223 protein-coding genes and 3 tRNA genes (2 of these 226 only partly in view) are annotated in these 223,010 nt (G+C 65.2%); 102 read left to right on the forward strand and 124 right to left on the reverse strand.

The window, feature by feature from the left end:
- From ACSR1C_RS05405 to ypfJ, 5 genes are all read right to left on the reverse strand, one after another.
- Positions 1 to 1,114 carry the 5' portion of a Hint domain-containing protein gene (locus ACSR1C_RS05405; protein ID WP_460258315.1) on the reverse strand. The gene continues 2,216 nt to the left of window position 1, outside the view, so the window shows 1,114 of its 3,330 coding nt (coding positions 1–1,114); its start codon is at positions 1,112 to 1,114; its stop codon lies beyond the left edge, outside the window.
- A gap of 794 nt (positions 1,115 to 1,908) precedes the next feature.
- Positions 1,909 to 1,992, reverse strand: a tRNA-Leu gene (locus tag ACSR1C_RS05410).
- Positions 1,993 to 2,033: 41 nt separating this feature from the next.
- Positions 2,034 to 3,386 (reverse strand): TRAP transporter large permease, encoded by a 1,353-nt coding sequence (locus ACSR1C_RS05415; protein ID WP_460258316.1) that lies wholly within the window; start codon positions 3,384 to 3,386, stop codon positions 2,034 to 2,036.
- Complete coding sequence (locus tag ACSR1C_RS05420; protein WP_460258317.1) at positions 3,383 to 3,967, reverse strand: TRAP transporter small permease; 585 nt, start codon at positions 3,965 to 3,967, stop codon at positions 3,383 to 3,385. Before ACSR1C_RS05420 ends, ACSR1C_RS05415 begins: the two co-directional genes overlap by 4 nt.
- A 21-nt stretch (positions 3,968 to 3,988) precedes the next feature.
- On the reverse strand, positions 3,989 to 4,837 hold the full coding sequence (ypfJ, locus tag ACSR1C_RS05425) for a KPN_02809 family neutral zinc metallopeptidase (protein WP_460258318.1): 849 nt from the start codon (positions 4,835 to 4,837) through the stop codon (positions 3,989 to 3,991).
- A gap of 127 nt (positions 4,838 to 4,964) precedes the next feature.
- Between ypfJ and ACSR1C_RS05430 the strand changes: the two genes are divergently transcribed.
- Positions 4,965 to 5,543 (forward strand): YqaA family protein, encoded by a 579-nt coding sequence (locus tag ACSR1C_RS05430; RefSeq protein WP_460258319.1) that lies wholly within the window; start codon positions 4,965 to 4,967, stop codon positions 5,541 to 5,543.
- A complete protein-coding gene (locus ACSR1C_RS05435) occupies positions 5,540 to 6,004 on the forward strand; it encodes a disulfide bond formation protein B (protein WP_460258320.1) in 465 nt (154 codons plus the stop codon). Before ACSR1C_RS05430 ends, ACSR1C_RS05435 begins: the two co-directional genes overlap by 4 nt.
- Here the strand turns inward: ACSR1C_RS05435 and ACSR1C_RS05440 are convergent.
- The gene (locus tag ACSR1C_RS05440; RefSeq protein ID WP_460258321.1) at positions 6,001 to 6,270 is read right to left on the reverse strand and encodes an usg protein; all 270 of its coding nucleotides are present in this window, start codon (positions 6,268 to 6,270) and stop codon (positions 6,001 to 6,003) included. The genes ACSR1C_RS05435 and ACSR1C_RS05440 overlap by 4 nt on opposite strands.
- A gap of 195 nt (positions 6,271 to 6,465) precedes the next feature.
- Between ACSR1C_RS05440 and gyrA the strand changes: the two genes are divergently transcribed.
- From gyrA to gluQRS, 5 genes are all read left to right on the forward strand, one after another.
- Complete coding sequence (gene gyrA, locus ACSR1C_RS05445; RefSeq protein WP_460258322.1) at positions 6,466 to 9,213, forward strand: DNA gyrase subunit A; 2,748 nt, start codon at positions 6,466 to 6,468, stop codon at positions 9,211 to 9,213.
- 117 nt (positions 9,214 to 9,330) lie between these two features.
- The gene (locus ACSR1C_RS05450) at positions 9,331 to 10,182 is read left to right on the forward strand and encodes a LysR family transcriptional regulator (protein WP_460258323.1); all 852 of its coding nucleotides are present in this window, start codon (positions 9,331 to 9,333) and stop codon (positions 10,180 to 10,182) included.
- 205 nt (positions 10,183 to 10,387) lie between these two features.
- On the forward strand, positions 10,388 to 10,705 hold the full coding sequence (locus ACSR1C_RS05455) for a hypothetical protein (RefSeq protein ID WP_460258324.1): 318 nt from the start codon (positions 10,388 to 10,390) through the stop codon (positions 10,703 to 10,705).
- A gap of 112 nt (positions 10,706 to 10,817) precedes the next feature.
- The gene (gene trmFO, locus ACSR1C_RS05460; RefSeq protein WP_460258325.1) at positions 10,818 to 12,155 is read left to right on the forward strand and encodes a methylenetetrahydrofolate--tRNA-(uracil(54)-C(5))-methyltransferase (FADH(2)-oxidizing) TrmFO; all 1,338 of its coding nucleotides are present in this window, start codon (positions 10,818 to 10,820) and stop codon (positions 12,153 to 12,155) included.
- Positions 12,152 to 13,006, forward strand: a complete 855-nt coding sequence (gene gluQRS / locus ACSR1C_RS05465) for a tRNA glutamyl-Q(34) synthetase GluQRS (RefSeq protein WP_460258326.1) — start codon at positions 12,152 to 12,154, stop codon at positions 13,004 to 13,006. Before trmFO ends, gluQRS begins: the two co-directional genes overlap by 4 nt.
- Positions 13,007 to 13,061: 55 nt before the next feature.
- On the opposite strand, the gene hisI is transcribed toward gluQRS, so the two are convergent.
- Positions 13,062 to 13,418 carry a phosphoribosyl-AMP cyclohydrolase gene (gene hisI / locus ACSR1C_RS05470; protein ID WP_460258327.1) on the reverse strand — a complete coding sequence of 119 codons (357 nt, stop codon included), beginning with the start codon at positions 13,416 to 13,418 and terminating at the stop codon, positions 13,062 to 13,064.
- A 65-nt stretch (positions 13,419 to 13,483) separates the two neighbouring features.
- Here hisI and ACSR1C_RS05475 point away from each other — a divergent pair, with 65 nt between their 5' ends.
- Positions 13,484 to 13,936: an iron-sulfur cluster assembly scaffold protein gene (locus ACSR1C_RS05475; protein ID WP_460258328.1), complete on the forward strand. Its 453-nt coding sequence runs from the start codon at positions 13,484 to 13,486 to the stop codon at positions 13,934 to 13,936.
- Between the two features lie 195 nt (positions 13,937 to 14,131).
- On the opposite strand, the gene ACSR1C_RS05480 is transcribed toward ACSR1C_RS05475, so the two are convergent.
- The 5 genes from ACSR1C_RS05480 to sciP form a co-directional block, all read right to left on the reverse strand.
- On the reverse strand, positions 14,132 to 14,254 hold the full coding sequence (locus ACSR1C_RS05480; protein ID WP_460258329.1) for a hypothetical protein: 123 nt from the start codon (positions 14,252 to 14,254) through the stop codon (positions 14,132 to 14,134).
- Between the two features lie 108 nt (positions 14,255 to 14,362).
- Positions 14,363 to 16,453, reverse strand: coding sequence for an ATP-dependent DNA helicase RecG (recG, locus tag ACSR1C_RS05485; RefSeq protein ID WP_460258330.1), 2,091 nt, complete (start codon positions 16,451 to 16,453; stop codon positions 14,363 to 14,365).
- On the reverse strand, positions 16,450 to 18,570 hold the full coding sequence (ligA, locus tag ACSR1C_RS05490; protein WP_460258331.1) for an NAD-dependent DNA ligase LigA: 2,121 nt from the start codon (positions 18,568 to 18,570) through the stop codon (positions 16,450 to 16,452). The genes recG and ligA overlap by 4 nt, the downstream gene beginning before the upstream one ends.
- Positions 18,571 to 18,695: 125 nt before the next feature.
- Complete coding sequence (gene ctrA / locus ACSR1C_RS05495) at positions 18,696 to 19,409, reverse strand: response regulator transcription factor CtrA (protein WP_460258332.1); 714 nt, start codon at positions 19,407 to 19,409, stop codon at positions 18,696 to 18,698.
- 93 nt (positions 19,410 to 19,502) lie between these two features.
- Positions 19,503 to 19,781, reverse strand: a complete 279-nt coding sequence (gene sciP, locus ACSR1C_RS05500) for a CtrA inhibitor SciP (RefSeq protein WP_460258333.1) — start codon at positions 19,779 to 19,781, stop codon at positions 19,503 to 19,505.
- A gap of 125 nt (positions 19,782 to 19,906) precedes the next feature.
- On the opposite strand from sciP, the gene mnmA reads away from it, so the two are divergent.
- Positions 19,907 to 21,055 (forward strand): tRNA 2-thiouridine(34) synthase MnmA, encoded by a 1,149-nt coding sequence (gene mnmA / locus ACSR1C_RS05505; protein WP_460258334.1) that lies wholly within the window; start codon positions 19,907 to 19,909, stop codon positions 21,053 to 21,055.
- Here mnmA and ACSR1C_RS05510 read toward each other — a convergent pair.
- The 14 genes from ACSR1C_RS05510 to pyrH form a co-directional block, all read right to left on the reverse strand.
- Positions 21,052 to 21,306, reverse strand: coding sequence for a hypothetical protein (locus ACSR1C_RS05510; protein ID WP_460258335.1), 255 nt, complete (start codon positions 21,304 to 21,306; stop codon positions 21,052 to 21,054). The genes mnmA and ACSR1C_RS05510 overlap by 4 nt on opposite strands.
- Positions 21,307 to 21,399: 93 nt before the next feature.
- Positions 21,400 to 22,569: a lipid-A-disaccharide synthase gene (gene lpxB, locus ACSR1C_RS05515; RefSeq protein WP_460258336.1), complete on the reverse strand. Its 1,170-nt coding sequence runs from the start codon at positions 22,567 to 22,569 to the stop codon at positions 21,400 to 21,402.
- Entirely contained in the window at positions 22,566 to 23,399 is an 834-nt protein-coding gene (locus ACSR1C_RS05520) for an LpxI family protein (RefSeq protein ID WP_460258337.1), read from the reverse strand. Before ACSR1C_RS05520 ends, lpxB begins: the two co-directional genes overlap by 4 nt.
- Before the next feature lie 3 nt (positions 23,400 to 23,402).
- Entirely contained in the window at positions 23,403 to 24,200 is a 798-nt protein-coding gene (gene lpxA, locus ACSR1C_RS05525) for an acyl-ACP--UDP-N-acetylglucosamine O-acyltransferase (RefSeq protein ID WP_460258338.1), read from the reverse strand.
- A 6-nt stretch (positions 24,201 to 24,206) separates the two neighbouring features.
- Positions 24,207 to 24,668: a 3-hydroxyacyl-ACP dehydratase FabZ gene (gene fabZ, locus ACSR1C_RS05530; protein ID WP_460258339.1), complete on the reverse strand. Its 462-nt coding sequence runs from the start codon at positions 24,666 to 24,668 to the stop codon at positions 24,207 to 24,209.
- Positions 24,669 to 24,755: 87 nt separating this feature from the next.
- Positions 24,756 to 25,340 carry an OmpH/Skp family outer membrane protein gene (locus ACSR1C_RS05535; protein WP_460258340.1) on the reverse strand — a complete coding sequence of 195 codons (585 nt, stop codon included), beginning with the start codon at positions 25,338 to 25,340 and terminating at the stop codon, positions 24,756 to 24,758.
- Positions 25,340 to 27,676 carry an outer membrane protein assembly factor BamA gene (gene bamA, locus ACSR1C_RS05540; RefSeq protein WP_460258341.1) on the reverse strand — a complete coding sequence of 779 codons (2,337 nt, stop codon included), beginning with the start codon at positions 27,674 to 27,676 and terminating at the stop codon, positions 25,340 to 25,342. The genes ACSR1C_RS05535 and bamA overlap by 1 nt, the downstream gene beginning before the upstream one ends.
- Positions 27,677 to 27,796: 120 nt before the next feature.
- Positions 27,797 to 27,925 carry a hypothetical protein gene (locus tag ACSR1C_RS05545; protein ID WP_460258342.1) on the reverse strand — a complete coding sequence of 43 codons (129 nt, stop codon included), beginning with the start codon at positions 27,923 to 27,925 and terminating at the stop codon, positions 27,797 to 27,799.
- A 111-nt stretch (positions 27,926 to 28,036) separates the two neighbouring features.
- Entirely contained in the window at positions 28,037 to 29,374 is a 1,338-nt protein-coding gene (gene rseP / locus ACSR1C_RS05550; RefSeq protein WP_460258343.1) for an RIP metalloprotease RseP, read from the reverse strand.
- Positions 29,375 to 29,390: 16 nt separating this feature from the next.
- Entirely contained in the window at positions 29,391 to 30,569 is a 1,179-nt protein-coding gene (dxr, locus tag ACSR1C_RS05555) for a 1-deoxy-D-xylulose-5-phosphate reductoisomerase (RefSeq protein WP_460258344.1), read from the reverse strand.
- A gap of 3 nt (positions 30,570 to 30,572) precedes the next feature.
- Positions 30,573 to 31,364, reverse strand: a complete 792-nt coding sequence (locus ACSR1C_RS05560) for a phosphatidate cytidylyltransferase (RefSeq protein WP_460258345.1) — start codon at positions 31,362 to 31,364, stop codon at positions 30,573 to 30,575.
- Positions 31,364 to 32,089, reverse strand: a complete 726-nt coding sequence (gene uppS / locus ACSR1C_RS05565; RefSeq protein ID WP_460258346.1) for a polyprenyl diphosphate synthase — start codon at positions 32,087 to 32,089, stop codon at positions 31,364 to 31,366. The genes ACSR1C_RS05560 and uppS overlap by 1 nt, the downstream gene beginning before the upstream one ends.
- 32 nt (positions 32,090 to 32,121) lie before the next feature.
- Positions 32,122 to 32,688 carry a ribosome recycling factor gene (gene frr, locus ACSR1C_RS05570; protein ID WP_460258347.1) on the reverse strand — a complete coding sequence of 189 codons (567 nt, stop codon included), beginning with the start codon at positions 32,686 to 32,688 and terminating at the stop codon, positions 32,122 to 32,124.
- 69 nt (positions 32,689 to 32,757) lie between these two features.
- Entirely contained in the window at positions 32,758 to 33,495 is a 738-nt protein-coding gene (gene pyrH / locus ACSR1C_RS05575; protein WP_460258348.1) for a UMP kinase, read from the reverse strand.
- Between the two features lie 86 nt (positions 33,496 to 33,581).
- On the opposite strand from pyrH, the gene miaA reads away from it, so the two are divergent.
- The 8 genes from miaA to ACSR1C_RS05615 all read left to right on the forward strand — a co-directional run bounded on the left by miaA (position 33,582) and on the right by ACSR1C_RS05615 (position 43,420).
- Positions 33,582 to 34,457: a tRNA (adenosine(37)-N6)-dimethylallyltransferase MiaA gene (miaA, locus tag ACSR1C_RS05580; protein WP_460258349.1), complete on the forward strand. Its 876-nt coding sequence runs from the start codon at positions 33,582 to 33,584 to the stop codon at positions 34,455 to 34,457.
- A 108-nt stretch (positions 34,458 to 34,565) separates the two neighbouring features.
- Entirely contained in the window at positions 34,566 to 35,351 is a 786-nt protein-coding gene (locus tag ACSR1C_RS05585; RefSeq protein ID WP_460258350.1) for a helix-turn-helix domain-containing protein, read from the forward strand.
- Between the two features lie 265 nt (positions 35,352 to 35,616).
- Positions 35,617 to 37,275: an ABC transporter substrate-binding protein gene (locus ACSR1C_RS05590; RefSeq protein ID WP_460258351.1), complete on the forward strand. Its 1,659-nt coding sequence runs from the start codon at positions 35,617 to 35,619 to the stop codon at positions 37,273 to 37,275.
- A gap of 108 nt (positions 37,276 to 37,383) precedes the next feature.
- Positions 37,384 to 38,469 (forward strand): ABC transporter permease, encoded by a 1,086-nt coding sequence (locus ACSR1C_RS05595; RefSeq protein WP_460258352.1) that lies wholly within the window; start codon positions 37,384 to 37,386, stop codon positions 38,467 to 38,469.
- A gap of 13 nt (positions 38,470 to 38,482) precedes the next feature.
- Entirely contained in the window at positions 38,483 to 39,883 is a 1,401-nt protein-coding gene (locus ACSR1C_RS05600) for an ABC transporter permease (protein ID WP_460258353.1), read from the forward strand.
- A gap of 83 nt (positions 39,884 to 39,966) precedes the next feature.
- Positions 39,967 to 42,051: a dipeptide ABC transporter ATP-binding protein gene (locus ACSR1C_RS05605; RefSeq protein ID WP_460258354.1), complete on the forward strand. Its 2,085-nt coding sequence runs from the start codon at positions 39,967 to 39,969 to the stop codon at positions 42,049 to 42,051.
- A gap of 95 nt (positions 42,052 to 42,146) precedes the next feature.
- Positions 42,147 to 43,088: a DMT family transporter gene (locus tag ACSR1C_RS05610; protein ID WP_460258355.1), complete on the forward strand. Its 942-nt coding sequence runs from the start codon at positions 42,147 to 42,149 to the stop codon at positions 43,086 to 43,088.
- Entirely contained in the window at positions 43,085 to 43,420 is a 336-nt protein-coding gene (locus ACSR1C_RS05615; protein ID WP_460258356.1) for an antibiotic biosynthesis monooxygenase family protein, read from the forward strand. The genes ACSR1C_RS05610 and ACSR1C_RS05615 overlap by 4 nt, the downstream gene beginning before the upstream one ends.
- Before the next feature lies 1 nt (position 43,421).
- Here the strand turns inward: ACSR1C_RS05615 and ACSR1C_RS05620 are convergent, their stop codons facing one another.
- The 4 genes from ACSR1C_RS05620 to ACSR1C_RS05635 form a co-directional block, all read right to left on the reverse strand.
- A complete protein-coding gene (locus ACSR1C_RS05620) occupies positions 43,422 to 44,018 on the reverse strand; it encodes a lytic transglycosylase domain-containing protein (RefSeq protein WP_460258357.1) in 597 nt (198 codons plus the stop codon).
- Positions 44,019 to 44,111: 93 nt separating this feature from the next.
- Entirely contained in the window at positions 44,112 to 44,666 is a 555-nt protein-coding gene (locus ACSR1C_RS05625) for a helix-turn-helix transcriptional regulator (protein WP_460258358.1), read from the reverse strand.
- Positions 44,666 to 45,208 (reverse strand): cytochrome b/b6 domain-containing protein, encoded by a 543-nt coding sequence (locus tag ACSR1C_RS05630; RefSeq protein ID WP_460258359.1) that lies wholly within the window; start codon positions 45,206 to 45,208, stop codon positions 44,666 to 44,668. Before ACSR1C_RS05630 ends, ACSR1C_RS05625 begins: the two co-directional genes overlap by 1 nt.
- A gap of 59 nt (positions 45,209 to 45,267) precedes the next feature.
- Positions 45,268 to 45,540, reverse strand: a complete 273-nt coding sequence (locus ACSR1C_RS05635) for a PepSY domain-containing protein (RefSeq protein WP_460258360.1) — start codon at positions 45,538 to 45,540, stop codon at positions 45,268 to 45,270.
- 242 nt (positions 45,541 to 45,782) lie between these two features.
- Between ACSR1C_RS05635 and ACSR1C_RS05640 the strand changes: the two genes are divergently transcribed.
- Entirely contained in the window at positions 45,783 to 46,283 is a 501-nt protein-coding gene (locus tag ACSR1C_RS05640; RefSeq protein ID WP_460258361.1) for a single-stranded DNA-binding protein, read from the forward strand.
- Between the two features lie 22 nt (positions 46,284 to 46,305).
- Positions 46,306 to 47,385: a site-2 protease family protein gene (locus ACSR1C_RS05645; protein WP_460258362.1), complete on the forward strand. Its 1,080-nt coding sequence runs from the start codon at positions 46,306 to 46,308 to the stop codon at positions 47,383 to 47,385.
- 23 nt (positions 47,386 to 47,408) lie between these two features.
- On the opposite strand, the gene ACSR1C_RS05650 is transcribed toward ACSR1C_RS05645, so the two are convergent.
- From ACSR1C_RS05650 to ACSR1C_RS05665, 4 genes are all read right to left on the reverse strand, one after another.
- The gene (locus ACSR1C_RS05650) at positions 47,409 to 47,939 is read right to left on the reverse strand and encodes a GNAT family N-acetyltransferase (protein ID WP_460258363.1); all 531 of its coding nucleotides are present in this window, start codon (positions 47,937 to 47,939) and stop codon (positions 47,409 to 47,411) included.
- A 139-nt stretch (positions 47,940 to 48,078) separates the two neighbouring features.
- A complete protein-coding gene (locus tag ACSR1C_RS05655) occupies positions 48,079 to 48,486 on the reverse strand; it encodes a hypothetical protein (protein ID WP_460258364.1) in 408 nt (135 codons plus the stop codon).
- A gap of 121 nt (positions 48,487 to 48,607) precedes the next feature.
- Positions 48,608 to 49,726 (reverse strand): 3-dehydroquinate synthase, encoded by a 1,119-nt coding sequence (gene aroB / locus ACSR1C_RS05660; RefSeq protein WP_460258365.1) that lies wholly within the window; start codon positions 49,724 to 49,726, stop codon positions 48,608 to 48,610.
- Positions 49,727 to 49,736: 10 nt separating this feature from the next.
- Positions 49,737 to 50,282, reverse strand: a complete 546-nt coding sequence (locus tag ACSR1C_RS05665; RefSeq protein ID WP_460258366.1) for a shikimate kinase — start codon at positions 50,280 to 50,282, stop codon at positions 49,737 to 49,739.
- Positions 50,283 to 50,407: 125 nt separating this feature from the next.
- Here ACSR1C_RS05665 and ACSR1C_RS05670 point away from each other — a divergent pair, with 125 nt between their 5' ends.
- The 4 genes from ACSR1C_RS05670 (at position 50,408) to ACSR1C_RS05685 (ending at position 54,391) form a co-directional block, all read left to right on the forward strand.
- Positions 50,408 to 50,542, forward strand: a complete 135-nt coding sequence (locus ACSR1C_RS05670; RefSeq protein ID WP_460258367.1) for a hypothetical protein — start codon at positions 50,408 to 50,410, stop codon at positions 50,540 to 50,542.
- Entirely contained in the window at positions 50,532 to 52,091 is a 1,560-nt protein-coding gene (locus tag ACSR1C_RS05675; protein WP_460258368.1) for a hypothetical protein, read from the forward strand. The genes ACSR1C_RS05670 and ACSR1C_RS05675 overlap by 11 nt, the downstream gene beginning before the upstream one ends.
- A complete protein-coding gene (locus ACSR1C_RS05680; protein ID WP_460258369.1) occupies positions 52,088 to 53,017 on the forward strand; it encodes a site-specific tyrosine recombinase XerD in 930 nt (309 codons plus the stop codon). The genes ACSR1C_RS05675 and ACSR1C_RS05680 overlap by 4 nt, the downstream gene beginning before the upstream one ends.
- A gap of 69 nt (positions 53,018 to 53,086) precedes the next feature.
- Positions 53,087 to 54,391 (forward strand): HlyC/CorC family transporter, encoded by a 1,305-nt coding sequence (locus ACSR1C_RS05685; RefSeq protein ID WP_460258370.1) that lies wholly within the window; start codon positions 53,087 to 53,089, stop codon positions 54,389 to 54,391.
- A 73-nt stretch (positions 54,392 to 54,464) separates the two neighbouring features.
- On the opposite strand, the gene ACSR1C_RS05690 is transcribed toward ACSR1C_RS05685, so the two are convergent.
- Positions 54,465 to 56,003, reverse strand: coding sequence for a helicase HerA-like domain-containing protein (locus ACSR1C_RS05690; RefSeq protein ID WP_460258371.1), 1,539 nt, complete (start codon positions 56,001 to 56,003; stop codon positions 54,465 to 54,467).
- A gap of 429 nt (positions 56,004 to 56,432) precedes the next feature.
- Between ACSR1C_RS05690 and ACSR1C_RS05695 the strand changes: the two genes are divergently transcribed.
- Positions 56,433 to 57,080, forward strand: a complete 648-nt coding sequence (locus ACSR1C_RS05695; RefSeq protein WP_460258372.1) for an invasion associated locus B family protein — start codon at positions 56,433 to 56,435, stop codon at positions 57,078 to 57,080.
- 74 nt (positions 57,081 to 57,154) lie between these two features.
- Here the strand turns inward: ACSR1C_RS05695 and ACSR1C_RS05700 are convergent, their stop codons facing one another.
- From ACSR1C_RS05700 to ACSR1C_RS05720, 5 genes are all read right to left on the reverse strand, one after another.
- Positions 57,155 to 58,363, reverse strand: a complete 1,209-nt coding sequence (locus tag ACSR1C_RS05700; protein WP_460258373.1) for a beta-ketoacyl-[acyl-carrier-protein] synthase family protein — start codon at positions 58,361 to 58,363, stop codon at positions 57,155 to 57,157.
- Positions 58,360 to 58,626 carry an acyl carrier protein gene (locus tag ACSR1C_RS05705; protein ID WP_460258374.1) on the reverse strand — a complete coding sequence of 89 codons (267 nt, stop codon included), beginning with the start codon at positions 58,624 to 58,626 and terminating at the stop codon, positions 58,360 to 58,362. Before ACSR1C_RS05705 ends, ACSR1C_RS05700 begins: the two co-directional genes overlap by 4 nt.
- A 33-nt stretch (positions 58,627 to 58,659) precedes the next feature.
- Positions 58,660 to 59,751 (reverse strand): UDP-3-O-(3-hydroxymyristoyl)glucosamine N-acyltransferase, encoded by a 1,092-nt coding sequence (lpxD, locus tag ACSR1C_RS05710; RefSeq protein ID WP_460258375.1) that lies wholly within the window; start codon positions 59,749 to 59,751, stop codon positions 58,660 to 58,662.
- A 75-nt stretch (positions 59,752 to 59,826) separates the two neighbouring features.
- Complete coding sequence (locus ACSR1C_RS05715; protein WP_460258376.1) at positions 59,827 to 61,437, reverse strand: L,D-transpeptidase family protein; 1,611 nt, start codon at positions 61,435 to 61,437, stop codon at positions 59,827 to 59,829.
- Positions 61,437 to 61,781, reverse strand: coding sequence for a hypothetical protein (locus tag ACSR1C_RS05720; protein WP_462596917.1), 345 nt, complete (start codon positions 61,779 to 61,781; stop codon positions 61,437 to 61,439). The genes ACSR1C_RS05715 and ACSR1C_RS05720 overlap by 1 nt, the downstream gene beginning before the upstream one ends.
- Here ACSR1C_RS05720 and ACSR1C_RS05725 point away from each other — a divergent pair.
- Positions 61,774 to 62,322 carry a YcbK family protein gene (locus ACSR1C_RS05725; protein WP_460258378.1) on the forward strand — a complete coding sequence of 183 codons (549 nt, stop codon included), beginning with the start codon at positions 61,774 to 61,776 and terminating at the stop codon, positions 62,320 to 62,322. The two genes, ACSR1C_RS05720 and ACSR1C_RS05725, sit on opposite strands and share 8 nt — an antisense overlap.
- A 70-nt stretch (positions 62,323 to 62,392) precedes the next feature.
- Here the strand turns inward: ACSR1C_RS05725 and ACSR1C_RS05730 are convergent, their stop codons facing one another.
- From ACSR1C_RS05730 to ACSR1C_RS05750, 5 genes are all read right to left on the reverse strand, one after another.
- Positions 62,393 to 63,478, reverse strand: a complete 1,086-nt coding sequence (locus tag ACSR1C_RS05730) for an ABC transporter ATP-binding protein (protein ID WP_460258379.1) — start codon at positions 63,476 to 63,478, stop codon at positions 62,393 to 62,395.
- Positions 63,479 to 63,487: 9 nt separating this feature from the next.
- Entirely contained in the window at positions 63,488 to 65,119 is a 1,632-nt protein-coding gene (locus ACSR1C_RS05735) for an alpha-amylase family glycosyl hydrolase (protein WP_460258380.1), read from the reverse strand.
- Positions 65,120 to 65,135: 16 nt separating this feature from the next.
- A complete protein-coding gene (locus ACSR1C_RS05740) occupies positions 65,136 to 66,290 on the reverse strand; it encodes a carbohydrate ABC transporter permease (protein ID WP_460258381.1) in 1,155 nt (384 codons plus the stop codon).
- Positions 66,290 to 67,270: a carbohydrate ABC transporter permease gene (locus ACSR1C_RS05745; protein ID WP_460258382.1), complete on the reverse strand. Its 981-nt coding sequence runs from the start codon at positions 67,268 to 67,270 to the stop codon at positions 66,290 to 66,292. The genes ACSR1C_RS05740 and ACSR1C_RS05745 overlap by 1 nt, the downstream gene beginning before the upstream one ends.
- A 63-nt stretch (positions 67,271 to 67,333) precedes the next feature.
- Positions 67,334 to 68,689, reverse strand: a complete 1,356-nt coding sequence (locus ACSR1C_RS05750) for an ABC transporter substrate-binding protein (protein WP_460258383.1) — start codon at positions 68,687 to 68,689, stop codon at positions 67,334 to 67,336.
- Positions 68,690 to 68,935: 246 nt separating this feature from the next.
- On the opposite strand from ACSR1C_RS05750, the gene ACSR1C_RS05755 reads away from it, so the two are divergent.
- Genes ACSR1C_RS05755 through ACSR1C_RS05765 form a run of 3 tightly spaced genes read left to right on the forward strand, consistent with a single transcriptional unit; the run spans position 68,936 to position 72,278 of the window.
- Complete coding sequence (locus ACSR1C_RS05755; RefSeq protein WP_460258384.1) at positions 68,936 to 69,979, forward strand: substrate-binding domain-containing protein; 1,044 nt, start codon at positions 68,936 to 68,938, stop codon at positions 69,977 to 69,979.
- Complete coding sequence (locus tag ACSR1C_RS05760) at positions 69,976 to 71,298, forward strand: GH1 family beta-glucosidase (protein ID WP_460258385.1); 1,323 nt, start codon at positions 69,976 to 69,978, stop codon at positions 71,296 to 71,298. The genes ACSR1C_RS05755 and ACSR1C_RS05760 overlap by 4 nt, the downstream gene beginning before the upstream one ends.
- Positions 71,299 to 71,318: 20 nt before the next feature.
- Positions 71,319 to 72,278 carry a glucokinase gene (locus tag ACSR1C_RS05765; RefSeq protein WP_460258386.1) on the forward strand — a complete coding sequence of 320 codons (960 nt, stop codon included), beginning with the start codon at positions 71,319 to 71,321 and terminating at the stop codon, positions 72,276 to 72,278.
- Here ACSR1C_RS05765 and ACSR1C_RS05770 read toward each other — a convergent pair.
- Genes ACSR1C_RS05770 through ACSR1C_RS05790 form a run of 5 tightly spaced genes read right to left on the reverse strand, consistent with a single transcriptional unit; the run spans position 72,275 to position 76,788 of the window.
- Positions 72,275 to 72,961, reverse strand: coding sequence for an ABC transporter ATP-binding protein (locus ACSR1C_RS05770; RefSeq protein ID WP_460258387.1), 687 nt, complete (start codon positions 72,959 to 72,961; stop codon positions 72,275 to 72,277). The genes ACSR1C_RS05765 and ACSR1C_RS05770 overlap by 4 nt on opposite strands.
- The gene (locus tag ACSR1C_RS05775; protein ID WP_460258388.1) at positions 72,958 to 73,707 is read right to left on the reverse strand and encodes an ABC transporter ATP-binding protein; all 750 of its coding nucleotides are present in this window, start codon (positions 73,705 to 73,707) and stop codon (positions 72,958 to 72,960) included. The genes ACSR1C_RS05770 and ACSR1C_RS05775 overlap by 4 nt, the downstream gene beginning before the upstream one ends.
- Entirely contained in the window at positions 73,700 to 74,683 is a 984-nt protein-coding gene (locus ACSR1C_RS05780) for a branched-chain amino acid ABC transporter permease (RefSeq protein ID WP_460258389.1), read from the reverse strand. Before ACSR1C_RS05780 ends, ACSR1C_RS05775 begins: the two co-directional genes overlap by 8 nt.
- On the reverse strand, positions 74,680 to 75,600 hold the full coding sequence (locus ACSR1C_RS05785) for a branched-chain amino acid ABC transporter permease (protein ID WP_460258390.1): 921 nt from the start codon (positions 75,598 to 75,600) through the stop codon (positions 74,680 to 74,682). Before ACSR1C_RS05785 ends, ACSR1C_RS05780 begins: the two co-directional genes overlap by 4 nt.
- A gap of 51 nt (positions 75,601 to 75,651) precedes the next feature.
- Complete coding sequence (locus ACSR1C_RS05790) at positions 75,652 to 76,788, reverse strand: ABC transporter substrate-binding protein (RefSeq protein ID WP_460258574.1); 1,137 nt, start codon at positions 76,786 to 76,788, stop codon at positions 75,652 to 75,654.
- 292 nt (positions 76,789 to 77,080) lie between these two features.
- Here ACSR1C_RS05790 and ACSR1C_RS05795 point away from each other — a divergent pair, with 292 nt between their 5' ends.
- A complete protein-coding gene (locus ACSR1C_RS05795; RefSeq protein ID WP_460258391.1) occupies positions 77,081 to 77,551 on the forward strand; it encodes an SspB family protein in 471 nt (156 codons plus the stop codon).
- A gap of 82 nt (positions 77,552 to 77,633) precedes the next feature.
- Entirely contained in the window at positions 77,634 to 79,028 is a 1,395-nt protein-coding gene (gene fumC / locus ACSR1C_RS05800) for a class II fumarate hydratase (protein WP_460258392.1), read from the forward strand.
- Between the two features lie 16 nt (positions 79,029 to 79,044).
- Here fumC and ACSR1C_RS05805 read toward each other — a convergent pair whose 3' ends face one another.
- On the reverse strand, positions 79,045 to 79,458 hold the full coding sequence (locus ACSR1C_RS05805; protein ID WP_460258575.1) for a VPLPA-CTERM sorting domain-containing protein: 414 nt from the start codon (positions 79,456 to 79,458) through the stop codon (positions 79,045 to 79,047).
- 235 nt (positions 79,459 to 79,693) lie between these two features.
- Here ACSR1C_RS05805 and ACSR1C_RS05810 point away from each other — a divergent pair, with 235 nt between their 5' ends.
- The gene (locus tag ACSR1C_RS05810; RefSeq protein WP_460258393.1) at positions 79,694 to 79,951 is read left to right on the forward strand and encodes a ribbon-helix-helix domain-containing protein; all 258 of its coding nucleotides are present in this window, start codon (positions 79,694 to 79,696) and stop codon (positions 79,949 to 79,951) included.
- Here the strand turns inward: ACSR1C_RS05810 and ACSR1C_RS05815 are convergent.
- A complete protein-coding gene (locus tag ACSR1C_RS05815; protein WP_460258394.1) occupies positions 79,931 to 80,359 on the reverse strand; it encodes a SufE family protein in 429 nt (142 codons plus the stop codon). The genes ACSR1C_RS05810 and ACSR1C_RS05815 overlap by 21 nt on opposite strands.
- A 126-nt stretch (positions 80,360 to 80,485) precedes the next feature.
- On the opposite strand from ACSR1C_RS05815, the gene ACSR1C_RS05820 reads away from it, so the two are divergent.
- Complete coding sequence (locus tag ACSR1C_RS05820; RefSeq protein ID WP_460258395.1) at positions 80,486 to 80,953, forward strand: hypothetical protein; 468 nt, start codon at positions 80,486 to 80,488, stop codon at positions 80,951 to 80,953.
- Here the strand turns inward: ACSR1C_RS05820 and rnd are convergent.
- The 5 genes from rnd to ACSR1C_RS05845 form a co-directional block, all read right to left on the reverse strand.
- Positions 80,950 to 82,101, reverse strand: coding sequence for a ribonuclease D (gene rnd / locus ACSR1C_RS05825; RefSeq protein WP_460258396.1), 1,152 nt, complete (start codon positions 82,099 to 82,101; stop codon positions 80,950 to 80,952). The genes ACSR1C_RS05820 and rnd overlap by 4 nt on opposite strands.
- Positions 82,102 to 82,189: 88 nt before the next feature.
- Positions 82,190 to 82,780, reverse strand: coding sequence for a phosphoribosylglycinamide formyltransferase (gene purN, locus ACSR1C_RS05830; protein ID WP_460258397.1), 591 nt, complete (start codon positions 82,778 to 82,780; stop codon positions 82,190 to 82,192).
- The gene (gene purM / locus ACSR1C_RS05835) at positions 82,777 to 83,823 is read right to left on the reverse strand and encodes a phosphoribosylformylglycinamidine cyclo-ligase (RefSeq protein WP_460258398.1); all 1,047 of its coding nucleotides are present in this window, start codon (positions 83,821 to 83,823) and stop codon (positions 82,777 to 82,779) included. The genes purN and purM overlap by 4 nt, the downstream gene beginning before the upstream one ends.
- A gap of 87 nt (positions 83,824 to 83,910) precedes the next feature.
- On the reverse strand, positions 83,911 to 84,438 hold the full coding sequence (locus ACSR1C_RS05840; RefSeq protein ID WP_460258399.1) for a hypothetical protein: 528 nt from the start codon (positions 84,436 to 84,438) through the stop codon (positions 83,911 to 83,913).
- 98 nt (positions 84,439 to 84,536) lie between these two features.
- Complete coding sequence (locus tag ACSR1C_RS05845; RefSeq protein WP_462573314.1) at positions 84,537 to 85,253, reverse strand: ArsR/SmtB family transcription factor; 717 nt, start codon at positions 85,251 to 85,253, stop codon at positions 84,537 to 84,539.
- Between the two features lie 115 nt (positions 85,254 to 85,368).
- Between ACSR1C_RS05845 and ACSR1C_RS05850 the strand changes: the two genes are divergently transcribed.
- From ACSR1C_RS05850 to ilvN, 4 genes are all read left to right on the forward strand, one after another.
- A complete protein-coding gene (locus ACSR1C_RS05850; RefSeq protein WP_460258401.1) occupies positions 85,369 to 85,695 on the forward strand; it encodes an NIPSNAP family protein in 327 nt (108 codons plus the stop codon).
- Positions 85,692 to 86,039 carry an antibiotic biosynthesis monooxygenase family protein gene (locus tag ACSR1C_RS05855; protein ID WP_460258402.1) on the forward strand — a complete coding sequence of 116 codons (348 nt, stop codon included), beginning with the start codon at positions 85,692 to 85,694 and terminating at the stop codon, positions 86,037 to 86,039. Before ACSR1C_RS05850 ends, ACSR1C_RS05855 begins: the two co-directional genes overlap by 4 nt.
- Before the next feature lie 300 nt (positions 86,040 to 86,339).
- Positions 86,340 to 88,094, forward strand: a complete 1,755-nt coding sequence (locus ACSR1C_RS05860) for an acetolactate synthase 3 large subunit (protein WP_460258403.1) — start codon at positions 86,340 to 86,342, stop codon at positions 88,092 to 88,094.
- Between the two features lie 13 nt (positions 88,095 to 88,107).
- Positions 88,108 to 88,668 carry an acetolactate synthase small subunit gene (gene ilvN, locus ACSR1C_RS05865; protein WP_460258404.1) on the forward strand — a complete coding sequence of 187 codons (561 nt, stop codon included), beginning with the start codon at positions 88,108 to 88,110 and terminating at the stop codon, positions 88,666 to 88,668.
- A 44-nt stretch (positions 88,669 to 88,712) separates the two neighbouring features.
- On the opposite strand, the gene ACSR1C_RS05870 is transcribed toward ilvN, so the two are convergent.
- The 7 genes from ACSR1C_RS05870 to pdxH form a co-directional block, all read right to left on the reverse strand.
- Positions 88,713 to 88,964, reverse strand: a complete 252-nt coding sequence (locus ACSR1C_RS05870; RefSeq protein WP_460258405.1) for an EF-hand domain-containing protein — start codon at positions 88,962 to 88,964, stop codon at positions 88,713 to 88,715.
- Between the two features lie 256 nt (positions 88,965 to 89,220).
- Positions 89,221 to 89,466 carry an EF-hand domain-containing protein gene (locus ACSR1C_RS05875; RefSeq protein WP_460258406.1) on the reverse strand — a complete coding sequence of 82 codons (246 nt, stop codon included), beginning with the start codon at positions 89,464 to 89,466 and terminating at the stop codon, positions 89,221 to 89,223.
- Positions 89,467 to 89,769: 303 nt separating this feature from the next.
- Complete coding sequence (locus tag ACSR1C_RS05880) at positions 89,770 to 93,444, reverse strand: vitamin B12-dependent ribonucleotide reductase (protein ID WP_460258407.1); 3,675 nt, start codon at positions 93,442 to 93,444, stop codon at positions 89,770 to 89,772.
- 532 nt (positions 93,445 to 93,976) lie between these two features.
- A tRNA-Pro gene (locus ACSR1C_RS05885) sits at positions 93,977 to 94,053 on the reverse strand.
- A gap of 42 nt (positions 94,054 to 94,095) precedes the next feature.
- A complete protein-coding gene (locus ACSR1C_RS05890) occupies positions 94,096 to 94,560 on the reverse strand; it encodes a DUF192 domain-containing protein (protein ID WP_460258408.1) in 465 nt (154 codons plus the stop codon).
- Positions 94,557 to 95,108, reverse strand: coding sequence for a cold-shock protein (locus ACSR1C_RS05895; RefSeq protein WP_460258409.1), 552 nt, complete (start codon positions 95,106 to 95,108; stop codon positions 94,557 to 94,559). The genes ACSR1C_RS05890 and ACSR1C_RS05895 overlap by 4 nt, the downstream gene beginning before the upstream one ends.
- A gap of 121 nt (positions 95,109 to 95,229) precedes the next feature.
- Complete coding sequence (pdxH, locus tag ACSR1C_RS05900; RefSeq protein WP_460258410.1) at positions 95,230 to 95,835, reverse strand: pyridoxamine 5'-phosphate oxidase; 606 nt, start codon at positions 95,833 to 95,835, stop codon at positions 95,230 to 95,232.
- A 138-nt stretch (positions 95,836 to 95,973) separates the two neighbouring features.
- Here pdxH and fabI point away from each other — a divergent pair, with 138 nt between their 5' ends.
- The 5 genes from fabI to trpE all read left to right on the forward strand — a co-directional run bounded on the left by fabI (position 95,974) and on the right by trpE (position 102,020).
- Complete coding sequence (gene fabI, locus ACSR1C_RS05905) at positions 95,974 to 96,807, forward strand: enoyl-ACP reductase FabI (RefSeq protein WP_460258411.1); 834 nt, start codon at positions 95,974 to 95,976, stop codon at positions 96,805 to 96,807.
- Between the two features lie 3 nt (positions 96,808 to 96,810).
- Positions 96,811 to 97,314, forward strand: a complete 504-nt coding sequence (gene gpt / locus ACSR1C_RS05910; RefSeq protein ID WP_460258412.1) for a xanthine phosphoribosyltransferase — start codon at positions 96,811 to 96,813, stop codon at positions 97,312 to 97,314.
- A 96-nt stretch (positions 97,315 to 97,410) separates the two neighbouring features.
- A complete protein-coding gene (locus tag ACSR1C_RS05915; RefSeq protein ID WP_460258413.1) occupies positions 97,411 to 98,589 on the forward strand; it encodes an aminotransferase in 1,179 nt (392 codons plus the stop codon).
- Between the two features lie 52 nt (positions 98,590 to 98,641).
- Complete coding sequence (locus ACSR1C_RS05920) at positions 98,642 to 100,498, forward strand: peptidyl-prolyl cis-trans isomerase (RefSeq protein WP_460258414.1); 1,857 nt, start codon at positions 98,642 to 98,644, stop codon at positions 100,496 to 100,498.
- A 7-nt stretch (positions 100,499 to 100,505) separates the two neighbouring features.
- Positions 100,506 to 102,020, forward strand: coding sequence for an anthranilate synthase component I (gene trpE / locus ACSR1C_RS05925; RefSeq protein ID WP_460258415.1), 1,515 nt, complete (start codon positions 100,506 to 100,508; stop codon positions 102,018 to 102,020).
- A gap of 208 nt (positions 102,021 to 102,228) precedes the next feature.
- On the opposite strand, the gene ACSR1C_RS05930 is transcribed toward trpE, so the two are convergent.
- On the reverse strand, positions 102,229 to 103,632 hold the full coding sequence (locus ACSR1C_RS05930) for a divergent polysaccharide deacetylase family protein (RefSeq protein WP_460258416.1): 1,404 nt from the start codon (positions 103,630 to 103,632) through the stop codon (positions 102,229 to 102,231).
- A 143-nt stretch (positions 103,633 to 103,775) separates the two neighbouring features.
- On the opposite strand from ACSR1C_RS05930, the gene ACSR1C_RS05935 reads away from it, so the two are divergent.
- From ACSR1C_RS05935 to lexA, 6 genes are all read left to right on the forward strand, one after another.
- Positions 103,776 to 104,357 carry an aminodeoxychorismate/anthranilate synthase component II gene (locus ACSR1C_RS05935; protein WP_460258576.1) on the forward strand — a complete coding sequence of 194 codons (582 nt, stop codon included), beginning with the start codon at positions 103,776 to 103,778 and terminating at the stop codon, positions 104,355 to 104,357.
- A complete protein-coding gene (trpD, locus tag ACSR1C_RS05940) occupies positions 104,354 to 105,373 on the forward strand; it encodes an anthranilate phosphoribosyltransferase (protein ID WP_460258417.1) in 1,020 nt (339 codons plus the stop codon). The genes ACSR1C_RS05935 and trpD overlap by 4 nt, the downstream gene beginning before the upstream one ends.
- The gene (gene trpC, locus ACSR1C_RS05945; protein WP_460258418.1) at positions 105,370 to 106,176 is read left to right on the forward strand and encodes an indole-3-glycerol phosphate synthase TrpC; all 807 of its coding nucleotides are present in this window, start codon (positions 105,370 to 105,372) and stop codon (positions 106,174 to 106,176) included. Before trpD ends, trpC begins: the two co-directional genes overlap by 4 nt.
- A complete protein-coding gene (gene moaC, locus ACSR1C_RS05950) occupies positions 106,176 to 106,652 on the forward strand; it encodes a cyclic pyranopterin monophosphate synthase MoaC (protein WP_460258419.1) in 477 nt (158 codons plus the stop codon). Before trpC ends, moaC begins: the two co-directional genes overlap by 1 nt.
- Positions 106,652 to 107,824: a molybdopterin molybdotransferase MoeA gene (locus ACSR1C_RS05955; RefSeq protein ID WP_460258420.1), complete on the forward strand. Its 1,173-nt coding sequence runs from the start codon at positions 106,652 to 106,654 to the stop codon at positions 107,822 to 107,824. The genes moaC and ACSR1C_RS05955 overlap by 1 nt, the downstream gene beginning before the upstream one ends.
- A gap of 92 nt (positions 107,825 to 107,916) precedes the next feature.
- Positions 107,917 to 108,606 carry a transcriptional repressor LexA gene (gene lexA, locus ACSR1C_RS05960; RefSeq protein ID WP_460258421.1) on the forward strand — a complete coding sequence of 230 codons (690 nt, stop codon included), beginning with the start codon at positions 107,917 to 107,919 and terminating at the stop codon, positions 108,604 to 108,606.
- A gap of 4 nt (positions 108,607 to 108,610) precedes the next feature.
- Here lexA and ACSR1C_RS05965 read toward each other — a convergent pair whose 3' ends face one another.
- On the reverse strand, positions 108,611 to 110,647 hold the full coding sequence (locus ACSR1C_RS05965; RefSeq protein WP_460258422.1) for a ComEC/Rec2 family competence protein: 2,037 nt from the start codon (positions 110,645 to 110,647) through the stop codon (positions 108,611 to 108,613).
- Positions 110,648 to 110,726: 79 nt separating this feature from the next.
- Here ACSR1C_RS05965 and gltX point away from each other — a divergent pair, with 79 nt between their 5' ends.
- Together gltX and gltA are read left to right on the forward strand one after the other, a co-directional pair.
- Positions 110,727 to 112,130, forward strand: a complete 1,404-nt coding sequence (gene gltX, locus ACSR1C_RS05970; protein WP_460258423.1) for a glutamate--tRNA ligase — start codon at positions 110,727 to 110,729, stop codon at positions 112,128 to 112,130.
- Between the two features lie 74 nt (positions 112,131 to 112,204).
- Entirely contained in the window at positions 112,205 to 113,500 is a 1,296-nt protein-coding gene (gene gltA / locus ACSR1C_RS05975) for a citrate synthase (protein WP_460258424.1), read from the forward strand.
- Positions 113,501 to 113,617: 117 nt separating this feature from the next.
- On the opposite strand, the gene ACSR1C_RS05980 is transcribed toward gltA, so the two are convergent.
- The 10 genes from ACSR1C_RS05980 to ACSR1C_RS06025 all read right to left on the reverse strand — a co-directional run bounded on the left by ACSR1C_RS05980 (position 113,618) and on the right by ACSR1C_RS06025 (position 121,601).
- Positions 113,618 to 114,394: an enoyl-CoA hydratase-related protein gene (locus tag ACSR1C_RS05980; RefSeq protein WP_460258577.1), complete on the reverse strand. Its 777-nt coding sequence runs from the start codon at positions 114,392 to 114,394 to the stop codon at positions 113,618 to 113,620.
- A gap of 74 nt (positions 114,395 to 114,468) precedes the next feature.
- Positions 114,469 to 114,927 carry a cytochrome c-type biogenesis protein gene (locus ACSR1C_RS05985; protein ID WP_460258425.1) on the reverse strand — a complete coding sequence of 153 codons (459 nt, stop codon included), beginning with the start codon at positions 114,925 to 114,927 and terminating at the stop codon, positions 114,469 to 114,471.
- A gap of 5 nt (positions 114,928 to 114,932) precedes the next feature.
- Positions 114,933 to 116,909 (reverse strand): heme lyase CcmF/NrfE family subunit, encoded by a 1,977-nt coding sequence (locus tag ACSR1C_RS05990; protein ID WP_460258426.1) that lies wholly within the window; start codon positions 116,907 to 116,909, stop codon positions 114,933 to 114,935.
- Between the two features lie 82 nt (positions 116,910 to 116,991).
- Positions 116,992 to 117,135, reverse strand: a complete 144-nt coding sequence (locus tag ACSR1C_RS05995; RefSeq protein ID WP_460258427.1) for a hypothetical protein — start codon at positions 117,133 to 117,135, stop codon at positions 116,992 to 116,994.
- The gene (locus tag ACSR1C_RS06000) at positions 117,132 to 117,704 is read right to left on the reverse strand and encodes a holin family protein (RefSeq protein WP_460258428.1); all 573 of its coding nucleotides are present in this window, start codon (positions 117,702 to 117,704) and stop codon (positions 117,132 to 117,134) included. Before ACSR1C_RS06000 ends, ACSR1C_RS05995 begins: the two co-directional genes overlap by 4 nt.
- Complete coding sequence (locus ACSR1C_RS06005; protein ID WP_460258429.1) at positions 117,695 to 118,306, reverse strand: holin-associated N-acetylmuramidase; 612 nt, start codon at positions 118,304 to 118,306, stop codon at positions 117,695 to 117,697. The genes ACSR1C_RS06000 and ACSR1C_RS06005 overlap by 10 nt, the downstream gene beginning before the upstream one ends.
- A gap of 63 nt (positions 118,307 to 118,369) precedes the next feature.
- Positions 118,370 to 118,816 (reverse strand): cytochrome c maturation protein CcmE, encoded by a 447-nt coding sequence (gene ccmE, locus ACSR1C_RS06010; protein ID WP_460258430.1) that lies wholly within the window; start codon positions 118,814 to 118,816, stop codon positions 118,370 to 118,372.
- 13 nt (positions 118,817 to 118,829) lie between these two features.
- Positions 118,830 to 119,858 (reverse strand): N-acetyl-gamma-glutamyl-phosphate reductase, encoded by a 1,029-nt coding sequence (gene argC / locus ACSR1C_RS06015; protein ID WP_460258431.1) that lies wholly within the window; start codon positions 119,856 to 119,858, stop codon positions 118,830 to 118,832.
- A gap of 58 nt (positions 119,859 to 119,916) precedes the next feature.
- Complete coding sequence (locus tag ACSR1C_RS06020; RefSeq protein ID WP_460258432.1) at positions 119,917 to 120,729, reverse strand: glutamate racemase; 813 nt, start codon at positions 120,727 to 120,729, stop codon at positions 119,917 to 119,919.
- On the reverse strand, positions 120,729 to 121,601 hold the full coding sequence (locus ACSR1C_RS06025; protein ID WP_460258433.1) for a lysophospholipid acyltransferase family protein: 873 nt from the start codon (positions 121,599 to 121,601) through the stop codon (positions 120,729 to 120,731). Before ACSR1C_RS06025 ends, ACSR1C_RS06020 begins: the two co-directional genes overlap by 1 nt.
- Positions 121,602 to 121,915: 314 nt before the next feature.
- On the opposite strand from ACSR1C_RS06025, the gene ACSR1C_RS06030 reads away from it, so the two are divergent.
- From ACSR1C_RS06030 to grxD, 4 genes are all read left to right on the forward strand, one after another.
- Positions 121,916 to 122,821 (forward strand): LysR family transcriptional regulator, encoded by a 906-nt coding sequence (locus tag ACSR1C_RS06030; protein WP_460258434.1) that lies wholly within the window; start codon positions 121,916 to 121,918, stop codon positions 122,819 to 122,821.
- A gap of 305 nt (positions 122,822 to 123,126) precedes the next feature.
- Positions 123,127 to 125,286, forward strand: a complete 2,160-nt coding sequence (gene purL / locus ACSR1C_RS06035; protein ID WP_460258435.1) for a phosphoribosylformylglycinamidine synthase subunit PurL — start codon at positions 123,127 to 123,129, stop codon at positions 125,284 to 125,286.
- A gap of 59 nt (positions 125,287 to 125,345) precedes the next feature.
- On the forward strand, positions 125,346 to 125,588 hold the full coding sequence (locus ACSR1C_RS06040) for a BolA/IbaG family iron-sulfur metabolism protein (RefSeq protein ID WP_460258436.1): 243 nt from the start codon (positions 125,346 to 125,348) through the stop codon (positions 125,586 to 125,588).
- A gap of 62 nt (positions 125,589 to 125,650) precedes the next feature.
- The gene (grxD, locus tag ACSR1C_RS06045; protein ID WP_460258437.1) at positions 125,651 to 126,013 is read left to right on the forward strand and encodes a Grx4 family monothiol glutaredoxin; all 363 of its coding nucleotides are present in this window, start codon (positions 125,651 to 125,653) and stop codon (positions 126,011 to 126,013) included.
- Positions 126,014 to 126,140: 127 nt separating this feature from the next.
- Here grxD and ACSR1C_RS06050 read toward each other — a convergent pair whose 3' ends face one another.
- Together ACSR1C_RS06050 and ACSR1C_RS06055 are read right to left on the reverse strand one after the other, a co-directional pair.
- A complete protein-coding gene (locus ACSR1C_RS06050; RefSeq protein ID WP_460258438.1) occupies positions 126,141 to 126,536 on the reverse strand; it encodes a cell division protein ZapA in 396 nt (131 codons plus the stop codon).
- Positions 126,529 to 127,023 (reverse strand): hypothetical protein, encoded by a 495-nt coding sequence (locus ACSR1C_RS06055; protein WP_460258439.1) that lies wholly within the window; start codon positions 127,021 to 127,023, stop codon positions 126,529 to 126,531. Before ACSR1C_RS06055 ends, ACSR1C_RS06050 begins: the two co-directional genes overlap by 8 nt.
- Before the next feature lie 212 nt (positions 127,024 to 127,235).
- Between ACSR1C_RS06055 and tkt the strand changes: the two genes are divergently transcribed.
- Positions 127,236 to 129,251: a transketolase gene (gene tkt, locus ACSR1C_RS06060; protein WP_460258440.1), complete on the forward strand. Its 2,016-nt coding sequence runs from the start codon at positions 127,236 to 127,238 to the stop codon at positions 129,249 to 129,251.
- A 51-nt stretch (positions 129,252 to 129,302) separates the two neighbouring features.
- Here the strand turns inward: tkt and ACSR1C_RS06065 are convergent, their stop codons facing one another.
- The gene (locus ACSR1C_RS06065; RefSeq protein WP_460258441.1) at positions 129,303 to 129,725 is read right to left on the reverse strand and encodes a DUF2267 domain-containing protein; all 423 of its coding nucleotides are present in this window, start codon (positions 129,723 to 129,725) and stop codon (positions 129,303 to 129,305) included.
- Positions 129,726 to 129,899: 174 nt separating this feature from the next.
- On the opposite strand from ACSR1C_RS06065, the gene ACSR1C_RS06070 reads away from it, so the two are divergent.
- The 4 genes from ACSR1C_RS06070 to gap (ACSR1C_RS06085) all read left to right on the forward strand — a co-directional run bounded on the left by ACSR1C_RS06070 (position 129,900) and on the right by gap (ACSR1C_RS06085) (position 132,874).
- Entirely contained in the window at positions 129,900 to 130,451 is a 552-nt protein-coding gene (locus tag ACSR1C_RS06070; RefSeq protein ID WP_460258442.1) for an HPF/RaiA family ribosome-associated protein, read from the forward strand.
- Between the two features lie 158 nt (positions 130,452 to 130,609).
- A complete protein-coding gene (gene gap / locus ACSR1C_RS06075) occupies positions 130,610 to 131,614 on the forward strand; it encodes a type I glyceraldehyde-3-phosphate dehydrogenase (RefSeq protein WP_460258443.1) in 1,005 nt (334 codons plus the stop codon).
- Positions 131,615 to 131,650: 36 nt separating this feature from the next.
- On the forward strand, positions 131,651 to 131,794 hold the full coding sequence (locus ACSR1C_RS06080; protein ID WP_460258444.1) for a hypothetical protein: 144 nt from the start codon (positions 131,651 to 131,653) through the stop codon (positions 131,792 to 131,794).
- A 78-nt stretch (positions 131,795 to 131,872) separates the two neighbouring features.
- Positions 131,873 to 132,874: a type I glyceraldehyde-3-phosphate dehydrogenase gene (gap, locus tag ACSR1C_RS06085; protein ID WP_460258445.1), complete on the forward strand. Its 1,002-nt coding sequence runs from the start codon at positions 131,873 to 131,875 to the stop codon at positions 132,872 to 132,874.
- Between the two features lie 261 nt (positions 132,875 to 133,135).
- Here gap (ACSR1C_RS06085) and coaD read toward each other — a convergent pair whose 3' ends face one another.
- The 3 genes from coaD to ACSR1C_RS06100 all read right to left on the reverse strand — a co-directional run bounded on the left by coaD (position 133,136) and on the right by ACSR1C_RS06100 (position 135,098).
- On the reverse strand, positions 133,136 to 133,636 hold the full coding sequence (coaD, locus tag ACSR1C_RS06090) for a pantetheine-phosphate adenylyltransferase (protein WP_460258446.1): 501 nt from the start codon (positions 133,634 to 133,636) through the stop codon (positions 133,136 to 133,138).
- Between the two features lie 68 nt (positions 133,637 to 133,704).
- Complete coding sequence (locus ACSR1C_RS06095; RefSeq protein ID WP_460258447.1) at positions 133,705 to 134,139, reverse strand: CBS domain-containing protein; 435 nt, start codon at positions 134,137 to 134,139, stop codon at positions 133,705 to 133,707.
- A gap of 56 nt (positions 134,140 to 134,195) precedes the next feature.
- Positions 134,196 to 135,098 carry a LysR family transcriptional regulator gene (locus ACSR1C_RS06100; protein WP_460258578.1) on the reverse strand — a complete coding sequence of 301 codons (903 nt, stop codon included), beginning with the start codon at positions 135,096 to 135,098 and terminating at the stop codon, positions 134,196 to 134,198.
- Positions 135,099 to 135,200: 102 nt separating this feature from the next.
- Here ACSR1C_RS06100 and ACSR1C_RS06105 point away from each other — a divergent pair, with 102 nt between their 5' ends.
- The 3 genes from ACSR1C_RS06105 to ACSR1C_RS06115 all read left to right on the forward strand — a co-directional run bounded on the left by ACSR1C_RS06105 (position 135,201) and on the right by ACSR1C_RS06115 (position 138,686).
- Positions 135,201 to 136,700 carry a CoA-acylating methylmalonate-semialdehyde dehydrogenase gene (locus ACSR1C_RS06105; RefSeq protein WP_460258448.1) on the forward strand — a complete coding sequence of 500 codons (1,500 nt, stop codon included), beginning with the start codon at positions 135,201 to 135,203 and terminating at the stop codon, positions 136,698 to 136,700.
- A 145-nt stretch (positions 136,701 to 136,845) separates the two neighbouring features.
- Positions 136,846 to 137,979: a carboxylate-amine ligase gene (locus ACSR1C_RS06110; protein WP_460258449.1), complete on the forward strand. Its 1,134-nt coding sequence runs from the start codon at positions 136,846 to 136,848 to the stop codon at positions 137,977 to 137,979.
- A 119-nt stretch (positions 137,980 to 138,098) separates the two neighbouring features.
- On the forward strand, positions 138,099 to 138,686 hold the full coding sequence (locus ACSR1C_RS06115; RefSeq protein ID WP_460258450.1) for a L,D-transpeptidase: 588 nt from the start codon (positions 138,099 to 138,101) through the stop codon (positions 138,684 to 138,686).
- A 10-nt stretch (positions 138,687 to 138,696) separates the two neighbouring features.
- Here the strand turns inward: ACSR1C_RS06115 and ACSR1C_RS06120 are convergent, their stop codons facing one another.
- Positions 138,697 to 140,211 carry a bifunctional aminoglycoside phosphotransferase/ATP-binding protein gene (locus ACSR1C_RS06120; RefSeq protein ID WP_460258451.1) on the reverse strand — a complete coding sequence of 505 codons (1,515 nt, stop codon included), beginning with the start codon at positions 140,209 to 140,211 and terminating at the stop codon, positions 138,697 to 138,699.
- A gap of 170 nt (positions 140,212 to 140,381) precedes the next feature.
- Between ACSR1C_RS06120 and ACSR1C_RS06125 the strand changes: the two genes are divergently transcribed.
- Together ACSR1C_RS06125 and ACSR1C_RS06130 are read left to right on the forward strand one after the other, a co-directional pair.
- Complete coding sequence (locus ACSR1C_RS06125; protein WP_460258452.1) at positions 140,382 to 143,321, forward strand: cation-translocating P-type ATPase; 2,940 nt, start codon at positions 140,382 to 140,384, stop codon at positions 143,319 to 143,321.
- Positions 143,306 to 144,445, forward strand: a complete 1,140-nt coding sequence (locus tag ACSR1C_RS06130) for a methionine adenosyltransferase domain-containing protein (protein ID WP_460258453.1) — start codon at positions 143,306 to 143,308, stop codon at positions 144,443 to 144,445. Before ACSR1C_RS06125 ends, ACSR1C_RS06130 begins: the two co-directional genes overlap by 16 nt.
- Positions 144,446 to 144,453: 8 nt before the next feature.
- Here ACSR1C_RS06130 and ACSR1C_RS06135 read toward each other — a convergent pair whose 3' ends face one another.
- The 3 genes from ACSR1C_RS06135 to ACSR1C_RS06145 form a co-directional block, all read right to left on the reverse strand.
- Positions 144,454 to 144,942, reverse strand: a complete 489-nt coding sequence (locus ACSR1C_RS06135; RefSeq protein WP_460258454.1) for a hypothetical protein — start codon at positions 144,940 to 144,942, stop codon at positions 144,454 to 144,456.
- On the reverse strand, positions 144,932 to 145,210 hold the full coding sequence (locus tag ACSR1C_RS06140; RefSeq protein ID WP_460258455.1) for a DUF5132 domain-containing protein: 279 nt from the start codon (positions 145,208 to 145,210) through the stop codon (positions 144,932 to 144,934). Before ACSR1C_RS06140 ends, ACSR1C_RS06135 begins: the two co-directional genes overlap by 11 nt.
- Positions 145,211 to 145,321: 111 nt before the next feature.
- Positions 145,322 to 147,937: a cation-translocating P-type ATPase gene (locus ACSR1C_RS06145; protein ID WP_460258456.1), complete on the reverse strand. Its 2,616-nt coding sequence runs from the start codon at positions 147,935 to 147,937 to the stop codon at positions 145,322 to 145,324.
- A gap of 117 nt (positions 147,938 to 148,054) precedes the next feature.
- Here ACSR1C_RS06145 and ppsA point away from each other — a divergent pair, with 117 nt between their 5' ends.
- From ppsA to ACSR1C_RS06190, 9 genes are all read left to right on the forward strand, one after another.
- Positions 148,055 to 150,430: a phosphoenolpyruvate synthase gene (gene ppsA, locus ACSR1C_RS06150; RefSeq protein WP_460258457.1), complete on the forward strand. Its 2,376-nt coding sequence runs from the start codon at positions 148,055 to 148,057 to the stop codon at positions 150,428 to 150,430.
- Positions 150,431 to 150,449: 19 nt separating this feature from the next.
- Positions 150,450 to 152,189, forward strand: a complete 1,740-nt coding sequence (acsA, locus tag ACSR1C_RS06155; protein WP_460258458.1) for an acetate--CoA ligase — start codon at positions 150,450 to 150,452, stop codon at positions 152,187 to 152,189.
- Entirely contained in the window at positions 152,186 to 154,186 is a 2,001-nt protein-coding gene (gene pdhA / locus ACSR1C_RS06160) for a pyruvate dehydrogenase (acetyl-transferring) E1 component subunit alpha (protein ID WP_460258459.1), read from the forward strand. The genes acsA and pdhA (ACSR1C_RS06160) overlap by 4 nt, the downstream gene beginning before the upstream one ends.
- A 3-nt stretch (positions 154,187 to 154,189) precedes the next feature.
- On the forward strand, positions 154,190 to 155,341 hold the full coding sequence (locus tag ACSR1C_RS06165; protein ID WP_460258460.1) for a dihydrolipoamide acetyltransferase family protein: 1,152 nt from the start codon (positions 154,190 to 154,192) through the stop codon (positions 155,339 to 155,341).
- Entirely contained in the window at positions 155,338 to 155,583 is a 246-nt protein-coding gene (locus ACSR1C_RS06170) for an acyl carrier protein (protein WP_460258461.1), read from the forward strand. Before ACSR1C_RS06165 ends, ACSR1C_RS06170 begins: the two co-directional genes overlap by 4 nt.
- Before the next feature lie 29 nt (positions 155,584 to 155,612).
- Complete coding sequence (locus ACSR1C_RS06175; protein WP_460258462.1) at positions 155,613 to 158,069, forward strand: Lon protease family protein; 2,457 nt, start codon at positions 155,613 to 155,615, stop codon at positions 158,067 to 158,069.
- Positions 158,066 to 158,821, forward strand: a complete 756-nt coding sequence (locus tag ACSR1C_RS06180; RefSeq protein WP_460258463.1) for a hypothetical protein — start codon at positions 158,066 to 158,068, stop codon at positions 158,819 to 158,821. Before ACSR1C_RS06175 ends, ACSR1C_RS06180 begins: the two co-directional genes overlap by 4 nt.
- 109 nt (positions 158,822 to 158,930) lie before the next feature.
- Positions 158,931 to 159,416: an Hsp20/alpha crystallin family protein gene (locus tag ACSR1C_RS06185; RefSeq protein ID WP_460258464.1), complete on the forward strand. Its 486-nt coding sequence runs from the start codon at positions 158,931 to 158,933 to the stop codon at positions 159,414 to 159,416.
- Between the two features lie 125 nt (positions 159,417 to 159,541).
- Positions 159,542 to 159,742, forward strand: a complete 201-nt coding sequence (locus ACSR1C_RS06190; protein ID WP_460258465.1) for a heavy-metal-associated domain-containing protein — start codon at positions 159,542 to 159,544, stop codon at positions 159,740 to 159,742.
- 36 nt (positions 159,743 to 159,778) lie between these two features.
- Here the strand turns inward: ACSR1C_RS06190 and guaB are convergent, their stop codons facing one another.
- A complete protein-coding gene (guaB, locus tag ACSR1C_RS06195; protein ID WP_460258466.1) occupies positions 159,779 to 161,233 on the reverse strand; it encodes an IMP dehydrogenase in 1,455 nt (484 codons plus the stop codon).
- A gap of 78 nt (positions 161,234 to 161,311) precedes the next feature.
- Positions 161,312 to 162,280, reverse strand: coding sequence for a TDT family transporter (locus ACSR1C_RS06200; RefSeq protein WP_460258467.1), 969 nt, complete (start codon positions 162,278 to 162,280; stop codon positions 161,312 to 161,314).
- A gap of 157 nt (positions 162,281 to 162,437) precedes the next feature.
- Between ACSR1C_RS06200 and speB the strand changes: the two genes are divergently transcribed.
- From speB to ACSR1C_RS06220, 4 genes are all read left to right on the forward strand, one after another.
- On the forward strand, positions 162,438 to 163,400 hold the full coding sequence (speB, locus tag ACSR1C_RS06205; protein ID WP_460258468.1) for an agmatinase: 963 nt from the start codon (positions 162,438 to 162,440) through the stop codon (positions 163,398 to 163,400).
- 149 nt (positions 163,401 to 163,549) lie between these two features.
- Entirely contained in the window at positions 163,550 to 164,554 is a 1,005-nt protein-coding gene (locus ACSR1C_RS06210) for a C4-dicarboxylate TRAP transporter substrate-binding protein (RefSeq protein ID WP_460258469.1), read from the forward strand.
- A 69-nt stretch (positions 164,555 to 164,623) separates the two neighbouring features.
- The gene (locus tag ACSR1C_RS06215; RefSeq protein WP_460258470.1) at positions 164,624 to 165,256 is read left to right on the forward strand and encodes a TRAP transporter small permease subunit; all 633 of its coding nucleotides are present in this window, start codon (positions 164,624 to 164,626) and stop codon (positions 165,254 to 165,256) included.
- Position 165,257: 1 nt separating this feature from the next.
- Complete coding sequence (locus ACSR1C_RS06220; RefSeq protein WP_460258471.1) at positions 165,258 to 166,658, forward strand: TRAP transporter large permease; 1,401 nt, start codon at positions 165,258 to 165,260, stop codon at positions 166,656 to 166,658.
- Positions 166,659 to 166,680: 22 nt separating this feature from the next.
- On the opposite strand, the gene ACSR1C_RS06225 is transcribed toward ACSR1C_RS06220, so the two are convergent.
- Together ACSR1C_RS06225 and ACSR1C_RS06230 are read right to left on the reverse strand one after the other, a co-directional pair.
- Positions 166,681 to 167,349, reverse strand: a complete 669-nt coding sequence (locus ACSR1C_RS06225) for a cytochrome b/b6 domain-containing protein (protein ID WP_460258472.1) — start codon at positions 167,347 to 167,349, stop codon at positions 166,681 to 166,683.
- Entirely contained in the window at positions 167,339 to 168,964 is a 1,626-nt protein-coding gene (locus ACSR1C_RS06230; protein ID WP_460258473.1) for a tetrathionate reductase family octaheme c-type cytochrome, read from the reverse strand. The genes ACSR1C_RS06225 and ACSR1C_RS06230 overlap by 11 nt, the downstream gene beginning before the upstream one ends.
- Before the next feature lie 237 nt (positions 168,965 to 169,201).
- Here ACSR1C_RS06230 and ACSR1C_RS06235 point away from each other — a divergent pair, with 237 nt between their 5' ends.
- The 4 genes from ACSR1C_RS06235 to xth all read left to right on the forward strand — a co-directional run bounded on the left by ACSR1C_RS06235 (position 169,202) and on the right by xth (position 173,000).
- Complete coding sequence (locus ACSR1C_RS06235) at positions 169,202 to 170,422, forward strand: NAD-dependent epimerase/dehydratase family protein (RefSeq protein ID WP_460258474.1); 1,221 nt, start codon at positions 169,202 to 169,204, stop codon at positions 170,420 to 170,422.
- The gene (locus ACSR1C_RS06240) at positions 170,419 to 171,222 is read left to right on the forward strand and encodes a glycosyltransferase (RefSeq protein ID WP_460258475.1); all 804 of its coding nucleotides are present in this window, start codon (positions 170,419 to 170,421) and stop codon (positions 171,220 to 171,222) included. The genes ACSR1C_RS06235 and ACSR1C_RS06240 overlap by 4 nt, the downstream gene beginning before the upstream one ends.
- Positions 171,219 to 172,073, forward strand: coding sequence for an NAD-dependent epimerase/dehydratase family protein (locus tag ACSR1C_RS06245; protein WP_460258476.1), 855 nt, complete (start codon positions 171,219 to 171,221; stop codon positions 172,071 to 172,073). Before ACSR1C_RS06240 ends, ACSR1C_RS06245 begins: the two co-directional genes overlap by 4 nt.
- A gap of 147 nt (positions 172,074 to 172,220) precedes the next feature.
- Complete coding sequence (gene xth / locus ACSR1C_RS06250; RefSeq protein WP_460258477.1) at positions 172,221 to 173,000, forward strand: exodeoxyribonuclease III; 780 nt, start codon at positions 172,221 to 172,223, stop codon at positions 172,998 to 173,000.
- On the opposite strand, the gene ACSR1C_RS06255 is transcribed toward xth, so the two are convergent.
- Positions 172,997 to 174,160 (reverse strand): M20 aminoacylase family protein, encoded by a 1,164-nt coding sequence (locus tag ACSR1C_RS06255; RefSeq protein WP_460258478.1) that lies wholly within the window; start codon positions 174,158 to 174,160, stop codon positions 172,997 to 172,999. The two genes, xth and ACSR1C_RS06255, sit on opposite strands and share 4 nt — an antisense overlap.
- A 62-nt stretch (positions 174,161 to 174,222) precedes the next feature.
- Here ACSR1C_RS06255 and mazG point away from each other — a divergent pair, with 62 nt between their 5' ends.
- From mazG to ACSR1C_RS06315, 12 genes are all read left to right on the forward strand, one after another.
- Positions 174,223 to 175,074: a nucleoside triphosphate pyrophosphohydrolase gene (mazG, locus tag ACSR1C_RS06260; protein ID WP_460258579.1), complete on the forward strand. Its 852-nt coding sequence runs from the start codon at positions 174,223 to 174,225 to the stop codon at positions 175,072 to 175,074.
- A 71-nt stretch (positions 175,075 to 175,145) separates the two neighbouring features.
- Positions 175,146 to 176,156, forward strand: coding sequence for a Fe(3+) ABC transporter substrate-binding protein (locus ACSR1C_RS06265; RefSeq protein ID WP_460258479.1), 1,011 nt, complete (start codon positions 175,146 to 175,148; stop codon positions 176,154 to 176,156).
- A 77-nt stretch (positions 176,157 to 176,233) separates the two neighbouring features.
- Positions 176,234 to 177,181: a nucleoside hydrolase gene (locus ACSR1C_RS06270; RefSeq protein WP_460258480.1), complete on the forward strand. Its 948-nt coding sequence runs from the start codon at positions 176,234 to 176,236 to the stop codon at positions 177,179 to 177,181.
- On the forward strand, positions 177,178 to 177,624 hold the full coding sequence (locus tag ACSR1C_RS06275; RefSeq protein ID WP_460258481.1) for a GNAT family N-acetyltransferase: 447 nt from the start codon (positions 177,178 to 177,180) through the stop codon (positions 177,622 to 177,624). The genes ACSR1C_RS06270 and ACSR1C_RS06275 overlap by 4 nt, the downstream gene beginning before the upstream one ends.
- Positions 177,625 to 177,688: 64 nt before the next feature.
- A complete protein-coding gene (locus tag ACSR1C_RS06280) occupies positions 177,689 to 179,149 on the forward strand; it encodes a protein adenylyltransferase SelO (RefSeq protein WP_460258482.1) in 1,461 nt (486 codons plus the stop codon).
- A 141-nt stretch (positions 179,150 to 179,290) separates the two neighbouring features.
- Positions 179,291 to 180,562 carry a cation:proton antiporter gene (locus tag ACSR1C_RS06285; protein WP_460258483.1) on the forward strand — a complete coding sequence of 424 codons (1,272 nt, stop codon included), beginning with the start codon at positions 179,291 to 179,293 and terminating at the stop codon, positions 180,560 to 180,562.
- Between the two features lie 72 nt (positions 180,563 to 180,634).
- The gene (locus ACSR1C_RS06290) at positions 180,635 to 181,054 is read left to right on the forward strand and encodes a Fur family transcriptional regulator (protein WP_460258484.1); all 420 of its coding nucleotides are present in this window, start codon (positions 180,635 to 180,637) and stop codon (positions 181,052 to 181,054) included.
- A 116-nt stretch (positions 181,055 to 181,170) separates the two neighbouring features.
- The gene (locus tag ACSR1C_RS06295) at positions 181,171 to 181,473 is read left to right on the forward strand and encodes an FtsB family cell division protein (protein ID WP_460258485.1); all 303 of its coding nucleotides are present in this window, start codon (positions 181,171 to 181,173) and stop codon (positions 181,471 to 181,473) included.
- A 105-nt stretch (positions 181,474 to 181,578) separates the two neighbouring features.
- Positions 181,579 to 182,574 carry a pyruvate dehydrogenase (acetyl-transferring) E1 component subunit alpha gene (gene pdhA / locus ACSR1C_RS06300; RefSeq protein ID WP_460258486.1) on the forward strand — a complete coding sequence of 332 codons (996 nt, stop codon included), beginning with the start codon at positions 181,579 to 181,581 and terminating at the stop codon, positions 182,572 to 182,574.
- 15 nt (positions 182,575 to 182,589) lie between these two features.
- Positions 182,590 to 183,948 carry a pyruvate dehydrogenase complex E1 component subunit beta gene (locus tag ACSR1C_RS06305; protein ID WP_460258487.1) on the forward strand — a complete coding sequence of 453 codons (1,359 nt, stop codon included), beginning with the start codon at positions 182,590 to 182,592 and terminating at the stop codon, positions 183,946 to 183,948.
- A 12-nt stretch (positions 183,949 to 183,960) separates the two neighbouring features.
- On the forward strand, positions 183,961 to 185,247 hold the full coding sequence (locus ACSR1C_RS06310) for a pyruvate dehydrogenase complex dihydrolipoamide acetyltransferase (RefSeq protein ID WP_460258488.1): 1,287 nt from the start codon (positions 183,961 to 183,963) through the stop codon (positions 185,245 to 185,247).
- 108 nt (positions 185,248 to 185,355) lie between these two features.
- Positions 185,356 to 185,691: a carboxymuconolactone decarboxylase family protein gene (locus tag ACSR1C_RS06315; RefSeq protein WP_460258489.1), complete on the forward strand. Its 336-nt coding sequence runs from the start codon at positions 185,356 to 185,358 to the stop codon at positions 185,689 to 185,691.
- Between the two features lie 17 nt (positions 185,692 to 185,708).
- Here the strand turns inward: ACSR1C_RS06315 and cysE are convergent, their stop codons facing one another.
- The 21 genes from cysE to fabF form a co-directional block, all read right to left on the reverse strand.
- Complete coding sequence (gene cysE / locus ACSR1C_RS06320) at positions 185,709 to 186,527, reverse strand: serine O-acetyltransferase (protein WP_460258490.1); 819 nt, start codon at positions 186,525 to 186,527, stop codon at positions 185,709 to 185,711.
- Between the two features lie 176 nt (positions 186,528 to 186,703).
- The gene (locus tag ACSR1C_RS06325) at positions 186,704 to 187,414 is read right to left on the reverse strand and encodes a DUF2793 domain-containing protein (RefSeq protein ID WP_460258491.1); all 711 of its coding nucleotides are present in this window, start codon (positions 187,412 to 187,414) and stop codon (positions 186,704 to 186,706) included.
- Positions 187,407 to 191,402, reverse strand: a complete 3,996-nt coding sequence (locus ACSR1C_RS06330) for a baseplate multidomain protein megatron (RefSeq protein WP_460258492.1) — start codon at positions 191,400 to 191,402, stop codon at positions 187,407 to 187,409. The genes ACSR1C_RS06325 and ACSR1C_RS06330 overlap by 8 nt, the downstream gene beginning before the upstream one ends.
- The gene (locus tag ACSR1C_RS06335) at positions 191,402 to 191,848 is read right to left on the reverse strand and encodes an NlpC/P60 family protein (protein ID WP_460258493.1); all 447 of its coding nucleotides are present in this window, start codon (positions 191,846 to 191,848) and stop codon (positions 191,402 to 191,404) included. The genes ACSR1C_RS06330 and ACSR1C_RS06335 overlap by 1 nt, the downstream gene beginning before the upstream one ends.
- The gene (locus tag ACSR1C_RS06340) at positions 191,845 to 192,732 is read right to left on the reverse strand and encodes a DUF2163 domain-containing protein (protein WP_460258494.1); all 888 of its coding nucleotides are present in this window, start codon (positions 192,730 to 192,732) and stop codon (positions 191,845 to 191,847) included. Before ACSR1C_RS06340 ends, ACSR1C_RS06335 begins: the two co-directional genes overlap by 4 nt.
- Positions 192,732 to 193,364: a phage distal tail protein, Rcc01695 family gene (locus tag ACSR1C_RS06345; RefSeq protein ID WP_460258495.1), complete on the reverse strand. Its 633-nt coding sequence runs from the start codon at positions 193,362 to 193,364 to the stop codon at positions 192,732 to 192,734. Before ACSR1C_RS06345 ends, ACSR1C_RS06340 begins: the two co-directional genes overlap by 1 nt.
- A gap of 10 nt (positions 193,365 to 193,374) precedes the next feature.
- The gene (locus ACSR1C_RS06350) at positions 193,375 to 194,028 is read right to left on the reverse strand and encodes a phage tail tape measure protein (protein WP_460258580.1); all 654 of its coding nucleotides are present in this window, start codon (positions 194,026 to 194,028) and stop codon (positions 193,375 to 193,377) included.
- Positions 194,028 to 194,225, reverse strand: a complete 198-nt coding sequence (locus tag ACSR1C_RS06355; protein ID WP_460258496.1) for a rcc01693 family protein — start codon at positions 194,223 to 194,225, stop codon at positions 194,028 to 194,030. Before ACSR1C_RS06355 ends, ACSR1C_RS06350 begins: the two co-directional genes overlap by 1 nt.
- Positions 194,212 to 194,541: a gene transfer agent family protein gene (locus ACSR1C_RS06360; RefSeq protein ID WP_460258497.1), complete on the reverse strand. Its 330-nt coding sequence runs from the start codon at positions 194,539 to 194,541 to the stop codon at positions 194,212 to 194,214. Before ACSR1C_RS06360 ends, ACSR1C_RS06355 begins: the two co-directional genes overlap by 14 nt.
- The gene (locus ACSR1C_RS06365; RefSeq protein WP_460258498.1) at positions 194,541 to 194,954 is read right to left on the reverse strand and encodes a phage major tail protein, TP901-1 family; all 414 of its coding nucleotides are present in this window, start codon (positions 194,952 to 194,954) and stop codon (positions 194,541 to 194,543) included. The genes ACSR1C_RS06360 and ACSR1C_RS06365 overlap by 1 nt, the downstream gene beginning before the upstream one ends.
- A 21-nt stretch (positions 194,955 to 194,975) precedes the next feature.
- Positions 194,976 to 195,386, reverse strand: a complete 411-nt coding sequence (locus ACSR1C_RS06370; protein WP_460258499.1) for a DUF3168 domain-containing protein — start codon at positions 195,384 to 195,386, stop codon at positions 194,976 to 194,978.
- Positions 195,383 to 195,724 carry a head-tail adaptor protein gene (locus ACSR1C_RS06375; protein ID WP_460258500.1) on the reverse strand — a complete coding sequence of 114 codons (342 nt, stop codon included), beginning with the start codon at positions 195,722 to 195,724 and terminating at the stop codon, positions 195,383 to 195,385. Before ACSR1C_RS06375 ends, ACSR1C_RS06370 begins: the two co-directional genes overlap by 4 nt.
- Positions 195,721 to 196,320 (reverse strand): head-tail connector protein, encoded by a 600-nt coding sequence (locus ACSR1C_RS06380; RefSeq protein ID WP_460258501.1) that lies wholly within the window; start codon positions 196,318 to 196,320, stop codon positions 195,721 to 195,723. The genes ACSR1C_RS06375 and ACSR1C_RS06380 overlap by 4 nt, the downstream gene beginning before the upstream one ends.
- Positions 196,321 to 196,469: 149 nt before the next feature.
- Positions 196,470 to 197,645 (reverse strand): phage major capsid protein, encoded by a 1,176-nt coding sequence (locus ACSR1C_RS06385; RefSeq protein WP_460258502.1) that lies wholly within the window; start codon positions 197,643 to 197,645, stop codon positions 196,470 to 196,472.
- 37 nt (positions 197,646 to 197,682) lie between these two features.
- Positions 197,683 to 198,225 carry an HK97 family phage prohead protease gene (locus ACSR1C_RS06390; protein ID WP_460258581.1) on the reverse strand — a complete coding sequence of 181 codons (543 nt, stop codon included), beginning with the start codon at positions 198,223 to 198,225 and terminating at the stop codon, positions 197,683 to 197,685.
- A 29-nt stretch (positions 198,226 to 198,254) separates the two neighbouring features.
- Complete coding sequence (locus ACSR1C_RS06395) at positions 198,255 to 198,497, reverse strand: GTA head formation protein, RCAP_rcc01685 family (protein WP_460258503.1); 243 nt, start codon at positions 198,495 to 198,497, stop codon at positions 198,255 to 198,257.
- A complete protein-coding gene (locus ACSR1C_RS06400) occupies positions 198,494 to 199,669 on the reverse strand; it encodes a phage portal protein (RefSeq protein WP_460258582.1) in 1,176 nt (391 codons plus the stop codon). The genes ACSR1C_RS06395 and ACSR1C_RS06400 overlap by 4 nt, the downstream gene beginning before the upstream one ends.
- Before the next feature lie 158 nt (positions 199,670 to 199,827).
- Positions 199,828 to 201,180 carry a DNA-packaging protein gene (locus ACSR1C_RS06405; RefSeq protein WP_460258504.1) on the reverse strand — a complete coding sequence of 451 codons (1,353 nt, stop codon included), beginning with the start codon at positions 201,178 to 201,180 and terminating at the stop codon, positions 199,828 to 199,830.
- A complete protein-coding gene (locus ACSR1C_RS06410) occupies positions 201,098 to 201,448 on the reverse strand; it encodes a hypothetical protein (protein ID WP_460258505.1) in 351 nt (116 codons plus the stop codon). The genes ACSR1C_RS06405 and ACSR1C_RS06410 overlap by 83 nt, the downstream gene beginning before the upstream one ends.
- A 281-nt stretch (positions 201,449 to 201,729) precedes the next feature.
- Positions 201,730 to 202,884, reverse strand: a complete 1,155-nt coding sequence (mltG, locus tag ACSR1C_RS06415) for an endolytic transglycosylase MltG (protein WP_460258506.1) — start codon at positions 202,882 to 202,884, stop codon at positions 201,730 to 201,732.
- A 6-nt stretch (positions 202,885 to 202,890) separates the two neighbouring features.
- The gene (gene fabF, locus ACSR1C_RS06420) at positions 202,891 to 204,147 is read right to left on the reverse strand and encodes a beta-ketoacyl-ACP synthase II (protein ID WP_460258507.1); all 1,257 of its coding nucleotides are present in this window, start codon (positions 204,145 to 204,147) and stop codon (positions 202,891 to 202,893) included.
- A 159-nt stretch (positions 204,148 to 204,306) separates the two neighbouring features.
- Here fabF and ACSR1C_RS06425 point away from each other — a divergent pair, with 159 nt between their 5' ends.
- Positions 204,307 to 205,209, forward strand: a complete 903-nt coding sequence (locus ACSR1C_RS06425; RefSeq protein ID WP_460258508.1) for a Stf0 family sulfotransferase — start codon at positions 204,307 to 204,309, stop codon at positions 205,207 to 205,209.
- Between the two features lie 54 nt (positions 205,210 to 205,263).
- Here ACSR1C_RS06425 and ACSR1C_RS06430 read toward each other — a convergent pair whose 3' ends face one another.
- From ACSR1C_RS06430 to ACSR1C_RS06455, 6 genes are all read right to left on the reverse strand, one after another.
- Entirely contained in the window at positions 205,264 to 205,497 is a 234-nt protein-coding gene (locus ACSR1C_RS06430; RefSeq protein ID WP_104007923.1) for an acyl carrier protein, read from the reverse strand.
- Positions 205,498 to 205,659: 162 nt separating this feature from the next.
- The gene (gene fabG / locus ACSR1C_RS06435; RefSeq protein ID WP_460258509.1) at positions 205,660 to 206,397 is read right to left on the reverse strand and encodes a 3-oxoacyl-[acyl-carrier-protein] reductase; all 738 of its coding nucleotides are present in this window, start codon (positions 206,395 to 206,397) and stop codon (positions 205,660 to 205,662) included.
- Between the two features lie 9 nt (positions 206,398 to 206,406).
- Positions 206,407 to 207,369: an ACP S-malonyltransferase gene (gene fabD / locus ACSR1C_RS06440; protein ID WP_460258510.1), complete on the reverse strand. Its 963-nt coding sequence runs from the start codon at positions 207,367 to 207,369 to the stop codon at positions 206,407 to 206,409.
- Positions 207,370 to 207,508: 139 nt separating this feature from the next.
- On the reverse strand, positions 207,509 to 207,997 hold the full coding sequence (locus tag ACSR1C_RS06445) for a hypothetical protein (protein ID WP_460258511.1): 489 nt from the start codon (positions 207,995 to 207,997) through the stop codon (positions 207,509 to 207,511).
- Between the two features lie 107 nt (positions 207,998 to 208,104).
- On the reverse strand, positions 208,105 to 209,007 hold the full coding sequence (locus tag ACSR1C_RS06450; RefSeq protein WP_460258512.1) for a glycosyltransferase family 92 protein: 903 nt from the start codon (positions 209,005 to 209,007) through the stop codon (positions 208,105 to 208,107).
- Between the two features lie 78 nt (positions 209,008 to 209,085).
- The gene (locus ACSR1C_RS06455) at positions 209,086 to 209,712 is read right to left on the reverse strand and encodes a hypothetical protein (RefSeq protein WP_460258513.1); all 627 of its coding nucleotides are present in this window, start codon (positions 209,710 to 209,712) and stop codon (positions 209,086 to 209,088) included.
- Positions 209,713 to 209,935: 223 nt separating this feature from the next.
- On the opposite strand from ACSR1C_RS06455, the gene ACSR1C_RS06460 reads away from it, so the two are divergent.
- Positions 209,936 to 211,144, forward strand: a complete 1,209-nt coding sequence (locus tag ACSR1C_RS06460) for a cytochrome b/b6 domain-containing protein (protein ID WP_460258514.1) — start codon at positions 209,936 to 209,938, stop codon at positions 211,142 to 211,144.
- Positions 211,145 to 211,205: 61 nt separating this feature from the next.
- Here the strand turns inward: ACSR1C_RS06460 and ACSR1C_RS06465 are convergent, their stop codons facing one another.
- Positions 211,206 to 211,778 (reverse strand): YceI family protein, encoded by a 573-nt coding sequence (locus ACSR1C_RS06465; protein ID WP_460258515.1) that lies wholly within the window; start codon positions 211,776 to 211,778, stop codon positions 211,206 to 211,208.
- Between the two features lie 270 nt (positions 211,779 to 212,048).
- On the opposite strand from ACSR1C_RS06465, the gene rpsF reads away from it, so the two are divergent.
- The 3 genes from rpsF to rplI are packed head-to-tail and all read left to right on the forward strand — an operon-like array spanning position 212,049 to position 213,288.
- Complete coding sequence (rpsF, locus tag ACSR1C_RS06470) at positions 212,049 to 212,411, forward strand: 30S ribosomal protein S6 (protein WP_460258516.1); 363 nt, start codon at positions 212,049 to 212,051, stop codon at positions 212,409 to 212,411.
- Positions 212,412 to 212,440: 29 nt separating this feature from the next.
- Positions 212,441 to 212,668, forward strand: coding sequence for a 30S ribosomal protein S18 (gene rpsR / locus ACSR1C_RS06475; protein WP_013961325.1), 228 nt, complete (start codon positions 212,441 to 212,443; stop codon positions 212,666 to 212,668).
- A gap of 11 nt (positions 212,669 to 212,679) precedes the next feature.
- Positions 212,680 to 213,288 carry a 50S ribosomal protein L9 gene (gene rplI / locus ACSR1C_RS06480; RefSeq protein WP_460258517.1) on the forward strand — a complete coding sequence of 203 codons (609 nt, stop codon included), beginning with the start codon at positions 212,680 to 212,682 and terminating at the stop codon, positions 213,286 to 213,288.
- Positions 213,289 to 213,583: 295 nt separating this feature from the next.
- Here rplI and tig read toward each other — a convergent pair whose 3' ends face one another.
- Together tig and ACSR1C_RS06490 are read right to left on the reverse strand one after the other, a co-directional pair.
- A complete protein-coding gene (tig, locus tag ACSR1C_RS06485) occupies positions 213,584 to 214,915 on the reverse strand; it encodes a trigger factor (protein ID WP_460258518.1) in 1,332 nt (443 codons plus the stop codon).
- 24 nt (positions 214,916 to 214,939) lie between these two features.
- Positions 214,940 to 215,024 (reverse strand) — tRNA-Leu (locus tag ACSR1C_RS06490).
- Positions 215,025 to 215,195: 171 nt separating this feature from the next.
- On the opposite strand from ACSR1C_RS06490, the gene ACSR1C_RS06495 reads away from it, so the two are divergent.
- Complete coding sequence (locus ACSR1C_RS06495) at positions 215,196 to 215,687, forward strand: Hint domain-containing protein (RefSeq protein WP_460258519.1); 492 nt, start codon at positions 215,196 to 215,198, stop codon at positions 215,685 to 215,687.
- On the opposite strand, the gene ACSR1C_RS06500 is transcribed toward ACSR1C_RS06495, so the two are convergent.
- Complete coding sequence (locus ACSR1C_RS06500; RefSeq protein ID WP_460258520.1) at positions 215,684 to 217,258, reverse strand: NAD(P)H-hydrate dehydratase; 1,575 nt, start codon at positions 217,256 to 217,258, stop codon at positions 215,684 to 215,686. The two genes, ACSR1C_RS06495 and ACSR1C_RS06500, sit on opposite strands and share 4 nt — an antisense overlap.
- Positions 217,259 to 217,434: 176 nt before the next feature.
- Here ACSR1C_RS06500 and ACSR1C_RS06505 point away from each other — a divergent pair, with 176 nt between their 5' ends.
- From ACSR1C_RS06505 to ACSR1C_RS06515, 3 genes are all read left to right on the forward strand, one after another.
- Entirely contained in the window at positions 217,435 to 217,773 is a 339-nt protein-coding gene (locus tag ACSR1C_RS06505) for a P-II family nitrogen regulator (protein WP_460258521.1), read from the forward strand.
- A gap of 76 nt (positions 217,774 to 217,849) precedes the next feature.
- The gene (glnA, locus tag ACSR1C_RS06510) at positions 217,850 to 219,256 is read left to right on the forward strand and encodes a type I glutamate--ammonia ligase (RefSeq protein WP_460258522.1); all 1,407 of its coding nucleotides are present in this window, start codon (positions 217,850 to 217,852) and stop codon (positions 219,254 to 219,256) included.
- A gap of 199 nt (positions 219,257 to 219,455) precedes the next feature.
- Positions 219,456 to 220,454: a hypothetical protein gene (locus ACSR1C_RS06515; protein ID WP_460258523.1), complete on the forward strand. Its 999-nt coding sequence runs from the start codon at positions 219,456 to 219,458 to the stop codon at positions 220,452 to 220,454.
- Positions 220,455 to 220,532: 78 nt separating this feature from the next.
- Here the strand turns inward: ACSR1C_RS06515 and ACSR1C_RS06520 are convergent, their stop codons facing one another.
- Entirely contained in the window at positions 220,533 to 221,333 is an 801-nt protein-coding gene (locus ACSR1C_RS06520) for a heme-dependent oxidative N-demethylase family protein (RefSeq protein ID WP_460258524.1), read from the reverse strand.
- Between the two features lie 195 nt (positions 221,334 to 221,528).
- Here ACSR1C_RS06520 and ACSR1C_RS06525 point away from each other — a divergent pair, with 195 nt between their 5' ends.
- A complete protein-coding gene (locus ACSR1C_RS06525) occupies positions 221,529 to 222,743 on the forward strand; it encodes a bifunctional alpha/beta hydrolase/OsmC family protein (protein WP_460258525.1) in 1,215 nt (404 codons plus the stop codon).
- Between the two features lie 128 nt (positions 222,744 to 222,871).
- On the opposite strand, the gene ACSR1C_RS06530 is transcribed toward ACSR1C_RS06525, so the two are convergent.
- On the reverse strand, positions 222,872 to 223,010 hold the final stretch of the coding sequence (locus tag ACSR1C_RS06530) for a biotin transporter BioY (protein WP_460258526.1). 461 nt of this gene lie beyond the right edge of the window; only the last 139 of its 600 coding nucleotides appear in the window; the start codon falls outside the window, past its right edge; it ends in the stop codon at positions 222,872 to 222,874.

Below are 223,010 nucleotides of genomic sequence, written 5' to 3' on the forward strand. Positions count from 1 at the left end.
TGCCCGCGCCGCCATCGATCGTGTCGTTGCCCGCGCCGCCGTAAATCTCGTCGTCGCCACCTTCGCCGAAGATGACGTCATCACCGTCGCCGCCATGGATCAGGTCATTCCCGGCCGCGCCGGTATCGACGCCACCCACATCGTAATAGATGTCGGTGATGTTGATCGCGGTGCTGCCGGTGCCGACATTGTTGTGGTCGATCTCGATCCGGGCCACGGGACCGTCGATTTCCACCAGAACCGAATTGTTGAAATCGTCCGGGTCGCCATTGCCGGTGCCGGTCGCGGTTTCCGCCCCGGCCACGCCATCCGCATCGGTCAGCGCGATGTCGGCGCCCGCGGTCAGCGTAACCGGAATCTGGTTGCCATCGGCGTCATAGGCGCGGATCACCACCTGCCCGCGGTTGGCGTCGATATCGTTTACCCGGAAATCGACATTGGTGACTTCCTCCGAAAAGGCCACCGTATAGGTGCCATCGCCATTGCCGCAGGTGCCATAGGATTCGAGGCTGGAATTGTCGTTGACGGTTTCGGTACCGCCGTCGATGCCGGCCACATTGACCTGTTCGGTTTCGAAATCGCTGTCGAGCCGGGTCACATGCTCGTCCGGGATGGTGACCGTGACCGTGACGCTGCCGGTGTCCTGGATCAGGGTCTTGCCGTCCAGATCCTCGCCATCGTCCACCGTGCCGGTACCGCAGGCGTCGGTGTCGGGCAGTTCGCTCCAGTTGAAGGATTCGCGCACCGCGGCGCTGCCGGAACCGTAGTCGCTGTCGCCATAGATGATGTCGTCGCCGGTGCCGCCCTGCAGGTCGTCGCTGCCGCTGCCGCCATACACCTCGTCATTGCCTTCGCCGGCCTGAACGGTGTCGTCGCCCGCGCCGGCCACGATAATGTCGTCATCGCCGAATTCGCCGGGCAGGATCGCGTCGTTGCCGTCGACCGCGTCGCCGTCGCTGTCCACATAGCCGGGCACGATGGTGTCGTTGCCGTCAGTGCCTGAAACGATTCCATCGGGCGCGGGATCAGTGCCGCCAGTGCCACCAGGATCGCAGCTCCCGGTTCCCGGCTGCGGACCCATCCACCACCATATGCTTCCACTCGTCCCGGTCATCTCAAACTCCTTAGCAGCTGGCGCGGCGCAAGCGATTCCTGCTCATGCCAACACCGACACGGATAAAATTCCGCGCACCATCCATGCGCCCCGCCTGTGGATGAAAAAAAGCCCGCGACCCAATGTTTTCACATCAAAATCACCCATAGCATTGATCATCGCCAAACCGACGTGATCGCAACCCGGCCTTCGCATCCGCGACAACACGCGACACGTTATTAAGCGGCTGCCCCCGCAAGCCTAATATTTCAGATGCCCCCCAGATTGGGCGTGTTAACGCATAGCTGCGGCGCGGCATGCAAGAAAGTAAAAAGTGCCCAAATGCCGCCACATTCTGGCGCCAGTTTCGTCTCTTTTGAATGTTTTGCGTGGATAAAGGGGGGCTATTGTTCGCGATTTCGGAACAATGAAGGGATCGCAAACAGGCCAGAAATCGGAGGTGGAAATTTTCTATATAATTTCCAGACGGTTGGAAGGTCGTGATTGAGGCGCCTTTCGTATCTCCATTTTAATTGTCTGGAAATCCGGGCCATTTACCATGTCCTGCTGTTGATATGGGCGGCCACATTCCGGCCACAATCAGAGGTGTAGTTTCGTTCGCGGTTTGGAACCATTAGGTGCGGAAACCGCAGTTTAGCTGTCCCAACCGCCGTTTTCAGCGTGCCGAGAAGCGAATCACTTCCAAAGATTAGCAAGTTCTCTTTGGTACAGGTTTCCGACAGATCCCCCGACCGATTCCAGCTCAGCGACCCCGCGTGCGGCCCGTCCTGCGGTGTGGGGCTTGAAAGGCTGGCTGGTGCCCGAGGTGGGATTCGAACCCACACACCTTGCGGCGGGGGATTTTGAATCCCCTGCGTCTACCGTTCCGCCACTCGGGCCAGCCCGCGCGGTTTATCCCGCACATGACAAACCGTCAATGTCAGAACAGCACGCCCAGCAGCCACAGGCTCAGACCAGGGAAGGCCACCAGAAGCCCAACCCGCAGCAGATCGCTCAGCACGAAGGGGGCCACCCCTTTATAGGTCCGCAGGATCGGGATCTCGCGCGCCAGCGAATGGATGATGAACAGGTTCATCCCCACCGGCGGCGTGATCAACCCGACCTCGACCACGATCAGCGCCAGCACCCCGAACCAGATCGCGGTCTGCTCGGGCGTCAGGCCGAAATCCAGCGCCTGGATCACTGGAAAGAAGATCGGCACCGTCAGCAGGATCATCGACAGGCTATCCATCACGCAGCCGAAGACCAGATAGAACAGCAGCATCGCCGCCAGCACCAAAAGCGGGGCAAAGCCCTGCGCCGTGACCCACCCGGCCAGCAGCTGGGGCGCTTGGGTAAAGGCCAGGAAAGAGTTGAACAGCTGCGCCCCCAGCACGATGAAAAAGATCATCGCGGTCGACGTCGCGGTGGCCAGAATCGCGTCCTGCACGCCGCGCCAGCCCAGCCCGCCGGTGATCAGCCCGTACAGCCCGGTGGCCACAGCGCCCATCGCCGCGCCCTCGGTCGGGGTGAACAGCGCCTGCACGCCGGGCCGGGTCCAGTTCCAGTCGCCCGCGATGCCGCCCATGACCAGCCCGAAAATCGCCACCACCGGCCAGATCCGCCACAGCCCGCGCAACCGCGTGCGGTAAGGAATGCGCGGGACCATCGGCGCGGCCTCGGGCCGGATCCGCACATAGATCGCGACCGTCACCATATAGCCAAGTGCCGCCAGCAGCCCCGGCACCAGGGCCGCGACGAACATCTTGACGATATTCTGCTGGGTCAGGAGCGCATAGATCACCAGGATCACCGACGGCGGGATCAGGATGCCCAGCGTGCCGCCCGCAGCCAGAACCCCGGTGGCCAGCCCGTCGGAATAGCCCCGCCTGCGCATCTCGGGCAGCGCCACCTGCCCCATGGTCGCGGCCGTGGCCAGCGACGAGCCGCAAATCGCCCCGAACCCCGCGCAGGCCCCGACGGCGGCCATCGCCACCCCGCCGCGCCGGTGGCTCAGCCAGTCGGACGCGACCTGAAACAGCGCCGCGCTGATCCCCGACCTTGTGGCGAACTGCCCCATCAGCAGAAACAGCGGCACGATCGACAGCGAATAGCTGGAAAACGTGTCATAGCTTAACGTCTTCAGCAGGCTCAGCGGCGGGGTCGGATTGCCCAGCAGCGCCCATGTGCCCAGAAACCCGGCGATCCCCATCGCCGCGCCCACCGGCACCCGCAGGAAAATCGCCAGCAGCATCAGCGCGAAAACCACCAGGGCCAGGTCCAGCCCGGTCACGGCGCGGCCTCGCCGTCACCGAGCGCCAGGTTCAGGCTGCGCCACATGGTATAGAGAGAGACCAGAAAAAACAGCGCCGCCCCGATCAGCGCCAGTGCAAACGGGATCCAGACCGGCAGCCCCAGCTCATAGGTGGTTTCGGGGAAATAAGGCCTGCCCCCCATCGACAGCGCCGCGCGCAACCGGTCGGCACCGTATGGGAATTTTTCGCCAAACCCCAGCCATAGCCGCCACAGGATAACGACGCTGGCCAGCGTGATCGCCGTATCGCCCAATAGCGCGAACAGCGCCTGGGCACGGGCCGGCAGGGTCCGGATGACAATATCGACGGCCACATGGCCGCGCTGCAGCTGGCACCAGGGCAGAAAGGCGAAGACCGCAATGGCGCATCCGGCCTCGACCAGTTCATAGTCGCCAGTAACCGGCCCCAGCCCGATCCCTGTCAGCGCCCGGCCTGTGATCGACGCCGCGGTGACCAGCGCCACCGCAATCAGCACCAGCCCGCCGCACAACGCCAGCCCGCGGGCCAGACGCGCCAGCGCGCGGCCGGTGACTTGCTCTGCCGTCTGTGCCAGTGCCATGGGATCCGCCCCGCTGCCGGACTACAGCGACGTTGCCGCAAAGGTGTCGCAATCGGCGATCCGGCCGCTGTCGAAGCCGGTCGCGAACCAGCGCTGGCGCTGTTCGGATGTGCCATGGGTAAAGGTATGCGGCATCGGTACCCGACCGGCGCTGCGCTGCAACGTGTCGTCGCCGATCTGCTTGGCCGCGTTCATCGCCTCGGCGATGTCGCCGGGCTCCAGACTGCCGAAACGGGCCTGCGCATGGGCCGCCCAGACGCCCGACAGGCAATCGGCCTGCAATTCGATCCGCACGGAAATCGCGTTGGACTCGGCCGTGCCGACCTGCTGACGCAGGGCATTGGCCTGGCCCAGGATGCCCAACTCGTCCTGAACATGGTGCGCGATCTCATGCGCCACCACATAGGCGGCGGCGAAATCGCCCCGCGCGCCCAGACGGTTTTCCAGCGTGGCGAAGAAATCGGTGTCCAGATAGGCCTTGTTGTCGGCCGGGCAATAGAACGGCCCGGTCGCGCCGCTGGCCCCGCCACAGGGCGATTGCGTGGTCCCCTTGAACAGCACCAGAACGGCGGGCTGATAGGTCCGGCCAAGCTGGTTGCGGAACAGCGCATCCCAGATCTCTTCGGTATCGGCCAGCGTGACGGAGACGAACTCGCCCGCGCGGATATCGGCCTCGGTCAGCGTCACCGCGCCGCGCCGGGATGCGCCCTGCCCGGCCTCTTCCAGCAGCGGCGTCACATCCACACCCAGGAAATAGCCGACCGCCAGAACCGCCAACAGCCCCACACCGCCCAGCCCGCCGGCCCGCGCGGCACTGCTGCTGCGCCTGTCCTCGATATTCCGGCTACCGCGCCGCCCCTGCCATTTCATCGCCGTCCCCGATCTGTTGCGCGGGCAATCTAGCTGCCCCCGACCGACCGTGCAAAGCCTTAGAAGACTTGACCCCATGACCTGCACATGCTGCATGAGCACAGAACGCAGCGCAGGGTGGCCCCAAATGATCCGCAAACTCTATGACTGGACGATTTCGCTGGCCGACAGCCGCCACGCGCTGTGGGCGCTGGCGTTCATCTCTTTCGTGGAAAGCTCGGTCTTTCCGATCCCGCCCGACGTTCTGATGATTCCGATGATCATCGCCCGCCCCAACCGCGCCTGGCAGATCGCGGGGGTCTGTCTGACGGCGTCGATCGCGGGGGCGATGCTGGGCTATTACATCGGCTACGGGCTGTTCGAAAGCGTTGGCCGCCCGGTGCTGGAGTTTTATGGCAAGGAAGCGTATTTCGACGAATTCCGCGCGCGCTATAACGAATGGGGCGCCTGGGCGGTGCTGATCGCCGGGATCACGCCGTTCCCCTATAAGGTCATCACCATCCTGTCGGGCTCGACCGGGCTGAACCTGCCGGTGTTCATCCTGTCCTCGATCGTGGCGCGCGGGCTGCGGTTCTATCTGATCGCGGCCCTGCTGTGGAAGTTCGGGACCCCGATCCGGGATTTCATCGAACGCCGCCTGGGCATCATCTTCACGGTTCTGATATTTCTGTTCCTGGGCGGCTTCTATGTGGTGAAATACCTGTGACACGCAAATCCCTGACCCTGCTGGCGGCGGTCGGATCGCTTGCACTGCTGCTGGGCGCGTTCGGCTTTCAGTATATCGGCGGCCTGCCCCCCTGCGAGTTGTGCATCTGGCAGCGCTGGCCGCATGCGGGGGCCATCGCCATCGGCGCAGTGGCGTTGATCTGGAACAGCCGGATCGTGCCCGTTCTGGGCGCGCTGGCGGCGCTGACCACGGCGGGGATCGGCCTGTATCACACCGGGGTCGAGCGCGCGTGGTGGCCGGGGCCGAGTTCATGCACCGGCGGCGGCGGGCTGGGCGGGCTTTCGGGCAGCGATCTGCTGAGCATCACCGACGTGCCCAAGGTCGTGATGTGCGATCAGGTCGCGTGGCAGATGTTCGGCCTGTCAATGGCCAGCTGGAACGCGCTGGGTTCGTTCGCTCTGGTAATCCTGTGGGGGATGGCGGCGCGCGCACCGCGTTAATGCAGGGTAAATTCCCCCACCACGTTGCGCCATTCGCCGGGGGCGATCATCTTGCGATGCGTGAAGCGCACCGAATGCAGCGGCCCCTCGATCTGGTCGTGCCAGAATTCGATGAACTTGAAGAGCCGCGGATGATCCGGTGCCAGATCGTAATCCTGCCAGATGAACGTGTTCAGCACATGGATGAAATCCGGCATCCGATAGAAGAATTCCGCCGTGGTCAGCCCATAGCCTTTCAGCATCATTTCGGTCTCGGTCGTACTCAATAGAATCCCTCCGATTTGGGGTTTGTAACAAAATCATGCCAAACCTGAATTAATTTACAATAAAAACAATTTGTTAGCACTCATCCCCGGCGGCTGATCGCAGAACCGGACAGTGGCCATTGCACCCCATATCGGGGTTCGGATATAGTGTGGGCTACAAGATATAGAGCGCGCAGAAACAGGTGGAACAAGAACGTGAACGACACGCCAGAAACCCCTGAAAAAGAAGACGAAATTCCGCCAGAGCGTCCGACCTACACGGGCCCGTCGATTTCGATCGAGGAGGAGATGAAATCCTCCTATCTCGATTACGCGATGAGCGTGATCGTCAGCCGTGCGATTCCCGATCTGCGCGACGGGCTGAAGCCGGTACACCGGCGCATTCTGTTCGCGATGCACGAAACCAACAACACCCATGACAAGCCCTACCGCAAATCGGCGCGGCCGGTGGGCGACACGATGGGGAAATACCATCCCCACGGCGACAGCGCGATCTATGATGCGCTGGTGCGGATGGCGCAGCCGTTTTCGATGTCGCTGCCACTGCTGGATGGGCAGGGCAATTTCGGGTCGATGGATGGCGATAACGCCGCGGCCATGCGCTATACCGAAGTGCGGATGGACAAACCCGCGGGCGCGCTGCTGGCCGATATCGAAAAGGAAACCGTCGATTTTCAGGACAATTACGACGGCAAGGACCGCGAGCCCACCGTCCTGCCCGCGCGCTATCCCAACATGCTGGTCAACGGCGCCGAAGGTATCGCCGTCGGCATGGCCACCCGCATCCCGCCCCACAATCTGGGCGAGGTGGTGGATGCCACCCTGGCCCTGATCGAAAATCCCGATCTGACCTCGGAAGAACTGATCGAATACGTTCCGGCGCCGGATTTCCCGACCGGCGGGATCATTCTGGGCCGCGCCGGAGCGCGCAAGGCCTATCTGGAAGGGCGCGGCTCGATCGTCATCCGGGCCAAGACCCGGATCGAAGAGATCAGAAAAGACCGCTATGCCATTGTTCTGGATGAAATCCCCTATCAGGTGAACAAGGCGGCGATGATCGAGAAGATCGCCGAGTTGGTCCGCGACAAGAAGCTCGAAGGTATTTCCCATGTGCAGGACGAATCCGACCGGATCGGCGTGCGTGTGGTGATCGAGCTGAAGCGCGACGCCACCGCCGAGGTGGTGCTGAATCAGTTGTTCCGATTCACCCCGATGCAGACCTCGTTCGGGGCCAACATGCTGGCGCTGAACGGCGGCCGCCCCGAGCAGCTGACGCTGCGCAAATTCCTGACCGCCTTCATCGACTTCCGCGAAGAGGTGGTCGCGCGCCGCACCGCATTCGATCTGCGCAAGGCGCGCGAGCGCAGCCATATCCTGTGCGGTCTGGCCGTCGCTGTGTCGAATGTCGATGAGGTGGTGGCGACGATCCGGGCCTCTGCCGACCCGGCCGAGGCGCGCGAACGGCTGATGACCCGACGCTGGCCCGCCGGCGACATCGCCGAATACATTCAGCTGATCGACGACCCGTCGCACAAGATGAACGAGGACGGCAGCTATAACCTGTCGGAAACCCAGGCCCGCGCGATCCTTGAACTGCGGCTGCAACGCCTGACCGCGATGGGCGTGAAAGAGGTGACCGACGAGCTGCAGGAACTGGCCGGTAAAATCCGCGAATATCTGGATATCCTGCGCTCGCGCGAGCGGATCATGGCGATCATCGCCGATGAGCTGCGCGAGGCGCACGAACAGTTCGCCGTGCCGCGCCGCACCGAAATCGTCGACTGGTCTGGCGACATGGAAGACGAGGACCTGATCGAGCGCGAGGACATGGTCGTGACGGTCACCCAGTCGGGCTATATCAAACGCACGCCGCTGGCCGAATTCCGTGCGCAGCGCCGGGGCGGCAAGGGCCTGTCGGGCATGTCGACCAAGGAAGAGGACGTGGTCACCACCCTGTTCGTGGCCAACACCCACACCCAGCTTCTGTTCTTCACCACCGAAGGCATGGTCTATAAGTTGAAAACCTGGCGCCTGCCGCAAGGCGGACGCACCGCCAAGGGCAAGGCGATCGTCAATATCCTGCCGATCCCGCCGGGCGTGTCCGTCGCCGCGATCATGCCGGTCGACCGCGACGAAGCGGAATGGTCCGAGTTGCAAATCGTGTTCGCCACCACGGCGGGCGATGTGCGGCGCAACCAGCTGTCGGATTTCACCAACGTGATGCGCAACGGCAAGATCGCGATGAAGCTGCCCGAGGGCGTCAGCCTGGTGAATGCCCGGATTTGCGCCGAAGAGGATGACGTGATGCTGGTTACCTCGGGCGGGCGGGCGATCCGTTTCCCGACCACCGATGTGCGCGTCTTCAAGGGCCGCGATTCCACCGGCGTGCGCGGTATCCGGCTGGCGGCTGGCGACGAGGTCGTGTCGATGGCGATCATCCGCCACTTCGAGGCCAGCGCCGAAGAACGCGCCACCTATCTCAAGATGCGCCGCGCCGTGGCCGGTCTGACCGACGACGCCGAGAGCGAAGAGGAAGAGATCGCCGAGGCCGCCGAGTTCAGCCCCGAGCGCTATGCCGAAATGTCGGCAGCCGAGGATCTGATCCTGACCATCACCTCGGGCGGCGCGGGCAAGCTGTCGTCCAGCCACGACTACCCCGTGCGCGGGCGCGGCGGCCAGGGCGTGCAGGCGATGGACAAGGCGATGCGCGGTGGCCGGCTTGTGGCCAGTTTCCCGGTCGAAATGGACGACCAGATCATGTTGGCCACCTCGACCGGTCAGTCGATCCGCTGTCCGGTGGACGGCATCTCGTTCCGGTCGCGCAGCGCGGGTGGGGTCAAGGTGTTCGACACCAGCAAGGGCGAAGAGGTCGTCTCGGTCGCGTGGATCGCCGAACAGGCCGACGAAGAGGTGCTGCAGGATGGGTCCGGGGACGTGGCGTAACTTTCCATTTCCGGGAAGGTTTCGCTTCACCCATCGGTTGTACGCTGTTAACCTTTGAAATACCGGGTTGGCGTATTTCCGTGATCCGGGCCTTTTCCTGCAATCGCCGGGGCCCCGATGAACAACTGGGATGATTTTCGCTTCCTTCTGGCGGTTTACAAATCCGGCACGATGACCGCTGCGGCCAAGCTGCTGAACACCAATGTGGCCACCGTGTCGCGGCGGATCGAGCGTTTGAGCGAGACACTGGGCTATCCGCCGTTCATCAAGACCACGCATGGCTGGGAGCCCAACAAGAAGCTGCTCGGACTGCTGGACATGGTTGAAAGCTTCGACGCCGCCCTGCAGCGCGAAAGAAACAGCACCGTGGCGCTGGCACAGGACGAACGGGTGCCGATCCGAATCGGCGTGCCCCCGGTGGTGTCGTCACAGGTTCTGTACCCGTCCTTCCATTACGCGATGGACGATCTGCGCAATGTCGGGCTGGAATTCTTCGACCGGTTCCACGGCGAAGGCTTGGGCGATTACGACATCGTCATCCAGACCTCGCGCCCCGACTCCGGCCGGGTTCTGACCCGCCGGATCGGCCATCTGAATTTCCGCATCTATGGCGATCCCGATGGCGCGCCCCACCAGGACTGGGTCGGCCTGTCACGTGAATATGACGCCTATCCCGTACAGCAGATGGGGTTTGCGATCTTCGGGTGCGAACCATTGATCCGCACCCATCATTTCGACCATATATTCGAGATCGTGCGCTCGTCGGGGTTGCCCGGCCCGCTGCCCGAAACCCTGGCCGCCCGCGCCCCGGACCTGCGCCCGCTGCCCGGCAACGATCTGGTCCAAAGCACCGAGTTCTGGTTGATGTACCACGCGTCGCGCAAGGGCGACCCGGTGATCCGCATCGTCACCGACTGGATCGAGCGCTGCTTTGCCGCCCTGCCCGGCAAACCCGATAGCCAGGCCTGACCGCGCAGCGCACGGCCCGCACTTGATGCGATTTGCGCAAAACCAGTTTTTCAGCTTTGGCAATTGTGTCCGGGCAAAGCCTGTGGTTGCTTTGAGATAACCTTAATACAACCGACGGGTGGCGTAGTTGCATCTGAGACATCCCCTCCAGCCCATGTTCCGGACCGGCCTGTCCCTCGTGCTCGGGGGACATGCAGCACGGATCATGATCCTGCCGGCCGTGCAGCCGCAGCGTGACGGGGCCGATGCCGTTCTGCGGGCCCTTCCGCTGGAGGCGATTCCGCTGCACGCGCTGTTGCTGCTGATCAGCATCGGGGTCCTGTTGGGGTTCCAGACCCGAATTCTAGCCCCGATGGGTGCCGCGCTGTTTCTGGCGCTGTTCCTGTCCGAAAGTTTTGCCGCACTGCCGCTTTGGCAGGGTGCGCTCCTTATTGCCGTCGTGCCTATCTTGACTGTCCCTCTTGTATTCGCCGACGACGATGGCTGGTCGTTCTTTCCCGGAAGTTGGGACAATCAGCACTAACGCGTCTCTCCCCGCGTTGTCAGGCAGGGTCGATCCATCCCGGATCGGCCCTGTTTGCCCGTACCGCCTCTTGCCTCTTTTCCTTTGTTCGTAAACCGCCTACATCGCGCGCATGACGCAGGAACTTCATATCATCGGCGGCGGCATGGCCGGATCCGAGGCCGCCTGGCAGGCGGCGCAGGCGGGCGTGCCCGTGATCATCCACGAAATGCGCCCCAAGGTGGGCACATTCGCGCATCAAACCGGCAATCTGGCGGAAATGGTTTGTTCCAACTCATTCCGTTCGGACGATAGCGAGCAGAACGCCGTGGGCCTGTTGCATTGGGAAATGCGCGCGGCCGGTGGTCTGATCATGGAAATGGCCGATGCCCATTCCCTGCCCGCCGGTGGCGCACTGGCGGTGGACCGCGATCAATTCGCCGAAGGTGTCACCGCCCGGCTGCGCGCGCACCCGCTGATCCGGATCGAAGACGGTGAAATCACCGCCCTGCCCGGCGACGGCCACTGGATCATTGCCACCGGCCCGCTGACCTCGACCGCGTTGGGCCGGGCCATTCAGGCCGAAACCGGCGCCGATGCGCTGGCGTTTTTCGATGCCATCGCGCCCATCGTCTATGCCGACAGCGTGGATTTGAGCAAAGCCTGGTTCCAGTCGCGCTATGACAAGGGCGAGACCGAGGAGGAGCGCACCGCCTATCTGAACTGTCCGATGGACCGCGACACCTATGAAGCGTTCATCGACGCGCTGCTGGCCGCCGACAAGACCGAGTTTCACGAGGGCGAGACCGCCGGTTATTTCGACGGCTGCCTGCCGATCGAGGTGATGGCCGAACGCGGCCGCGAAACCCTGCGCCACGGCCCGATGAAGCCCGTCGGCCTGACCAACCCGCATCAGCCCGATGTCAAAGCCTGGGCCGTGGTCCAGCTGCGCCGCGACAATGCATTGGGCACCCTGTTCAACATCGTCGGGTTCCAGACAAAGATGAAGTATGGCGCGCAAGCTGATGTTTTCAGGATGATTCCGGGTCTTGAGAATGCCCGGTTTGCGCGGCTGGGTGGCATCCACCGCAACACGTTTCTGAATTCGCCCACGCTGCTGGACAACCAGATGCGCCTGAAATCGCGCCCCAATATCCGCTTCGCCGGTCAGATTACCGGGGTCGAGGGCTATGTCGAAAGCGCCGCTATGGGCCTGCTGGCCGCGCGTCTGGCAGTGGCCGAACTTCAGGGTCGCACCCTGTCGCCGCCGCCGCCCGAGACCGCCACCGGCGCGCTGGTGACCCACATCACCGGCGGGGCCGACGCGAAGACGTTTCAACCGATGAACGTGAATTTCGGCCTGTTCCCGCCGGTCGAGGGACTGAAGGCCGGGCGGCGCGGCCGCAAGGACCGCTACAAAGCCTATACCGACCGCGCCAAGGACGCTTGGAGCAACTGGCTGAATCAATGAGGTATCGTACCCGCTTTGCCCCGTCGCCGACCGGCCCGCTCCATCTGGGCCATGCCTACTCGGCGCTGCTGGCCGACGGTCGGGCACGGGCGGCGGACGGCGATTTTCTGCTGCGGATCGAGGATATCGACCAAAGCCGCGCCCGCCCGAAATGGGAGGCGCAGATCCGCGACGATCTGCACTGGTTGGGCCTGCGCTGGCCCGATCCCGTGGTGCGTCAATCGGATCGCATGGCCGCTTATGCTGTAGCCCTCAACACATTGATTGGAAAAGGCCTTTGCTATCCCTGCCGCTGCACCCGCGCTGATATCAAAGCCGCGATGTCCGCCCCGCAGGAAGGCGTGCCGGCGACCGGCCCCGTCGGGCTGATATATCCCGGCACCTGCCGCGCACGCTCTATGACCGAGGCCGGGCCGAGGGACGCGATTCGCCTGAATATCGAGGCCGCCGTCGCGCATCTGGGCGGTGTGGCGCGATTGGGATTTGACGAAACCGGCCCGATCCACCCCGGCCGACACCGGCTGAACGCCGAGACGCTGATCCACGGCGTTGGTGATATCGTCCTGGCCCGGCGCGACATGGGCAGCTCGTATCATCTGGCAGTGGTGGTCGATGACGCGGCGCAGGGCATCACCGAGGTGGTGCGCGGTGCCGATCTGTTCGAGGCCACCCAGATCCATGTTCTGCTTCAGGCACGACTTGAATATCCCACCCCAAGCTACCACCATCACGCCCTTATTCGCGATGAGAATGGCAAGCGTCTGGCCAAGCGTGACGACGCACGCGCCATTGCGAAATACCGCGCCCAAGGTGCCAGCCCCGCCGACATCCGCGCCATGGTCGGGCTTTAGAAAAATCTTCACGAAGATTTTTCCGGCAGAAGAATTTTCGTGAAAATTCTTCCGTCTACGCCATCGGTGCCATCAATTCGACCTCTTCGCCATCCCGCACCGCCGTATAGAAACAGCTGCGCCGGTTGGTGTGGCAGGCCGGGCCCTGCTGTTCGACGATCAGCAACAGGCAATCGCGGTCGCAATCCACCCGGAACTCCAGCAGGCGCTGGGTGTGGCCACTGGTTTCCCCCTTGATCCAGAAGGCCTGGCGCGAGCGCGACCAATAGGTGACGCGCCCGGTTTCCAGCGTCTTTGCCACCGCCTGCGCATTCATCCAGGCCATCATCAGAACCTCGCCCTCCGCGGATTGCGCGATCGCCGGGATCAGCCCGTTGGCATCATAGGTCAAACTCGCAGGGTCGAAGGGCATCGCCGCATCCTTTGCAAAAGCCGGTTGCCGGGCTATGTAGTGAACCGAAGCGGAAAGGGAAAGCCATGAGCGCCGAGACCGACCTGATCAAGCTCTACTCGCAGCGCATCCTGGCGCTGGCGGCCGATATCCCGCATCTGGGCAAGCTCGATGCGCCGACCGGGCACGCCCGTAAACGCGCGCCGCTTTGCGGCTCGACCGTGTCGGTCGATCTGGTCGCCCGCGACGGGCGGATCACGGATTTCGCCCAGGATGTGAAGGCCTGCGCGCTGGGTCAGGCCGCCGCGTCCGTGGTGGGGGCCCATATCATCGGGCGCAGCCGGGCCGAGGTCGAGGCCGCCCGCGATCAACTCAAGGCGATGCTGAAAGAAGGCGGTCCGCCCCCCGCCGCGCCGTTTGACGAGTTGAAGGTGCTGGAACCCGCCAAGGACTATAAAAACCGCCACGGCTCGATCCTGCTGTCGCTTGATGCGGTTTTGGAGGCGCTGGACGCCGCCGAAAACGCCGCCTGCGCGTAACCTGCCAAACCCCGTAAAAAAACCGCCGCGCTCCGGGACGGGAGGCGGCGGCAAGTCGCGTGTCTGTGAGAGCCCGGGCGGTGACGAAGCCAGAGGCAGGCTCCGCAGCTTGGGGACAGGCAGTGTCAGAAGCGGCGCATCATGTTGGGGACAGGGATGCGCGGCCCGGCACAGACCGCAGGCAGAAAGAATTCCTTACACAAACGCGGGCAGATGCAGCCCGACCACAAGCATCACCATCAGCGCAATCGCCCCTGCGGCATCCTGCATCAAAGTGGCAGAGGAACGGTTCAGAACGGTTCTCAACTCGGTCAGCATGGCGGGTAATCCTTGCATGTGGCTTCGTGTTGACCCTTTGTTCTCATTTTTAGTTAAAGATGTAAAGAACTTTTTAGGAACATTCGCGAACATTTGGGAACAAATCCGTTAACCTACGGAAATCAAACGAAACGCCTTGTTCTGCTCCATCAGCCATAACAGCACCCGAACAGCGGCGCCGCGCGGGCTGTTCAGGCCCGGATCCTCGGCCAGCAATTTGCGCGCGTCGCTTTGCGCCACCGCCATCAGCGCGGCTTGCCGTTCCAGATCGGCGATGCGAAACCGCGGCAGGCCCGATTGCGCGGTGCCGATCAGATCACCCGCGCCGCGCATCGCCAGATCCTCCTCTGAGATGCGAAAGCCATCCTCGGTCTCGCGCAGGATTTCCAACCGCCGGCGCCCGGCCTCGGTCAGTGGCGGCTGATACATCAACAGACAGGTCGAGGCCGCAGTGCCGCGCCCCACCCGCCCGCGCAACTGATGCAGTTGCGCCAGGCCGAAACTTTCGGCACGTTCGATCACCATGATCGACGCATTGGGCACGTTCACCCCGACCTCGATCACTGTGGTGGCGACCAGAACCGCAGTATCGCCCGCAGCGAACCGCGCCATGGCGGCATCCTTTTCGGTGGGCGGCATCTGACCATGGACCAGCCCCACGCGCCCTTCGCCCAAGGCCGCACGCAGCCGTTTGAAGCGGTTCTCGGCCGCGGTCATATCCACGGCCTCGCTTTCCTCGACCAGCGGGCAGACCCAATAGGCCTGCCGCCCCTCGGCGATCGCGTGGCGCAGATGCTCGACCACCTCATCCATCCGGCCAGTCGATACCAGGGCCGTTTTCACCGGCACACGACCGGGCGGCTTTTCATCCAGAACCGACACGTCCATATCGCCATATTGCGCCAGCGACAGCGAGCGCGGGATCGGCGTGGCGGTCATCACCAGCACATGCGCACCGTGGCCCTTGGCCGACAGTTCCATCCGCTGGGTCACGCCAAAGCGGTGCTGCTCGTCAATGATCGCCAGGCGCAGATCGCTGAAATCCACGTCCTTCTGGAATACCGCATGGGTGCCGACCAGAACCTGGATGTCGCCCGCCGCCAGCGCCGCCAGCTTGGCCCGGCGTTCAGGCCCCTTGTCGCGGCCAGTCAGGATATCCAGCACCACGCCGGCCTCTTCGGCCAACGGGCGCAGACTGTCGAGATGCTGGCGCGCCAGGATTTCGGTGGGGGCCATCATCACGCCCTGCCCGCCCGCCTCGACCGCGATCAGCAGCGCCATGAAGGCGACCAGCGTCTTGCCCGCGCCCACATCGCCCTGCAGCAGCCGGTTCATCCGCTGACCCTGCGCCATGTCATCGGCAATCTCCCGCATCGCCCGTTCCTGCGCGCCGGTGGGGCGATAGGGCAGCGCGGCCAGAATCTTGCGCCGCAGCGCGCCGTTGCCGGTGGTCGGATGCCCCGCGCCCCGCCGTACCGCCTGCCGGGCCAGCGCCAGGGTCAGCTGATGCGCGAACAGTTCGTCATAGGCCAAACGCTGACGCGCGGGCGCGGTCGGCGCCAGATCGGCGGGGCCCTGCGGGGCATGCACCGCCCGCACTGCGGCGCGCCAGTCGGGCCAGCCTTCGCGCACCCGCAACGCCGGATCGATCCATTCGTCCAGTTCCGGCAGCCGGTCCAGCGCCGAGGCAACAGCCTTGGCCACCGTCTTTTGCGTGATTCCGGCGGTCAGCGGATAGACCGGTTCATAGGCCGGGATCGCCGCGGCCTCGTCAGGTGGCAGGATGTGATCGGGATGCACCATCTGCGCGACCCCATCGAACAGCTCTATCTTGCCGGAAATCACCCGCCGCTGGCCGCTGGGCAGTTGTTTTTGCAGATAGGGGCCGTTGCCGTGAAAGAACACCAGCTGGAAACTGGCATGGGCATCCTGCACCTGTACCCGGTACGGGCGGCCCTTGGTGCGTGGCGGATGATGCGCGCCCACCTCGACCTCAACCGTCACGGTGTCGCCCGGCGTCACATCGTTGATCGAATCGCGCCGGGTGCGATCCACCCCCGAATGCGGCAGGGTGAAGATCAGATCGCGCGGCTTTTCCACATCCATCTGGGCAAACAACTTAGCGGTTTTCGGGCCGACCCCGTCCAGCCCCTCTAGCCCCGAGAACAGCGGAAACAGGATATCGGGCCGCCCGCTCATGCGGAACCGATCAGCGCCAGCCAGGCGTCTTCATCGATGGTTTCCACCCCCAGCTCGACCGCCTTCTTGGCCTTCGATCCCGCGCCGGGGCCCGCCACCACCAGATCCGTCTTGGCCGAAACCGAGCCCGCGACCTTGGCCCCCAATGCCTCTGCCCGGGCCTTGGCCTCGGCCCGGGTCATCTTTTCCAGCGTACCGGTGAAGACCACGATCTTGCCCGCCACCGGGCTGTCGACCGCGCCGCGCGCGGCCACGTCCTGCACATCCAGATATGCCACCAGCCGGTCGATCGAGGCGCGCTCGGCCGCCTGATGAAAGGCGGTGACCAGCGCCTCGGCCATCACCGCGCCGACGCCGTCGATCGCCATCAGGTTGTCCCATTCGGCACCCTCGCCCACGGTGGCGCTGGTTATCGCAGCCTCGAACGCGGCCCAGTTTCCGTAATGGCTGGCCAACAGGTTCGAGGCGGCCTCGCCCACATGACGGATCCCCAGCGCAAAGATCAGCCGGTTCAGCGGGATCGTCCGGCGTTCCCGGATCGCGGCAAAGAGGTTGGTCGCGGATTTCTCGCCCCAGCCTTCGCGATTCCTGAGCTGTTGAAGGCCGCTGCCAAACCGTGCCTCAAGCGTGAAAATATCGGCAGGCTCGCGGATCCAGCCGTCCTGATAAAATGCCTCGACCTGTTTGGCGCCCATCCCTTCGATGTCGAACGCGGCGCGCGAGACGAAATGTTTCAGCTTTTCAACCGCCTGCGCCGGGCAGATTACCCCGCCGGTACAGCGGCGCACGGCATCGCCTTCTTCGCGGATCGCCTCGGACCCGCATTCGGGGCATGTGGTCGGGAATTGGTAAGGCGCGGCGCCCGCGGGCCGTCTGGACAGATCCACATCGGCCACTTTCGGGATCACGTCGCCGGCGCGGTAGACCTGAACCCAGTCGCCTTCGCGAATATCCTTGCCGCCGCGAATCTCGTTGCCGCCGGCATCGCGCCCGGCGATGTAATCCTCATTGTGCAGCGTGGCGTTCGACACCACGACCCCGCCCACGGTTACCGGATGCAGCCGCGCCACCGGCGACAGCGCGCCGGTGCGGCCCACCTGTATCTCGATCCGCTCCAGCCGGGTCCAGGCCAGCTCGGCCGGGAATTTATGCGCGATTGCCCATCGCGGCGTGGTCGAGCGGAACCCGAGCCGCGCCTGAAGGCCCAGATCGTCCACCTTGTAGACGACCCCGTCGATGTCATAGCCCAGCGTGGCGCGCTGCGCCTCGATGCGGCGGTACTGATCCAGCATGGCACCCGGCCCGTCGCACAGCACGGTCAGCGGGTTGGTTTGAAATCCCAGCGCGGCCAGCCGGTCGATCGCGCCCTTTTGCGTATCCGCCAACGGTGCCGACAAAGCACCCCATCCGTAGGCGAAAAAACGCAAAGGCCGCTGCCTGGTGATCGTCGCATCCAGCTGGCGCAGCGACCCGGCGGCGGCATTGCGCGGGTTGGCGAAGGGTTTTTGCCCGGCCTCGGCCTGACGTTCGTTCAGCGCCTCGAAATCGTCGTGGCTCATATAGACCTCGCCGCGCACTTCCAGAATATCCGGCGCGCCGGTCAGTTGCGTGGGGATGTCACCGATGGTGCGGGCATTGGCGGTGACGTTTTCGCCCACCTCACCATCGCCGCGCGTGGCCGCCTGCACCAGCGCGCCCTGTTCATAGCGCAGCGACAGCGACAGCCCGTCGATCTTGGGCTCTGCGGTGTAGGTCAGTGCCGCCGTGTCATCGAGCCCCAGATACCGGCGGATCCGCGCGTCGAATTCGGTCACATCCGCGTCTTCGAACGCATTGCCCAGCGACAGCATCCGCACCGCATGGGTAACCTTGGCAAACCCTTCAGCCGGGGCGGCGCCGATCGAGTCAGAGGGGCTGTCGGCACGTTTGAGATGCGCAAACCGCGCCTCGACCGCCGCGTTGCGCCGTTTCAGCGCATCATACGCCGCATCCGACATCTCGGGCGCGTCGCGTTGGTGATAGGCGGCATCGGCCCGTGCGATCGCGGCGGCCAGGCGCGCAAGCTCGGCCTGCGCTTCGGCTTCGGTCAGTTGTTCAACATCAATGTCGTCTGCCATGCTGCGCCTCCCCGGACTATCCCCCAAAGTGATAGGAGGACGCCCCGGAGAGGTCCAGCCGAGAGTGGTGGTCAGGAAAATGCAGCGGCCCCATCCATCCCGGCAGGGCCGCGCGGTTGTTTTGATCAGGCCCCGAGCGCGATACGGTTCGGCAGCTCCACCGGTTCGGGGTCGCGCAGCACATAGCCGCGGCCCCAGACTGTCTCGATATAATTCTCGCCGCCGGTGGCCTGGCTGAGCTTCTTGCGCAGTTTGCAGATGAACACGTCGATGATCTTCAACTCGGGCTCGTCCATGCCGCCATAAAGATGGTTCAGGAACATTTCCTTGGTCAGCGTCGTGCCCTTGCGCAGGCTCAGCAGTTCCAGCATCTGGTATTCCTTGCCGGTCAGATGCACCGTCTTGCTGTCCACGCTCACCGTCTTGGCGTCCAGGTTGACGATGATTCGCCCGGTCTTGATCAACGATTGCGCGTGCCCCTTGGAGCGCCGGATAATCGCATGGATACGCGCCACCAGTTCTTCGCGGTGGAACGGTTTCGTCAGATAGTCATCCGCGCCGAAGCCGAATCCCTTGATCTTGTTTTCGGTGTCGTCGGCGCCTGACAGGATCAGGATCGGCGTATCGACCCGGGCCAGCCGCAATTGGCGCAGCACTTCGTGCCCGTTCATGTCAGGCAGGTTCAGGTCGAGCAGGATCAGGTCGTAATCGTAGAGCTTTGCAAGATCTACGCCCTCCTCGCCCAAATCCGTCGTGTAAACATTGAGATTTGCATGGGTCAGCATCAGTTCGATGCTTTTCGACGTGGTTGGGTCGTCTTCCACCAAAAGGACACGCATAAAATTTCTCCGCTAGCTTTCCTGATCTCTCCGCCACACTGACTAACAATGGTTAATTGCACGTTACTACTGTAGAAAGACTAGAGATACAATTCAGGGTTGTCTATAGCGCTGAATCTTCGTCGTTTTCAAAGCTTTCAACCCATGATCGGCAATCGCGCGGCGCCAGCCTTCCAGTTCCTCTTCGGACAGGGCATAGCGGGCCATGGCCTCGTCTTGCGAAATCAGGCCTGCGGCAATCGCTTTTACCACTGTCGCCTTGCGGCTGGCGACCCATCGGCGCGTATCCACCGGCGGCAGGTCGGCCCGGGTCATCGTGGTGCCGTCAGGCAGCGTTACGGCGCGCGGCCCGTTGATGCGTTTGATATACATGGGTCCTTCCCTCGCTCACTCTGACGTCAAGTGTTTGCCATTCAGACTTAAAGAGGTATGAAGCCGGGTCTTGAGACTATCTCGCATTTTCCTATATTGCGTCGGACTTCCCGAAAGGTTCCCAGATGCCGCTCGACAGCAAGGATCATCCGCTGAATTCCCTTGGCTTTGCCAAGCCCCCGTCCGAGACGCGCGTCGTCGTGGCGATGTCGGGCGGCGTCGACAGTTCGGTCGTGGCCGCGCAACTGGCCGAAGAAGGGTATGACGTGGTCGGCGTGACCTTGCAGCTTTACGATCACGGCGCGGCGCTGGCCAAGAAGGGCGCGTGCTGTGCGGGGCTGGATATTCACGACGCCCGCCGTGTGGCCGAGGAGATGGGCTTTCCGCATTACGTGCTCGACTATGAAAACATCTTCAAGGATGCGGTGATCGACGAATTTGCCGACAGCTATCTGGCCGGTGCCACGCCGGTGCCCTGCATACGCTGCAACGAGCGGGTGAAGTTCAAGGATCTGCTGCAAACCGCGAAAGAGCTGGAGGCCGACTGCATGGCCACCGGCCACTACATCCAACGCAAGATGGGCGCCAACGGCCCCGAACTGCATTGCGCCACCGATGCGAACCGCGATCAAAGCTATTTCCTGTTCTCGACCACGCCCGAGCAGTTGGACTATCTGCGCTTTCCGCTGGGCCACCTGCCCAGCAAGGGCGCGACCCGCGCGCTGGCTGCCAGATACGGGCTGGCCGTGGCGGACAAACCCGACAGTCAGGACATCTGTTTCGTGCCTAATGGCAACTATGCCAGCGTGATCGAAAAGCTGCGCCCCGGCGCGGCGGAACCGGGCGAGATCGTCGATATCGACGGCCGGGTGCTGGGCACACATGAGGGCGTGATCCATTACACCATCGGCCAGCGGCGCGGCCTTGGCATCGGCGGGCTGGCCGACCCGCTGTATGTGGTGCGGCTGGATGTGGACAACCGGCGTGTCATCGTCGGCCCGAAAGAGCTGTTGACCACGCGGATCGTGCCGGTGCGCGAAATCAACTGGCTGGGCGACGTGCCGATGAGCGCGCAGCCGGAATGGCATATCTCGGTCAAGGTGCGCTCGACCCGCCCCGCGCGCGAGGCGATCCTGCGCCCGCTGCCGGGCGGGCTGGCCGAGGTCGAACTGCTGACCCCCGAGGAAGGCGTCAGCCCCGGCCAGGCCTGCGTATTCTACGAAACCGGCGGCTCGCGTATTCTGGGCGGCGGCTGGATCTGGCGCGGGGCCTAGAACGACAGCAGCCAGACGATGATATCGGCCCGCATCTGCGGGTTGGGCGCGCGGTGCGTGGCCAGGAACATCTCCAGCATCAGCGCCTTTTCGTCGGGCGTTTCGCCGGGCAGAATGGCGGCCAGCACTTCACCGGGACCGTGGCACCGGGCACAAGATCGCGCATAGCTGGCCGCGCCCAGCACGGGATCGCCGGGGGCGGTTTCGGCCATGGCAGGCAGGGCCATCAGGCCCAGGGGGAACATCATCATCGCTAGACGCATCATGCATGGGGCCTTTCGGATCAGCCGGGAACGCCGCCGCAGGATTGCGGAACTGTGTGACGATGACAAGGCTGCCGGGTTTCAGCCCAGCCCGTCCAGCACCGCGCGGGCGGCGCGCAGGCCGGGCGCGTCCCCGCCCTTGCCCAGCAGCGCCATGGTTTGCGCCGCCGCCGCGATCTGGGCGTCGCGTGCCGCGTCGTCATCCAGCAGCGCCAACAGCGCGTCGGCGATCGCGGCGGGCTTGCAGTCGGGGCCCAGGAATTCCGGCACCACCTTGCGCCCGGTGACGATATTGACCAGCGTCACCGTGTCGATCAGCGCCATGCTGCGGATGATCCGGAAGCTGAGCCAGTTCATGGTATAGGCGATCACCATCGGTGTGCCCGCCGCCGCCAGTTCCAGCGACACCGTGCCCGACGCCGCCAGTGCCACATCCGCCGCCGCGAAGGCTGCACGCTTTTCAGCCAGCGCCGCCGCTTCGGTTTTGCCGCGCGGATCCAGCAAGATCGGCGCGCCGGGCCAGGAGTTCACCAGATCCGCCACCTGCCCCGCGACCGAAGGCGCCGCCGGCAGCACCACCCGCGCCGACGGGTGCCGCGCCAACAGCGGGCGCAGCGCCGCACCAAAGACCGGGGCCAGGCGCCCGACCTCGCCCAGCCGCGAGCCGGGCAGCGCCAGAATCAGCTTTGCGTCGGGCGCAATGCCATGGGCGGCGCGGAACCCGGCGCAGTCGCCAGCACTGGCCACGGGTTGCGCGACCACCGGGTGACCCACGAAATCACAGCGCATGCCCTCGGCCTGCATATAGGGCGGCTCGAACGGGAACAGCGCCAGCACATGGTCGATGACGCCCGCCATCTTGCGCGCCCGACCCGGCCGCCAGGCCCAGACCGTGGGCGCCACGTAATGCACGGTGCGGATCGGCGCGGCGGCCTTGACCCGTTTGGCCACCCGCAGACTGAAATCGGGGGCGTCGATGGTGATCAGCGCGTCGGGCTTTTGCGCCACCACCGCCGCGGCGCATTGATTGATCCGGCGCATCAGCGCACGGTAGCGTGGCAGCACCTCGGCGATGCCCATCACCGACAGTTCGTCCATGGGAAACAGGCTGTCCAGCCCCTGCGCCTGCATCAGCGGGCCGCCGACGCCGGTGAACTCCACGCCCGGATCCAGCTGTTTCAGCCCCGCCATCAATGCGGCCCCCAGCGCGTCGCCCGAAGGCTCCCCCGCGATGAGGAAAAACCGGCTCATGGAGTACGGACCCACAAGAACAGGCCGCGCGCGTCGGCCTCGGCCACGGTCGCGGCGCGGTCCAGGATCATCACACCGCCCGCCTCGATCACGATCCCGGCCAGCCCGGCGGCGGCGGCCTGCGCCACGGTCGCCGGCCCGATCGAGGGCAGATCGATCCGCCGCTCCTGCCCCGGTTTCGGCGCCTTGAAGACCACGCCGCGCGCGCCTGCGGGATCGGGCCGGCAGGCCCCTGCCACATCGGCCACCCATCGCAGCATCGCATCGGTGCCCGGCAGGGTTTCAACCGCCAGGCACAGCCCCTGCGCCACCACCGCGCCCTGCCCCAGATCGGCCGCGCCCAGGGCTGCGACGATCGCGGCGGCGCGGTCGGCATCGCGCCGGTCGGCATCGGACGGTTGCGCCACAGTCAGCACCCCCGCAGCGGGCAGCAGACCGGGGTCGACCGCTTCGGCCCCGACCACGGCAAAGCCCGCATCCTCGAACAGCGCCAGCACCGCGCGCAGCAGCCCGTCGTCGCCTTGCTGAAACGCAGGCAGGATTTTCGGCAGCAGCAGCGCGGTTTTCGGGTCGATCCGCCCCGGATCCAGCCGCGGGCGCGCCACCGCCCCGGCAAACACCACCCGGCGCACGCCAAGGTCGTGCATCCGGTCAAACAGAAGGGCAAGCTGTTCCAGCACGAACACTTCCACCGGCAGACCGGCGGGGTTGTCCATGGCAAAGCCTTCCATCTCGAAAATTGCGGCCCCCGCGCCCATATCGGCAAGCGCCCCGGCCAGCCGGGCCGGCAGCGCGCCCCGTCCGGCGATGATGGCGGTCACATCCCCCATCGCTCAGTTCGGCGTCAGATAGGAGCGGTCGCTTTCGCCCAGGATGAAATCGACCATTTCGCGGACATAGGCGCTTTCGGTTTCGTCGGCCAGACGGCGCGCGCGTTCCTGAAACGCGCCCTCGCCCTGGGCCAGCGCCTGATAGGCGGCGCGCAACGCGGTGATGTCGGCGCGGGTGACGCCCTTGCGCTTGAGCCCGACCAGGTTCAACCCGTCCAGCACCCCGCGCGGCCCCTGCACCAGGCCATAGGGGATCACGTCATTGGTGACCATGCTGACCGCGCCGATGATCGCGCCACGCCCGATCCGCACCCATTGATGAATGCCCGACAGCCCGCCGATGATCACGTCATCCTCAAGCACGCAATGCCCCGCAATGGCCGAGTTGTTGACCACGATCACCCGGTTGCCGATCCGCACGTCATGGGCCACATGACAGCCCGCCATGAACAGCCCGTCATCGCCGACGCGGGTCACGCCGCCGCCGCCCTCGGTGCCGGTGTTCATCGTCACATGCTCGCGGATGCGGTTGCGCTTGCCGATCACCAACCGGGTCTTTTCGCCAGCGAATTTCAGATCCTGCGGGATTTCGCCAATCACCGCGAAGGGAAAGATCACGGTCTCGTCGCCCACCTCGGTGCAGCCGGTGACAACCACATGGCTTTTCACCTGCACCCCCGCGCCCAGCCGGACCTCGGCCCCGATCACCGAGAACGGGCCGACACTGGCGCCGGGGCCGATTACGGCCCCGTCCTCGACGACGGCAAGGGCATGAATCTGCGCGCTGGGATCAATGGCCATCCGGCGTCACTCCTCCCTCAGGTCCAGCATCGCCGAGAATTCCGCCTCGCAGGCCAGCTCGTCGTCGACCGTCGCGACCCCCTTCAGGCGCCACACCTTGGAGCGTTGGCGCACCACGGAGATCCGCAGCTCCAGCACGTCGCCCGGCACCACCATGCGGCGGAATTTGCAATTGTCGATGGTCATGAAATAGACCAGCGGGTTGCGGTCGATCAGATCGAGCGACACGCCCACCATCACCGTCGCGGTCTGGGCCATCGCCTCGACGATGGTGACGCCGGGCATGATCGGCTTGTCCGGGAAATGGCCCTGGAAATGCGGTTCGTTCACGGTGACGTTCTTAATGCCCACCGCACTTTCATAGGCGACGATGTCGCGCACCTTGTCGACCAGAAGAAACGGATAGCGATGCGGAATGATCCGCTTGATCAGATTGATATCGGCTTCCGTGATCGGCTGGTCTGTCATCGGTTCGGGTTCCTTTGCGGCAATCGCATCAATGGTCGTGCCCGTGCAAGTATCAATACTCCCCCAGGGAAACAAGCGGGCGGTGGATCAGTCGGGCGCTGGTGGCGCGGCACTGTCGCCGCCCGAAACCGGGGCCATCAGGCGCTGATCGATGCGTTCGATCGCGGCGCCGGTGATGTCGATCTGGTCGGCCGACAGGATCACCGCGCGGGTTTCCAGCACCGCAACCGCGCCCCGTTCGCGCACGATCTCTGTCAGGATCGGCAGTACGGCTGTGAAGAAATCCTTTTGCGCGGTCTCGCGCCGCCGGACCAGGGCGCGGGTCTTGTCGTCCTGCGCCTTGCGGATCGCCACCACCTTTTCGTCGAAGGCGGCGGCCATGGCGCGGAACGCGGCAGGATCCAGCGTCGGGCGCTGCTCGGTCAGGGCGCGTTCCTCGGCCACCAGTTCGGCCTCGATCCGGCGGTTCTCGGCGCCCAGTTCGGCAGATTCTGCCTCGATCTGGTCCAGGATCGCCTGGCCATAGGCCGATTGGGTGAACAGCCGTTCCTGATCGACGGTCACGATCGGGCTGCGCACCACGTCCTGCTCCTGTGCCCGAAGCGGCGCGGCCACCCCCGACAACGCCAGACCGGCGACCAGGCACAGGACGATCGCAGACCGGCGGCGCATCAGAACCGCGTCGAAACCGTCAGGTCGAATTTCTGCTCGCGGTCGTAATCTTCCTTGATCACCGCGTTCGAGAAGTTGAAGCGCAGCGGGCCGATCACCGTATCCCAGAAGATCGAGAAGCCGACCGCGGAGCGCAGATTGAAATCATCATCCACGGCGCCGCCATTGGTGTTGTCCAGGCTCCAGACCGATCCGAAATCGGCATAGACGCCACCGCGAATGCCGTATTCCTCGGGGATGCCCAGCGGGAATTCGGCCTCGAACCGGGCCACCGCATAGGCATTGCCGCCAAGCGCTTCGTGATCGTCCGAATTCAGATCGCGCGGCCCGATGCCGTTCGCATCAAACCCGCGAATCTTGCCATTGGCGAAGAAGCGGTCGGTCACGCGGCTGCTGCCGTCGATCATCTGCAGCAGGCCGCCTTCGAATTCGGCGCGCAGGGTCACATCCTCGTTGCGCACCTTCTTTTCGGCCGCCACCAAGGCGTTGGTCTGAACATATTCCAGATCGCCGCCAAGCCCGGCAATGTCCTGGCTGATCCGGATCAGAACGCCGGCGGTGGGATCAAGCCCGACATCGCGGGTGTCGACCGTATAGGAATAGCCGACCTTGCTGGCCAGAAGCGAGCCCTCCGCGGCCTCGGCCCGAAGGATCGAAGAGGTGCCGACATATTCGAACAGCTCGTTTTTCTCGATCGTGTAGCGCACCCCGAGGCGTTCGTATTCACTGATCGGGAATTGCAGGCTTGGGGACAGATAGGCGGTGCGGGTGCGGTACCGTTCGCCATTCTGGTTGTCCGTCTGGGCATAGCCGATATTGAAGGCGAACCGGACATCGCGCCCCAGAAATGCGGGCTCGCCAAAGCCCAGAGAGATGTTGGAATTGTCGGTGCCGCTGCCATAGGTGAAGCTCAGGCTTTGACCACGGCCCAGAAAGTTGGATTCCGAAAAGCTGACCGCGGCGCCCACCCCGTCGACAACGCTGTAGTTCAGGCCGAAGGACAACGACCCCGTCGGCTGTTCCTCGACATTCACATCGACAATCACCTTGTCGGGCGAGGTGCCTTCGCGGGCGTTTACCTCGGCGGTCGAGAAAAAGCCAAGCGCACGGATCCGTTCCGACGCGTCGCGAATCGCCCGCGGGTTGAACGGGTCGCCCTCGACCGTCTTGAATTGCCGCCGGATCACCTGGTCCAGGGTGGTGGCGTTGCCCTCGATGTCGATCCGCTCGACAAAGACGCGCGGCCCCTTTGTGATGTAGAAATCCACATCCAGCGTCAGATCGCGTTCGTTGCGCGAAACGCGCGGCTCGATCCGGATGAAATCAAGCCCCTGGGCCAGCGCGACCGCTTCGAGCCGCGAGATGTTGGTTTCCACCAGGGTCGGGGAATAGACCACGCCGGGGCGCAGATTCAGCGCGGCCTGGAACGTGTCCGGGTCGACCTCGGCCAGATCACTGGAGGCCGTGATTTGGCCAAAGCGGAACTGCTGGCCTTCGCGGATATTGAAGGTGATCAGAAAACCGTCGCGGTTCCGGGTCAGTTCCGAACTGACCGACAGGATCTGAAAGTCGATATAGCCGCGCGACATATAGAAGTCGTGCAACACCTGTTTGTCGAATTCGACCCGGTCGGCGATGAACGTGTCCGATTTGATCAGCGTGCGCAGCAGCCCGGCCTGTTTGGTGCTCAGCACTCGGCGCAGGCGACCGTCGGAATAGTTGCGGTTACCGACAAAGGAAATCCGGTTGACCTCGACCACCTTGCCCTCGGTGATCTCGAACACCAGATCGACCCGGTTATCGGACCGGCGGATGATCCGCGGCTCGACCGTGGCGGCCAGCCGGCCGGACTGCTCATAGGCGGTCACGATGGCGGCGGCGTCGGCCTCGGCGCGGCGCGGGCTGTAGACGTGGCGCGACTGGGAGCCGATGATCAGGCCCAGATCGTCGTCCTTGAGCAGTTTGTTGCCCTCGAAGCTGATCACGTTGATCGTCGGGTATTCCGTGACGACGATCAGCAGCTTGCTGCCCTGAGGCACGATTTCGACCTGCTCGAACAGGCCGCTGGCGACGATTTTCTGATAGGCATCGTTCAACTGCCCCGCCGAGACCGGCTGCCCCCTGCTGATTCCGGCATAGCTGAGGACGGTGGCCGCATCGACCCGCTGGTTGCCCTGAACCTCCACCGTGGTGAAACGATAGGTCTGTGCCTGCGCCGCCTGCGGCACTGTCGCGCAAACCCCTGCAAATACAAGGAAAACAGATGCTACAAAGTAGCGCAATCCAAGTGTGAGGCCCCGCAGGGCCCCGTCTTCACCGCCGTTGGTATTGGTCATCGGTTTGTCCCGTACTGACGCCCTTTATTGGCGTCCTGAGTATCGGGAATGGGGAGGCTTGTCAAAAGACTAGGACGCGGGAAAACGCCGTTGTGCGCAAAGCGGCACACCCGCCCCCGGTTACAGGAGCGAGCCCACGAAAGCGCCGGCCATCAACGCGCCGAAAATCGCCGCGAAATAGAACAGGCGGTCCCAGTTCAGATTGACCAAGGTGCTCAGGCCACGATAGCCGCTTGCCAGCGTTTGCATGATGCGCCCTCCTTCGCTGTCTTCGTTCGGACTGTTTTCTTCGTTCGGACTGTTTTATGCAGCGAAGAATAGCGCGCGAATATGGCAGCAATGCGGCCCCTGCGGGTCGGCTTAGGGGCAGCGCAGATCGTTGGTCAGGGCAAAGCCCATCATCCCCAGCAACAACACCAGCCCCAGCGTCGTCAGGAACCGCAGCACCGCGTCATTGGGCGGCTTGCCGGTCAGCGCCTCATAGACGTGAAACACCAGATGCCCGCCATCCAGAACCGGAACCGGAAACAGGTTCAAAAGCCCCACCGCCGTCGACAGCACCGCGATGAACCAGATGAAGCTGAACCAGCCCTGGCTGGCCGCCGCCCCCGAGGTTTCAGCAATGCCAAGCGGCCCGCGCAGGTTGCACGAACTGATCGAGCCGATGACCACATGATACAGGCCCGACAGGCTGGAACGCATGATGAACACGATCTGATCGCCGCCATAGCGCAGCGCCTGCAGCGGCCCCGGCGTCCGGGTTTCGGGGGTAAAGAACAACCCGCCGTTCAGCCCGATCAGCCAGCGTGTCTCGAACCCGCCATCGGCCAGCGGCAGATCCACCCGGCGCGGCGCGAGGGTAAAGTCCAGCATCTCGCCGTCGCGCCAGACCGACAGGGTCATTTCGGCCCCGTCCGAGGCGGTCACGATATCCTGCAGCGCACCGAAAGATGCGATCTGGCGGCCATCGACCGCCATGATCACGTCGCCCGCCTTCAGCCCCGCATCCATCGCGGCCGAATTGGGCTGAAGCGCCTCGATCAGCGGCGGAAACGGATAGGGGCCGGGCACGGTCTGTTCGGCCCCGTCGCGGCGCACCGAATAGGGCAGCGTGGGCGTCACCGGCAATGTGTCGATCACCTCGTAGAACGTGGTGTAATCGGGCGTGGGCTGACCGTCGATGGCCAGAATTTCGTCGCCCGGCATCAGGCTGCCGGCGCTGACCGGAAGCGGTTTGAGCTCGGCCAGGGTCGGCGGTTCGATCGCTTCGCCGCGGGCCAGGATAATGGCGGCAAAGATCAGAATCGACAGCACGAAATTGAAGATCGGCCCGGCGGCCACCGTCGCCGCCCGCGCCCAAAGCGGTGCGCCATGCATGGTGTGGCGCAGGGTTTCGGCGTCCATCCCGGCCAGTTCGTCGCTGGCGCGGTCGCTGGCGACCCCGGCATCGCCCAGAAATTTCACATATCCGCCCAGTGGCAGCGCGGCCACTTGCCACTTGGTGCCGCGCCGATCCTGGCGCGACAACAGCACCGGCCCGAAGCCAAGCGAAAACACCTCGGCATGGATGCCGGACAGGCGGCCGATGATGTAATGGCCGTATTCATGCACCGTCACGATCACGCTGAGCGCGACGACAAAGGCGCCAATCGTATAAAAAATATTTCCAAATGACGGGATCAGACCAACGATATCCACGCAACCACCCTTTTATCTACTGCTTTTTATCTTTTATCACTGCGGCCGCCCGCTGCCGCGCCAGTTGATCGATATGAACAACTTTATCGAGGCTGATCGGGGCATTTATGAGGCCGTATTCGCCCGAAAGCCAGTCCAGCACCTCCGCGACCACTTCGGCCATTTGCAGGAACCCGATCTCGCCGGCGATGAACCCGTCCAGCGCGCGTTCCTTGGCCGCGTTGAACGCCGCCCCGGCCAACCCGCCGCTGCGCATCACGTCATAGGCCAGCCCCAGCGCCGGATAGCGGGCCGGGTCGGGCGCAAGAAAGTTCAATTGCCCCGTGGTGGCCAGATCCAGCCGCGGCACCGGCAGCGTGTGGCGTTCCGGCCAGTTCAGCGCATATCCGATCGCGTGGCGCATATCCGGCGCCCCCAGATGCGCCATCATCGCCCCGTCGCGGAACCCCACCAGCGCATGGACCAGCGATTCGGGATGCACCAGCACCTCGATCTGTTCGGGGGCGACGCCGAAATACTCGCGGACCTCGATCACTTCCAGCGCCTTGTTGAACATCGATGCGCTGTCGATGGTAATCCGCTGGCCCATGTCCCAGTTCGGATGCGACGAGGCCTGTTCCAGCGTCGCCCCGGCCAGCCGTTCCAGCGGCCAGTCGCGGAACGCCCCGCCGGATGCGGTAATCACGATCCGCTCGACCGCCTCGATATCCTCGCCCACCAGCCCCTGAAAGATCGCCGAATGCTCGCTGTCCACCGGCAGGATGCGGGCGCCGTGCCGCGCCGCCGTCTGCATCAACAGCGGCCCGGCGGCGACCAGGCTTTCCTTGTTGGCCAGCGCCAGCGTGGTGCCATGCTCCAACGCCCGCAGCCCCGGCACCAGCCCGGCCGCACCGACGATGGCCGACATGATCCAGTCGGCCGGGCGCGCGGCGGCCTCTTCCAGCGCCTGCGGCCCGGCGGCCACCGCGATCCCGCTGCCGGCCAGCGCCTGTTTCAGCGCATCGTAACAGTCGGGGTAACAGGTCACCGCCAGTTCGGCGCGCAGCGTGCGGGCCTGCTGCGCCAGCCGCGTCACATTGCGCCCGCCGGTCAGCGCGACGACATGATAGGCGTCGGCGCCCCCTGCCCGCTCGATCAGGTCGATGGTGCTTTCACCGATCGAGCCGGTCGCGCCGAAGATCGTCACCCGCCGCATCGTTCAGAACCTCACCTCGGGCACATAGACCAACTGCGCCACCAGCAGCATCAGCAGCGCCGCGCCCAGCAGCCCGTCGAACCGATCAAAAAGACCGCCATGGCCCGGCAGCAGGTTCGAGCTGTCCTTGACCCCCATCTTGCGCTTGAGCGCGCTTTCGGCGATGTCGCCCAACTGACTGGCCATCGACAGCGCGACCGAAATCCAGGGCAGATCGGGACCCGCATTGGTGAACTGCCGGAACAACAGCCCGATCAGCGCCGCCGCGACCCAGCCCGCCACCGTGCCCGACCAGGTTTTCTTGGGGCTGATCCGGGGCCAGAATTTCGGCCCGCCGATCAGCCGCCCGGCAAAATAGCCGAACACATCAGTGGCAATCACCACCAGCACCAACCAGAACAGCCAGACCACGCCGTAGCTGTCGCGAAACAGTGACAGCCCGTAACCCGCGACCAAGATAGCCAGCGCATAGATCGCGAAGACCGCCCCGTGCCGTTTCAGCAAGGATACGCCCACCAGCGCCGGCGCGGCCAGCAGCGGAAAGGCATAGAACCCCGGCAGCGCCCGCGCCAGCAGCACCGCGCCGGTGCCCAGCACCGCCAGTTGCAGCGCCTCGGATCTGCGTTCGGGCGCGACCATGCGCGCCAGTTCCCACAGCATCACGCCGCTGACCAGTGCCGCCAGTGCCGCGAACCACGGCCCGCCCAGCCAGATCGCCGCCACGCCCAGCACCGCCATTGCCGCCCCCGAAGACAGACGCAGCGTCAGATCGTCCCATTGGCCCGGCTTTGCCATCAGGCACCGACCGCGCCGAAGCGGCGCTCGCGGTTGGAAAAGCGGCCGACGATCTCGGCAAAGCAATCGGCGTCGAAATCGGGCCACAGCACCGGCGTGAATTCATATTCCGCATAGGCCGACTGCCACAGCAAAAAGTTGGAGATCCGCGCCTCGCCGCTGGTGCGGATCACCAGATCGGGGTCGGGCAGCACGCAGGTGTCCAGAAACCGCGCCAACGTCTCGGCATCCACATCGGCGGGGTCGAGCCGGCCGGCCGCCACCTCCTGGGCCAGCCGTTTGGTGGCGCGCGCCACCTCGTCGCGGCCGCCATAGTTCAGCGCCACGGTCAGATGCACCAGATCGTTGCCCGCGGTCAGGGTTTCCAGCGAGTCCATCATCCGCACCAGCTTGGGCTCCAGCTGATCGCGATCCCCGATGAACCGCACCCGGACGCCTTCTTGCAGCAGCGCCTGCGCTTCTTTCTGGATATAGAGCCGGAACAGCGCCATCAGACCGGCCACTTCGGTCTGGGTGCGTTTCCAGTTCTCGGTCGAAAAGGCGAAGATCGTCAGATAGCGGATCTGCAAAGCAGGGCAGGCATTGACGATTTCGCGCACCCGTTTGGCACCGGCCTGATGGCCGAACAGCCGGGGGCGCCCCCGGCTTTGCGCCCAACGCCCGTTGCCATCCATGATGATGGCGACATGCTGCGGACCGCTGTGTTCTTCAATCGTCGCGGCCAATCGGCGCCCCTTCCCGATCACGAGTCAGATCCTCAGACCTGCATGATCTCCTGCTGTTTATGCTCCAGCGCCTTGTCCACGTTGGCAATGGCGGTATTGGTCAGCTCCTGCACCTCGTCGGACCAGATCTTGTGATCGTCCTCGCTCATGCCGGCGGTCTTGGCTTTCTTCAACTGGTCCATCCCGTCGCGGCGCACATTGCGGATCGCCACGCGGGCGTGTTCGGCATATTGCGCGGCGACCTTGGTCAACTCGCGCCGCCGCTCTTCGTTCAATTCGGGGATCGGCAGCATGATGATGGTGCCGTTGGTCTGTGGGTTGATCCCCAGACCGCTTTCCATGATCGCCTTCTCAACCTTCTGGACAAGGCTCTTGTCCCACACGTTGATGGTGACCATACGCGGCTCGGGCACGTTGACGGTGCCGACCTGATTGATCGGCGTCATCGCGCCGTAAGCATCGACCATTATCGGCTCCACCATCGTGGCCGAGGCCCGCCCGGTGCGCAGCGAGGCGAATTCGTGCTTCAACGCCCCCATTGCGCCATCCATCCGGCGTTTCAGATCGTCAAGATCGATTTCAAGCTCTTCATCTGCCATGCGCGTCACTCTCTTCTTGTCGTTCGGCTGTTGCTTCGCCGTTTCGGCCGTCTCGGGGCTGCTATACCGTTAACCATGCACGATTGTATAGGTGCCTTCCCCGGCAAGAATTCCCCGGAAGCCCCCGGGCTCGTCCAGCGAAAAGACGATGATCGGCAGGTTGTTGTCGCGCGCCAGCGCGATTGCCGACGCATCCATCACCCCAAGGTGTTTTTGCAGCACATCGTCATAGGTGATATCGTCATAGCGCTTGGCATCGTCGAATTTCACCGGATCCTTGTCATAGACCCCGTCCACCTTGGTCCCCTTGAAGATCGCCTCGCAGGCCATTTCGTTGGCCCGCAGCGTGGCCGCCGTATCGGTGGTGAAATAGGGGTTCCCAGTGCCCGCCGCGAAGATGCAGACGCGCTGCTTTTCCAGATGGCGCACGGCGCGGCGGCGGATATAGGGCTCGGCCACCTCATCCATGCGGATGGCCGAAATCACCCGCGTGTGGATGCCCAGCTCCTCCATCGCCGATTGCATGGCCAGCGCGTTCATCACCGTGGCCAGCATCCCCATGTAATCGGCGGTGGTGCGTTCCATCCCCTGGGCACTGCCCTGAAGACCGCGAAAGATGTTGCCGCCGCCGATCACCATGCAGATCTCGACGCCCATGTCATAGACGGTTTTGACCTCGCGGGCGATGCGCTCTACCGTGGGCGGGTGCAGACCGAAGCCCTGGGGGCCCATCAGCGCCTCGCCGGAAATTTTCAGCAGGACACGCTTGTAGGCAGGCGTCGGTTGGCGGTGGATGCCGTCGCTCATATAGGTCTTCCCCGGTCATATACTTGGCGTTGGCTGCAAAATGTCGGAAAAGCAGTCTGGGTTCAACGCATAACACAAGGAAGACCGTGACCAAACCGCCAGATATCGACTTTGAGCGTCCGGTGCTGATCGCCGGGCCCACCGCGTCGGGCAAATCGGCGCTGGCGCTGGAACTGGCCGCGCGGTCGGGCGGGGTGATCGTGAATGCCGATGCGTTACAGGTGTTCGACGGCTGGCAGGTGCTGACCGCCCGGCCCTCGGCCGAGGACGAGGCACAGGCCCCGCACCGGCTGTATGGCCATGTGCCCTATGACGGTGCCTATTCGGTGGGCCAGTGGCTGCGCGATGTGGCGCCGCTGCTGACCGGCGGAAAACAGCCGATCATCACTGGCGGCACTGGTCTGTATTTCACCACGCTGACCAAAGGTTTGGCGGTGATCCCCCCGGTCCCCGACGATATCCGCGCCCTGGCCGACCGGCGCCGCGCCGCCGAGGGGCACGCCGCCATGCTGGATGAACTGGACCCGCAGACCCGCGCCCGGGTCGATCCGCTGAACCCGATGCGGGTGCAGCGCGCGTGGGAAGTGTGGCAGACCACCGGGCGCGGGCTGGCCACCTGGCAGGACGACACGCCGCCGCCGCTGCTGCCGCTGGCGGATGCGCAGCCTTTCGTGCTGAATGCCGGGCGCGACTGGCTGGACGCGCGGATCGCGCGGCGGTTCGATCTGATGCTCGACCACGGCGCGCTGGACGAGGCGCGCGCCAACCTGCCACGCTGGGATCCGGCGCTGCTGTCGTCGAAAGCCATCGGCGCGCCCGAACTGATCGCCCATCTGCGCGGCCAGATGACCCTCGATCAGGCCCGGACGGCGGCCCGGATCGCGACCCGGCAATATGCCAAGCGACAGCGCACCTGGTTTCGCGCCCGGATGCGCGCCTGGCAGGCGCTGGATATGGGCTGATCCGGCGGGGCCTTGCCGCCGGTTGCACATATCGAACATTCTTGTTGGCCAAAAAGCGAATTTCCCCTAAAAACCAAGGGCAACGCCATTTTCCGACAAGGGGCCGCCATGACTGGGACCGATCTGCGGGTAATTCCACTGCACAGCCTGTTCAAGGGCGGGCGCTGGCGGGTCGAGGCGATGCGCAGCTATGCGGCAGACCAACTGATCTGGTTCACCCGCGGCCAGGGGCGACTGACGGTGGGCGGGCTGACCCGCGGCTATGGCGCACATAACGCGGTCTTCATCCCGGCCCACACCATGCACAGTTTCGAATTGTCGTCGCAGGTTTACGGCACGGCGGTGTTCTTTGGCTCCGACCACGGGTTGCCGCTGCCCGACGCGCCGCGCCACCTGCGGATCCGCGAAGCCCAGGATCAGGGCGAACTGACGGTGATCCTGGACAATCTGCAGCGCGAATTTGAAGGCGACCGCCCGGCCCGGCTGCGCGCGATGCAGCACCATGCCGGTTTGCTGTCGGTCTGGCTGGAGCGTCAGATCCTTGATCACGACGATGCGTTGGCCCCCAGCGACGCGGCGCGCCGGCTGGCCCGGCGTTACAGCGCTCTGGTCGAAAGCGGCTTTCACACCTCCCGCTCGGTGGCCGATTACGCGGCTGAACTGGGCGTCACCCCCACCCACCTGACCCGGACCTGCAAGGCCAGTTGCGGGCGCACCGCCTCGAACTTTCTGGCCGACCGCAAGATCGCCGAGGCCCGCCGCCTGCTGGCCGACACGAAACTGCCGGTCAAGCGGATCGCGCAGGGGCTGGGATTTGCCTCGCCCGCCTATTTCACCCGCGCCTTTCAGATCCGTACCGGCAACACGCCGGTTGCCTTCCGAAAATCCGCCTGACCCGCCCCACCGGCCCGGCCCGCATCGCGGGTTTCCGGTTGCGTTCGGGCGCAATGTCGTTTTTGGTGCGGGCCGATGTCGCATTTTGACCATTTTGCGGCGATCCCGAACATTGACGTGCCGCTGAAACTGGTGCCGAATGATCTGGAACCGGGATCCGCCCACGCCCCGATCCGCAGAACCATGCGGCAGGCCGGCCGGAATTGTCGCGCGCAGGATACGCAAACGAACACAGAGTTGCACAGCACTCACAGGGAGAACGAGAATGAGCCATTCCACCCTCAACGGCAAACCGCTGCACCCGGCGGTCGCCATGTACGCGACCGAATTCAAGGCGGGTCAGCTTAGCCGACGCGAATTCCTGGCCCGATCCTCGGCCCTGGGGGCGACGGCGGCCACGGCCTATGCGATGGGCGGCCTTGGCGCACCGGCCCACGCGGCGTCGCACGGGACGGCCCCCCAGATGGGCGGCACGCTGCGGATCCAGATGGACGTGCGCGCATTGAAGGATCCGCGCTCGTATGACTGGTCGCAGATGGGCAACATAACCCGTGGCATCCTGGAATATCTGGTCGAATACAACAGGGACGGCACGTTCACCGGCGTGCTGCTCGACAGCTGGGAGGTCAACGAGGACGCCACCGAATACACCCTCAACGTCCGTCAGGGCGTGACCTGGAACGACGGCAACCCCTTCACCGCCGAGGATGTGGCCGCCAATTTCGAAGGCTGGGCCGACAAGTCGATCGAGGGCAACTCGATGGCGTCGCGCGTCGGCACGCTGATCGACGCCAACACCAACAAGGCCATCGATGGCGCGATCGAGGTGGTGGACAGCCACACCGTCAAGCTGCACCTGCCCAGCCCCGACATCACCATCATCCCCGGCATCGCCGATTATCCGGCCGCGGTGCAGCGCAAGGATCTGATCGGCACCAACCCGCTTGATCACGGCGTGGGCACCGGCGCCTATAAGTTCACCGAATACGAGGTCGGCGTGCGCGCCGTTCTGGAAAAGAACGCCGATCACGATTACTGGGGCGACGCCTATCTGGACCGCGTCGAAGTGATCGACCTGGGCACCGACCCGGCCGCCTGGCTGGCCAGCGCCGAGGCCGAAGAATTCGACATGACCTATGAAACGCTGGGCGATTTCATCGACATTTTCAACGATATCGGCTGGATCGAGTCCGAGGTGGGCACCGCCGCCACCGTCACCATCCGCCCCAATCAGCTGGCCGAGGTGGACGGGATCAAACCCTATGCCGACAAGCGCGTGCGCCAGGCGATCCAGCTTGCGGTCAAGAACGATGTCGTTCTGGAACTGGGCATGAACGGGCGCGGGATCGTGGCCGAAAACCACCACATCGCCCCGGTGCATCCCGAATATGCCGAACTGCCGCCGATCAAGCATGATCCGGCTGCCGCGCTGGCCTTGCTGACCGAAGCGGGGATGCAGGATTTCGAGTTCGAGATCACCTCGATCGACGATGACTATCGCCGCAACACCACCGACGCCGTCGCCGCCCAGCTGCGCGATGCGGGGTTCAAGGTGAAGCGCACCGTCATCCCCGGCTCGACCTTCTGGAACGACTGGACCAAATACCCGTTCAGCTCGACCAACTGGAACCACCGCGAACTGGGGGTGATGATCCTGGTTCTGGCCTATAAATCCGGCGAGGCCTGGAACGAAAGCGGTTTCTCGAACGCCGAGTTCGACGCCAAGCTGGCCGAGGCCGTGGCCATCGCCGATGCCGACAAGCGCCGTGTCGTCGCCAAGCGGCTGGAAGAGATCATGCAGGAGGAAGGCGTGACCATCATCCCCTACTGGCGCTCGCTTTACCGCCACTACAAGGACGGCCTGGTCGGTGCCGAAATGCACCCCAAGTTCGAGATCAACATCCACAAGATGGGCTGGGCCTGACCCGCGACACACCCGAAGGGGGCGGCGTGACGCTGCCCCCTTTTTCTATACGGGCGACCGATGCGGTTGGCCGGGCGATGCACCGCCACCAGACCGACGGGGATAATCATGGGACTGTTCATACTCAGGCGTTTCGGGGTGATGCTTCTGACCGCGCTGTGCCTGACCTTCGTGGTCTTTCTGCTGACCAATCTGGAGCCGAATCTGGAAAAGCTGGCCAAGACCCAGGGCAATGCCCGGATGAGCGACGCCGAGGTCGCCGGCTGGATCGATAAACACGGCTATGGTGCGCCGATGCTGGTGCGGTATGGCGAATGGCTGGGTGTGGTGCCGGGCTGGACCCGGACGGACGAAGACGGCGCCGTCACCGGGCGCTGCATCGCGGTCGGCACCCCGGCGCAGCAGGCCCCACGGTTTTGCGGCGTGCTGCAGGGCGATTTCGGTTATTCCACGGTATTTCGCGACGATGTGACCGGCATCATCGGAACACGGCTGGGGCTGACCGGCATTCTGATGTTCTGGGTGATGGTGGTGATGGTGCCGCTGGCGCTGATCGTCGGGGTGCTGGCCGGGATGCGCGAAGGGTCGAAACTGGACCGGACATTGTCGACCTTTTCCATCGCCTCGACCGCGACGCCGGAATATGTTTCGGGCGTGATCCTGATCGTGCTGCTGGCCTCGTCCAGGATCGGGCTCAGCCCGCTGTTGCACGACTGGGGCTGGATCGAAGGCAGAACCCTGTTCAAGGGCTCTGCCGCCAGTGCGATGAACGGCGTGACGTTCGATAATTTCACCCTGCCGGTGGCGACGATGGCGCTGTATGGCATGGGCTATATCGCGCGGATGACCCGGGCCAGCATGGCCGAGGTGATGACCGCGCAATATATCCGTACCGCCCGCCTGAAGGGGGTCAGCTTTCGCAACATCGTGGTGAAACACGCGCTGCGCAACGCGCTGATCGCGCCGTTCACGGTGATCATGCTGCAATTTCCCTGGCTGCTGACCGGGGTGGTGATCGTCGAGACGCTGTTCAACTACAAAGGCTTCGGCTGGACGCTTGTGCAGGCGGCCTCGAACAATGACATCGAGTTGCTGCTGGGCTGCTCGATCATCGCGGTGATGGTGGTGCTGGTGACGCAGCTGATTTCCGATATCGGCTATGTCTTCCTGAACCCGCGGATCCGGATTTCATGAAGGGAGCGACGCAATGACCCCGTTGAGCTGGACCGGCGCGCTGGCCCCCCTTACCCCGCTTCTGGGCCTTGCCGCGGCGCTGGTCGCGCTGGCGGTGCTGGCGCAGATCACGCTGTCGGCGCTGCTGCCCGCCCCGGCCCGGACCGGCCCCGGCACCACCGCGTCGGGCCCCGTCAGCACGGCCGGCCACGCGGTCAGATACAGCATTCTGGCGCTGATCGCGGTGGTGCTGGCCTTCGCAATCGGTGGCATCGTGGTGCAGGGGCCGGACAAGGGAATCCTTGGCTGGCTGTCCACCCGGTTCGTGCCGGTCTGGATCGCGCTGATCGCGAGTTTCGCGCTGTCGATCACCTTCAAGCGCCGTCTGGGCCTGTATGGCAAGCTGTTTGACAGCCCGATCGGCATGGTCGGTTTCGCGCTGGTGATGTTCTGGGTGTTCACCGCGATCTTCGCCGACGTGATTATCACCCATGATCCGATTCAGGTGATTTCGGGGCTCAAGAACAAGGCCCCCGGCATACCCCTGCCCGCCCCGGATGGAACCTTTCCCTATTATCTTCTGGGTGGCGACAATCTGGCCCGCGACGTGTTCAGCCGGATGGTGATGGGCGCGCGCGAGGTGCTGAAGATCGCGCCGGCGGCCACCCTCTTTGCCTTCATGGTCGGGATTACCCTGGGCCTGCCCGCGGGCTATTTCGGCGGGCGGCTGGATACCGTGCTGTCCTTTGTCGCCAATCTGGTGCTGGCCTTCCCGGTGATCTTGCTGTTCTACCTGCTGGTCACACCAGAGATCGTGCAATCGGGTATTCCGACCTATATGGCGGCGGTGCTGTTCCTGTTCCCGATCGCCTTTCTGGTGATCTTGTGGAACAGCCGCTATTTCACAAGGCCCGCGCGGCGCAATATCTATGTGGCGCTGACCCTGCTGATCGGCGGCTGGCTGTATCTGGGGCTGGCGTTTGACGCCGATCCGCTGGGGATCATCTCTATGCCTGGCAATGTGCTGATCGTGTTCGTCTCGGTGGTGTTCGTGAACGCGCCCACGGTGTTTCGCATCGTGCGCGGACTGGTGCTGGACATCCACACCCGCGACTACGTCGCCGCCGCCCAGACCCGCGGCGAAGGCGCATGGTACATCATGCTGTGGGAGATTTTGCCAAATGCACGCGGGCCGCTGATCGTCGATTTCTGCCTGCGTATCGGCTATACCACGATCCTGTTGGGCACGCTGGGGTTCTTCGGCCTGGGTGTCAGCCCCGAAAGCCCCGACTGGGGATCGACCATCAACGAGGGTCGGCGCCTGTTGTCGATCTATCCGCATCCCGCCCTGCCGCCGGCACTGGCGCTGATGAGCCTTGTGCTGGGGCTGAACCTGCTGGCGGACGGGTTGCGTGAAGAAAGCCTGAAGGACTGAGCGATGAAGATTTTTCACGAAAAATCTTCTGCCGGAAAAATCTTCGTGAAGATTTTTCCCGGACCGCGCGAAAGGACAAGACCATGACCAAATGGGACTATGACGGCCCGATCCTGGAGATCGAGAACCTGTCGATCAGCTTTTTCACCCGGCTGCGCGAAATTCCGGCGGTGATGGATTTTTCCTGCACCGTGCAGCCGGGCGAGGCGATGGGCCTGGTCGGCGAATCCGGCTGCGGCAAGTCCACCGTGGCGCTGGGGGTGATGCAGGATCTGGGCGTAAACGGCCGCATCACCGGCGGCACGATCCGCTTCAAGGGCCGCGATCTGAACGCCATGAGCACCGAAGAACTGCGCCATCTGCGCGGCTCTGAAATCGCGATGATCTATCAGGAACCGATGGCCAGCCTGAACCCCGCGATGAAGATCGGCAACCAGTTGATGGAAGTGCCGATGATCCACGAAGGTAAATCCGCGCAAGAGGCCCGCACGCTGGCCCTGCAAATGGTCGAAGATGTGCGCCTGCCCGACCCCAAGCGCATCCTCAACAGCTATCCGCATCAATTGTCGGGCGGGCAGCAGCAGCGCATCGTGATCGCCATGGCGCTGATGTCCAAGCCCAGCCTGCTGATCCTCGATGAACCCACCACCGCGCTGGATGTGACGGTCGAGGCCGGGATCGTCGATCTGGTCAAGGGTCTGGGCCGCAAATACGGCACCTCGATGCTGTTCATTTCCCACAATCTGGGCCTGATCCTGGAAACCTGCAACCGGCTGTGCGTGATGTATTCCGGCGAGGCGGTCGAGACCGGATCGATCGAAGATGTGTTCGACGAAATGCAGCATCCCTATACTCAGGCGCTGTTTCGCTCGATCCCACTGCCCGGCGCCGACAAGACCGCCCGCCCGCTGGTGGCGATCCCCGGCAATTTTCCGCTGCCGCAGGAACGCCCGAACGGCTGCAATTTCGGCCCGCGCTGCGATTATTTCGAGGCCGGGCGCTGCGACGCGCAGGACATTCGGATGGCGCGGATCCGGGGCGATGACCGCCACACGACCCGTTGTCTGCGGTTTCAGGAAATCGACTGGTCCACCCCGCCGCCGCCGCCCGAGCGGCACGAAAAGGCCCGGATCGGCGACGTGGTGCTGAAGGTCGACGCGCTGCAGAAATATTACGAGGTCGCGGCCAATGCGCTGTTCGGCGGCGGCAACACGCGCGTGGTGAAAGCCAACGAAACGCTGAGCTTCGAAGCCCGCGAAAGCGAAACCCTGGCCATCGTCGGCGAATCCGGCTGCGGCAAGTCCACCCTGGCCAAGGTGCTGATGGGGCTGGAAACCGCGACCGGCGGCACCATCCTGCTGGACGGGGACGAAATTCAGGACATCCCGATTCAGCGCCGCGACACCGCGACCGTTTCGGATATCCAGATGGTGTTCCAGAACCCGTTCGACACGCTGAACCCGTCGATGACCGTGGGCCGTCAGATCATCCGCGCGCTCGAGGTGTTCGGCATCGGTGACAGCGACGCCGCGCGCCGCGCCCGGATGCTGGAACTGCTGGATCTGGTGAAACTGCCCCGCGCCTTCGCCCGGCGGATGCCGCGGCAGTTGTCGGGCGGGCAGAAACAGCGGGTGGGCATTGCCCGTGCCTTTGCCGGCAATGCGCGCATCGTGGTCGCGGACGAACCCGTGTCGGCGCTGGACGTGTCGGTGCAGGCCGCGGTGACCGATCTGTTGATGGAGATTCAGCGCGAGGAAAAGACCACGCTGCTGTTCATCAGCCACGACCTGAGCATCGTGCGCTATCTGTCGGACCGGGTCATGGTCATGTATCTGGGCCATGTGGTCGAGATTGGCAGCACCGATCAGGTCTTCGCCCCGCCCTATCACCCCTATACCGAGGCGTTGTTGTCCGCCGTGCCGATCGCCGACACCAGCGTCCAGAAAACCCGTATCGTACTGGACGGCGATATCCCCTCGGCGATCAACCCGCCGCCCGGCTGCCCGTTCCAGACCCGCTGCCACTGGAAGGCGCAGGTGCCCGGCGATCTGTGCGAACGCGAGGTGCCGCCGATGCGCACCCTGGCCGAAGGGCATCAGGTCAAATGCCATCTGGCCGACGATATTCTGGCGGCCATGGATCCGGTGATCAAGCTCGCCGCCGAATGACCGGCGCGCGCCTGCGTCAATGCGCAGGAAGCGGGTTGTGCTGCGCGTCGTGATCGCCTCTTTGGGGAATGACACTCCGCAGACAGAGGCCAACCATGTCGCAGCCCGCCGCCAAATCCATGTCCCCCGCCGAATGGGCGATGCTGATCGCGCTGTCGCTGCTGTGGGGCGGCTCGTTCTTCTTCAACGGCATCGCGGTGCGCGAATTGCCCACCTTCACCGTCGTGGTCTGCCGCGTCAGCCTGGCCGCGCTGGTACTGATCGCGATCTGCCGGATCGCGGGCGTGCACCTGCCGCGCGCGCCGCGGATCTGGGCCGCGTTCTTCGGCATGGGGCTTTTGAACAACGTGATCCCGTTCGGCCTGATCGTCTGGGGCCAGTCGCATATCGCCTCGGGCGTGGCGTCGATCCTGAACGCCACCACACCGCTGTTCACCGTGCTCGTGGCGCATGTGCTGACCCGCGACGAAAAGCTCACGCCGCCACGCCTGGCCGGGGTCGCGCTCGGGCTGGCCGGGGTCGCGGTGATGATCGGCGGCGGGGCGATGGCCGCGCTGGGCCGCGATGTGCTGGCGCAACTGGCCTGCCTTGCGGCGGCGCTGTCCTATGCCTTTGCCGGCATCTTCGGGCGCCGGTTTCGCGCGCTCGGGGTGGCACCGCTGGCCACCGCCACCGGGCAGGTCACCGCCGCCAGCGTGATGCTGTGGCCGCTGATGCTGCTGATCGACCGGCCCTGGACGCTGCCCCTGCCCGGCCCTGAAACACTGGGCGCGCTGGCCGGGCTGGCGGTGCTGTCCACCGCACTGGCCTATGTGCTGTATTTCCGCATCCTGTCCAGCGCCGGGGCCACCAACCTGTCGCTTGTGACCTTCCTTGTGCCGGTCAGCGCGATCATTTTGGGGATTGTGGTGCTGGGCGAGGTGCTGGCGCCACGGCATCTGGCGGGCATGGCGCTGATCGCCGCCGGTCTGGCCGCGATGGATGGCCGCATCCTGCGGCTGATCCCCGCCCGCCACCCTGACAGGAGCCCCGAATGACCCCGCTTTGCCCGCTGCCCGCGCCGCCCTATTACGCGGTGATCTTTGCCTCGCTGCACGGTGATGACATCGTGGGATATGACGCCATGGCCGACCGCATGGCCGCGCTGGCAGCCGTGCAGCCGGGCTATCTGGGCGCGGATTCGGCCCGCACCCCCGGCAGCACCGGGATCACGGTCAGCTATTGGGCGGACGAGGCGGCGCTGCTGGCGTGGAAAGCCGTGGCCGAACACGCGCTGGCGCAAAAGCTGGGCAAGGACCGCTGGTACCGCCACTATACCCTGCGCGTGGCCCGGGTCGAGCGACAGTATGACGGCCCCGAGGGGCGCTAGATCAGCTGCCCCAGATCGTTTTCACGTAATTCTTGGTCTCGCGATAAGGCGGCACACCGCCGTGCTTTTCCACCGCTTTCGGCCCCGCATTATAGGCCGCCAGCGCCAGCCGCCAGCTGCGGAACGTATCATATTGCTTGCGCAGATAGCGCGCGCCGCCATCCAGGTTTTCACGCGGATCGTGCGGATCGACCCCCAGCGTGCGGGCGGTGCCCGGCATAAGCTGGGCCAGCCCGATGGCGCCTTTGTGGCTTTTGGCCTTGGCATTCCAGCCGCTTTCCTGCTGCACCAGCCGCAAGAACAGATCCTCGGGCACGCCGTGGCGGCGGGCGGCGGATTTGGCCACTTCCAGATATTCGCCACGATAATTCCCGTTATAGCGTGGCGTGCCATTCAGCGAGGGCGTGATCACCGGCGCCGGCTGCAACCGGATCGAGTTGGAATATTGCGTGGCCGCCCGACTGTCGAGCACCTTGGTCTGCGACTTGAACAACACCACCCGCGACTTGGAACTGATCGCCGTCGTATCGGCCTGCGCGGCACCGCCAAGCCCGGCCCAGACAACCGTCATCATCACGCCAAACGCTACGCGCACCATGCCGCTGTCCCTTTTATTGTCAGCGCCGGAACTATACCCGGTTTCGCGCGCGACGCTACCCCTACCGGCGGCGCGCGCGTTTCGCCACATGGGTCAGGTCTGGCCGTCGGGCCGTTCCGAAATCAGCGGCTGAGTCATCAGATCCTCGATCAGCAGGCTGACCAGCGGGCCGCGCCCGGTGACCCCGGCCTTGCGGTAAATCGCGTTCAGCTGGGTTTTCACGGTGCCTTCGCGGGTGCCGCGCAGCGCTGCGATTTCGGTGATCGAATAGCCCTTGAGGGCAAAGGCCGCCACGTCGCCTTCGGCCGCGGTCAGGCCCCAGTCGCGGAAATAGCTTTCCATCAGATCGTGCAGCGCCCCCGAGGCGATCGAAAGCCCGCGCTCGGCCTGGGCCTGACGGCGCAGAAGCTGCATCAGAACCTGGGTCTGAACCGCGATCCCGACGATCAGCGCGCCGGTGGCGGCCAGTTCGGCCAGCAGATGAAAATCGCGAAACACCCCCGGACCGACCGCCAGATAGTCGCTGACCACATCGCTGAGAAAGAACAGCGCGCAGGCCCCCTGCACCAGGATCAGCGCCGCCAGTACCGCGCTGCGCCGGCCCTGGGGCGCTGGATGTCGACGGGGGGCGGTGGCGGTGTTTTGCATCAGCTTTCGGTCCAGTCGTCGTCCTGCGGCACCCGCTTATACCCCGTCACCATCGCCCGGGGAAGGTTCACGCCGGTGCGCCGGCTTTCGACGATCACCGCGGCGACATGAACCAGGGCCCCGGCCCCGGCCCAGATCACCAGCCCTTCGTGCATTTCTTCGACCCATTCGGTGCCCCAGAAGGTGTCGGTGGTCATCATCCAGCCGGTCAGCCCGATCAGCGCGATCGTGCCCAGCAGGTTGTAGATCATCAATGCCCCCAGCGGCGAATGACCCAGATGGATCCGCCTGCGCCCCGTCGCGATGTCGCGCAGCTGCGCCAGCGCGGCCGACACGCTGGGCGGAAAATCGGCGAACCGCGCGTGACGCGTCCCGACAACGCCCCAGACGGCGCGCGTGCCGATCAGCACCAGCACCGCATAGCCGATCTGCTGGTGCAGCTTGGTTTCATCCTCGATGAACAGCGCGTCGGCGGTGAACCCCGCCACCAGCAACCAGTGAAAGCTGCGCACCAGCAGATCCCAGACCGGAACGTTCCTCATGTCGTCTTCCTTTCGCGCATCGGCGCGGCAGGTCGGGCGCCGCGCCGGTTCCGGTGGTATCAGTCGTTCTGCTTGCTGCGCACGATGTTCAGCGCCTGATCAAGATACAGCTCATAGCGCATCCCGTTCTTCAGCGCGTAAACCTCGATCATGCCGTCCTCGGCCTCGATCTTGCGCACCTCATAGCCTTCCTGTTGCAGCCGCGTGCGGATCTGCTGGGCCTGTTCGGGCTTCAGCCGCTCATAACCGCTTGCAAGGGCCGCGCCGCCGGTGGCGGCAAGGGTACCAAGGGCCAGGCTCAGGGCAATCGCCCGGGTGGAAAATTTCGTCATGGTGTCAACTCCGTCTGTGCATAACCGGACCGTTCCGGCGCTGATCGGAACCTGGGGCTCGGCAGGCCGGTGGTAAATCGGCCGCAAGGCAGACTGCCCGCCCCGAAACCCGCCTGCAACCCAGGTTTAGGTCGCGATTCCGCGAAACCCCACGGCAGGGAAGCCAAGTTTCACCTTCCATTAACCCTGATGGGGTGGTGTAACCCTATGAACGATGGAAACGGATTCGACGGGAGCGAGGCATGGCTGGATCGGTCAATAAAGTAATCCTGGTGGGAAATCTGGGCCGCGACCCCGAGGTGCGCAGCTTTCAGAACGGTGGCAAGGTGTGCAACCTGCGCATCGCCACCTCTGAAACCTGGAAGGACCGCACCACCGGCGAGCGGCGCGAAAAGACCGAGTGGCACTCGGTCGCGATCTTCTCGGAAGGGCTGGTGCGGGTATGCGAGCAATATCTGCGCAAGGGCTCCAAGGTTTATATCGAGGGGCAGCTGCAGACCCGCAAATGGCAGGACCAATCCGGCCAGGACAGATATTCGACCGAGGTCGTGCTGCAGGGATTCAACGGCACGTTGATCATGCTGGATGGCCGCAGCGAAAGCGGCGGCGGTGGTGGCGGCCAGGGTGGCGGCTATGGCGGTGGCTATGACACCGGCCGGTCCGAACGCGACTATGGCGGCGGCCCGGCCGGCCCCTCCGGCCCGGCCCCGGCAAGCGATCTGGACGACGAAATCCCGTTCTGATCCCCAACACAGGCGGCACTCCATGAGCTGGTCCTTTCCCATCGGCAGGTTGTTCGGATCGCAGTTGCGCGTCCATGCCACCTTCTTTCTGTTGCTGATGTGGATCGGCGTTGCGGCCTATCTGGACCAGGGCCCGGCGGCGGCGGTGGAAAACGTGCTGTTCGTCTGCGCGTTGTTCGCCTGCGTGGTGGCGCATGAATTCGGCCACGCCCTGATGGCCCGCCGGTATGGCATCAAGACGCCCGACATCACCCTGCTGCCGATCGGCGGCATGGCGCGTCTGGAAAAGATGCCCGAAAAACCGGCGCAGGAAATCGCCGTCGCGCTGGCCGGGCCTGCGGTCAATGTGGTGATCTGGGCGGTACTGGCCTTGGTCGTGGGCGCCGGGGGCGGGTTCGACGCGCTGACGCAGATCGACAGCACAGCGCCCGGTTTTGTCGCGCGGCTGGCGGCGGTGAACCTGTTCCTGGCCGCCTTCAACCTGCTGCCGGCCTTTCCGATGGATGGCGGCCGGGTGTTCCGCGCGGTTCTGGCGCTGTTCATGCCACGCGAAAAGGCCACCGGCATCGCCGCCGGCGCGGGCCAGGTTCTGGCCTTTCTGTTCGGGTTCTGGGGGCTGACCAGCGGCAATCCGGTGCTGCTGCTGATCGCGATCTTCATCTTCATGGCGGCGGCGGCGGAAAACAGCGATGTGGCGCTTTACGCCATGGCAAAGACCTTGCTGGCACGCGACGCGATGATCACCAGCTATGAAAGCCTGCGGCCCGACGACACCCTGCACGCGGCCTCGACCGCACTGATCCGCACCACCCAGCACGAATTCCCGGTGCTCGACGACAGCGGCAAGCTGGCCGGGGTGCTGTCGCGCAACGCGATCTTCCGCGCGGTCGCCGAACAAAACCTGACCCATTCCGTGGCCGAGGCAATGGCGACCGCCATTCCGACCGTGCCGCTGACCGCCGGTCTGGACAAGGTGCTGGACGCGCTGCGCGACAACACGGCCGATCCCTCTGCCGTCGCCGTGACCGATCCGGCGGGCCGGATGATCGGCTATGTCACGCGGGAAAATATCGGCGAGTTGATGGTGTTGCGCGGGCGCTGAAGCGCTGCCTGACAGTGAGGCGGTCAGCAGTTTTCACGTTCGATTTTATCCATTCCGTAATGCGCCAGAACGTTGGTGGGCGCGCCATGTAGCCCTATCTTCCCTTCATGCACGAAGCCGTGCTTTTCAAGCACCCTCGCAGATGCCGGATTGGCGCCGCGGACAAGACCGCGGACCCGGACAGCCCCCAATGATCCAAATGCAATTTTCAGCGATTCCGAGACGATTTCGGATGCGAGGCCCCTGCCCCACATGACTGGATGCAGGTGATAAGAGATATTCAGATCGGACGTGTCATCCGTCTGCGTCAATCCGCCAAAACCGATGATATCACCGTCGCAGATCACCGCCCATCGGCCAAAGCCGCACCGTGCCCAATGCGCAATGTCCTTGAGAAGCCTTTGCGCGCTGACCTCAGCACTGTCTGTCACGGGGTTCGGACGATGCGCAACAAGTTCCTGGCGTGAAAAAAGGTCCACCGTGAATGCCCGATCCTCTGCGACAGGTTCACGCAGGATCAGCCTTGATGTTTTCCGGTATCTCAAGTTGTCCATGACCCCACCTTTGACTGCTGATGGAACTTACCACGACATTTTCCCCCGGCGCATAGTGTCCCCGCCAAAGCAAAATGCCCCGACACATCCGCCGGGGCATTGAGAACTAAGCCGGGCCAGGACAGGCCCCTGCCAAAATTCAGGCGGTTTCTTTCGCCGCTTCGGCATCCATATGGGCCAGCTTGGCCTCAAGCATCGCCTGTTCGGCCGATTCCATGCTGGCCGCAGCCACCTCGGCCGCGGCCTCCGCATAGCGGTCGGCACGCTTGGCGCGGGCCTCGAGCCGGGCGACATCGCGTTCATGCACCCATTTCTTGACCTTTTCCTCGGGCTCGTCGAGCCAGTCGGCCACATCCTTGCGCGCCGTCTGAAGCGATGCCTGCGCCTTGACCGCGCGGTCCTGCAGCGCCTTGAGGTTTTCGCGTGCCGCCGCCTGCGCCTCGCCAGAGCCTTCGACGATCTTTGCGGATACGGATTTCAGCCGGTTCTCGCTGTTCTTGAGCGCTTCGCGCAGCTTGATGCTGTATTTGGTAATGATATCGGACATGACAGTCTCCATCCAAAAAGCGGTGAACTCCGTGTCACCACCCGTGCCCCGTTTCCGGGTCATAGCGCTATTGCTAGCCCCTGTGATCTGGCGTCAGCCATGACCCAGATCAAGACACGCTTCAGGCCGAAAACCGCCCCATGCCAGAGTCGCGCAAAACACCGCGCACCAGCGCCGGATCCACATCCGAGGTCACAAAGGCCTGCCCGATCCCGCGCGCCAGAATAAAGCGCAGCTTGCCATCCAGCACCTTCTTGTCCTGCGCCATCAGCGCCATCAGCCCATCGGCATCCGGCAGATCGCCCGCAATGTCGGTCAGATCCTTTTTCATCCCCATCGCATCCAGATGCGCCCGGATGCGCGACGGTTCCTCCTGGCTGCACAGGCCCATGCGTTGCGACAGCTCGAACGCCAGCGCGCAGCCGACCGCCACGCCTTCGCCATGCAGCAGCCGGTCGCCATAGCCGGTCGCGGCCTCCAGCGCGTGGCCGAAGGTATGGCCCAGATTCAACAGCGCGCGGTCGCCCTGCTCGGTCTCGTCGCGGACCACGATATCGGCCTTCATCTCGACCGCGCGCAGCACCGCACGCTCGCGCGCCACCGTGTCGCCGCGGGCCAGCGCGGGGCCTTCCCCCTCAAGCCATTCAAAGAAATGCGCATCCCCCAGCAGCCCGTATTTGACCACCTCGCCGTAACCGGCCAGAAAATCGCGCGCGCTCAGCGTGTTCAGCACGTCGATATCGGCCAGCACCAGACTGGGCTGGTGAAACGCGCCGATCAGGTTCTTGCCCGCGGCCGAATTGATTCCGGTCTTGCCCCCGACAGAACTGTCCACCTGCGCCAGAAGCGAGGTCGGCACCTGCACGAACCGCACGCCCCGGCGCAGCACGGCGGCCGCGAATCCGGCCAGATCGCCGATCACCCCACCGCCAAGCGCCACCACCATGTCGCGCCGCTCGACCTTTTGCTCGATCAGCCATTCCACCGCGCGGGTGAAATGCGGCCAGCTTTTGGTGGCCTCGCCGGCGGGCAACGTCAGCGACACCATAGTGATGCCCGAGGCCGCAAGCCCCGCGCGCAACGCGTCCAGATGCAGGGCGGCGACATTTTCGTCAGTCAGCACCGCCACGCGCGGGCGGTGCAGCAACGGCGCGATATACGCGCCCGCCTGTGCCAACAGCCCGGTGCCGATGTGAATATCGTATTCCCGCCCGTCCAGCGGCACATGCACGGTTTCCATCCGCCCTCTCCTATCTTTTCACCAACACGTCCGGACGGGCCTGAAGCGCCGCAACCACCGCTTCGGCCATGTCGTCGACCGAATAGTCCGGCCGCGCCTCGACCGTCAGATCGGCCAGCGCATAGAACGGCACCCGGGCGCGGTAAATCTCGCGCAGGGTGGCGTGGGGATCGGCGGTGCGCAGCAGCGGGCGGGTATCCTTATGGCGCACCCGGCTCCACAACAGATCGAGATCGGCCTTCAGCCAGACCGACACGCCCTTGTCGGAAATCGCCTGCCGGTTGGCCTGGGCCAGGAACGCGCCGCCGCCGGTGGACAGCACGCAGCGCTCGGTTTCCAGCAGCCGGGCGATGACCTGCGCCTCCTTGGCGCGAAAGAACGGCTCGCCATCGCGCGCGAAAATCTCGGGGATCGACATGTTCGCGGCTTTCACGATCTCGTCGTCGCTGTCCAGAAACGGCACACCCAGACGCCGCGCCAAGGCCGTGCCCACGGCGGTTTTCCCCGCACCCATCATGCCGACCAGCACCACTGTCTTCTGAAGCCGCCAGGCCAAGTTCGGCAACCTCCCGCCAAGTTTACAAATTCTGCTCTTCAATGGCGTGAACTTGCACGGAATACCATATATAATTGCGGATAAATTCTTCACGCCGTCACGGCGGAACAAAAAGGGCAGGCAGAATGAGGCGGATCTTCAAGGCGCTGGTTTTTCTTTTATTTCTGGGGGGCATCGGGCTGATCGGCTTTGCCTATCTGGGTGATCTGGCCCCCGAACAGCAAACCATCCGCGAACCGGTGACGCTGAATGCGGATTGAGACGGCCCTTGGCGCGCTGGTTCTGGGGATGGGACTGAGCACCGGCGCGCTGCGCGCGAGCGAGCCGTTATCGGCGATCGACTGGCTGTCGGATTCGGTTTCGGCGCCGGCCATGCCGAACCTGCCCGCAGAACAGGGCGTGACCAACAACGCCGCGCCCGCCGACATCACCGTGACGGCACTGGGTGCGCCCGATCTGGATGCGGTCGGGCTGTTGCCGCCCGCCGTTACCGGGCTGCCCGCCGATCTGTGGGGGGCAAGCCCGACCGCCGAGTTGGCCCGGCTGGTGCTGACGCCGCGCGTCGATACCCTGCCTTCGGTTCAGGCGTTGCTCTATACGCTTCTGCTGGCCGAACTGGACCCGCCGCAGGGGGGGCGGCCCGGCGGCGAGTTGTTGCTGGCGCGGCTCGACAAGCTGCTGGATCTGGGCGCGCTGGAACAGGCGCAGGCACTGCTGGAACGCGCGGGCCCGACCGACCCGGCGCTGTTTCGCCGCTGGTTCGACGTGTCGCTTCTGACCGGGCACGAGGATCGCGCCTGTGCCGCCATGCGCGCGACCCCCGATATCGCGCCCACCTTTCCGGCGCGGATTTTCTGTCTGGCACGCGGCGGCGACTGGAACGCCGCCGCCCTGACGCTGGAGACCGGCAAGGCGCTGGGTTATCTGTCGGATGAGGAAGACGCGCTGCTGGCCCGGTTCCTGGATCCCGAACTGGCCGAGGGCGTCGATCCCCTGCCCGCCCCGGCGCGGCCCAGCCCCCTGGTCTTTCGCATGTTCGAAGCGATCGGCGAGCCCTTGTCCACCGCGCCGCTGCCACTGGCCTTCGCGCAGGCCGATCTGCGGTCCAATTCCGGCTGGAAGGCGCGGGTCGAGGCGGCCGAGCGGCTGGCCCGGGCCGGTGCGATCGCGCCCAACCGCCTGTTGGGCATCTATACCGAACGGCGGCCGGCGGCCTCGGGCGGGGTCTGGGACCGGGTCGATGCGGTGCAGAAATTCGATGTGGCGATCCTGTCGGGCGATGCCGGACAGGTGGCGCGCACCCTGCCCGCCGCCTGGACCGCGATGCAGCGCACCGAGCTGGAGGTCCCCTTTGCCGCGATATATGGCGAAAAGCTGGCCCGGCTGCCGCTGAGCGACGTCAAGACCGCCGCGCTGGCGTTTCGGGTCGGATTGTTGTCGGACGGTTATGAAGCCATCGCCGCGGCCCGCAGCCCCGAAACCACCACCACCATCCCCGCGCGCGAGGCCTTTCTGATCGGCGTGGCGCGCGGGGATGTGACCGGGCTGGCCGCACCCGACGCCACCGCCACCGCCGTGGCCGAGGCATTTTCCGCCCCGCCCCCCGCACTCAGCCCGGCGATGGAGGCACGGCTGGTCGACGGGCGGCTGGGCGAGGCGATGCTGGTGGCGATCGGGCTGATCACCGAAGGCGCGCGCGGCGATGTGGCCGACGTGACCGAGGGGCTGGCGCTGCTGCGCCGCGTCGGGCTGGAAGACGTCGCGCGCCGTGCCGGGCTGGAACTGCTGATTCTGGACCGGCGCGGATGAGCGCCGTGACGCCCGATGCCGCCCGCTGGATCCAGACCTTTCTGGACGCGCAAGCGGCCGAGATGGATGCCGCCCGCAATACCCAGCTGGCCTATGCGCGCGATCTGAAGGATTTCGCCGGCTGGCTGGACGGACATGGCAAAAGCTTCGATGCCGCGCGCCGCGACGATGTCGAGGCCTATCTGATCTATTGCGACGCGCAGGGGCTGGCGCAATCGACCCGCGCGCGGCGGCTGTCCTCGATCAAGCAAATCTACCGCTTCGCGTTCGAGGAAGGCTGGCGCGCCGACAATCCCGCCTTGCAGATCAAGGGGCCGGGCAAGGCACGCCGGCTGCCCAAGACCCTGAGCATCGAAGAGGTGGACCGCCTGCTGGACGCGGCCCTGACCGGGCGCGACCGGGTGCGCAACACCTGCCTGATGCAGTTGCTTTATGCCACCGGGATGCGGGTCAGCGAACTGGTCTCGCTGCCGGTTTCGGCGGCGCGGGGCGATCCGCGAATGCTGCTGATCCGGGGCAAGGGCGGCAAGGAACGCATGGTGCCGCTGTCGCCGCCGGCGCGCGCGGCGCTGACCGACTGGCTGCCGCGGCGCGACGACGCACAGGACGCCGCCCGCGCCAAGGGCTGCAAGTCCAGCCCGTTCCTGTTCCCGTCCTCGTCCAGGGACGGGCACCTGACCCGGCACCGTTTCTATGCGCTGATCAAGGAGCTGGCCGTGACCGGGGGCGTGTCGCCCGACAAGGTCACGCCGCATACGCTGCGCCACGCCTTCGCCACCCATCTGCTGGCCGGCGGCGCCGATCTGCGGGCGATCCAGACGCTGTTGGGACATGCCGATCTGTCCACCACCGAAATTTACACCCATGTTCTGGACGAGCGGCTGAAAGAGCTGGTGCTGCAGCATCACCCGCTGGCCCGCGACTGACCTGTCCCACCCTTGATCGCATCGCCGCCGGGCCCCATAAGACGGGGGTAACTTGGATCAGGGACCACCATGGAAACCGCCCCCCTTCTCGATACCGCCTTCTGGCTGACCGGCGCCGCCATCTTGCTGCTGCTGCTGCTGTCGGCCTTCTTTTCCGGGTCTGAAACCGCGCTGACCGCCGCCTCGCGCGGCAAGCTGCGGGCGCAGGCCGACAAGGGTTCGAAAGGGGCCGCCGCCGCGCTGAGCATCACCGAAGACACCGAGCGGCTGATCGGCTCGGTCCTGCTAGGCAATAACATGGTCAACATTCTGGCCGCATCGCTGGCGACCTCGCTGTTCACCCGCGCCTTTGGCGACAGCGGCGTGGCGCTGGCGACGCTGGTGATGACACTTTTGGTGCTGATCTTCGCCGAGGTGCTGCCCAAGACCTATGCCATCACCAATGCCGAACTGGCCGCGGCCCGGGTCTCGCCGCTGATCCGGCTGATCATCGTGGTGTTTTCGCCGATCGTCGCGGCGGTGCGGGCCTTGGTGCGCGGTGTGCTGGCCCTGTTCGGGGTCAGGATCGATCCCGACAGCCATATCCTGGCCGTGCGCGAGGAAATCGCCGGCGCCCTGCAACTGGGCCATTCCGAAGGCGTGGTTGAAAAAGAAGATCGCGACCGCATTCTGGGCGCGCTGGATCTGAGCGACCGCACGGTCGAGGAAATCATGCTGCATCGCTCGAAGATCGAAATGCTGGACGGCAACGAGGACGCCGACACGCTGTTGTCGAAATGCCTGCAAAGCCCGCATACCCGCCTGCCGGTCTATCGCGACGATCCCGAGAATATCGTGGGGGTGATCCATGCCAAGGATCTGCTGCGCGCGATGTATGCGCTGATGCGCGACCCCAATGCCGCGGCCGATGCCGTCGAGACGTTCAAGGTGATGGACGTGGCGATGAAACCCTATTTCGTGCCGGAAACCACCACGCTGGACGATCAGATGCGCGAGTTTCTGCGCCGCCACACCCATTTCGCCCTGGTGGTCGATGAATATGGCGCGTTGCAGGGGCTGATCACGCTGGAAGATATTCTGGAGGAGATCGTGGGCGAGATCACCGACGAATTTGACCTGGATGCCGAGCACCCGGTGCGCCGGTCCGAAGACGGCAATTACATGGTCGACGGCGCGATGACGATCCGCGACCTGAACCGCGCCACCGACTGGACCCTGCCCGACGAAGAGGCCAACACCGTGGCCGGGCTGGTGATCCACGAGGCGCAGATGATCCCGAGCGAGGGGCAGGTCTTCAGCTTTCACGGCTTCCGATTCGAGGTGATGGCGCGCAAGGACAACCGGATCACCCGGCTGAAAATCCGGCCGCTCTGACCCCTTTCACCGCCGGAGTCGCAGAAGAAAATTCACGAATTTTCTTCGAACGGAAAAATCTTCGGGAAGATTTTTATCGCCCCTTGAAGAGCGTGCCGAACACGCCGCGCACGATGCGCCGGCCGGTGGTGCCTTTCAGCTCCTTGATCACCGCCTCGCCCAGGGCCGAGGTGATCGTGTCCGGCTTGCGCGGCGCGCGCGAGGTCGAGCGGCTGACGCGGGTGCCCGAATACCGGCGCCCGGCCTTGTATTCGCGCGTCGCCGCGTCGGCCTCTTCCTCGGCCTGTTCGGCTTTTTCCGCGGCTTGTGCCGCCTTTTCGGCCCGCTCTGTCAGGATCTCATGCGCCGACTGGCGATCCACGGCCTGGTCATACTTGCCCGCTACCGGCGAGGCCGCGATCAGCGCCGCGCGCTGCGCCGGATCAAGCGGCCCAAGCTGCGACGACGGCGGGCGGATCAGGGTCCGTTCCACCACGCCCGGCACCCCCTTGCGTTCCAGCATGGAGGTCACGGCCTCGCCCACGCCGACCTCTCGGATCGCCTCTTCGGTCGAAAAGCGCGGATTATCGCGATAGGTTTGCGCCGCCAGGCGCAGCTGCTGGCGGTCCCTGGCGGTAAAGGCGCGCAGCGCGTGCTGCACCCGATTGCCAAGCTGGCTCAGGATATCCTCGGGCATATCTGCCGGATTCTGGGTGCAGAAATAGACGCCCACCCCCTTGGACCGGATCAGCCGCGCCACCTGTTCGACCTTGTCCACCAGCGCCTTGGGCGCGTCGTCGAACAGCAGATGCGCCTCGTCGAAGAAAAACACCAGCTTGGGTTTTTCCGGATCGCCCACCTCGGGCAATGTTTCGAACAACTCCGACAGCAGCCACAACAGGAACGTGGCATAAAGCCGGGGCGACCCCATCAGCCGATCGGCCGCCAGGACGCTGATCCGCCCGCGCCCATTGGCGTCACATTGCATCATATCCGCCAGATCCAGCGCCGGTTCCCCGAACAGCAGCGCGCCGCCCTGATTTTCCAGCACCAGCAACCGGCGCTGAATCGCGCCGATCGACGCGGTCGAGACATTGCCGTAACGCAGGCTCAGCGTGGCCCGGTTCTGGCCCAGCCAGACCAGCATGGACTGCAAATCCTTGAGGTCGAGCAGCGCTAGCCCCTGCTCGTCCGCCACCCGGAAAGCGATGTTCAGCACACCTTCCTGCGCCTCGGACAGTTCCAGAAGGCGCGAGATCAGCAGCGGCCCCATCTCGGATACGGTGGTGCGGATCGGATGACCCTGTTCGCCGAACAGATCCCAAAAGATCGCCGGAAACGCCGCATAGTTCAGATCAAGCCCGATGGTCTGCGCCCGCGCGCTGAATGCGCCATGCAACTTGCCGCTTGCGGATCCGGCTGCCGCCAGGCCCGACAGATCGCCCTTCACATCCGACAAAAAGACCGGCACACCGACGGCGGAAAACCCTTCGGCCAGGATTTGCAGCGTCACGGTCTTGCCGGTACCGGTGGCCCCCGCGATCAGCCCGTGGCGGTTGGCATAGCCCAATAACAGATGCTGCGGCTGGCCGTATCCGCCGCCGCCACCGCCGATGAAAACCCTGTCCGTCACTGTGCTGCTCTCCTTCGGCCCGCCACCCTTCCGGGTCAAAATACAATCTTAACAGGTTTGTGCCAGTGTTGTTCTGTCGCCGCCGATGCCTGGCATCTGCGGTGGCGCAACTTCCTCCCTGTCGACTGGCCGCGCCTTTGGCGTGGTCTTTTTTTTGAACCGATTCCCGACCGGAAACCGATGCCGAAATTCTGTATTGACGCATCACGGCAAAGTCCGTAGCGTGCCGTCCAATGACTAAGTCGGCCAGTCCGACGGGGAGAATAAAATAAGGGAAAAGGGCCAGCTTGCGGCCCTTTTTTCATGCCGCGCCCCCTGCAAGCATGAAAATGCCGATCCCCCGCGCAAGGCCCCGTTTTTCGGCCTGACAGTCGTCCGCCCGCATGATAGATCGCTGCAACGAGTGCATTTACAATACGAAGGATCGACATGCGTGAATTCCTGAAAAGCCTCAGCTGCGTTGCCGCCCTTGGTCTGGCCGCCGTGCCCGCCTTCGCGCAGGACACCGCCGCACCGGCCGACGCGCCCGCAGCCGCAACCACCGAAACTACGGAACCCGCCACCCCGGCGCAGGATCCCACCCTTTCGATGGGCCAGGACGTGACCGAGGACAAGGTTGGCACCTCTTACGTCAAAGAGACACATGGCGACTGGGAAATGCGCTGCATCCACGCGCCGGAAGGCCAGTCCGATCCCTGCCAGCTGTATCAGCTTCTGGCCGACCAGAGCGGGAACTCGGTGGCCGAGATCAGCTTTTTCTACCTGAATGGCGAAAAGGGCGCCGCGGCCGGCGCCACGGTTGTCACGCCGCTGGAAACCCTGCTGACCCAGAACCTGCGCCTGGCGGTCGATGGCGGCAAGGTCAAGAAATACCCCTTTGCCTGGTGCAGCCAGGTCGGCTGTTTCGCGCGGCTGGGCTTCACCCCCGACGAAATCGCCCAATTCAAGCGCGGCAAAGAGGCCAAGATGACCATCGTGCCGGTCGCGGCCCCCGACCAATTGGTCGAGTTGACGGTTTCGCTGGGCGGGTTCACCGCCGGTTACGATGCGCTGGTGGCGGCCGCCGCCCCGCAGTGATCCGAACCACCGGATGAAGACGAAAGCGCCGCCCCAAGGGGCGGCGTTTGCATGTCCGGCATCTGTTCAAGGCGTCAGATTTTGCGCAGCGCCAATACCGCATTCAACCCGCCAAAGGCGAAAGCGTTGGACAGCGCCACCTCCACCCTGGCCTCGCGCGCCACATTGGGCACCACGTCCAGCGTGCATTCCGGGTCGGGTTCTTCATAGCCGATGGTCGGCGCCACGATCCCGTCGCGCAGCGCCATGATGCAGGCCAGCAATTCGACCGCGCCGGTGCCGCCGATCAGATGGCCGTGCATCGACTTGGTGGATGAAATCATCAGCCGGTCGGCATGGGCGCCGAACACATCCGCCACGGCGGCGCATTCGGTCTTGTCATTGGCCGCCGTGCCGGTGCCATGGGCGTTGATGTAATCCACATCCTCCAGCTTCAGCCCGGCGTCGCGAACGGCGCCGGCAATCGCCCGCGCCGCGCCCTGTTTGCTGGGCATCACGATATCGGACGCGTCCGAGGTCATGGCGAAGCCCACCACCTCGGCCAGCATGTCGGCACCGCGCGCCCTGGCATGTTCATATTCCTCGAACACGAAGACCGCCGCGCCCTCGCCCTGCACCATGCCGTTGCGGTTGGCGCTGAACGGACGACAGGCGTCTTTCGACATGACCCGCAGCCCCTCCCACGCTTTGACCCCGCCAAAGCACAGCATCGATTCCGAGCCGCCGGTGACCATCACCCGGCTCATGCCGCTGCGGATCAGGCTGAACGCCTGGCCCATTGCGTGGTTCGACGACGCACAGGCGGTGGCGACGGTAAAGCTGGGCCCCTTGAGGTTGTATTCCATCGAGACATGGCTGGCCGCGGCATTGTTCATCAGCTTAGGCACAACGAACGGATGCACCCGGTTCTTGCCGTCTTCGTAGACGCTGCGGTAATTTTCATCGAGCGTGTTCATCCCGCCGCCCGAGGTGCCCAGCACAACGCCGGAGGTCGCCGCCAGATCGCCCGAAAAGCTTAGCCCCGACTGGGCCAGTGCCTCTTTCGCGGCCAGCAGGGTGAACTGGGTGAAGCGATCATACAGCGCGATCTGCTGGCGGTTGAAATGTTCCTCGGGGTGATAGCCGTGGACCTGGCCGCCGATGCGGATCGACAGACGCTCGACATCGCGGATATCCAGATCGCCGATGCCGCAGCGCCCCTCGGCCATGGCCTGAAACGTCTCTGCGGCACTGTGGCCAAGCGCGTTGATCGTCCCCTGCCCGGTAATGACAACCCGCTTCATGCTTTCTGGTCGGCCACCAGCCCCTCGACCGCCTTGACGATGGCCGCCACAGAGGAAATATCGAAATCGCTTTCCGTGGGCTCATTGGCGTTGAACGGCACCTGAATGTCGAACGCCTCTTCGATCGCGAAGATGCATTCCACCAGGCCCAGGCTGTCGATCGCCAGATCGTCCAGCGTGCTTTCCATCGTGACGTCGGACACATCCAGAACGGCCTGTTCCGCGATGATCTGCAGGACCGTGTCCTTGACATTTTCCGGCATGGTTCGTCTCCGTGCTCTGCGGTGTGCGCTGATCTAGTCGTTCTGAATCAGCTTTGAAACTGCTTTTTGCAACTCGGCCATCTGCGCCGCCAGACGCGGCAACCGGCGCTGCGCTTTGTAGATTTCGACATGGGTTTCCATCTTCACGGCCGGATAGCCCAGCACCGCGCGCCCCGATGGCACGGTCGACAGGATCTTGCTGCCGCCGCCGGCCACCACATCGTCGCCAAGCGAGATGTTATCGGCCACGCCGACCTGCCCGCCCAGCACCACCCGGTTGCCCACGGTGGTTGACCCGGCAATGCCGACCTGGGCCGCGAACAGGCAATCCTCGCCGACCACCACGTTATGGGCCAGATGCACCAGATTATCGATCTTGCAGCCCGCACCCACGCGGGTATCGCGGATCGTGCCCCTGTCGATGGCGGAATTGGCGCCGATCTCGACGTCGTCGCCGATGTGAACAGAGCCAAGCGAATGGATCCGCGCCCAGCTTTGCCGCGCGACCTCGGCCGCCTGGCCCATTGTTTCGCGCACATTCTCGACCGTCGATTTCTCGGGCGTGACGAAGGACAGGCCATCTGCCCCGATTACCGCACCGGGCTGGGCGATGAACCGATCGCCGATCACCACCCGCGCGCCGATCCGCACGCCCGGGCACAGCAGGGCGTCATCGCCGATACAGGCGTCTTCGGCGATACTGGCATGGGCCGCGATCCGGGCGCGCGCCCCGATCCGGGCCCGCGCACCAATCACCACGAAGGGACCGATCGCCGCCCCCGCGCCAATCTGTGCCGACGCGTCGATCACCGCGCTGGGATGGATGCCGGGGGCAATTTCGGGGCCGGGGTCCAGCAGCCGGGTGATGCCGGCCATCGCATAACGCGGGCGCGGCACGAAAATCGCGGCCTCCAGCCCCAGCGCCTGCCAGTCGGCCCCGTCCCACAGCACCGCGGCGCGCGCGCCCCCCGCGGCCAGACCGTCGGCATATTTCGGGGCCATCGCCAGCGCCAGCGCGGTCGCATCCGCATCCGCCGGTTCGGCCACATGATCGATCGAAAGATCGACCGCGCCGACCGCCGTAGCCCCAAGCGCGGTGGCAATCTGTTGAATCGTATAGGCCATGCACCCTCTTCCCGGCAGCTCTGTTCATCCCGCGGTTGAGCAAAACCGCGGGGCTGCCCTTTCTGGGAAGAAGATTTAGCCCCGAACCGCCCGGAGCGCCACCCCGGCCTTGCTCAGCGCCGCGAAAATCGTGGCATCGCGGCCATAGATGTCGCGGCGATACTGGGTACGCCCCTTGGGCACGGTCACTGCGGTGCGGTAGATGATATGCACCGGCACCGGCTGCTCCAGCTTGACCAGGGTTTCGCGCCCGGTATTCAGGATCGCGTGGAAATAACCCACCGGGTCGCTTTCCTGCTTGGCCAGCAGCGCATAGGCGAAATCGAACGGATCGTTCAGCCGGATGCAGCCGTGCGAAAACGCCCGGCTTTCGCGCGCGAACAGCGCCTTTTGCGGGGTGTCGTGCAGATAGATGTTATAGGGGTTCGGGAACATGAACTTCACCAGCCCCAGCGCATTTCCGTCGGACGGCGGCTGCTTCATGTCGAAAGGAAAGGTGCGCGCGGTATACTGGCTGAAATCCACCGCCCCCCGACTGACCGTGCGGCCGCGCGAATCCACCAGCCGCAGATGGCTTGCAGCATTGGGGTTCTTCTTGAGCATCGGCAGGTATTCCTTGGTCGCGATCGAGCGGGGCACGTTCCAGGTCGGGTTGATGATCATGTGTTCCATGACATCCGAAAACTCGGGCGTGCGCCGGTCATGGGTATTCTTGCCGACGACCGAGCGGGTCCGGAACGTTTCTTTGCCATTCTCGATGATCCTGGCGTGGAAATCGGTGATATTGACCAGCACATGGCGCTTGCCCCGGTCCGGGCCCAGCCAGCGTTCGCGCTCCATCGCCACGATCACCTGTTGCAGGCGCAGCTCGGGCAGCTGGTTGATCTCGGCCAGGGTGCCCGCGCCGGCCACCCCGTCGGGCGACAGGCCATGGTCGATCTGGAATGCCTGCACCGCCTTTTGCAGCCCCGCGTCATAGCTTTGCGAGGCCGAGCGGTTCATATAGCCCATCGCCACCATCCGATTGCGCAGCGCCACGACCTGCGCCCCGCTTTCGCCGGGTTTCAGCGCCTTGGCGCCGACCGTCGCGCCCCAACCACCGCGGCCCAGCAATTGTTCAAGACGCAGTTTTTCAGTCATCAGGCGGGCGTATTCGGGGGTTTTCGGCGGCAGCGCCTTCAGATAGGCGCGCGGCGAGCTTTTGGAAAACGCCACAAGCTGCGCCAGCCGGTCGCGGCGCGGCGCCTGACGCTTGATCCCGTCATCGACCCGGTTGGGGTTCAGCACGCCCGACTGCACATCCTGGGCATAGGCCAGAAACATCCGGCTTGCCTCGACCTCGACCCGACCGCGATCCCGCGGCGACTGGGCCGACCGGAACAGCGCGGTCAGCGTCTCGACGTCATAGCGTCCGACCGGCAGCCCGTGATCGGCCGCCTGGCTAAGCGCCTTGAGAAGTTCACGCCGCCGCGTCGCGTCGTTTCTTGAGGTCCAGATCGGCTCGTAACCGCGCGCCTTGTAGAATTCGGCCAGGGCGCTGTCCTTCGCGGCGGTTTCCGCCACCGCCTGCTTGAAGGCCGTCACCTGCGCCCGCGCCTGCGGGGCCAGGGCCGTCACAAGGCCCGTTACCAATACCAAAGCGGCGACAAAGCGCATGAAAGCGGGCCTGGTTGCCGTAAAATCCATCAATATTTCCTCACATTCGCGCGTTTACTGGTGGGTTTTGCCAAGTTTTCAGGCGAAGCGGCAGAGTGTCCACTCACAATCGTGCCAAATTGCAATTTGGCCGAACCGGTGTTGCACCGGGGCAGGATCACCCGGAAAATACGCCACATCGCGCGGATTTGGGCAAATTTCTGCCTATTCCCCTTGAAAAGGTATTTGCCTGCCATAGAGGCACTTGGCCCAAGATTCGAAACATGACATAAATTCTGTGCATCTGGGGATGACATTGCAAACAAGTCGCGGAATCGCGGCAGGGCAGCGACGGGGCAGGCACAGAATATCATGACAACTTCTTCCATGATCACACGGCGTGGTCTTCTTGGGGCATTCGCTGCAACCACGGTCGTGGCGGCCCCCACCTATTCCAACGCCTTCGGCCTTTTGCGGGGCGCGGGCGACATCCGCCGCATCTCGATGTATTCGGGGCGAACCGGCGAAAGCCTTGACACGATCTACTGGATCGAGGGCGAATACATCAAGGAAGCCGCGAAAGAGATCAACTATTTCATGCGCGACTGGCGTCAGGACGCGGTGACCAGCATGGACCTGCGGACTGTCGACATCGCGGCCGCCGCCCATCGCCTGATGGATACGGACGAACCCTATATGCTGCTGTCGGGCTATCGCACGCCGCAGACAAATGCGATGCTGCGCTCGCGTTCAAGTGGGGTGGCCAAGAAGTCGCTGCACATGAAGGGCCAGGCCAACGATCTGCGGTTGAAATCGCGCTCGGTCAATCAGATGTTCAAGGCCGCGTCGTCATGCAATGCCGGCGGTGTGGGCAAATATTCGCGCTCGAACTTTGTTCACATGGATTGCGGCCAGATCCGCAACTGGGGCAGCTAGGCCCGCAGCGGTCCGCGCTGGACCCATTCCTGCAAAGGCCCCGTTTCAGCGGGGCCTTTTGCGTTGGCCCCTAGCGATACAGCAATGATTTGCCATCCGCGAACAGATGCACCTTGGCCGGATCGGCAGTCAGCGCCACACGCCGCCCGCGCCGGTCGTGGTGGACGCCGGGCAGCTTGGCGATCACCGGATCGCGGCCATGCTCGGCCTCGAAATACAGCAGCGTCACCTCGCCAAGCGCCTCGACGATATTCACCGTGCCATCAAGCAGCGGATCGCCGTCGGTCAGGCGCAAATCCTCGGGGCGAACGCCGACATTGACCTTGCGGCCCTGATCGGCGGGGCCGGTGGGCACGTCGGAAACCGCCCTGCCCTCGCCCGCCAGATCAACGACGGTTTGCGCGCCGGTCTCGATAACCGTGCCGGGCAGCAGGTTCATCGACGGGCTGCCGATGAACTGGGCCACGAACTCATTCTCCGGTCGCTCATACAAATCAAGCGGCGTGCCGACCTGCGCGATCCCCTTGTCGGCCAGCACCACGATGCGGCTGGCCAGGGTCATCGCCTCGACCTGATCGTGGGTCACATAGATCATCGTGCTTTGCGGCATCGCCTCTTTCAGCTGGGCGATCTCGATCCGCGTGGCAACCCGCAGCGCGGCGTCGAGATTGGAGAGCGGCTCGTCAAACAGATAGACCTTGGGGTCGCGCACGATGGCCCGGCCGATCGCCACCCGCTGGCGCTGCCCGCCCGACAGCGCCTTGGGCAGGCGGTCCAGATAGGGTTCAAGCTGCAATATCTTCGCGGCCTTGGTCACGGCGGCGTCGATCTCGGCCCGGCTTTTATGCGCGATCTTCAGCGCGAAGGCCATGTTGTCGCGCACCGTCATATGCGGGTACAGCGCGTAGGACTGGAACACCATCGCGATCCCGCGCTGGCTGGGCGGCACGTCGTTCATCCGCACGCCATCGATTTCCAGCGTGCCGCCGGTGATCTTTTCCAGCCCCGCGATCATCCGCAGCAGCGTGGACTTGCCACAGCCCGAGGGGCCGACAAACACGATCAGCTCGCCGGTGTCGATGTCCAGATCGATGTCTTTCAGGACCTCGACCTTGCCATAGGATTTCGACACATCGGTCAGTTTCAGATCGGCCATGTTCCTCCCTCACTCCGCCTTCAGCGCCAGGCAGGGCTGCCACGGGCCCAGATGCGCCACACCATCCGCGCCGGCCTGCGCGCTGTTCAGTTCGGCCCCCACCGGGCGCCAGTCGCCGGCAGGCAGTTGCACCGTGGCGGGCTGGTCCGACAGGTTGAAGGCACAGAACATTTCCGCGCCTGCGCCCCTGCGCACAAAGCGCAGCACATCGCCCTCGGCGCGCATCGCGTCCTGCGCGCCCGTGGCCAGCACCTTGTGGGCATGACGGAACGCGATCGCACGGCGATAGTGATGCAACACGGCCTCGGGCGCCTGTTCCTGCACGGCGACCGCCAGCGGCAGATGCGCGCGCGCGACCGGCAGCCAGGGCGCCCCGTCGGTAAAGCCGCCATTCAGGGTGTCATCGACCCAGACCATCGGCGTGCGACAGCCATCGCGGCCCTTGAACTCGGGCCAGAACTCTATGCCATACGGATCCTGCAAATCCTCGAACGCCACCTCGGCCTCGGGCAGGCCCAGCTCTTCGCCCTGATAGAGACAGGCCGATCCGCGCAGGCACATCATCAGCGTCGCGAACAGCCGCGCCGCCTGCGGGGTCAGATCCCAGCGGCTGATATGGCGCACCACGTCGTGGTTGGAATAGGCCCAGCAGGCCCAGCCATCGGCGGCCACGCGCGCCACAGTATCCATCACCTCTTTGACCGAGGCCGCCGTCGGCTGCGCGCCCGACAGCAGCTCGAACGCATAGCACATCTGCATCAGATCATCGCCGGCAGTATATTCGCCCATGATCGCCAGCCCGCGCTGCGCATCGCCTACCTCGCCCACCGCGGCGGCGTTGTACGGGGTCATCACGGCGCGCAACCTGCGCAGAAACGCAAGGTTTTCCGGGCGATTCTTGTCGTAGAGATGCTCTTGCCAGTTATAGGGGTTCACGGCGGGCGCGATGGTGGCATTGCGCGCCTCGGGCGGCAGTGCGGGGTTGTCGCGCAACTCCTTGTCGCAAAAATAGAAATTGATCGTGTCCAGCCGGAACCCGTCCACCCCGCGTTCCAGCCAGAACCGGGCCACATCCAGCAGCGCCTGCTGCACGGCGGGGGTGTGAAAGTTCAGATCGGGCTGCGAGACCAGAAAGTTGTGCAGGTAATATTGCAGCCGCCCCGCATCCCATTGCCAGGCCGAACCACCGAAGATCGACAGCCAGTTGTTGGGCGGGCTGCCGTCGGGTTTGGGATCGGCCCAGACATACCAGTCGGCCTTGTCGCCGCTGCGGCTGGCGCGGCTGTCCGCGAACCACGGGTGCTGGTCCGAGGTATGCGACAGCACCAGGTCAATCATCACCTTCAGGCCCAGCCGGTGCGCGTTATCCACCACCGCGTCGAAATCGGCCAGACTGCCGAACATCGGATCGACATCACAGTAATCCGACACGTCATAGCCGAAATCCTTCATCGGCGAGGTGAAGAAAGGCGAGATCCAGATCGCATCCACCCCCAGCGACGCGATATAGGGCAGCCGCGTCACGATCCCCCGCAGATCGCCGATCCCGTCGCCATTGCTGTCCTGAAAGCTGCGCGGATAGATCTGATAGATCACCGCGCCGCGCCACCAATCCTTGTTCTGTGCCGATGTCATCTGCATACCCACCTTGGTTTCCTTATTTCACAGAGCCGGCCAGCAGGCCGCGCACCAGATAGCGCTGCATGGTAAAAAACACCGCCAGCGGCACCGCGATCGACACGAAGGCCGCCGCCGCCAGAATGCCCCAGTCGCCCCCGCGCGACCCCAGCAGATCGTCGGCGATCTTGACGGTCATCACCTTGGCCTCGTCGCTTGAGGGCAGGAACACCTTGGCCACCAGCAGGTCGTTCCACGTCCACAGGAACTGAAAGATCGCGAAACTGGCCAGCGCCGGGAACGACAGCGGCAGCACGATCCGCACGAAGACCTGAAAATCGGTGGCGCCGTCGACCTTGGCGGATTCGATGATGTCGCGCGGCAGCCCGACCATGTAGTTGCGCAACAGATAGATCGCCAGCGGCAGACCGAACCCGGTATGGGCCAGCCAGATCCCAACGAAGCTTTGGCCGATGCCGACCTGCTGATGCAGCCGCAGCAGCGGCACCAGCGCCAGTTGCAGCGGCACCACCAGCAGCCCGACAATCGCGGCCAGCAACAGGCTGCGACCGGGAAACTGCATCCAGGCCAGCGCATAGGCGGCAAAGGCAGCGATCACGATCGGAATCACCGTGGACGGGATCGTCACCGTCAGCGTGTTGATGAAGGCGCGGTCCATGTTGTCGGCGTGCAGCACGGTACGGTAATTTTCCAGGGTAAAGCGCGGCGGCGTCTTGGCCAGGAAATAAAGGCGCGGGCCGCGGGTGCCGAAACTGTCGGGCCCGCTGACGCTATAGTGGCCATCGGCGGCGATCTGCATCGTCACACCCCCCTCCAACGTGGCGATGCTGCCCGCCGGATAGGCCGCCGGTGCGCGGCTCGCCTCGCCGAAGGCCAGAACCGTGCCCGGCCCGGCGGCGAAGGCTGTGTCGTTTTCACCGTCGGTGAACACATTGCCGCTCAGGACAAAGCGCCCGTCCTGTTGCTGCTCGCTGGCCGCGTCGGCGCGGGTGCGGAACGTCTGCTCGACCGGCAGCGGCGCCTTCCACCAGCCCGAGCGCGTGATCTGGTCGCGGTCGCGAAACGACGACACCAGCAGCCCCACCGTGGGGATCAGCCAGATCACCACCATCAATAGAACCGTGATGTTCAGCACGACTGTCAGCGCCGATCCGCGCCCGGCGATCCCTTGCATCAGTTCATCTCCTTACGGGACTGGATGATGTTCCAGATCATCACCGGCAGCACGATCACCATGATCACGAACGCCACCGCCGTCGCGCGGCCATCGTCGCGGAACATGTAGGACATCATGTAGGACGGCAGGATCTGGGTGCCGAAATTGCCGCCGGTGGTGGAATAGACGATATCGAAGACCTTGAGCACCAGAATGGTGATCGTGGTCCAGACCACGGTCACGGTGCCGATGATCTGCGGCATCTTGATGCGAAAGAAGATCTGGAACGGCCCGGCCCCGTCCAACACCGCAGCCTCGATGGTTTCCTCGGGGATGCCGCGCAAAGCCGCCGACAGCAGCACCATGGCAAAGCCGGTCTGGATCCAGATCAGGATCACCATCAGGAAGAAGTTGTTCCAGAACGGGATTTGCAGAACGTCAATCGGCGTGGCCGCGCCGAACGCCGCGCGGGCCGCGTTGATCAACCCGATATCGGCGTTGTTGGCATAGACGAATTTCCAGATCAGCGAAGCCCCGACGAAGGAAATCGCCATCGGCATGAAGATCAGCGATTTCGCGATTCCGCCCCAGCGCAGCCGATCGGTCAGCTGTGCCGCCGCCAGCCCGAAGGAGGTGGCCGCCGCAGGCACCACCAGCACCCACAGGAAGTTGTTCAGCACGCTTTGCCGGAAGATCGGATCGGCCGCCAGGGCCCGGTAATTGCCAAGGCCGACAAAGGCGTTCGCGTCGCGGTTGATCAGCGACCGCAGGAACGACCCGACCACCGGATAAACCAGATACAACCCCAGCGCGAGGATCGCGGGCAACAGGAACAGCCAGGGCCGCACCATGCTGGCCCGGTTGATATTGCGGCCCGGATCGGCCCCCCGCGCCGGAAAGATGACCCGGTCGAGGATCAGGTTGGAGACATAAAAATACCCCACGCAGCCGCCGACACCGATGGCGATGGTAAGCAGTCCCTGAACAAGCGGTGACATCCGGCCTCCCCCAACAGCAGCCCTCCCCCCGCGCGCCCGTTTGGGCGGCGGGGGTGCGCCTGATTATTTGATCGCGTCCCAGCGGGCCTGGATCGTGTCGGCCACGTCTTGCGCGCTTTCGCCGGTGGTATAGGCCACCATGCCCTTCCAGAACGCATCGGCCCCGATCTCGCCCGGCATCAGGTCGGACCCGTCGAAGCGGAAGGTGGTGGCGCCCAGCAGGATCTCGCCCATCGCGCGCAGCGTGTCATTACCGTAGGCCTCGGTATTGACCGCCTTGTAGGGGGTCAGAAAACCCGACTGCGCCATCCAGACCTCATGCGCGATCGGCGTTTTCAGGAAGTCGATGAAAAGACGCGCCTCGGGACTGTCGGCGGTGATCGCAAACAGCGTGCCCGCACCCAGCACCGGCTTGCCCAGATCCTTTTGCGCATAGGCGGGGAAATAGAAGAAATCCACATCCTCGCCCACCTGCGTACCTTCGGGAAAGAAGGTCGGGATAAAGCTGGCCGCCTTGTGCATGTAGCATTTCGGCGGGAAGGTGAACAAACCCGCCGGGCTTTCGCGAAAATCGGTATTGACGACGAGGGCCGAGCCGCCATCGACGAAGGCGTCGGTGCGGGCGAACCAGCCGTATTCCTCGATCGCGCCGATCACGGCGGGGTCATTGAACGGCACCGAATTGTCGACCCAGCCATCATAGATTTCGGGCGGCTGGGTGCGCAGCATCATATCCTCGACCCAGTCGGTGGCGGGCCAGCCGGTGGCCGCGCCAGACCCCAGACCGATGCACCACGGCGTGCCGCCATCGGCGACGATCTGTTCGGTCAGCGCGTGCAACTCTTCCATGGTCTGCGGGACCGCATAGCCCGCCTCGTCAAATGCCTCGGGGATGTACCAGACCAGCGATTTCAGATCGACCTTGTAGAAAAACGCATAAAGCGCATCCGCGCCGTCCGGGCCGGCATAGGTGCCCAGATCGATCCACGATTGCCCGGCGGCATAGTTTTCGCCGACCCAGGCGGCGGTGTCCTGATCCAGCGGCGTCAGAAAACCGCGCCGGGCCATGTCGGCGGCCAGGCCGGGCTGCGGAAAGACAGCGATGTTCGGCGCGGATCCGGCCTGTGCGGCGATCACGATGTCCTGCTCGAAACTGTCCGAGCCGGAATAGTTCACCGTGGCCCCGGTGGCCGCCCGGAAATAGGCCAGCACGGTTTCCAGCAGATCCTTGTCGGCACCGATCCACGGGCCGGTGATCGTCAGGGTGCGCCCCGACAGGTCATGGGCGGCGGCGAACGCTTCGTAGCTGGCCCAGTTGAAGGTGGGATCGGCACCCGGCGCGAATTTCAGCTCCTGCGCCGATGCGGCCCCCGCCGCCAGTGCCAGTGCCGCGACACCTGCGAATAATCTGGTCTTCATGGTCATCCTCCCGCCTTGCGTTCCGCACTGAACCCTCCGCGCCCGGAATCGCCACTCAAAGCGCTTTGAGTGCTGGGAACGTCGCCCATCGAGTCAGAGCTGTCAACTCGCGCACCATGGATTCGCAATTTATTTCATATATTTCGCAGGTGCAGAAAATGCCGCGCCGCAATCTTCCTTTTGACGCGGGCGCAGGATGGCGCTAACCTCAACAGGATTTGAAAGCGCTTTGGAAGCAGACCGCGCATGAACCTCAAGCAATTGGCGGAAACGCTGGGCCTGTCCCAGACCACGGTCAGCCGGGCGCTGAACGGCTATCCCGAGGTAAGTGAAGCCACGCGCAAACGGGTCGAGGCCGCCGCGCTGGCCTATGACTACCGCCCCAACATGCGCGCCCGCAGCCTGGCCACGGGCCGGGCCATGGCGATCGGTCATGTGATCCCGATTTCCACCAAACACGAGATGGTGAACCCGGTCTTCGCCGATTTCATCGCGGGTGCCGGCGAATGCTATGCCCGCGCCGGCTATGAGATGCACCTGACCGTGGTCAACGACGCCGACGAGGCGCGGACCTATCGCCAGATCGCATCGAAACGCAATGTGGACGGTATCATCGTGCACGCGCCGCAGGTGAACGATCCGCGCATCGCCCTGTTGCGCGATATCGGCCTGCCCTTCGTGGTGCATGGCCGTGCCTCGGGCGAGGACGGGCCTTATTCCTGGCTCGACATCAACAACCGCCGCGCGTTTTCGCGGGCCACCGGGTTCTTGCTGGATCTGGGCCATCGCCGCATCGCCCTGATCAACGGGCTGGAGCATATGGATTTCGCGCTGCGCCGGCGCGACGGCTATGGCCGCGCCCTGGCCAAACGCGGACTTGCCCCCGACCCGGCGCTGATGACCTCGGCCGAGATGACCGAAACCAACGGCCATCACGCCGCCCGCGCCATGCTGGCGCAAGGTGATCCGCCCACCGCCTTTGTCGTCTCGTCGATCATTTCAGCCATGGGGGTGCGCCGCGCGATCGAGGAACGCGGGCTGAAGATGGGCCGCGATGTGTCGGTCGTCACCCATGACGACGATCTGAGCTATTTCCGCAATTCCGACGGGGTGGATGTGCCGATGTTCACCGCGACCCGCTCTTCCGTGCGCGCAGCCGGCGGCCTGACCGCCGAAATGCTGCTGTCGCTGATCGAGACGCCCCAGGCCGTGCCGCTGACCCGGCTGCTGGAGGCCGACCTGACCCTTGGCCGCTCGACCGGCCCCGTCCCCGCGAAGGTGCAGCCATGAATTTCACCCGTTCCGATTTCCCCGAAGGGTTCCTGTTCGGCGCCGCGACATCGAGCTATCAGATCGAGGGGCACAGCTTTGGCGGTGCGGGCATGACCCATTGGGACACGTTTGCCGCCACACCGGGCAATGTGGTCCGGGCCGAAAACGGCGCGGTGGCCTGCGACCATTACCACCGCTATCCGCAGGATCTGGATCTGCTGCGCGACGGCAATTTCGACGTCTACCGGTTTTCCACCTCCTGGGCACGGGTGCTGCCCGAGGGCACCGGCACGCCGAACCCCGACGGGCTCGATTTCTACGACCGGCTGGTCGATGCGATGCTGGAGCGCGGTCTGAAACCCGCCGCCACGCTGTATCACTGGGAACTGCCGGTGGCGCTGGCCGACAAGGGCGGCTGGCGCAATCGCGATACGGCGCTGGCCTTCGGTGAGTTCGCACAGGTTCTGATGCGCCGGATCGGCGACCGGCTGTGGTCCGCCGCGCCGATCAACGAGCCATGGTGCGTCGGCTGGCTGTCGCATTTCCTGGGCCACCACGCGCCGGGGCTGCGCGACATCCGCGCCACCGCCCATGCGATGCATCACGTGCTGGTCGGCCATGGCGTGGCCATCCAGGCGATGCGCGCCGCCGGGGTGCAAAACCTGGGGGCCGTGTGCAATTTCGAATATGCCGCCCCCGCCGATGACAGCCCCGAATCCGCCGCCGCCGCGCGGCTGTATGACGCCTATTACAACCGCTTCTTCCTGTCGGGGATGTTCAGGGGGGCCTACCCCGATGAAGTGATGCAAGGTTTCGCGCCGCATATGCCCAAAGGCTGGCAGCAGGATTTCGACCTGATCGGTCAGCCGCTCGACTGGCTGGGGCTGAACTACTATACCCGCAAGCTGATCGCGCCCGTGGATGGCCCCTGGCCCGGCCATTCAGAGGTTGAGGGCCCGCTGCCCAAAACCGCCATGGGGTGGGAGGTGTACCCGGAAGGGCTGCACCATTTCCTGACCTGGGTGGATCGCGAATTCACCCGGGGCCTGCCGCTTTATGTAACCGAAAACGGCATGGCCGCGGACGATCATGTGGCGGGCGGCGCGGTGGCGGACCCGGCGCGCATCGCCTATCTGGATGCGCATCTGGCACAGGTCCGGCGCGCGATCGCGGGTGGCGTGCCGGTGCAGGGCTATTTCGCATGGTCGTTGCTGGACAATTACGAATGGGCGTTGGGCTATGACAAGCGGTTCGGGCTGATCCATGTGGACTTCGACAGCTTGCAGCGCACCCCGAAAGCGTCCTATCACGCCATGGCGCGGGCACTGGCCCGCTGAACCCGTCTGCGGAGAAGCCGATGATCCAGCCCCATGCGCCGGCCCTTGTCGCCGATATCGGCGGAACCAACACCCGCGTGGCGCTGGCCCTTGGACCAGAACTGCTGACCGACACGATCCACCGGTTCCGCAACGCCGAATATCCCGATCTGGAAACCGTGCTGCGCCAGTATCTGGCCGGGCGCGACGGCGCGCCGCTGGCGGGGGCCTGCGTGGCCGTGGCCGGGCCGGTGCGCGGCGGCGTCGGGCGGCTGACCAATCTCAACTGGCAAATCGACAACGAAACCCTGGCCCGGGCCACCGGCACCGGGCGGGTGGCGATCCTGAACGATCTTCAGGCGCAGGGCCAGGCGCTGGATCATCTGGCCCCCGGTGCGCTCAGCCCGCTGTTGCCCGGCACGCCCGAAGGCAACGGCGCCGCGCGGCTGGTGGTGGGCGTCGGCACCGGTTTTAACGCCGCAGCGGTCTATCCCTGCCCATCGGGCAGCCTGGTGACGGCGGCCGAGGCCGGCCATGTCGCCCTGCCGGCCGCGGATGACGACGATCTGGCGCTGGCGCGGTTCGTGCGCGGCGCCGACGATTTCGCGGCGGTCGAGGATGTGCTGTCGGGCCGCGGACTGGCGCATATCTATGCGTGGGTCACGACCCGGGCCGGCAGCCCGCGTCAGGCCGGCGGCGCCGAGGTGATGGCGATGGTGGCCGACGGCGACCCCGCCGCGACCGAGACCGCGCGCATCTTCGCCCGCTATCTTGGCATCGTGACCGGCAATCTGGCGCTGACCTTCCTGCCCTTCGGCGGGATGTATCTGTGCGGCGGCGTGGCCCGCGCGGTGGCCCCCCATCTGAACGCGATGGGCTTTGCCGAGGCGTTTCACGGCAAGGGCCGCTTTACCGAAATGATGCAGGGCTTCGCGATTTCGCTGATCGAGGACGATTATGCCGCGCTGACCGGCTGTGCCGCGCATCTGAGCCCCGCCTAGACCCCCAGATAGCGCCGCGCGATTCCGTCATCCAGCCGCGTCGCCGGGCCGGTCCAGACATCGCCGCCGCGTTCCAGAATGACGGCGCGGTCGGCCACCCCCAGCAGCTCGGCCAGGGACTTGTCGACCAGCAGGATCGCCATGCCATCGGCCTTGAGCCTGCGGATCGCGGCCCAGATTTCCTGACGCACCACCGGGGCCAGCCCCTCGGTCGCTTCGTCAAGGATCAGCAGCCGCGGGTTGGTCATCAGCGCCCGGCCGATCGCCAGCATCTGCTGTTCGCCGCCCGACAGGGTGCGCGCGGGCTGGCTGCGCCGCTCGGCCAGACGCGGGAACAGATCGGTGACGCGCGCCATGTCCCATGGCCCCGGCCGGGCGGCGGCGGTCAGGTTTTCGGCCACCGTCAGCGGCGCGAAACAGCGCCGCCCCTCGGGCACCAGCCCCAGGCCCAGCCGCGCTGCGCGATGCGGGGCCAACCCGGCCAGATCCTGCCCCGCGAAGGTGATCCGCCCGGCGCGGTGCGGCAGCATCCGCAGGATGGTGCGGATCGTCGTGGTCTTGCCCATGCCGTTGCGGCCCATCAGCGCCACCACCTCGCCCGCGCCCACCCGCAGGCTGACCCCCTGAAGCGCCTGCACCGGGCCATAAAAGGCGGTGATGTTTTCCAGCTGCAACAGGGTCATGCCGGATCCCCCAGATAGGCGCGCTGAACCTCTGCGTTGGCGCGGATTTCGGGCACGGTTCCGGTGGCGATGATCCGGCCATAGACCAGCACCGAGATCCGGTCGGCCAGCGCGAACACCGCGTCCATGTCATGCTCGACCAGCAGGATCGGCGCGGTTTCACGCAGATCGTGCAGGATATGGGTCAGATGGCGCGCGCCCTCGGGGCCCATGCCGGCCATCGGCTCGTCCAGCAGAAAGACGCGCGGGCGCAGGGCCAGCGCCATGGCGATTTCCAGCTTGCGCCGCTCGCCATGGGCCAGTTCGGCGGCGGGGACATCGGCGCGCCCCGCCAGCCCGGCCTGCGCGATGTGAAATTGCGCGGGGTCCACCAGCGCCGGGTCGCGCAGCACGGGGCGGAAAAACCTGAAACTGCGCCCGCTGGCCCCCTGCACCGCCAGAACCACATTCTGTAGCACCGTGAAATCGGGCAGGACCGACGACACCTGAAAGCTGCGCGCCAGCCCCAGCCGCGCCCGCGCGGCGGCATCCAGATCGTCGATTGCCTGACCTTCAAACCGGATCGTGCCCGCATCTGGCCGCAGCTCGCCCGCGATCTGCTTGATCAGGGTGGATTTGCCCGCGCCGTTCGGCCCGATCAGCGCGTGGATTTCGCCCGGCCGCAAGTCAAGCGACACATCATCGGTGGCGGTCAGCGCGCCGAAGGTCTTGCACAGGCCCGACAGGGTCAGGATCGGTTCATCCATCGCGCGCCCCCCGCCGCATGGCGATGCCGATCAACCCGCCGGGCGCGAACAGTACCACCGCCAGCAGCAGCAGACCCAGAAAGACCTGCCAATAGTCGCTGATCCCGCCCAAGGTATGCTCCAGCAAGATGAACAGCCCCGCCCCGGCCACGGGGCCAAGGTACCGCCCGACCCCGCCCAGAATGACGAAAACCATGATCTGCCCCGACATGTGCCATGTCAGCATCGCCGGGCTGACGAACCGGTTCAGATCGGCATACAGCGCGCCTGCCAGCCCGGTGATCATCCCCGAGATGACAAAGGCCGTCAGCTGCACCGCGAACGGCCGGATGCCAAGGCTGGCCAGCCGCCCCGGATTCTGCCGCGCCCCCTGCAACGCCAGGCCAAAGCGCGAGCGGATCAGCACCGCCTGCCCGCCAATGGCCGCCAGCAGCACGCCCAGACAGATCCAGAAAAACTGGATCGGCACCAGCGTGTTCAGCCCCGGAAAGCTGTTGCGCACATAGAAGGAAAGACCATCCTCGCCGCCATAAGCGGGCCAGGAAATGGCGAAGTAATACAGCATCTGCGCGAAGGCGAGCGTGATCATGATGAAGAACACGCCCGATGTCCGCAGGCTCAGCGCGCCGATCGCCAGCGCCACCAGCCCCGCCGCCACGATCGCCACCGGCCAGATCACAAGCATCTGGGTGGTGCCCTCGATCACGATGGGCGCGGTCAGGATCGGCGCGTAATTCGCGGCGTGGCTGGCCAGAATCCCCGCCGCATAGCCGCCGATGCCGAAAAACGCCGCATGGCCGAACGACACCATGCCGCCGAACCCCAGCGCCAGATTCAGCCCGACCCCGGCCAGCGCGAAGATCGCGACCTTGGTGGCCAGCGTGATGACAAAGGGCTGATCGGCGGCCAGTGCCCAAAGCGGCACCGCCACCAGCACCCCCAGAAGCGCCAGATTGATGGCCTGCGCGCGGGTCATGCCCTTACCCCGTACAGGCCGCGCGGCCGCACCACCAGAATCCCCGCCATCAGGATGTAGATCAGCATCGAGGCCAGCGCCGCCCCGGCCCCGCGCGCCGCCGCCGGATCCATGATCTGGGCAAAGGCAATGGGCAGCAGGAACTTGCCCAGCGTATCGGTCATGCCCACCAGAAGCGCGCCCAGCAGCGCCCCCTTGATCGACCCGATCCCGCCGATCACGATCACCACGAAGGCCAGGATCAGCACGGGCTCGCCCATCCCGACCTGCACCGACTGGATCGTTCCGACCAGCGCGCCCGCCAGCCCCGCCAGCGCCGCGCCAAGGGCAAAGACCGCCGTGTAAAGCCGGTCGATATCGACGCCAAGTGCTGCGATCATTTCGCGGTCCGCCTCGCCCGCGCGGATGCGCACGCCCAGCCGCGTCTTGCCGATCAGCGCGAACAGCAGTCCCGCCACCGCAAACCCCGCACCGATGATGGCCAGCCGATAGGCCGGATACGCGATCCCGCCCGGCAGCGTGACCGCGCCCGACAGGATCGGCGGCACTGACAGATAAAGCGGGAACGACCCGAAGACCCAGCGCGTGCCTTCGGAAAACACCAGGATCAGCGCGAAGGTGGCCAGCACCTGATCCAGGTGATCGCGCGCATACAGGCGGCGGATCACCGTCAGTTCGACCAGCGCGCCGGCGGCCGCGGCGGCGGCAAGACTGGCCGCCAGCCCCAGCCAGAACGAGCCGGACCAGCCCGCCACGGCAGCGCAGGCAAAGGCGCCGACCATGTAAAGCGACCCATGCGCCAGGTTGATCAGCCCCATCACCCCGAATACAAGCGTCAGCCCGGCGGCCATCAAAAACAGCATCACCCCGTATTGCAGGCCGTTCAGGACCTGCTCGATCAGCAGCAGCATCGACATGAAAACCGTCCGGCGCAGGATCGGGCCGGGGCTGTCCCCGGCCCGGTCGGATTACATCTTGCAGTCGCCCTCATAGGCGTTGCCACGGCGCTTCATCGCGGTGCCGGTGATCTTGTTGGTATAGACGTCACCCTCCTTGATCACCTCGCGTACATAGATGTCCTGAATCGGGTGCTGGTTCGGGCCAAAGCTGAACGCGCCCCGGACCGAGGCGAAATCGGCCGCGTTCAACGCCGCGCGAAAGGCGTCCGCGTCGCTGACATCCGCCTTGGCCATCGCCGACAGCAGCAGGTTGGCGGTATCATAGCCCTGTGCGGCATACAGCGACGGCAGGCGGCCATATTCGGCCACAAAGCCCGCGACGAAGGTCTTGTTCGCGGCGTTGTCGATGTCTTTCGACCATTGCGAGGTGTTCTTTACCCCCAGCGCCGCGTCGCCCACGGCCTGCAGGATGCCCTGGTCGAAGGAAAAAGCTGGGCCCACCACCGGCAGTTCCACGCCGCTGGCGGCATATTGCTTGAGGAAGGAAATCCCCATGCCGCCGGGCAGGAAGAAGAACACGCCATCCGCACCCGAAGCACGGATTTGCGCGATTTCACCGGCGTAATCGGTCTGACCCAGTTGGGTATACAGCTCGCCCGCGACCTCACCGCCGTAAAAGCGTTTGAAGCCCGCCAGGCTGTCCTTGCCCGCCGGATAGTTTGGCGCAAGGATGAAGACCTTCTGCAGGCCCGCCTCGGTGGCATAGGCGCCGGCAGCCTCGTGCAGGTTGTCGTTCTGATAGGCTACGCTGAAATACCTGGCGTTGCAGCCCTTGCCAGCCAGTTGCGAGGGGGCGGCGTTGGTCGACAGATAGAACTTGCCCTGCGCCACAGCGGACGGCACCACCGCCATCGCCAGGTTCGACCACACGATCCCGGTCAGCACATCGACCTTGTCGGACTGGATCATCTTGTCGGCCAGTTGCACCGCCACATCGGGCTTGCGCTGATCATCCTTGACGATCACCTCCAGATCCGGGTTGGCGGCCATTTTGACGGCCAGCATGAACCCGTCGCGGGTGTCGATCCCCAGGCTGGCACCGCCGCCCGACAGGGTCGTGATCATCCCCACCTTCACCGGCTCGGCCTGCGCGGCACCGGCCAGAACCAGGGCCGAGGCCGCGATCCCGGTCAGAAGCGTCTTCATGTTGTTCATCTCTCTCTCCTGTCGTCGGTTCGGTATCCGTTGCCGTCCTTTGTCGACTATTCAGCAAGCGGGGTCAAAAGCTTGTGTCCCGCGGGCGTGGGAAAAACGCAAGACGCCCGGCAAGATCGCACCCCATGTCACCCCCGGTGCAATTGCGCGTCTGACGGCGCCCCGGCGCGTGTCCGGCCGCGCGGATCGCCGCGTTCGGGCCCGCCGAAAATTCCCCGCGCCCTCCCCTTTTATAAAATCCCGAATCCCCTATGCTGGCCGGGAAACTCGCTTGGGGATATCCATGTCGCGCCGGATCGAATACGGAAATCTGATGCATAGCGCCATGCGCGGGCTGATCCGCCGTGTTCTGACGGACGTGGCCGAGAATGGATTGCCGGGCCAGCATCACTTTTTCATCACCTTCGACACCACCCATCCCGACAGCGCGCTGGCCGACTGGCTGCGCGACCGCTATCCCAACGAGATGACCGTGGTTGTCCAGCACTGGTTCGACAATCTGGAGGTCGGCGAGGACGGGTTCTCGATCACGCTGAATTTCGGCGACAGCCCCGAGCCGCTTTACATTCCGTTCGACGCGATCCGCACCTTCGTCGATCCCTCGGTCGAATTCGGCCTGCGGTTCGAAACCCAGGAAAGCGACGACGAGGATGAGGACGACGATCTGGCAGAGCACGCCCCCACCGAAGAGGACGAGGACGAGAACAGCCCGCAGAACGCCGAGGTGGTCAGCCTCGACAGTTTCCGGAAATAGCGCTAACGCCCGCAACAGACCGATTGTCTTGGGCGCGCGGCGGCGGTAAACGGCATACAACCGCATGCCGGAGGAGCACATCATGACCCAGACCCGCACCGAAACCGACAGCTTCGGCCCTCTCGAAGTTCCCGCCGACAAGTATTGGGGCGCGCAGACGCAGCGCTCGATCCTGAATTTCCCGATCGGCTGGGAACGTCAGCCGATCGCCATCGTGCGCGCGCTGGGGGTGATCAAGCAGGCCTGCGCCATGGCCAACAAGGCGTCGGGCAAGCTGGGCCCGGCCAAGGCCGACGCGATCATTCAGGCCGCATCCGAGGTGGTGGCGGGCAAGTTCGACGACAACTTTCCGCTGGTCGTGTGGCAGACCGGGTCCGGCACCCAGTCGAACATGAACGCCAACGAGGTGATCGCCAACCGCGCGATCGAGATTCTGGGCGGCGTGATCGGGTCGAAAGACCCGGTACATCCCAATGATCACTGCAACATGGGCCAGTCGTCCAACGATACCTTCCCCACCGCCATGCATATCGCCACCGCGACCACCGCGCGCGACGTGCTGCTGCCGGGGCTGGAAAAGCTGCACGCCGCCCTTCAGGCCAAGGTCGTGGAATTCGACGGCATCATCAAGATCGGCCGCACCCACACCCAGGACGCCACCCCCCTGACCCTGAGCCAGGAATTTTCCGGCTATACCCATCAGGTCGCCATGGGCATCAAGCGGGTGAAGACCGCGCTGGACCATATTTATGAGCTGGCCCAGGGCGGCACCGCCGTCGGCACCGGACTGAATACCACCAAGGGCTGGGACGTGACCGTGGCCGCCAATATGGCCGAAATCACCGGCCTGCCCTTCGTGACCGCGCCCAACAAGTTCGAAGCCCTGGCCGCGCATGACGCGATGGTGGAAATCTCGGGCGCGCTGAAGACCGTGGCCGCGTCGCTGTTCAAGATCGCCAACGACATCCGGTTTCTGGGCTCGGGTCCGCGCTGCGGTCTGGGCGAACTGATCCTGCCGGAAAACGAGCCCGGCTCGTCGATCATGCCGGGCAAGGTGAACCCGACCCAGTGCGAAGCACTGACCCAGGTCTGCGCCCATGTCATGGGCAATGACGCCGCCGTCGGCTTTGCCGGATCACAGGGGCATTTCGAACTGAACGTCTATAAGCCGATGATGGCCTATAACGTGCTGCAATCCATGCAACTTCTGGGCGACAGCGCCTCGGCATTCACCGACAATCTGGTGGTCGGGCTAAAGGCCGACGAGGTGCGGATCGAAAAGCTGATGCGCGAAAGCCTGATGCTGGTGACCGCGCTGGCCCCCGAAATCGGCTATGACAACGCGACCAAGGTCGCCAAGACCGCGCACAAGAACGGCACCACCCTGAAGCAGGAGGCGATCGCCCTTGGCTTTGTGGATGGCGAAACCTTCGACCGCGTGGTGCGTCCCGAGCAGATGGTCGGTCCCAAGGACTGACAGATCAGGGCGCGGATCAGGCCTTGCGGCGCTTGCGCCGGAACAAGGCCAGTGCGCCAAGCCCCGACAGGACCAGCGGCATTCCCGCCGGAAGCGGAACCGGGCTGGCGGTATCGTCGCAGTCGGGCTTCGGCGCGCAGCCGAACGGGCTGCCAAAGCACCCCCCGGGGCCGCCGGCATACGGACCGCCAATCGGCCCCGGCGTGAAGGGACCGCCGTGCGGGCCGGACCCCGGCTGATACCCGCCAAACCCCGGGCCAGTCGGAAATTGCGGGGACGGGCCGGGCGCGCCCCAAAAATCCGTATGCCCCGGTGCGCCGCCACCGGTCGGGCTGTAGAAAGACGTCGTCGCTGAAGCCGCAGCGGGAACAAGCGCCAGTCCGCAACAAACAGCCAGTGTTCTTGCCACTTTCATGCCTTTGCACTCCATATACGTATTCAAGAAAAATTTACTTCACCTCTCCCATATACAAATTTCTGCGGGTGCAAGACAAATTCGTGGCGTCATTAAGGCAGAATAATGTCAACCTTTTCCATTTGTTAAGCAAAGATGGGCATTTGGACCGATCGTTTCCCTATGTGGAACAACTGTTATCTGCACGCGCCCCAGCTCGAGACGAAACCAGGCGAATCATAATAGCGTCACACAAAGGATCAGAATGCCCATGTCGACCAGACCGGTAAAACGCTCGCTCACGCTGAAGGGCCACCGCACCAGCGTGTCGCTGGAAGATGCGTTCTGGCAGGCGTTCCGCGAAATCGCCGCCGAAAAGGACACGCCGATCAACGCGCTGGCGGCCGAAATCGACGCGGGGCGCGATCTGGAAACCGGTCTGGCCTCGGCGATTCGGCTGTATGTGCTGCGCTATTACCGGGACCGCGCCGCAGGGTCCGGGGCGGGATCAGCCCGCGGCGGCCTCTGACGCCAGTAGCCGGATCCGCTCGACCATCGCGCGCAATCCGTTCGAGCGTTGCGCCGACAGATGATCGTTCAGCCCCAGCCGGGCCAGTTCGGCCCCGGCATCGACCTGCAAGACCTCGGTCACGCTCAACCCCGCGTAAAGCGCATGCAGGATCGCGATCAGCCCGCGCACGATCATCGCGTCGCTTTCGCCCTGAAACCGGAAGACCGCCCCCGGCCCGGCACCCTCGATCTTGGGCAGCAGCCAGACCTGGCTGGCGCAGCCCTCGACCTTGGTGGCCGGCACCTTGACCGCATCGTCCAGCGGCGCCATCGCGCGGCCCAGTTCGATCACATGGCGGTACCGATCTTCCCAGTCCTCCAGAAACTCGAACGTCTCGACAATCTCTTCGAAGGCTTCGCTGGCCATGGCGCATCCCCTGTATTTTCGACCCTGACCTAAGCCCTTGCCCGGCAAAGGTCCAGACCCGCCCGGGAACGGCTTTTCAACCGTCCCGGATTCCGCTAACCCGGTGGGGCAATGCGAGGGATAAAGATGAAGACACCGCTTCTTGCCGCCCTGTCGGCCGTGCTGGTTCTGAGCGCCTGTGACACGGTGCGCAATTCGCGCGCCAACCCGTTCAACTGGTTCGGCGGCAGCACCGAAGATACCGTGACCGCCGACATCCCCGGCACCACCATCATCGACGACCGGCCGCAGGTCGATCAGGTGACCGGGCTGAGCGTGGACAAGGTGCCGGGTGGCGCCGTCGTGACCGCGATCGGCCTGCCCCCGCGTCAGGGCTATTGGGCCGCCGAACTGCTGGCCGAAAATGACGGCAAGCCGGTGGACGGCGTTCTGACCTATCAGTTTCTGGCCTATCCGCCCGCCACGGCCACCACCACGGGCAGCGAACCGTCGCGCGAGGTGACGGCGGGAACGTTCGTGTCGGATCAGTCGCTTGCGAATGTGACCACGATCGTGGTCAAAGCCGCAAGAAATCAGCGCAGCAGCCGGCGCTAAAGTTCGACCACCATGACGCTGCTGCCTTTTGCGGCCAGGGCCAGTTCGCCCTTGCACAGCCGCAGCGCATCATTGCCGAATACCTCGGCCCGCCAGCCCTTTAGCGCCATCACGTCGCGCTGTCCGGCGGCGATCTGATCCAGATCGGCGGCCGAGGCGATCAGCTTTTGCGCCACGCCCGCGTTCTCGGCCTTGGATTTCAGCAGCACGCGCAGCAGATCGGCCAGCGCCGGGTTGACTTGCAGCTTGTCGTTGCTGAGGTCGGGCTTGGGGTAATCCTCGGGCGCCATTTCTGACGCGATTTTCACCGCGGCAAAGATTCCGTCCGCGATCTCGCCCCGGCGCGCCTCGCGCAGCAACAGCCGCGAGCGCGACAGGTCGGTCGCGTTCTGCGGCTTGGTCGAGGCCAGTTCCAGCAGTGCATCGTCCTTGAACACCCGGCTGCGCGGCACGTTGCGCGACTGGGCATAGCCTTCGCGGAACCGCGCCAGTTCGCGCACCACGGCCAGGAACTTGCCGCTATGGGTGCGGGTCTTGACGCGCTGCCACGCCTCGGACGGACGCACGATATAGGTTTCCGGGTCGGTCAGAACACGAAGCTCTTCGCGCAACCACTTGCTGCGCCCGCTTTTTTCAAGCTCGGCGTCGAGAAATTCATAGATCACCCGCAGATGGGTGACATCGGCCAGCGCATAGGTTTTCTGCGCATCGGTCAGCGGCCGGCGCGACCAGTCGGTAAAGCGCGAGGTCTTGTCCAGCGGCGCCTTGGCGATCTTGCGCACCAGCGTTTCATAGCCGACCTGCTCGCCAAAGCCACACACCATGGCGGCGACCTGGGTGTCGAACATCGGTTCGGGGAACACCTTGCCCTCGACAAAGAAAATCTCCAGATCCTGACGCGCGGCGTGGAACACCTTGACCACGTTCGTGTCGCGAAACAGATCGTAGAGCGGATCAAGCGACAGGCCTTCGGCCAGGGGATCGACCAGCACCGCCTCGCCGTCCCCCGGCAGCGCGAGCTGCACCAGACACAGCTTGGCGTAATAGGTGCGTTCGCGCAGGAATTCGGTGTCGATCGTGACATAAGGGCCCTTCTTCGCCTCGGCGCAGAAGGTGGCAAGCTCGTCAGTCTGGGTCAGTGTTCGCATGCAGGGTCGCTGTTCTTTGTCTGTGGCGGGTCATTGAGTGCCCGGCCGTTTTGCAGGTTTAGGCAATCCCGTGCAAAAAGGAAAGACTTCAGGGCAGCAGCACCGGATCACGGTCGCCGGCGGCGAAGCGGCGCAGCACGGCGGGGTACAGGCGATGCTCCATCGGCAGCACCCGCGCGGCCAGCGTGTCCGGCGTGTCACCGGGCAGAACCGGCACCCGCGCCTGCCCCAGAATCGGGCCATCGTCCAGCTCTGCAGTGACCTCGTGCACGGTGCAGCCGTGTTCGGCATCGCCCGCGTCCAGCGCGCGGGCATGGGTGTGCAACCCGCGGTATTTCGGCAAGAGCGACGGGTGGATGTTCAGCATCCGCCCGTCCCATTGCGCGATGAAACCGGGGGTCAGGATCCGCATGAACCCGGCCAGGCACAGAATATCGGGCGCGGCCTTTTGCAATTCGGCCTGAAGGGCAGCCTCGAACGCGGCGCGGTCCTTGCCGAAGGGTCTGTGATCGACCGCCGCTGTGGGGATGCCCATCGCCGCCGCCTTGGCCAACCCGCCAGCCGCGGGATCGTTCGACAGCACCAGAACCGGGCGCGCCGGGTGATCGCCGGTCATGCTTTGCGCCAACGCGATCATGTTCGACCCGCCGCCCGAGATCAGAATGGCGACCCGCTTCAAAGCAGCGCGCCTGCATAGCTGACGCCGTCGCCCGCCGTCACGGTGCCGATGCGGAACACGGTTTCGCCCTGATCCGCCAGCACTGCGGCGATGGCATCCGCCTGCGCCGCTGCGACCACGGCGATCATGCCGATGCCGCTGTTGAAGGTTTTCAGCAGTTCGGCTTGATCCATCCCGGCGGTTTCGGCCAGCCAGCGGAACACCGGCGGCAATGCCCAGGCGTCCAGATCGATCTGCGCGCCCAGCCCTTCGGGCAGCGCGCGCGGCAGGTTCTCGGTCAGACCGCCCCCGGTGATATGGGCCAGCGCATGCACACCGCCCGCCCGCACCGCCGCCAGCGCCGGTTTGACGTAAAGCCGTGTGGGCGTCAGCAGCGCCGCGCCCAGCGGGCCATCGGCGAAGGGACAGTCCGCGTCCCAGCACAGCCCGGCCAGTTCCACCACCTTGCGCACCAGCGAATAGCCGTTCGAATGCACCCCGTCCGAGGCCAGCCCCAGCAGTACGTCGCCTTCGGCCACGCCGGCGGGCAGATCGGCGCCACGCTCCATCGCGCCGACGGCGAAACCGGCCAGATCGAAATCGCCGTCATGATACATGCCCGGCATTTCCGCCGTCTCGCCGCCGATCAGCGCGCAGCCCGACCGCACGCAACCCTCGGCGATGCCTTCGACCACTTTTGCGGCCTCATCGACCGCCAGCTTGCCGGTGGCGAAGTAATCGAGAAAGAACAGCGGCTCGGCGCCCTGACAGACCAGATCGTTGACGCACATCGCCACCAGGTCGATGCCCACGCCGCCGACGTCGCCGGTATCGATGGCGATCCGCAGCTTGGTGCCCACCCCGTCGGTGGCCGCGACCAGAACCGGATCGACATAGCCCGCGGCCTTCAGATCGAACAGCGCGCCGAAACCGCCCAGCCCCGACATCACCCCGGGCCGGGCCGTGCGTTTGGCGGCCGGCTTGATCCGGTCCACCAGCGCGTTGCCCGCGTCGATATCCACGCCGGCGTCGGCGTATGTCATCCCGTTTTTCCCGGTGGTCATGGCGCACCCCTTATAGCTTGTCGCCGCTCGATAAACGATCCGCGGCGGCGCGACAATGCAAGGGGGACCGGACCGGGCCGTATTTTTTCACCGATCGGCGGGCGCACCGAACGGGCGAACATGCGGCGCGCGGCGCGCGACCTCATGCGCGGCGGCCAGCAGGGCCTGCGCCGGGGCGCGGTCACACAGCATCAGCGCATGGACCATTGCGCGCCCCTCGGCCCCGCGCCGCGTGAGGTGCAGCAGGCTGAGCAGGTGCCGCTCACAACCGGTCAGCACCCCGGCGCAGCCCGCGCAATAGGGGTTGGAAAAGCTGAACCCGGCGCTGCGCCCCATCGCCATGGTCTGCACCAAAGCCACCAGCGCCGTGGCCAGTTCGATCCCCGCGCGGCCGTCAAAGGCGGTTTCGGCCGCGGCGTAAGGATCGGCGCCCGCGCGGGACGGGTTTGGCTGCATGGTCAGAAAGACGTGGCGCATCACGAACAGGGCGTCGGATTCGAACCGGTCGAACCCGGCACGGGCGATCAACACCTCGCCCGGCTTGGGGATGCCGCAGATATGGCGGGCCGTGTCGGCGTGGGGCTGGGTGGCGGCGGAATGCGGTTTGCGTGTCATGTGATCAGGCCCGGTCTGGCGGCGGCGGGGTCGCGACCCCTGCCCCTGGTTGCGATGCTGCCGGGCGGCGGCCCTGACGGGGCCGTGTGCTGGGTCATTCAATCCTGATTGTTTTTATCGGGTATGTCAACGCCCCGCTGCGCCGCCGGAAAGGCGCGGTCGAACGCGCCCCGATCCGTGATATGCACCACACGGCTGTCTGCCTCGCGCCGGGCCCAGCCCAGATCGCAGAACCGGGTCAGCAGCGCCGCGCCCAGCCGCCCGCCCAGATGGCTGCGCCGTTCCGACCAGTCCAGACAGGCGCGGCACAGCGGCCGCCCACGCCCGCCCGGTGCCGCCGAATCGACACCCAGCCCGGCCACGAAATCGCGCCCCGCGCCGGTCAGCGCGACCCCGTCACCCGCCACCTGCAAGAAACCGCGCGCCGCCATGCTGTCGAACACCGCCACCCCGCGCGCGCCCGCCAGATGGTCATAGCACACCCGCGCCGCGCGCAGCGCCGGGTCGCGCGGGCCGGTGCGGGTGCGCAAATGGCCGCGCGCCGCCGCCAGCCCCATCAAGGCCTCCAGCGCCTGGCCGACATCGTCATCGGCCAGCGTGAAATAGCGGTGCCGCCCCTGCTTGCGCGCACGGATCAGCCCGGCCTGGTCCATCTGCCGCAAATGGCTGGAGGCGGTGGCCGGCGTCACCCCGGCCTCGGCCGCCAGCTCGCCCGCGGTCAGGGCCTTGCCGCTCATCAGTGCCATCAGCATGTTGGCGCGGGCGGGATCACCGATCAGCGCGGCCATGCGGGCGATATCGGGCCCCTCTTTCATGCCGCCACGCTGCGCCAGCACGCCGCGCCGGTCAACCGCCTACACTTCGATCCGTATCGAACCATCGGCGGCCACCGTCATGGCACAACAGCCCCGGACACATAAGGAGACTGCCATGCTGACCTGTTTCATCCGCTATCAGATCGACCCCAACAAAAAAGAACAGTTCGAACGCTATGCCCGCACCTGGGGCCAGTGTATTCCGCGCTGCGGTGCCGATCTGATCGGCTATTTCGCCCCGCACGAAGGATCGGCCACCCTAGCCTATGGGGTTTACAGCCTGCCGTCGCTGGCCGCATACGAAACCTATCGCGCCACGCTGGCCGCCGATCCGCTGGGGCGCGAAAATTACGACTTCGCCCGCGCCGAGAACTTTATCCTGCGCGAAGACCGGACCTTTCTGAAACTGGCCTCTGCGCCGCATGGAGCCCCCCGCCGATGATCGCCGTGATTTTCGAAGTTACCCCCGCCCCCGGCCAGCGCGACGCCTATCTGGAGATCGCCGCGCGCCTGCGCCCCGAGCTGGAACAGATCGAGGGGTTCATCTCGGTCGAGCGGTTTCAAAGCCTGACCGACCCCGACAAGCTGCTGTCGCTGTCGTTCTTTGAAGACGAGGCCGCGGTGCTGCGCTGGCGCGAAACCGCCGAGCACCGGGCCGCCCAGGCCGCCGGGCGCCGCGGGGTTTTTGCCGGGTACCGGCTGCGGGTGGCGCATGTGCTGCGCGACTATGGCCTGCGCGACCGCGACGCCGCCCCCGCCGACAGCCGCGCGGCGCTTGGCGACTGACAGGCCGATTCACCGGCCCATAATGCGCCAAATGTCGCATATGCCGGGTCACGCGCAACTTTCGGAATGGATTTTATTGCCACACGACAGAAAATTCACGATTTTGGCGGTTGACGCCCCCAATGCCCGCTCCTAATGTCCCGGCGCACGCAATGAAAGGAGCCCGGGAATGACCTGCATTCTCGTACTTGTAGGAGAAAGGCGCATGGGCCGGTAACGGACACCAGATGGTTACCCCATGCGCCCCCGTTCACACCGGGGGCTTTTTTGTTGCGCAAACGTGACGCGAAGGATGGACAGATGGCACATGCGATGACCGGTGCGAAAATGGTGGTCGAGGCTCTGAAGGATCAGGGCGTGGAGGTGGTGTTCGGCTACCCCGGCGGCGCCGTGCTTCCGATCTATGACGAGATTTTCCAGCAAAACGAGATTCGCCACGTTCTGGTGCGTCACGAGCAGGCGGCGGTGCATTCCGCCGAAGGCTATGCGCGCTCGACCGGCAAGCCCGGCGTCGTTCTGGTGACCTCTGGCCCCGGTGCCACCAACGCGGTGACCGGCCTGACCGACGCGCTGATGGACAGCATCCCGATCATCGTTCTGACCGGGCAGGTTCCGACCTTCATGATCGGCAACGACGCCTTTCAGGAGGCCGACACCGTGGGCATCACCCGCCCCTGCACCAAGCATAACTGGCTGGTCAAGGATACCGACAAGCTGTCGGGCACCATCCACGAGGCATTTCATGTGGCGACCTCGGGGCGGCCCGGCCCGGTGCTGATCGACATCCCCAAGGATGTGCAGTTCGCCTCGGGCACCTATACCGCGCCGCGCAAGGTGTCGCTTGGCCACTACCAGCCGCAGGTCAAGGGCGATATCGAGATGATTACCCGCCTGGTCGAAGCCATCGAAATGGCCGAGCGCCCGATCTTCTATACCGGCGGCGGGGTCATCAATTCGGGCGATGCGGCCGCGCAGCTTTTGCGTGAGTTGGTCGAGGCCACCGGCTTTCCGATCACCTCGACCCTGATGGGGTTGGGCGCCTATCCGGCCTCGGGCGACAAATGGCTGGGGATGCTGGGGATGCATGGCCTGTATGAGGCCAACCTGGCGATGCATGGCTGCGATCTGATGATCAATGTCGGCGCCCGGTTCGACGACCGGATCACCGGCCGGGTCGCCGATTTCAGCCCGGACTCGCTGAAGGCCCATATCGACATCGATCCCAGTTCGATCAACAAGGTGATCCGCGTGGATCTGCCGATCGTCGGCGATGTGGCGCATGTGCTGGAAGATGCCCTGCGGATCTGGAAATCGCGCGGCCGCAAGGTCAACAAGGAGGGTCTGGCCAAATGGTGGACCCGGATCGAAGGCTGGAAGAAACGCGATTGCCTGGCGTTCAAGAATTCGGCCAAGACGATCAAGCCGCAGCACGCGTTGCAACGGCTGCAGGCGCTGACCAAGGATCATGACCGCTATATCACCACCGAGGTCGGCCAGCATCAGATGTGGGCCGCGCAATATCTGCATTTCGATGAACCCAATCGCTGGATGACAAGCGGCGGCCTTGGCACGATGGGCTATGGCTTCCCGGCCTCGATCGGGGTGCAGATGGCACATCCCGAGGCGCTGGTGATCAACGTCGCGGGCGAGGCGTCGTGGCTGATGAACATGCAGGAAATGGGCACCGCGATGCAGTTCCGGCTGCCGGTCAAGCAATTCATCCTGAACAACGAACGGCTGGGCATGGTGCGCCAGTGGCAGGAACTGCTGCATGGCGAGCGTTATTCGCATTCGTGGTCCGAATCCCTGCCCGATTTCGTCAAACTGGCCGAGGCGTTCGGCGCCAAGGGCATTCAGTGCAAGGATCCGGCCGATCTGGACGACGCGATCCTGGAAATGATCAACCATGATGGGCCAGTGGTTTTCGATTGCCTGGTGGAAAAGCATGAAAACTGCTTTCCGATGATCCCCTCGGGCGCGCCGCATAACGAGATGCTGATGGGCGAAGCCTCGACCAAGGATGCAATCGGCGCCTCGGGCGCGGTGATGGTTTAGGAAAGGTCTGCAAATGTCTGCTCTGAAACTGAAAAAAGGTCTGTCGAAACATTCGGCCTATGACCTGAAAGACCCCAATGCCGATGTGATCGAGGCCCACACCCTGGCGGTGATCGTCGATAACGAGGCCGGGGTGCTGGCCCGTGTCATCGGCCTGTTCTCGGGCCGGGGCTATAACATCGACAGCCTGACCGTAGCCGAGGTGGATCATCAGGGCCACCTGTCGCGCATCACCGTGGTCACGCGCGGCACGCCGCAGGTGATCGAACAGATCAAGGCGCAGCTGGGCCGCATCGTGCCGGTGCATAAAGTGCATGACCTGACCGTCGAAGGCCCCGTCGTCGAGCGCGAGCTGGCGCTGTTCAAGGTGGCCGGCTCCGGCGAAAAACGGGTCGAGGCGCTGCGCCTGGCCGATATCTTTCGCGCCAATGCGGTGGACAGCACGCTGGAAAGCTTCGTGTTCGAACTGACCGGCCCGCCGTCGAAAATAGATGCCTTCGCCGATCTGATGCGCCCGCTCGGCCTGATCGAGGTCGCGCGCACCGGCGTTGCCGCCCTGTCGCGCGGAATCTGAACAAAGCCCCCCGGCTTGCGCCGGGGGACCTTCGATATTGCGGATCAGCCCTCGTCGGCAGCGGGCAGAAGGCCCTGACCGATGGCGGTCGCGAATTCCTCGTCGTTGATCAGACCGTCGGCGTCGCTATCCATCGTCAGATAGGTCTCTTCGGTCAGCGTCGGATAGGCCACCAGCAGCTCCTCCATCGAGAACATGCCGTCTTCATTGGCGTCGATCTTTGCGGTGTCCTGAGCAAAAACCGCCCCGGTCAGCGCAAGGCCCGATGCAAGGGCCATCATCGTAATCCGTGTCATGTCTTTCTCTCCTCAGCTTGGGATGCAAGGGGCGGCAACATCGCCGCCCGCCCAAGACATGCGCCCGGTTTCGCCGCCTGAACAGACCCGCCCACAGGGGGTTTCCGCCGAGCGCGGCACCTTGCCTGTGGGGCGCTTTGGCGGGCGCGGAACCTTGCCCAAAAAGCCCCCCGCGCCGCATGGCGGCGGCTTTCAGCGCATGAAAAACGCCCCGATCGGCGGATCGGGGCGTGACAGTGCGGTTTGCGGCGACGGATTATTCGGAGACGGGCAGCAGGCCGGCCTCATCCGCGGCGACCAGTTCGGCCTCGCTCAGCATTCCGTCGGAATCACTATCCAGCGCGGCAAAGCTTTCGCCGGTCTGCTCGGGGTATTCGACCAGCAGCTCTTCCAAGGATACGCTGCCGTCGCCATCGGTATCGATGGCGGCCATGTCGATTTCGGCAAAGGCGGCCCCGGCGCATACAAGGGCTGCGGTCAGCGTCATGATCATCGTCTTCATATCTGAAAACTCCTGCATTCAGAATGTTAACGGCACAGTGCCGTCGACGCAGATATGCAGCGAAGCGCAGAGGTTTGCATCCCCCTCGGGGCAGGGAAGATTTCCTTTTCGGCGGATCGGCGGAAAGGCGCCCGGCAAAGAAGAAGGGGCGCCCGAAGGCGCCCCAGTTTTGCTGATCAGGCTCATTTTGTGTACCGCCCGGTTTCTGCCTGCGGCCCGATCCGCGCCAGGGGCGAGCGCACCCGCCCCGGAACCCTTGTAGTCCGCGCGGCGCCGGTTCGATCCGGCGTCGGCGCGCTTGTCTCAGCTACACCCGGACGTGCCGCCGCAGGTGTTGCATTTCATGCAGGTGCCGTTGCGCACCAGCGTGTAGTTGCCGCAGTCGCCGCACGGGTCGCCCTCGTACCCCTGCATCTTCGCCTTGACGCGCAGGTCCATGTCGACCGCCCCGCTGGCCAGCCCGGTGGCGACGGTCCCCACTTCGGGCACCAGCGTCTGCAGCGTGGCCATCGGATCGGCCGAACTGTCCAGCGCGGTGGCCCCCATGCCGCCGCCCTGCAGCACCACCAGTTCCTGCGGCATCCGCTTGCGCAGATACCCGGTCGAGCTGATCTGCTTCAGCACCTGCAATGATTTCGAAGCCGCACTTTCCGACATCTCCTTGATGTTGGACACGCCCTCTTCCTCGCCCCGGCCGATATCGTCGAATGTGGCGCCTTCGGGCTTCACATGCGCCAGATCGGTCCGGTCGAGATAGGACACCGCCAATTCGCGGAAGATGTAGTCCAGGATCGAGGTCGCGTTCTTGATCGTCTCGTTACCCTGCACCATGCCTGCCGGTTCGAACTTGGTGAAGGTGAAGGCGTCGACGAACTCTTCCAGCGGCACGCCGTATTGCAGGCCGACCGACACGGCGATGGCGAAGTTGTTCATCATCGCGCGAAAGCCGGCACCTTCCTTGTGCATGTCGATGAAGATTTCACCAAGCTGGCCGTCCTTGTATTCGCCGGTGCGCAGGTAAACCTTGTGCCCGCCGACGATGGCCTTCTGGGTATAGCCCTTGCGCCGCTCGGGCAGCTTTTCACGGCCGCGCGCCACCTCTTTGATCACCACTTTCTCGATGATCTTTTCGGCCAGCATGGCGGCCCTTTCGTGGGGGCTGCCGGTGGCAAGCACCTCTTCGGCCTCCTCGTCATCCTCGACCAGTGCAGAGGCCAGCGGCTGCGACAGTTTCGATCCGTCGCGATACAGCGCGTTGGCCTTCACCCCCAGCGACCACGACAGTTCATAGGCGTTCTGGCAATCCTCGATCGTGGCGTCATTGGGCATGTTGATGGTCTTGGAGATCGCCCCCGAGATAAAGCTTTGCGCCGCCGCCATCATGTAGATGTGGCTGTCGACCGACAAAAAGCGCTTGCCCTTCTTGCCGCAGGGATTGGCGCAATCGAAGATGTGGTAATGCGCGGGCTTCAGGAACGGCGCGCCTTCCAGGGTCATGGTGCCGCAGACATGATCGTTGGCCGCCTCGATATCGGCACGGGTAAAGCCCAGATGCTGCAGCAGATCGAAGGTGGGATCGTTCAGCTTGGCCGCCGGGATGCCCAGGGTGCCGGTGCAGAACGCCTCGCCCAGGGTCCACTGGTTGAACACGAAGCGGATGTCGAAGGCCGACGGCAGCGCGGCCTCGATCTTTTCCAGCTCGTTCTGGCCGAAGCCGTGGCCGATCAGCGAGGTGTGGTTGATGCCGGGGCAATTGCCCAGCGTGCCGTGACCCACCGCATAGCTGACGATCTCTTCGATCTGGGCGCTGCCGTAACCCAGCCCCTCAAGCGCGGCGGGAACCGAGCGGTTGATGATCTTGAAATAGCCGCCACCGGCCAGTTTCTTGAACTTCACCAGCGCGAAATCGGGCTCGATCCCGGTGGTGTCGCAATCCATCACCAGCCCGATCGTGCCGGTGGGCGCGACCACCGACGTTTGGGCATTGCGGTAGCCGTGCTTTTCACCAAGCGCCAGCGCCTCGTCCCAGGCGCCCATGGCCAGTTCGACCAGCCGCGCTTCCGGGCAGTTGGCATGGTCCAGCGGCACCGGCTTGACCGCCAGTTCCTCATACCCGTGACCGTTGCCGTAGGCGGCGTTGCGGTGGTTGCGGATGACGCGCAGCATGTGCTGTGCGTTGCGGGCATAGCCCGGGAAGGTGCCCAGCTCGCCCGCGATTTCGGCCGAGGTGGCATAGGCGACGCCGGTCATGATCGCGGTCAGCGCACCGGCCATGGCCCGGCCTTCGTCGCTGTCATAGCCGAAGCCCATGTTCATCAGCAGCCCGCCGATATTGGCGTAGCCCAGCCCCAGCGTGCGGAAGTCATAGGACAGCTGCGCGATTTCCTTGGACGGGAACTGCGCCATCATCACGCTGATTTCCAGCGTCAGGGTCCACAGCCGCGAGGCGTGCATGTAATCCTCGGCCTGAAACGCGCCGTCCTGATAGAAGGTCAGCAGGTTCATCGAGGCCAGGTTGCAGGCGGTATCGTCCAGGAACATGTATTCCGAGCACGGGTTGGAACCGCGGATCGCACCATCTTCGGGGCAGGTGTGCCAGGCGTTGACCGTGTCGTGATACTGGATGCCCGGATCGGCGCAGGACCAGGCGGCGTGGCCGATCTGTTCCCACAGATCGCGGGCCTTGATGGTCTTGGCGATCTTGCCGTCGGTGCGGCGGATCAGTTCCCAGTCGTCGTCGTTCTCGACAGCCTTCAGGAAGGCGTCGGTCACCCGGACGGAGTTGTTGGAGTTCTGGCCGGAGACGGAGCTGTAGGCCTCGGAATCCCAATCGGTGTCATAGGTCGGAAACTCGATGCTGGCATAACCCTGCTTTGCGTAATCCAGCACCCGTTTGACATAAGCCTCGGGGATCGCGATCTTTTTGGCCGACCGGATCGCAGCTTTCAGCGCCGGGTTGACCTTGGGGTCATAGGCGTCTTCGGCCTTGCCGTCCCAGGTGCCGATCGCTGCGAAAATCTTGTTCAGATGCTCTTCGTGCATCTTGGACCCGGCCACGAGCGAGGCAACCTTTTGCTCTTCCTTGACCTTCCAGTTGATGAATTCCTCGATGTCGGGGTGGTCGGCGTCGCAGATCACCATCTTGGCCGCGCGCCGCGTGGTGCCGCCCGACTTGATCGCGCCCGCCGCCCGGTCGCCGATCCGCAGGAACCCCATCAGGCCGCTGGACTTGCCGCCGCCCGAAAGCTTTTCGCCCTCGGCCCGCAGGCTGGAGAAGTTGGTGCCGGTGCCCGAGCCGTATTTGAACAGCCGCGCCTCACGCACCCACAGATCCATGATGCCGCCATCGCTGACCAGATCGTCCTTGACCGACTGGATGAAGCAGGCGTGCGGCTGCGGGTGCTCATAGGCGGATTTGGAGCGGGTCAGCTTGCCGGTCTTGTAATCCACGTAATAGTGGCCCTGCCCCGGCCCGTCGATGCCGTAGGCCCAGTGCAGGCCGGTGTTGAACCACTGCGGGCTGTTGGGGGCTGCGCGCTGGGTGGCCAGCATATAGCGCATCTCGTCGAAATAGGCGCGCGCGTCGTCCTCGGTGCTGAAATAGCCGCCCTTCCAGCCCCAATAGCACCACGCGCCCGCCAGCCGGTCGAACACCTGCTTGGCCGAGATTTCACCGCCAAAGCGTTCGTCCTCGGGCAATTCTTCCAGCGCCTTGTCGTCGGGCACCGAACGCCACAGGAACTCGGGCACGCCCTGTTCCTTTACCTTCTTCAGCCGTGCCGGCACCCCGGCCTTGCGGAAATACTTTTGCGCGATCACGTCCGACGCGACCTGGCTCCAGCCTGCCGGGATCTCCACATTGTCCAGACCGAACACGACGGTGCCGTCAGGATTGCGAATCTCGGATGTGGTGGTGGTGAAATCCAGTGCGCCATAGGCGCGGGTGTCGGCTGTGGTGAATTTGCGTTCGATTTTCATCTTCTGCCCCGTCGCATTTTTTTCAATCCCGTGGGCTTTCGGCGAACCGTTGCGCCTTGCCCCTTTTTTCGTGCCGGCAGACCCGCGACAGACAACAAGACCCCCTCGCCGCGCAAACCTCTGCGGCGACTTTACCCCGGGCGATGCCCGCGGCGGTATGTGAGGTTTTATCCCGCCTCCCGTGGCGGACACAAAATGTTGTGGTGCGCCTGCCGGCCTATACAAGGTGGCGTAGGTAGAGGGGTCGGGTCAACGGAAAAATTTGAACCAAATGCCGGTTTTTATCGTTGACCGAATGGCCAGTCTCTGGGCCGGGTTATCCCAGCAATGATTCATTTCTGTAACAGGGTCTGAGGATAAATCTGGGGAGAACCCGAAAACCGACCACAATATATCGGGTTACCCGTCAGAGCTTGAGCTTTCCGTGACCTTTGAAAAGGTTAACGCCCCTCTGCCTGGGCTGGCGCAGATTTTTTTGGCGCAGGCCCGACACAAAGCTGTAAACGCGGGTGGTTCGGTCACTGCTAAGTGTTGGTCGGGACGGCAAGATTCGAACTTGCGACCTACGGTACCCAAAACCGTCGCGCTACCAGGCTGCGCTACGCCCCGATCCGCCGCTTCCATAGCTCCACTGGCCGGGGAAGAAAAGGCCTAAGGCACAGTACAGGGCCAGGCCGCCCTCGCCCCCAGTGCCGGATGGCGCAGCACACTGCCCTCGGTAATTCCGATGCGGCGCGCAAGCCCGCCGTTGATTTCCAGCACCGCCAGCACGTCGTCGCCGCCATCGATCGGTGTGACATCCAGCGGGCGCGCGTTTTCGTGGATATGTGTCACCGTACCGGTGGCATCCAGAAAAATCATGTCGAGGGGAATCAACGTATTCTTCATCCAGAACACCGCGCGTTGCGGGGCGGGATAGACGAACAGCATACCACGGCTGGCGGGCAGGCTGTCGCGCTGCATCAGCCCCTGGGCACGCTCGGCCGGATCATCGGCAAGTTCGATCTGAAACCGGGCCTGCCCCCAATCGCCTTTCAGCGTCACCGCGGTGTCGGAACATTGTGCGCCGACCGGCCCGGCGATCAGCGCCAGGCCAAGCACAAGCGCCGCTTTCAATCCGCGTCGCCAGCCCGTTCGAAGACCGCAGTTTCCCATGAACTCACCGTCGTTGCCATCCGCCCGCGCTTACCGTCAACCACGCGCAGGCACACCGCCTCGCCCGGTTGCAGATCGGCCAAGCCCGACCGGCGCAGCACCTCGATATGCACAAACACATCTTCGGCGCTGCCGAAGACATTTGCAAACCCAAAACCCTTGCCCTTGTCGAACCATTTGACGCGGGCGGGTTCCAGCGGCATCGCGGCCAGATCCTCGGGCGCCACTGTGGCCAGATCGTCCAGCGTACCCCCCATTGCCGCAATCTCGGGCGGCTCGATGCGCAGCACCTGGGTGGCCTGCATGCCACGCTCGGTATCTTGAATCCGAAGCTCTATTCCGGCGGCGTCGGCCACCGAGCTTTGGCCGAAATTCCGCAGCACATTAGCGTGCAACAGGATGTCGGGGCCACCATCGTCGGCGACCACGAATCCAAACCCCTTGCCGGGGTCAAACCATTTCACCCGGCCCATGATCGTGCGGATACCGGTGTCGTCCTGTTCGCTCATAGTCTTGTGTTCGCATTTTTGTTCGTGAGTGCCCCGCGCTCTGTTGTGACAGACACGGCGTAGACTGCAAGCCATTTTTGTTATTGTATTTCCTATGGTTGCATTTCGCGATGCGTGAATGTCAGGGGTTGAGACGCTGAATTTCCCAACTGTCGCCCAGTGTTTCCCGCCGCCAGCGGAACCGGTCATGCAGCCGGAATGCGCCATCGGCCCAGAACTCGATTTCCACCGGCCGGATCCGATAGCCGCCCCAGAAGGGCGGACGTCGCGGCGCCATGCCCTGCTCGGCCGTTACCCGCGCGACCTCGGCCATCAGCGCCCCGCGCGAACTGAGCGGCTGCGACTGTTTCGAGGCCCAGGCCCCCAGTCGGCTTTTCAAGGAACGCGAGGCGAAATAGGTATCCGCCTGCGGCCCCTCCTCGCGTTCGGTCACGCCGCGCACCCGGATCTGGCGGCGCAGGGATTTCCAGTGCAGCACAAAAGCGGCCTGTCCGGCACCGTCGATTTCCGCGGCCTTGGCACTGTCGTAATTGGTATAGAAAACAAAGGCGTCCGCCTCGATCTCTTTCAACAGCACCATGCGCACATTGGGCAGGCCCGCCGCATCCACCGTGGCAAGCGCGATGGCGTTGGGATCGTTCGGTTCGGATTTTTCGGCCTCGGCCATCCAGGACCGGGCCAGATCGAACGGATCGTCACCCGCGAAAATTCCGCTGCGTTCTGTCATAAACCCCTCCATCGGATGACGGCACGTAAGATTTTTTACCAGACGGTCAATGGAAACACCACATCCCGACGCCCTTGATGGACCGATCTGTTTGCCCTAAACCTCTGACACTCCGTAAAGGTCGTCGAGGGGCACCGAATGTCAACGAAACTAATGGAAGGGAAGCGCGGCCTTATCATGGGGCTGGCGAATGATAAGTCCATCGCGTGGGGGATCGCCCGCGCCTGCGCCGAGCATGGCGCGCAGATGGCGTTTTCCTATCAGGGCGAGGCCCTGAAAAAACGTGTGGCGCCGCTGGCCGCGCAGGTCGGATCGGATCTGGTGGTTGAATGCGATGTCAGTAACGAGGCCTCGATCGACGCATTGTTCGAGACGCTGGCGCGCGAATGGGGCAAGCTGGACTTCATCGTTCACGCGATCGGCTTTTCCGACAAGAACGAGCTGCGTGGCCGCTATGTCGATACCAGCGCGGAAAACTTCCGGATGACAATGGATATCTCGGTCTATTCCTTCACCGCCGTGGTCCGCCGCGCCGAGAAGCTGATGACCGATGGCGGATCGTGCCTGACGCTGACCTATTACGGCGCCGAACAGGTGATGCCGCATTACAACGTGATGGGCGTGGCCAAGGCCGCGCTGGAAGCGTCAGTAAAATACCTGGCCGAGGATCTGGGCAAGGACGGGATCCGCGTCAACGCGATTTCCGCCGGTCCGATCAAGACGCTGGCCGCCTCTGGCATCGGCGATTTCCGTTATATCCTGAAATGGAACGAGCTGAACTCGCCGCTGCGGCGCAATGTCACGCAGGACGATGTCGGCAAATCGGCGGTCTATCTGTTGTCCGATCTGGGGTCGGGCACGACAGGCGAGAATCTGCATGTGGATGCGGGCTATCATGTGGTCGGCATGAAGGCGGTCGATGCGCCCGATATCGACGCGGTGACCGGCCGCAAGAACGGCAACGGGGAATAACCCATGAGCGACCGCCTGCCCCACGAAAAAGGCTTTCACATCAGTTGGGATCAGATCCACCGCGACAGCCGCGCGCTGGCCTGGCGGCTGGACGGGCGCGGCCCCGACAATGGCGCCTGGCGTGCCATCGTCGCGATCACGCGCGGCGGCATGGCCCCGGCGATGATCATCGCGCGCGAACTGGACATACGGGTGATCGACACGATCTCGGTCAAATCCTACAACCATCAGGCCCAGACGGATGCCGTCGTGCTGAAGGCGCCCGATGCGGCCACGGTGGGCGACGGCACCGGCATTCTGGTGATCGACGATCTGGTGGACAGCGGCAAGACGCTGGAACTGGTGCGCAAACTGTATCCCAAGGCGCATTTCGCCACCGTCTATGCCAAGCCCAAGGGCCGCCCGCTGGTTGACACGTTCATCACCGAGGTCAGTCAGGACACCTGGATTTTCTTCCCCTGGGACATGGCCTTGCAATATGTCGAGCCCTATCGGGGCACGGAATAAGCACATCGCGGACCGCGCCCTTGCGGGCCGTGCGCGCCGGTGGTCAGATGCAGCCCAAGCAAACCGGGCGATAGCCGCCCCGTGCCGGAGACCGCGATGACCCATCCCCTGAACCCCAATCTTGCCGCCACCTTTCCGCCCCCGGTGATCGAGGCGCGGCGCTGGTTGCAGGGGGTGGCCTTCCCCAAGGACCGCCCGCTGCTGAATGTCAGTCAGGCCGCCCCGGTCGATCCGCCCCCGCGCGCGCTGCGCGAAGCGATCGCCGATGTGGCGCTGAACCTGCCCGAAGCGCATCTGTACGGCCCCGTTCTGGGCCTGCCGGCCTTGCGTGAACGGCTGGCCGCCGACTGGTCCGTCGCCTATGGCGGGGCGATTGCGCCGGGTCAGGTCGCGATCACCTCGGGCTGCAATCAGGCGTTCTGTGCGGCGATGGTCACGCTGGCCCGCGAAGGGGATGAGGTGATTCTGCCAACACCCTGGTATTTCAATCATAAAATGTGGTTCGACATGGGCGGGGTCCGGGCCGTGCCGCTGGCCACCGGCGACAGTCTGATCCCCGACGCAGAGGCCGCCGCCGCGCTGATCACCCCGCGCACCCGCGCCATCGTCCTGGTCACCCCGAACAATCCCGGCGGCGTGGAATACCCGACCGAAACCGTGCGCGCCTTTTACGAGTTGGCGAAATCGCGCGGGCTGGCGCTGATCGTCGATGAAACCTACCGCGATTTCGACAGCCGCAGCGGCGCGCCGCACGATCTGTTCACCGATCCCGACTGGCCCGACACGCTGATCCATCTCTATTCCTTCTCCAAGGCCTACCGGCTGACCGGGCACCGGGTCGGCGCGATGGTCAGTTCGTCCGCGCGGCTGGCCGAGGTCGAGAAGTTCCTGGATACCGTCACCATCTGCCCCAACCAGATCGGGCAGCACGCCGCCCTGTGGGGGATGGAGAACCTGGCGCAATGGCTGGCCGGCGAGCGGGCCGAGATCCTCGATCGTCGCGCCGCGATCGAGGAGGGCGCGCCGCGCCTGCCCGGCTGGCGGCTGCTGGGGGTGGGCGCCTATTTCGCCTATATCGAGCATCCGCACCCCCTGCCCTCGGATCTGCTGGCGCAGAAACTGGTGCAGCAGGCGGGCGTTCTGATGCTGCCCGGCACCATGTTCATGCCCGAAACCGACCCCGCCGGGGCACGGCAGCTGCGGGTGGCCTTCGCCAATATCGACCGGGCGGGCATCGGCACGCTGTATGACCGGCTGGCCGCCTTCGCCCCATGATGCTTGCGGCCCTGTAAGCAACCCCTTACACAGCCACGACAGAATGCGGGCTATGGAAGGGCGCAAAGCGATGAGCGTGGGCAAGAAAACCGGCAATATCCTGGTTTGGGGTATCCTTTTGCTGCTGGTCGCCGGTCTGACCGGCTTCGGCGTCACCAATTTCGGCGGGTCGGTGCAAAGCATCGGCACGGTCGGCGACACCGAGATCACGGTCGATTCCTATTTCAGCGCCCTGACCCGCGAATTGCGCGCCGCCGAAGAGCAGAGCGGCAACCGCATGACCCTGGCCGAGGCCGAATCGCGCGGCCTTGTGACCCGCGCCCGCAGCAGCGTGATCACCGATACGACGCTTGACAACGAAATCGCCGGGATGGGAATTTCGGTGGGCGACGAACAGGTGCGGGCCCAGCTTCTGGCCTATGACGCGTTCAAGGGCCCCGACGGCGCGCTCGACCGCGAAGCCTATCGCTTTACCCTGCAGCAAAACGGGCTGACCGAAGCCGAGTTCGAGGAAACCCTGCGCGGCGACACCGCCCGCGCGCTGCTTCAAGGGGCCATTCTGGCCGGCACGGTCGCGCCCGACGCCTACGGCAAGGTGCTGTTCGACTATATCGGCGCGCGCCGCAGCTATGCGCTGATCGAACTGACGGCGGCCAGTCTGGATGCGCCGGTGGGCGCGCCCGATGCGGCCCAGCTTCAGGCCTATTACGACACGCACACCGCCGATTTCACCGCCCCGGCCAGCAAGACGATCACCTATGCCTGGCTGACCCCCGACATGCTGATCGACAGTATCGAGGTGGACGAGGACACCCTGAAGGCGCTTTACGACGCACGGATCGACGAATTCATGCAGCCCGAACGGCGACTGGTCGAGCGGCTGGTCTTCCCCAGCGAGGCCGAGGCGCAGGCCGCCAAGGACCGGCTGGACGCGGGCGAGGTCACGTTCGAAACGCTGGTTCAGGAACGCGGGCTGCAACTGTCCGACGTCGATCTGGGCGATGTCGCCCGCGCTGATCTGGGCGCTGCGGGTGACGCGGTCTTTGCGCTGGACGCCCCCGGAGTGGCGGGCCCGCTTGCCAGCGATTTCGGCCCGGCGCTGATCCGCATGAACGCGGTGCTGGAGGCGCGCGAGATCAGCTTTGGCGACGCCGCCCCCGATCTGCGGGCCGAGCTGGCGCTGGACCGCGCACGCCGCCGCATCGCCGACGGCATCACCGATATCGACGACCAGCTGGCCGCCGGCGCCACGCTAGAGGAACTCGCGCGCGACACCGACATGCAGCTTGGCACCCTCGCCTATTTCGACGGGCAGGATCAGGATATCGCCGGGTATGACGCCTTCCGCGCCGCGGCTGCGGCGGCACAACAGGGCGATTTCCCCGAAGTCGCCGATCTGGAGGATGGCGGCATTTTCGCCCTGCGGGTCGATGCCGAAAACCCCGCGCAGCTGCGCCCGCTGGACGATGTGCGCGACGACGCCGTGGCCGGTTGGCAGGCTCAGGAAACCATCCGCCAGCTGTCTGAAAAGGCGGCCTCGCTCAAGGCGCTTCTGGACGCGGGCGACGCAATAGAAACGCTGGGCCTGACCGTGGAAACCGCCGAGGCCGTCACCCGGGGCGGCGTCGCCCCGCCCGAACTGACCGAGACCGTCTTTGCCCTGCCCGCCGGTGCCGGCGCCATCGTGCCCGCCGAGACCGGCGCCGTCTATCTGGTACAGGTCACCGCGGTTCTGGCCGCCGATGCGGACGATCAAAGCGCCGCCTTTCTGAAAGGCGCGCTGGAGCAGCAGGCCGGGCAAGGCATCGCCCAGGATCTGTTCACCTATTTCACCCAGTCGCGCCTGACCGAGGCCGGGCTGACCCTGAACGACGCGGCAATCCGGGCCGTGCATACACAATTCCCGTGAGGCCCAGATGGCGGCGCTGATCCCTTCCTTCGACGCATTCGAGGCCGACTTTGCCGCGGGCCGCAATCAGGTGATCTATGCCCGGCTGGCGGCCGATCTGGACACGCCGGTCAGCCTGATGCTGAAACTGGCCGGCGCCCGCAAGGACAGCTTCATGCTGGAATCGGTCACCGGCGGCGAGGTGCGCGGCCGCTATTCGGTGATCGGCCTGAAGCCCGACCTGATCTGGGACTGCCACGGCACCCGAAGCCGGATCAACCGGCAGGCCCGGTTCGATCCCGACAGCTTTGACGATCTGGACGGCGCGCCGCTGGACACACTGCGCGCGCTGCTGGCCGAGAGCCGGATCGACCTGCCCGACAACCTGCCCCCGATCGCGGCCGGGCTTTACGGCTATCTGGGCTATGACATGATCCGGCTGGTCGAACACCTGCCCGACGTGAACCCCGACCCGCTGAACCTGCCCGACGCGGTGATGCTGCGCCCCTCGGTGGTGGCAGTGCTGGACGGGGTCAAGGGCGAGGTCACGGTGGTCTCGCCCGCCTGGGCCGGATCCGGCCTGACGGCGCGGGCGGCCTATGCCCAGGCCGCCGAACGGGTGATGGACGCGGTGCGCGAACTGGAACGCCCGATCCCCGATGCCAGCCGCGATCTGGGCGACGCGACCCCGGTCGGCGATCCGGTATCGAACTTCACCAAGGCGGGCTATATGGCAGCGGTCGAGCGGGCCAAGGATTACATTCGCGCCGGCGACATCTTTCAGGTCGTGCCCGCGCAGCGCTGGCGGCAGGAATTCAAGCTGCCGCCCTTCGCGCTTTACCGCAGCCTGCGCCGCACCAACCCCTCGCCCTTCATGTTCTTCTTCAACTTCGGCGGCTTTCAGGTGATCGGCGCCAGCCCCGAGATCCTGGTGCGGCTGCGCGAGGGCGAGGTCACGATCCGCCCGATCGCCGGAACCCGCCCGCGCGGCGAAACCCCCGAAGAGGACCGCGCGCTGGAGGCCGACCTGCTGGCCGACCAGAAAGAACTGGCCGAGCATCTGATGCTGCTCGATCTGGGGCGCAACGATGTGGGCCGGGTGGCCAGGATCGGCACCGTGCGCCCGACCGAGAAATTCATCATCGAACGCTACAGCCATGTGATGCATATCGTCTCCAACGTGGTCGGCGAACTGGCCGAGGGCGAAGACGCGCTGTCGGCCCTGCTGGCAGGCCTGCCGGCCGGCACGGTCTCTGGCGCCCCCAAGGTGCGGGCGATGCAGATCATCGACGAGCTGGAGCCCGAAAAGCGCGGCGTCTATGGCGGCGGCGTGGGCTATTTCAGCGCCGATGGCGACATGGACATGTGCATCGCCCTGCGCACTGCGGTGCTGAAGGACGAGACCCTGTATATTCAGGCCGGCGGCGGGGTGGTCTATGACAGCGACCCCGAGGCCGAGTTCCAGGAGACGGTGAACAAATCCAAGGCGATCCGCCGCGCGGCCGAGGATGCCGGTCTGTTCGCCCGCACCTCCAACAGCTGACCGCCTGCGGCTGAATCGAGCGCCTGCGGCGCACACCTTTCAGGGCACTTCGTGCCGCGTGTTTCGCGCTGCGCGCGAGAGTATTTGACACTGAGAAGAAATGGGAAAGAGTCCCCCCCTTCTTTTTCGTCCAAATATCCCCGCCGGAGGCACCGCGCCGCCACAGGCGGCGCACAGCAATGACATGCGCCGCAGGCGCGCAATCGGATCACCGACCGCGCAGGATCGCCGAAACCGGGGCCATCTGCACCTCGGCGCCCTTGCCTTCCAGCGCCCAGGCGAACAGCGCCGTGACGGTTTCGGCATAGCTGTGTCCGACCATGATCACATGCCCGTCCTGCGTGGCCTTGAAGGCGGCGCGATCCAGATAGCGGCGGATAGTCGGCGCCGTTTCGCGGTTGGCGTCCAGCGTGCGGAACACCAGCCCAGCGGGCACATCGGCGCTTTGGGCGATCTGTTCGGCCGTGTTCAGACCACGGTCATAGGTGATTACGCCATGGCCACTTTCCTTCACGATCGCCATCAGCTGGCGCAGCAGCGGCCGGTTGGTCTGGAACCCGCCGGTTTCGGGATCCATCACCGCAACCGTCTGCGGCAGGTCTGACAGATAGCTGGTCAGCGCGACCTCCAGGTCCTGCGGCGTGGCGCCCTGCGGCATCCCGCCGGTCAGCAGCACCACCTCGAACCCCGCCGCCCGGTAGTCGGCCAGCGCCTCGGCCGCGTCGGGGCGGGAGGCGTCGATGGCGAAGGTCACCGGAAAGGTGAAGGTGGTCAGCGCGGCGCGGTCCAGCCCGTCCGGCCCCGCGTCGATCAGGATGACCGAAAACAGCGGCGTGCCATCCTCGGGCTGGAACGGCGCGCCGTAGCGGGCCAGCGCCCCCAGCCGGGCCGGATCGGGGCCTGCGGACGCGCCTTCCGGCGCCTCTTGTTCGGGCCCGCCCGCGCCGATCGTCGGCAAGCGTCCGATGCGCACCCCCGGCGTCGGGATATCGAGTGCGGGCACTGGCACGCCGATCCCGACCGGCGGCGTTTCCGCAGGTGGCACCGCCGCGTCCGACCGCGGCGCGGGCGGGTTTTGCGGGGCCACCGGTGGCATCTCGGTGCCGGGCGCGGGCGGGCTGACCGGCGCGGGGCCGGGCTGTACCGGCGCCTCGGCCATGGCCGGCAGATTGACGGCACCGGTTTCACCCGTCTTGGGCGCGGTCATCGCGTCGGGGGTGTCGATCCCGGCCTTGGGGGTAATGGCGGGTGTGGTGTCGGGGGCGGGCCGGGTCGCGATTCCGGCCGGCGCGGGCGCGTCCGGGGCGGGTGCGGGGACCACGGGCGTATCCGTGCCGGGCATCCGCCCCGGGGTTTGGGGCGCCGGGCGGTTGAACTCCGATCCCGGTGCAAGCTCGGCCGAGCCGGTCGCCGGGGCCTTGGCCGGCGCGGCCGCAGGTTCGGGCACGGCTGGCAGGCTGTCGGGTTCGGCGGTTGTGTCCAGCACAGGCGGCGTGGCGGGCGCGCCCCGCAGCGCCGGCATTTCCGGCATCGGCGCCAGCAACGAGGCCACGATCAGCCCCACGCCTGTCGCCACCACCCCCCAGATGAGACCGCTTGCTACGCCTCTCATGTCCCTGTGCCTCCGTCTGTTTGCCGTCTGTTTACATCCGGCCTGCCCTGTGGCCGCTCTGCCCTTGACCCCGGCACGCGGCTCTGAACATGTATAGCCCGACCACGCGCGGGGTTCACCCCAAATTCACCAAGGGCGCCTTCATGCTGCTGCTGATAGATAATTACGACAGTTTCACCTATAATCTGGTCCATTATCTGGGCGAGCTGGGCGCCGATGTGCTGGTCCGGCGCAACGACGCGCTGGACGTGCAGCAGGCGATGGCGCTGCACCCGTCTGCGATCCTGCTGTCGCCCGGCCCCTGCGATCCGGCGCAGGCCGGGATCTGCCTGGCGCTGACCCGCGCCGTCGCCGAGACCCGCACGCCGCTGATGGGGGTTTGCCTGGGTCACCAGACCATCGGCGAGGCATTTGGCGGCCATGTCGTGCGGGCGGGCGCGATCGTACATGGCAAAATGGGGCAGATGCATCATGACGGCACCGGTGTCTTCGCCGGCCTGCCGTCGCCCTTCGCGGCTACCCGCTATCATTCCCTGATCGTCGAACGTGCAAGCCTGCCCGATTGCCTGGCGGTCAATGCCTGGCTTGAGGATGGCACGATCATGGGGCTGCGCCACAAGGACCTGCCGATCCACGGCGTGCAGTTCCACCCCGAAAGCATCGCGTCCGAGCATGGCCACGCGCTGCTGCGGAATTTTCTGGATATGGTGAAGGTCCCGGCATGAGCGGCGCCCTCAAACCCCTGATCGGCTTTGCCGCCGACCGCGCCCTGACCCGCGCCGAGGCCGAGGCCGCCTTCGAGATCCTGTTCGCGGGCGACGCCACACCGGCCCAGATCGGCGGCTTGCTGATGGCGCTGCGCACCCGCGGCGAAACGATCGAGGAATTCGCCGCCGCCGCCGCCGTGATGCGCGCCAGGTGCCGGGCCGTGACCGCCCCCGAGGGGGCGATGGATATCGTCGGCACCGGGGGCGACGGCAAGGGCACGCTGAACATCTCGACCGCCACGGCCTTCGTGGTGGCGGGCGCGGGTGTGCCTGTGGCCAAGCATGGCAACCGCAACCTGTCGTCGAAATCCGGCGCGGCGGATGCGCTGGGACAGATGGGCATTCACGTGATGGTCGGCCCCGGTGTGGCGGAACGCGCGCTGGCCGAGGTCGGGATCTGCTTCATGATGGCGCCGATGCATCACCCGGCGATGGCGCATGTGATGCCCGCCCGGACCGAACTGGGCACGCGCACGATCTTCAACATCCTGGGGCCGCTGACCAACCCGGCAGGCGTCAGGCGGCAACTGACCGGCGCGTTTTCGCGCGCCCTGATCCGCCCGATGGCCGAAACCCTGCGCGAGTTGGGGTCCGAAAAGGCCTGGCTGGTGCATGGCGGCGATGGCACCGACGAGCTGTCGATCGCGGGGCTGTCCTGGGTCGCGGCGCTGGAGGATGGCGAGGTGGCCGAGCGCGAGTTGCACCCCGAAGAGGCCGGCCTGCCGGTACATCCGTTCGAGGCGATCCTGGGCGGCACGCCCGAGGAAAACGGCCACGCCTTCCGTGCGCTTCTGGACGGGGCGAAATCGGCCTACCGCGATGCGGTTTTGCTGAACGCCGCCGCCGCGCTGGTGGTGGCCGACAAGGTCACCACCCTGCCCGAAGGTGTTGAAATGGCTTCGGAAAGCATCGACAGCGGCGCGGCTCTGGCCAAGATCAGAGGCCTTGCGAAAATCACGACGGAGGCCGCATGAGCAGCACCATTCTGGACAAGATCAAGGCCTACAAGCTGGACGAGATCGCCGCCGACAAGGCCGCGCGCCCGCTGTCGCAGGTCGAGGCCGCCGCGCGCGACGCAAGCCCCGTGCGCGGTTTCGCCCAGGCGCTGCGCAAGGCGTCGGCCACCGGATACGGCCTGATCGCCGAGATCAAGAAGGCCAGCCCGTCCAAGGGTCTGATCCGCGCTGATTTCGATCCGCCCGCGCTGGCCCGCGCCTATGCGGCCGGCGGCGCCACCTGCCTGTCGGTGCTGACCGACACGCCCAGCTTTCAGGGGGCCAAGAGCTATCTGACCGCCGCGCGCGACGCCGTCGCGCTGCCCGCCTTGCGCAAGGATTTCATGTACGACCCTTATCAGGTGGCCGAGGCGCGCGCGCTGGGGGCGGACTGCATCCTGATTATCATGGCGTCCGTGTCCGACGCCCAGGCGGCGGAACTGGAAGAGGCCGCGCGGGGCTGGGGCATGGACGCGCTGATCGAGGTGCACGACGCACCCGAACTGGACCGCGCCCTGACCCTGAAATCGCCGCTGATCGGCATCAACAACCGCAACCTCAAGACCTTCGAGACGACGCTGGACACCACCCGCAGCCTGGCGCGCGGGATCCCGTCGGACCGGATGATCATTTCGGAAAGCGGGCTGAACACACCGGACGAGCTGGCCGATATGGCCCGCCATGGCGCGCGCTGCTTCCTGATCGGCGAAAGCCTGATGCGCCGCGATGACGTGGCCCAGGCCACCCGCGATCTGCTGGCCAATGCGGTGGAACCGGTCTGATGCCCGAACTGACGCATTTCGACAGCCAGGGCCGCGCCCATATGGTCGATGTCTCGGACAAGCCGGTAACCGCGCGGGTAGCCGTGGCCGAAGGCTGCGTGAAGATGCGCACCGATACCCTTGAAATGATTACCGAAGGTCGCGCCAAAAAGGGCGACGTTCTGGGTGTGGCGCGGCTGGCCGGGATCATGGGCGCCAAGAAGACGTCCGAACTGATCCCGCTGTGCCATCCGCTGCCGATTACCAAGGTCACGGTCGATCTGACCCCCGATGCGGCATTGCCCGGTGTGCGGATCAAGGCCACGGTCAAGACCTCCGGCCAGACCGGTGTCGAGATGGAGGCCCTGACCGCGGTTTCGGCCGCTGCCCTGACGCTGTACGACATGATCAAGGCGGTCGAGAAAAGCATGGTCATTTCCGATATCCGCCTGACGCTGAAAGAAGGCGGTAAATCAGGTCGTTACGAGGCAGAGTGATGATTTCAGTCGAGGCGGCGCTGGCGCGGATATTCGATCTTGTCGCCCCGCTGGGGGTCGAAGATGTCGCCTTGGCCGAGGCCGCGGGCCGTGTCCTGGCCGCCCCCGTCGCCGCCCGGCGCGATCAGCCGCCCTTCGCCGCCGCGGCCATGGATGGCTATGCGCTGAACGCGGTCGAGGCCGAGACGGACGCCCAGTTCAAGGTGATCGGCACCGCCGCCGCCGGGCACGGGTTTGCGGGCCGCGTCGGCCCCGGCCAGACCGTCCGCATCTTTACTGGCGCGCCAGTACCCGAAGGCGCGGACCGGGTGATCATTCAAGAGGATACCAGCCGCAGCGGCGATATCATCACGCTGGGCCATGCGCTGGATCGCGGTCCGCATATCCGCCCCGCCGGGGCCGATTTCAAGGTCGGTGACCGGATCGACGCGCCGCGCCGCCTGTCGCCCGCCGATCTGGCGCTGCTGGCGGCGATGAACGTGGCGCAGGTGCCGGTGCGCCGCCGCCCCGTGGTCGCGATCATCGCCACCGGCGACGAACTGGTGATGCCTGGCGAGGCCCCCGGCCCCGATCAGATTATCGCCTCCAACGGGTTCGGACTGAAGGCAATGGTCGAAGCCGAAGGCGCCATTGCCCGGCTGCTGCCGATCGCGCGCGACGATGCGGCGTCTCTGAAGGCGGTGTTCGCGCTGGCGCGCGGCGCCGATCTGATCCTGACCATCGGCGGTGCGTCGGTGGGCGATCACGATATCGTCGGCGCGGTCGCCGCCGAGCTGGGGATGAAGCAATCATTCTACAAGGTCGCGATGCGGCCGGGCAAGCCGCTGATGGCCGGGCATCTGGCCGGGTCCGCGATGATCGGTCTTCCGGGTAATCCTGTATCTTCTATGGTTTGCGGGCATGTGTTCGTTCTTCCCGCGATCCGGGCCATGCTGGGCCTGGGTGCCGCGCCCGCGCCGCGCCTGCATGGGAAACTGGCCGTCCCGCTGGCCGAAAACGGCCCGCGCGAACATTACATGCGCGCCCGGATCACGGCGGCGGGGCTGGCCCCGTTCGACCGTCAGGACAGCGCGCTTTTGACCATTCTGTCGCAAGCCCGGGCCCTGATCCTGCGCCCGCCCCACGATCCAGCGCGCGCGATTGGCGACATGGTTGACTATCTGCCGCTGTGATCGCGCGGGTTGACACAAAACGGGAACATGCGTAGAACAAGGGTGAACAATGCCCCGGCTTGACGGGGGCCCGTGATCCTGAGGAGCCGCGCATGCTGACCCGCAAACAGTTGGAATTGCTCGAATTCATCCATACGCGCCTGCAACGTGACGGGGTGCCGCCCTCGTTCGACGAAATGAAAGAGGCGCTGGATCTGCGATCCAAATCGGGTATTCACCGGCTGATCACCGCATTGGAAGAGCGTGGCTTTATCCGCCGTCTGGCCCACCGCGCCCGCGCGATCGAAATCATCAAACTGCCCGATGCGATGGGGCATACAGGCTTTGCCCCGCGCGTCATCGACGGCGACGCGCCCCCACCCCCGCCCGCCGCTGCAATGCCGGTCGATGCGGTGCATGCGCTGGAACTGCCGGTGATGGGCCGTATCGCCGCCGGCACCCCGATCGAGGCGATCAGCGAGGTGTCACATACTGTGGCGGTGCCCGGCTCTATGCTGTCGGGGCGCGGGCATCATTACGCGCTGGAGGTCAAGGGCGATTCGATGATCGACGCCGGGATCAATGACGGCGATGTGGTGGTGATCCGCGAACAAGGCACTGCCGAGAATGGAGAGATCGTGGTGGCCCTGGTCGAAGGTCACGAGGCGACGCTGAAACGGTTTCGCCGCCGCGGCGACATGATCGCGCTTGAGGCGGCCAACCCGGCCTATGAAACCCGGGTGCTGCGATCCGATCAGGTCAAGGTACAGGGCCGTCTGGTCGGGCTAATCCGCAGCTACTGAGCCGCTATTGCACCCAGGGCCGGCGGCCCGCCCGCGCCTTGGCACTGATAAGGATCGGCCCGTCCGCCCCCGCCCACACCGCGATCGCGCCGGTTTGCGCCAGTTTACGCTGGTCGAACAGCACGCAATCGCGCGGCACGGGCTGTTTCAGCCGCTGCGGCACGATCACCCAGCCGGTGGCGCAGGCCTCTTCCAGCCGCTCGGCCCAGCCGCGCCCCGACAGATGCACGAAGGGCTGGCCCGCGACCTCGGTGCGCAGGAACCCTTTGGCGCCGCGCAGACCGGGACGGGCAAAAGCCACGTCCTGCGCAGCGGCGTCGCCGTCATTTTCCAGCCAGATCCGCACGGTGAACCCGTCACCGCCGGGTTTGCTCAGGGCCCGACCGTCCGGGGTCATCACCCCGATCAACCCACCGGTTTCCGCAATCAGCAGCGCCGGGCGCGCGGCCTGCGACCACAGAATCAGGCTCAGCCCGACCGGTACCAGCCCCGCCAGCCGCATCCGGCCCTGCCACAGCATCAGCCACAGCATCCCCAGCGCCAGCAGCGGCAGCACCCATCCGCCGGGCATCACCACCGGCCAGGTCGCCCCGTCCAGCCCCGCGACCCAGCCCGCGACCCCCAGGATCCATCCGATCCCCAACCGCATCGCCGCAAACCCGACAAAGGCCAGGCCGAACGGTGCCAGCACACCGGCCAGCACCGCCGCCGGGATCACCAGCGTGCCCATCAGCGGCACCGTCAGCAGATTCGCCAGCAGCCCGTATTGCGCCACCTGATTGAAATGCGCGGCACCGATCGGGGCGGTCGCCGCCCCCGCCACCGCCGAGGAAATCACCACCGCCAGCACCGGGCGCAGGATGCGCGGCGGGCGCCAGCGATCCTCGGGCCAGTCGCGCAGCGCCCCGAACACCGCCACCAGCGCGGTGGTTGCGGCAAAGGACATCTGGAACCCCGGGCCGGTCAGGCTTTCGGGTTGCAGCACCAGCACGATCAGCGCCGCCAGCGCCACGGCGCGCAGGGTCAGCGCCCGGCGGTCGGCCAGCACCGCGCCCAGCATGACCGCAACCATGACAAAGGCGCGCTGGGTCGCGACGTTGCCGCCCGACAGTGCCAGATAAACCGCCGCCGCCAGCAATGCCAGAACGGCAGCCAGCTTGCGCACCGGCAGGCGCAGCGCCAGCGGCGGGATCAGCGCCAGCCCATAGCGCAGCGCGGCGAAGACGAACCCGGTCAGCAGCCCCATATGCAAGCCCGAAATCGCCAGCAGATGCGCCAGATTGGCGTCGCGCAGCGCCTGTAACGTCGGCTGCGACATGGCCGAGCGGTCGCCGGTCAGGATTGCGGCGGCGAAGGCGCCCGCGTCGCCGGGCATGCGCGCCCGAATCGCCGCAGACAGCATCATGCGGCTGCGGTGGATGAACAGTCCCGCCTGCCCCGGCCCCACCGGCGCGATCAGCACCGCCGGGCTGCGGGCATAGCCGACCGCCCCCAGCCGGTCGAACCAGGCCCGGCGCTGAAAGTTGAAGCCGTCTGGCTCGGCTGGCGCGGGTGGCGGCGACAGATGCGCCGTCAGCGCCACGATCTGCCCCGGCATCGGGTCGAACACGCCATGCGTGCCGTGAAGCGAGACGCGCAGCCGCAGCGGCGTTTCATCGGCGGGCACCCGTTCCATCCAGACCCGATCCAGCGTCAGTCGCGGCACGTCGGATTGCGAGCGGTCGATGGCAATCACCCGCCCCTCGACCGCGCCGTAAAATCGGTATTTCAGCACCGGGGCCGCGACAAGATGGCTGCGCGCGCCCGCCAGCAGCAGCCCCGCCAGCAGCAGCACCAGCGCGATCAGCAGCGGCGCCTGCCGCTCGCCCCCCAACCGCAGCGCGCACAGCCCGGCCAGGGCCAGCGCGCCCAGCCCGGCCCAGTGCCACGGCCCGGGCTCGGCCGGCAGGGCAAAATACAGCCCCACGCCGAGGGCCATCGCCACCGGCGCCCAAGGGAAAAGATGCCCCCGCTGGGCCGCAATGGCGTCGAGGGCGCGCATGGCTTGTCCTCTCCTGCCCGATTGATTACTCAAGCGCCAACGCTATGTCCCAATAAGTTTCCAGAAGGTTAACGCGCCCATGTCCGAGGCCCAGGTCGTCACCCGTTTTGCCCCGTCGCCCACCGGCTTTCTGCATATCGGGGGCGCGCGCACAGCGCTGTTCAACTGGCTTTATGCCCGCGGCCGCGGCGGCAAGTTCCTGCTGCGGATCGAAGATACCGACCGCGCCCGCTCAACCCCCGAGGCAACCGCGGCGATCCTGAAGGGGCTGACCTGGCTGGGGCTGGACTGGGACGGCGATGCAATCAGCCAGTTTGATCGCGCCGACCGCCACGCCGAGGTCGCGCATCAGATGTTGGACGCCGGGTACGCCTATAAATGCTTTGCCAGCCAGGATGAAATCGCCGCCTTCCGCGAGGCTGCCAAGGCCGGGGGACGCTCGACCCTCTATCAATCGCCGTGGCGCGATACCGACCCGGCCAGCCACCCGGATGCGCCCCATGTGGTACGGCTGAAGGCCCCGCGCGACGGCGCCACCGTGATCCGCGATCAGGTTCAAGGCGACGTGACCTGGGCCAATGATCAGCTCGATGACATGGTTCTGTTACGTTCGGACGGCACACCCACCTATATGTTGGCTGTGGTGGTGGATGACCATGACATGGGCGTGACCCATGTGATCCGGGGGGATGACCACCTGGCCAATGCGGCGCGTCAGATGCAGATCTATCACGCGATGGGCTGGGACGTGCCGGTCTTTGCCCATATCCCGCTGATCCATGGCCCCGATGGCAAGAAGCTGTCCAAGCGCCACGGCGCGCTGGGGGTCGAGGAATATCAGGCCATGGGCTATCCGGCGGCGGCGATGCGCAACTATCTGGCGCGGCTGGGCTGGAGCCATGGCGACGATGAATTCTTCACCGACGAACAGGCGAAAGCGTGGTTCGGATTCGAGGGAATCGGCAAATCCCCCGCCCGGTTCGATTTCAAGAAGCTGGAAAACCTGTCGGGTCAGCATATCGCGGCCAGCGACGATGCTGCGCTGCTGCACGAGTTGGAGGGGTTTTTGCAGGCCACCGGGGCGGCGTCCTTGACGGCCGCGCAAAAAGACGGGCTGGCCCGCGCCTTGCCCTTCGTCAAGGTGGGGGCGAAAACTTTCCCCCAACTGATTGAAAAGGCCTATTTCGTTCTGGAAGCCCGGCCCTTCGTCCCGGACGAAAAAGCGGCCAGGTCACTCGATAATGTATCCCGTGGTATACTGACGGAATTGACGCCGCATCTGCAAAATGCTAGCTGGACGCGAGACGCGCTGGAAGCGACTGTGGCCACGTTTGCGCAGGCCCATGACCTGAAGCTGGGCAAGCTTGCCCAGCCCTTGCGCGCGGCGCTTGCGGGGCGAACGGTATCGCCCAGCGTATTTGATATGATGATTGTCATCGGACGGGACGAAACACTTGCCCGGATCGCTGACGTGAAGTCCTGAGCGGGGTCCATGGTCCGCTTTTTAACGACACCGACCGGCAGCGTCGACATGCCGGTTCTTCTGAGGGGACAAGAATGGCAGACAGCACCAAGACCGCAACGCTGAGCTTCGACGGCAAGACCCTGGAGCTTCCGATGTATTCGCCCACCGCCGGGCCGGATGTCATCGACATCACCAAGCTTTACAGCCAGGGCGGCGTGTTCACCCACGATCCGGGCTTCACCTCGACCTCGTCCTGCGAATCCACCATCACCTTCATCGATGGTGACAAGGGCGAGTTGCTGCATCGCGGGTACCCGATCGATCAGCTGGCCGAAAAATCGCATTACCTTGAGGTCTGCTATCTGCTGCTCTATGGCGATCTGCCCACCGCCGCCCAGCTGGAAGATTTCGAATTCCGCGTCACGCGCCACACCATGGTGCACGAGCAGATGCACAAGTTCTTCTCGGGCTTCCGCCGCGACGCACATCCGATGGCCGTCATGGTCGGCGTGGTCGGCGCGATGTCGGCCTTCTATCACGACAGCACCGATATTTCCGACCCCTGGCAGCGCGAGGTCGCCTCGATCCGCCTGATCGCGAAAATGCCCACCATCGCGGCGATGGCCTATAAGTACACGATCGGCCAGCCTTTCGTGTATCCGCGCAACGATCTGGACTATGCCTCGAACTTCCTGCGCATGTGCTTTGCGGTACCGGCCGAGGAATACGAGGTGGACCCGATCCTGAGCCGCGCCATGGACCGGATCTTTACCCTCCATGCCGATCACGAGCAGAACGCCTCGACCTCGACGGTGCGTCTGGCGTCGTCCTCGGGGGCGAACCCGTTCGCCTCGATCGCGGCGGGCATTGCCTGTCTGTGGGGCCCTGCCCATGGCGGCGCCAACCAGGCCTGTCTGGAAATGCTGCGCGAAATCGGCACCGTGGATCGCATCCCCGAATTCATCGCCCGCGCCAAGGACAAGAGCGATCCGTTCCGCCTGATGGGCTTCGGCCACCGGGTCTATAAGAACTTCGACCCGCGCGCCAAGGTGATGAAGCAATCCGCAGACGAGGTTCTGGATCTGCTGGGTGTCGACAACAACCCGACGCTTCAGGTCGCCAAGGAACTGGAAAAGCAGGCGCTGGCCGATCCGTATTTCGCCGAGAAGAAGCTGTTCCCGAACGTGGATTTCTACTCCGGCATCATTCTGGAGGCGATGGGCTTTCCAACCTCGATGTTCACGCCGATCTTCGCGCTGTCGCGCACCATCGGCTGGGTCAGCCAGTGGAAAGAGATGATCTCGGACCCGGCACTGAAAATCGGCCGTCCGCGTCAGCTTTATACCGGGCACACCCTGCGCGACTATGTCGAGGTGGAAGACCGGTAAACCGACCCCAACCGATTGAAAAAGGCTGCCCGTTGGGGCAGCCTTTTTCATTGGGAAAAATCTTCCCGAAGATTTTTCAGGCCGAAGAAAATTCGGGAGTTTTCTTCCTGCCCTGCCTTACCGACCCTCGAACCGGGCCGGGCGTTTTTCCAAAAAGGCCAGAACGCCCTCTTTGAAATCGCGGGTGTTGCCACAGATACCCTGCAGCCGCGCCTCGACCAGAAGCTGCTGTTCCAGATCGTTGCTGAACGAGGCCCGCAACGCCTCTTTCACCTTGGCATAGGCCACGGTCGGCCCGGTGGCCAACGCGGCGGCGCGCGCCTTCCAGTGGGCGTCGAACCCGTCGGCGGCGACCGCTTCCCAGATCATGCCCCAGTCCACAGCCTGCTGCGCAGTGATCGAGTCCGCGAACAAAGCCGCCCCCATGGCGCGCGCGAACCCCACCTGGCGCGGCAACCAATAGGTGCCGCCCGCGTCGGGGATCAGCCCGATCCGGGTGAACGCCTGGGAAAAGCTGGCCACGTCCGACGCGATCACCACATCGGCGGCCAGCGCCAGATTGGCCCCCGCCCCCGCCGCCGGACCGTTCACCGCGGCGATGGTCGGCACCGGACAATCAAAGATGCGCCGCAGCATCGGCACGTATTCATCACGCAGGGTGCGCTCCATGTCACCCCGGGCGGCGTTGGCGTCATCGCCCAGATCCTGACCCGCGCAAAAGGCCCGCCCGGCCCCGGTCAACACCAGCACCCGCGCCTCTTCGCCGGCGACCCGCGCGGCATGGGCGATTTCGGCCCGCATCTGGCTGTTCAGCGCATTCATCTTGTCGGGCCGGTTCAGCGTCAGAACCGCCACGTCATGTTCGATCGTCAGCAGGATGGTCTGATAGTCCATCGCGTCTCTCTCCCCCTCGTCCCATGTCGCGCCAGCATAGGCCGGAGCGCCGGTCAGGGAAGCGAAACGCGGGGTCACGGACGCATTATTTCCTTCAGCCGTGCCGCCTCGGCCTCGGTCAGCGCGTCGCGCGGCGGCTCTTCGGCACGGCGGCGGCCACGCAAGTAGAAAAAGCCGATGATCAGCGCGATCACGAACATCAACGGCCCCGCGATCCACAGCAGCAGATTGGCGCCGGTGGCGCGCGGTTTCAGCAGTACATATTCGCCGTAGCGGTCCACGACGAAGGCCACGACCTGTTCGTCGCTGTCTCCCTCGCTCAGCCGGTCGCGCACCAGAACACGCAGGTCGTGGGCCAGTTCGGCATTCGATTCGTCGATGTTTTCATTGCGGCACACCAGACAGCGCAGTTCCTTGGAAATCTCGCGTGCGCGGGCCTCCAGCGTCGGGTCGGCCAGCATCTCGGCGGGTTCCACCGCCAGCGCCATCGGCGCGGCCAGCATCAGGCACAGCGCCAGGATCAGGTGTTTCATGCGCCTCATTCCGCCGGTACCGCGCCAGGGACCGCCGCCTTGCGTGCGCCGGCCGCCACCCGGTAGCGCCGGTCGCTCAGGCTCATGACGCCGCCGAAGGCCATGATGATCGCGCCGATCCAGATCCAGTTGGCGAAGGGCTTGATATAGGTGCGCACCGCCCAGCCGCCATCCGCCTGCGGATCGCCGATCACCAGATAGACGTCGCGCAGGATGCCGTTATGGATCGCGGCCTCGGTTGTGGGCATGCGCGCCACCGGATAGTTGCGTTTTTCGGGATACAGATCATAAAGCTTCCGCGCGCCGCGCCAGACGCTTATCGTGCCCCGCGTCGCGAAATAATTGGGGCCCTGTACCTGCTCGACCGCGTCCAGGCTGATGCCCCAATCGCCGACCTCGAACCGCTCGCCCAGTTGGGTAACGCGGATATCCTCCTGCTGCCAGGCGGTCAGCGCGGCAACACCGAAGATCGTGATGCCAAGCCCGGCATGGGCGATCGACTTGCCCCAATCGGCGCGCGGCAGGCGGATCATGCGGCGCAGCCGCGCGCCCATGGCGCCGCGCCCGGAGCGCATCAAAAGATCGACGACAGAGCCCGAAATCAGCCAGGCCCCCAAGAACAGCCCCACCGGCCCCAGCGCCGAGCGCTCGGCCTGCATCGCCCAGACCAGCGCGGCCAGCGCCAGCGACAGGACCAGCGCCCCGCGCAACTGTTTTAGCGCCCGGCCCAGCCGCGCGCGTTTCCACGGCAGGATCGCACCTACGGGCAGGATCAGCGCCAGCAGCACCATGAAGGGGGTGAAGGCCATGTCGAAGAACGGCGCGCCGACCGACAGCTTGCGGTCAAAGGCCAGCTCTGCCAGCAGCGGCCAGATCGTGCCGACGAACACCACCAGCGCCGCGACCGCCAGCAGGATGTTGTTCAGCACCAGCGCCGATTCGCGGCTGACCATGCCGAACACGCCCTTGGCCTGCATCGCCCCCGCCCGCGCGGCATAAAGCGTCAGCGCACCGCCCATGAACAGCGCCAAAATCAACAGGATGAACACCCCGCGCGTGGGGTCGCTGGCGAAGGCATGAACGCTGGTGATGACGCCCGACCGCACGATGAACGTGCCGATCAGCGAAAACCCGAACGCCATGATCGCCAGCAGGATGGTCCAGCTTTTCAGCGCCTCGCGCTTTTCGACCACGATGGCCGAATGCAGCAGGGCCGCGGCCAGCAGCCAGGGCATGAAACTGGCATTTTCCACCGGATCCCAGAACCAGAAGCCGCCCCAGCCCAATTCGTAATAGGCCCACCAGGATCCCAGTGCGATGCCGACGGTCAGGAACAGCCAGCTCAGCAGCGTCCAAGGCCGCACCCAGCGGCCCCAGGCGGCGTCCACCCGCCCCTCGATCAACGCGGCAACGGCGAAGGAGAAACAGATCGAAAGCCCGACATAGCCCAGGTACAGAAACGGCGGATGAAAGGCCAGGCCGGGGTCTTGCAGCAGCGGGTTCAGATCCTGGCCGTCGAAGGGCGGAATCTCCAACCGGGTGAACGGGTTGGAGGTGAACAGGATAAAGGCGAAAAACGCGACCGCGATGGCCGATTGCACCGCCAGCACCCGCGCCCGCAAGGTGGGCGGCAGGCCCGCGCCGAACCACGCCGCGAGCGCACCGAACAGCGTCAGGATCAGCACCCACAACAGCATGGAACCTTCGTGGTTCCCCCAGACGCCCGACACCTTGTAGAGCATCGGCTTAGCGGTGTGCGAATTCTCGACCACGATTTTCAGCGAAAAATCAGAGGTCACGAACGCATAGGTCAGCGCTGCGAAGCTGACTGCGGTCAGCAGGAACTGCGCGGTGGCCGCCGGTTCGGCCACGGCCATCCAGCTGCTCCAGCCCTTGTGGGCACCAATAAGGGGAACGACCATCTGCACAAGGGCGACGGCGAAGGCGAGGATCAGGGCGAAGTGGCCAAGTTCTATAAACATGGCGCGGATAGTAGGGCCAACGCGCGACCGCGCCAATGGGGAAACCTGCGGTACCACGCCACAGGGGAACGTTTTGCGCGGCTCAGACGCCGGTCAGCGTCAGCATGGTACCCGCCGCCAGCACCGCCAGCATCAGCGCCTCGTCCCGGCCCCGGCGGCGCCAGTGGTGAAACAGGCTGATCGAACTCAGCCCGGCGATCAGCGCCGCCAGCAGCGGGACGTTCATGCGCCCGCCCGCCAGTCGTCCAGCGCCCGGTTCGGGCCGGTTTCATAGCGGCCCGCAGGCTGCGCGGACGGCAGGGTCAGGGCCCGTTGCAACACGGGGGGTTCGGCGACGCTTTGCAACGCACGCAGATTGCCCGCCATCACCGGAACGCGGGCCATGGTTTCGGCGAGGGAGCGTTGAAATTCCTGCCCTTTCACCTGATGGCGCGCCCCGAAATAGAACGAGATGATCGCGCCGAACAGCCACCACAGCGGCTCGGGCACCAGGGTGATGCCCTGCATCCGTTCGGCAAACCAGATCGGGGCGACCATGGCCGAGACGAACAACCCGATCGTTCCCAGCGCCAGCGCCGGACGCGGCAGCCGGTTCAGCCCGTCGATCACCCGGTCGAACAGGCCCTTGTCACGCTGAGTGAATTCGCTGGCGAATTGCTGCATCACCGCCTGCTGCGTCGCGGTCGCGCGGGCCTCGCTGGCCTCGGCGTTGACGCGAAACACCTCGGCCGTGTCCTTGACCATGTTGGCGCCATTTCCGAACAGCACCGTGAACATCCCGTCGATCAGCCCCATGCCGCAACCCTTTCCGCGTGATCTGCTTCGCTCAGATGATAGCGCAGGGCGATGAACGCCTCGGCGCGGGTGATCCAGCCGCCCTTGCCACCATCGCGGCGGCGCGCGTATTTGCGGCTGGCCGGGCGGGAATCGGCCAGCGCGTAATAGTAGTTGCGCCGGGCGATTCCATAAGCGTCGGCCAGATGTTCGGGCGCGGCCTGCGCGGCCGATTGCGCGGCGGCGACGGTTTGCGGCCCGATCGCACCATCCACCCGCACCGCCTGCCCCATGTCGCGCAGCAGCCGTTGCAGAATGCGGATCGCATTGGCACCGGCATTCACCTGCATATCGAAGACCGAGGCGCGAATCTGATCCGGCAGCGCATCGATCCCCGGCCCCCGATAATAATGATCAATGAAAATCTGTTCCGCCTGCGCGCGGGTCAGCGCGCGCACATCTTCGGCGTTCACCGCGCCGTCGCCGGTCAGATCCAGCCCCAGCCGCTGCATCGTGCCGACGGTCACGCCGTATTTCGTGGCGCCGCCCGGATCGTCCGGGTCGTTCACATAGCCGCCCTCTCGGGCAACGATCTCTTTCGCGATCTCTTCCACCGACAACATGAAAAACCTCCGAGCCTTGTGGAACCCGGGGGAATATTCGGTGCAATTTGGTTAAAAAGCGCTCTAGCTGCCGCTCGGTTCCTGATAGACGCCTTGCTCCTTCAGCGCGTCCACCACCTCTTTCGGCATGTAGTTCTCATCGTGTTTGGCAAGGATTTCAGAGGCTTCGAAGATACCGTTCACATAGCGTCCGGTGCCGATCATGCCCTGGTTTTCCTCGAACAGGTCGGGCAACACACCGGTGAAGGTGACCGGCACCGTGGCACCGCCATCGGTCACCGAAAAGCGTACGGTTTCGCCCTGATCGCGGATCAGGGTGCCTTCCTCGACCAGCCCGCCGATGCGGAACACCTCGTTCGGGGCTGGCGGCGTCTCGACGATCTGGCTGGGCGAGCGGAAGAAGTTGATCCCGTCACGCATCGCATAGCCGATCAGCGCCGTGGACACGGCCAGCGCCACGAAGGCCACCATGATGATCTGGATCCGTCTTTGTTTCTTCAACCCGCGCATCTCTCGCTCCCCTTCAGGGAAAGACCGGCGCCAGCATCAGGCCGGCGGCCTCGTCCTCCCCAAGCATCAGATTGGCGTTCTGCAACGCCTGACCCGACGACCCCTTGGTCAGGTTGTCGAGCGCCGCAATCACCATCACCCGCCCCGGCAGCCGATCCGCCACCACACCGATATGCACAAAGTTGGAACCGCGTACATGTTTGGTCGACGGATGCTGCCCCATCGGCAGGACCTGAATGAAAATCTCATCTTTATAGGCATCTGCCAAGGCATCATGCACCGCTGCGGCATCACCGCGCACATAGACGGTGGCCAGAATGCCCCGGTTCGCCGGGATCAGGTGCGGGGTGAACTGCACCCGCACCGGACGACCGGCGGCCTTGGTGAATTCCTGATCGAACTCGCCCAGATGCCGGTGGGTGCCGCCCGCCGCATAGGCCTGATAGCCTTCGGACAGCTCGGCATGCAGCAGGTTTTCCTTCAGCGACCGGCCCGCGCCCGACACGGCGGCCTTCAGGTCGATCACGATTTCGTCCAGATCGATCACCCCGGCCTCGATCAACGGGCGGATCGCGTACTGGCCTGTCGCGGCGTTGCAGCCAGTGCCCGCGACCAGCCGCGCGGCCTTGATCTCGGCGCGGTAGAATTCGGTCAGGCCGTAAACCGCCTCTTTCTGCATCTCGACGGCGGCGTGGGGCTTGCCGTACCATTTTTCATATTCCGCCGGATCGCGCAGCCGGAAATCGGCCGACAGATCGACGATCTTCAGATCGTGCGGCAGTTCCTTGATCACCGCCTGAGAGGTGGCATGCGGCAACGCGCAGAACACCAGATCAACACTGGCAAAGTCGATCTCGTCGATCTTGACCAGCGCGGGCAGGTCCAGGTGGCGCAGATGCGGAAACACCTCTGCCATGGTCATCCCTGCCTTGCGGTCCGCCGACAGGGCGACAATCCGCATCGCGGGATGGGTGGCGATCAGCCGGACAAGTTCTGCCCCGGTATAGCCGGAGGCGCCCAGAATGGCGATATTATGGGTCATTACGTGACCTTCCAGAAAAACATGCTGTGGATGTAGGCGAACACGTCAGCGCCCGCAATCAGGCAGGCTGAAATTCGATCCGTCGTCGCAGGAACTGCATCGCCTTGTTCGACACCTTGGCCGGATCGCCGGTGGTCAGGAACATCGACGCCGTTCCCGTGCCCAGCATGTCCGGATGGCGGGTCAGGTAATCGGCCAGACTTTCGGCGACCAGATCGGCCTGCGAATAGACGGCCACGTCCGGCCCCAGCGCTTCGCGGAACACTTGCTCCATCAGCGGGTAATGGGTGCAGCCCAGTACCGCGGCTTCGGGCTTGGGCATCCTCCGCAGCAATGCCTCGACATGGCTGCGCACCAGCGCCTCGGCCAAAAGCTCGTCGCCCTGCTCAATCGCGTCGACGACACCGCCGCACGGCTGCGCCTCGACATCCACACCGACGGCGCGGAACGCCAGTTCGCGCTGAAACGCGCGGCTGGACACCGTGGCGGGGGTGGCGAACAGCGCCACATGCTTGACCGCAACCTCGCGCGGGGGGGAATTGTCGCCCCACTGCCGTTCGGTCAGCGCCTCGATCAGCGGCACGAACACGCCCAGCACCCGCTTGTTTTCGGGAATCCAGGTTTCCTGCATCCGCTTCAGCGCCGCGGCCGAGGCGGTGTTGCACGCCAGAATCACCAGATCACAGCCCGCATCCCACAGCCGCTCCACCCCTTTGGTGGTCAGCGCGAAAATATCATCGGCATCGCGCACCCCGTAAGGCGTGTGCGCATTGTCGCCAAGATAGACGAACGGAACATCCGGCAGCCGCTTCACCGCCGCGTCCAGCACGGTCAGCCCGCCCAGACCTGAATCAAAAATGCCGACAGCCATTATGCTTTGTGCTTCTCCTCGAACTCGAAGCCGTAATCGTAGGACTTCAAGGCGTTCGGAGACAGCTCATACGTCGCTTTGCGCAGGAAATCCATCATTGCTTTGGGGTCGCGCGCATGGGCGTCCAGCTGCTCTTGCGGGATCGGCGCACCGATCACCGCGCGCACGGGTTCGTCCACCCGGGCACGGAATTCCTTGATCAGCAGCGCCAGCCGCAGTGTCGCATGCAGATGGCTGGCCAGTTGGAACAGGCGCGAATTATGACCCTCGAAATAGACCGGCACCACGGTCGCGCCGGATTTCGCCACCATCCGCGCCGTGAAGCCGCGCCAGCCCGGATCCATCGGCGGCGAAAACGGCCGCGCCGCCGTTGAAACCGTGCCGCCGGGGAACACCCCGATCGCGCCGCCCTGCCCCAGATAGGCCAGCGCGTCGCGGCGCGTGGCGACATTCATCTGCACCGCCGCTTTGCTGTCATCGAAGCTGATCGGCAGGATGACCCGGTTCAGATCCTCGGCCTTGCGGAACACGGAATGGGCCATGATCCGGAAATCGCCCCGCATTTTCGACAGGATATGCCCCATCATCAGCCCGTCAAGAATGCCGTAAGGATGATTGGCGATCACAATCAGCGGCCCGTTGGCGGGGATATTGCCCAGGCTGCCGCCGGTCAGATCAAGGCTCAGCCCATAGCGTTCGACCAGCACATCCCAGAAATCGCGGCCCGCCGCCACTTCGGCCTCATAGCCTTCGGCGCGCCGGATCAGCCGCAGCCGGCCGGTGGCGTTTTCCAGCACGCGGATCACTGCGCGCCCGCTTCTGGAGCGTGCCGAGCTGGCATAGCTGATATCCCGTGCGACATGCCGATTCATGGCGGCGTACCCCTGATCCCGCGCCCGTATGGCGCATCGGACGCGGCATAGCGAAAACGTCCCCCTCGCGAAAGACAATATAGCGCAGCCATGCCCCGTGGCGAAGCCGCCGCACTTCACGGCCCGCCGCGCCGCCGAACTGACATCGTGCCTTGTCATCGCGCAGCTGTCATGCAAAGCGGGCAGCTTCGCGGCAATACGCCCTGCCGCCGGACCCGAAAAATCGGCTTTTGCCAGTCTTCAATTGCAATGCGTAAATCGCTCAGAGTAGGTATCAACGCGCAGATGCATAGCAGCTATTCGAGAATTACATAATGGATTGGGACAAGCTCAGGATTTTTCACGCGGTCGCGGATGCGGGCAGCCTGACCCATGCGGGCGATGTGCTGCATCTGTCGCAATCGGCGGTGTCGCGCCAGATCCGCGCGCTGGAGGAAAGCCTGAACGCCACGCTGTTCCACCGCCATGCGCGGGGGCTGATTCTGACCGAGCAGGGCGAATTGCTGTTCGACGCCACCGCCGCCATGGCCAAGCGTCTGGAAACCGCCGAAGCCCGGATTCGCGACAGCGAAGAGGAAATGTTCGGCGAGTTGCGGGTCACCACCACCTTTGGCTTCGGCACGCTGTGGCTGGCGCCGCGCCTGCCCAAGCTCTATGAAAAATACCCCGACCTGAAGATCGACCTGATGCTGGAAGAACGGCTGCTGGACCTGCCCATGCGCGAGGCCGACGTCGCGATCCGCATGAAAGAGCCCAGCCAGGCCGACCTGATCCGCAAGCGGCTGATGACGGTGCGGATGCGGCTGTATGCGTCGCCGGACTATCTGGCCGGACGTGGCACGCCCAAAACCATGGAAGAGCTGCGCACGCATCGGCTGATCTGTCAGAACATCAATGCCGCGCAGGTTTCGGCCGGGGCGTCGCTGGTGCGCGAGCTGATGACCCATGACATCCCCTCGACCCTGACGGTGAACAACTATTTCGGCGTGTTGCAGGGGGTCATCAACAATCTGGGCATCGGGGTTCTGCCCGACTACCTGACCGAGGATTTCCCGGAACTGGTTCGCGTCCTGCCCGACGTGGAAAGCACCGAGGTTCCCGTCTTCCTTGCCTACCCCGAAGAGCTGCGCCAATCCAAGCGGATCGCCGTCTTCCGCGACTTCGTGACCGAAGAGATCTTCGAACACAGAAAGCGTATAAAAAAGGCACCCAAACCGTAAGCTATGCGAAATTCGCATATCGGCCATGCTGCAACTGCGGCATCTTTTCCCTTGAACCAGGCCCCCGCGCCCCATAGATGGCCCGTGAAGGCGGCGTTATCCCGCTGCTCTTCACCTCCCTGTTGGACTTTGGCCGAGCTTCGTCTCGGCCATTTTTTTTGGCGTTTTCGCACCCGCCTGTCGACATGCCGGGCACGGTGCCAGACGGGGACCCTGCGCCCCTGTGCCGGACAGGGTTTTCATTTTGCCGCTTCCTTCCGGCCCCGAGCCTGCGTAAAACGCACCTGCCGCAAGGAGAGACAGACATGCAAGAACCGCAGATCACCGAAGAGCTGATCGCCGCCCATGGGCTCAAGCCCGATGAATATGCCGAAATCCTGCGCCTGCTGAACCGGGAGCCGAGCTTTACCGAGCTTGGCATTTTTTCGGCGATGTGGAACGAGCATTGTTCCTACAAGTCCTCCAAGAAATGGCTGCGCACCCTGCCGACCACCGGCCCGCAGGTGATCTGCGGCCCCGGTGAAAACGCGGGCGTTGTCGACATCGGCGACGGGCAGGCCGTGGTGTTCAAGATGGAAAGCCATAACCACCCCAGCTATATCGAGCCCTATCAGGGCGCGGCCACCGGCGTGGGCGGCATTCTGCGCGACGTGTTCACCATGGGCGCGCGCCCCGTGGCGGCGATGAACGCGCTCAGCTTCGGTGAAATCGCGCATCCCAAGACCCGGCAGCTTGTGAACGGCGTTGTCGAAGGCGTGGGCGGCTATGGCAACTGTTTCGGCGTGCCGACCGTGGGCGGCGAGGTGCGGTTCCATCCCGCCTATAACGGCAACTGCCTTGTGAACGCCTTTGCCGCCGGTCTGGCCGATGCGGACAAGATTTTCTATTCCGCCGCCTCGGGCGTCGGCATGCCGGTGGTCTATCTTGGTGCCAAGACCGGGCGCGACGGCGTCGGTGGCGCCACCATGGCCAGCGCCGAGTTCGACGATACGATCGAGGAAAAGCGCCCCACCGTTCAGGTCGGCGACCCGTTCACCGAAAAGCGGCTGATGGAGGCCACGCTGGAGCTGATGGCCACGGGCGCGGTGATCTCGATTCAGGATATGGGCGCGGCGGGCCTCACCTGCTCGGCCGTCGAAATGGGCGACAAGGGCGATCTGGGCGTGCGGCTCGATCTGGAAAAGGTGCCCTGCCGCGAAGAGAACATGACCGCGTATGAGATGATGCTGTCTGAATCCCAGGAACGGATGCTGATGGTGCTGCGCCCCGAGAAAGAGGCCGAGGCCAAGGCGGTGTTCGACAAATGGGATCTCGATTTTGCCATCGTCGGCGAAACGATCGACGAGGATCGTTTCCTTGTCATGCACAATGGCGTGTGCAAGGCCGATCTGCCGCTCAAGGCGCTGTCGGGCACCGCGCCGGAATATGACCGCCCCTGGGTCGAAACCGCCGCCGCCGCGCCGCTGGACGACGTGCCGGGCATCGACCCGATCGACGGGCTGCGCGCGCTGCTGGCATCGCCCAACTATGCCGCCAAGGCCTGGGTCTATGAACAATACGACACCCAGGTCATGGCCGATACGGTGCGCGCGCCGGGGCTGGGCGCGGGCGTGATCCGGGTGCATGGCACCGACAAGGCGCTGGCCTTCACCTCTGACGTGACGCCGCGCTATGTGAAGGCCAACCCGTTCGAGGGCGGCAAACAGGCCGTGGCCGAGGCATTCCGCAACCTGTGCGCCGTGGGCGCCCGCCCCTTGGCCAGCACCGACAACCTGAATTTCGGCAATCCCGAAAAGCCAGAAATCATGGGCCAGTTCGTCGGCGCGATCAAAGGCATCGGCGCGGCCGTGGCGGCGCTGGACATGCCGATCGTGTCGGGCAACGTGTCACTTTACAATGAAACCGACGGTCAGGCGATCCTGCCCACGCCGACGATCGGCGCGGTCGGCCTGCTGGCACATCTGGACGAGTTGATCGCGGGCGCGGCCGGCGAGGGCCAGCTTGCCCTGCTGATCGGCGCGGGCGGCAGCCATCTGGGCCAGTCCGCCCTGCTGGCAGAGGTATTCCACCGCGAAGACGGCGACGCGCCACATGTGGATCTGGATGTCGAGCGCCGCAACGGCGATTTCATCCGCGCCCACCGCGATCTGATCGACGCCTGCACCGATCTGTCCGACGGCGGGCTGGCACTGGCCGCGTTCGAGATGGCCGAGGCCGGCGGCGTCGGGCTGCATCTGGACAGCGGCGACACCCCCACCCTGTTCGGTGAGGATCAGGCGCGCTATCTGGTGGCCTGCCATTTCGATCAGGCCGAGGCACTGATGGTGGCCGCGGGTCAGGCCGGGGTGCCGGTCGAAACCGTGGGCCGGTTCGGCGGCGACGTGGTCAAATTCGGTGCGTCCGAGGCCCCGCTGGCCGAGCTTTCGGCGCTCTGGCGCGGCGCATTCGCGGCGGCGTTGGCCTGACGCTTGCCTGCGGGCAAGTCGTCACCTACATCTTGGAAGAACAGGAAAGGATCCTGCATATGGCGATCGAAGCCCGGGAAATCGAAGACCTCATCCGCGCGCAGTTTCCACAGGCGCGGATCACGATCACCGATCTGGCCGGCGACGGCAACCATTGGGCGGCCGAGGTCGTCGATGAATCGTTTCGCGGCAAGAACCGGGTGCAGCAGCAGCGCGCGGTCTATGCCGCGCTGAAGGACAAGATGGCCGGCAGCAACGGCGCGCTTCACGCGCTGGCGCTGACCACGAAGGTGCCGGAATAGCCCCTGCCCGGCCGAACCGGATTTCCGGCCCGATCTGCGCCGGATCATGAAAGGAAGCACGCATGGCTGACGCCAAGACCCTTATTCAGGAAACCATCACCGCCCATGATGTGGTGCTGTACATGAAAGGCACCAAGGAAATGCCGCAATGCGGGTTCTCGTCCCGCGTGGCGGGGGTTCTGAACTTCATGGGTGTGACATTTGCCGATGTGAACGTGCTGGCCGATGACGCCCTGCGCCAGGGCATCAAGGAGTTTTCCGATTGGCCGACCGTCCCGCAGCTTTACGTGAAGGGCGAATTCGTCGGTGGATGCGACATCGTCACAGAGATGACCCTGTCGGGCGAGCTGGACCAGTTGTTCGACGATCTGGGCGTGGCCTATGACAAGGCCGCCGCCGAAAAGATCCGCGAAGCCAACGCCTGATCCATCACATGTGCCTTGGCGGCCCCCGGTTACGGACGAATAACCTCTGCGGCCAAGGCACCCCGAAAAAATTTCACGAAATTTTTTCCACCTGAAAAATCTTCGTGAAGATTTTTCCGTCCCCGCCTCAGGCCCTGGTTTTTTCCTCGATCGCGCCGGCCAGGGCCTCGGCCCGCGCCGCGATCTCGGCCATGCTGTCGGTCACGATTTGCGGGATCACCGGCACCTCGATCCGCTCGGGCTTCGGTTTGGGGGCGGATTTCAGCGTTTCCAGCTCGGCCTCTTTCTGGCCCAGCATCTCTTGGACATCGCGCAGCTTTTCCTCCAGCCCGGCGGTTTTGTCGGCCAGCATCAGCCCCGCCATCAGCAGCATCCGCCCCTCGGGCAGCCGCCCGATCTGGCTGACCAGAACCGAGGCCTCGTTATCCAGAAGTTTCGCGGCGGACAGCAGGAATTTTTCCTCACCCTCCTGACAGGCAACTTCGAAACTGCGCCCGCCAATGGTGATCTGCACGTCAGGCATTGATGTCCTCCCCGGTCAGCGGCGTCAGTTCCTCGATGATCTCGTCCAGCTCGGCCCGGTCGCCGTCGCGCAGCGCGCGCAGGGCATCCAGTTCGGTCAGCATGGATTTGTTGATCAGATGCGCGTCGCCCAGCCCTTCGGCATTGGCCGCGCGCAGGGCCGCGTTATTCTCGCGCAATTCGGCATTGATGCGGCGCAGCCGGTCGATCTCTTTCTCGGCGGCTTCGGCCCGTGCGCCCAGCTTGGACACGCGGGATTCAAGCTGCGCCAGATGGGTGTCCTGCTTGTCGCGAATCGCCTTCACCCGCTCTTCGAGCTGGGCATTGGCGGTCTTTTCGGCCTCCAGCGCCTCGGTCAGGCGGGTCAGTTCGGTTTCATCCGCAGCGGCCCCGGCATCGGCCCGCGCCGCCGACAGCGCCTCGGCGCCCTTGCCGATTCGTTCCAGCGCGGCGGTGATCCGGCGCTCCAGTTCGGTAATATCGCTCATTTCTGCCCGTTCCGGTCTTGATTTTCTCCCGCTCCGGCGCGTCTTGGGACTGTCACACGAATCGGCGCGGGTTTTCCGTTCACCGATCTTACCCAAAGCCATGGCGAATTGCGCCCCCTTTCCCGTCAGCATGTTACCGCCAACGCTTGATCTTGTGCCCAGCCCTGCCTATGACGCCCGGCAACAAAGCCTTAACAGGAAGGACACCGACCGTGGACATCCAAGCCCTTGCCAAAGCCCATCCCGACCATTGGGCCAAGGCCTGCGCGATCCGCACCCTGGCGCTGGACGCGATCCAGGCCGCCAATTCCGGCCATTCGGGAATGCCGATGGGCATGGCCGATGTCGCCACCGTACTGTTCGAGAAGCATCTGAAATTCGACGCCTCGGCCCCCAACTGGCCCGACCGCGACCGGTTCATCCTGTCGGCCGGCCACGGCTCGATGCTGCTCTACGCGCTGCTGCACCTCACCGGCTATGAGGACATGACGCTGGAGCAGATCAAGAACTTCCGCCAGTGGGGCGCGATCACCGCCGGCCACCCCGAATACGGTCACGCCACCGGCGTCGAGACCACGACCGGCCCGCTGGGTCAGGGTATCGCCAACGCGGTGGGCTTTGCCATGGCCGAGGAAATCCAGCGCGCGCAGTATGGCAAGAAGGTCGTGGATCACCACACCTATGTCATCGCCGGCGACGGCTGCCTGATGGAAGGCGTCAGCCAGGAAGCGATCGGCCTTGCCGGCAAGCATGAGCTGAACAAGCTGATCGTGCTGTGGGACGACAACGGCATCACCATCGACGGCACGGTCGCCCTGTCCGACAAGACCGATCAGCTGAAGCGGTTCGAGGCTTCGGGCTGGTCCGTCTATGAATGCGACGGGCACGACCCCGAAGACATTGACCGGGTGCTGACCGCAGCGAAGAATTCGAAGACGCCGACGCTGATCGCCTGCAAGACGCATATCGCCCTGGGCTCTGCCGCGCAGGACACGTCCAAGGGCCACGGCGCGCTGACCGACGCCACGGTGGTGGCCGACACCAAGGCCGCCTATGGCTGGACCCATGCGCCCTTCGACATCCCCGCCGATCTGAAAGCGGCGTGGGCCGCCATCGGCAGCCGCGGCGCCGCCGACCGCGCCGCGTGGGAGGCTCGCCTGGCCACCCTGCCCCAAAGCAAGCAGGCCGAATTCGCCCGCGCCTATGCCGGCGAGGCCCCGAAAAAGCTGTCGGCCACGATCAAGGCGCTGAAAAAGCAGATCAGCGACGAGGCGCCGAAGGTCGCCACCCGCAAATCCAGCGAAATGGTGCTGGAGGTGATCAACCCGATCATGACCGAAACCGTGGGCGGTTCGGCCGATCTGACCGGATCGAACAACACCAAGACCGGCGATATGGGCGTGTTCGACCCTGAAAACCGCGCCGGGCGCTACGTCTATTACGGCATCCGCGAACACGGCATGGCCGCGGCGATGAACGGCATGGCCTTGCATGGCGGCATCCGGCCCTATGGCGGCACCTTCCTGTGCTTCACCGATTACGCGCGCGGTGCGATCCGTCTGTCGGCACTGATGGGCATTCCGGTGACCTATGTCATGACCCATGACAGCATCGGGTTGGGCGAGGACGGCCCCACCCACCAGCCGGTGGAGCATGTCGCCATGCTGCGTGCCACGCCGAATATCAACGTGTTCCGCCCCGCCGACACCGTGGAAACCGCCGAAGCGTGGGAAATCGCGTTGACCGCGCAAAATACGCCGTCGGTTCTGGCCCTGTCGCGCCAGAACCTGCCGACCGTGCGCACCGAGCACAAGACCAAGAACATGGTGGCCCAAGGCGCCTATGTTCTGGCCGATGCAGAGGGCAAGCGCCAGGCGATCCTGATGGCCACCGGATCCGAGGTCGAGATCGCGCTGAAAGCCCGTGACCTGCTGCAGGCCGAGGGGATCGGCACCCGTGTCGTGTCCATGCCCTGCTGGGAGCTGTTCGCGCAGCAAGACGACGCCTATCGCAAGCGCGTCCTGCCCGGCGGGCCGGTGCGCGTCGCGGTCGAGGCGGCGGTGCGGTTCGGCTGGGATCAGTGGTTGCTGGGGGAACGCGGCCGCGAAAGCAAGGCGGGCTTTGTCGGGATGGACGGCTTCGGCGCCTCGGCCCCGGCGGGCGAACTGTACCAGAAATTCGGCATCACCGCCGAAGCGGTGGCCGAAAAGGTCAAATCGCTGCTGTAACCCTTTGGTGGCGGCCGTGCCTTCCGGTGCGGCCGCCGTCACACTGCCATGTCAGAACAGCGTGCGGATCTGTTTCGTGAAGGTGCCGCGCACATCCTCCATCTCGCCATCCGAAATGCGCCCGTCCAGCATCGCCATCACCGCCGCGATCGCCTCTGGCGCGTCACCCATCGGATCGGTCTCGAACTCTGCCTGCACCCGGTCGATGAACCCCGCGCGGCTGCGTTCGATCACCGGCGTCTTCGACGGATTCCAGCCTTCGTAATAGATCCCCCGGATCAGCACCGGCATCTGTGCCGCCAGTTGTGCCGCCTCGTCAGGGTTCAGGTGATCGCGGATCACATGCAACACCGCCCGCAACAGCCGATAGCTGCGCTGCTTGTGCCCCCAACCCGTGCGGTCGTCGACCTCGTTCACCCAAGCATTCGCGGCCTGCACCGCGTCGTCGATAATCTTCAGACCAAGTGCGCTCATGTCACCCTCCCGGTATAATGGCCCGCTGCGGGCCTGCCGCGCCATTGCACGGCGAAAAACCGCCATGCGCCATGACCTGCATCATCTTCGGTCGCACTTTCTGACGCAGATCATGGTTGCGCGACCCGATTGGCGCGACACTGCCTTCTCGTGGCAATGACGGAGGACGCAGCCATGCAAACCGAACCCCAAGTCACCTTTCGCGGGCTTGATGCCTCCCCGGCGCTGACGGCGCTGATCCGGGAAAAGGTCGAAAAGCTCGAACAGTTTCACCACCGCATCACCTCGTGCCGAGTGACGATCGAACTGCCGCACCGGCACGGCCACAAAGGCCATCTATATGAGGTCGCGGTCGAAATGGAGGTGCCCGGCGGCACCGTTATCGTCAACCGCAAGCCCGGCAATATCCATGGCCATGAGGATGTGAAGGTCGCCATCCACGACAGTTTCGACGCCGCGCGCAGGCAGCTTGAGGATCATGTCCGCAAGACCGGCGGGCAGCATGTGAAGGCGCATCCCGAAAAACTGCACGGCCCGGTCGTGCGCCTGTGGCCTGACGAAGGCTATGGCTTCATTCAGGTCGAAGGCCGGGGCGAGGTCTATTTCCAGCGCGACAGCGTCGTGGGCACCGACTGGGACCGGCTCGATCTGGAAACCGATCTGGAATTCAGCCTGATGGATGGTGAAAAGGGTCCGTTCGCGGTCAATGTCTCCCTGCGCGGCTGAGGACTGCACATAACCCCGGAACCCGTTGGCGCTAACAGCGACTTTTTGCACTAACGGGCTGGGAGTTCGTCATTTTTCGGGTTTTCCCGAAGGGTATACATCGGTATACGCTGCGGAAATCCCTCGGAACGCACCTGCCTTCAGAACGGAACGCGCACATGACGATTACCCTTGGCATCAACGGCTTCGGCCGTATCGGACGCTGTACCCTGGCCCATATCGCAGAGACCGCCCGCAACGACGTGCAGGTGGTCAAGATCAACGCCACCGGCCCGATCGAAACCAACGCCCATCTGCTGAAATACGACAGCGTACACGGCCGGTTCGGCGGCGAGGTCAAGATCGACGGCAACACGATGGATCTGGGCCGTGGCCCGATGCAGGTATTCTCGACCTATAACCCGACCGAACTGGACTGGTCCGGCTGCGACGTCGTACTGGAATGCACCGGCAACTTCAACAACCGCGACCGTGCCGCCATCCATATGGAACACGGCGCCAGGCGGGTGCTGATCTCGGCCCCGGCCAAACATGCCGACAAGACCATCGTTTACGGCGTAAACCACCGCAGTCTCGGGGCCGAGGATCACGTCGTTTCCAACGGCTCATGCACCACCAACTGCCTGGCGCCGCTGGCCAAGGTTCTGAACGACGCGATCGGCATCGAGCGCGGCATCATGACCACGATCCATTCCTATACCGGCGATCAGCCGACGCTGGACCGCCGCCACAAGGACCTGTACCGCGCCCGCGCCGCGGCGCTGGCGATGATCCCGACCTCGACCGGCGCCGCCAAGGCCATCGGCGAGGTGCTGCCGGAACTCAAGGGCCGGCTCGACGGCACCGCCCTGCGGGTACCCACGCCCAATGTCTCGGCCGTGGATCTGACCTTCGAAGCATGCAGGACCGTTACCGTCGAGGATGTGAACGAGGTCGTGCGCGAGGCCGCCAGCGGCCACATGGGCGCGGTGCTGGGCTATGATCCCGAACCCAAGGTCTCGATCGACTTCAATCACACGACGCATTCGTCTATCTTCGCCCCGGACCAGACCAAAGTGGTCGGCGGCCGTACCGTTCGCGTGCTGGCCTGGTATGACAACGAATGGGGCTTCTCCTGCCGGATGGCCGATGTCGCGGCAACCATGGGGCGGCTTTTGCACTAACGGAGAGCGGGGCGTATCCGCGCCCCCGGCCCTGCCATGACAAACCGACTGGCGATCGTGCTGGCGATCTTCATCCTTGCCGCGCTGATTTTCGACCGCTTTTATAACGGCATGCAGGGCAGCCTGTTTCTGGCCAGAAAATTTTCCGACCTGACCGAATATATCGCCTTCTGGCGATAGGCCGCCCTTCCCGGTTGACCTCGCGCGCAAAAAGCCGAAGGCTGCAGCGAGCGCGCATATATCTCAGGGGAGTCGGCCATGACAGTGAAAGTAGCAATCAACGGGTTCGGGCGGATCGGGCGTAATGTTCTGCGGTCAATCGTGGAATCGGGACGTACAGATATCGAAGTGGTGGCGATCAACGATCTGGGCCCGGTGGAAACCAACGCCCATCTGCTGCGCTTCGACAGCGTGCATGGCCGCTTTCCCGCCACCGTGACCGTTGACGGCGACACCATCGATGTGGGCCGCGGCCCGATCAAGGTGACCGCAATCCGCGATCCCAGGGAACTGCCCTGGGCCGATGTGGACATCGCGCTGGAATGCACCGGCATCTTCACCGCCCGCGACAAGGCCGCCATCCACCTGGAAAACGGCGCCAGCCGCGTGCTGATCTCGGCCCCCGGCGCCGGCGCCGACAAGACCATCGTCTTCGGCGTCAATGACGACGTGCTGACGGCCGAGGATCTGGTGGTCTCCAACGCGTCGTGCACCACCAACTGCCTGAGCCCCGTCGCCAAGGTGCTGAACGACACGATCGGCATCACCCGCGGCTTCATGACCACGATCCACAGCTATACCGGCGACCAGCCGACGCTGGACACGATGCACAAGGACCTGTACCGCGCCCGCGCCGCGGCGATGAGCATGATCCCGACCTCGACCGGCGCCGCCAAGGCGGTGGGCCTGGTTCTGCCCGAACTGAACGGCAAGCTTGACGGCGTGGCGATCCGGGTGCCGACGCCGAACGTGTCGGTGGTCGATCTGGTGTTCGAAGCCGCGCGCGAAACCACGGTGGACGAGGTCAACGCCGCCATCAAGGCCGCCGCCGACGGGCCGATGGCCGGCGTGCTGGGCTATACAGAGATGTCCAACGTCTCGATCGACTTCAACCACGACGCGCACAGCTCGATCTTCCACATGGACCAGACCAAGGTCATGGGCGGCAACATGGTCCGCATCCTGACCTGGTACGACAATGAATGGGGCTTCTCCAACCGTATGGCAGATACCGCCGTCGCGATGGGCAAGCTTCTGTAAAACACCAAAAGACAAAGCCGCCCATCGGGGCGGCTTTACTCCGGCCTGACCGAACGGCGCGCCTGTGGCGCAAGATTTTGTTTTACGGCCCTGCGGGCCGGTATGCCTCCGGCGGGGATATTTCGCCCAAAGCAAGACGGGGCGGACACCATCGCCAATTGCTTTGGTGCAAATATCCCGGGGCTTGGGGCAGAGCCCCAAATAAACGGATCTCTTGCGCCAAAGGCGCGCTGTTTGTCGACGCGAACCGGCTTCGGTGCCCTAAGCCGCACGGCCCAGCTTTGCCAGCAGCGCGTGGTTCACCGCCGGAGGCACGAATTTCGAGACATCGCCGCCCAGCCGCGCGATTTCCTTCACTAGTTTCGAAGCGATTGCCTGACGCCGCGCGTCGGCCATCAGGAATACCGTTTCAACGCTGGCGTCCAGAACCCGGTTCATGCCGACCATCTGAAATTCATATTCGAAATCCGCCACCGCACGCAGGCCGCGGATGATCATCGAGGCGTTCACATCATGGGCGCAGTCGATCAGCAGGTTCTCGAACGGGTGCACCACGAATTCCGGGCCGCCGGGAACGGTCAGTTTGGCGCATTCCGCCTCGACCATCCCCACCCGTTCCTCCAGCGAAAACAGCGGGCCCTTGTCGCGGTTGATCGCCACGCCGATCACCAGCCGGTCCACCAGCGTCGAGGCGCGCTGGATAATATCGATATGGCCCAGCGTCACCGGGTCGAACGTGCCTGGGTAAAGGCCAATGCGCATCTCTGTCCCCCATTTTCGTTTCCGGCACGCAACGATATTGCGCGCACCATTGCAAGGGGCAGATTTGCCTAGAAGCCCATGATCATGCCTTCAAGCGCATCTTTTTCCATCGACAGTTCGGCCAGCCGCGCCTTGACCACATCACCGATCGAGATCAGGCCGATCATCTTTTCACCGTCCAGCACCGGCATGTGCCGGAAGCGCCCGTTGGTCATCTTTACCAGCACATCATTGGTATCGTCGGTCGCCGAACAGCTGATGATCGTGCGGGTCATGACCGCATCGACCGTGTCGGTCATGCAGGTCGGTCCCCGGCGGCCCAGTTCGCGCACGATATCGCGTTCCGACAGGATTCCGGCCACATGGACGCCGTCGGACGACACGACCAGTGAACCGATGCGCCGCGCCGACAGAAGCGTCGCCGCCTCGGACAGGGATGCCCCCGGCGCGATGGTGATGACCGGGCCCTCTGGCTTCGACCTGAGAATCTGATGGACTTGCATGACTGAACGACCTCCCTCTTCAGGGGTACAAGCGTCGCTCCAACTGCGACACTCTGTCAAGCCTCAGTCAAGCCTTCCAGCCGCGCGACCTCGTGGCGCACGCCTTCGGCCAGTTCTTCGGCGAAGCGGGTCAGGCGCTCGACCTTGCGGTCGTCGGCGTGGCGCACCAGGTAAAACGCCCGGGTCAGCGACAGCGCCTCGGGCAGCACGATCTGCACATTGCGCGCCGCCGGCAGCGCGAAGTCATGCACGATCCCCACCCCGGCGCCCTGGCGGATGAAGTTCAACTGCACCGCCACCGAATTCGACGCAAGGTCGGCCTGCTCGGCCCCGGTGGCCGACAGATAGTCCAGTTCCTTGTCGAAGATCATGTCGGGGATATAGCTGACCATCCGGTGCTTGTGCAGCTCGTCCAGGCTGTCGATCGGACCGTGGCGTTTGAGATAGCGGCGCGACGCGGCCAGGTGCAGCCGGTAATCGGTCAGCTTCTGCACGGTCAGGCGGCCGGTATCGGGCGGGCTGACGGTGATCGCCATGTCGGCCTCGCGCCGCGACAGGTTCACCACCCGCGGCAGCGCGACCAGGTGCACCTGCAGGCCGGGGTGGCGGTCGCAGATCCGGGCGCAGACCTGCGGCAGCACATAGTTCGCGCAGCCATCCGGCGCGCCCAGCCGGATCGTGCCGGTCAACTGGCCGGGCTGGCCGCGCATCTCGTCCGTGGCCAGGGTGATCGCCTGTTCGGCCTGTTCGGCACGCGCCAGCATCCGCTCGCCCTCGGCACTCAGGGCATAGCCTTGCGGCGACTTCGCGAACAGGGTGACGCCCAGCCCCTCTTCCAGCCGCTGGATGCGGCGGCCCACCGTGGCCGGGTCCAGTTTCAGCGCCTTGCCCGCGCCCGACAGGCTTTCGGCCCGCGCCACGGCCAGAAACACCCGCATGTCATCCCAGTTCGGCTCCATCGCCATACCTCGCATTTCGCAAAACCCTTTTGGATAACTGCCCCTTTTCATGGTATTTTTGCAAGACTATTGTCAGCGCGAATGTAACCACGGGAGGATTCCATGGAAGAGCTGAGCCATTTCATCAACGGTCAGCGGGTCAAAGGCACATCCGGCCGCTTTGCCGACGTCTTCAACCCCGCCACGGGCGAAGTGCAGGCACGGGTGCCGCTGGCCTCGAAAGAGGAACTGGACGCCGCCGTGGCCGATGCCGCCGCAGCACAGCCCAAATGGGGCGCCACCAACCCCCAGAAACGCGGCCGGGTGATGATGGAATTCGTCCGCCTGATCAACCGCGATATGGAAAAGCTGGCCGAGGCGCTGAGCCGCGAGCACGGCAAGACCATCCCCGACGCCAAGGGCGATGTGCAGCGCGGGCTTGAGGTGATCGAATTCTGCATCGGCGCGCCGCATCTGCTGAAGGGTGAATTCACCGACAGCGCCGGCCCCGGCATCGACATGTATTCGATGCGCCAGCCGCTGGGCGTCGTATCGGGCATCACGCCCTTCAACTTCCCGGCCATGATCCCGCTGTGGAAAATGGGCCCGGCGCTGGCCTGCGGCAACGCCTTCATCCTGAAACCGTCCGAGCGTGACCCCTCGGTTCCGCTGATGCTGGCCGAACTGGCGACCGAGGCCGGCCTGCCCGCCGGCATCCTGCAGGTCGTCAACGGCGACAAGGGCGCGGTGGACGCGATCCTCGACAACGAGACGGTTCAGGCCGTGGGCTTTGTCGGCTCGACCCCGATTGCGCAGTACATCTATTCGCGCGGCTGCGCCAACGGCAAGCGGGTGCAGTGTTTCGGTGGCGCCAAGAACCACATGATCATCATGCCCGATGCCGACATGGATCAGGCCGCCGATGCGCTGGTTGGTGCCGGCTTCGGTGCGGCGGGCGAACGCTGCATGGCCATCTCGGTCGCGGTGCCGGTGGGCAAGGAAGCCGCCGACAAGCTGATCGAAAAGCTGGTCCCGCGGATCGAGAAGCTGAAGGTCGGCCCCTATACCGCCGGCACGGATGTGGATTACGGCCCGGTCGTGACCGCTGCCGCCAAGGAAAACATCCTGCGTCTGGTCGAAAGCGGTGTGGATCAGGGCGCCGAGCTGGTGGTCGACGGCCGCAACTTCAACCTGCAGGGCTATGAGGACGGCTTCTTTGTCGGGCCGCATCTGTTTGACCATGTCACCACCGACATGGACATCTACAAGAAAGAGATCTTCGGCCCGGTCCTGTGCCAGGTGCGCGCCGAAACCTATGAAGAAGCGATCGGCTATGCCATGGACCACGAATATGGCAACGGCACCGCAATCTTCACCCGTGACGGCGACGCCGCGCGCGACTTCGCCAGCCGGATCAATGTCGGCATGGTCGGCATCAACGTGCCGATCCCGGTGCCGCTGGCCTATCACACCTTCGGCGGCTGGAAAAAGTCGGGCTTTGGCGACCTGAACCAACACGGCACCGATGCGTTCAAGTTCTACACCCGGACCAAGACGGTGACCTCGCGCTGGCCCTCGGGCCTGAAGGAAGGCGGCGAGTTCCACTTCAAACAGATGGACTAAAGGCCCCGGCGGCCCGATTCATCATCGCTGACAGCCCGCGCCCTTTGTGGTGGCGGGCCGTCAGGACCGGTGGCGCAGCCTGCGGAAAGGCTTGCCGCCCCCGTCATGCTCTGCTTTGCTGCCCCGAAAACCGGGACACAGCGACATGGCCACCACAGACCCCGCCTTTACCCTTGGGATCGAAGAGGAATATCTTCTGGTCGATCTCGACACCGGCGCGCTGGCCATGGCCCCGCCGGGGCTGATGGCGGCCTGCACGGCCGAGCTGAAAGGGCAGTTCAGCCCCGAATTCCTGCAATGCCAGGTCGAGATCGGCACCAGGGTATGCCGCAATCTGGCCGAGGCCCGCGACGACCTGCGACGCCTGCGCCGCACCGTGGCCCGGATCGCGGCCGAGTTCGGCCTCGCGCCCATTGCCGCCTCGTGCCATCCGTTTTCCGACTGGAAGGATCAGCCCCATACCGACAAGGAGCGCTATAACATCCTGAACAAGGATCTGGCGGGCGTCGCCCGGCGGATGCTGGTGTGCGGGATGCATGTGCATGTGGGCGTCGACGACCGCGCCGCACGCATCGACCTGATGAACCAACTGACCTATTTCCTGCCGCATCTTCTGGCGCTGTCGACCTCGTCGCCCTATTGGCAGGGCATGGATACCGGGTTGAATTCCTATCGGCTGACCGTGTTCGACAACCTGCCGCGCACCGGGCTGCCGCCCCGCCCGCAAAGCTGGGACGACTACGCCCAGATGGTCGAGACGCTGATCGCGCTGGAGTTGATCGAGGACAGCTCGAAAATCTGGTGGGATCTGCGCCCCTCGGCCCGGTTCCCGACGATCGAGCTTCGGATTTGCGATGTCTCGCCCCGGCTGGAACACGCCCTGTCGCTGGCGGCGCTGACCCAGTGCCTGACCCGGATGCTGTACCGGCTGGCGAAGGACAACAAGCAGTGGCGGCTGTATGACCCGTTTCTGATCGCGGAAAACCGCTGGCGCGCGCAGCGCTATGGCATCAGTGCCGGGCTGATCGACCTGGGCGACAAACAGATCAAGCCGATGGCCGATCTGCTGGACGAGATCATCGCGCTGGTCGCCGAGGATGCCGAGGCGCTGAACTGTGTGGCCGAGGTCGAGGGCACCCGCGCGATCCTGGCCCAGGGCACCAGCGCCGACCGCCAGCGCGCCGCTTTTGCCGCCGCCCGCGCCGCCGGTCAGGATCGCGACGCAGCCCTGAAATCGGTCGTAGAACTGCTGATCGGCGAATTCTGCGAAGGGCTGTAGCCGCGCGCCTACACAAATACGTGTATTCAGCTTTTGCGATGTCATCGGGCATGGACCTTGGCACCGCTCTCTGGCACCCATGGGATATCAGGCAGTTAACCAGACAGGAAACGCGACAAATGACATCCGTGAAACCATCCCGGCGCGCCGTTCTGGGCGGGCTTGCGGCGATTGTTCCGCTGGCCAGCCCCGCCCTGCTGCGCGCCCAGACCGTCGAACCGCAGATCCCCGCCGACGACTACACGCGCCACAACATTTCCAGCTTTGCCACACAGAACTGGCAGGACCATTTCGAAACGCTGGGCGTCGCCACCATCCTGGCCGACACCACTTCGCGCGCCCTGCATTTCTGGAGCGCGGATGGCAGCGATTACCGGCTGTACCCCACCTCGGTGCCGATGACCGACGAACTGACCAAGCGCGGCTATACCGAAGTCGTGCGCAAGAAGGTCGGCCCCGGCTGGACCCCCACCGCCAGCATGCGCGAACGTGACCCCCTGCTGCCCGACCATCTGCCGCCTGGCCCCGGCAACCCGCTGGGTACCCATGCGCTGTATCTGGGATGGCCGGCCTATCTGATCCACGGCACCCACGACACACGCAAGATCGGGCGGCGCTCGTCCTCGGGGTGTATCGGTCTTTACAATGAAAAGATCGCCGAACTGTTCGATCTGGTGCCGGTCGGCGCGCAGGTGCGGCTGATCTGAACCATCCCCGTCATCCGGGCAGGATCGCAGCGACGGTTTCGTCAACCGGGCGCTGCGTGTCCACCCGCCGCCAGTCCATCGGCCCGATATCGCGCCCAAGCTGGGCCTCCAGCACCGCCAGCGTGGCATCCGACGGCCCCGCCGGTCGGGCCGCGATCCGGGCACGCAGCAGATCCGCATCCGCGCTGAGCCAGATGCCGGTAAAGGGCACCCCGGCCGCCTTGGCCGCCGCCGCGATGGCCGCGCGCCGATCTGGCCGGTCATAGACCGCATCCGCCACCACGCAGCAGCCCGCCGTCAGCAGGGCGCGGGCGCGGTCCGCGATCAGGCCGTACACCTTGTCCGACACCGGCGTCGCATAGGCGTCCTGCCCCAGCCGATGCTCGGGCCGCACCCCGAACATCGCCTTGCGGGTGCGGTCGCTTTCCAGCACCCGCGCGCCCGGCGGCGCGCCCAGGTCGGGCGCCAGCGCCTCTGCCACGGTGGATTTGCCGCTGCCGCTGAACCCGCCGATCACCACAAGCCGCGCCGGGTGCGGGCGCAGCAGCGCCAGCGCCAGATCGAAATAGCGCCGGGCCGACGCCGCGGCCTCTGTCCCGCCCTCGGCCAGATTTTCGGACAGGGTCGCGGTCACATGCGCCCGCACCGCCGCGCGCACCGCCATGAAGAAGGGCAGCAGCGCATAGCCCCCTTCCTCGCCGGTGGCGTCGCAATAGCGATTGACGACCAGACTGCCCAGATCCCGATGCCCCCGGTGCCACAGGTCCATTGCCAGAAAGGCCAGATCATACAGCACGTCTATGGTGGCGATCTGATCGTTGAAATCTATGCAATCGAACAGCCGCGCGCGCCCCTGAAACATGCAGATGTTGCGCAGATGCAGATCACCATGGCAGCGCCGGACCATCCCCGCCGCCTCGCGCGCGTCCAACAGGGCGGCGTGCCCGGCCAGCGCGGCGCGAAAGGCACGGTCGAACGCGTCCACCTCGGCCTCGGGGAAGACATGGCTGGTGGCGAAACCGGCGCGGTTGATGTCCAGCACCCCGGCAATATTGGCCGCCCCGCCGCCCGTATGAATCACCGGGGCCGCCGCGTGGAAATCAGCGATCCCCCCGGCCAGATCGGTCATCAGCGCCGGGGTCAGGCCGCCGGCCTGCGCCATCCGGTCGAACAGGCAATCCTGACCAAAGCGCACCATTTCCACCACCGCGTCGACCATCTCGCCCTCGCCATCGAAGGTCAGCCCGCCGCCCGGCGCGCGGGTGATCCGGCGCACGCCCAGATACAGCCCCGGCGCGGTGGGCGCGTTCAGCGCGACCTCTTTTTCGCAGGTGGCGGCGCGGATCGCGCGGGTCGAGAAATCGGCATAGGGCAGCCTGACCGCGCGTTTCAGCTTGTAGGCCCGCGTACCGGCCAGAAACACGATGGAAATATGCGTCTCGATCACCCCGACCGGGCCGGGCACGCCATGGGTTGCCGGGTCGCGCAGAAAGGCGATAGTCGCGCTTTGGTCTTCGGCAATCATTCCGGCCTCCTTTTCATCTGTCACATGCGCGCCGCGTTCGGTGGCGATGCTGCATCCGGTACACTGGCGGCGGCCCCGGCCTGCAGACCGGAACCGCTTGATAACGATCAAAGACGAAACCGCGCGGCTTTGCCATGGTTTGGATCAAAGACAGGGATGACACAGGTCCGATGACAGGCCGCACAGAACAGATCGCCCTTGCCCACAGCGCGCCTTCAGGGCGGATGCGGCTGCGTTGCGCCATGCTGCGCGGCGATGCGGCGCTGGCCCTGCGGATCGAGGCGGGGTTGGCCGCGCTGCCGTGGATCCTATCGGCACAAGTGCGCCAAAGCGGCAGCGTGATCGTGCACACCGATCGCAGCCAGGGCACCGGGGCGGTGATCGCCGCGCTGCGCGATCTTCTGGCGGCCCCGCCCAAGGCGCCCGCCGCCGACGCCACCGTTCGCGCACGCGCGCCGCAGATCGTCGTGGCCCCCGCCGACGCCATGCCCTGGCACAGCCTGAGCCGCACCCGCGTGGTGCAAGAGCTGGAAACCGACCCCGAACAGGGCCTGAGCGCCCAGGCCGCGGCCGAACGGTTGCGCCGCGACGGCCGGAACCTTCTGCCGCAGGACAAGCCCCGAAGCCGGCTGTCGCTGTTCACCGAACAGTTCGAAAGCCTGCCGGTGGCGATGTTGGCCGGATCGGCGGCGGTGTCGCTGGCCACCGGCGGCATCGCCGATGCGGCGGCGACCTTGTCGGTGGTTCTGGTGAACGCGGTTTTCGGCTTCGTGACCGAAGGCCAGGCCGAGGCCTCGATCCACAGCCTGATGGACCGCTCGACCGAACCCGTGGCCGTGCTGCGTGGCGGGCGCGAGGTGACGCTGCCCGCCGCCGATGTGGTGCGCGGCGATATCTATCTGGCGCGGCCCGGCACCCAGGTCGCCGCCGATGCGCGGGTGATCGCGGCCGACCGGCTGAAACTGGACGAATCCGCGCTGACCGGCGAAACCCTGCCGGTGTCGAAATTCCCCGATGCCGAGGTGGCCGCCGACGCCCCGATCGGCAGCCGCCCCACCATGCTGCACGCCGGCACGCTGGTGGCCGAAGGCCGGGGGCGCGCCATCGTGGTGGCCACCGGCCGCAACACGGCAGCGGCACAGATCGCACTGCTGAGCCAGACCGCATCGCGCCCGCAGGCCCCGGTCGAGGCGGAGCTCGACCGGCTGGGCAGCGCGCTGGTCAAGGTGTCGCTGGCCGCCTGCGGCGTGTTCTTCGGCGTGGGCTGGCTGCGCGGCACGGCGCTGTCGCTGATCCTGAAGGACGCGCTGGCGCTGGCGGTGGCGGCGGTGCCCGAGGGGCTGCCGGTGGTGGCGACCACCACCATGTCGCGCGGGTTGCGCCGGATGGAGCGTGGCGGCATCCTGGTGCGCCGGATCGACACGGTGGAAAGCCTGGGCGCGCTGCAGGTGCTGTGCCTGGACAAGACCGGCACCCTGACCCGCAACCGGCTGGAGGTGGTCGAGGCCGTGACCGGCACCGCGCTGGACGATCCGCCCGCCCCCCCGGCGCTTGAAATGCTGTTGCAGGTCGCGGGCCTGAACAGCGAGGCCGAGCCGGGCCCCGACGGCGCCACCGGATCCTCGGCCACCGAACAGGCGGTGCTGAACTATGCCGCCGCCAGCGGGCTGGACATCGCGGCGCTGCGCCGGACGCGGCCCCGGACCCACCTGATCGAACGCACACCGGGGCGGCCCTTCATGGTCACGGTGCATGATGGCACCGGCCCGCGCTGCACGATCAAGGGCGCGCCCGAGGCGGTGCTGGAACGCTGCACCCATCTGTGGGGCGCGGATGGGCCACGACCGCTGAGCCTGCAGGACCGCGCGCGGATCCTTGCGCTTAATGACCAGTTGGCCGCGCGCCCGGCCCGGGTTCTGGCCTTCGCCGCGGGCGATGCCGCGCCGCGCGATCACGACGTGGCCGGGCTGACATGGCTGGGGCTGCTGGCGATGATCGACCCGCTGCGCCCCGGCGCGAAGGATTTCATCGCCGCGATGCACCGCGCGGGGGTGCGCACGATCATGATCACCGGCGATCAGGCCGCCACCGCCGGTGCCATCGCGCAGGAGCTGAACCTGTCGAATGGCGGCCCGCTGCGGATCATGGATGCGCCGGAAATTTCCAGCCTCGACCCTGCGCTGCTGGGCAGGGTGGCCCGACAGGCGCATGTGTTCTCGCGCGTCAGCGCGCATCAGAAACTGGCGATCGTACAGGCGCTTCAGGCCGATGGCTCGGTCGTGGGCATGACCGGCGATGGCGTCAATGACGGCCCCGCGCTGAAAGCCGCCGATGTGGGCATCGCGATGGGCACCAGCGGCACCGATCTGGCCCGCGACGTGGCCAATGTGGTGATCCGCGACGACGAGCTGACCACCCTGATCGACGCGATGGCGCAGGGCCGGTCGGTCTATCGCAACATCCGGCGCGCGCTGGAATTCCTGATCACCACCAACATGTCGGAAATCGCCGTGGGCATCGCCGAGGCCGCGCATGGCCCCGGCGAGCTGGAAACCCCGATGGAGCTGCTGTGGATCAATCTGGTCAGCGACGTGCTGCCCGGCCTGGGGCTGGCCTTCGCCGATCCCGACCCCGACGCGATGGAAAGGCCGCCCCGCCCCGCCGGCGAGCCGGTGGTCCCACCCCATGATTTCCGCCGGATGACGATGGACAGCGCAACGATCGCCGTGGCCAGCCTTGGCGCGCATTTCACCGGGCTGGCGCGGTACGGGCCCGGCCCGCAGACCCGCGGCATGACCTATCTGTCGCTGTCATTGGGCCAATTGCTGTATACCCTGACCTGTCAGCGCAGCGATGTGCGCAAGCTGAAGCCGGGGCAGTTGCTGGAAAACCGGGCGCTGGACGCGGCACTGCTCAGTTCTGCCGGGATGGCGGTGCTGCCGTTCTTCGTGCCGCCGCTGCGCCGGCTGCTGGGGATTGCGCCGCTGGACCCCGGCAGTGCTGCGGTATCGCTGGTGGCGGCCGCCGCGCCGGCGGCGTTGGTGCTGGCCCGGCGCGGGGTCAGTCTGGAACTGGATGTCGTGGAGGGCAAGCCATGCGAAACTTCGTGATCACATCGGAATCGGTCACCGTAGGCCACCCCGACAAGCTGTGCGATCAGATCAGCGACGCGGTGGTGGACGCCTATCTGGGGGCCGGGCTGCGGGCGGGCGTGGTGGCGGAATGCGCCATCGCCTCGGGCGTCACCTTTCTGTCGGTGCGCGCAGGGGCCGAGGCGCCTGTCGATCTGGCCGCGCTCACCCGCCGGGTAATCGCCGAGGCGGGCTATGACGGCGCCGATCAGGACAAGGTGCCCAGCGTGATGCTGGAACTGTCGCACAGCGCCGATCTGCTAGCCGACGCGCTGATCCTTGGACGCGCGCGGCACATGGTCAGCGCCTTCGGCTATGCCTGCGATCAGACCGAAACCGCGATGCCGTTTCCGATCTTCGCGGCGCATCGGCTGACCGCGGCGCTGGATGCGGCCCGGCGCGCGGGGCGGCTGCCTTGGCTGTCGCCTGACGCGCAGGCCCAGGTCGCGGTGCGCTTTGCCAACCGGGTGCCCGTCGCGCTGGAAGCGATCGCGCTGACCTTCGGCGTGACCGAGATGCCCGACGAACACACCATGCGCACCGCCCTGCTGACCGAGGCGATCCGCCCCGCCCTGACAGGGCACGGGCCGCAGACCGGCCCCGACACGCGGCTTGTGATCTTTCCGTCGCTGGGTCTGGGCGGTCCCGCGGCCCATTCGGGGCTGACCGGGCGTAAATCGGCCGATGACGCCTATGGCAGCTATGTGCGGCGCAGCGGCCCCGCGCTCAGCGGCAAGGATCCGTCGCGCATCGACCGGATCGCCAGCTATGCCGCCCGTCAGGCCGCCCGCGCGGTGATCGCCGCCGGGCTGGCGCGCGAATGCGAGCTGCAACTGTCCTATGTAGTGGGTGACGAGGCCCCGGTCAGCGTCGAGGTCGACACCTATGGCAGCGGCGCGGTCTCCGACGAACGGATCTCGCGGCGGGTGAGCGAGCTGTTCGATTTCCGTGTCGGCGCGATTGCCGAACGGATGCGGCTGTGGGATCTGCCCGGCGCGCGCGGCGGCCGGTTCTATCGCGATTTCGCGACCTATGGCCATATGGGCCGCGACGCGCTGTCCCCCCCGTGGGAGGATATGACGATCGCCGAACGGCTGGCCTGAACCGGGCCTTACTTGCGGTCCAGCAGCGACAGCGCGCTGACCGCCAGCGTGGTCGCGGGCCCGGCGATCCGGCCGCGCGACAGTTGCAGGATCGCGCCACCCAGCAGCGCCAGCGCGATGCCGGTGCGCAGATCCAGCGCCTCGCCGGTGCGCGCCTTCACGCCCATATCCGCACGCAGCATGCCAAGCTGTATCACCTGCTGCACCGGCGGGCGCTTGGGCGGCTGGACAATGCGGGCGATGCCGCGTTCGGCCAGCGCCGCCAGCACCGCCTCGACCGGGCCGATGGTTTCGAGGATGATGCTGCCGGTGCTGGGCCGCACCAGCGCGCGGTGCACATCGGGCACCCCGGCCAGCCGGTCAGCCAGCGCCACCAGCGCGTCGCGGTCCGCCGGGGCGGCCACACGCAGCCGCGCGCGCCGGTCCAGCACATGGATGCGGTGCAGGGTGACCGGCTTTGGCGCGGCGGCGACGGCGGTCTTCGGTTCAGTCAGCATGATCTGCGGCGGCGTCCGGGGCGGCATAGTCGGCAGCCGCGGCGGTTTTCTCGGCCTCCATCTCCTCGCGGATTTCGGCGACGATGTCTTCCATATGCTCATAGGCCTCGGCGCCGGCCTTGCGGAATTCCTCATAGGCGACGGCGCCGGTGCGGGTCGCGGCCCGGACCAGCGGGCGCCCGGCCCGGCCCAGGGCGCTGGCAACGCCCGGCACCAGCAGAACGGCACCGACCGCAACGGTCGCGCCCAGAAAAAAGCTTTTGTTCATGGTCGTGTCCTCGGGTTGGGGGCGGACTGGCGAATTGCACTGGCGCAAGGGTATTTCCCCGCCCCGACCGGCACAACGGATTTCTTGTCGCGCCGCCGGCCGGCGCCGGGGTCAGGCGGCCCCCGCGCGCCAGCGGCGCTGGCCAAGCACCAGATATTTGATCGCCTCGGGCAGCACGATCAGCGGCACCAGAAACAGCCCGATCTGCTGCCAGTGGGCCAGCGCCAGCGGGCCGGTATGCAGCACGGTCTGCAACGGCGGCCAATAGACCGCAGCCACATGCGCCCCGACCGACCCCACAAGCGCCGCGATCAGCACCGGGTTGGAAAACCAGCCGATCCGCGAGCAGGGCTGGGTGAGCGAGCGAAACGCAAAGACGCTGGCCTTTTCCGCCAGCAGCATGGTGGTGAAGGCGGCGGTGCGGGCGGTCACCTCGCCCATGGGCAGATAGTGATAGAACACCCACAAGGTGGCCAACCCGGTATAAAGACCAAAGACCCCGATCAGTGCCAGACCGGTCCAGCCCAGGATCGGCTCGTTCTTGGCGCGCGGCGGGCGGGTGATCTGATCGGGGGTGCTTTTTTCCAGCCCCAGCGCGATCGCCGTCACCCCGTCGGTGACCAGATTGATCCACAGGATCTGCGTCGCCAGCAGGATCAGCGGCCCGCCGATGATCAGGTTGGCGGTGATCGCCAGCACCTCGCCCGAATTGGACGACAGCAGATAGCGGACGAATTTCTTGACGTTGTCATATTGCCGCCGACCTTCGCGGATCGCGTCGAAGATCGTGGTGAAGTTGTCGTCCAGCAGCACCAGATCGGCCGAATCGCGGGCCACATCGGTGCCGCGAATGCCCATGGCCACACCGATATCGGCCTGTTTCAGCGCCGGCGCGTCGTTCACCCCGTCGCCGGTCATCACCACGATCTGATCGCCCGCCTGCAACGCCTGAACGATGCGCATCTTGTGAACCGGCTTGGTGCGCGCGAACAGAACCTGCCCGGTCAGGGCGGCGGTCAGATCGGCGTCCGACATCGCCTCGAGCTGCGGGCCGGTCAGCACGCGGTCCACCGGCATCCCCAGTTGGCGCGCCACCGCCTGCGCGGTCAGCGGGCTGTCGCCGGTGATCATGATCACCCGGATCCCCGCCGCCCGGCAGTCCGCCAGCGCCTGGCGCACCTCGGGCCGGGGCGGATCGATCAGCCCGACAAAGCCCAGAAACTCCAGCCCGGCCTCGGACTCGGGCAGGCTGGCGCCCGGCTGGGCGCGCCGGGCCAGCGCGATCACCCGCAGCCCAGCCTCGGCCATGGTGCGATAGGCGGCCTCGCACTCCGCGCGCAGCGCAGGATCGAGCGGGACGCTGACCCCGTCCCGCCGCACCGTGACCGAGACATCCAGAATATGCTCGGGCGCGCCCTTGCTGTGCAGCACATGCCCGTCGCCGTCGCGGGCCAGAACGCTCATGCGCTTACGCTCGCTTGAAAACGGGATCTCGGCCACCGCCGCGCCGGCGGCGGGCAGCGGCGCCCAGCCCTTGTGCGCCAGCGTCACCAGCGCGCCCTCGGTCGGCTCGCCGATCATGTCCCAATCGTCACCCTCGCGGTGCAGCCGCGCGTGGTTGCACAACAGCGCGGTTTCCAGCAGCCGGGCCAGATCGGCATCGTGGCCGGCCCGCACCCGCGCACCGCTATAGGCGATGTGACCGGCCGGATCATAGCCGGTGCCGGTCACCGTATAATGCCGCCCCGGGGTCCAGATCTCGGCCGCGGTCATTTCGTCCTGGGTCAGGGTGCCGGTCTTGTCGGTGCAGATCACCTGGGCCGCGCCCAGCGTCTCGACCGCCTGCAGGCGGCGGGTGAGCGCGTTCTGGCGCACCATCGCCGCGGCCCCCAGCGCCAAAGTGATCGTGACCACAGCGGGCAGCCCTTCGGGCACCATAGCCACCGCCAGCGACAGCGCCGTCATCAGCATGGCCAGCGGCGGCTGACCGGTCCAGACCCCGACCCCGCCGACCAGCAGCGACACCAGAAGCGCGGCCACGCCGATCTGTTGCCCCAACACGCCAAGGTGGTGCTGCAGATGCGTCGTCTTATCGGTGATCCCGGTGGTCAGCTCGGCGATCTGGCCGAATTCGGTAGACTGGCCGGTGGCGCTGACCACCCCCTCGGCCCGGCCCGCCACAACCGAGGTGCCCATGAACAGCGTCACGTCCCCGGTGCCCAACTCCTTGTCCACCGGAAAGGATTCGCCGGTCAGCGCGCTTTCGTCCAGTTTCAGTTGCAGCGCATCCGTCAGGCGCAAATCGGCCGGCACCCGGTCGCCCGCCTCCAGCAACACCACGTCGCCCGGCACGATCTCGCGCGTATCGATCCGCTGTTCGCGCCCGTCGCGCAACACCCGCGCCGAGGTGGCCAGCATGTTCTGCAACGCCGCCAGCGCATTTTCCGAGCGCCATTCCTGAGCGAAGCCAAGCGCCCCGTTCAGCACCACCACAATACCGATGCCGATCGCATCGACCACCTCGCCCAGGGCCCCCGCGATGGCGGCCGCCACGATCAGGATCACCACCAGAAACCCGGTGAACTGACGCAGCAGGATTCGCATCATCGAAACCTGCTGCGTCTGCCGCAGCATGTTGGGGCCATACCGCGCCAGCCGCTGCTGCGCCTCTGCCTGGCTAAGCCCTTTTGGCGCAGCCGCTATCTGATCTGTTTCAGGTGTCATCATGATCGGATCCATCGCCTGCTTGCACCCTTTGCCGCCATGACACGGATCAAGGTGGCGGCCCTGGGTTCAGGGTAGTGTTTCGCGTGCCGCATGGCGACAGCAGTTCGGGAGAAAAACATGAGCAGCAACGTTCTTTGGTTCGAAACCCTGTCGCGGGGCGATGTCCCGCAGGTCGGCGGCAAGAATGCCTCGCTGGGTGAAATGGTCAGCACCCTTGGCGGCAAGGGCATCCGCGTCCCCGCCGGGTTTGCCACCAGCGCCGAGGCCTTTCGCGGCTTCATCGCCGAGAACGAGCTTTACGACCACATGGCCGAGGTTCTGGACTGGTTCGACCATGGCAAGATCACCTTGCAGGAAGCGGGCCGAACGATTCGCGGCATGATCCTGGCCGGCGACTGGCCCGAGGCGCTGTTGGCCGATATCCGCGCCGCCTATGCCGAGTTGGGCCAGCGCACCGGGCAGGACGCGCCTTCGGTCGCTGTGCGATCATCCGCCACGGCCGAGGATCTGCCCGATGCCAGCTTTGCCGGACAGCAGGAAACCTTTCTGAACGTGCGCGGCGAAGAGGCGCTGCTGGAGGCGTGCAAGCGCTGCTATGCCTCGCTGTTCACCGACCGGGCGATCACCTATCGCAAGCTCAAGGGCTTCGATCACCAAAAGGTCGCGCTGTCGATCGGCGTGCAACAGATGGTGCGGTCCGACATTGGCGGTTCGGGGGTGATGTTCTCGATCGACACGGAATCGGGGTTCGACAAGGTTGTGCTGATCAACGCCGCCTGGGGGTTGGGCGAGAACGTCGTTCAGGGTGCCGTGAACCCCGACGAATATCAGGTCTACAAACCGTTTCTGGACAATCCCGCCCTGACGCCGATCCTTGAAAAGACCCTGGGCGCGAAAGAGAAGAAGATGATCTATGCCGGGGCCAAGGGCGGCGAGACCAAGAATGTCCCCACCTCCAGGGCCGAGCGCGCGGCGTTCGTGTTGAAGGATGCCGAAATCCTTGATCTGGCCCGGATGGCCTGCACGATTGAGGATCACTATGGCCAGCCGATGGATATGGAATGGGCCCGCGACGGGATCACCGGCGAGTTGTACATTGTTCAGGCGCGCCCCGAAACGGTGCAGTCGCGGGCCGAAACCGGCGCGATGAAGGCCTATACGATCCACAAGGCGGGCGATCTTTTGATGACCGGCCTCAGCGTTGGCGGCGCAGTGGCCGTGGGCCAGGTCTGTCTGATCGAGAATGCCCGCGACATCGACAAATTCGTCGATGGCTCGATCCTTGTCACCTCGACCACCGACCCCGACTGGGTGCCGATCATGAAGCGCGCCAAGGCGATTATCACCGATCACGGCGGCCGCACCAGCCACGCCGCCATCGTCAGCCGCGAACTGGGCCTGCCGGCCATCGTCGGCTGCGGCAACGCCACCCATCTGCTGCATGACGAACAGGAGGTGACGGTGTCCTGCGCCGAAGGCGAGGAAGGCTATGTCTATGCCGGGATCGCCGAATACGAGGTCGAGGAAATCTCGATCGGCACGGTGCCGCAGACCCGCACCAAGATCATGCTGAACATGGCCAATCCCGGCGCCGCAAGCCGCTGGTGGCGTCTGCCGACCGACGGGGTCGGACTGGCGCGGATGGAATTCGTGGTCAACAACGCGATCAAGGTGCACCCGCTGGCGCTGACCCGGTTCGACCAACTGACCGACGCCGGGGCCCGCGCCCGGATCACCGACCTGACCCGCGGCTATGCCGACAAGCCCGACTATTTCGTGGACAAGCTGGCCATGGGCCTGTCACGGATCGCGGCGGTGCATTACCCCAATCCGATGATCGTGCGGATGAGCGATTTCAAGACCAACGAATATGCCGAGCTGCTGGGCGGTCGCCAGTTCGAGCCGGACGAGGAAAACCCGATGATCGGGTTCCGGGGCGCATCGCGCTATTATTCGGACGCCTACAAGGACGGTTTCGCACTGGAATGCCGCGCGATCCGCAAGCTGCGCGACGAAATGGGTTTCACCAACACCATCGTCATGATCCCGTTCTGCCGCAGCCCCGACGAGGCCGACAAGGTGCTGGCGGTGATGGCCGAAAACGGGCTGACCCGCGGCCAGGACGGCCTGCAGGTCTATGTGATGTGCGAGATTCCCTCGAACGTGATCCTGGCCGAGGAGTTCGCCAAACGCTTCGACGGCTTCTCGATCGGGTCGAACGACCTGACCCAGCTGACCCTGGGCGTGGACCGCGATTCCGAACAGTTGGCGCATCTCTTCCGCGAACGCGACCCGGCGGTGTTGTGGATGATCGAAACCGTCATCGAGCGGGCGCACAAGGCCGGGGCCAAGGTCGGCCTGTGCGGCCAGGCGCCCAGCAACGACCCCGAATTCGCCCGGCTGCTGGTGGCGGCGGGGATCGATTCCATCTCGGTCACGCCGGACAGTTTCATGGCCGTGAAGGCCAATGTCGCCGAGGCCGAAAAAAGCTGATCTCAGACGGGAGGAAGCTATGAGCTTTCCAACGATTCGAAAGACAGAAACCGACCGCGCCGACGCCACGCTGACCGATACGGTGCGGGCCGGGTTCAGTTGGGATGTGGCGCGCGCCATGCTCGACGGGTTCCCCGGCGGCGGGCTGAACATCGGGTATGAGGCACTGGACCGCCACGTTGCCGCCGGCCACGGCGATCAGGTCGCGATCCGCTGGCTGGGCAAAGATGGCGCGCGGCGTGACCTCAGCTATGGCGACATGACGGCGATGTCGGCGCGGTTTGCCAATGTGCTGGCCGCACATGGGCTGGGCCGGGGGGATCGGCTTTTTGCGATGATGGGGCGCGAGCCGGAACTCTATGCCGCCGCCCTGGGCACGCTGAAGGCCGGGCTGATCTTCACGCCGCTGTTTTCCGCCTTCGGGCCGGAACCGATCCGCACCCGCATGGAAATCGGCGAGGTGAACGTCGTTCTGACGACCGAGGCGATCTATCGCCGCAAGATCGCCGCCTGGCGGGCCGAGATCCCGTCGCTGAAACTGGTGCTGATCGCGGGCGACGATGCGCCGGCGGATTGTGTGGCGCTTGGCCCCGCATTGGCGGCGGCATCCGACACGTTCGCAACGGTCGAAACCGCCCCCGACGATCCCGCCCTGATCCATTTCACCTCGGGCACCACGGGCCGGCCCAAGGGCGCTGTCCATGTCCACGGCGCGGTGGTCAATCACGCCGCCACCGGGCGCTATGCGCTGGAAATGACCCCTGGCACGATCTTCTGGTGCACCGCCGATCCGGGCTGGGTCACCGGCACCTCCTACGGCATCATCTCGCCCCTGGTGAACCGCTGCACCATGATCGTGGACGAGGCCGAGTTCGAGCTTGACCGCTGGTACGGCATCTTGCAGCGCGAACAGGTCGCGGTCTGGTATTCCGCCCCCACCGCCATCCGCATGATGATGCGCGCGGGCAAAGAGGCCGCCGCGCCCTATGACTTTTCCGCGCTGCGCTTTCTGGCCTCAGTCGGCGAGCCGCTGAACCCCGAAGCCGTGGACTGGAGCAATCAGGTCTTCGGCCACCCGTTCCACGACAACTGGTGGCAGACCGAAACCGGCGGCATCATGATCGCCAACACCCGCGCGATGGATATCAAGCCCGGCTCGATGGGCCGCCCCCTGCCCGGCATCGAGGCCGGGATCGTGGACCAAGACGGCGACGGGCTGCGCGAATTGCCCGATGGCGAAATCGGCGAACTGGCGCTGCGCCCCGGCTGGCCGTCGATGATGCGCACCTATCTGCATGAACAGGCGCGCTACGACAAATGCTTCGTGGGCGGCTGGTACCTGTCGGGCGACTTGGCGATGCGCGACGGCGACGGCTATTTCTGGTTCGTCGGCCGGGCCGACGATCTGATCAAAAGTTCGGGCCATCTGATCGGCCCGTTCGAGGTCGAAAGCGCGCTGATCGAACACGACGCCGTGGCCGAGGCGGCGGTGATCGGCATCCCCGACGAAACCGCCGGCGAAATCGTGAAAGCCTATGTCGCGCTGAACCCCGGCTTCGAACCCTCGGAAGAGTTGGAACGCGACATTCGCGGCCACGCCCGCAAGCGGCTTGGCCCCGCCGTCGCCCCGCGCGCGGTGGTGTTCCGCCAGACCCTGCCCAAGACCCGATCGGGCAAGATCATGCGCCGCCTGCTGAAGGCGCGCGAACTGGGCCTGCCCGAAGGCGACATTTCCACGCTGGAGACGGATGAAAAATGACCCATGCCGACAAACCCCACCTGACCCATGCCCATGTGCTGGACCTGCTCAAGGGCATGATCCGCATCCGCCGGTTCGAGGATAAATGCGCCGAGCTTTACACCCACGAAAAGATCCGCGGCTTTTTGCATCTTTATGACGGGGAAGAGGCCGTGGCGATGGGCGTGATCCCGGTTCTGGGCCCGGATGACCGCATCGTCGCCACCTACCGCGAACATGGCCATGCGCTGGCGCGCGGTGTGCCGATGGACGCGGTCATGGCCGAAATGTACGGCAAGGCCGGTGGCTGTTCCGGCGGGCGCGGCGGCTCAATGCATATTTTCGATGCCGGGCGGAATTTCTATGGCGGCAATGCCATCGTCGGCGGCGGGCTGCCGTTGGCCGCCGGGCTGGGCCTGAACGACCGGATGCGGGGCACGGACCATGTGACCGCCTGTTTCTTCGGCGAAGGCGCCGTGGCCGAGGGCGAGTTTCACGAAACCATGAACCTGGCGCAGCTCTGGCGCCTGCCGGTTCTGTTCATCTGCGAAAACAACGGCTACGCGATGGGATCGGCCCTGGCCCGGACCGAGGCCGAGACCGATATCCACGCCAGGGCCGCCGCCTATGGCATCGCGTCCGAACAGGTGGACGGCATGGATGTGGTCGCGGTAGAGGCCGCCACCCGCCGCGCGCTGGACAGCATCCGCGAAACCGGCAAACCCTATTTTCTGGAATGCGTGACCTACCGGTTCCGCGCCCATTCGATGTTCGACGCCCAGCTTTACCGCGACAAGACCGAGGTCGAGGAATGGCGCAAGCAGGGCCCGATCGTGCGGTTTCAAGACTGGCTGCTGAAGAACAAGCTGATCCGCGACGCCGACATCGATGCGATCATCGACAGCGTCGATGCCGAAATCGCACAGGCGGTGGCATTCGCCGAGGCCAGCGATTGGGAGCCGCTCGAGACCCTGACCGCGCATGTGATGGCGGCGGACCGTCCCGCGCCACCCGCCATCCCCGCCCCGCCGGCCGAAACCGTCGAGATGACCTATCGCGAGGCGGTCAAACAGGCGATCCGCGATGCGATGATCCGCGACGAGCGGGTATTCCTGATGGGCGAGGATGTCGGCGCCTATGGCGGCTGCTATGCGGTGTCCAAAGGCTTGATGGATGAATTCGGCGCCGGCCGCATCCGCGACACACCGCTGTCGGAATCCGGGTTCACCGGCGCCGGCATCGGTGCGGCGGCGGCAGGGATGCGCCCGATTGTCGAGCTGATGACGGTGAATTTCAGCCTGCTGGCGCTGGATCAGATCATGAATACCGCCGCCACGATCCGGCACATGTCGGGCGGGCAGTTCGGGGTGCCGCTGGTGATCCGCATGGCCACCGGCGCGGGCAAGCAACTGGCCGCGCAGCATTCCCATTCGCTGGAAGGCTGGTACGCGCATATCCCCGGGTTGCGCATACTGGCCCCCGCCACGCTGGAGGACGCGCGCGGGATGCTCTGGACCGCGTTGCAGGATCCCGACCCGGTGCTGATCTTCGAAAATGTCATGCTGTACAACCGTGCCGGCCAACTTGCCGCGAATGCCGGGCCGGTCGATATCGACAAGGCCGCGATCCGCAGGCCGGGCCGCGACGTGACGCTGATCACCTATGGCGGTTCGCTGTTCAAGGTGCTGGAGGCGGCCGAGGCGCTGGCCCAAGACGGGATCGAGGCCGAGGTGATCGACCTGCGCAGCCTGCGCCCGCTGGACGACGCCACCATCATGGCGTCGCTGGCGCGCACCCGCCGGGCCGTGGTGGTGGACGAAGGCTGGCGCAGCGGCTCGTTGTCGGCCGAGATCGCGGCCCGGATCATGGAGCAGAGCTTCTGGACCCTTGATGCGCCGGTGGGTCGGGTCTGTTCCGCCGAGGTCCCGATCCCCTATCCCAAACATCTGGAGGATGCGTCCATTCCGCAGGTTCCCGCCATCGTCGCGGCGGCCAAAGCCACACTGGGAAAGGGCTAGGTCATGGGCGTGTTCAAGATGCCCTCGCTGGGCGCGGATATGGAGGCGGGCACCCTGGTCGAATGGCTGGTGGCGCCGGGGGACGCGGTGAAACGCGGCGATGTGGTCGCCGTGGTCGAGACCCAGAAAGGCGCGATCGAGATCGAGATTTTCGAGGACGGCACCGTGGCCCGGCTGGAGGCCGATCTGGGCCAGAAACTCCCGGTGGGGGCGCCGCTGGCGCTGATCGTGAAGGAAGGCGAGGCCGCGCCCCCCGCGCCCGAAGCCAAGGCCCCGCCGCCTGAACCCGCCCCGATAGCCGAACCCATCGCCGCCCCCGCCCCGCCGCCGCCTGCCGCCGGTGTCACACCGGCCTCGCCCGCCGCGCGGATTCTGGCGGCGGAACGCGGGCTTGATCTGGCCGCCCTGCCCGGCACCGGCCCCGGCGGCGCGGTGCTGCTGGCCGATGTCGAGGCCGCAACGCCAACCGCGAAACCGACCCGCGCCGATGCCATGGCCGAGATGCGCAAGGCCATTGCCGCCGCCATGGCCAAGTCGAAACGCGAGATCCCGCATTACTATCTGTCGCACACGATCGATCTGCAGGCCGCCACCGACTGGCTGGCCGACACCAACGCCGTCCGCCCGCCCGAAGGCCGGTTGCTGATGGGCGCGTTGCTGTTGAAGGCCACAGCGCTGGCGGCGCAATCCGCAAAGACGGTCAACGGCTTTTATGGCGCGGACGGGTTCGCACCATCGGCGCGGGTGCATGTGGGCCTTGCGGTCGCGCTGCGCGGTGGCGGGCTGATCGCGCCCGCGATCCTGGATACCGACACCCGGCCGCTGGACGATCTGATGGCCGCGATGCGCGATCTGATCGCGCGGGCCCGCGCCGGGCGGCTGCGCAGCTCGGAAATGACCGAGGCCACGATCACCCTGTCCAGCCTGGGCGAAACCGGGGTCGCGGCGATGTCCGGCATCATCTATCCGCCGCAGGTGGCGCTGGTCGGGGTCGGCACCCCGCAGCCTATGGCGCTGGTGCGCGACGGCCAGGTGGTGGCGCGCCAGGCGGTCACGATCTCGCTTGCCGCTGATCACCGGGCCAGCGACGGTCGGCTGGGCGCGCGCTTTCTGACCGAAATCGACAAATTTCTGCAAACACCGGAGGCCCTATGACACAGGACGAAATCCGCACCGCCTTTATCGAGGAACTGATCAGGATCGCCCCGGATCTGGAGCCGGACACAATCGGCAGCTCCGATCATCTGCAGGATGATCTGGAGCTCGACTCGATGGATATCCTCAATCTGGTCGTGGCGCTGCACAAGCGCTTCGGGGTGGATATCCCCGAGGCCGAATATCGCCGGATCGAAACCCCGGATCTGGCCGTGGCCTATCTGGCCGAACGGCTTTCGTGATATAGATCGCCGCAACACCCGAGGATCCGATGGCCCCCGCCCCCAAACCCGCCGCCCTTGACGCAACCCGGCTTGCCCCCGCCCCCGATCCCGATGCGCTGAATTTCGAGACGACCCGCGATCTGGCGCCGCTCGACGACTGGCTGGGGCAGGACCGCGCGCTGGATGCGATCCGCATGGCGGCGCAGACCCGGCATCGCGACTTCAACCTGTTCGTGCTGGGCACCCCCGGCAGCGGCCGCCACCATGCCACACGCGGGGTACTGGAACCGGTCGCGCAGGGCCGCGCGGTGCCGGACGACTGGGTCTATGTTAACAATTTCGAAACCCCGCACCGGCCCAGGGCGCTGCGGCTGCCGCCGGGCATGGCGCTGCGACTGAAAAGCGCGATGGAAACCCTGATCGACGATCTGGCCAACGACATCCCCGCCCTGTTCGAATCCGAGGATTACCAAAGCCGCCGTCACGCCATCGAACAGGAATTCGCCGACAAGCACGAAACCGCGATGCGGGTGCTGTTCGAAAACGCGCGCACCCGCGACGTGGCGATCCTGCGCACGCCCATGGGCTATGCGGTGGCCGCGATCCGCGACAACGAGGTGCTGACCCCCGAGCAGTTCGAAAAGCTGCCCAAACCCAAGCAGGAGGCAATCGAGGAAAAGGTCGACCAGACCCGCAAGGAAATGGAGGCGGTGCTCAAGGAACTGCCCCGCCACCAGAAGGACAGCCGCGCACGGGTCGAGGAGCTGAACCTTTCCATCGCCGAAGAGGCGGTGGACGGCGCCATCGGCGCGGCCTTCGCCGATCTGCGCAGTAACGAGGTGATTCAGGCCCATATCGGCGTCATCCGCAAGGATCTGATCGAAAACCCCGAACTGTTCCTGATCTCAGAGGACGGGCCGCGCGCCGGCGCCTTTCCGGTCGCCACCACCCGGCATTTCGCCAAGCCGCAGTTCCGCCGCTACCTGGTCAATCCGATGGTCGCGCATGACCCCGCCACCGCCGCCACCGGCGCGCCGATCATCGAGGAGAACCTGCCGACGCTGGCCAATCTGATCGGCCGGGTCGAGCATATCTCGCAAATGGGCACGCTGGTCACCGATTTCAGCATGATCAAGCCCGGCGCGCTGCAGCGGGCCAATGGCGGCTATCTGATCCTGGATGCACGCCAGGTGCTCAGCGAACCGTTCGCTTGGGGCGCGTTGAAGCGCAGCCTGAAGACCGGCAAGGTCGCGATCATCTCGGCGGGCGAGGAAATGAGCCTGATCTCCACCGTGTCGCTGGAACCCGACCCGATCCCGCTGGATGTGCGCGTGGTGCTGGTGGGCGAGCGCGAGCTTTACTATCTGCTGGCCGCCTTTGATCCGGATTTCGGCGCGCTGTTCAAGCTGCAGGCCGATTTCAGCGACGTGATGCCGCGCACGCCCGCCGCGACCGGGCTGTACGCGCGGCTTGTGGCCACCATCGCGCAGCGTGCCGAAATCCGCCCGCTTTCGCCCCCCGGCGTGGCCCGCACCCTGCTGGAAAGCACCCGGCTTGCCGACGATAATGAACGGCTGTCGCTGAATATCGACCGCATCTCGGACCTGCTGCGCGAGGCCGATTACTGCGCCGCGCGCGACGGCCAGCCGGTGATCGGCGCGGCCGAGATCGACGCCGCCGTCACCGCCGCCGAAACCCGCGCCGGGCGGGTGCGCGATCTGAGCCACGAGGCGATCACCCGCAACATCCTGCTGATCGACACCGACGGCGCACGGGTGGGCCAGATCAACGCCCTTTCGGTACTGCAGCTGGGCGGGTTCAGCTTCGGGCGTCCGTCGCGGGTGACCGCGCGGGTGCGTGTCGGCAGCGGCAAGCTGGTCGATATCGAACGCGAGGCCGAACTGGGTGGGCCGCTGCATTCCAAGGGCGTGATGATCCTGTCGGGTTATCTGGCCACCCATTACGCGCCCGACATCCCGATGTCGCTTTGGGCCAGCATCGTGTTCGAGCAAAGCTATGGCGGCGTCGATGGCGACAGCGCCTCGGCGGCCGAGCTGTTCGCGCTGCTGTCGGCACTGTCCGAGGTGCCGATCGATCAGTCCTTCGCGGTGACCGGCTCGGTCAATCAGTTCGGTGACATTCAGGCGATCGGCGGCGTCAACGAAAAGATCGAGGGATTCTTCGACATCTGCGCCGCGCGCGGGCTGACCGGGCGGCAGGCGGTGCTGATCCCCGCCGCCAATGTGAAACATCTGGCGCTGCGCCAGCGGGTGATCGACGCGGTCGCGGCAGGGCAGTTCCGCATCATCCCGATCCGCAGCGTCAATCAGGGGCTGGACCTGCTGACCGGCCGCCCGGCGGGGGCGCGCGATGCGGATGGCATCTATGAGGCGGGCAGCATCAACCGGCTGACCGAGGACCGGCTGCGCGGCTTTGCCGAGGCGCGCAAGGGCTTCATCACCCCGCCCCGGCCAGGCAACGATACCGGCGGGGGCAGCGCATGACCGCCCCCGCAACAGCCCCTGGCCGGGTGATCCTTGGCGCGACCTCTTTCGCCGATGCCGACAGCGCGATCGCGGTCGCCGTGGCGCTGGCCCACGACAGCGAATCCGAACTGGTCGGCCTGCTGATCGAGGAGGAAACCATTCTGGCCTGCGCGGCGGGCCGGGGTGCGCTGGCCGGCGGCGCGGTTCCGCTGAGCGTCGAGCGGATGCTGGCCGCCTATCGCCGCGACGCATTGGCGTTTCAGGCACGGATCGCCGAGGCCGCGCAGGGGCGCGCGCTGCGCTGGTCCTTTACCCAGCGGCGCGGGCGGGTTCTGCCGCTGCTGTCAGAACTCGCCGGCCAGGGCGATCTGGTGCTGCTGGGCCATCGCCGCGCGCCGTTTCAGGCCGGCGCAGTGGTGGCCGTGCCCGGCCCGACCGACGACGACCCGGCCCTGGCCCAGGCGGTGCGCACCGCACGCGGCCTGGGCCGCCCGATCACCATTCTGGCGCCCGCCGCACAACTGGCGGGGGCGGCGGCCACCGCTCTGCGGCTGGGCGCGCGGCCCGACGCGCTGACGCTGCGCGCCGTGGCTGATCAAGCCGCGCTGCTGGACACGCTGAACCGGCTTGATGCCGCCACCGTCTTTCTGGGCCGCACCGGGTTCGCGCCCGCCTTTCTGGCGCGACTGTCAGAAGCCGCCCGCGCGCCGGTCGTGTTCCCGGCCAGCAGTCTGGCACCCCCCGCCGCCCCGCCCCCCGGCGGCGGCTGAAATCCGCGCATCCCATCGGCGCCCGGCCCGCATTTGACGCGGATCAACGAAAGCGTCATGCGACTCGCCGATGCTTTGCCGACACGATATCTTTTAGGAGGATACAGCAATGACCTACCGCGAATGGCTTCCGTCGTCCTGGCTCGGGTCCAAGGGCGATCCCGACAATCCGTTTATCTCGCTGCGCAAACAGATCGACACGCTGTTTGACGATTTCGGCTCTGGCCCGCTGACCAGGGACGGCGCCTTTGCCGTGCGCACCAATGTCAGCGAAACCGATGATGAAATCTGCATCACCGCCGAACTGCCTGGCATCGAAATGAAGGATGTGGATGTGTCGGTGTCCGGCAACCGCATCACCATCAAGGGCGAGAAGAAGTCGGAAAAAGAAGAGCGCAAGGAAGAGGAAGGTCGCGAATTTCACCGGATCGAGCGCAGCTCGGGGTCGTTCCGGCGGATGATGACCATGCCGTTCGAGATCGACCCGAACACGGTGAAGGCCGGAGTGAAGGACGGCGTGCTGACCGTGACCCTGCCCAAACCCGCCGAAGAGGCCGCAAAGGCCAAGAAGATCGAGGTTACCAAGGCGGACTGAATCGCCCCGCCCGACCACCCGGCGCGACTGTGCGCCGGGAACGGCCCGCATGTCGCGCCCTTCCGCAAATCCGGCTTGACCTTCCTTCGCTGGAATCGATCAGATTACCGGCAGGAGGACTGCATATGCGCAAATTCACCGTACCGGACATGAGCTGTGGCCATTGCGTGGCCGCGATTGAAAAGGCGGTCAAGGCGGCCGATCCGGCGGCCACGGTCGTCTGCGATCTGGGCGCCCGCACCGTCGCGATTGACAGCACCAGCGCCGCGCCCGCATTGATTGCGGCGATCAGCGATGCGGGATACGGCGCGACCGCGACAGGCTAGCCGCGGCCGTTCGAAAGTTTTCTCAGTGCGCGCCGCTCAGCCCAGCCGATAATTCGGCGACTCGCGCGTGATCTGCACGTCATGCACATGGCTTTCCTTCAGTCCCGCGCCGGTGATGCGCACAAAACGGCTGTTGGTGCGCATCTCGTCGACCGTGGCGTTGCCGGTATAGCCCATGGCCGCGCGCAGGCCGCCGACCAGTTGATGTACCACCGCCCCGGCCGACCCCTTGTAGGGCACCTGCCCCTCGATCCCTTCCGGGACCAGCTTGTCACTGGCCGCGTCCTTCTGGAAATAGCGGTCGGCCGAGCCGCGCGCCATCGCGCCAAGCGACCCCATCCCGCGATAGGATTTGAACGACCGGCCCTGGTACAGGATCACCTCGCCCGGCGACTCGTCTGTGCCCGCGATCATGCTGCCGACCATCGCGCAGGACGCGCCCGCCGCGATCGCCTTGGCAAAATCGCCGGAATACTTGATGCCGCCATCGGCGATCACCGGCACGCCGTGCAGGTTGCCCGCCGCCGCACAATCCATGATCGCGGTCAGCTGCGGCACCCCCACACCGGCCACCATACGGGTGGTGCAGATCGAACCCGGCCCGATCCCGACCTTCACCGCATCCGCGCCCGCGCCGATCAGCGCACGGGTGGCTTCGCCCGTGGCCACGTTGCCGGCCATCACCTGCACCGCGTTGGACAGTTTCTTGACCCGCTCGACCGCCAGCGCCACGCCTTCGGAATGGCCATGCGCAGTGTCGATCACGATCAGGTCGCAGCCCGCGTCGATCAGCGCCTCTGACCGCTCGAACCCTGCATCGCCCACCGTGGTCGCGGCGGCGACGCGCAGCCGGCCCAGTTCGTCCTTGCAGGCATGGGGATTCAGCACCGATTGCTCGGTATCCTTCAGGGTCAGCAATCCGGTCAGCTTGCCCTGCCCGTCGGTGACCAGCAGTTTCTCGATCCGGCGCGCCTTCATCAGGCTCAGCGCCTCGGCCCGGTCGGCGGGCTCGGTCAGCACCGCCAGCCTGTCCGAGGTCATCATGACCCGCACCGGCGTGTTATCGTCGCTGGCAAACCGCATGTCGCGGTTGGTGACGATGCCCAGCACGCGCCCCTTTTCATCGACCACCGGAAAGCCGGTGATATTGTATTTCTCGCGCAGCTTCTTGGCGTCGGCCAGGGTCTGGTCGGGGGTCAGGGTGATCGGGTTGTAGACGATGCCGGATTCGAAGCGTTTGACGTGGCGCACCTCGTTTTGCTGCTCGTCCACGCTCAGGTTGCGGTGGATCACCCCCATGCCGCCCGCCTGGGCCATGGCAATCGCCATCCGGCCTTCGGTCACCGTATCCATCGCCGAGCTGAGCAGCGGGATGTTCAGCCGGATCGAGCGGGTGACATGGGTGGACGTATCCGCCGTGGACGGCAGGACCGAGCTTGCTGCGGGAACAAGCAAAACATCGTCGAAGGTAAGCGCCTCGCGAATCTCCATGGGGGGCTCCTTGGGAGTTTTCGTTTGGCGCTTCCCTATTTCACGGGCGGTGGGGAAAGGAAAGCCCCAATGCGCCCCTTACGCCCGCGCCGCGTTGGTTTTCGGCCCAAGCCCGCCCTTGGCCCAGGCCTGCAACACTTTTACCGCGATCGGCGGAATCGCCAGCGTGGCCGCCACCAGCGCCACCGCGCCCAGAATGCGGAACACCGCGCCCTGCCCGTCGGCCGCCATCATCAGCATCAGCGACGCAAACGCCGCCATCGGAAAGGTGAACGCGCCCCATAGCGGGCTGAACCCGGCGGCGGTGATATAGCGCGCCCGGATCAGCAGAACCGCCAGCATCAGCAGCGCCAGAACCGACAGGCCAAGCGCCAGGTGCCGGTGCCCCAGCAGCAACGCGACGGTGCCCAGCAGGCAGGCCGGCGCCAGATGGATCGCCAGCAGCGGGCGCAGCGGCGGCGGCGGGTCGCGGCGGATAAGCTGACCAAGGCTCGCGCCCCAGATCAGCACCGCGATCGGGCCGGTGACCGACAGGATGATCTGCGCCGCCGCGGTATAGCCCAGCGGGATCGCCGCCAGCGGGGCCACGATGAAGCCCACGAAATGCAGGTGCCAGACCGGCGTGACCCGCCGCTGCTCGGCCGGGCCGGTCAACAGCAGCCACAGCATCAGCCCCACCAGCAGCACATGCGCCGCCAGACCTGCAACCAGCACGCCGCGCGCCAGTGCCCCGCTCATTGGCACCAATGCGGCGGCCAGCAGGTACAGCGACAGCACCAGCACCGCCAGCCCGGCCCGGCCTGGCAGAACCCGCAGATCCTCGACCACCACGGCGGGGCGGCGGATCACCTTGCGCAGATAGGCCGCCAGCGCGAAAAGAAACAACAGCGTCACCGCCCCAAGGATCAGTTGCGACGCCGCGCCGGGCACCGCAAACGCGGCCCCGGCCCGGCGCCAGGCCAGCCCCAGACCCAACAGGCCAAAGATCGGCGGAAAGATCGCCGGCGGGGTCTGTTCGCCGAATTTCGGTTTGGTCGCCATGGTCATTTCTGTGTTCCGATCCGATTTGTCCTGCTTGCCCTTGTGCCCGCCGCCCCGCGCTTTGTGAATGGGGAAACCGGGGCGATGGATGGTCGCAGGCGGTGCGGCCTTGCCCCCGTCCGGGGCTTTGACCATTCTGGTCCCACGCAACAGGGGGCCGGGCATGGGCACACACGAATATGACAGCGGGCGGCTGAACCTGCCCTTCGTGGGCATCGCCACCTTCGGCAAACGGCCCTATGTCGCGGACTGGTCGCAGATCGAGGCCGAGGTGGCGATCCTGGGCGCGCCCTTCGACAGCGGCACACAATACCGGCCCGGCGCGCGCTTTGGCCCGCGCGCGGTGCGCGAGGCCAGCACGCTGTTTTCCTTCGGCCATGCCGGCGCCTATGACCACGAGGATGACGTGACCTATCTGGGCCCCGAGGTGCGGATCGTCGATATGGGCGACGCCGATATCGTGCATACCGATACCGAGGCCAGCCACGCCGCGATCGAGACCGGCCTGCGCGCGGCCTTGGCCGTCGGGGCGCTGCCGGTGCTGATCGGCGGCGATCATTCGGTGAATATCCCGGCGATCCGGGCCTTCGACGATCAGGGTGATTTTCACCTTCTTCAGATCGACGCGCATCTGGATTTCGTGGACGAACGCCACGGCGTGCGCCACGGCCACGGCAACCCGATGCGCCGCGCGGCGGAAAAACCCTATGTCACCGGGCTGACCCAGGTGGGGATCCGCAATGTGTCGTCCACCGCGCGCGACGGCTACGTGGATGCGCGCACCATGGGGTCGGACATCCTGTCGGTGCGGCAGATGCGCGAATTCGGCACCGAGGGCGTGCTGGCGCGCATCCCGACCGGCGCGCGGGTTTATGTCACGATCGACATCGACGCCTTCTGCCCTTCGATCGCGCCCGGCACCGGCACCCCCAGCCATGGCGGGTTTCTATATTACGAGGTGCTGGAACTGATGCAGGGGCTGGCCAGGCGGCACGAGGTGATCGGCCTGGATCTGGTCGAGGTCGCCCCAGATTACGACCCCACCGGCGGCACCGCGATTCTGGCGGCGCAATTGCTGATGAATACGCTGGGCTTCATCTTCCACGCGCGTGGCGCCGGCGGTTAGACGGCGTCATGTCGCGAAAAACCGGGCGCTCTTGCGTCGGCGCATGTGCCATGCCGCCCGGTCATTTGTCCATCAGGTCAGTTTATCCTTTACCCATGGCCCTGCGGGGCTAAACTTTGGCAAAATCAAAACTCTGGGAGGAAAACTTTATGAAAAACCTGATGGGCACCGCGGCCCTTGCCGCCGTCACGCTGGCCTTTGCGACCGAGGCGATGGCCGAGGAATGGAATGTTTCGGTCTGGGGCAAGCGCCGCGCCTTCACCGAACATGTGGAAAAACTGGCCGAGCTGGTCAGCGAAAAGACCGGCGGCGACTTTACCCTGAACATCTCTTACGGCGGGCTGTCGAAGAATACCGAGAACCTGGATGGCATTTCCATCGGCGCGTTCGAGATGGCGCAGTTCTGCGCCGGCTATCACCGCGACAAGAACCCCTCGATCACCGTGCTGGAACTGCCCTTTCTGGGGGTGAGCAGCCTTGAGGAAGAGCGCCGGATTTCCGAGGCGCTGTATGCCCACCCCGCCGCCAAGGCCGATCTGGCGCGCTGGAACGCCACGCTGCTGATGCCGACGCCGCTGCCGCAGTACAACTTTGTCGGTGTGGGTGACGCGCCGCACACCCTGGCCGATTTCGACGGCATGTCCGTGCGCGCCACCGGCGGCATCGGCGAGGCGATGAAGCTGGTGGGCGCGGTGCCCACCTCGATGTCGGCAACCGAGGTGCGCCAGGCGCTGGACAGCGGCGTGGTCAAGGCGGTGTCCTTCGCGCCGCATGCACATATGTCCTTCGGCACGGTCGAATCCGGCACATGGTGGACCGCCAACCTGAACCCCGGCACGGTGAACTGCCCGGTTGTGGTCAATTCCGACGCGCTCGACAGCCTGTCGGAGGAAAACCGCGCGGCCCTGCTGGGCTCGGTCGGCGAGGCGCTGGATTACTACATCGCTTTCTATAACGAAAAGACCATGGCGAAATGGGGCCCCACGCTGGAAGAGCGCGGGATCGAACAGATCACCTATTCCGACGCCGAACTGACCGCGTTCAAGGACGCCGCCGCCGGCCCGGTCGCCGCCGCCTGGATCGAGGAAAACACCGCGCGCGGCCTGCCCGCGCAGGAGCTTTACGACTTCGTCACCGGCATGATCGGGCAATAGGCCCACAGCCCGCGCCGCGCCCCTGTCCGGGGGCGCGGCTTTTGATTTTTCCCAAGCAAAGGTGCTCGCATGGCCGGCAGTTCCGCCGTTCTGGAAGATGACAGCCTTCTCAGCCGCATCGATCGCGCGCTGTTCCGGCTGGAAACCGTGCTGGCGCTGATCAGCGGGCTGGCGGTGTTTTCGCTGATGCTGCTGGCGGTGGTGTCGGTCGCGGGGCGCAATGTCTTCAATCAGCCGGTGCCGGGCTATGTCGACTGGATCCAGCAGGCCATGCCGCTGATCGCCTTCATGGGCATTTCCTATACCCAGCGTCAGGGCGGCCATATCCGCATGGACATGCTGGTCGGCGCGCTGAACGGCCGCGCGCTGTGGCTGGCCGAGTTCATCACCACCTTCGCAATGCTGCTGCTGATGCTGCTGCTGGTCTGGGGCAGCTGGGCGCATTTCCAGCGCAGCTTCGACTTCGCCGCCCCTATGTGGAGCCGCGACAGCAGCATGGATATCGCGCTGCCGCTGTGGCCCGCCAAACTGCTGGCGCCGGTGGCGTTTTCGGTGCTGTGCCTGCGGCTGGTGCTGCAATTGTGGGGCTACGGCCGGGCGATTGTGCTGAACCTGGTGGAACCCGTGGCGGTGCCGCTGGTGCAATCGGCGGCCGAACAGGCCGCCGCCGAGGCCGAAACCGTTTCCGGGGGCGAGGACTGACATGGAACCCATTGATATTGGCATCGTCGTCTCGCTTGGCCTGCTGGCGCTTGTGGTTCTGGGGATGCGCGTGGCCTTTGCCGCCGCGCTGACCGGCCTGGTCGGGCTGATCTGGATCTTCTGGGCCAAGAAGGGCTATGCGCCGGACGATTTCGGCTGGGCACTGACCGTGGCGGTGAAAACCGCGGGCCAGGTGCCGCATTCCAAGGTGGCCAGTCAGGCGCTGTCGCTGATCCCCACCTTCATCCTGATCGGCTATCTGGCCTATTACGCGGGCCTGACCAAGGCGCTGTTCGAGGCCGCCAAGCGCTGGGTCGGCTGGCTGCCCGGCGGGCTGGCCGTGGCCACGGTCTTTGCCACGGCGGGGTTCGCCGCCGTTTCCGGCGCCTCGGTCGCCACCGCAGCCGTGTTCGCGCGCATCGCCATCCCCGAGATGCTGAAAGTCGGCTATGACAAGCGTTTTGCCGCAGGCGTCGTCGCCGCCGCCGGCACGCTGGCCTCGATGATCCCGCCATCGGCCATTCTGGTGATCTATGCGATCATCGTCGAACAGGACGTGGGCAAGCTGCTGCTGGCGGGGTTCATTCCCGGCGTGGTCTCGGCGGTGATCTATGCGGCACTGATCGTTGGAATGGCGGTGACGTTGCCGAAATTCGGCCCGCCAGTGAAAGGCTTCACCTGGGCCGAGCGGTTCAAATCCCTGCCCCCCGCCCTGCCGATCGCCTTTGTCATCGTGATCATCATCTTCTTCATCTACAACCCGTTCGGCGGCGATGCCTGGGGCACGCCGACCGAGGGCGGCGCGCTGGGGGCCTTCGTGGTGTTCTGCATGGCGCTGTATCACGGGATGCGCTGGCCGCAGCTGAAAGATGCGCTGCTGGAAACCGCCAAGCTGGCGGTGATGATCTTCACCATCATCTGGGGTGTGCTGATCTATGTGCGCTTCCTGGGTTTTGCCGACTTGCCCGGCGCGTTTGCCGGGTGGATCACCGCGCTGGATCAGCCGCCGATGCTGACGCTGGTGATGATCCTGCTGGCCTATGCGGTGCTGGGCATGTTCATGGACGCGATCGGAATGCTGCTGCTGACCCTGCCGGTGGTCTATCCGGCGGTCATGGCGCTGAACGGAGGCGAGTTCGTCAGCGCAGCCGACAGCGCCTTCGGCATGTCGGGGCCGATGTGCGCGATCTGGTTCGGGATCCTGGTGGTGAAGATGGCAGAGTTCTGCCTGATCACACCGCCCATTGGGCTGAACTGCTTTGTCGTGGCCGGCGTGCGCGACGATCTGAGCGTGCAGGACGTGTTCCGGGGCGTCACCCCCTTCTTCATCGCCGATGCGGTGACCATCGCGGTGCTGGTGGCGGTGCCGCAGATCGTGCTGTGGCTGCCGGGCCAGGCGTGACCCCGGCCCGGGCGGGTGCGGGTCAGGGCTTGATCCGTGCGGGCTCGTCCGCCTCCAGATAGGCCTCTTCCTCGGGGGTCAGGGCGATGTCGTCATAACCGGTGATCATCGGCCGCACATGGGCGCGGAACGAATGGCCCACCGTCAGCAGATAGACATGCGCCACCACGAAGGACGCGATCGCATAGGCCGCCAGCACATGCAGATTGGCCGTGATCTGCAGCCAGAACGTGGCATTTGGCACGGTTTCCCAGAAATTGTAGCTCAGATAGAGCAGACCGGAAATCCAGATCACCGGGAACAGGATCAGTTTCAGCGCCAGATAGGTCAACGCCTGAAGCGGGTTGTGCTTGCGCCAATAGGCCTTGCGATAGGGGTGATGTTCGCCTTTGAAGATGCCATAGACATAAAACCGCGCGACCTTCAGCAACCCCTCGCCACTGGGCACGTAATGCACCCAGGTGCCGGTGGTCAGGTGCCAGAAGATCGCGAAGATCCACAGCACGATCAGCAGGCCTGCCGCGACCACATGCAGCATCGCCGCCGGGCCGAATGGCATCAGGTGATGCACCCCGCTGACCGCCAGTCCGGTGAAGAACAGAAAGAAGATCAGCGCCATCTGGCCCCAGTGCCAGAACCGCTCGAACCGCGGATAGACCTTGACGCTGCGTGTGTGCCTGTCATCCGTCATGGTGGCCCCCTTTGCGGCTGAATTTGCGGATCATTGCATGTGCCAGCACCGCCGCGATGGCGGCCAGCAGCATCACCCGGCCGATCAGGCCGCCGGGCGAGCCGGTGCCGGTGCCGGGCATGTAGACCCCGGCCAGATCGGCCAGCCGTCCGTCCCGCGCATGGCATTCGGCGCAATCGAGCGCGTCCTCGGCCGGTGCCACCATATGGGTGATCGGCCAGTACATGTAGGTATCGACAAAGCCGTATTCGCCGGAATATTCGGCCCCCGCCGCGGCCATGCCCGCATTGATCGCCTTGCCCCAGTCGAAATTGGTCCAGAACGCGGTGTCGGTATCGGGCCCCCAGACATGGGAATAGACCAGCCGGTTAAGCTGACTGTCATAGGCCTGACGCCCCTGCATCCGCTTGAACGGCCAGATCCGCGATCCCGGCTGCCCGGCGCCGCCGCCGATCCGGTTGACCTCGACCACCTTGGTGGGGTCGATGGTCTGGTCGCCGGTGGTATAGCTCACCTGCCCGTCGAACCAGGCATAGAAGGGCTCGACATCCTCGCCCCATTCGAAATCGCCCTTGGTCGACAGATAGGTGTGCAGCGCCTTACCGTCGCTTTGGGTATAGTCCTCGATGCTCATCGGTTTGCCGTCGGCATCCAGCCTGCCGGCGGTGGACCAGTCCCATTTGGTCTTGGTCGCCACGCCGCCGCGGGCGAATTCGGGGATGTGGCAGGTCTGACAGGCCACGGTGTCGGTGTGGTCGTTCAGCTTGACGCCCTTGATGTTCAGCGGGTGCGGCTCATTGCCATGGCAGCTTTCGCAGGTGGCCACGCCGCGATGCATCCCGGGCAGGCCGGTACCGCCCGTATCCGCCGCCGCCACGTCATAGCGCGATCCGGCGAAGATATGCTCGTCGCTGACATGGCAGGTGGAACAGGCAAAGTTCTGCCCGTCCGGAGCCATATGCACATCCACCGCCTTGGACGGGCTGTACAGGGCCGAGGACAGATCGCCATGCTTCACGTTGTCGCCACCGCCGCCATAGAAATGGCACTGGCCGCAGTTTTCGCGCCCCGGCGAGCCGACGCTTTGCGCCGACTTCTTCAGATCGACCACCCAGGCGGGCGCGCCGGTGATGGTGCTGCCCTTGGTCGTCAGCGACGGATGGCCCGCCCCGGTGGCGGTCTTGGTATACTGGCCGGATGTGTCGTGGCAGACCAGACAATCGACCCGGTCGGGTTCGGCGGGCGGGGCCGAGGCCATATCCTCCCATCCATAGCCCGCATGGCACGAGGTGCAGCGCGGCTCGTTCCCCGCCACGTTGCCGCAAAACGCGTTGATCACATTGCGCTTGCCCAGCACCTGGCCGGTATCGGGCTGGGTGAATTCCCAGGTCCAGTGGATCGAGTGCATCACCTGATCGCTGGCTTCGGTATGGCAGCTCAGACAGGCGGCGGTCACTTCGGGACCGGACTGAAAGTCCTTTTGCAGGATCTCGAACTTGCTGTGGTCGGCGGTGCTTTTGCTGGCCGTCTCCGTGTCCTGGGCAAATCCCGGACCACACAGCAGGCCCACCACCACAAACACTGTCGCGGCGAACCGGGGGCTATTGCATCGCATGCGGGCTCCTCCCTGCACGGGTCAGAGCGCGTTTCCAATTATGTTATATATTGAATATGTTTTATTTTGCCAAGCCCGATCACGGCAGACCGGCCGCCCGGCCCGCTTGCGCGGAACTTTGCCGGAAAAGCCGCATCTGACACAAAACTTTCAAATGACATTTACATGCGCCATCCTTATCCGGAATGACAATCAGGGCCCAAAGGCCCATCGAGCGGCACCCGAAAGGAGATATAGATGAAAATTGCAGTTCTGGGCGGCGACGGATTTTGCGGCTGGCCGACCTCCCTTCACCTGTCCGATCAGGGCCACGAGATCCATATCATCGACAACCTGTCGCGCCGCTGGATTGACACCGAGCTGGGTGTGCAATCGCTGACGCCGATGGATTCGATCCAGGAGCGCTGCCGCATCTGGAAAGACCTGACCGGCCGCAACCTGCATTTCCACCTTCTGGACCTGGCCAAGGATTACGAATTGCTGCGCCAGTGGCTGGCCGAGGAACGGCCCGACGCGATCATCCATTTCGCCGAACAGCGCGCCGCGCCCTATTCGATGAAATCGGACCGCCACAAGGTCTATACCGTCAACAACAACGTCTCGGCCACGCATAACCTGCTGACCGCGATGGTGGAAACCGGCATCGACGCGCATCTGGTGCATCTGGGCACGATGGGCGTTTACGGCTATTCCACCGTCGGCGCCGCCATCCCCGAAGGGTATCTGGACGTCGAAGTCGAAAAGCTGGACGGCGGCAAGGCCGGGCTGGAAATCCTGTACCCCACCCGCCCCGGCTCGGTCTATCATATGACCAAGTCGCTGGATCAGATCCTGTTCCAGTTCTACGCCCAGAATGACGGGCTGCGGATCACCGATCTGCATCAGGGCATCGTCTGGGGCACCCATACCGACCAGACCCGCCGCCACGAGCAGTTGATCAACCGGTTCGACTATGACGGCGATTACGGCACCGTGCTGAACCGGTTCCTGATCCAGGCCGCGATCGGCTATCCGCTGACCGTGCATGGCACCGGCGGCCAGACCCGCGCCTTCATCCACCTGCAAGACAGCGTGCGCTGCATCGAGCTGGCGCTGTCGGATGCGCCCGAGGCCGGCGACCGGGTCAAGATCTTCAACCAGATGACCGAAACCCACCGGGTCCGCGATCTGGCCGAGATGATCGCCAAGATGACCGGGGCCGAGATCGCCTTTCTGCCGAACCCGCGCAAAGAGGCCGCCGAAAACGATCTGATCGTGAAAAACGACGGCTTCCTGGCGCTGGGGCTGAACCCGATCACCCTGAAAGAGGGCCTGCTGGACGAGGTGGTGGATGTGGCCAGGAAATACGCCCACCGGATCGACCGCAAGCGGGTACCGGCGGTGTCGGCCTGGACCAAGGACATCGCCACGCGCGTGGAAACCGATCCCGAAGGCAAGCGGCTCAAATCCGTTTCATGAGCGGCCGCGCCTATGTGACGCTTGTCACCAACGCGGATTTCGCGCTTGGGGCCAGGGCACTGATCCGTTCGCTGACCCAGACCGGCACCGACGCCGATCTGGTGGTGATGCATACCGGCGGGGTCGGCGCGGGTGATCTGGCGCCGCTGGCCGCGCTTGGGGCGCGGCTGGTGCAGGTCGATCTGCTGCCCACGTCGGAGGCGTTCAACACCCGGCACGCGCGCCAGAACCTGCATACGGCGGCGCCGTTCACCAAGGGCACCAAACCAGCCTTCCACACGCCGCTGGACAATTTCGCCAAGCTGCGGCTGTGGCAGCTGGACTATGACCGGGTGGTGTTTCTGGATGCCGATACGCTGGTGCTGCAAAACTGCGACAAGCTGTTCGACTATCCCGAATTCTGCGCCGCGCCCAATGTCTATGAAAGCCTGGCCGATTTTCACCGGATGAATTCCGGCGTCTTCACCGCGCGCCCCGACCCGAGCACGTTCGACGCGATGCTGGCGCGGCTGGACCGGCCCGGCGCGTTCTGGCGGCGCACCGATCAGACGTTCTTGCAGGATTTCTTTCCCGACTGGCATGGGCTGCCGATCTATTGCAACATGCTGCAATATGTCTGGTTCAACATGCCGGAGCTGTGGTCGTGGGAGGATATCAAAATCCTGCATTTCCAGTATGAAAAGCCGTGGCAGGATCACGACAAGGCCGACCGCCTGCGGGTGCTGATCGATCTGTGGCGCGCCTATGCCGGTGACGGGCCGGTGCCCGCCCTGGCCGATTTGCCGGAGCCGGGCGCATGAAGCTGGCGATCACCGGCGGTGCGGGCCTGGTCGGCCGGTTTCTGGTCGAAGAGGCGCTGGCCGCGGGCGACGCGGTCACCCTTCTGAGCCGTCACGCGCCCGCGCCCGGGTTCTTTTCCGCGCCGGTGCCGCACCGGTCCTTCGCCCTAGGCGACCGGCCCGATCTGGACGGGATCGATGCGGTGATCCACTGCGCCTTTTCGCATGTCCCCGGCCGCTATCGCGGCGGTGAGGGCGACGATCCCGACGGGTTCATCCGCGCCAATCTGGACGGCTCGACCGCGCTGTTCGAGGCGGCGAAAGCCAGCGGCGTCGGGCGCGTGCTGTTCCTGTCGTCGCGCGCGGTCTATGGCGCCTATCCGGCGGGCACACCGCTGTCCGAGGATCTGCCGCCCAAGCCCGTGACCCTGTATGGCGAGGTCAAATGGCAGGCCGAACAGGCGTTGGCCGATCTGTGCGGCCCGGATTTCGCCGGGGTCAGCCTGCGCGCCACCGGGGTTTATGGCCCGGCGGGACCAGGGCAGATGCATAAATGGGCCGATCTTTTCGCCGATTTCGCCGCCGGGCGCGAAATCGCGCCGCGCGCAGGTACGGAATTACACGGCGATGACCTTGCACAGGCGGCGCGCCTGGCGCTTGTTGCACAGCCGGGCGTCTATAACCTGTCGGATTTCGTGCTGGACCGGCACGATCTGCTGACGCTGGTGGCGCAGGCCACCGGCAGTGTCCGGGCCGCGCCCCCGCGCGCGACGGACGAGATCAGCCAGATGAGCACCGACAGGATCCGCGCCCTGGGCTGGCGGCCCGGCGGGATCGTCAAGCTGAAGGCCAGCCTGGCCGGGATGCTCTGATCCGCGTTCATCAGCCCCGGCAGGTTTCTTCGCCATCCACCTCCACCGCGCAGAGCGCCTGACAGGCCGCGATAAGCTGTGGGCGGGGCATGGACTTTCTGGCCTCCGGCGGGGATATTTGCGCGGAAAAGAAAACAGGGGCAGTTCATGAAGATCGCGACCTTCAATATCAACGGCATCAAGGCGCGGAGTCAGGCCCTGCCCAACTGGCTGGACGAGGCACAGCCGGATGTAGCCCTGTTGCAGGAGATCAAGTCGGTTGACGAAAATTTCCCGCGTGAGCTGTTCGAGGAGCGCGGCTATAACGTCGAAACCCACGGGCAGAAGTCATTCAACGGCGTGGCGATCCTGTCGAAACTGCCGCTGGAGGATGTCACCCGCGGGCTGCCCGGCGATGACGAGGACGAACAGGCGCGCTGGATCGAGGCCACCGTGGTTGGCAAGCGCGCGATCCGCATTTGCGGGCTGTACCTGCCCAACGGCAACCCCGCGCCGGGACCGAAATTCGATTACAAGCTGGCCTGGATGGCACGGTTGCAGGCGCGGGCCGAAGCGCTGATGGCGGCCGAGGAACCGGCGTTGATGGCGGGCGATTACAATGTGATCCCCCAGGACGAGGATGCCGCCCGGCCAGAGGCGTGGCGCGAGGATGCGCTGGCCCGGCCCGAAAGCCGTGCCGCCTTTCGCCGCATCCTGAATCTGGGCTTTACCGAAGCGTTCCGCGCCCGCACCCGCGGCCCCGGCCATTACAGTTTCTGGGACTATCAGGCCGGTGCCTGGAACAAGAACGACGGCATCCGCATCGATCACTTCCTGCTGACGCCGCAGGCCGCCGATCTGCTGCTCGATTGCCAGATCGACCGCGATGTGCGCGGGCGCGAAAAGCCATCGGATCATGTTCCGGTCTGGATCGAGCTGGACGCTTAACCCAGCGGCTGCGCCCGTTCCACCAGCCGCGCGAAGAACGACGCGCCCAGCGGCGCGACCTCGTCGTTGAAGTCATAGGCCGGGTGGTGCAGCGTGGCGCCCGCACCAATGCCGAGGTAAAGATAGGCGCCGGGGCGTTCATTGAGCATGTAGGAGAAATCCTCGGCCCCCATGTCGCGACTGCCATTACGTTCGACCAGCGCCTCGCCCGCGATCTCGGCGGCCACGTCGGCGGCGAAGTCTGCCTTTTCGGCATCGTTCACCGTGGCCGGATAGCCGCGATTATAGATCAGTTCGGCCGCGACGTCATAGGCTGCGGCCTGCCCGGCGACGATCTGTTCCAGCCGCCCGATCACGCGGGCCTGCACCGCCGGATCGAAGGTGCGCACCGTGCCGTTGATGAAGGCGGTTTCGGGGATCACGTTATTGGCGCTGCCGGTGTGGATCTGGGTGACCGAGATCACCAGTTCCTCCTGCGCCGACGTGTTGCGGCTGACGATGGTCTGGATCGCCTGGGCAATGCCGAGTGCGGCGACGATCGGGTCGCGCGCCTCGTGCGGCATGGCGCCGTGGCCGCCCTGCCCGGTCACGTTGATGATGAAATCGTCGACCGCCGCCAGCATCGGCCCCGGCGCGGTCTGAAACGCGCCCGCCGTCAGCCCCGGCAGGTTATGGATGCCGTAGACTTGGGTGATGCCGAAGCGGTCCATGATACCTTCGCGGCACATGACCGCGCCGCCGCCGCCGTCTTCCTCGGCCGGTTGAAAGATCAGCGCGACGCGGCCCGCGAAATTGCGCGTCTCGGCCAGATAGCGCGCGGCCCCCAACAGCATCGTGGTGTGCCCGTCATGGCCGCAGGCGTGCATTTTGCCGGGGATGGTCGAGGCATAGGCGGCGCCTGTCGCCTCTTTGATCGGCAGGGCATCCATGTCGGCGCGCAGGCCGATGGTGGGGCCCGGCCCGCGACCTTCGATGATCGCCACGATGCCGGTTTTCGCGATCCCTTCGTGCAGCTCGTCCACGCCGAATTCACGCAGCCGCGCCGCGACATAGGCCGCGGTTTCATGACATTCGAACCCCAGTTCGGGGTGTCGGTGCATCCAGCGGCGCCAGGTTTTCATGTCGTCGGCGAAATCGGCAATCCGGTTGACGGGCGGCATGTGGACTCCTTGCACGCGTCTGTGTAACCCGGTCAGAGTTTCCCAAAGACGCAGGCGTGACAATGGCGAAAACGCAGGACTTGGCGGCAAGCGACGCATTGGTACAGGGCGCGGGCGGCGGATTGCCCCGGTTGCTGGAAATCATGCGCCGGCTGCGCGACCCGAACACCGGCTGTCCGTGGGATATCGAACAGGATTTCGCCTCGATCGCGCCCTACACGATCGAAGAGGCCTATGAGGTCGCCGACGCCATCGAACGCCAGGCCTGGGACGAGTTGGAGGGGGAACTGGGCGATCTGCTGTTGCAGACCGTCTTTCACGCCCAGATCGGGCAAGAGGCCGGGCTGTTCAGCTTCGACAGCGTGGCCAATGCGATTTCCGACAAGATGCTGGCGCGCCATCCGCATGTGTTCGGCGACGAGGACCGCGACAAGAGCACCGATCAGCAGACCGCCGATTGGGAAAAGATCAAGGCGGCCGAACGCGCCGCCAAGGCCGAGCATGGCACGCTGGACGGGGTCGCGGTGGGGCTGCCTGCGCTGACCCGCGCCGTGAAGCTGCAAAATCGCGCGGCACGGGTCGGCTTCGACTGGCCCGACGCCAGCCATGTGATCGACAAGATCGCCGAAGAGGCCCGGGAACTGCAAGAGGCGCGCGATACGCTGTCTGACGCGGAGGTGCGCGAGGAATTCGGCGATCTGCTGTTCGTCATCGCCAATCTCGCCCGCCACCTGAAGCTGGACCCAGAAGAGGCCCTGCGCGCCGCCAATGCCAAATTCACCCGCCGGTTTCAGGGCGTCGAGGCGAAACTGGCCGCCCTTGGCAAGCGCCCGCAGCAGTCGGATCTGGCCGAGATGGACGCGCTATGGGACGCGGTAAAGGCCGAGGAACGCGCTGCGAAAGCATCCGAGTAAAGATGTCAGGTATTGACCCGACAAAAAAAGTCGGATTAAACCCGGGCGAGTATCTGAACAGGAGGCAGACCATGACCCGCACCCTTCGCCGCGCCGCGCTTGCCGTGGTTGCAATGGCAACCGCCGCCCCGGCGCTGGCCGATGTGAACATCTATTCCTACCGCCAGCCCGAACTGATCCAGCCGCTGCTGGACGCGTTCACCGCGGAAACCGGCATTCAGACCAATGTATCCTTCCTGAACAAGGGTCTGGTCGAGCGGCTTCAGGCCGAGGGAAAACGCTCGCCCGCCGACATCATTCTGACCGTCGATATCGCGCGCCTGGCCGAAGCCGTCGATGGCGGCGTGACCCAGCCGGTCGACAGTGAGGTTCTGACCGCGCATATCCCGGTCGCCTTTCGCGACCCGGGCAATCAGTGGTTCGGCGTGACCACCCGCGCCCGCATCGTCTATGCCGCCAAGGACCGCGTGGATCCGGCCGAGGTGACCACCTACGAGGATCTGGCCGATCCGAAATGGAAGGGCCGGATCTGCACCCGTTCGGGCGCGCATTCCTATACGCTGGCGCTGGTCGCGGCGATGATCGCCCATCACGGCGAAGACTATACCAGGACCTGGCTTGAGGGCGTGAAGGCCAATCTGGCGCGCAAGCCGCAGGGCAACGACCGCGCGCAGGTCAAGGCGATCTGGGCCGGCGAATGCGACATCAGCCTGGGCAACACCTATTATATGGGCCAGATGCTGGGCGACCCCGAGCAGGTGCCGTGGGCCGAGTCTGTGAATGTATTGTTCCCGGTGTTCGAGGGTGCCGGAACCCATGTGAACGTGTCGGGCATCGCCATGACCAAGGCCGCGCCGAACCGTGACGAGGCGCTGAAACTGATGGAATTCCTGACCTCGGACCACGCGCAGGAAATCTATGCCGAGGTGAACTATGAATACCCGGTCGTGCCGGGCACCGATCCGTCCGCGCTGGTCAAAAGCTGGGGCAGTTTCACCCCCGACGACGTCAACCTGATGGATCTGGCCGCGCGCCGCGCCGCCGCGCTGAAACTGGTTGAAGAGGTCGATTTCGACGGCTGATCGGCAGCGATCCCCGCAAGGGCGCTGGACAAGCTCCCGCGCCCTTGCCAGTCTCCGCCCCGACGCAGGAGACGCCCATGACCCCCACCCCCCGCAAGATCATCATCGACACCGACCCCGGCCAGGACGACGCCGTGGCCATTCTGTTGGCGCTGGCCAGCCCCGATTTGGTCGAGGTGCTGGGGATCACCGCCGTGGCCGGAAATGTGCCGCTGGATCTGACCCAGAAGAACGCGCGCATGATCTGTGAACTGGCAGGCATGCCCACGGTCAAGGTTTTTGCCGGATGCGACGCGCCGCTGCGCCGACGGCTGGTCACCGCCGAACATGTGCATGGCCGCACCGGGCTGGACGGGCCGACCCTGCCCGACCCCATGATGCCGTTGCAGGATGACCATGCGGTCGAATTCATCATCCGCACCCTGCGCGACCACCCCGCCGAAACGGTCACGCTGTGCCCGCTGGGGCCGCTGACCAATATCGCCACCGCGCTGCAAACCGCCCCCGACATCGCCGCGCGGGTGCACGAGATCGTGCTGATGGGCGGCGCCTATTTTCAGGTCGGCAACATCACGCCAGCGGCCGAATTCAACATCTATGTCGACCCGGAAGCCGCTGAAATCGTGTTCAACTCCGGCATACCGCTGACGGTGATGCCGCTGGATGTAACCCACAAGGCGCTGGTCACCAGGCCGCGCAACGACGCGTTCCGCACGCTTGGCACGCCAGTGGGCCGGGCCGTGGCCGAGATGACCGATTTCTTCGAGCGCTTCGACAAGCAGAAATACGGCAGCGACGGCGCCCCGCTGCACGATCCCTGCGTCACCGCCTTTCTGATCCGGCCCGAACTGTTCGCCGGCCGCCATATCAATGTCGAGATAGAGACCGAGGGCAAGTTTACCCAAGGCATGACCGTGGCCGACTGGTGGGGGGTATCGGGCCGCGCGCCCAACGCCACCTTCATGGGCGATGTGGACGCCGACGGCTTTTTCACCCTGCTGACCGAACGGTTGGCACGGCTATGAGCCTTCTGACCCTGGCCGGCCCGGACGATATCGACCGGCTGCTGCCGCTGGTCGCCGCCTATCACGCCTTCGAGGGGATCGCGCGCACCGACGAGCAACGCCGCGCCGTGCTGGATCTGCTCTATGCCGAGGATATCCAGGCCGCGATCTGGCTGATCGGGCCGCAGCGGGCGCCGGTGGGCTATATCGCCGTGGCCTTCGGCTTTTCGATCGAACTGGGCGGGCGCGAGGCATTCATCGACGAATTCTTCATCCGCGAGGCCGTGCGCGGGCGCGGAATGGGCAGCCAGGTCCTGCAGATCCTGCTGCCGATGCTGCGCCAGATGGGTATCCGCGCGGTGCATATGGAGGTCAGCCACGACAACGCCGACGCGGCCCGGCTGTATCAGCGCGCGGGGTTCCGGGCGCGGTCGAAATATCATCTGATGACCCGCGAACTGTAGCCCGGCCCGACCGCGCATCCCCCGGCGGGGCACTGGTCAAACGCGGCCCCCGGCCCTATCTGTGATGCAAACCAGACAAAGGCCGCCGCCCGTGCAGATCCGTTTCGACAATTCATATGCCCGCCTGCCCGGGCAGTTCTTCACCGCCATGCCGCCCACCCCGGTGCGCGACCCCGCCCTGATCGCGGTGAACGACGCGCTGGCCCGTGAGCTGGGGCTTGATCCGCAGGCGCTGCGCGGGTCCGACGGCGTGGCGATGCTGGCCGGCAATACGGTGCCCGACGGGGCCGCGCCGCTGGCGCAGGTCTATGCCGGGCATCAGTTCGGCGGCTGGTCGCCCCGGCTGGGCGACGGGCGCGCGCTGTTGCTGGGCGAGGTGATCGACCGCCACGGCAACCGGCGCGACATTCAGCTCAAGGGCGCGGGCCCCACCCCCTATAGCCGCATGGGCGACGGGCGCGCCTGGCTGGGGCCGGTGCTGCGCGAATATCTGGTGTCCGAGGCGATGCACGCCCTGGGCATCCCCACCACCCGCGCGCTGGCCGCCGTGGCCACGGGCGAGGATGTGCACCGCGACGGTCGCCTGCCCGGCGCGGTGCTGACCCGTGTTGCCGCCAGCCATATCCGGGTGGGCACCTTTCAGTATTTCGCATCGCGCGGCGATGTGGCCGCGTTGCAGGCGCTGACAGATCACGCCGTCGCCCGGCATTACCCGGATGCGGACGGTGCCATGGGGCTGCTGAAGGCGGTGCTGGCGACGCAGGCCCGGCTGGTGGCACAGTGGATGGGGGTAGGGTTCATCCACGGGGTAATGAACACCGACAACATGGCGATTTCAGGCGAGACCATCGATTATGGCCCCTGCGCCTTCATGGATCGTTACCACCCCGAAACCGTGTTCAGTTCGATCGATCAATTCGGCCGCTATGCGTTCAACAAGCAGGCCGATATCGCGGTGTGGAATCTGGCGCAGCTCGCCTCGGCGCTGCTGCCGCTGATGGGCGCCGATGAAAACGCCGCGATCGACGAGGCGACCGAAGCGCTGCACGCCTTCCCCGATCTGTTCAAGGCCGAATGGCTGACGGTGTTCCGCGCCAAGATCGGGCTGACCCGTGCCGAGGACGACGACCCCGCGCTGATCCATCAGCTGCTGGACCGGATGGCGACGACCGGGGCGGATTTCACCAACACCTTCCGCGCCCTTGGCGGCGGTGCTGCGCGGGATCAGTTCCGCGATCCGGCGGCGTATGACGGCTGGGCCGAGGGCTGGCGCGCCCGGCTGGCACGCGACGGGCAGGACGATACCGCGCGCGATGCGCAGATGCGGGCGGCCAACCCGGCCTTTATCCCGCGCAACCACCGGGTGGAGGAAATGATCCAGGCCGCCATCGCCGGGGATTTCGCGCCGTTCCAGCAGCTTTTGACCGTGCTGGCCCGCCCCTTCGACGATCAGCCGGGCAATGCCGCCTTCCGCGCGCCGCCCGCGCCGGGCCAGGAGGTGCGCCAAACCTTTTGCGGCACCTGAGCGGGTGTCCTGTCCGGGCGGCAGGCGCGACAAAATCAATACGCAAGACCGGCGCTTGAAGCCGCGTCACCCTTTGCCGGCTCGCACGGGGTATCAACCCGTGCTAGAGGGAAGACTGCGACAGGACCACGGAGCCCGTTCATGAACATTCTGCAAATCACCTCGCTGCTTATCGTGCTGGCCGCCATCTTCGGCAGCCTCAATTATTTCTTCCTGCGGCTGCCGCAATCCATCGGCATCCTGATCGTGGCGCTGGCGGCCTCGTTCGGTGCGATGGCGCTGGACATCGCCCTGCCCGCACTGGGGCTGGCCGACACGCTGCGCGCACTGGTGCTGGAGATCGACTTTTCCGATGCGCTGCTGGACGGGATGCTGGGGCTGCTGCTGTTCGCCGGCGCGCTGCATGTGAAGATGGAGGATCTGCGCGATCAGGCCTGGGTCGTGCTGGTGATGGCCACGATCGGCGTAGGCCTGTCGGTGGCCGTGGTCGGCGTGGGATTCAGCTGGATGACCGGAATGCCCCTGTTGGTGGCGCTGGTCTTTGGCGCGATCATCTCGCCCACCGATCCGGTGGCGGTGCTGGGCGTGCTGCGCGAGGCCGATCTGCGCAAATCGCTGGAAACCAAGATCGCGGGCGAAAGCCTGTTCAATGACGGCGTGGCTTATGTGGTGTTTCTGGTGCTGGTCGGGCTGGCCTTCACCGGCGGCGACGCCCACGGCGCGGCGAATCACGGCGGCGATGGCAATCAGTTCACCGCAGCGCTGATGCTGTTCGTGCAGGAGGCGTTCGGCGGTGCGGCGCTTGGCTTCGTGCTGGGCTGGGGCACCTTCAAGGTGATGAAGCGGATCGACGATTACACGCTTGAGGTGCTGATCACCCTGGCGTTGGCCTTCGGCGGCTATGAGCTGGCGATTTTCCTGCACGTCTCGGCCCCGATCATGGCGGTGGTGGCCGGGCTGATGATTGGCCATGTGGGCATGAAATACGGCATGAGCGAACAGACCCGCGACTATGTCGATGCGTTCTGGAAAATGGTGGACGAGATCCTGAACGCGGTGCTGTTCCTGCTGATCGGGATCGAGGTTTTCGCGGTGGCCTTCGACGCGAGCTATCTGAAGGCGGCCGTATTTGCCATCGGGCTGGGGCTGTTGGCGCGGCTGACCGCCGTGGCGGTGCCGATCCTGCTGCTGCGTCCGTTCCGGGCCTTTGGGCGCGACGTGATCCCGATCATGACATGGGGCGGGCTGAAGGGGGGCATTTCAGTCGCGCTGGCGCTGAGCCTGCCACCAAGCGAATGGAAACCGCTGATCCTGACCAGCACCTATGTGGTGGTCGTGTTCTCGATCATCGTGCAGGGGCTGACCATCGCGCCACTGGCCCGCCGCCTGGGCCGCGCACCGGACCTGATGTGACCGCGATTGCGTCTGGAATCGGGTAGCTGCATCCCTTACACCCGGCTGCGCAGACAGGATGAAAGACGCGCCATGACCGATACGATCATCTCCCGCTGCGAGGCAAAAGGCCTGCGCATGACCGGCCAGCGCCGGGTGATCGCGCAGGTGCTGCAAGACAGCGACGACCACCCGGATGTGGAAGAGCTGTACGCCCGTGCCAGCGCCGTGGATCCCAAGATCTCGATCGCCACGATCTATCGCACGGTCAAGCTGTTCGACGAGGCCGGCATTCTGGACAAGCTGGAATTCGGCGACGGGCGCGCCCGCTATGAGGATGCCGAGCGCGAGCATCACGACCACCTGATCGACATGAATTCCGGTAAGGTGATCGAGTTCGTGGACGAAGAGATCGAGGCGCTTCAGGAAAAGATCGCCGAGAAGCTGGGCTACCGGCTCAAGGGTCACCGGCTGGAACTGTACGGCGTGCCGCTGAAACCGCGCGGCGACTGATCCCGTCAAAGCGCCACGCCACGCAAAAAAAAGAAAATTCAGGCTTTTCCGCCCCTCCCACCTGTGCAATGATTCGGCTATCCGCCCGCAAGAGGCGGTACAAGAGGCAGTAAAACATGAGCGGTCCCCGCAAACGCCCGGCCTTTGGTGTAGTCGCCTATTTCGCGGTTGCATTTTCGCTGGCGACCTATTTCACCTTTGCCGCCGTGCAGGGCGATTACGGCCTGTTCCGGCGCATCCAGGTCGAAGCCGAGGTGGATGTCCTGACCACCGAGCGCGACGCGCTGGCGCTGCAACTGGCCGAAATGCGCAACAAGACCCGCCGCCTGTCCGACGACTATCTCGATCTGGATCTGTTGGACGAACGCGCCCGCGCCATGCTGGGCCTGCTGCGCGCCGACGAAATCGTCATCCGCTAGGCTTTGCCATGCCAGTGGCGGAATTCGCGCTCGAAATCCGCGCGGCGCTTTGCTATGAATGGTTTAACGTTAAACTATTACCCGTGACCATAAGGGGCCGTCCGCATGGCAACGCGCAAAACTGACAAAAAACCAAATGCTTCCAAGGAAGAGCTGCTGCACTTCTATCGTGAAATGCTGCAAATTCGCCGATTCGAGGAAAAGGCCGGCCAGCTGTACGGCATGGGCCTGATCGGGGGGTTCTGTCACCTTTATATCGGGCAGGAGGCCGTCGTTGTCGGGCTCGAGGCCGTGGCCAAAGAGGGCGACAAGCGCGTCACCTCGTACCGCGACCACGGCCATATGCTGGCCTGCGGCATGGACCCGAAAGGTGTGATGGCCGAGCTGACCGGCCGCGAGGGCGGCTATTCCAAGGGCAAGGGCGGCTCGATGCACATGTTTTCCAAGGAAAAGCATTTCTATGGCGGCCACGGCATCGTCGGCGCGCAGGTGCCGATCGGCGCGGGGCTGGCTTTTGCCGACAAGTATCTGGAAACCGGCGGTGTGACCTTTGCCTATTTCGGTGACGGCGCGGCCAACCAGGGTCAGGTCTATGAAACCTACAACATGGCCGAACTGTGGGACCTGCCGGTAATCTTCGTGATCGAGAACAACCAGTATGCGATGGGCACCTCGGTCATCCGCTCGACCAAATCGCCGTCGATGTGGGAACGGGGCGTCGCCTATGGCATCCCCGGCGAAGAGGTGGACGGCATGGACGTGCTGGCGGTGAAAGAGGCCGGCGAAAAGGCTGTCGCTCACTGTCGCGCGGGCAACGGCCCCTATATCCTTGAAATCAAGACCTACCGCTATCGCGGCCATTCGATGTCGGATCCGGCGAAATACCGCACCCGCGAAGAGGTGCAGAAAATGCGCGAAGAGCGTGACGCGATCGAGCATGTGCGCGAACTGCTGCTGACCGGCAACCACGCCACCGAGGACGAGCTGAAGGCGATCGACAAGGACATCAAGGCCATCGTCAACGAGGCCGCCGAATTCGCCAAGGAAAGCCCCGAGCCCGCGCTTGAAGAGCTTTACACCGACATCTACGCAAACGCCTGAGGGGGAGACCAACAGATGGCAACCGAAGTATTGATGCCCGCGCTGTCCCCCACGATGGAGGAAGGCACACTTGCACGATGGCTGGTCAAGGAGGGCGACGCCGTCGCCTCGGGCGATATCCTGGCCGAGATCGAGACCGACAAGGCGACGATGGAATTCGAGGCCGTCGATGAAGGGATCGTTGGCAAGATCCTGATCGCCGAAGGCACCGAAGGCGTGAAGGTAAACACCCCCATCGCCGTGCTGGTCGAGGATGGCGAAGACGCCGATGCGGCCGTCAGCACAGCCCCCACCGCCGCCGCGCCCGCAAAAGAGGCGGCGCCCGCAACGGCCCCGGCCCAGCCCAAGGCCCCTGCCGCGGTGGCAGAGCCCGACGTGCCCGAAGGCACCGAAATGAAATCGACCACCGTGCGCGAAGCATTGCGCGACGCCATGGCCGAAGAGATGCGCCGCGACCCCACCGTCTATCTGATGGGCGAGGAAGTGGCCGAGTATCAGGGCGCCTACAAGATCAGCCAGGGCCTGCTGGACGAATTCGGCGCCAAGCGCGTGATCGACACCCCGATCACCGAACATGGCTTTGCCGGCATCGCCGTGGGCGCGGCCTTTGGCGGCTTGCGCCCGATCGTCGAATTCATGACCTTCAATTTCGCGATGCAGGCGATGGATCAGATTGTCAACTCGGCGGCCAAGACGCGGTACATGTCCGGTGGCCAGATGGGCGCACCGATGGTGTTCCGCGGCCCCAACGGCGCCGCCGCCCGCGTGGGCGCCCAGCACAGCCAGGACTACGCCGCCTGGTATGCGCAGATTCCGGGGCTGAAAGTGGCGATGCCCTATTCGGCGGCCGATGCCAAAGGGTTGCTGAAATCCGCGATCCGCGATCCCAACCCGGTGATTTTCCTGGAAAATGAAATCCTGTACGGGCGCAGTTTCGACGTGCCGGTGCTTGACGATTTCACCATCCCGTTCGGCAAGGCCAAGATCTGGCGCGAAGGCACGGATGTGACCATCGTCTCGTTCGGCATCGGCATGACCTACGCGCTGGAGGCCGCCGACAAACTGGCCGAGGACGGGATTTCGGCCGAGGTGATCGACCTGCGCACCCTGCGCCCGATGGATACCGACATGGTGATCCGCTCGGTGATGAAGACCAACCGCTGCGTGACGGTCGAGGAAGGATTTCCCGTGGGGTCCATCGGCAACCACATCTCGGCGGTGCTGATGCAACAGGCGTTCGACTATCTCGATGCGCCGGTGATCAACTGCACCGGCAAGGATGTGCCGATGCCCTATGCCGCCAATCTGGAAAAGCTGGCGCTGGTGACCACGCAAGAGGTCATCGACGCCGTCAAATCCGTGACCTACCGTTAAGGAGCAGACGCGATGCCCACAGAAATCCTGATGCCCGCGCTGTCCCCCACGATGGAGGAAGGCACCCTCGCAAAATGGCTGGTGAAAGAAGGCGACGAGGTCTCGTCCGGCGACTTGCTGGCCGAGATCGAAACCGACAAGGCAACGATGGAATTCGAGGCCGTCGATGAAGGGATCGTCGGCAAGCTGCTGATTGCCGAAGGCACCGAAGGCGTGAAGGTAAACACCCCCATCGCCATGTTGCTGGATGATGGCGAAAGCGCCGACGACATCGGCAGCACCGCCGCCCCGGCCGCCGCCGCCGCACCCGCACAGAAGGCCGAAGCGCCTGCCGCGGCAGCCTCCCCCACCCCGGCAGCGCCCAAGGCGGAAAGCGGCACCCGCATCTTCGCCTCGCCGCTCGCTCGCCGCATCGCCGCCGACAAGGGGCTCGACCTTGGCCAGATTACCGGCACCGGCCCCAAGGGACGCATCGTCAAGGCCGATGTGGAAGGCGCCAGCGCCGCGCCGAAACCCGCCGCAGCCCCGGCTGCCGCTACTGCTGCCGCACCGGCAGCCATGCCCACCGGCCCGACCACCGAGACCGTCCTGAAAATGTATCAGGGCCGTGCGTTCGAAGAGGTCAAGCTTGATGGGATGCGCAAAATCATCGCCGCCCGCCTGACCGAAGCCAAACAGACCATCCCGCATTTCTATCTGCGCCGCGACATCCGGCTGGATGCGCTGCTGAAATTCCGTAGTGAAATCAACAAACAGCTGGAACCGCGCGGGGTCAAGCTTTCGGTCAATGACTTCATCATCAAGGCTTGCGCGCTGGCGCTGCAACAGGTGCCCGACGCCAATGCCGTCTGGGCCGGCGACCGGATTCTGAAGCTGAAACCCTCGGACGTGGCCGTGGCCGTCGCGATCGACGGCGGGCTTTTCACCCCCGTTCTGCAGGACGCCGACACCAAATCCCTGTCGGCCCTGTCGGCCGAGATGAAGGATCTGGCCACCCGCGCCCGCGACCGCAAACTCGCGCCGCATGAATATCAGGGCGGCAGTTTCGCAGTGTCCAACCTGGGCATGTTCGGCATCGACAATTTCGACGCGGTGATCAACCCGCCGCATGGCGCGATCCTGGCTGTGGGCGCGGGCGTGAAAAAACCCGTGGTCGGCGCCGATGGCGAACTGACTGTGGCCACGGTCATGTCCGTGACGCTTTCCGTCGATCACCGGGTCATCGACGGCGCGCTCGGGGCTGAATTGCTGAAAGCCATTGTCGAAGCGCTGGAAAACCCGATCGCGATGCTGGCCTGATTTTTACGCCAATCCAACGGTTTCACGCCCGTCGATGACATGCCTCAAGGCGTGGATCGGCGGGCGCGATTATGTTTGGCCCATCTTCAAATCGCAGGAGTCGCGAAGATGGACTGGAAACAACAACTCGAAAACACCAATCTCGCCATGGGCGATTTCGGTCAGGCCCAACCTGCCACGTCAGAGGGGTTCAACGCGCTGCATCATGCCGCTGTCACCCCCGGTTCACTGACCGCCAAGGACAAGGAACTGATCGCACTGGCGATCGGCATCTCCAAGCAATGCATCGATTGCATCGGCTTTCACGTCCAGGCCTCCATCGCCGCCGGGGCCACCCGCGACGACATCGCTGAAACCGTGAATGTCTGCATCCTGATGGGCGGGGGACCGGCCTACATGTACGGCGTCAAGGCGCTTCAGGCCTATGATCAGCTCTGCGCGTAAATGAAACGGGACGACGCTCAGGCGTCGTCCCCGCCCCCGGGCAGAAGCTGATTCATCGTTACAGCCGGCTGCGCGCAGCCCGCCTTGCCGACGATCTTGGCCGGTACGCCCGCCACCGTGGTTGCCGGCGGCACGTCATGCAACACGACCGATCCCGCCGCGATGCGCGAGCAGTTGCCGACCGTGATATTGCCCAGCACCTTGGCGCCCGCACCGATCAGAACGCCGTTGCCGATCTTGGGGTGGCGATCTTCCTCTTCCTTGCCGGTGCCACCCAGCGTCACCGAATGCAGCATCGACACATTGTCGCCGACCACGGCGGTTTCACCGATGACGATGGCATGGGCATGATCCATCATGATCCCCTTGCCGATCCTGGCCGCCGGATGGATATCCAGCCCGAATTCCTCGGAAATACGCATCTGGATGAAATAGGCCAGATCGTACCGCCCCTCGGTCCACAGCCAATGACCGACGCGATACGCCTGCACCGCCTGAAACCCCTTGAAGTACAAAAGCGGCTGCAGATAACGGTGGCACGCGGCATCACGTTCATACACCGCCATCAGATCGGCGCGCGCGGCTTCGGCCAGATAGGGGTTGGCCGCATAGGCCTGATCGCAGATTTCCCGCAACATCTGGTCCGACATCTCGCTCGACGACAGTTTCAGCGCGATGCGATAGGCCAGCGCGGCCTCTAGCGTTTTGTGATGCAGAATGCTGGAATGCACCAGCCCACCCAGCAGCGGCTCATCCCGGACCGCCTGTTCCGCCTCATCGCAAATGCGGCGCCAGACGGGATCCAAAGCGGTGATGTGCAAGCGCGTTTCGGCCATGTCTTTCCCTTTCGTTTCGACAGCAGCCTATAACAGATAGCCCGGCGGGACAAATTCAACATTCGGCCCCACGCCTTTGTGACCGAATGCGCGCGACATCTCCTGCCCCACTACCGCCGCCATAAGCGCGCAGGCGGCGGTAACCACATCGCCACGCAAAACTGGCCGTATCCCGGTTACAGCGCCGGCAGCGTCAGTTCGCAGTAATGCACCGCCAGGCGCACCGTACCGCCCGTGAAATCGCCACCCTCGGCGGTCAGGTCCAGCGGCATCGGCGCATAGCCGGTCAGCGGGCTGCCCAAAACCCCCTTGACATAAGACCCGGTCAACAGGCCCAGCCCGCTGCCGAAACGGGTGTCGGACCCGTCCGCGCCCAACCGCCAGCCGGTCAGCGTGCCGGTGATCGTGTCCACCACGCGGCCCGTCACCCCAAACACCATTGCGTGCGACGGAATGGTCACGCTGGTGCTGTCACTGGCCCCGGCCGCGATCGCATGATCGAATTCCAGCACCCGGAACCGCATTGCCGCGCCAAAAGGCGACAGCGCCGCAGCCCCCGGCTGCCAGGCCACGCCGTCGAACAGAACCTCGGCTGCGTCTTCGATGCTCCAGGCGCGCCAGCCCGGCAAGGGCTGCGCAAAGACCCAGCCGCCATTGGCCCGGATCGCGATCTCGCCCGCATGGCCCGCCCACGCATTCACCCCGCCAGAGGGCACGAAATGACAGTCTCCATCCTGCGCGGTCAGCGGCGGCGTGGTCTCGCCCAGGGTTTTCAGTCGCAACTGCACCAACCCGTCCAGCCGGCGCAGCCCGTCATTCACCGTCACATGTTTCTGCGCCTGGGCCGCCTGCACCAGCGGCAGCTGCAAAATCGTGGTCTCATCCATTGATTTCGATCCTTTCAAAAAGTCCCGGCCCGAACCGGTCCGATATCTGCGCCACCTCGATGGAATAGGGCGCCGCCGCACCGTCCGCCGCCTGTGTTGACGCGCTATAGGTCCAGGTCGGCGCGGTGACATATGTTTCGCGCAGGATCACACCCGTGCCGCTGCGCACCCGCACCACGTAGAGTTCCTGGGCCTCACCCAACGGCACCTCGTACGAGGCCCAGGTATCGCCATCGATCCGGGTGCGCCGGATCCAGCTGACGGCCAGATCGCCCGTGGCCGCGTCGGGCACGGCGCGCATATGGCACGGCGCATACGGGCGCAGCCCGATCCCATCGAATGCCTCGACCAGATGAGTATAGGACGGATCGTCATAGGCCCGCCCCGCCGGACCGACCCGATAATGCCGCGCCAACCCGCGTTCCGAAATCGCCAGATTGATCTGCGCCGGCACCCCGTCCAGCGCCACCACATAGCTGCCCACCGGCCAGGTATCGGGCATGATCCCGTCGCTGCCCGCCTGCCCGCGCAGACGCAGCGTCAGATCGTAGGTGTCCGTGTCCACCAGTTCAGCCCCGGCGAACTGGAATACCTCCCAGTTGCCGGGGCTGCCGTCGCCGATCGCCATCGCATTGGCCCCGTTCAGCACCGCCTCGGCCTCGGCCGCAGCCAGCGTGCCGCCATAGACCTGCACCCGCAATGCCGGGCCACGGTCCCATTCCGCCGGGTCGGCGCGGAACAACGCGGTTTCGGTCACCCCGATCACCGCGCTGGCCGACAGGGTGCTGTTGAGCTGATAGCCCGCATCCAGCGGCGCGCTGAACAGCGCGACACTGCCGGGCCAGGGCGTCGCCGTGACCGCCAGATGCGGGGCATGTTCGACCTCGGCTCCGGTCAGCAGCGGCAAATCCAGAAACAGCGGAAACACCGGCACCGGCGCGACGAAGGGCGTCAGCGCAACCTGCTCCTCCACCGCGTCCGAGGGCTCATAGACCGCAGGCTCGACCCTGACCGCCTCGATCAGCCGGGCCTCGGCCTGCTCGACCCGGTCCATCCGGTACAGCGCGGGCCCCGCCCCGGTCTGCAACTCGATGACATCGCCCGCCCCCAGCACCATCTGCGACAGCGGCAGCGCGAACCGCGCCCGATCGCGCGCCACCCGCGACTCGGCCAGCCAGCGTTCGGTGATCGCCCGCCCCTCGGCCTGGGTCAGAACCAATGGCAGCTCGGACACCGAAACGCCCCGGCTGACCTCATCCGGGAACACCGCTTCGGCGGCGCGCACCTCGTAGTCGCCCTCGGATTCCACGAAATTCAAACGCACCCGTCCGGCGGTTTCGGCCTGCGGCGCGCGCATCGTTTCCAGGTCGCCCTCGGTCTCTTCGGTCACCGCCAGCCGCTCCGGCGTCACCACGCCCCCGGCCCGGCCCGGACGGCTGCGAAAGATCAGCCGCCCTTCGCGCTCGACCGCATCGAACCCATAGGCCAGCATCAGCGGCTGCAGCATCGCCCGCGCGCCATCCACGTCGCTGACCGTATAGCCGCGCACCAGCCCGAACAGATCGTCCACATCGACCTCGCTCACACCGGACCGCGCACAGATCTCGGTCACCACCGCTGCCAGCGCCTGGGCAGAGACGCGCCCGTTCAGCCAATGGCCGCGAAAATAATTCTCGCCATCGCTCCACAGTTCGGTATTTGCCGGAAACTGCGGATGGGGTCGCGCATCCCAGGCCCAGACATTGGCCCGCGCCATGTCGATCATCGGACCGCCGTATAACTGCGAAACCGGGTTGTTGGCCGCGTCAGACCAATAGCTGGTCACAGCCCGCAGATATTGCTGTTGCAGAAAATCATCGCGCGTCCCGTTCGAATAATTCGGCAACGAGGATTCCGAGGATTTGGGATCAAGAAACTTGTTGGGCTGGTTGGTGCCCTTGTCGATCGCGGCACAGCCATACTCGGTGAACCACACCGGCTTGGATTGCGGCAACCACGCGGTCGGCGCAGCTTGGCGCACCCCGCCGATCCGTTCGTGATGCTCATTGAGCCACCAGTTGCGGATATCCTTGTAGCGGTAGACCCAGCCCTCGCCATGCGCGCCATCCGTAATCGGCGCGCGGCGTTGTGCATCGGCGGCCGCCTGACTGGGGTAATACCAGTCATAGCCCTCGCCACCCTCGATATTGGCCTGAAGGTAATCCAGCGCATAAATCGATCCCCACGCCGCATCCGCGTGATCGCCGCCCGCGCGCCAATCCGACACCGGCATGTAATTGTCGATCCCGACGAAATCTATCTCGGGATCGACCCAAAGCGGATCGAGGTGGAAATACACGTCCCCCGACCCGTCCTGCGGATGATAACCGAAATATTCCGACCAGTCCGCAGCATAGCCGATCTTCACATCCGGCCCCAGAATGGCGCGCACATCGGCGGCCAGTGCCCGCAGCGCCGCCACCGCCGGAAAATCGCCATCCGCCCCCCGGATCTGCGTCAGCGCGCGCATTTCAGAGCCGATGCAGAAGGCCGAAACCCCGCCCACCGCCGCACACAGATGCGCATAATGCAGAATGAACCGCCGATAAGACCATTCCTGCGGCCCGTCATAGAAGATGATCGAATTGCCCCCGATCATATGCGCCGGCAGCGGCAAGCCTTCCGGCGGCGTTGCAAGGTTTTGATAGGCGCTGTCGATCAGCGGGATGAAATCACCCGGCGCGGCGGTTCCGAAAAATGCGGCCACCTCGGCCTCGGCTGCGGCGGTGCCGTCGGTGGTGCCCTCGACGCCGGGTGCCCGTTCTGTGGTGATCCGCCCGCGCCAGGGCAAGGGCGGCTGCCCCTGCGCGCCGGTCCATGGATCGGGCAGCGCGTTTTCCGCCACCTGATCCATCAGGATGAACGGATAGAAGGTCACCGCCTTGCCGGTCGCCTTCAGCGCGGTGATCGCCTCGATCACTGTATGATCCGACGGGGTGCCGCCATAGATCGCCCGGCCCTCCTGTTTCGGCACCTCCTCGGCCCCCTGCCGGTCGATGCCTGACACATTCCAGAACATCGGACTCGCAAAGGCGGATTTCTGCTCCACCTTGGGGCGGATCGTACAGTCCCCGCAGCGCAGATCGTCGCCGAACCAACTCGCCACCAGCAGCGCCGATTCGCAGTGCGGCAACTCGTCCCCGAGGTTTTCCAGCGAGGTCGCAAAATCGGTCTTGCCCGAGGGCGTATTGATATTGGCAGAGCTGTTCTGCCCCAGCCCGCCGCCATAATGCACTGGCGTCATCGCCAGGGCATATTCACCGGTACCGGGGATCAACGCGACCCCCCGCACCAGATCCGACAGGCTTTGCTGCGCCGGCGTTTCGCCCGGCACCGCGCGCACCACCTCAAAAGAAAACTGCGGCACCCGGTTGCCATAGGCCGCAAGCTGCAGGTTTTCGATCACCACATAGGCAACCCCGCGATAGGCCGGGACCATCCCCGCGCCTTCCAACGCCTCCATCTTCGGATCTGGCAGCTGATCCTCGGTGCCGGTGTAAAGCCGCAGGTTCAGCGCATCCTTCGAGGTTTCGATCCCGTCGGCCCAGATCCGGCCCAGCCGGGTGATCTCGCCCTCGCAGATCGCCACCGCCAGGTTGACCGAATAAGAATAACTGGTGACCTCCGGGCCCGAATCCTTGCTGCTGCCACCGCCGCTGGTCTGCTTGCTTTCCAGAAACCGCGACGACCAGATCACCTGCCCCGACAGCCGGGCACGGCCGAAACAGCGATTCACGCCCGCGCCCTCGCTGGCGCCGGTCAGGCGGAACCGGTCCACCTTGCCGGTCTCCACCGGGGCGGATCCGCTGCCCAGCAGTTTCTGGTCCAGATACTGGCCCAGCGTGGCCCCGACCGCCCGGCCGATCACAACGCTCGACAGGCCCAGAACCGAGCCCCCGACCGCGGATCCAACCGCAGCCCCCACCGCCGACAGAACAATCGTCGCCATCAGTACCCCCCGTCAGGAAATTCGAACCGCGCCACGATCCGACGCGCCCAGGGGGTGGTCAGCGGGCTTTCGACCACACCGTGCCCCCAATAGGCATGAATGAAACTGGCCTCAGGCCCGATACGCGCCTGAACGCCCAGATGCTTGGCCACCGCCCCCGCTTTCATCCGAAACAAGACCACGTCGCCGGGGGCGGCCATCGCCACCGGCTTGGCCCGCATATGTTGCGCGACCGCCGCCCAAAGCCGCTCCTCGCGCCCCGGCTCGGACCAGTCGCCGGTATAGGCGGGGACCAAGGCAGGCTCGCCGCCGTAAAGCGCACGCCATACCCCGCGCAACAGCCCCAGACAGTCGGCCCCTGCGCCGCGCCGTGACGCCTGGTGCCGATAAGGCGTGCCGATCCATGCCCGCGCCTCGGCCACGGCGCGGTCCGCGTGAACGCTCATCGCTGCAGGCTGCCGCCATCATTGGCGCCCCCCTGAATCGGATAGCTGATCAGCCAATCCTCGCCTGGGATATGAGGGAAGCCGCGGAAATTGTTGAAATTACTAAACTTCACACGGCACGTTTCGGCACGCTTGTCACAACCCGCCTGCAAACGCAGCGCATCGCCCGCCACCACACCGGCACGCAGGCTTTGCCACAGTTCGACCCGCCGCACGCCGCTTTCATAGCGGTCGCTCTTGATGATCCCGATCAGACCCGCCGCCGCACCCCCCAGCATCTCCAGGCGTCCGGCCTCGAACCAGCGTGGCTCGAACCCGTCCATCGCGGCGAAACGGAACACGCGCCCATCCTCCACATCTTCTACAACCATTTCAATGGTATATCCGGGCATGTTCAGATCGAACCTGCACTGGCCATCGCCCAGAACCGCCGCACAAGGCCGCTGATAGACCCGCCCCTGCGGCTGGTTCAGCACCTCGGTCAACCCGCGCAACTCGGCCTGAAAGGCACCGCCGGCGCGGGTGATCTCGCCCAGCTCTCCGGCGAACTGCTGCACCCGGTCCGCCGGATCGGCCCAGTTCACCAGCCAGGCGCGCACACCGGCCCCGTCGAACCGCCCGGCCAGAATGTCGGCCTCGGTCACCGCCGCATCCGACAGCGCGCCCACCGCTTCGGTATTGTCCACCGACAGGCCGGTGGTCTGGCTCAGCGCGCGGGCGGTCATACCGGTATTGGCGCGAAACGCGATCCCGTCGAAGTGCAGCGCGCTGTCATGATCGGTAAAGCCCAACACCACCCCGTCGCGCCGCGTCACCGCCCAGCACCGGCACAGGGTTGTCGCACCGCTGTCCAGATGCGCCTGCATGCTTTCGGAAACCGGCATCAGACCCGCACCTCCACGATCGGCACGCGCGGCACGTCACCGGCGCGGAAACTGGCGACCGAGGTCTGGATCGTGTCGGTGTCGAACCGCACCGGCACGTCGAATTCGAACCCCGCCGTGACCTGAACGCCGATATCGGGCGCGTCCCGCAGCGTCACCAGCCCGGTCGCCATGTCCACCTCGAAGCCCAGACTTTCCACCAGCGGTTCGCCATCCACCGCCAGCTTCACCGTCCCCGCCACCGGCTTGACGATAGGCCGGCGATAGGCCGCACCGCCCGAGGCATAGGTCTTGACCAGCTGAAACACCTCGGACGCACCGTCGCCATGGGCGATCAGCTGATCCAGCGCGCCCACCTCGCCCGACGGGCGGCAGGATTTGAAATCCGACCAATCCTTCCAGCGAAAGCCGAAAAGCTGGCCGCGCCGCGCCTCGAAGAACGCGATCAGCAGCTCCACATCGTCCAGCGCCCGCATACCCACACCCGCGTCATAGCGCCGACGGGCGTGTTCCCAGGGCGTGTTGCGCTCCTCGAACCCGTTAGCCAGCGTCACGATCTCGGTGCGCCGCTCGGGCCCGCCGACCGAGCCGAAGCTCAGATTGGCGGGAAAGCGTATCTCGTGAAATCCCATGGCGTCCTCCTCAGCTGTTGCGCTGGCCGCGGCTCATCGCGCGGCTCATCGCGGCGGCGATCTGGCTTTGACTGCGCTGAAACCCCTGCACGTCAGGCGTGGTGATGTTCATCGTCACCGTCACCGGCTGCCCGCCGCCCTGGCTCCGCACCCCCAGCCGCCCGTCAGCACCCCGTGCCAGCGGCATGATCGCCTCTGGCCCGGCCTCGCCCATCAGGCCCGCACCACCGCGCATCGGAAAATAGGTCGGCCCCGATACCACGCCGCCGGTGGCAAAGGGCATCACCCGCCCCTGGGTGAACCCCGCCCCCTTGGCGAAGGGCACCATGCTGCCGACGATCCCCTCGATCCCCGACGCGATCAGCCCGCCGACATGGGTCTGCACCGGGGTGACCGCCGCGTTATAGGCCGCCGCGCTGATCGAGGCGCCAACCTCGCGCAGCGCGTCCGACAGTTTCATCCCGTCGAATACCAGCCCCTCGAACGCGCCGCGCAGGCCGCGCGCGATATTGCGCGACAGCGACCCGACCTCGCGGTTCGTCAGCGTCACGCTTTCGCGCATCCGGACCATCTCCACCTCGAAGGCGGCCGTGACCTCGCGCGCGCTGCCCAGGCTGCCCTCCAGCTGCGATAGCTGTTCGTCGAAACCGTCCAGCTCTGTCATCATTCAGACCTTTCTGTCGTGTCGGGAAAGGCGCGCGCCAGCTCATCCAGCCGGGCGCGGCCCATCGGTGCCGGCCCACTGCCATGCCCCAGCATCAGCAGCAGTTCGGCCGGCGTCAGCGCCCAGAACGCGGCCGGGCTCAGGCCCAGCCCGACCATCCCGGCCCGCATCAGCCCCGGCCAGTCAAACCGCGTCATCGGCCGCCGGAACCGTGAAGGCGCGGGTCAGCAGCGCTGCCGCCACCCGCGCCGCCTCGACCGGGCCACCGGCGATCTCGGCGCGGGCCAGATCGGCGGCCACGCCCTGCCAGCCACCACCGCGCAGCCCCGCCAGCAACAGCGCCAGCACATCGCGCGTGGCAAAGCGCCCGCCCTCGAACCGCTCGATCAACGCCACCAGCGTTTCCGCCTGCAACGCCGCCTCCAGTTCGGCCAGCGCGCCCAGCGTCAGCTTCAGCACATGGCGACGGCCATCCAGCACCAGCGCCGCCTCGCCCGCCCAAGGGTTGCCCATCACAGCGCCGTAAAGGCCAGAACACCGGCCGAGGCGAGCGACAACTCATAGGTCGCCTCACCGTTATGGCTGCCGGCATATTCGATCGAGGTCACCTGAAACGGCCCCTCGACAATGCCGAAATCCGGGATGATGACCTGAAAATCCGGCGTCTCGCCGTCGAAAAAGATCTGGCGCGCGCGTTCGTCCGTGCCTGCATCCTTGAACACGCCAGAGCCGCTGATCCCCGCCGATTTCACCCCCGCGCCGGCCAGCAGTTCCCGCCAGCCGCCCTGACTTTCCAGGCTGGTCACATCGACCTGCTCCGCGTTGAAGCTGATGCGCGTGGCGCGCAGGCCCGCGATGGTGTCGAACTGCCCGTCCCCGGTCAGGTCGAGCTTGATCAGAAGGTCCTTGCCGTTTTGGGCCACCATGTTCCACTCTCCAGATAAGAATTATTCGTCATCCACGCGGGCGCGGAAGGTCAGGTCGATCCGGCGCACATCGCCGTTCCGCACCCGCCGCGCCCGCGCCCGGTCAAAGCTCAGCCCGACCAGCGTGCCGCGCGACAGCACCAGCGGCGCGTCGTTCAGCGCATCCGAAACCGCTGCCGCCACCGCCTTGGCCTGGGCAAAGCCCGCGATGTTGCTGACCACGCTGATCGTGAAAATATGCAAGGCCCCGGCGCCGGTCTTGTCGGATCGGTCGCGCGCATCCTCGGGGCCGATGCTGACATAGGTCGCAGGCAGATCGCCCGGCGGCACCGCGTCATAGATCGCCCCCCCGACGATGGCCGCCAGCGCCGCATCCGCCACCAGCCGCTGATAGACCGCCGCCTGAAGGGCCGCCGCTGCGCCATAGCTCATGCCGCGCCCTCCTCTTCTGCGAAACAGGTCAGATAAGCCCCGCGCGCGTCGCGCTCGGTCACCGCCAGAATGCGGAAAATGCGCGCGCCCTCGCGGAACCGCTGCTCGGGCTTGGGGCGGAACATGACCCCCACCGGCGCACCGCGCACCGTGATCCGGTACGGGATCCGCGACAGCGTGGTGAACTCGCCCGCCCGCTCGCGCCCGGTGCCCGGTCTGACCTCGGCCCACAGCGTGCCCAGCGGCACCCAGGCGTCGGTATAGCCACCCGCGCCATCGGCCAGGCGCTGCGGCTGTTCCAGCACCAGACGGCGGGTCAGTTTCGGCAGCGCGCTCATGTCGCGCCCCCGCCCAGAATGCGCACCGTGCGCCAGCGCTCCAGCAAGGCCAGCACACCGAACGGCATCCCGCCCTCGCCGAACGCCGCCTCGGACCGGTGCTCGTAATAATGCGCGCCCAGCAACAGCACCGCCTGCGCCAGATCGGCCGGAACCGCATCCCACTCGGCACCAAATCCCGCCTCGAACCCGATCTCGGCACTGCCGCCCAACGGAATCACCGGCAGGGCCGCCCCACCGGCGGCCAGGCGCGGGCGGTGGGTGTCCTTTTCCAGCCGATAGGCCGCCGGGTCGACCACCACCGCGGCGTCCTGCCGGTCGATGATCTTCAGCTCAGACACCTGCGTCACTGGCGCCACCGGCAACGCCTGCCGGATGCCGTCGCGCCATGCCACCAGCGACCAGACGAACCCGCGCGTCAGCAGCACCTTGCCGGTGCGCGCCTCGATCGCGGACATCGCGGCGCGCAGCAGCGCCTCCAGCAGCGCGTCCTCGGCACCGTCATCGGCAAACCCCGTGCCCAGCCGCAAATGGTCTCTGAACTGGCTCACCGGCAGCGCCGCGGCGGGCACTGTGGTCTGCTCGATCAACATCATGTGCATCTCTCCACTTCGTCCCCCGGACTGGAAAATGGCGCGCGCCCCACGTTGCTCGGACGGAGGGAGCAGCTAGACAACGCAAGGGGAAACCCCGAAAGGCGCGCGCCGGACCGCCCCGTCAGGGGCGGCCCATCACGATGCCGGCCTTACGCCACCGCGAATTTCAGCAGCTTGATCGCGGCAAAGTCGCTGATATCGCCGCCCACGCGCTTGGTGGCATAGAACAGCACATGCGGCTTGGCGCTGAACGGATCGCGCAGCACCCGCAGATCAGGACGCTCGGCCACGGTATAGCCCGCCTGGAAATCGCCGAAGGCAATGGCGCAGGCGTCCGGCGCGATGTCGGGCATGTCCTCGGCGATCAGCACCGGATAGCCCAACAGGCGCGCGGGTTCCCCGGCGGCCAGACCGTCGGACCACAGAAAGCGGCCATCGGCATCCTTCATCTTGCGCACCACGCCCGCGGTCTTCGAATTCATCACGAAGGTCGCGTTGGCACGGTATTCGGCACCCAGCGCATAGACCACATCCAGAACCGCATCCGCCGGCGACACCGCGTCGAAATCGCCATCCGTGCCGGTGGCGATATAGCCAAGCGCGCCCCAGGCCCAGCTGGCATCGGGCACCTGGGTATGGGTCAGAATGCCGGTGGGCTTGTCCAGGCCGTCACCATTGACAAAGGCCGACGCCTCGGCCCGGGCGAAACGGTCGGCGATGCGGCCCGCCAGCCAGCCCTCGATATCGAACGCACTGTCATCCAGCAGGCGCTGGCTGGCCTTGGGCATGGCCGACAATTCGTGCAGCGGGATGCTGACACGCTCGATCTGCGGCGTTTCGGTCTCGGTCAGGGTGCCGGTCTCGGACGCCCAGCCCGAGCCGAACTCGCTGTGATCCACCAGCACATCGAACGAGGTCGCCTCGACATTGACCACCTGCGCGATCGAACGGATCGAGGCGGTGGATTTCAGCACGCTCTTGATGGTCTCGGCGGTCTGCGGATCGACCAGATAGCCGCCGTCGCCGGCCACGGCGGTGGACAGCGCCTTGCCTTCCAACTGCAGACCGCGCAGCGCGTCATCGTCGCCCGACCGCAGATAGGCCGCAAACGCCTTCTGGTGCGGCGCCTCCACCTCGGCAGAATTGGCAAGGGCGGGACGCCCGGTGATAAGGGATTTCCGATCCAGCATGGTCAGTCGCTCTTCCTGTTGTTTAAGCTTAGATTCAATGTTGCCCTGAAAGGCCCTGAAATCGCTCAGGAAACCCGAAAGGGCGGATTTCACCTGTTCCGCGGGGGCCGCGGATTTGGTTTCGGTCTTGCTCATGTCTCGATCCTGTCTGAGAAAGATGATCGCGCCGGGCTCAGTCGCCGGTCACCACGCGGCGGGCACCCTGAAAGGCCTCCGCCAACTCGCGCATCAGGGCCTCGGCGGGATCGTCCGCCTTGGCGCCCACCCGCGCATCGGGAAGCATCGGGAAGGTCACCAGCGACACCTCCCAAAGCTCCAGCTCCGACAGCAGGCGCCGTCCGCCCGCATCCTTTTCGGCCCGTTTGGTGCGATAGCCGATCGACAACCCGTCGATCGCGCCCGCCCCGATCAGCGCCGCCGCCTCGCGCCCCCTGGCCACATCGGTCAGCAACCGGCCCTTGACGTACAGGCCCTGCGCATCCTCGCGCACCTCGTCCCAGATCCCGATCGGCTGGGCCGGATCATGCTGCCACAGCATCTTGACCCGCCGCCCCGCCGCCGTCAGCGCCGTCAGCGATTTCGCATAGGCCCCGGCCTGCACCACATCGCCGCCCTGATCGGCCTTGCCGAACAGGCTGGCATAGCCCTCGACCAAGGTGCCGTCGGTGACCGTCAGCACGTTTTCGGTCCGGCAGAACTTGTGCTCCAGACCCATTCCCATTTCCAACATCGGCAAATCCCCTTTCACGGCGCAACCGTCAGAAGCGACGTCGCGCCCTGCGCCAAAATCACCGCCACAACCCCGTAAACCGCCAGCCACAGGCGTTTCTCCACCCGCTCCTGGCTGGCCTCGATCCGGCCCAGCCGGTATTCCAGCGCGGCCCAGCGTTCCTCTGCCACGCGCTCATTGGCGTCGATCCGGGCATGGGCGACCTCGAACGGGGCATAAAGGAACTTCGACCCGCTCCGCTCCGCCGCCGCACTCATGCGTCATCCGCCAGCTTCGGCAGCCCCAACAGCGCGCGCTTTTCCGCATCGGTCAGGAAGCTGGCCTCGCTGACGCGGCGCCACTGACCGTCGCGCTCTGCGGCCAGTGCGGGCAGCTGATCCAGATCGGGCTTCAGCTCGACCTGCTCCCCCGCGAAACGCGACAGGAAATCCGACACCGCCGCCGATACCCGCGTGGCCAACGGCACCACCGTCAGGCGGTAAAAGGCGCGGTTGGCCTCCTGGTAATTGGCATAGGTCGCATCGCCCGGAATACCCAACAGCATCGGCGGCACGCCAAAGGCCACCGCGATCTCGCGCGCCGCGGCCTCCTTGGTCTTCTGAAATTCCATGTCCGACGGCGAAAAGCCCATCGGCTTCCAGTCGAGCCCCCCCTCCAGCAGCATCGGCCGCCCGGCATTGGCCGCGCCCTGATGATAGCTGGCCATCTCGTCCTGCAACCGCTGATACTGTTCCTCGCTCAGCGCCGCCTGCCCGTCCGCACCGCGATAGATGATCGCCCCCGAAGGCCGCGCCGCGTTGTCCAACAGCGCCTTCGACCAGCGCGAGGCCGAATTGTGCACATCCAACGCCGTGGCCGCCGCCTGCATCGGGCTCAGCCCGTAATGGTCGTCCTGCGGATGAAAACTTTTGATATGACAGATCGGCGGCACCCCGGCGGCCATGTCGAACCGATGCTTGCGCCCGCCCACCGCATAGTCATAGGCGATCGGCCAACCGTCAGAACCGGGGATCAACGACATCCGGTCGGCGCGCAGCACATGCAGCTCCAGCGGCAACCCGGTCTCGCCGCCCACCGCCTCCAGATAGCCGTTGCCCGACAACAGCAACTGGCCATACAGCGCCTCGAACAGCTCGGCCCGGCCCTGTGCCTGATTGGGGCGGCGCATCAGGTCCAGCACCGGGTGCGCCTCATATCGCCGCTCGCGGTCCTGACAAACCAGCGGCAGCGCGGCGGCGGCCTCGGCGATCAGCTTGACCGACCGGAACCCCACCGGATTGCCCGTGAACCCGGTTTTGGTCAGCGACACCACATCGCGCGGGGTCCAGGCCACACGCCCGGCCCCGTGCCAGGCGACCACCGGCCCGGTCGCGCTTGCCTTTTTTTCGGGCGCCGCGGGGTCCGCGCGCCGGAACATGTTGAATACCATGTGCTGAAGCTCCTCAGTCATTGCCTATGCCGCTCCTCGGGCCTGACAGCCCTCTTCGCCGGCACCCGCGAAGAGCGCCCGAAGGGAACGATAAGCAGCCCCGTTCCGCCAAAGAGTTTTCATGCCTCCGGCGGGGATATTTCCGCGAAAAAGAAGCGCTAAAGCCCGCGCACCCGTGGCCTGCGCCAATGCGCCGCCGGCGCGATCATCAGCTCGTGCAGCGCCCAGACCAACGCATCGACCCGGTCGGGACTGCCCTGGCCCTGATAACCCTGCGCCGTCATCCGGCACATCTGATCCTCCAGCGCGCCCAGGCCGCGCAAATGCGCCACCCGCCCCTGCTCGTAAAGCGCGGCGACGGGTTCCGCCCGCGCCACCTTGCCCCTGGCCGCCCTTACCGCCCGGAACGGCACCAGCGGGTCGATCTGCCGGATCACGCTTTCGACCAGATCACCGCCCTGATTGACCTCGGCCACCAGCCGCTCGGCACCGTGTCGCTCCATCGCGGCAATCGCGGCGCCCGCCCAGGTGGTGGGCGATGCGGCAGCGACACTGGCATCTTCCAGCACCACCGCACGCCAGTCCTGCGGGTTGCCCTGAACCCGCGCGCCCACCACCAGAATACCGCATTCGTCCGACGTATTCGTGCCCGTCACCGGCGGGTCGATCGCTACCACGATCCGGTCCAGCGCGGGCGCCCGATCCAGCCGCACCGCCTCCAGCCCGGCCGAGGTCCACAGCGCGCCCTCGGCATCCTCCAACAGCACCCCGTCCAGTTCCTGCCGGCCCAGCCGCGTGCCGGCATAGCGCGCCCGCACCTCCTCCAGGAACGAGGCCGCCAGATAGGCGCGGTTCGCCTCGGTCGGGGCGTGGGTTTCCACCGTCGAGGGATTGGCCAGGATCGTTTTCAGCACCGGCACGTTCTTGGGTGTCGTGGTCACGCATTGCCGCGGCGCCGGGCCAAGCCGCAACCCGAATTGCAGCATGTCCCAGGCGTCTTCGGCCTTCTTCCACTTGGCCAACTCATCGACCCAGGCCGCATCGAATTGCGGCCCGCGCAGGCTTTCGGGCTCATGCGCCGAAAACAGCTGCGCCACCGCGCCGTTGGGCCAGACCAGCCGCTTGCGCGTGGCCTCCCATTTCGGGCGGCGGTCGGGCGGCGAACAAGCCAGAATGCCGCTTTCGCCGAACACCATCACCTCGCGCGCCTGCTCGATGGTTTCGCCCACCAGTGCCACCCGGCGCGACCGGCCCGGATCCATCGGTCGCGCACCTTCGACTTCGGCACGCACCCATTCGGCCCCGGCGCGGGTCTTGCCCGCACCGCGCCCGCCCAGGATCACCCAGGTCCGCCAGTCTCCGCCGGGCGGCAGCTGATGCGGCAGCGCCCAGAATTCGAACAGATAGGGCAGCGCCAACAGCGCGCCCTCACTCAGCCCCCCCAGAAACGCCTCCTGCTCCGCCTGCGGCGCGCAGGCGAGCCAGTCTGCGCCCGATCTCAGCCCGGGCATCTGCAAAGTCGAGGGCATAGTCATGGACAATGCCGGTGTCGGATCGGATACGCTTTTCAACTCTGGACCTTTCGTCAAACGCCGTCTGGGCCGCGCGGCCAAGATCGCTCAGCGCCCCTTTCAGCTCTTTCGCCCGGGCCGAACGGCCCGCGGTCACTTCCTCGATCAGATTGTGCAGCACCTCGATGGTGCGCAGGTAATGCTGCTCGGCCGCCGCAAGAACCGCCTGCGCCGCCGCATCGCCCCCGGTGGAAGAAATCAATGTCATATGGTCAAAGCCCGCCCTCTCATGCCATCCCGCACGAGAGAAATGAAAAAGCGGCGCCGGGGATGTCCCCGTGCCGCTTGCCCACTTCTTCTAGCTTGCCCGAAGGTATACTCCAGACCGTTCGCAAAGTCAATAAGTTTATTGTTAACAAATGGTTAACAGACCCCCATCCACCACCCCCGCATTCTTCTCGGCACAAATACTCCCGCCGGAAGCACACCCGAGCCGCCCCAGGGCGGCGAGACGAATAAAATGACCGCCCCCTTGGGGGCGGTCTCAATTCACTCGACAGCGCGTTCCGCCTCGATTGCCCGCCAGCGCGCCACATTGTCGTTATGCTCGGCCAGGGTCTCGGCAAAGGCATGGCCGCCGCTGCCATCGGCCACGAAATAGATATAATCGGTCTGCGCCGGGTTCAGTGCCGCCTCGATCGAGGCGCGGCCGGGATTGGCGATCGGCGTGGGCGGCAGCCCGTCGATGACATAGGTGTTATAAGGCGTCGCGCGCCGCAGCTCGCTTTGCCGCAAACCCCGGCCCAACGCGCCCTGCCCCTTGGTGATGCCGTATATCACCGTCGGATCGGTCTGCAGCCGGATACTCCGGTTCAGCCGGTTGACGAAGACGCTGGCCACCTGCGGGCGTTCCTCGGCCACGCCGGTTTCCTTCTCGACGATCGAGGCCAGCACCAGCGCCTGCTCGGGCGTCTCCAGCGGCAGGCCCTCGGCCCGGCTTTGCCACAGGTCGGCCAGAATCTGCGCCTGCGCCGCCTCCATTCGCGCGATCAGCGCGGCCCGGTCGGCACCGCGCGCCAGTTCGTAACTGTCGGGTGCCAGGCTGCCCTCTGCCGGCACCCCGGCGATCTCACCTGTCAGAAACTCGGCCTGGGTCAGCTCCTGCACCACCTGCCAGCTGGTCACACCCTCGGCCAGGGTCACACGATAGCGCACATCGGGCTGGGCGGTGACTTCGCCATAACCCTCGGGCACCTCGCCCGCGCCGGGATCGAAGGCCAGCACCTCGACATAGCGGTTGGTGGCCGGATCCAACTCGCGCACCTGCAACTCGGCGCTCAGGATGCCGATGCGGAAATTGACCTCGGTGCCGCAGGTCGAGCGGCCCGATGTGGTGATCTGATCAACGATCTGCGCCATCGGCGCGCCGGGCTGCACCAGATAGCTGCCCGCCTTCAGCAGCCCCGCCTTGTCGGTGTATTCGGCGCCGGCGCGGAAAATCTGGGCGTTGGAAATCGCGCCCTGCGCCTGCAGGTCCTGCGACACGCGGCGCATGTTCGATCCGCTTTCGACGCGCAGACAGATCGCCTCTTCCAACGGGCCAGGGCCGGTATATTGCCCCTTGCCCCAGATGATCACCCCGCCGGTCAGCAGCAACAGCACGACAAACAGCGTCAGCGCGTTCGAGGCCAGATTGCGCCACATATCAGATTACACCTTTCCGATCACAAGCGACGCATTGGTGCCGCCAAAGCCGAACGAGTTGGACAGCGCCACGCTGATCTCGCGCGGCTGCGCCTCGTTGGCGGCCAGGTTCAGCTTTGGTTCGACGGCCGGATTGTCCAGATTGATCGTGGGCGGCGCGATCTGATCGCGGATCGCCAGGATCGAAAAGATCGCCTCGACCGCGCCGGCCGCACCCAGCAAATGCCCGATCGAGGATTTGGTGGACGACATCGTCGCCTTGGCCGCCGCATTGCCCATCATCCGCTCGACCGCGCCCAGTTCGACCACATCGGCCATGGTCGAGGTGCCGTGAGCGTTGATGTAATCCACATCCCCGGGCGTCAGCCCGGCCCGTTTCAGCGCCGCGCGCATCGACCGCTCGCCACCTTCGCCATTCTCGCTGGGCGCGGTGATGTGATAGGCGTCGCCCGACAGGCCATAGCCCAGAATCTCGGCATAGATCTTGGCGCCGCGCGCTTTCGCGTGCTCGTATTCCTCCAGCACGACAACGCCCGCGCCCTCGCCCATGACAAAACCGTCCCGGTCGGCGTCATAGGGGCGGCTGGCCTTGGCCGGCTCATCCCCGCGCTTGGTGGACAGCGCCTTGCAGGCGTTGAACCCGGCAATCCCGATTTCGGAAATCGGACTTTCCGCGCCGCCGGCCAGCATCACGTCGGCATCGTCCCATTGGATCAGCCGGGCCGCATCGCCAATCGCATGGGCGCCCGTGGAACAGGCGGTCACAACCGCGTGGTTCGGCCCTTTGAAACCATAGCGGATCGACACCTGGCCAGAGATCAGGTTGATCAGCGCGCCGGGAATGAAGAACGGCGAAACCCGGCGCGGGCCGCGCTCCTTGATCAAAACGGCGGTGTTCGCGATCGAGTTCAGACCGCCAATGCCCGAACCGATCATCACCCCGGTGCGCTCGCGGCTTGCGGTATCCTCGGGCATCCAGCCCGAATCCCGCACCGCCTGATCGGCGGCGGCCATGCCGTAAAGGATGAAATCATCGACCTTGCGGCGCTCTTTGGGCTCCATCCAGTCATCGGGGTTGAAGGTCCCGCCGCTACCATCGCCGAACGGGATCTCGCAGGCGTATTTGGTGGTCACTTCGGATGCGTCGAACCGGGTGATCGGCCCGGCCCCCGACTGACCGGCCAGAAGGCGCGCCCAGGTTTGCTCTACTCCACACGCCAGCGGGGAAACCATTCCCAGCCCTGTGACAACCACTCGCCGCATCTGCGCCCCCACTATTTGCCGACATATTTGCCGGGTGATATAACGGCAGGCGTCGCCAGGCCACAAGCCCCAACACCGCTTGCCCCCCTGTCATCGCGTTGCACCCGCAGCCCCATCCCGCTTAGAAAGCGGCAAAAAACAAAGGGGAACCTGCCTTCGATGCCCGTCACTGCCTTTCACACTGCCCTTCTAACCGGCACGAACCTGAACGATCCCGTGTTCGATCAGCCACCGGGTCGCCCGGCCGCCGGCAAGAAGCTGCTGCTTTGTGCGCCGCCGCGTTCTGCCTCAACCACTCTGGCCCGCGCCCTTGCACTGGCCGGGCTCGGGATCCCCGAAGAATATTTCAACCGCGACCACATACCTTTGTTTTCGGAACGCTGGCAGGTACCCACGCCGACCGGCCCGGATGACGTCGCACCCTATATGGCGGCCGCTATGGACCGGCGCAGCCGCAACGGGGTATTCGCCTCGAAACTTCAGTTCTGGCAGTTCCGCGAGTTCCTAACCGGGGATGCCGGCAAAGAGCTGTTCGAAGGCGCCACCGTGCTGTTCCTGCTGCGCGAAAACCTGACCGCGCAGGCCATCTCCTTCGCGATGGCGATGCAGACCCGGAACTGGAACGACGACATCGCGCAGGAAACCGACGAAGACACCGCACAACCGCCTGGTATCGAAAACCTGAAGGCGGCACAGGGCGCGATCATCAACGAATTGTCCGGCTGGAACCGGTTTTTCATGCTGTCAGGGATTCACCCGCTGATCCTGACCGACCGACAGGTCGCCGAGGACCTGCCCGGCACCATAACCCAAATCGCCGGCAAGGTCGGTGTCACACCCGATCTTGATGCGGTGCAGGCCTTCACCCGGACCACCGCCGGCTATCGCACCCACCGGGCTGAGAAAAAGATGTTGATGCAGCTGCACCAGACCGAATTCGCCGCGTCCGCCTTCGACGCAGACAGCTACCGCCCGCCAAGCGCTCCGAAAAAGAAGAAACCCAAGGGGATCGCGCAACTGGTCGCGTTTCTGCCCGGCACGAAAAAACCGGCCCCCCGTTAGCGCGGGGCCGGTTGAATTTATTCTGCTACGGCGGCACCTGCCGCCGGGCAGAGATCAGGAAGCTTCGGTAATGAACTTCACCGCGTCGCCAAAGGTCTGAATGGTCTCGGCGGCGTCATCGGGGATCTCGATGCCGAACTCTTCCTCGAAGGCCATGACCAGTTCGACGGTGTCCAGGCTGTCAGCGCCCAGGTCGTCGATGAAAGAGGCGCTTTCGGTGACCTTGTCTTCTTCCACACCCAGGTGCTCGACAACGATCTTTTTAACGCGATCTGCGATGTCGCTCATATCATTTCCTCATTGATCTCGGGCTTCGGCCCGTTTCTTGCAGTTGGTCCCTTGTCGGACCGCCCCATAGCCGACGCCCAAGGGCACCGACCGCTAATTCTGCGCCGCTATAGCATATCGAAACCATAAGGCAAACGCTTTCGCGGCATCGCCCCCGACGGCTTAGATCATGCTCATGCCGCCATTCACATGCAGCGTGGCACCGGTGACATAGGCCGCCTCTTCGCTGCCCAGATAGGCCACCGCGGCGCCGATTTCTTCGGGCTCGCCCATGCGGCCCGAGGGAATCGTCGACAGGATCTTGCCCTTCTGGTCATCGGTCAGTTCTGCGGTCATCGCCGTGGTGATGAAACCCGGCGCCACGCAGTTCACCGTGATGCCCCGTGTCGCCACTTCGGCGGCCAGCGATTTCGACATAGCCACCAGCCCTGCCTTGGCGGCGGCATAGTTGGCCTGGCCGGGGTTGCCGGTGCTGCCCACCACCGAGGTGATGTTGATGATCCGGCCCCAGCGCGCCTTCATCATGCCGCGCACGGCGGCCTTGCTCAGCCGCATCGCCGCCGTCAGGTTGACGTCCAGAACCGCCTGCCAGTCCTCCTCGGACATGCGCATGAACAGGTTGTCGCGGGTGATCCCGGCATTGTTGACCAGAATATCAAGCGACCCCATCGCCGCAGCGGCCTGTTTCGGCAGTTCGGCCAGCGCGGCCCCGTCGCCCAGATTGCAAGGCAGCACATGCGCGCGTTCGCCCAGATCGACGGCCAGCGCCTCCAGCGGCGCGGTACGGGTGCCCGACAGGCCCACCGTCGCCCCCTGCGCATGCAGTGCCCGGGCAATCGCCCCGCCGATCCCCCCGGATGCACCTGTGATCAGCGCTGTTTTGCCTGTCAAATCAAACATATCGACCTCTTATTTGACTGTTTCGGCCAGCGCGAGGCTTTCGGCTGCGGCCTTCGCCTCGTCCGGCGTTCCGATCGCCCGACTGGTGGCGGATCGGTCGATCCGCCGGATCATCCCCGACAGCGCCTTGCCCGCGCCGATTTCCCAGAATTCCGTGACACCCTGGCCGGTCATCCACAGCACGGATTCACGCCAGCGCACCGACCCGGTCACCTGATCCACCAGCAGCGCGCGGATCGTGCCCGGCTGGCTGACGCCACGCCCCAGAACATTGGCCACCAGCGGCACTTTGGGTTCGTCGATCGCGGCATGGCTCAGCGCCTCGGCCATCACCCGCGCCGCCGGTTCCATCAGTTTGCAGTGGAACGGGGCCGAAACCGGCAGCATCACCGCCCGTTTCGCACCCGCCTCGCGCGCCAGTTCGACCGCATGCTGTACCGCCTCGGCATGGCCGGACACCACCACCTGCATCGGATCGTTGTCATTGGCCGCCTGACACACCTTGTGGGTATCCTGCGCGGCCCGCTGCGCCAGCTTGTCGGCGGTGGCGAAATCCAGCCCCAGCAGCGCCGCCATCGCGCCGACGCCGACCGGCACGGCCTCCTGCATGGCGCGGCCCCGGATACGCAGCAAGCGCGCCGCATCGGCCACGCTCAGCGCGCCTGCGGCCGCCAGTGCCGAATATTCGCCCAGGGAATGGCCCGCGACATAGGCGGCGGCATCAATGGTCACGCCCTCGGCCTCCAGCGCGCGCATCGCGGCCAGCGAGGTTGCCATCAGCGCCGGCTGGGTGTTGTGGGTCAGGGTCAGCGTCTCGTCGTCGCCCTCCCAGATCAGCGTGCTCAGCTTTTCGCCCAGGGCCTCGTCCACCTCGTCGAACACGGCTTTCGCGCCCGGATAGGCCTCTGCAAGGGCCTTGCCCATTCCGACGGTCTGCGCCCCCTGGCCCGGAAATACGAATGCTCGGCTCATGCCGCCCCTCCTCTTGACATTTTGCCACCGTCTAAACGGTCGCCCCTCTGTTCACAAGAGCCCCACCAAGCGCAAAATGCGGTCTGCGTGCCGCATTTGCAGGCATATCAGCGCAGCGGAGGCCGGGCACGGGGCGCGATCAACGGCTCTGCCCCTTGGAACCGCTGCCCCAGTCGCCCTTATCATTGGGATTTTCCCCGGCACGGCCCACATCCTTGTCATTGCCCGGATTGCCGGTGCCGCCACTCGTGCCGCTGCCCCCGTCCTTTCCGCCACTACCATTCTTCCCGTTGTTGCCCTTCGTCCCGTCATCACCGCCGCCAGCGGCGCTGTCCGAGGCCGCACTATCCTCCCCCCCGGTATCGCCATCCGCTTCGCCCGAACCATCACCGCCCCCACCGGCGCCGAACGTCCCGCTCGCACCGGCAAGAACCTCCATACTGCCAAGTTCGCTGGCCACCGCCGTCGACAGCCCTTCGGCCCCCAACCGGACCGACCCCGCCACGGCGAAGCCAAGCGACACGGCGACGGCGGTCAGGACGACGTAATCGGCGGTGACCGCACCGTTTTCGGACCTCAGAAAGGTCACGATCCGGTTGAACTTCCGCGATTTCTGACGCTGGCGCATCACTGTTCCTCACATTGCCCTTCTGGTCACTCCGGTGAGTGCAACCAAGGGTATATATGAATTGCGACATTTTGCTGGCAGCCATGCGATCAGCGCAACGCCCTGGATCAACGCGCTGTGTCGAGGCGGGCCAGAAAGTCCGGCGCGCTGCGGTCCTCGACCTCGTCCGCCTCAATATTGGCGACGTTGCGGCGCACGCGCGCGGCATGGCGGGCGGCGGCCACCGTCTGGTTCGAGCCGCGGGCGATCTTGGCCGCCAGCTCCTCCTCCGAACGGGTGTAATAGTGGTTCAACTGAATATGATCGGCCGAATAGAAGGCACGCCCGGTGCGGTCCTTCAACGCGAAGCGTTCGCCGCGGTCGTTGCAGGTGACCGCCCGGCCGTCCACCTCATAGCTGTGCACCTTGACCGAGGTCACATGGCACGGATCCACGATCGTCTTGAAATTGGTCACGCCGCGCGCCCCGCTCATCGGGTCGGCGGCGCGGCGCAGATAGGTCTGCACGATGCCACCTTCCGGCGGGGTCAGGTGCCCATTGCGCCCAAAATTATGCCACGGCAACGAGATCGAGGTGCAGTCCGTCAGATGCATCAGCGCCTGCGGCAGGCTGCCCGCCTGTTTGGGCACCAGAAACTCGTCGGCGTCGATACAGGCCATCCAGCGAAAGCGCGGCCCGAAATTGCGGATCGCATGGGCATAGGCCAGCACCTGATTGTGGATCTCGCGCCCGGTCAGCCCGTCACGCAGTTTCTGGTTCCAGGGCATCACCGTCAGCCGCGCCCCCGCCACGCGGCGCAGCACCGCGATGGTGTCGTCGGTACAGCCATTGTCATAGGCCACGATATGCGCCACCCCGGCGCGCAGATGAAACGCCGCCCATTCGCCGATATGGCGCGCCTCGTTGCGCACGATCAGCGCCAGCGTCAGCCCGCCCCGATCCGGCAGCGGCGCCGGCGGGGTCAACAGCAGCCGGGTCACCGGCTTTCTGGAAATCAGCGCGCCCAGCATGGTTGTTCCCTCTTGCCCATGCCCGTTGCTTAGCGCCAGACGGCGCGACAATCCAGCGGCGCGCAAAAATGCCCGGGGTCAGTCCACCGCGGGGGTCAGCCGCCGACCGACACGATCCCAGCCCTTCAGCTGGGTGCGCACCGGGCGCAGCTCGCGGCTCAGGCGTCCGTGCAGGGTGCGCAGGGTCGTCTCGCGCCCGCTGGTCAAATGCACGGTCCTGCCGCCGGTCAGACGCACGAAAAGCTGCGCGATGTCGCCGGGGGCCTGGCCCCGCTTGATGAAGGCACTGCCGATCTTGTCGAACGGAACCGTACGCAGCGTGCGGACCTTGCCCCGCCGGTTGCACACGCCCTGGCGCAGGCAGCTTTTCACCACATCGACCTGCACCTCGTATCCCATGCCGCGTTCGGAAAGCCACAGGAACAACAGCGCGGGGATCCCCATCCCCAGGCTCGACGCGATCCGCCCCGGCATGTCCGGCCCCACGGCGGCGTTGACCTGCGGGAACAGCCAGCTGCCGCACGCCGCGATCAGGCAGGCACAGCCGGCCAGCGCGAAGGTCCGCTCGATCAACGCGGCGCGGTTGCCCCACTGCGTGTCGGAGCTGATGATATATCCCCAGTTCGTCTCACTCATACTGACCGATGGCCCTGTCGCCCCGGAACGGATCACACCGACGTTACTGAAGTTCGAATGCGCGGTCATGGCGCGGTCTCCTTCGGTATGGTTTCCCGAAAAATAGCCCGCAAACATGGTCAGAATGGGACAGTCCCCGCGCCATTTCGCGGCAAAGACGCTGTAATTTCACACAAATCCATACGGGCCGGACACCCGCCCCTGCATCCGCGCATGGGCCTTGTGCGCGATCCGCAGTTGCCCGGCGCAGGCAAACCCGTATCGTCGCGGACAACAAACAAGGAGTGTACCAATGGCCACATCCAACAGCGCCACCGCCTATGGCAGCGTGACCAAGGGCTTTCACTGGCTGACCGCCCTGCTGATCCTGACGATGTTCCCGCTGGGCATCGTCGCCGACAACCTGCCCTATGATACCGGTGCCGCGCTGGCGCTGAAGGCGCAGGTGTTCACGGTTCACAAGACGCTGGGCATCGTCACGTTCTTCGTGGCGCTGGCGCGGATCGTCTGGACGCTGGGACAGCGCAAGCCGGGCCTGCTGAACGCCGACAAACCGGCCGAGGCGTTTCTGGCCGAAATCATCCACTGGCTGCTTTATGCGTCCCTGGTGCTGGTGCCGCTGTCGGGCTGGCTGCACCATGCCGCCACCGACGGGTTCGCGCCGATCTGGTGGCCCTTCGGTCAGTCGCTGCCCCTGGTGCCGAAATCCCATGCGGTGGCCGAGTTTTTTGCCGGCTGGCACTGGGCGCTGGCCCTGCTGCTGTTGATCGCCGTCGGGCTGCATGTGGCGGGGGCGCTGAAACACCACCTGATCGACCGCGACGCCACGCTGCGGCGCATGTGGTTCGGCGCCGCCGTGGCCCAGACGCCGCCCGCCGCCGCCCACGCCACCCATCGGCCGCTGCTGGTCGCGAGTCTGGTCTATGCCGCGGCGCTGGGGCTGGGCACGGTGCTGGGCCTGTCCGCCGACCCCGAAACCGCCCCGGCCGCCGCCCCGCTTGCCGCCGTGCAAAGCGACTGGCAGGTGCAGGAAGGCAGCCTTTCGATCACCGTCAAACAGCTTGGCAATGACCTGAGCGGCGGCTTCGCCGACTGGACCGCCGCCATCACCTTCGACGAGCAGGCGACCGGGGGCCGCCACGGCACCGCCGATGTCACCATCGCGATCGGCAGCCTGACGCTGGGTTCGGTCACCGCCCAGGCCAAGGCCCCGGATTTCTTCGATGCCGAAGGCTTTCCCACCGCGCGGTTCACCGCTGATTTGCAGGAAGGCGCAGATGGCGCCTATCTGGCCGACGGCAACCTGACACTGAAGGGCGTCACCGTGCCGGTACAGATGCCCTTTGCCCTGGCCATCGACGGCGACCGCGCCGAAATGACCGGCCAGACAGTGCTGGACCGGCGCGATTTCAACATCGGTGAAAACCACCCCGACGAAGGCACGGTGGGCTTTGCGGTGGTGGTGGATGTGGCCCTGACCGCAACCCGTGCAGGGGAATAGACACGAAAAAACCGCCCGACGCGATGGCACCGGGCGGTTCGGTTTTCCGGAGGCTGCGCCGTTATTCGGCCTTCATCGCCTCGATCGAGATCATCACCGCGACCTCATCCGACACATAGGGCGCAAAGGCGCCGACGCCGAAATCGCTCCGCAATACGGTGGTGGTGGCATCAAACCCGGCCCAGTCCTTGTTGGCCATCGGATGCATCCCCGTCTGGTTCAGCTTGGCGTCCAGCACCACCGGCTTGGTGACACCGTTCAGCGTCAGATCGCCGGTGATCAGGGCGGTGGTGTCGCCGGTGACCTCGATCCCGGTCGAGGTGAAGGTGACCATCTCGTCCTCGGTCGCGGCAAAGAAATCGCCCGACATGAAATGATCGAACCGTTCCTGCCAGCCGGTCAGCATCGACATGACCGGCATCGTCACCGTCACCGACGACGCGGCCGGATCTTCGGCATCGAACACGATCTCGCCGGCAAAGCCCGAGAACATGCCATAGCCGGTCGAAAAGCCCAGGTGGTTGTAGGAAAAGACGATCTGGCTGTGACTGGAATCCAGCACATATTTGACCGGCTCGGCGGCTGCGGGCAGCGCCACAAGGGCCAGGGCGGCGGCAAGGATCGTGGATTTCATCTGTTAAACTCCGTGATGAATTGGGGCGGTCTGTCGCCTGTTACCATACCCCCAAGATCCCAGCACAGGCCCCGTCCGGCAACCCCGAAGCGCCGAACAGCCCCTGTTCAGCGGCACACAGCCCACCCGGCACGCTTGCATCATCGTGACCCGTGTGTATAAGGGCGCTTCCTTCCGCATCTCACTGAAACCGGCGCAGCCTCTCGTGAGCGGGCCGCGGAAGGTCCGGCCCCGCTCTATGAAATGCGCCCGTGTAAAACTGGAGCACACATGCCGCTGTACGAGCATGTCTTTATCGCGCGTCAGGATCTGTCCAACGCGCAGGCCGAAAGCCTTGTTGATCACTTCTCCACCGTTCTGTCCGACAACGGCGGCAGTGTCGTGGAAAGCGAATACTGGGGCGTCAAGACGATGGCCTACAAGATCAACAAGAACCGCAAGGGTCACTACGCCTTCCTGAAAACCGATGCCCCCGCGCCCGCCGTGCAGGAAATGGAGCGCCTGATGCGCCTGCATGACGACGTGATGCGCGTCCTGACCATCAAGGTCGACGCCCACCCCGATGGCCCCTCGGTGCAGATGCAGAAGCGTGACGAACGCGGCGATCGTGGCGACCGCCGCGAACGGCGCTGATCGAACGCATTAGGAAAGGATTGTAATCCATGGCTACCAAACCGTTTTTCCGTCGTCGCAAGGTGTGCCCCTTCTCGGGCGATAACGCACCCAAGATCGACTACAAAGATACCCGCCTGCTGCAGCGCTACATCTCCGAGCGCGGCAAGATCGTGCCGTCGCGCATCACCGCCGTCTCGGCCAAAAAGCAGCGTGAGCTGGCCCGCGCGATCAAGCGCGCCCGCTTCCTCGCCCTGCTGCCCTACGCCGTGAAGTAAGGAGCGAACCCATGCAAGTTATCCTTCTGGAACGCGTGGCCAAACTGGGCCAGATGGGCGAAGTGGTTTCCGTCAAGGACGGCTACGCCCGCAACTTCCTGCTGCCGCAGGGCAAGGCGATGCGCGCGTCCGAGGCCAATATCGCCTCGTTCGAAACGCAAAAAGCCCAGCTCGAGGCCCGCAACCTGGAAACCAGGAAAGAGGCCGAAGCGCTGGCTGCGAAACTCGACGGACAGCAGTTCATCGTGATTCGCTCCGCCTCCGACTCGGGCGCGCTTTATGGCTCCGTCACCCCGCGTGACGCCGCCGACGCCGCCACCGAGGCCGGCTTCTCGGTTGATCGCAAGCAGATCGTACTGACCGCCCCGATCAAGGATCTGGGCCTGCACACCGTCGCCGTGGTCCTGCACCCCGAGGTCGAAGTGACCATCGAGATGAACATCGCCCGCTCGCAGGAAGAGGCCGAACTGCAGGCCTCGGGCAAGTCGATCCAGGAACTGGCTGCCGAAGCCGAGGCCGAGGCCGAGTTCGAGATCGCCGAGCTGTTCGACGATATCGGCTCTGCCGCCTCCGACGACGAAGACCTGGCCCCGCGGGCCGAGGACGAAGAAGACGCCTGAGCGTCCTTCAGCACGAAACCGGAAAGCCGCGCCTGAAAGGGCGCGGCTTTTTCTGTGCGTGTAAAAACAGCGGCGCGTACCGCGCCATTCCTTTCCCTTTGCGCCCTTACGGGCGCGGCCTCCGGCGGGAGTATTTAGGCCAAGAAGAAGCCGCTTCTTCTCGGCTCAAATACTCAGACCCGAGCCGCCCTTCGGGCGGCGAGGTAAGTGGAATGGCCCGGAACGGGCCGCATTATTGAAACAAAAAAGGCCGCCCGGTCTGGGCGGCCTGTCGTGTCTGGATGCACAAGACGACTTATTCGTCGTCCAGTGCCTCGATGGCTTTTTGCAGCTCGTCCTTGGAGACCTCCTTCTCGGTCACCTCGGCCAGCTCGAACAGGTAGTCCACCACCTTGTCCTCGAACAGCGGCGCGCGCAGCTGTTGCTGCATCTGCGGGTTTTGCTGCACATATTCGAAGAACTGACGCTCCTGGCCCGGATACTGGCGGGCCTGATTCATCACCGCCTGGGTCATCTCGGCATCGGTCACCTCGACCTCGGCCTTACGGCCGATCTCGGCCAGCAGCAGGCCCAGGCGCACCCGGCGTTCGGCCAGCTTGCTGTGCTCCTCGGTCACCTCGATTTCGGGGTGGTTGTGGTCGTGCACATCGGGGTTGTCCTCGTGCCACAACTGATGTGCGATCTGCTTGGCTTCGGCCTCCAGCAGGCTGGGCGGCAGATCGAAGCCGACCTTGGTGTCCAGCACGTCGAGCAGCGACCGCTTCATCACCGCACGCGCGGCGCCGACATATTCGGCCTCCAGGCGCTCTGCAACCTGCGCTTTCAACCCGTTCAGATCCTCGGCGCCGAACTGCTTGGCCAGTTCGTCGTCGATCACGGCCGCCTTGGGTTCTTTCACCGCTTTCACGGTGCAGCTGAACACAGCATCCTTGCCGGCCAGGTTCTCGGCCCCGTATTCGGCGGGGAAGGCCACCTTGACCTCGACCTCGTCGCCGGCCTTGGCGCCGACCAGCTGATCCTCAAAACCGGGGATGAACGAGCTGGAGCCCAGCACCAGCGGGTAATCCTCGGCTGCGCCGCCTTCGAACGGCTCGCCGTCGACCTTGCCCAGGAAGTCGATCACGATCTGATCGCCATCCTCGGCCTTGGCCCCCGCCTTGCGGTCCTCGAAATTCTGCGCGGTGCCTGCCAGGCTTTCGAGCGCTTCGGCGATGTCGGCCTCGGCCGCCTTGACCACCAGCTTTTCGAGCGCGACGCCCTTCATCTCGACCTCGGGGATCTCGGGCAGGGCTTCGTAGGTCATTTCAACCACGACATCGTCGCCCTCTTTCCAGGCGTCATTGGTCATCTTGACGTCGGGCTGGAGCGCCGGGCGATCGCCGGTTTCGTCGAAATGCGCATTCATCGCGCCATCAACGGTTTCCTGCATCGCTTCGCCCAGCAGGCGCGGACCGAACTGCTTTTTCAGCAGCGCCATCGGCACCTTGCCCTTGCGGAAGCCCTTCATCTCGACATCCGGCTGCGCCTCGGCGAGCTTTTCTTGCACCTTCGCGTCCAGCTCGGCCGCGCTCACGATGATCTGATAGCCGCGCTTCAGACCCTCGTTCAAGGTTTCGGTCACCTGCATGTTGTCGTCCTTCTTGTCCATCCTTGGTGCGGGTGAAGGGACTCGAACCCCCACGCCTTGCGGCGCCAGAACCTAAATCTGGTGCGTCTACCAGTTCCGCCACACCCGCAAAACCACGAAGGCAGCCCCCGACACATGAGGACCGCCCCTGAAATCCGCGCCCTTCTAGCAAAGCCTTCAGGCGGATGCGAGAGGAAAGCGCCAAGATTTTTGTCGCCGGTAACCCAATTTTGACATATTCTTATCCAAAATAATAAGGCAGCAACGAGCGGAACCCAACATGACCCGAGCGAGCAAGTGGCGCGCAGGGCAGTGCGCAAGGCGTACGGCAGCCTGCATTGACCCCGGTGGACTGGCCGAAGGCACCACGATCCTGACCCTGGACGGCGCGTTGCCGGTCGAATTCCTGTCGCCCGGCGACCGGATCGTGACCCGCAATGGCGCCCGCAGCCTGCGCAGGCTGACGGCGCATCGGCTGACCGGGGCGCCCTATCGCATTTCGCCCGGCGCGCTGGGGCATGACAATCCCGACCGCGAGATGTTCCTGGCCCCCGGCCAGAAGCTGCTGATCCGCGATTGGCGGGCGCAGGCGCTTTACGGCGCGAAACAGGCGCTGGTCCCGGTCGCGCGGCTGGCCGACGGCACCTATATCGCCCGCGCGGCGGGCAAGGTCGGGCTGCGCCTTTATGCGCTTGAGTTCGACGGCGACGAAATCTTCTATGCCGATGGCATGGAAGTGGCCAGTGCCCCGCGCGCGACCGTTACCGCCTAAAGCCCCAGATCGCGCAACACCTGTGGCAGCATGTCCGGCAGATCCTCGGCGATCAGGCCGGGGCCGAATTTCAGCGCGCAATCCACATGCAGCCAGACCGCGGCCCGGGCCGCCGACATCGGTGCCAGGCCCCGCGCCAGCAACCCGGCCAGGATCCCCGCCAGAACATCGCCCGCCCCCGCCGTCGCCAGCCAGGGCGCCGCGCGGTCGTACCAGGCCGCGCTGATCGCGGCGGTGCCGTCGGCGGCGGCGATCACCGTATCGGGCCCTTTGAACAGCACCACGCAGCCGGCCCGCGCCGCCGCGTCGCGGGTGGCGTCGAGCCTGGAATAGGCCGGGCCCATGGTCGGGATTTCGGTCAGCTTTTCGGCAAGATCGGGGAACAACCGCGCGAATTCACCGCCATGGGGGGTCAGCACGCATGTTGCATGCAGCATCGCGAACAGCGCCTCGGGGCTATCCGCGAAAGAGGTCAGCGCATCCGCATCCAGCACCGTGGCCCGCCCTGCCCCCAGCGCCGCCTCGGTCAGGGCGCGCGCGTCCCGCCCGACGCCCAGACCGGGGCCCAGGCACAGCGCGTTGATCCGGGTATCGGCCAGCACCTCGGTCAGGGCCTTGGCGTCGCGCACCTGTTTCAGCATGATCGCCGTCAGTTGCGCCGCGTTTTCATCCATCGCCGAGGGCGGCGCGCCGACCGTCACCAGCCCGGCCCCGATCCGCAGCGCGCCGCGCGCCGCCAGCCGTGCAGCTCCTGTCCGGCCCGCGGACCCGGACAGGATCAGCGCGTGGCCGTGGTGGTATTTGTGGCCGGCATATTTGCCGATACTGCCACGCGGTGGCGCCCCCACCAAAGACACGGTCGCGGCCCGTGCGTCCCCTTGCAGCCCGATCGGCTGTACCACGACGCGCCCGCAGGCAAGCGGCGCCTGATCCAGCCGATGGCCCAGCTTCTCGGCGTGAAACGAAACGGTCAGGTTCGCGCGGATCGCCCTGTTCAGCGGTTGCGCCGCGCCCGGATAGCGCCCGCTGTCGGCGCACCAGCCGCTGGGCATGTCCACGCTGACGACCCTGGGCACGGCCGGATCGTGCAGCGATTGGGTGGCGCAGGCGTTCAGCGCAATTTGCATCTGCCGCAGGTCCAGAAACGGGCGTGACAGGCCGGTGCCGAACAGCGCGTCCACAACCAGGGCGGTTTCGGGGGCGTCGCCCGGAAACCCGGCAAACATGTCGTCCGACACCGGCGCAACCGCCCCCTGTCCGCACCATCGCTGATAATTCGCGCGCGCATCCGGCGGCAACCTGTCCGGGTCGCCGTACAGAAACACCGCCACTTCCCAGCCCCAATCCTTCAGCAGCCGCGCCACCACGAACCCGTCGCCGCCGTTGTTGCCCGGCCCGCACAGCACAACCGCACGGTGTGGCACGGCGGCCAGTTCCGGCCACTGCGCGAACACCGCCGCAACCACGCCACGCCCGGCGCGTTCCATCAGCTCCAGCCCGGTGACCGCGCCGCCGGCAATCGCGGCCTGCTCAATGGCGCGCATTTGGGCAGATGTAAGAAGCTCGGTCATCGCTTCGGACTTGAAATTTCAACAATGCGCATTTTTTCACCTTTTAGAACAAATTTTAATCACGCCATCCGAATTCCGCCGGGCCCTCCCGCCGCCGTTACCCTAGCCAATTGTTCCGGTCCGATGAAAGTGGTCTGACACCTGACAAAACAACATTTGCCAGGGAGTCGAGACCGTTGAAAAAGATCGAGGCGATCATCAAGCCTTTCAAGCTTGACGAGGTCAAGGAGGCCCTTCAGGAAATCGGCGTCCAGGGTCTGAGCGTGATCGAGGTGAAAGGGTTTGGCCGGCAGAAAGGCCATACCGAACTGTACCGCGGCGCTGAGTATGTGGTGGATTTCCTGCCCAAGGTGAAGATCGAGGTGGTGCTGGCCGACGACCAGGTCGAAAGCGCCGTGGACGCGATCATCGCCGCCGCCAAGACCGACAAGATCGGTGATGGCAAAATCTTCGTCTCGCCTGTCGAACAGGCGATCCGCATCCGCACCGGCGAAGCGGGCGAAGACGCACTCTGATATTTCAGATACACGAAGGGCGGGCCATCAATGTGCCCGACCTGAAAAGACCAGTTCAAAGAAGGGAAAAGGTCATATGAGCAAGGACGCAGTTCTGAAGACCCTCAAGGACGAGGATGTCGAATACGTCGACATCCGCTTCACCGATCCGCGCGGCAAGCTGCAGCACGTCACCGTGATGGCGGATCTGGTGGACGAAGATTTCCTGGAGGAAGGCTTCATGTTCGACGGCTCGTCGATCGCCGGCTGGAAGTCGATCGAAGAGTCGGACATGAAACTGATGCCCGACACCGACAGCGCCTATATGGATCCGTTCTATGCGGAGAAAACGCTGTGCATCCATTGCTCGGTCGTCGAGCCCGACACCGGCGAACCCTATGCCCGCGACCCGCGCGGCACCGCCCAGAAGGCCGAGGCCTATCTGATCGCCTCTGGCATCGGTGATGTGTCCTATTTCGGCCCCGAAGCCGAATTCTTCCTGTTCGACGACGTGCGCTATTCGGTCGAGATGAACAAAGTGTCCTATCAGGTGGACGCGCTGGACGCGGCCTGGAACACCGACACCGAATATGAAATGGGCAACATGGGCCACCGCCCCGGCATCAAGGGCGGCTATTTCCCGGTCAACCCGACCGATGACGCGCAGGATCTGCGCAGCGAAATGCTATCGACCATGAAGCGCATGGGCATGAAGGTCGACAAGCACCACCACGAGGTCGCGTCGTGCCAGCACGAGCTGGGCCTGATCTTCGGGTCGCTGACCCATCAGGCCGACGAGTTGCAGAAATACAAATACGTGATCCACAACGTGGCCGCGGCCTATGGCAAATCGGCTACCTTCATGCCGAAGCCGATCTCGGGCGACAACGGCACCGGGATGCACGTCAACATGTCGATCTTCAAGGATGGCAAGCCGCTGTTCGCCGGCGACAAATACGCCGATCTGTCGGACGAGGCGCTGTGGTTCATCGGCGGCATCCTGAAGCACGCGAAAACGCTGAACGCCTTCACCAACCCGGCGACCAACAGCTACAAGCGTCTGATCCCGGGCTTCGAGGCCCCCGTTTTGCGCGCCTATTCGGCCCGTAACCGGTCGGGTTGCGTGCGTATCCCCTGGGCGGAAAACCCCAAGGCCAAGCGCGTCGAGGCCCGCTTCCCCGATCCGGCGGCCAACCCCTATCTGTGCTTTGCCGCGCTGCTGATGGCCGGCCTGGACGGCATCAAGAACAAGATCGATCCGGGCGAAGCCTCGGACAAGGATCTGTACGATCTGCCGCCCGAAGAGCTGGCCGGCATCCCGACCGTCTGCGCCTCGCTGCGTGAAGCGCTCGAATCGCTGGAAGCCGATCACGACTTCCTGCTGGCCGGTGACGTATTCACCAAAGACCAGATCGAGGGCTACATGGAACTGAAGTGGGAAGAGGTTTACGCCTTCGAACACACACCGCACCCGGTCGAGTTCAAGATGTATTACAGCTGCTGAGTTCAACTACAAGATGTATGAAATGAACGGGGCGCCTTCGGGCGCCCCGTTAACGATTGTGGCGAAAACCGCGCAATCTTCCTGAAGTCATGGAGAATTTTTTTAGAATCGGCCCAACTGTTTCCTTAATCTTCCGTCAACCTGTCCAAAGAGCGACCCCGTCCGCGTTGACGGAGAAACGCCCAACGGAGACAGGAAAATGTCGGATCAAACGAACGGTAACAGAGCGACGATTCTGTTCGATGCCCCGGTGGGCCTCGACTTCGTCGAACTGGTTAACGAGTTGCAGCGACCGTTTCGTAATATCGCGCTCGAGTTCGAGCAAACCGCCGTGGCAGAAGGCAGCCATGCCCTGTTCATCAGCGACTCCATGATCGTGCGCGTGGGCTATGCCCCGCAAACCGATTGGGCCAGGCAATTGCAGGGCTGCGAACGCCCGTCGCAGCCAAAGGTTTCAACCGCGCTGGTGGATGCGCTTCTGGAAGAGGTGCATCAGGCGCTCGAAGTCACGGTCGAGGGTGGCCCGGGCCGCGCCATGCCCGAACGGACGCGGCTGGCAGCCTGTTATCACGTCGTGCGGCACCTGCTGCGCCGGCACGACGCCAGCCTGGTGCACTGGTCGCTCAGCGACACGCTGTTCACCGCGGAAGAGTTCGAAAACCCCACCGCCATGGCCGCCCCCGGCCTGCCCCGCCGCCCCGAGCGGCGCGAACGCCGCCGCACAACCCCGCGCCCGAAAATGGATCTGGCGATGATCGCCAACGCGGCGCCGGGCACCCACCCCGAAGCGGCGGCCTTCCAGCCACAGCCGGACGCAGCTTTTGCCGATGGGATGCAGGCCCGCGACGCGACGGCGCAGGACGATACGCCCGCCCATGCGTCGGTGCACGATATGAGCCTTGAGGAAGAGCGCCTGCGCCGTAACCGCAAAACGATCTTCACCGATGGCGAGCCCGCGACGAAGGCCAGCCGCCGACCGCCGCCACGCGACGAAATCGGCCTGCTGGAACAGCTCACCACCTATGTGATGACGATCACCATCATGGTGCTGTCCTTCCCGGTGGGCGTGGCGATGCTGATCTATACCGTGCTGCGGGGCGAGAACCTGAACATGACCGCGCGGGCCATGTCACTGACCGCTGTCGGGGTCGGGCTGGCCTCCAGCCCCGTGTCGGACATGCTGACCGCGATGATCTGAGCCGGCAGGACCGACCGGACCTGCACGCGCCCAAAGGCCCCCGCCCGCACGGGGGCCTTCGTCATGGCCGGGCTGCGGTCAGCGCCGCGCCTCCTGATAAGCGATCGGATGATCCTCCAGCGCGGCGGTTTGCGCAGCACTCAGATCCGTGCGCCGCAGCATATAGGTGTGGATCGAAAACACCGCGGCACCGGTTTCGGGCAGGCGCAGGATGCATTGCCGCTCGGACCGCAGGAAGGGCGCAGGCCCTGCCGCCCTGGTGCGCGGCGCGGCCTCGGGGCGCGGCTGAAACAGGGTGGGATCGTCATAGAAATGCGCATTGGCCCGCCACAGCACCCGGCCCGGCCTGATCCCGTCGAACAGGCGCTGCACCCGCGCGGCAATATCGGCGTCGTAAGGCGTCACCGGCACATGGATGCGGATCAGCGGGCGCATGAATTTCTCGGCCAGGGTCCAACTGGCCGGAAAGCACAGGATGGCGCCGGTCAACACATGCTCGCCCTGCCCGCCCGGGTGCAGGATGCAGAAATCCTCCTGCACCAAGCGGCCCAGCGTCAACAGCGGCGCGGCCCGGTCCAGCGCCACCGTCACCCCGTCCGGGCGGGTCACCGCATCCCCCGCCACATCGAACCCGTCGCGCCCGTCCAGATCGCCCAGCACCAGTTCCAGCAGCTCCTGCGCGGCCGTCAGCGCCGACGGTTCCAGCGCATGCACGGCGTCGCGCGCTTCGGCGATCAGCCGGTCGCGCTCGGCCATCTGACCGGCATAAGCCTCATCCACCACCAGCCAATCGGTGAAGGCCAGCGGCTGAATGCCCGGCAGCCGCGCCATGCGCGGATCGGCCCAGGGGGTATAGGGAAGACGGGTCTGCAGGATCATAGGGGGCGGATTCGCTGTTGGGGTGGGGCCGTCGGGTCACGATCATGCTAGGCCCCTGAGCGGCAGAGATAAATACCCCGCGCCGCTTTTCCGCACTCTCCCGTCACCATGGTGTTACGATACCCAGACAGACCTTGCGATGGCCGCGCGGTTTGCCCACTCTGGGCGCGGGGCGGCGATCACGGGGGACATACCATGCCGATGGAGAAAATCACGTTCACGGGCCATTCCGGCGCGCCGCTGGCCGCCCGGCTGGACCTGCCCGAAGGGCCGCATCTGGCCACTGCACTGTTTGCCCATTGCTTTACCTGCGGCAAGGATATCCACGCCGCGCGCCGCATCGCCGGGCGACTGGCGGCGATGGGCATCGCGGTGCTGCGCTTCGATTTCACCGGGCTGGGCCATTCGGGCGGCGAGTTCGAGAATACCTCCTTCACCACCAATGTGGGTGATCTGGTGGCCGCGGCGGGCTATCTGGCGGCGCGCGGCATGGCGCCCGGCCTGCTGATCGGCCATTCGCTGGGCGGCGCGGCGGTGCTGAAGGCCGCGGGCGGGATCGACAGCGCCCGCGCGGTGGTCACGCTGGGCGCGCCGTTCGACCCCGCGCATGTGACGCGCAACTTCGCGGTGGCGCATCCGCGAATGCATGGCGACGGCTCGATCGAGGTGCAGCTGGGCGGGCGCCCGGTACAGATCGGCGCCGGTTTCATCCGCGATGTGGCCGAAGCGGAACTGGCCCCCGCCATCGCCAATCTCGAACGCGCGCTGCTGGTGATGCACGCCCCGCGCGATCAGGTGGTAGGGATCGAAAACGCCACCCAGATCTTCACCGCCGCCAAACACCCCAAAAGCTTTGTCACCCTCGACGAGGCCGATCACCTGATCACGTCGCCATCCGATGCCGAATACGCGGCCGAGGTGATCGCCGCCTGGTCCGGCCGCTATCTGGCGCTGACCGCGCCACCGCCGCCGCCCGGCGCGCCCGAAGGCGTGGTCCGGGTCAGCGAGGCCGACCCCGCGGGCTTTCTGCAGGATGTGCAGAACGGCCCGTTCCACCACACGCTGGCCGACGAGCCCGCGGCCTATGGCGGCACCAACAAGGGCATGTCGCCCTACGGGTTCCTGGCGGCCGGGCTGGGGGCGTGCACCTCGATGACGATCCGCATGTATGCCCGGCGCAAGGGCTGGCCGCTGACCCATGTGCGGGTCGATGTGACCCATGACAAGGTCCATGCCCAGGACGCCGAACACGGCACGCCGCACAAGGTGGACCGCTTCACCCGCGATATCGTGCTGGAGGGCGACCTGGACGACGACCAGCGCGCCCGCCTGCTGGAGATCGCCGATAAATGCCCGGTGCATCAGACGATGGAACACAGCAGCCTGGTGGAAACCCGCCTGGTTGGCTGACACGAAAACCGCCGGGGCTTCTTCTCGGCGCCAATACTCCCGCCGGAGGCAAACCGCCCGAAGGGCACAAACGAAATGAGGCGCAGCCAGCGGCTGCGCCTCGCATTCAGATCAGACCCTGGGAAGGATCAGCCGCGGGCGCGGCCGGCCAGCTTCCACACGCCCGGCACCAGCATCGCCGCCAGCCCCAGCTTGAGCAGGTCACCGATGATGAACGGCGTCAGGCCCCAAGCGAGGATCGGCTTGTCGAAACCGTAAAGCTGGCCC

This window comes from Actibacterium sp. D185-2 (assembly GCF_054954595.1).

Coding starts and splice junctions, on each gene's coding strand:
- ACSR1C_RS05420 (WP_460258317.1), bottom strand. CDS start 3,967: ATGGCACTGGCACAGACGGCAGAGCAAGTCACCGGCCGCGCGCTGGCG.
- ypfJ (WP_460258318.1), bottom strand. CDS start 4,837: ATGAAATGGCAGGGGCGGCGCGGTAGCCGGAATATCGAGGACAGGCGC.
- ACSR1C_RS05430 (WP_460258319.1), top strand. CDS start 4,965: ATGATCCGCAAACTCTATGACTGGACGATTTCGCTGGCCGACAGCCGC.
- ACSR1C_RS05450 (WP_460258323.1), top strand. CDS start 9,331: ATGAACAACTGGGATGATTTTCGCTTCCTTCTGGCGGTTTACAAATCC.
- ACSR1C_RS05455 (WP_460258324.1), top strand. CDS start 10,388: ATGATCCTGCCGGCCGTGCAGCCGCAGCGTGACGGGGCCGATGCCGTT.
- trmFO (WP_460258325.1), top strand. CDS start 10,818: ATGACGCAGGAACTTCATATCATCGGCGGCGGCATGGCCGGATCCGAG.
- gluQRS (WP_460258326.1), top strand. CDS start 12,152: ATGAGGTATCGTACCCGCTTTGCCCCGTCGCCGACCGGCCCGCTCCAT.
- hisI (WP_460258327.1), bottom strand. CDS start 13,418: ATGCCCTTCGACCCTGCGAGTTTGACCTATGATGCCAACGGGCTGATC.
- ACSR1C_RS05475 (WP_460258328.1), top strand. CDS start 13,484: ATGAGCGCCGAGACCGACCTGATCAAGCTCTACTCGCAGCGCATCCTG.
- ACSR1C_RS05480 (WP_460258329.1), bottom strand. CDS start 14,254: ATGCTGACCGAGTTGAGAACCGTTCTGAACCGTTCCTCTGCCACTTTG.
- recG (WP_460258330.1), bottom strand. CDS start 16,453: ATGAGCGGGCGGCCCGATATCCTGTTTCCGCTGTTCTCGGGGCTAGAG.
- ligA (WP_460258331.1), bottom strand. CDS start 18,570: ATGGCAGACGACATTGATGTTGAACAACTGACCGAAGCCGAAGCGCAG.
- ctrA (WP_460258332.1), bottom strand. CDS start 19,409: ATGCGTGTCCTTTTGGTGGAAGACGACCCAACCACGTCGAAAAGCATC.
- sciP (WP_460258333.1), bottom strand. CDS start 19,781: ATGTATATCAAACGCATCAACGGGCCGCGCGCCGTAACGCTGCCTGAC.
- mnmA (WP_460258334.1), top strand. CDS start 19,907: ATGCCGCTCGACAGCAAGGATCATCCGCTGAATTCCCTTGGCTTTGCC.
- ACSR1C_RS05510 (WP_460258335.1), bottom strand. CDS start 21,306: ATGATGATGTTCCCCCTGGGCCTGATGGCCCTGCCTGCCATGGCCGAA.
- lpxB (WP_460258336.1), bottom strand. CDS start 22,569: ATGAGCCGGTTTTTCCTCATCGCGGGGGAGCCTTCGGGCGACGCGCTG.
- ACSR1C_RS05520 (WP_460258337.1), bottom strand. CDS start 23,399: ATGGGGGATGTGACCGCCATCATCGCCGGACGGGGCGCGCTGCCGGCC.
- lpxA (WP_460258338.1), bottom strand. CDS start 24,200: ATGGCCATTGATCCCAGCGCGCAGATTCATGCCCTTGCCGTCGTCGAG.
- fabZ (WP_460258339.1), bottom strand. CDS start 24,668: ATGACAGACCAGCCGATCACGGAAGCCGATATCAATCTGATCAAGCGG.
- ACSR1C_RS05535 (WP_460258340.1), bottom strand. CDS start 25,340: ATGCGCCGCCGGTCTGCGATCGTCCTGTGCCTGGTCGCCGGTCTGGCG.
- bamA (WP_460258341.1), bottom strand. CDS start 27,676: ATGACCAATACCAACGGCGGTGAAGACGGGGCCCTGCGGGGCCTCACA.
- ACSR1C_RS05545 (WP_460258342.1), bottom strand. CDS start 27,925: ATGCAAACGCTGGCAAGCGGCTATCGTGGCCTGAGCACCTTGGTCAAT.
- dxr (WP_460258344.1), bottom strand. CDS start 30,569: ATGCGGCGGGTGACGATCTTCGGCGCGACCGGCTCGATCGGTGAAAGC.
- ACSR1C_RS05560 (WP_460258345.1), bottom strand. CDS start 31,364: ATGGCAAAGCCGGGCCAATGGGACGATCTGACGCTGCGTCTGTCTTCG.
- frr (WP_460258347.1), bottom strand. CDS start 32,688: ATGGCAGATGAAGAGCTTGAAATCGATCTTGACGATCTGAAACGCCGG.
- pyrH (WP_460258348.1), bottom strand. CDS start 33,495: ATGAGCGACGGCATCCACCGCCAACCGACGCCTGCCTACAAGCGTGTC.
- ACSR1C_RS05585 (WP_460258350.1), top strand. CDS start 34,566: ATGACTGGGACCGATCTGCGGGTAATTCCACTGCACAGCCTGTTCAAG.
- ACSR1C_RS05590 (WP_460258351.1), top strand. CDS start 35,617: ATGAGCCATTCCACCCTCAACGGCAAACCGCTGCACCCGGCGGTCGCC.
- ACSR1C_RS05595 (WP_460258352.1), top strand. CDS start 37,384: ATGGGACTGTTCATACTCAGGCGTTTCGGGGTGATGCTTCTGACCGCG.
- ACSR1C_RS05600 (WP_460258353.1), top strand. CDS start 38,483: ATGACCCCGTTGAGCTGGACCGGCGCGCTGGCCCCCCTTACCCCGCTT.
- ACSR1C_RS05605 (WP_460258354.1), top strand. CDS start 39,967: ATGACCAAATGGGACTATGACGGCCCGATCCTGGAGATCGAGAACCTG.
- ACSR1C_RS05610 (WP_460258355.1), top strand. CDS start 42,147: ATGTCGCAGCCCGCCGCCAAATCCATGTCCCCCGCCGAATGGGCGATG.
- ACSR1C_RS05615 (WP_460258356.1), top strand. CDS start 43,085: ATGACCCCGCTTTGCCCGCTGCCCGCGCCGCCCTATTACGCGGTGATC.
- ACSR1C_RS05620 (WP_460258357.1), bottom strand. CDS start 44,018: ATGGTGCGCGTAGCGTTTGGCGTGATGATGACGGTTGTCTGGGCCGGG.
- ACSR1C_RS05625 (WP_460258358.1), bottom strand. CDS start 44,666: ATGCAAAACACCGCCACCGCCCCCCGTCGACATCCAGCGCCCCAGGGC.
- ACSR1C_RS05630 (WP_460258359.1), bottom strand. CDS start 45,208: ATGAGGAACGTTCCGGTCTGGGATCTGCTGGTGCGCAGCTTTCACTGG.
- ACSR1C_RS05635 (WP_460258360.1), bottom strand. CDS start 45,540: ATGACGAAATTTTCCACCCGGGCGATTGCCCTGAGCCTGGCCCTTGGT.
- ACSR1C_RS05640 (WP_460258361.1), top strand. CDS start 45,783: ATGGCTGGATCGGTCAATAAAGTAATCCTGGTGGGAAATCTGGGCCGC.
- ACSR1C_RS05645 (WP_460258362.1), top strand. CDS start 46,306: ATGAGCTGGTCCTTTCCCATCGGCAGGTTGTTCGGATCGCAGTTGCGC.
- ACSR1C_RS05650 (WP_460258363.1), bottom strand. CDS start 47,939: ATGGACAACTTGAGATACCGGAAAACATCAAGGCTGATCCTGCGTGAA.
- ACSR1C_RS05655 (WP_460258364.1), bottom strand. CDS start 48,486: ATGTCCGATATCATTACCAAATACAGCATCAAGCTGCGCGAAGCGCTC.
- aroB (WP_460258365.1), bottom strand. CDS start 49,726: ATGGAAACCGTGCATGTGCCGCTGGACGGGCGGGAATACGATATTCAC.
- ACSR1C_RS05670 (WP_460258367.1), top strand. CDS start 50,408: ATGAGGCGGATCTTCAAGGCGCTGGTTTTTCTTTTATTTCTGGGGGGC.
- ACSR1C_RS05675 (WP_460258368.1), top strand. CDS start 50,532: ATGCGGATTGAGACGGCCCTTGGCGCGCTGGTTCTGGGGATGGGACTG.
- ACSR1C_RS05680 (WP_460258369.1), top strand. CDS start 52,088: ATGAGCGCCGTGACGCCCGATGCCGCCCGCTGGATCCAGACCTTTCTG.
- ACSR1C_RS05685 (WP_460258370.1), top strand. CDS start 53,087: ATGGAAACCGCCCCCCTTCTCGATACCGCCTTCTGGCTGACCGGCGCC.
- ACSR1C_RS05695 (WP_460258372.1), top strand. CDS start 56,433: ATGCGTGAATTCCTGAAAAGCCTCAGCTGCGTTGCCGCCCTTGGTCTG.
- ACSR1C_RS05700 (WP_460258373.1), bottom strand. CDS start 58,363: ATGAAGCGGGTTGTCATTACCGGGCAGGGGACGATCAACGCGCTTGGC.
- ACSR1C_RS05705 (WP_460258374.1), bottom strand. CDS start 58,626: ATGCCGGAAAATGTCAAGGACACGGTCCTGCAGATCATCGCGGAACAG.
- lpxD (WP_460258375.1), bottom strand. CDS start 59,751: ATGGCCTATACGATTCAACAGATTGCCACCGCGCTTGGGGCTACGGCG.
- ACSR1C_RS05715 (WP_460258376.1), bottom strand. CDS start 61,437: ATGGATTTTACGGCAACCAGGCCCGCTTTCATGCGCTTTGTCGCCGCT.
- ACSR1C_RS05725 (WP_460258378.1), top strand. CDS start 61,774: ATGATCACACGGCGTGGTCTTCTTGGGGCATTCGCTGCAACCACGGTC.
- ACSR1C_RS05730 (WP_460258379.1), bottom strand. CDS start 63,478: ATGGCCGATCTGAAACTGACCGATGTGTCGAAATCCTATGGCAAGGTC.
- ACSR1C_RS05735 (WP_460258380.1), bottom strand. CDS start 65,119: ATGCAGATGACATCGGCACAGAACAAGGATTGGTGGCGCGGCGCGGTG.
- ACSR1C_RS05740 (WP_460258381.1), bottom strand. CDS start 66,290: ATGCAAGGGATCGCCGGGCGCGGATCGGCGCTGACAGTCGTGCTGAAC.
- ACSR1C_RS05745 (WP_460258382.1), bottom strand. CDS start 67,270: ATGTCACCGCTTGTTCAGGGACTGCTTACCATCGCCATCGGTGTCGGC.
- ACSR1C_RS05750 (WP_460258383.1), bottom strand. CDS start 68,689: ATGAAGACCAGATTATTCGCAGGTGTCGCGGCACTGGCACTGGCGGCG.
- ACSR1C_RS05755 (WP_460258384.1), top strand. CDS start 68,936: ATGAACCTCAAGCAATTGGCGGAAACGCTGGGCCTGTCCCAGACCACG.
- ACSR1C_RS05760 (WP_460258385.1), top strand. CDS start 69,976: ATGAATTTCACCCGTTCCGATTTCCCCGAAGGGTTCCTGTTCGGCGCC.
- ACSR1C_RS05765 (WP_460258386.1), top strand. CDS start 71,319: ATGATCCAGCCCCATGCGCCGGCCCTTGTCGCCGATATCGGCGGAACC.
- ACSR1C_RS05770 (WP_460258387.1), bottom strand. CDS start 72,961: ATGACCCTGTTGCAGCTGGAAAACATCACCGCCTTTTATGGCCCGGTG.
- ACSR1C_RS05775 (WP_460258388.1), bottom strand. CDS start 73,707: ATGGATGAACCGATCCTGACCCTGTCGGGCCTGTGCAAGACCTTCGGC.
- ACSR1C_RS05780 (WP_460258389.1), bottom strand. CDS start 74,683: ATGACCCGCGCGCAGGCCATCAATCTGGCGCTTCTGGGGGTGCTGGTG.
- ACSR1C_RS05785 (WP_460258390.1), bottom strand. CDS start 75,600: ATGTCGATGCTGCTGCTGATCGAGCAGGTCCTGAACGGCCTGCAATAC.
- ACSR1C_RS05790 (WP_460258574.1), bottom strand. CDS start 76,788: ATGAAGACGCTTCTGACCGGGATCGCGGCCTCGGCCCTGGTTCTGGCC.
- ACSR1C_RS05795 (WP_460258391.1), top strand. CDS start 77,081: ATGTCGCGCCGGATCGAATACGGAAATCTGATGCATAGCGCCATGCGC.
- fumC (WP_460258392.1), top strand. CDS start 77,634: ATGACCCAGACCCGCACCGAAACCGACAGCTTCGGCCCTCTCGAAGTT.
- ACSR1C_RS05805 (WP_460258575.1), bottom strand. CDS start 79,458: ATGGAGTGCAAAGGCATGAAAGTGGCAAGAACACTGGCTGTTTGTTGC.
- ACSR1C_RS05810 (WP_460258393.1), top strand. CDS start 79,694: ATGTCGACCAGACCGGTAAAACGCTCGCTCACGCTGAAGGGCCACCGC.
- ACSR1C_RS05815 (WP_460258394.1), bottom strand. CDS start 80,359: ATGGCCAGCGAAGCCTTCGAAGAGATTGTCGAGACGTTCGAGTTTCTG.
- ACSR1C_RS05820 (WP_460258395.1), top strand. CDS start 80,486: ATGAAGACACCGCTTCTTGCCGCCCTGTCGGCCGTGCTGGTTCTGAGC.
- rnd (WP_460258396.1), bottom strand. CDS start 82,101: ATGCGAACACTGACCCAGACTGACGAGCTTGCCACCTTCTGCGCCGAG.
- purM (WP_460258398.1), bottom strand. CDS start 83,823: ATGACCACCGGGAAAAACGGGATGACATACGCCGACGCCGGCGTGGAT.
- ACSR1C_RS05840 (WP_460258399.1), bottom strand. CDS start 84,438: ATGACACGCAAACCGCATTCCGCCGCCACCCAGCCCCACGCCGACACG.
- ACSR1C_RS05845 (WP_462573314.1), bottom strand. CDS start 85,253: ATGAAAGAGGGGCCCGATATCGCCCGCATGGCCGCGCTGATCGGTGAT.
- ACSR1C_RS05850 (WP_460258401.1), top strand. CDS start 85,369: ATGCTGACCTGTTTCATCCGCTATCAGATCGACCCCAACAAAAAAGAA.
- ACSR1C_RS05855 (WP_460258402.1), top strand. CDS start 85,692: ATGATCGCCGTGATTTTCGAAGTTACCCCCGCCCCCGGCCAGCGCGAC.
- ACSR1C_RS05860 (WP_460258403.1), top strand. CDS start 86,340: ATGGCACATGCGATGACCGGTGCGAAAATGGTGGTCGAGGCTCTGAAG.
- ilvN (WP_460258404.1), top strand. CDS start 88,108: ATGTCTGCTCTGAAACTGAAAAAAGGTCTGTCGAAACATTCGGCCTAT.
- ACSR1C_RS05870 (WP_460258405.1), bottom strand. CDS start 88,964: ATGACACGGATTACGATGATGGCCCTTGCATCGGGCCTTGCGCTGACC.
- ACSR1C_RS05875 (WP_460258406.1), bottom strand. CDS start 89,466: ATGAAGACGATGATCATGACGCTGACCGCAGCCCTTGTATGCGCCGGG.
- ACSR1C_RS05880 (WP_460258407.1), bottom strand. CDS start 93,444: ATGAAAATCGAACGCAAATTCACCACAGCCGACACCCGCGCCTATGGC.
- ACSR1C_RS05895 (WP_460258409.1), bottom strand. CDS start 95,108: ATGAGCGAACAGGACGACACCGGTATCCGCACGATCATGGGCCGGGTG.
- pdxH (WP_460258410.1), bottom strand. CDS start 95,835: ATGACAGAACGCAGCGGAATTTTCGCGGGTGACGATCCGTTCGATCTG.
- fabI (WP_460258411.1), top strand. CDS start 95,974: ATGTCAACGAAACTAATGGAAGGGAAGCGCGGCCTTATCATGGGGCTG.
- gpt (WP_460258412.1), top strand. CDS start 96,811: ATGAGCGACCGCCTGCCCCACGAAAAAGGCTTTCACATCAGTTGGGAT.
- ACSR1C_RS05915 (WP_460258413.1), top strand. CDS start 97,411: ATGACCCATCCCCTGAACCCCAATCTTGCCGCCACCTTTCCGCCCCCG.
- ACSR1C_RS05920 (WP_460258414.1), top strand. CDS start 98,642: ATGGAAGGGCGCAAAGCGATGAGCGTGGGCAAGAAAACCGGCAATATC.
- trpE (WP_460258415.1), top strand. CDS start 100,506: ATGGCGGCGCTGATCCCTTCCTTCGACGCATTCGAGGCCGACTTTGCC.
- ACSR1C_RS05930 (WP_460258416.1), bottom strand. CDS start 103,632: ATGAGAGGCGTAGCAAGCGGTCTCATCTGGGGGGTGGTGGCGACAGGC.
- ACSR1C_RS05935 (WP_460258576.1), top strand. CDS start 103,776: ATGCTGCTGCTGATAGATAATTACGACAGTTTCACCTATAATCTGGTC.
- trpD (WP_460258417.1), top strand. CDS start 104,354: ATGAGCGGCGCCCTCAAACCCCTGATCGGCTTTGCCGCCGACCGCGCC.
- trpC (WP_460258418.1), top strand. CDS start 105,370: ATGAGCAGCACCATTCTGGACAAGATCAAGGCCTACAAGCTGGACGAG.
- moaC (WP_460258419.1), top strand. CDS start 106,176: ATGCCCGAACTGACGCATTTCGACAGCCAGGGCCGCGCCCATATGGTC.
- ACSR1C_RS05955 (WP_460258420.1), top strand. CDS start 106,652: ATGATTTCAGTCGAGGCGGCGCTGGCGCGGATATTCGATCTTGTCGCC.
- lexA (WP_460258421.1), top strand. CDS start 107,917: ATGCTGACCCGCAAACAGTTGGAATTGCTCGAATTCATCCATACGCGC.
- ACSR1C_RS05965 (WP_460258422.1), bottom strand. CDS start 110,647: ATGCGCGCCCTCGACGCCATTGCGGCCCAGCGGGGGCATCTTTTCCCT.
- gltX (WP_460258423.1), top strand. CDS start 110,727: ATGTCCGAGGCCCAGGTCGTCACCCGTTTTGCCCCGTCGCCCACCGGC.
- gltA (WP_460258424.1), top strand. CDS start 112,205: ATGGCAGACAGCACCAAGACCGCAACGCTGAGCTTCGACGGCAAGACC.
- ACSR1C_RS05980 (WP_460258577.1), bottom strand. CDS start 114,394: ATGGACTATCAGACCATCCTGCTGACGATCGAACATGACGTGGCGGTT.
- ACSR1C_RS05985 (WP_460258425.1), bottom strand. CDS start 114,927: ATGAAACACCTGATCCTGGCGCTGTGCCTGATGCTGGCCGCGCCGATG.
- ACSR1C_RS05990 (WP_460258426.1), bottom strand. CDS start 116,909: ATGTTTATAGAACTTGGCCACTTCGCCCTGATCCTCGCCTTCGCCGTC.
- ACSR1C_RS05995 (WP_460258427.1), bottom strand. CDS start 117,135: ATGAACGTCCCGCTGCTGGCGGCGCTGATCGCCGGGCTGAGTTCGATC.
- ACSR1C_RS06000 (WP_460258428.1), bottom strand. CDS start 117,704: ATGGGGCTGATCGACGGGATGTTCACGGTGCTGTTCGGAAATGGCGCC.
- ACSR1C_RS06005 (WP_460258429.1), bottom strand. CDS start 118,306: ATGTTGTCGGTGGAAGAGATCGCGAAAGAGATCGTTGCCCGAGAGGGC.
- ccmE (WP_460258430.1), bottom strand. CDS start 118,816: ATGCGCGGGTTGAAGAAACAAAGACGGATCCAGATCATCATGGTGGCC.
- argC (WP_460258431.1), bottom strand. CDS start 119,858: ATGACCCATAATATCGCCATTCTGGGCGCCTCCGGCTATACCGGGGCA.
- ACSR1C_RS06020 (WP_460258432.1), bottom strand. CDS start 120,729: ATGGCTGTCGGCATTTTTGATTCAGGTCTGGGCGGGCTGACCGTGCTG.
- ACSR1C_RS06025 (WP_460258433.1), bottom strand. CDS start 121,601: ATGAATCGGCATGTCGCACGGGATATCAGCTATGCCAGCTCGGCACGC.
- ACSR1C_RS06030 (WP_460258434.1), top strand. CDS start 121,916: ATGGATTGGGACAAGCTCAGGATTTTTCACGCGGTCGCGGATGCGGGC.
- purL (WP_460258435.1), top strand. CDS start 123,127: ATGCAAGAACCGCAGATCACCGAAGAGCTGATCGCCGCCCATGGGCTC.
- ACSR1C_RS06040 (WP_460258436.1), top strand. CDS start 125,346: ATGGCGATCGAAGCCCGGGAAATCGAAGACCTCATCCGCGCGCAGTTT.
- grxD (WP_460258437.1), top strand. CDS start 125,651: ATGGCTGACGCCAAGACCCTTATTCAGGAAACCATCACCGCCCATGAT.
- ACSR1C_RS06050 (WP_460258438.1), bottom strand. CDS start 126,536: ATGCCTGACGTGCAGATCACCATTGGCGGGCGCAGTTTCGAAGTTGCC.
- ACSR1C_RS06055 (WP_460258439.1), bottom strand. CDS start 127,023: ATGAGCGATATTACCGAACTGGAGCGCCGGATCACCGCCGCGCTGGAA.
- ACSR1C_RS06065 (WP_460258441.1), bottom strand. CDS start 129,725: ATGAGCGCACTTGGTCTGAAGATTATCGACGACGCGGTGCAGGCCGCG.
- ACSR1C_RS06070 (WP_460258442.1), top strand. CDS start 129,900: ATGCAAACCGAACCCCAAGTCACCTTTCGCGGGCTTGATGCCTCCCCG.
- gap (WP_460258443.1), top strand. CDS start 130,610: ATGACGATTACCCTTGGCATCAACGGCTTCGGCCGTATCGGACGCTGT.
- ACSR1C_RS06080 (WP_460258444.1), top strand. CDS start 131,651: ATGACAAACCGACTGGCGATCGTGCTGGCGATCTTCATCCTTGCCGCG.
- gap (WP_460258445.1), top strand. CDS start 131,873: ATGACAGTGAAAGTAGCAATCAACGGGTTCGGGCGGATCGGGCGTAAT.
- coaD (WP_460258446.1), bottom strand. CDS start 133,636: ATGCGCATTGGCCTTTACCCAGGCACGTTCGACCCGGTGACGCTGGGC.
- ACSR1C_RS06095 (WP_460258447.1), bottom strand. CDS start 134,139: ATGCAAGTCCATCAGATTCTCAGGTCGAAGCCAGAGGGCCCGGTCATC.
- ACSR1C_RS06100 (WP_460258578.1), bottom strand. CDS start 135,098: ATGGAGCCGAACTGGGATGACATGCGGGTGTTTCTGGCCGTGGCGCGG.
- ACSR1C_RS06105 (WP_460258448.1), top strand. CDS start 135,201: ATGGAAGAGCTGAGCCATTTCATCAACGGTCAGCGGGTCAAAGGCACA.
- ACSR1C_RS06110 (WP_460258449.1), top strand. CDS start 136,846: ATGGCCACCACAGACCCCGCCTTTACCCTTGGGATCGAAGAGGAATAT.
- ACSR1C_RS06115 (WP_460258450.1), top strand. CDS start 138,099: ATGACATCCGTGAAACCATCCCGGCGCGCCGTTCTGGGCGGGCTTGCG.
- ACSR1C_RS06120 (WP_460258451.1), bottom strand. CDS start 140,211: ATGATTGCCGAAGACCAAAGCGCGACTATCGCCTTTCTGCGCGACCCG.
- ACSR1C_RS06125 (WP_460258452.1), top strand. CDS start 140,382: ATGACAGGCCGCACAGAACAGATCGCCCTTGCCCACAGCGCGCCTTCA.
- ACSR1C_RS06130 (WP_460258453.1), top strand. CDS start 143,306: ATGCGAAACTTCGTGATCACATCGGAATCGGTCACCGTAGGCCACCCC.
- ACSR1C_RS06135 (WP_460258454.1), bottom strand. CDS start 144,942: ATGCTGACTGAACCGAAGACCGCCGTCGCCGCCGCGCCAAAGCCGGTC.
- ACSR1C_RS06140 (WP_460258455.1), bottom strand. CDS start 145,210: ATGAACAAAAGCTTTTTTCTGGGCGCGACCGTTGCGGTCGGTGCCGTT.
- ACSR1C_RS06145 (WP_460258456.1), bottom strand. CDS start 147,937: ATGATGACACCTGAAACAGATCAGATAGCGGCTGCGCCAAAAGGGCTT.
- ppsA (WP_460258457.1), top strand. CDS start 148,055: ATGAGCAGCAACGTTCTTTGGTTCGAAACCCTGTCGCGGGGCGATGTC.
- acsA (WP_460258458.1), top strand. CDS start 150,450: ATGAGCTTTCCAACGATTCGAAAGACAGAAACCGACCGCGCCGACGCC.
- pdhA (WP_460258459.1), top strand. CDS start 152,186: ATGACCCATGCCGACAAACCCCACCTGACCCATGCCCATGTGCTGGAC.
- ACSR1C_RS06165 (WP_460258460.1), top strand. CDS start 154,190: ATGGGCGTGTTCAAGATGCCCTCGCTGGGCGCGGATATGGAGGCGGGC.
- ACSR1C_RS06170 (WP_460258461.1), top strand. CDS start 155,338: ATGACACAGGACGAAATCCGCACCGCCTTTATCGAGGAACTGATCAGG.
- ACSR1C_RS06175 (WP_460258462.1), top strand. CDS start 155,613: ATGGCCCCCGCCCCCAAACCCGCCGCCCTTGACGCAACCCGGCTTGCC.
- ACSR1C_RS06180 (WP_460258463.1), top strand. CDS start 158,066: ATGACCGCCCCCGCAACAGCCCCTGGCCGGGTGATCCTTGGCGCGACC.
- ACSR1C_RS06185 (WP_460258464.1), top strand. CDS start 158,931: ATGACCTACCGCGAATGGCTTCCGTCGTCCTGGCTCGGGTCCAAGGGC.
- ACSR1C_RS06190 (WP_460258465.1), top strand. CDS start 159,542: ATGCGCAAATTCACCGTACCGGACATGAGCTGTGGCCATTGCGTGGCC.
- guaB (WP_460258466.1), bottom strand. CDS start 161,233: ATGGAGATTCGCGAGGCGCTTACCTTCGACGATGTTTTGCTTGTTCCC.
- ACSR1C_RS06200 (WP_460258467.1), bottom strand. CDS start 162,280: ATGACCATGGCGACCAAACCGAAATTCGGCGAACAGACCCCGCCGGCG.
- speB (WP_460258468.1), top strand. CDS start 162,438: ATGGGCACACACGAATATGACAGCGGGCGGCTGAACCTGCCCTTCGTG.
- ACSR1C_RS06210 (WP_460258469.1), top strand. CDS start 163,550: ATGAAAAACCTGATGGGCACCGCGGCCCTTGCCGCCGTCACGCTGGCC.
- ACSR1C_RS06215 (WP_460258470.1), top strand. CDS start 164,624: ATGGCCGGCAGTTCCGCCGTTCTGGAAGATGACAGCCTTCTCAGCCGC.
- ACSR1C_RS06220 (WP_460258471.1), top strand. CDS start 165,258: ATGGAACCCATTGATATTGGCATCGTCGTCTCGCTTGGCCTGCTGGCG.
- ACSR1C_RS06225 (WP_460258472.1), bottom strand. CDS start 167,349: ATGACGGATGACAGGCACACACGCAGCGTCAAGGTCTATCCGCGGTTC.
- ACSR1C_RS06230 (WP_460258473.1), bottom strand. CDS start 168,964: ATGCGATGCAATAGCCCCCGGTTCGCCGCGACAGTGTTTGTGGTGGTG.
- ACSR1C_RS06235 (WP_460258474.1), top strand. CDS start 169,202: ATGAAAATTGCAGTTCTGGGCGGCGACGGATTTTGCGGCTGGCCGACC.
- ACSR1C_RS06240 (WP_460258475.1), top strand. CDS start 170,419: ATGAGCGGCCGCGCCTATGTGACGCTTGTCACCAACGCGGATTTCGCG.
- ACSR1C_RS06245 (WP_460258476.1), top strand. CDS start 171,219: ATGAAGCTGGCGATCACCGGCGGTGCGGGCCTGGTCGGCCGGTTTCTG.
- xth (WP_460258477.1), top strand. CDS start 172,221: ATGAAGATCGCGACCTTCAATATCAACGGCATCAAGGCGCGGAGTCAG.
- ACSR1C_RS06255 (WP_460258478.1), bottom strand. CDS start 174,160: ATGCCGCCCGTCAACCGGATTGCCGATTTCGCCGACGACATGAAAACC.
- mazG (WP_460258579.1), top strand. CDS start 174,223: ATGGCGAAAACGCAGGACTTGGCGGCAAGCGACGCATTGGTACAGGGC.
- ACSR1C_RS06265 (WP_460258479.1), top strand. CDS start 175,146: ATGACCCGCACCCTTCGCCGCGCCGCGCTTGCCGTGGTTGCAATGGCA.
- ACSR1C_RS06270 (WP_460258480.1), top strand. CDS start 176,234: ATGACCCCCACCCCCCGCAAGATCATCATCGACACCGACCCCGGCCAG.
- ACSR1C_RS06275 (WP_460258481.1), top strand. CDS start 177,178: ATGAGCCTTCTGACCCTGGCCGGCCCGGACGATATCGACCGGCTGCTG.
- ACSR1C_RS06280 (WP_460258482.1), top strand. CDS start 177,689: ATGCAAACCAGACAAAGGCCGCCGCCCGTGCAGATCCGTTTCGACAAT.
- ACSR1C_RS06285 (WP_460258483.1), top strand. CDS start 179,291: ATGAACATTCTGCAAATCACCTCGCTGCTTATCGTGCTGGCCGCCATC.
- ACSR1C_RS06290 (WP_460258484.1), top strand. CDS start 180,635: ATGACCGATACGATCATCTCCCGCTGCGAGGCAAAAGGCCTGCGCATG.
- ACSR1C_RS06295 (WP_460258485.1), top strand. CDS start 181,171: ATGAGCGGTCCCCGCAAACGCCCGGCCTTTGGTGTAGTCGCCTATTTC.
- pdhA (WP_460258486.1), top strand. CDS start 181,579: ATGGCAACGCGCAAAACTGACAAAAAACCAAATGCTTCCAAGGAAGAG.
- ACSR1C_RS06305 (WP_460258487.1), top strand. CDS start 182,590: ATGGCAACCGAAGTATTGATGCCCGCGCTGTCCCCCACGATGGAGGAA.
- ACSR1C_RS06310 (WP_460258488.1), top strand. CDS start 183,961: ATGCCCACAGAAATCCTGATGCCCGCGCTGTCCCCCACGATGGAGGAA.
- ACSR1C_RS06315 (WP_460258489.1), top strand. CDS start 185,356: ATGGACTGGAAACAACAACTCGAAAACACCAATCTCGCCATGGGCGAT.
- cysE (WP_460258490.1), bottom strand. CDS start 186,527: ATGGCCGAAACGCGCTTGCACATCACCGCTTTGGATCCCGTCTGGCGC.
- ACSR1C_RS06325 (WP_460258491.1), bottom strand. CDS start 187,414: ATGGATGAGACCACGATTTTGCAGCTGCCGCTGGTGCAGGCGGCCCAG.
- ACSR1C_RS06330 (WP_460258492.1), bottom strand. CDS start 191,402: ATGGCGACGATTGTTCTGTCGGCGGTGGGGGCTGCGGTTGGATCCGCG.
- ACSR1C_RS06335 (WP_460258493.1), bottom strand. CDS start 191,848: ATGAGCGTTCACGCGGACCGCGCCGTGGCCGAGGCGCGGGCATGGATC.
- ACSR1C_RS06340 (WP_460258494.1), bottom strand. CDS start 192,732: ATGCCGGTTTCCGAAAGCATGCAGGCGCATCTGGACAGCGGTGCGACA.
- ACSR1C_RS06345 (WP_460258495.1), bottom strand. CDS start 193,364: ATGGGATTTCACGAGATACGCTTTCCCGCCAATCTGAGCTTCGGCTCG.
- ACSR1C_RS06350 (WP_460258580.1), bottom strand. CDS start 194,028: ATGACAGAGCTGGACGGTTTCGACGAACAGCTATCGCAGCTGGAGGGC.
- ACSR1C_RS06355 (WP_460258496.1), bottom strand. CDS start 194,225: ATGACGCGGTTTGACTGGCCGGGGCTGATGCGGGCCGGGATGGTCGGG.
- ACSR1C_RS06360 (WP_460258497.1), bottom strand. CDS start 194,541: ATGGGCAACCCTTGGGCGGGCGAGGCGGCGCTGGTGCTGGATGGCCGT.
- ACSR1C_RS06365 (WP_460258498.1), bottom strand. CDS start 194,954: ATGGTGGCCCAAAACGGCAAGGACCTTCTGATCAAGCTCGACCTGACC.
- ACSR1C_RS06370 (WP_460258499.1), bottom strand. CDS start 195,386: ATGAGCTATGGCGCAGCGGCGGCCCTTCAGGCGGCGGTCTATCAGCGG.
- ACSR1C_RS06375 (WP_460258500.1), bottom strand. CDS start 195,724: ATGAGCGCGCTGCCGAAACTGACCCGCCGTCTGGTGCTGGAACAGCCG.
- ACSR1C_RS06380 (WP_460258501.1), bottom strand. CDS start 196,320: ATGATGTTGATCGAGCAGACCACAGTGCCCGCCGCGGCGCTGCCGGTG.
- ACSR1C_RS06385 (WP_460258502.1), bottom strand. CDS start 197,645: ATGAGCAAGACCGAAACCAAATCCGCGGCCCCCGCGGAACAGGTGAAA.
- ACSR1C_RS06390 (WP_460258581.1), bottom strand. CDS start 198,225: ATGGGTCTGGAGCACAAGTTCTGCCGGACCGAAAACGTGCTGACGGTC.
- ACSR1C_RS06395 (WP_460258503.1), bottom strand. CDS start 198,497: ATGAGTGCGGCGGCGGAGCGGAGCGGGTCGAAGTTCCTTTATGCCCCG.
- ACSR1C_RS06400 (WP_460258582.1), bottom strand. CDS start 199,669: ATGGTATTCAACATGTTCCGGCGCGCGGACCCCGCGGCGCCCGAAAAA.
- ACSR1C_RS06405 (WP_460258504.1), bottom strand. CDS start 201,180: ATGCCCGGGCTGAGATCGGGCGCAGACTGGCTCGCCTGCGCGCCGCAG.
- ACSR1C_RS06410 (WP_460258505.1), bottom strand. CDS start 201,448: ATGACATTGATTTCTTCCACCGGGGGCGATGCGGCGGCGCAGGCGGTT.
- mltG (WP_460258506.1), bottom strand. CDS start 202,884: ATGTGGCGCAATCTGGCCTCGAACGCGCTGACGCTGTTTGTCGTGCTG.
- fabF (WP_460258507.1), bottom strand. CDS start 204,147: ATGCGGCGAGTGGTTGTCACAGGGCTGGGAATGGTTTCCCCGCTGGCG.
- ACSR1C_RS06425 (WP_460258508.1), top strand. CDS start 204,307: ATGCCCGTCACTGCCTTTCACACTGCCCTTCTAACCGGCACGAACCTG.
- ACSR1C_RS06430 (WP_104007923.1), bottom strand. CDS start 205,497: ATGAGCGACATCGCAGATCGCGTTAAAAAGATCGTTGTCGAGCACCTG.
- fabG (WP_460258509.1), bottom strand. CDS start 206,397: ATGTTTGATTTGACAGGCAAAACAGCGCTGATCACAGGTGCATCCGGG.
- fabD (WP_460258510.1), bottom strand. CDS start 207,369: ATGAGCCGAGCATTCGTATTTCCGGGCCAGGGGGCGCAGACCGTCGGA.
- ACSR1C_RS06445 (WP_460258511.1), bottom strand. CDS start 207,997: ATGCGCCAGCGTCAGAAATCGCGGAAGTTCAACCGGATCGTGACCTTT.
- ACSR1C_RS06450 (WP_460258512.1), bottom strand. CDS start 209,007: ATGCTGGGCGCGCTGATTTCCAGAAAGCCGGTGACCCGGCTGCTGTTG.
- ACSR1C_RS06455 (WP_460258513.1), bottom strand. CDS start 209,712: ATGACCGCGCATTCGAACTTCAGTAACGTCGGTGTGATCCGTTCCGGG.
- ACSR1C_RS06460 (WP_460258514.1), top strand. CDS start 209,936: ATGGCCACATCCAACAGCGCCACCGCCTATGGCAGCGTGACCAAGGGC.
- ACSR1C_RS06465 (WP_460258515.1), bottom strand. CDS start 211,778: ATGAAATCCACGATCCTTGCCGCCGCCCTGGCCCTTGTGGCGCTGCCC.
- rpsF (WP_460258516.1), top strand. CDS start 212,049: ATGCCGCTGTACGAGCATGTCTTTATCGCGCGTCAGGATCTGTCCAAC.
- rpsR (WP_013961325.1), top strand. CDS start 212,441: ATGGCTACCAAACCGTTTTTCCGTCGTCGCAAGGTGTGCCCCTTCTCG.
- rplI (WP_460258517.1), top strand. CDS start 212,680: ATGCAAGTTATCCTTCTGGAACGCGTGGCCAAACTGGGCCAGATGGGC.
- tig (WP_460258518.1), bottom strand. CDS start 214,915: ATGCAGGTGACCGAAACCTTGAACGAGGGTCTGAAGCGCGGCTATCAG.
- ACSR1C_RS06495 (WP_460258519.1), top strand. CDS start 215,196: ATGACCCGAGCGAGCAAGTGGCGCGCAGGGCAGTGCGCAAGGCGTACG.
- ACSR1C_RS06500 (WP_460258520.1), bottom strand. CDS start 217,258: ATGACCGAGCTTCTTACATCTGCCCAAATGCGCGCCATTGAGCAGGCC.
- glnA (WP_460258522.1), top strand. CDS start 217,850: ATGAGCAAGGACGCAGTTCTGAAGACCCTCAAGGACGAGGATGTCGAA.
- ACSR1C_RS06515 (WP_460258523.1), top strand. CDS start 219,456: ATGTCGGATCAAACGAACGGTAACAGAGCGACGATTCTGTTCGATGCC.
- ACSR1C_RS06520 (WP_460258524.1), bottom strand. CDS start 221,333: ATGATCCTGCAGACCCGTCTTCCCTATACCCCCTGGGCCGATCCGCGC.
- ACSR1C_RS06525 (WP_460258525.1), top strand. CDS start 221,529: ATGCCGATGGAGAAAATCACGTTCACGGGCCATTCCGGCGCGCCGCTG.